The organism is Arthrobacter sp. P1_H7, from assembly GCF_056405215.1.
Genome location: NZ_JBFUCO010000010.1, coordinates 114,447 through 284,176, shown reverse-complemented (window position 1 = coordinate 284,176; position 169,730 = coordinate 114,447). Strand labels below are relative to the sequence as shown.

Genomic DNA, 169,730 nt, shown 5'->3' with positions numbered 1-169,730 from the left:
CCCCAACCACCAGGTTGGGGTCCTCCCGCATTTAAACGGCTCTTTCCGGGCTTGACCTGTGCCTTCCGGCGGCCCGGCCTCGAGGGATCGGCCGCCCGCCAGACCCGGTAATCCGTGCCCAGCCAGGTCCGGGTTTAGGCCGGCGAGAACTCCGGTCACAGGGCCCGCCACGAGCGCCTCTCGGGTCCCGCGCAGCAGGCAGGGCACCCATAGCGCGCGCCGGCGTCGTGTCTGCCAGGACCCACAGTCGCGGCCGACCAGGACCTTGGGGCCGGTCCCCAACTGGCAGCCCCCCGGCGGGCTGTTCGGTGGCGGAAAGTCCGCCGGCGGGGACCGCGGCGGATCCCGCGGAAACGGCGGCGACGAGGGGGCTTCCGCTCTCGGCGCAATTTGACCGCGATCGGCGCCGATTCCAGTGATTTTCCCCAAAAAAGGCCGAAAACACGCGGAATTTGCCACCTCTGAGGCGCCAAGCTGGTAAGTTTTCGAACAGTGGTTTGTACGCATGCCGTGTGCAGGCTCCAAAATCGTGACCGTCCAGGAGGACATAAATGGCTAAGAACCGTAGTGAACTTGTTGCAGAGGTAGCAGGCAAGGCCGGCACCAGCCAGGCAGCAGTCAACTCCGTGCTCGACGCACTGTTCGAGGTCTTCGAGACCTCCGTCGCCGCGGGCGAGAAGATCACCATCCCGGGCTGGCTCGCCGTAGAGCGCACCGACCGTGCAGCTCGCACCGGCCGCAACCCGCAGACCGGCGAGACCATCCAGATTGCCGCTGGCCACAGCGTCAAGCTGACCGCCGGCTCCAAGCTGAAGGCTGCAGTCGCCAAGAAGAAGTAGTCTTCTTCGCAGGCTTGAAAGGAGCGGCAACCCTCGGGTTGCCGCTCCTTTTGCGTCCCCGGCCGGTCCCCGGCCGTCCCGCTGCCCTTCCCGGCCAGTCCACGGCCCTGTGAAGGTCTGGCCGGCTGGGCGGATCCCCGGAGGCCCAACCGCCGGGGCCGATTCGCTGAGCAAGGCGGCGTAGCGGACAATGGAGGTGTGCCTTCCGCAGTAAATCCCACGCCCACAACCGCAGCGCCCGTTCCCCCCGGGGACGCACGCGGCCCTGGCTCCGGTCCTGCCGGGATTGCCCGGCCTTGGCTGATCGTTGGCCTTGGCGCGTTGTTTATTGGCCTGGTAGCGGCACTCATCTTCTCCGGCGCAGCAGCCGCCCGCGAGGTCTCAGATCCCGGCGCGCTGGTGCGCTGGGGGCTTCCGGTGAGCAAAGCGATCCACAACGTCGCCGTAGCCACCGTGATCGGCGGCCTCATCTTCGCCGTCGGCATCCTCCCGCGGAACAGGAGCGGCTCCCGGTCCAAGGAACAGGACGCCCCCGAACATCCGGCCTTCACCCGGGCGCTTGCCGTGGCAGCGGCCGCCGGCGCCGTCTGGACGCTCTCCGCGATCACCGTGCTGGTCCTGGGCTACGCCGACATTGCAGGGCAGGGCATCTCCGGGGACCCGGAATTCACCCGCTCCCTCGTGTACTTCATGACGGACATCGAAACCGGACGCGCATGGCTGGCTGTCGTGATCATCGCAGCCGTCGTTACCACCGCCCTCTTCGGCGTGCGCTCCCGCGGCGGCCTGGCACTGACGCTGGTCCTTTCGCTGATCGGACTGGTCCCCGCCGCCCTGATCGGACACTCCTCAAGCTCCAGCGACCACGAGGGCGCCATCAACTCGCTCGGCCTGCACCTGGTCGGCGTATCGGCCTGGGTGGGCGGTATCATCATGCTCGCAGTCCTCTCCGGCGTCCTGGAAGGCACGCGCGCCGGCGGCCGCACCTCAGGCGCGGCCCCGGGGACCGCAGACATCACCGAGCCAACGCTGCGCCGGTTCTCATCGCTGGCCGGCTTTGCCTTCGCCCTGGTTTTCGCCTCAGGCGTGATCAACGCCAGCATCCGCCTCACCAATTGGGCAGACCTCTTCGGCTCGGCCTACGGGCAACTGATCCTCGCCAAGACGGCAGCTGTCCTGGTGCTGGGCGGCATCGGGCTCATGCACCGCCGCTGGGTCATCCCGCAGCTGGGCAACCACGCCATGGGCAGGTCCGCGCGCCGGGTGCTGTGGCAGCTGGTGATCGTGGAGCTGATCATCATGGGAGCGACGTCCGGGATCGCCGTCGCGCTGGGGCGCTCCGCCCCGCCGCAGCCCACCACTTTCGCCCCCGACGCTTCGCCGGCCTTCATCCTCTCCGGCTATGAGCTGCCGCCGGAACTGACCCCGGACCGGTGGCTCACGGAGTGGCGGCTCGACTGGCTCTGGGTCGCCGTCGTCGTATTCGCCCTGGTGTCCTACCTCCTCGGCGTACGAAGGGTGCTGAAGCGGGGCGACTCGTGGCCCTGGTTCCGGACGGTCAACTGGGTGATCGGACTCGTGCTCCTCACCTACGTGACTTCGGGGCCGCCGTCGGTCTATGGCCGGGTGTTGTTCTCGGCGCACATGGTGGACCACATGGCCCTGACCATGGTGGCCCCCATCTTCCTGGTCCTCGGCGCCCCCGTGACGCTGGCACTGCGGGCGCTCACGCCGCGGCGCGACAGCTCCCGCGGCCCGCGCGAGTGGCTCATGATCTTCATCCACTCCAAGTTCTCGCAACTGGTCACCCACCCGCTGTTCGCGGCCGCCAACTTCGCCGGCTCCATTGTGCTCTTCTACTACTCGGACGCGTTCGGCTACGCGATGCGGGACCACGTGGGCCACGAACTCATGAACCTGCACTTCGCCCTCACCGGCTACATCTTTGTGCTCACCATGATCGGCACCGATCCATTGCCGCGCCGCGCACCGTACCCCATGCGGCTGCTGCTCCTGTTGGCCACCATGGGCTTCCACGCGTTCTTCGGCGTCGCCATCATGGGCGGCACGGGGCTGCTGGCCGCCGACTACTTCGGCAACCTCGGCCGGACCTGGGGCCCTTCGGCCCTGCTGGACCAGCAGATGGGCGGCGCGGTGGCCTGGGGCATCGGGGAAGTGCCCACGCTGCTGGTGGCGATCGGTGTCGCCGTTCAGTGGTCCCGCTCCGACGCGCGCGAGTCCAAGCGCACCGACCGGGCGGCGGACAGGAATAACGACGCCGATCTCACCGCTTACAACGATATGTTTGCCAAGCTGGCCGAGCGCGACGCCAGGCTTGCCGAACGCAATTCAAAGCTGGAAGGACGCTCATGACCGAAACCGTACGCACCCACCTCCGGGTCCGGGCCTCCGAACTGGTGGGCCGCAACTGGCTGAACACCGGTGGCAAGTCCCTGGACCTCGAATCCCTGCGCGGCAAGATCGTGCTGCTGGACTTCTGGACGTTCTGCTGCATCAACTGCCTGCACGTCCTGGACGAACTCCGCCCGCTCGAGCAGCAGTACTCGGATGTCCTCGTGACGGTCGGCGTGCATTCGCCCAAGTTCGAGCACGAGGCCGATCCCGTGGCGCTGGCGGCCGCCGTCGAACGCTACGAGATCCGCCACCCTGTCCTCGACGACCCCGAATTGGACACCTGGAAGGCCTATACGGCGAGGGCCTGGCCGACCCTGGTGGTTATCGATCCCGAGGGCTACATCGTGGCGCACCTCTCCGGTGAAGGCCACGCGGACGGGCTCGCCGTGCTGATCCCCGAGCTGATCGCCGAACACGAAGCCAGGGGCACCCTGCACCGGGGCGACGGACCGTATGTGGCGCCGGAACCGACGTCGGGTACGCTGCGCTTCCCGGGCAAGGCCCTCTTCCTGCCCGCCGGCCGCGGCGTCGGAGGTGCCGGCGACGGCTCGTGGCTGGTGACCGACACCGGCCACCACCGGCTCGTGGAACTCTCTACCGACTTTGAGACCGTGCTGGCCACGTACGGCTCCAGCCAAAAGGGCCACGCCGACGGCAACGCCGCCACCGCCCGGTTCAATGAACCGCAGGGCCTGGTACTGCTGCCCGAGGATGTCGCCGCGGACTCCGGCTACGACGTCGTCATTGCCGACTCCGTGAATCACCGGCTCCGCGGGCTGTCCCTCGCGGACGGAACCGTCCGGACGCTGGCCGGAAACGGCGTACAGCGGCTGCTGGAAACCGGCCCGGCCCGCGTGGACGAGGAAGGCGCCGCGTACGGTACCCGGCTCGAGGCAGACCCGCTCGCGGTGTCCCTGAGCTCGCCGTGGGACGTCGTCTGGTCCAGCAAGCTCAACGCCGTGGTGGTGGCGATGGCGGGAGTGCATCAGATCTTCAGCTTCGAGCCGACCTCCGGCGCCGTAAAGATCATCGCCGGCAACGGCCTCGAAGGACTCCTGGACGGCCCGGCCGCTGAAGCCTGGTTCGCCCAGTCCTCCGGCCTCGCCGAAGACGCCGACGGCAACATTTGGGTGGCTGACTCCGAGACCTCCGCCCTGCGCAAGCTCGTGGTTGATGACGCCGGCAGCATCACCGTTGAGTCGACGGTGGGCAAGGGCCTGTTCGACTTCGGCTTCCGCGACGGCCCCGCCGCGGAGGCGCGGCTGCAGCACCCGCTCGGCGTCACAGTGCTCCCTGACGGCTCGGTGGCCATCGCGGACACGTACAACGGCGCAGTCCGCCGCTACGACCCGGCAACGGGCACGGTCTCCACGCTGGCCCGCGGACTGTCCGAGCCCTCGGACGTGATTGTGGACCACACCCAGGTCGCCGGATCCGAGCCGTTGCTGGTGGTGGTCGAGGCCAACAAGCACCAGCTCGTGTACGTGCCCATCCCGAAGGAAGCCCAGCAGGTGGACGAGGGTGCGGCGCAGACCCACCGGCCCAAGAGCCCGGTGGCTCCCGGCCCGCTCGAACTGGCGGTCCGCTTCACGGCGCCCACCGGGCAGAAGCTGGACGACCGCTGGGGCGATCCCACCCAGTTGAAGATCTCTTCCACACCCCCGGAACTGCTGGTCTCCGGCGGCGGGACGTCCGTGGGGCTCCTGCGCACCCTGGAGCTTTCCTCCGACGTTCCCGAGGGCGTCCTGCACATCACCGCCCGCGCGGCGGCGTGCGACGGGCCCGAAGACGCCGACGGCGAGATCCCGGACCATGCGGCCTGCCACCTCTACCAGCAGGACTGGGGAATCCCCGTGCTCCTGCAGGCCGACGGCGACACCGAGCTGGTCCTGGACCTGCGCGGAATGGACTGAGCCGCTGCGCCAAGGCTGATCCAAAGGCTGCTGTCCGTGACCTGATGTCACGGCCAGCAGCCTTTGGCTTTCTTCGGACCCCCGAACCGCGGAATCCCGGCGCCGGCGGACACCCGGGGCCCGAAAAAGCTGCACGGCGTGACGCGGAATTATCCACATACGACTGCCGGCCGGTCGCGGCGCCTGTTGGGCAGGGCGAATCATGTGCTCATGGATGTCTTCACGGCGTTGACCATCTGCGGAGGAGCGGCCCGGCGGCCGTCCCTCGTCGGCTTGGGCATTGACGACGCCGCATTGCGGCGGGCGGTGCGAGCCGGCGTCGTGCAGCCGTGCCGCGGACTGTACGCACTTCCGACGGCGGAGCCTGACTATGTCGCGCTGCTGCAGCACAGGCAGCTGCTTACATGTGTGAGCGCCGCGCCTTTCTATGGGCTTTGGGCCCTGGAGCAGACCGGGGCCCGGCACGTCTACCACCGGCGTGGAAACGGCGCAGCCGGGGGATCGGGACACGGTGGACTGCTGCTTGCGCCGGATCCGCACCGGCCGGTTGCGGCCCTGGGCGACGTCCTCATACATGCGCTGCTGTGCCTGCCGTTCCGCGAGTCCCTGGTGATGGTTGAGTGTGCCGTCGGCAGGGGCGACATGACGCTGGATTTCTTACGACGGCGACTGCCGGGGGCGCGCAACGGCCGGGCCCGGGAGGTCCTCACCTGGGTGGAGCTTGGCGCAGAATCCCTGCTGGAGACCCTGGCGCGAACGTACTTCCGACAAGCCGGAATCACGGTGGAGACGCAGGTGCACGTCGAGGGCGTCGGTCACGTGGATCTGCTGCTGGAGGGCAGACTGATCGTGGAGCTCGACGGCCGTCATCACGGAGAATGGGCTCAGGTGAAGAAGGACCAGCGCCGCAACAACCGCTCCGTGGTCCGGGGCTACGCAGTGCTCCGCTACTACTATGCCGACGTCGTTCACTATCCGGCGGCGATGGTCGCCGAGGTTCTGGCCGTTCTTGCCCGGGTGAAGGCGCCATAGGTGTCACGGTCTGCAGCTTTTCGGGCACCGGGAGAGAAAGGATCCGCAGGTTTCTTGGGGAGCCGGGCTCACGCGGGGCTCAAAGTCTGCCCTGCGTGACGGGCAACGGTGCTGGCGCGGAATCCCTTGGGTGCTAGTAGTCCAGCTGTGGCGTGAGTTTGACGGTGTCGCCGTCGATGTCCAGCCGGGTCGTGAAGCTGAAATCGTGGACGGAGTCGATGTCGGACACGGCGCCCGAGAACAGGTCCTGTTGGCGGGCCTTGATCCGGGCCTTGCCGTCGAGGGGCGCCACCACCCAGCGGCCGCCGAACGGCTCGATGCTGACGCTCGGGTAGTCCGTGATACTCCAGTCGATGGTCCCGTCCATCACGCGGTTGTTGGTGGCATGGTAGAAGGGGCAGTTGGGCTGCAGCTTCTGCTGCTGGTCGGCCTCGTCGGCGCAGGAGTCCAGGAACTCCTTGACCTTGCTGCTCACAGCTTCCTTCAGGGCGCCTGTGGCCTCGGTCAGCAGGTTCAGCGAGGCCGGACGCGCGTCCCCGCCCGACACGGTGGCGCGGGTGGCCGGGGCGGAGAAGTACTGGCCGTTCAGGGTCGCCTCATACTCGCCGGGGTAGAAGACGGCGAAGGAGTTGCGGCCGTTGGGCATGTTCACCGGTACCCCGTTGAGCGTGGCCTCGCTGGAGTTGACCACGGTGACGTCCAGTACGGGCAGCTCAGAGGGGACGAAAGACCATTTGTGGAAAAACAGCCACTCGGTGCCGGAGCGTTCCAACAGGAACTCGGTCCGCAACGGGTTGCCGTCGATGGTGTAGTCCATGGGCACCATGACCTGCTTGGCGCCGCGCACTTCCGCGGCGCCAAGCTTGACGTCAGAGATGCGGGCCGCCGCGGTTTGCAGGGCCGTGCCGTCGAGCATCGCCGGGTTGCTTTGTGGCACGGAGGCACGTAACAGGCCCAGCGCCTTTTCGCCGTCGCCCTTTTGCAGGGCACTCAAATATTCGCGGACTGGCTGCTGGGGCCCGGCAAGGGAGTCGTTCACCAAGTTGATCGACACGATGGCCCCGGCGACGGCAAGCATCAGTCCGAGCAGCCACACTGCCGCGATTTTGACCAACGCCTGACTCATCTGCACCATTCTTACGTTACCTGTACCCCACAGGAATCCCGGTGTCACGGTCCGCATCTGTGACGCGGAGCATGGCTGAAGGCCGCCCGGGCCGGCTGGCCGGGAGCGTTCGGTTGGTTGCAGCCGCGGTGATCCCTAGCGGCGGCGGCGCTTGGAGGAAGTGCCGAAGACGCCGCGGAGCAGCTCCCTGCCAAGCTGGGTCCCCAGCGAGCGGGCCATGCTCTGGAGGCCACCACCGAGGGCCCCCGCGAGGTCGCCGCCGATGCCCCCGCCACCGCCGGCCTTCGGCTGCGCCGGCCGGGGGGCGCGCCGCTCGGGCACGTTGTCATTGTCGGGCATCCTGGGCGCCGGCGCGGGGCGGCTGCTAGGTCGGCCAAGGATTTCTTCCTCGATCCGTCGGGCTTCGGCGTCGATGGCGCGGGGGTCCAAACCGCCGCCCAAACCGCCGCCCTGGGCTCGGTCCGGGGCTGCGCCCTGGTGTGCGGTCCCGGTGGCCGGTCCGGTGGGGGCAGCACCTGTGTAGTCACCGCCTTCGGCGGCGATCTTCTCGTAGGCCGAGATGTTATCGACGGCGGTGCCGTACTTGGGCAGCAGGGCCGAGGCTGCGACGGTGCTGGAGATCAGCTCGTCGGTGCTGGGACCCATCACGGACTCCGGGGCACGGAGCCGGGTCAGCGCCACGGGGGTCGGCGCGCCGTTCTCATTCAGGACCGTGATGACGGCCTCGCCGATGCCGGCGGTGGTGAGGGTCTCCTCGAGGTCGTAGTCGCTGGTCGGGAAGGTGGAAACGGTGGCCCTGAGGGCCTTGGCGTCCTCCGGGGTGTAGGCGCGGAGGGCGTGCTGCACCCGGTTTGCCAGCTGGCCGAGGACGTCGGCAGGGACGTCCTTGGGGGTCTGCGTCACGAAGAAGATCCCGACTCCTTTGGACCGGATGAGCCGGACGGTGGTGGTGATCGCATCGAGGAAGGCTTTCGAGGCGCCGTTGAACAGCAGGTGCGCCTCATCGAGAAAGAAGACGAGTTTGGGCTTGTCAAGGTCCCCGGCCTCGGGCAGGTCCTCGAAGAGGTCGGCGAGCAGCCACATGAGGAACGTCGAGAAGAGCATGGGCTTGGTCTGCAGGGTCGGGAGCTCCAGGCAGCTCACCACGCCGCGGCCGTCCGGCGCGGTCCGCAGCAGTTCGGCGGTGTCGAACTCGGGTTCGCCGAAGAACTTCTCCATGCCCTGCGCCTCGAGCGTGATCAGTTCGCGCAGGATCACGCCGGCGGTGGCCTTGGAGAGGCCGCCGAGTTCCTCAAGCTCGTCCTTGCCCTCGGCCGAGGTCAGGAACTGGATCACGGCCCGCAGGTCCTTGAGGTCGATCAGCTCAAGGTTTTTCTTGTCCGCGAAATGGAAGACGAGCTGCAGGCTGGATTCCTGGGTCTCGTTCAGGTCCATGACGCGGGAGAGCAGGATGGGACCGAAGGAGGTGATGGTGGCGCGGACCGGTATGCCGTTGCCGTCGCCGCCGAGGGCAAGGAATTCCACCGGGAAAGTCTTGCCGGCCCACGCCTGGCCGAGGCTCTCCGTGCGGGCGAGGAGCTTTTCGCTGCCCGTGGCCGCAGTGGCCAGCCCGGAGAGGTCACCCTTGATGTCGGCCAGGAACACGGGCACACCCGCGGTGGAGAGCTGTTCGGCGATCATGTGCAGCGTGACGGTCTTGCCGGTGCCCGTCGCCCCGGCCACGAGGCCGTGCCGGTTCATCATCGCGAGCGGCAACCGGACCGGCGCCTCCTTGCGGAGCTCGCCGTCGACGATCGCCGCGCCGAGCTCGATGGTCGGGCCCTCCAGGGTGTAGCCCTGGACGATCGTGGCGACTTTGTCTGCAGTGGATTTGATGGCCATGCGGTTAGCTTAGCCGGGTCCGGGGTTCCCGGACCCGGCCAAGACGAGCCTATTCGGCGAGGGCCTTGAGGACCTCCTTGGCCACGTCCTCGCTGGACTGCGGGTTCTGCCCGGTGATGAGGTTTCCGTCCCGCACAACATGAGACGTCCAGGCCGCGCCGTTCTCCACTACCGCGCCCTTCTCCGTCAGGACGTCCTCCACGAACCACGGTGTATTGGGTCCCGTGCCGCCGCCCAGCTCCTCCTCATTGGTGAAGACGGTGAGGCGGCGTCCGGCGAAGGTGAACGCGCCGTCGTCGTCCGTGGCGCTCAGCAGCCCGGCCGGGCCGTGGCAGAACGGCGCGACGATCTTGGCCGCGGCGTTGGCGCCGGAGAGGATCCTGCCGAGGTCGGCATCCCGGTACAGATCGGCCATGGGCCCGTGGCCGCCCGGCATGACGACGGCGTCATAGTCGGCGACGTCGACGCCGCCCAGCACCAGCGGGGCGGACAGCTCGGCGTCGATCGACTCAAGGTATTTCCGGAAACCGTCGGCACGGTCCTGGCCGCCCGCGGACTCGGCCGCGAGGCTGACCTCGTCCACCGTGGGTTTCCGGCCTCCGGGGGTGGCGATGTGCACGGTGTGACCCGCGTCGAGGAGGGTCTGGTGGGAGACGACGAGTTCCTCGGCCCAGTAGCCGGTGGGGTGTTCGGTGCCGTCGCGCATGGTGAGGGAATTTGCGGCCGAGACGACCATCAGGATGTTAGCCATGGTGTTGTTCCTGTTCTGCCGGCAGGGCCGGCGGGTGGTGGAAGGGGTTAGCGGGCTGCCTGGAGTTCCGCGAAGGTGGCATCGTCGAGCACGACACCGGCCGCCGCGAGGTTTTCTTCCAGATGCTTGATGGAGCCGGTGCCGGGGATGGGCATTATGACGGGGGAGCGGCGCAGCAGCCAGGCCAGCGCGACCTGGGAGGTGGTGGCGCCGAGCCGCGTGGCGGCCGCGTCCAGCGGACCGCCCGGCCGGGCGAGTTCGCCGGCGGCGATGGGCGCCCACGGAATAAAGCCGATGCCGTTCTCCTCGGCATATTCGAGGACGTCCTCGGAGCTGCGGTCGGTGAGGTTGTAGCGGTTTTGCACCGTGGAGACCGTGAAGTACTTCCCGGCTTCCTCCAACTCCTCCACGCTGACCTGAGACAGGCCGAGGGCTTTGACCTTGCCTTCCTTTTGCAGATCGCGAAGCACGGTGAACTGCTCCTCGCGGTCCACTGTGGGATCGATCCGGTGCAGCTGCAGGAGGTCCAGGGCATCGACCTTGAGCTTGCGCAGGCTCAATTCCGTCTGCTGGCGCAGGTATTCGGGCCGGCCGACCGGAACCCATACGTTGGGTCCGGTGCGCGCGAACCCCACCTTGGTGGCGATCTTGAGGCCGTCCCGGTAGGGATGCAGCGCCTCGGCGAGGATTTCCTCGCTGATGTTGGGGCCGTATGAGTCGGCGGTGTCAATGAAGTCGATGCCGAGCTCCACGGCACGGCGTACGACGGCGACCGCGGCGGCGCGGTCCGCCGGCTCGCCCCAGACGCCGTCGCCGGTGATCCGCATGGCGCCAAAGCCCAGCCGGTGGACAGTTCCCAAGTCCTTCAAGTCGATCGTGGCAGATAGTTCCGGATGCTGTGGATTGTCATGGCTCATAGGTACGGGAACATCCTCAGCCTGCTGACTATTCCAAGGGTTCCCGCCCGGACGGCCCCCGGACGGCCCCCGGACGGTCCCCGCTCGGGCGACGCGGGGCCCTGCGCAGCGCCCGGCCGGTTCAAAGATATCTGCCCTGCAGGGTTACGCTACCGATTGGAATTTATGCTTTAGACTGTGGCATGCCCAACTCGCTCCCGCGCATCGTACTGGCCATTGTCGTGACCCTAGGCCTTGTCTTCATGGGTGGAAGCCCGGCCTCGGCCGCCACTTCACCGGGGCCGGGTATCGACGTGTCCTGGCCGCAGTGCGGTAAGGTCCTGCCCAAGCAGCCCATGTTCGCGATTGTCGGCGTCAACAACGGCCTTGCCAACACGACGAACCCCTGCCTAGCGAGCCAGCTGGCCTGGGCGAAGACGGCCAAGTCTCCCGCGGCAACGTCGCAGCCGAGGGTGGCACTGTACGTCAACACCGCCAACCCCGGCCGACAAGGGTCCTGGTGGCCCACGTCGAACACCTACAACGGTGTAAAGGTCACCAACCCCTACGGCAGCTGTGCCGCGGGGACGTTCAAAGCCTGCTCCTACATGTACGGGTGGGCCAAGGCATCCGACGACGCCAGGCGCCGCGGGGTCAGCAACCCGCAGTCCTACCTCTGGTGGCTGGATGTGGAAACGGAAAACACCTGGCAGACCGACAAGGCCGCCAACGTGGCTGTCCTGGAAGGCATGACCGCCTATTTCAAGCGGATCGGCGCCCGCGTGGGCCTCTACTCCACGGGTTACCAGTGGGGACAGATCGCCGGAACCGTGAAGTCGACCAGCCCGCTGGCAGGATTGCCCAGCTGGCTTGCTGGTGCGGGATCGGCGTCCGGCGCGAAGGCGAACTGCACCCTTCCCGGGTTGACCCCGCGCAGCCGCGTCTCCATGACGCAGTACATTTCCGGCGGCCTGGACTACAACTACTCCTGCGGCTGAGCCGCCTGCAGAAATATCCCGGGGGCCGCCGTCGTTGACCCCAGTGTGCCCGCGCCGGAAACCCGGTGCCGCCCAGGACCGCAGTCCACACTCCGGCCCGCACACTGCTCCGCTACGAAAGGCCGGCTTTTCCGTGACTGTTCCGCTTTCCATTCTTGATCTCGCTACCATCGGCCCGGGCCAGACGGCCGCGGAGAGCTTCGCCGGGAGCGTGGCCATGGCGCAGCTCGCCGAGGACCGGGGCTACCGGCGGATCTGGTACGCCGAGCACCACAACATGTCCGCGATCGCCTCGTCCGCCACGAGCGTGCTGATCGCCCACGTCGCGGCCCACACCTCCAGCATCCGGCTCGGCGCCGGCGGCGTGATGCTGCCCAACCACTCGCCGCTGACCATCGCGGAACAGTTCGGCACGCTCGAGACCCTGCACCCGGGCAGGATTGACCTCGGCCTGGGCCGGGCGCCGGGCAGCGACCAGAACACCATGCGCGCCCTGCGCCGCGATCCGATGTCGGCAGACAGCTTCCCGCAGGACGTCCTGGAGCTCCAGGGCTACCTGACCGGCCCCACCCGCATCCAGGGCGTGGAGGCCACCCCGGGCAAGGGCACCAACGTGCCGCTGTACATCCTGGGTTCCTCCCTGTTCGGCGCCAGGCTGGCCGCGCAGCTGGGCCTGCCCTACGCGTTCGCGTCGCACTTCGCGCCCAACGCGCTGCAGGATGCGGTGGCCGTCTACCGCCGCGAGTTCCGGCCCTCCGCGCAGCTCGACGCCCCGCACGTGATCGCCGGAGTCAACGTCATTGCCGCGGACTCGGCCGCCGAGGCGCAGGCGATGTTCCAGGCCACCAAGCGGGCCAGGGTCTCCCTGTTCTTCGGCAATGGACGCGTGTTCAGCGACGACGAGGCGGACATGATCCTGGACTCGCCCCAGGGCCAGCACATGGCGCAGATGATGAAGTACTCCGCTGTGGGCACCCCCGAGGCCGTCCTGGCGTACCTCGAGGAGTTCACGGAGCACGCCGACGCCGACGAACTGATCGTGGCGCACCAGAGCACCGGGACCGAAGCCCGGCTCCGTTCCGTGGAACTCCTGGCCGACGCGGCCCGGCTCGTGCGGGCATAAGGCCCCGGAGTCTTACCGGGCTACAGTTCCCGGCGGGCGCCCTCGGACGCGGTGACGGGGAAAATATGCGCGGCCGTGTACCCGGCCCGGGCGAAGTCGCGGGCGACGCCCGCGGCCACCGCCGCGGCGTCGTCGTTGCGGACCAAAGCGATGGCGGCGCCACCGAAACCGCCGCCGGTCATCCGCGCGCCGATGGCACCCGATTCCTGCGCGCTGGCCACGGCGAGGTCGAGCTCCGGGGTGGAAATCTCGAAGTCGTCGCGCATGGACAGATGCGATTCGTTGAGGAACCGCCCGATCGCGGCGGCGCCGGAGGTCCGCAGTGCCGTCACGGTGTCCAGCACCCGCTGGTTTTCCGTGATGATGTGGCGGACCCGGCGGTAGGTCTGTCCGTCGAGCTGTGCTGCGGCGCGGGGGAGATCGGCCGGGCCCAGCGCCCGCAGGCTGCCCACGCCCAGGCGGCGGGCGCCGTCCTCGCAGGAACGACGGCGGCTGGCATAGCCGCCGTCGGCATGGGAATGGCTGGTGCGGGTATCGATCACGAGCAGCCCCACCCCGGCGCCGGCGAAGCCGAGGGCAACCGCCTCGGTCGTCAGGTTCTGGCAGTCGAGCAGGATGCCATGATCGGGCTCGCCCAGGAGGGAGGCCGACTGGTCCATGATGCCGGTGGGCGCGCCGACCACCCTGTTCTCGGCCAGCTGGCCGATCCGGGCCAGTTCCGGCCTGCCCAGCCCCAAGTCCCAGAGATCGTTCAGGGCCAGGGCCACCGCGCATTCGACGGCGGCAGAGGAGGACAGCCCGGCACCGGCCGGGACATCCGAGGTCAGCGCCAGGTCCAGGCCGGACAGCCGGGACGGGACGCCGGAACCGGCTTCGGAGCCGGCTGCGGAACCGGCGCCGCCGGCCGCCCGGGACATCGCCCAGGCCACGCCGAGGGGGTACGCGGCCCAGCCGGTGAGGGCATCCGGGTCAAGGTGGTCGAGGCTTACCTCTATGACGCCGGGGAAGGAGCTGCTGGTGACCCGGAGCAGACGGTCTGCGCGGACGCGGGCCGCCACCGTGGTGCGCTTGTCGATAGCGATCGGAAACGCGAAGCCCTCGTTGTAGTCCGTGTGCTCGCCGATCAGGTTGACCCGCCCGGGCGCCGACCACAAGCCGTCCGGCGCTCCACCGAACTGACTGGAAAAGTACCCACTTTCCCGTCCAAGGACCTCGTTCATGGCTGGGCGGCTTCCTGTTCTGTTGCTGGGACTTCTGTGCGGAATGGCTCGAGCCCTGACGCGCGCGGTGGTGGCGATGCTTTTTCCATGGCATCGCGGAGCCGTGAGGCGGCCGTTTCCGGCGGGATGTCCGCGATGAACGCGCCCATCGCGGCCTCCGACCCTGCCAGGTACTTGAGCTTGTCCTCCTCCCGGCGGGGCGAGGTCAGTTGCAGCATGAGCCGGATGTCGTCCCGGTGGGCGTGGACGGGAGCCTGGTGCCAGGCCGAAATGTACGGAGTGGGGGTGTCGTAGAGGGCATCGACGCCACGCAGGAGCTGGCGGTACAGCAGGGAGAACTCATCGCGTTCCTCGTCCGTCGTGGCGGCGAGGTCCGGGACGTGCCGGTGCGGGAGGATGTGCACTTCCAGCGGCCAGCGCGCGGCAAACGGGACAAACGCCGTCCAGTGCTCGCCCTGGAGCAGCACCCGCTCGGATTTCTGCTCGAAGCTGAGGATGTCCTCGAACAGCGAGCCGCCGTAGTTCCCGATCGTGCGGACCAGCTGGGCCGTGCGGGGCGTGATGTACGGGTAGGCATAGATCTGTCCGTGCGGGTGGTGCAGGGTCACGCCGATCGCTTCGCCGCGGTTCTCGAACGGAAAAACCTGTTCGACGCCGGGCAGTGCGGACAGCGCGGCCGTCCGGTCCGCCCAGGCTTCCACCACCGTGCGCATCCGGGACAGGGGCAGCCCCGCCAGGGAGCCGGTGTGTTCCGGGGAGAAGCACACCACTTCGCACCGGCCCACGGACTGCCGGCTGCGCCCCAGCCCCACCAGGGCGAGGTCATCCAGGCCTTCCGGCGCCGCGGTCCCCGTCAGGTCCGGCCCGAAGGACGGGGACTTGTTTTCGAAGACCGCGACGTCGTAGAGGCTCGGAATTTCCGAGGGATTCTCCGGCGACGCCGGGGCCAGCGGGTCCAGGTGCGAGGGCGGCAGGACCACCCGGTTCTGCCGGGCGGCCGCGATCGAGATCCACTCCCCGGTCAGGACGTCCTGGCGCATGGTGGCGGTGGGCGGCCGGACCGCCGGCGCGCGGAGATCCTCCCCCCGGTGCGGGGGCAGGGCGGTATCGGCATCATCGAAGTAGATGATGTCCCGGCCATCGGAGAGCTTGTAGGAGCGTTTCGTAATCTGGCCCATGCTAGGGGTTCCTCACGGGGTGAGCGCTGTTTGCGGCTGGATCGGCGGCCGGAGCGGCCGCTGTGACACGGCGGACGGCCAGGAGCAGCCCGTGCTCCGGGTTCAGGACCGGCATGGGGAGCCCGGATTCGGCCAGGAAACGTCCCGAGGCCTCGATGCCGCCCGCAAGCCACGCCGGTGGCGCTGCCTGCCGGAATGCCCGCCGGTCGTCGGCCGCGGGGTAGACCGCTTCCACCCGGTACGCGCAGTCCGGGAGCAGTCCCGGCAGGCAGACCCGCCCCGGGACTTCGGCGAACGACGTCGCCACGGACACCAGGGCATAGAGGGCCTCGCCGCCGTCGTGGGACACGACGCCGTGCAGCCGGAGGGCGGGATCGGGCTCGTCGGCCCGTACGATGCGCCCGCTGTGCAGGAGCGGCCGGTACTGCTTGAACAACGCAATGGCACCGGCAAGCTCGGTCCGTTCGGCAGCAGCGAGGCGCCGGACATCCCATTCGAGGCCGAAGTGGCCGAACATCGCGGTGATCGCGCGGAACGAGAGGTCGTGCGTTCGCGCGGTGGTGTGGCTCGTGGTGGGGCCGATGTGCGATCCTACGAGCTCCGGCGGCACCACCACGCCGGTCCAGCGCTGGATGGTCTGCCGTTCCAGGGCATCGTTGCAGTCCGAGGCCCAGATCCGGTCGGTGCGTTCCAGGATGCCGAGATCCACGCGGCCGCCCCCGGAGGAGCAACTTTCAATCTCGACGCCGGGGTGGGCCTTGCGGAGCTCGTCGAGGAGCCGGTAGACGGCGTGTGTCTGGGCGTGCACGGACGGGCGTCCGCCGTGGCCCATCTCGGCCAGGTCCCGGTTCTGGTCCCATTTGAGGTAACTGATCCGGTATTCGCTCAACAGGGCATCGAGCCTGTCGAAGATGTACTGCCAGGCAGCCGGATTGACCAGGTCAAGGACCTGCTGGTGCCGCCACTGTTCCGGCAGCCGGCCGGCCGGGCCGCCCGCGGGACGCTGAGCCGGGCCGGCGATCCAGTCCGGGTGGGCGCGGGCCAGGTCGGAGTCTTCGTTGACCATTTCGGGTTCGACCCAGAGCCCGAATTCCATGCCGTGGCCGGTGACCGCGTCGATCAGCGGCGTGAGGCCCGCGGGCCACAGGTCCTCGTCGACGTACCAGTCGCCGAGGCCCGCATGGTCGTCGCGGCGGCCGCGGAACCAGCCGTCGTCGAGGACGAACCGTTCCACCCCGAGCCCGGCGGCCGCTTCGGCGAGTTCCAGCAGGGGTTCGAGTCGGTGGTCGAAGTAGACCGCTTCCCAGACGTTGAGCACCACGGGACGGGCCTTGCCGGACCGCACGCCGGGGTGGTGCGGCCGGGCGCGGAACCAGGTGTAGAAGGCGTCGCTGATGCCGTCCAGGCCTGCGGCGGAGTACGCCGCGAACAGCCACGGGGTCTCGTAGCTGGAGTTCGCGGCCACGCTGATCTCGCCGGCGCCGAGCAGTTCCGAGGCGCCCATGACGGTGCGGCCGTCCGCGGCGGCGTCAACGAAGCTCTCGTGGTTGCCGCTCCAGCCCAGATGCACGGCCCAGACCTGCCCGTGGCGGTTGCCGAATCCGGGGGTGCCGGCGGCCAGTAGGAGCGAGGCGTCATGGCCGGTCCGGCCGTGCCGGCCCGAGCGGACCCACGTGCCTTGGCGCAGCGGCAGGCGCTGGGTGTGGGACTCCCGGCACCAGCGGCCGGTCAGGTCCAGGATTTCTGTGGCGGCGCGGCCCACGGGCAACACGGCGGCGAGTTCGTCGAGGCTGTACGGGCCGGCGCCGTCGTTATCGAGCCGGTGCCGGAGCTGGAGCAGGCCGCCGTCGTTGATCCTGATCTCCGTGCGGACGCTGACACCGGCCTCGGGGTCGGCCTGGGTGATGACCGCTGAGCAGTCCTCCCCGCGGGAACGTTCAACACTGGGCCGCTCGACGCTGACCACGCGCAGACGGGCCGAGAACGCCTGGCCGTTCCGGTGGCCGCGGAGGCCGGGCCGCCCGCGCCAGCCGGAGGACGCCTGCGGGATCAGTCCCAGCGTGACCGGGACATCGAGGGCCGAGTGCGGCACGGCCTCGCCCAGCAGCGAAAGATCCGGCAGGACCGGGCCGAGATCGGCGCCGAAGTGCAGCATGGCGGCCTCGCCCGTGCTGAAGTCGATGAGCAGGGATGTTCCGGAGCGGCGCAGGTACAACGGCTCCACCGCCGGGACGCCCACGGGGGAGCGGGTCTCGGCGGCAAGGATGAGGTCCGGGTTGTTCACGGCAGCTCCAGGCGTAGTGGTTTGGGTGGGCGGGGGCCGTGCGGTCAGGCTGTGGCTGCTGCGGGGCTGGCTGCGCTGGTGCTCCGGGCGTCGCCGGTACTGGCCAGGCGGAGCCGGCCGACGCGCTCGCCAAGGATGCGCCGGGCCTCGCTGCCAAGGAGGTCGTCGCTGATGAGTTCGTCAGCGTCCTCCAGGCTGGCGATCGTGCTGATGCCGAGGGTGCCCCACTTGGTGTGGTCGGCCAGCACCACCACCCGCCGGGCAGCGGTGACGAAGGCCCGGTCGGTTTCGGCCTCGAGCACGTTGGGGGTGGTGAACCCGGCGTCGGCGTCGACACCGTGGACGCCGAGGAACAATACGTCCAAGTGCAGCTGTTTGAGCGAGGAAGTGGCCAGCGGCCCGACGAGGGCATCGGAGGGTGTGCGCTCGCCGCCGGTCAGGATCACGGTGGACGGGGACGCGCTCTGGTGGAAGACGTCCGCGATCCGCACCGAGTTGGTGACCACGGTGATCCGCGGGCCGGCGGACAGCAGCTGGGCCAGCGCCCACGTGGTGGTGCCGGCGCTGAGCCCCACCGCCATGCCCTCGCGCACCTGTGCGGCCGCCTCCTGCGCAATTGCCATCTTCTCGTCCTTGAGCTGGGTCACCTTCAGCTCGAAGCCTGGCTCGTGGGTGCCGGCCCCCCCGGGCAGCTTGGCCCCGCCGTGGATCTTCTCCACGGCGCCCGCCGCGTCGAGGGCCTCGATGTCCCGCCGCACGGTCATCAGCGAGACGCCGAGCATCTTGGCGAGGTCCGCGACACGGACGATCCGCTCACGCTGGACCTCCGCGAGGATGGCGGAATGGCGGGCTGCGGCTAGCATGTGGAGTCCTTACAGGTTTGAGCGGTTTGGCAGGCTTGACTGGGTTGAGTGGCCGGCGGAGGTGCCGACCAAGTGGGCGGCAGCCGAACGGACGACGGCGACACCGCCGGCCGCGAGACCGAGCCCGCCGTCGAGCTCGTTGCTGGTGAGCAGGTCCACGCCTTCCAGCGGCAGCCGGACGTCGTGCGCCCCGTGGTTAATGCAGAACGTCCAGTCCGTCCCGTCCTTGCTGCGCCGGACCACTTCCACATCGTCCGGCAGATGGGGAACGAGCGGCTGCACCCTGGCATCGGCGCAGACGACGGCAAGCAGTTCACCCAGCCCCTCCGGCCCGAGTGACGTGGCGACATAGTAGGAGCGCCCGTTTCCGGCGCGGTTACGGGTCACGGCGGGAGAACCGGCGGCCGCTCCCTCCTCCACGGCCGCGAGGACCTCGGCGGTGGTGGCATGCCCCAATTCGTTCCAGCAGGTACCCGCCCCGAAGCTGCTGAGCCGGATACTTTCGCCGCCGCGCAGCGGGAAAAACTCTTCCATCTTCACGCCCAGCAGTCCGCTGAACGCGCCGGGGTAGCTGCCAAGCCTGATGTGGTCATTTTCGTCCACGATACCGGAGAAATAGGTCACCACGAGGTGGCCGCCGGAACGCACATACGCGTCCAGATTCGCGGCCCCGGCATCGCTCACGAGGTACTGCATCGGCGCGACGACGAGCCGGTAGCCGGAAAGATCATCGGTGCCCTGGCGGAAGTCGGTGGGGATGCCGGCGCGGTAGAAGGCATCGTGCCAGCGCCGGGTTTCGGCGATGTTGGAGGCATCCACGCTCGGGTGCGAGTCCAGTTCCGAGGCCCAGCGGGCGTCAGTGTCGTGGAGGATCGCGACGTCCACCCGGCCGGACGCGCCGGTAACCACCGAGCCGCTGACCTCGGCCAGGCTGCGCAGCGCCTGGCCCAGCTGGACCACTTCGCGCCAAACCTTGGTGTCCGTGCCGGCATGCGGCAGCAGCCCGGAATGGAACTTCTCGGCGCCGGCCCGCGAGGCCCGCCACTGGAAGAAGAGCGCGCCGTCGGCGCCGCGGGCAACGTGCTGCAGGGAATTGCGCAGCATCTCACCAGGCGCCTTGGCGATGTTGCGGGGCTGCCAGTTCACGGCGGAGGTGGAATGCTCCATGAGCAGCCACGGCTTGCCCTTGGCCCAGCCGCGGGTGAGGTCCGCGGTTGCCGCCAGTTCCTGGAAGTTCCGCGGGTCCTCGGCGATCAGGTAGTGGTCGTTGGAGACCACGTCCATTTCCTCGGACCAGCGCCAGTAGTCCACGGGCTGGTGCAGGCCCATGTTGAAGCCCATGAAGTTGGTGGTCACGGGATGCCCCGAGTGCGAGCGGATGATCGCGGCCTCGGCCTTGTAGCATTCGAGCAGTTCATCGGAGGAGTAGCGGGCGAAATCCAGCTGCTGGGTCGGGTTGACCCAGGTCCCGGAGGTGCGCGGCGGCAGGATCTGCTCCCAGGCCGAGTAGCGCTGGGACCAGAAGGCGGTGCCCCACGCGGCGTTGAGGGCCTCAAGGCTGCCGTACCGGAGTTCGAGCCAGTGCCGGAAGCCGGCGGCGGCGCCGTCGGAGAAATCCGGCTGGTTGTGGCAGCCGTATTCGTTGTGGACGTGCCACATCACGACGGCTGGGTGGTCCTTGTACCGGACTGCGATCTGCTCGGTCAGTGCCGCGGCGGCCCGGCGGTATTCGGCGCTCGAGGCGGCGAAGGCCTGCCGGGAGCCGTAACTGTGCCGCACGCCGTCGGCCGTTACCGGCAGGGACTCGGGGTACTTGTGGCTGAACCAGGGCGGAGGCGACGCCGTGGCGTTCGCCAGGTCCACCCGGATGCCGTTGGCGTGCAGCAGGTCCAGGACCCGGTCCAGCCAGCCGAACTCGTAGACGCCCTCGGACGGCTCAAGCAGGGACCAGCTGAAGATGCCCACGCTGACCAGGTTGACGCCGGCCTCGCGCATCAGCCTGACGTCCTCGTCCCAAGTCTCCTCGGGCCACTGCTCCGGGTTGTAGTCCCCGCCGAATGCCAGCATCGGGGAGCCCTCGGAACCGAGGCGGGCGGTGATGTAGTCCATGCCGTTGTGGTGGGTGGTGTTGAAGTCCACGTTTATCCTTTGCTGGAGCCGAGGGTCAGGCCCGCCACGAAGTGGCGCTGCAGGAGCAGGTAGATGATCAGGGCCGGAATCGCCGTGATCATGGCGCCGGCGGCGATCAGATTGTAGTTGGAGAGGAACTGGCCCTGGAGGTTGTTGATCGCGGTGGTGACGGGAAGCCGGTCGCCGCTTTGGATGAAGAGCAGGGGCCAGAAGAAGTCGTTGTAAATGAAGATCACCTCGAGCGTGCCCATGGCGGCCAGGGCCGGGCGGCACAGCGGCAGGATGATGTCCCAGTACTGGCGCCAGACGCCGGCACCGTCAACCAGGGCTGCCTCCGTCAGCTCGGGGGACAGGGCCTTCATGTAGTTCGAGAGGACGAAGGTCACGAACCCGATCTGGAAGGCGGTGTCCACGGCGATCACGCTGATGTAGGTGTTGAGCAGGTTCCCGGAATCGCTCACGGCGTAGGGCAGCTCGAAGTGCTTGAACATTTCAAAGAGCGGCGCCGCGAGCACCTGCGGCGGCAGCAGGTTTCCGGCGGTGAACATGATCAGCAGGGTGATGTTGAACTTCCAGCTCACCCGGCTCACGGCGAACGCCATCATGGAGGCGAAGAAGAGGATCAGGAACACCGAGGGGACCGTGATGAGCACGGAGTTCCAGAACAGCTGGGAAAAGCCGCCCTGCGTCCAGGCCTGGGCGAAGTTGTCGAAATTGAAGGCGCCGCCCGTGCTGAAGTAGCCGTATTTGTCGGTGTCAGCTTTGGGCCGCAGGGCAGTGAAAATGGCCCAGGCCAGGGGGACGAGCCAGATCGCCGCCATGACGATGAGGAAGACGTGGGTGCCGTAGTGCCTCTTGCCCTGCTTGTTGTTGGCCGGGCGGTCCGGGCGGGGGCCGGGCCTGCCGGGGCCGGAGCTGCGCTGCCGGGCGTCGGCCGGGCTGCCGGCCGCGGCGGCATCGGTTGGATGGGCGATGCTCATGCCTCTTTGTCCTTTCCGAACGCGCGGGAGAGGTAGAACGTGATGGGGATCAGCGAGATGACCAGCAGGATGACGGCCAGCGCCGAGCCGATGCCGATCACCTGCCCCTCGCCCACCAGGTTCTGGATGACCAGGGCGCTGATCAGTTCCAGCCCGTTGGTGCCGCGGTTGATCACGTAGACGATGTCGAACGCCCGGAGGGATTCGATGACGGTGATGACGATGATGATGACGTTGACCGGGCGCATGGCCGGGAAGATCACCCGGAAGAAGGTCTGGACCGCGTTGGCGCCGTCGATCTGGGCCGCCTCGCGCAGTGTAGGATCCACGCCCTTGAGCCCGGCCAGGTACAGGATCATGACGTAGCCGGCGTGCCGCCAGGTGGCGGCGAAGAGGGCAGCCCAGATGTTGACGCTGGAATCCCCGAACCAGTCGACGGCCTGGGGCGTGCCGGCCGTGCCGAGCAGGAAGTTCAGGAGGCCGCTGTCCCGGTTGTAGAACAGCTGCCAGATGATCCCGATCAGGGCCAGGGACAGCATCACCGGGGCGAAGAAGATGCTCTGGTAGATCCGCGTGCCACGGATGTTCTGGTCCAGGAGCACGGCCAGCAGCAGCCCCAGCGGAGTGGCGACGAGTGCCAGGAAGGCCAGCCACAGCACGTTGTGTTGCATGGCCGGCCAGAACGGCGGGTAGTCCTGGGCGATGAACTGGTAGTTCTCGACGCCGGCGGGCTTGATGTCGGTCAGCTCCAGCCCGTTCCAGCGGGTGAAGGACAGCCCTACGGACATGAGGGTGGGGATCCAGACCAATACGAGCTGGATCAGCGTGGGGACGCCCACCATCAAGCCGAGCACCACCTTGTCGCGGCCGGACAGCCGCCGAACCCGCCGCGCGGGGGCGGCGGCTGCTTTGCGCCCCCGCGCCGACGGATTGGTAGAGACACTCATGGAGATTCCTTGCCTTGTGAAATTCAGAGTGAAATGCAGAGTGAAGTGCCGTGGAGAAGAGCAGTGCTGACCGCGCGGTCAACCGCGCGGTCAGGCGCGCCTCTACTGGGCGGCGTACAGCGACTTGGCCTGGGCTTCCAGGTTCTTCACATCGACGTTGCCGTCCTTGATGAAGGACTGCAGCGCCGGGATCATCACGTTGTTGGCCATGGCCGGCAGGGCATCGCGGTCGAAGAACTGGCTGATGTTCTTGGCACCGCTGATGGCCTCGGCCAGCTTCTTGTTCAGCGGCGTGAACTTGGACGTATCGGCCCCCTTGGCGGTGGCGATGTTCGACGAGTCGACCGAGGCGTACACATCCTGCCCTTCCGGGGTTCCGACGTAGGCAAGGAAGTCCCGCGCGGCCTGGTTCTGGCCGCCCTTCTTGGAGAGCAGCAGCCCGTCGATGGGTGCCTCGATGGCGTCCCGGCCTTCCACCGCGACCTCGGGGAACGGGAAGAAGTCGATGTCGTCGGCAATTGCCTTGTCCGTGTACTGCTGGGTGAGGAAGGAGCCGAGCAGGTACATGCCGGATTTCTTGTCCGCGAGGGACTTCGCCGAGTCCTGCCAGGTCATGCCCAGGGCGTTCGGGTTCTGGAACGGGAGCAGGGCCTTCCAGGTGTCGAAGACATCGCTGACCTTCTTCTGGTCCCAGCTTTCCCGGTGCGCGGTGAGGTCCATGTGGAACTGGTAGCCGTTCAGGCGCATGTTCAGGTAGTCGAAGGTGCCCATGGCGGGCCAGCCGTCCTTGTCCGCAAATTCAATCGGGATCAGGCCGTCGGCCTTCATCTTGGTGGCGAGGGCCTTCAACTCATCGAACGTCGTGGGGACGGTGTACCCCTTTTCCGTCCAGAGGCTCTTCCGGTAGAAGAAGCCCCAGGGGTAGTTGTAGTTCGGGATCAGGTACATCTTGCCGTCGGCTCCCGTCGAGGCCTTTTTCAGGGCGTCGGAGTAGTTTCCGCCGACCTTTTCCCAGACGTCGTCGATCGGGGCGAGCAGTCCCTTGCCGGCGTAGTACTGCATGCGGTAGCCGGCGAACCAGGTGAACGAATCGTCCGGGCTGCCCTGGAGGTAGGTGTTGATTTTGTTCTGGAAGTCGTTGTGCGCCACCACGTTGGTGGTGACCGCGATGCCGGACTTCTTCTGGAAAGCGTCGGTCACCGCCTTGTAAGCGGCCTTGGGGACCTCATCGGAGGACCCGGAACCGAACGTGGCCGTCTTGGCGCCGCCGCTGGCAGGAGCACTGCCGCCCGTGCAGGCTGAGAGCAGGGGAATGCCGGCCATCGCAACTGCCCCGGCGCCGAAGGTCTTCAGCAGCGTCCTCCGGTCCCACCCGCCTCGGCTGGAGGCCCGGAGCAGTGCGTCTTCATGCATGGTCATAATTTCTCCTTTGAAATAACGCGGGTGGAGTGAAGCAGCTCACATCATTAGCTATCATAATCGCACAATAAGGAACGTCAAGTAGCAAAAAAGAACATCTTGATGCGCGTGGCCGGACTCGTCCGTTGACTTAGGGCGGGGCCGCTCTTAGCGTTAAGGCCCTCAGGGTGCCGATGTGGTCCGCCGGTTGGCGGTGGCGCCCGGAACCGCGGATACATGGCGAAAACCCAGGTGCACCCATGAAGATTAAGTCCACAGCCGCCGCCACGCTGCTCGTCCTGCTGTTCCTGGGAGGACTGCTCGGCGGCCCGTCCGCGTCCGCGCCGGCGTCGTCCGAGGGCGCCACGTATTACGTGAGCGCCGACGGCAGCGACCTCAACGACGGGACGTCGCCTCAATCGGCTTGGGCGACGCTCGACATGGTCAACGCCACCGCGCTGCGGCCCGGGGACTCGGTAAGCTTTCGCCGCGGAGACACCTTCTCCGGCGGTCTTGTGGTTGGCCAGAGCGGCACCAGCCGGCTCAAGGTCACCCTGAATGCCTACGGAAACGGCGACCCGCCCGCCATTACGGGCGGGCTGACAGGTACGTGCGTCAGGCTCGACGGCGACTACGTCACCGTGGACGGCCTGCGGGCGGAGTCTTGCGGCTATGCAGGCTTCAGTGTCTATGGCGACCACGGCTCGGTGCGGAACTCCGCGGCCAGGAACAATGCCGCCGGCATCAAGGTGAGCGAGGGCTCCGACTTCGGCACCTATGCCAACAACACGCTGGCCGACAACAACATCATGAACGTCAATACGCCGGGGGAGCTGTGCGGCACCGCGACGGCCCTGAAGTGCGATGACGACTCGGGCGCGTTTGGCTTCCTGATCAACGGCAGTGACAACGAGTTCACCGGCAATACCGTCACCGGCTCCACCGCGGTGTCCTACGACTTTGGCCACGACGGCGGCGCGTTCGAAATTTTCAACGGCAACCGGAACAGGATCCACCACAACGTGGCCGTGGATAACAACGTCTTCTCCGAACTGGGGCGCGGGAAGGGCGGTACTGCCGACGGCAACACTTACAGCTACAACCTGGTCCGGTCCACCTGCGGCCCCAACTGCTCCCAGGCCATGGGGCTGATCGCGCGCGGCAGGACGTCATCCTTTGGCCCGACGAACGGCACCACGTTCGAATACAACACCGTGTGGCTGGACGGCGCGGAGTCCCAGGCTCTGGTCTGCCACGCGTCGTGCCCGGCCTCCACGGTCGTGAAGGGAAACATCCTGGTGGCCACCCGCAACGCGCTGTGGATGGACGGCACTGGCTGGACCGAACGGGAAAACGTCCTCAACGGCCCCACCAACATCGTTCCCAGCGCGACCTCCACCACCGAGCCGGCCGACTTTGTGAACGCGCCCGCCGATCTCCACCTCTCCGGCGCGAGCCCGGCCATTGACCGGGCCGGGATCAGCCCCTTCCCCATGGATCTGGACGGGCGGCCGGCCAACCAAAAGGGCGACTGCCAGGGCGGTGGCGCGGCCGATGCCGGGACCTATGAATACAGGCCGGCCAACTGCTGAAATGCCGCGGGATGGCAGCCGCCGGGCGGGAACTGCGCGGGAACCGTCCTTGACAAGCCGCAACTGAACCGGTTTAGTAGGACGCATCACTTAACCGGTTCAGTGCAGGAAGCTGCCCAGGACCCCATCCGAAGGGAACGGCTCCATGGCAGTCACCATCAGCGACGTCGCCCACGCGGCCGGCGTCAGCAAGGGTGCCGTGTCCTACGCCCTCAACGGCCAGCCCGGGGTCAGCCCGGACACCCGGGACCGCATCCTCAGGGTGGCCAAGGACCTCGGCTGGAAACCGAGTCTCCGGGCGAAAGGGCTCTCCTCCGCCAAGGCCTACGCGCTGGGCCTCGTGGTGGCCCGGGACCCGTCCCTGCTGGGAACGGACCCGTTCTTCCCGGCCTTCATCGCCGGGATCGAGACCGCGCTCGCCGAACACGACTACACCCTGGTCCTGAGCGTCGCCACGGCGCCGGGCGCCGAGGAACGCTGCTACCGCAAGCTGGTGGACAACGGCAGGGTCGACGGCGTGATCCTCACCGACGTCCGGCACAACGACTCCCGCATCCCGCTCCTGCTGGAGCTCAAGTTGCCGGCGGTCACCCTGAACCGGCCGGGCGCCGGCTCCCCGTTTCCCGCGGTCTCCGTTGACGAGTCGGCCGGCATCGTCGCGGCGGTGGAACATCTGGTGGCCCTGGGGCACCGCCGGATCGCCCATGTGGGCGGCGGGCAGGAATACATCCACGGACGGAGCCGCCGCCAGGCCTGGGAGGATGCGCTGGCCGCTGCCGGGCTCCCCGCGGACCACTTTGCCGCCGCCGACTTCACGGCCGCGGGCGGAGTGGCCGCCACCGCAGAACTGCTCCGCCGGACGGACCGGCCCACGGCCATCGTGTACGCCAACGACCTGATGGCCACCGCCGGGCAGTCCTACGCGCAGTCCCTCGGCCTCAGCGTCCCGGGAGACCTTTCCGTCACCGGCTATGACAATGCGGAGTTCACCCAGTACCTGAACCCGCCGCTCACCACCCTGGCCACCGACCCCATGCTGTGGGGGCGGGTCGCAGCCCAGCTCCTCCTGAACCAGCTCGCCGGGGCCCGCCCCGACGAGGACACCTTCCTCCCGGCACCCCGCCTGGTGGTCAGGGCCTCCACCGGACCGGCCCCTGACTGACCGGGGGTCCGCCGGACGCAAATCCACCCGCGACCCCTCGCCCTCTTCCTGCCTGAACACCAAACCCTGAACACGCAACCCTGGACACCAAACCCTGAACACCTAACCCTGGCACGCACCGTCAGAAAAACCCTCCCAAGGAGACGCAATGAAGCGCTTTTCAACTGCCACGCGAGTCTTGTCCGTGGCCGCACTGACCATCATGGGAGCGGGCCTGGCCGGCTGCGGCGGCGGCGCCAGCGGCGGCACCGCCGAGTCGGCAACGACGGCCAAGGGCCCCATCAAGATCTGGTACTCGAACAACGAGTTCGAGGTCAAGTGGGGCAAGGCCATGGTTGCGTCGTGGAACTCCGCACACCCGGACCAGAAGATCGATGCGCAGGAAATCCCGGCCGGCAAGAGCTCCGAGGAAGTCATCGGCGCGGCCATCACCGCCGGAAACGCCCCCTGCCTGGTCTTCAACACCGCACCTGTCGCCGTTCCGCAGTTCCAGAAGCAGGGCGGACTCGTCCCGCTGGATTCCTTCCCTGACGGCGCCCAGTACATCAAGGACCGCACCGGCGACCTCGCCGACCAGTACAAGTCCGGCGACGGCAAGATGTACCAGCTGCCCTGGAAGTCCAACCCGGTGGTCCTCTTCTACAACAAGGACCTGTTCAAGAAGGCCGGCCTGGACGCCGAGAACCCCAAGCTCGGCACGCAGGCCGAATTCCTGGACTCGGCCCGCACGCTGGTGAAGTCCGGAGCCGCGGCCAACGCCGTCTGGCCGTCCCCCGCCAGCGACTTCTTCCAGTCCTGGTTCGACTTCTACCCCTTCTACGCTGCCAACTCCGGGGGCGCGCCGCTGGTCAAGGATGGCAAGGCCACCTTCGACAGCGACCAGGGCAAGCAGGTCGCCACCATGTTCGAAACCCTGTACAAGGAAAACCTGGCCTCGAAGGAGGTCTACCAGGGCGACTCCTTCGCCGAGGGCAAGGCCGCCATGTCGCTGGCCGGGCCGTGGGCCATCGCCGCCTACAAGGACAAGGTCAACTGGGGTGCCGTGCCGGTCCCGGCCGCGCAGGCTCAGGCTGAAGGCTCCACCTTCTCGGACGCGAAGAACGTCGCCATGTACTCCGCCTGCGAAAACCAGGGCACGGCCTGGGAAGTCATGAAGTTCGCCACCAGCAAGGAACAGGACGGCCAGCTCCTCGCCGACACCGGCCAGATGCCGATGCGCAAGGACCTCCCGACCGCCTACGCGGACTACTTCGCCAAGAACCCGCTTTACAAGCAGTTCGCGGAGCAGGCCGGCCGCACCGTGGAGGTGCCCAACGTACCCAACTCGGTTGAGATCTGGCAGACCTTCCGCACCGCCTACGCCAAGGCCGTGATCTTCGGCAACGAAAGCGTCGACGCCGCGTTCAAGGGTTCCGCCGAGAAGATCAACCAACTGGCAGCGCAGAAGTAGCGGGTGAATCTCCATGTCACTTCGCTCAGCTGACGGCGGCGCGGCCCCCGGCCAAACTGCTGGGGAGAGCACCCCTCAGGCAGGGGGCCGGAGGCCAGGGGACCGGCGGACGGCGGCCAGGAAGCGCAAGAACTTCCTGGGCCGCCAGCCCTTGGGCCTGCTCTTCAGTGCCCCCTACGTCATCTACATCCTGGGCGTGCTGGCGTTCCCGCTTGGCTACGCCGTCTACATTTCCTTCCACGACTATTTCTTCACCGCGCCGAGGGTCAAAGTCGACCGGCCCTTCGTGGGGCTGGAGAACTACATCACCGTCCTGACCGACCCGGCCGTGCAGCGTTCCTTCGCCAACATCGGGATCTTCCTGGTCATCAACGTGCCGCTGACCGTGGGCCTGTCCCTGGTCCTGGCCAACGCCCTGAACCGCGTGACCAAGCTCAAGACGTTCTTCCGGGTCAGCTACTACGTCCCGTACGTCACGGCGAGCGTCGCCGTCGTCGGCGTCTGGCTGTTCCTGTTCCAGCAAAACGGCCTGGTCAACTCGGTCCTGGGGCCGCTGGCCCCGAACCCCTCGTGGCTCGTGAACTCCTGGCTCGCGATGCCCACCGTGGCCCTGTTCGTGACCTGGAAGCAGCTCGGGTTCTTCATCCTGCTGTACCTGGCCGCGCTGCAGAACATCCCGGAGGAGCTCTACGAATCCGCCGCGGTGGACGGCGGCAGCAAGTGGGTGCAGTTCTGGAACATCACTGTCCCCGGCGTCCGCTCGGCCAGCGTGCTGGTGACCCTGCTGGCCACCATCACCGGCGCCAACCTGTTCACAGAACCGTACCTGCTCACCGGCGGCGGCGGCCCGGACGGCGCCTCCACCTCCCCGGTGTTCCTGATGTACCAGATGGGCATCCTGCAGGGGAACCCCGATCTGGCCGCCGCACTCGGTGTGGTGCTGGTGATCGGCGTGCTGCTGATTGCCCTGATCCAGAAACGCCTCGTGGGCGGGAAGGAGGACTGACATGTCAATTCTCAACAAGGCAGCCGCGCCCAACGATGAGAACGACGGGACCAGCAGCAGCAGCGACAAGAACAACAGCGACGACGGCGCACGCCGCCCTGGCGGTCGGCCGGTCAACCCGTCGGGCAAGCAGAGTGCGGGCGCCTCCGGCGTGGAGAAGCGCAGGAGCCTCGGCCTCGGCAGTTTCGTGCTCCTGGCGCTGGGCGCGTTCGTCTTCCTCTTCCCGTTCTACTACATGTTCATCGGCTCGCTGCAGACCTCACCGGACACCTCGGTGGCGGGGGCGTTCCCCAACCCGGCGAACATCACCGGCGAGAACTACGCGAACATCAACAACTCCATCAACCTGCTCAAGGGCCTGGTCAATTCGGGCATCTTCACCGGCGGCGTCATCTTCTTCACCGTGGTCTTCGGCCTGCTGGTGGGGTACGCCCTGGCGCAGATGCACTTCCGCGGCAAAGGGCTGGTATTCGGGATGATGCTGCTGGTGCAGATGATCCCGTTCCAGCTGCTGCTCATCCCGCTCTACGTGATGATCGTGCGCGACTACGGCCTGGCGGACACGTACCTGGGCATGATCCTGCCCTTCGCGATCAACTCCACTGCCGTGTTCGTCTTCCGCCAGTACTTCATGCAACTGCCCTCCACCCTCTTCGAAGCGGCCAGGATCGACGGCGCCTCCGAACTGCGGATCCTGTGGCAGATCGCCATCCCGCTGGTGAAGCCCGCGATTGTCACGGCGGTCCTGCTGACCTTCATCGGGCCGTGGAACGAGTTCCTCTGGCCGTTCCTGGTGACCAAGGACCAGTCCATCCAGCCGCTCGCCGTCTCCCTGGCGAACTACATCTCCAACATCTCCGCCACGGCGTCCAACCCGTTCGGCGCCATCCTGGCAGGCGCCTGCGTCCTCGCGGCACCCGCCGTCGCACTCTTCATCTTCTTCCAGCGTCAGTTCATTTCCACCAATATCGGCTCCAGCGTAAAGGGTTAATCCATGACCTCCCCCCACACTTCCGCACTGCCCACCGTCCCCTTCACCCTCACCCGTGCCGGCGTCATCATGACTCCGGAACCGGGCAACGAATTCGAGGCCGAAGGTGTGCTCAACCCGGCCAGCGGCCGCGGCCCCGACGGCGAGCTGTACCTGCTGCCGCGCCTGGTCGCCAAGGGCAACGTCTCCCGGGTGGGACTGGCCAAGGTCGTCATCGAAGACGGCGTCCCCACCGGCGTCGAACGCCAGGGCATCGTCCTGGCGCCCGACGAGGGCTGGGAACGCGGGCTGAACAACGCCGGCACCGAGGACCCCCGCACCACCTGGGTCCCCGCCCTCGGCAAGCACCTGATGACCTACGTCGCCTACGGCCCGCTGGGTCCGCGCCTGGCCTTCGCCTACTCCGAGGACCTGCGCAACTGGGAACGCCTGGGCCCGTGCCTCTTCGGCTACCAGGCCGACCTGTCGATGGACCTGAACCTCTTCCCGAACAAGGACGCCGTGTTCTTCCCGGAGCCCGTCAACGACCCTGACGGCGTGCCCTCCTACGCTATGCTGCACCGCCCGATGTGGGACCTCGGCTGGATCCGCGAGGGCGAAGGCGAGCACCTGCCGGCCGGCGTCACCGACAACCGTCCCGGCATCTGGATCTCCTACGCACCGGTCGCGGACGTCGAGGCGGACATCCGCAACCTCGTCCACATGGCCAAGCACCGGCTCGTCGCCCTGAGCGAGTTCCCGTTCGAGGAACTGAAAATCGGCGGCGGCCCCGCCCCGATCCGCGTCGAGGAAGGCTGGCTGCTGATCCACCACGGCGTCTCCGGCGCGCTGGAGAAGTCCGCGTTCGACCACCAGCAGAACGTCAACTACACCGCCGCCGCGATGATCCTCGACGCCGATGACCCCGCCAAGGTGATCGCCCGCAGCGACAAGCCGCTCCTGGCCCCCGAAACCGAAGACGAGATGTCCGGAATCGTGCCCAACGTCGTCTTCCCGACCGCGATCGAGAAGATCGGCGAGCAGCTGTTCGTCTTCTACGGCATGGCTGATTCGAAGATCGGCGTCGCCAAGCTGGACCGGATTCCCGCCAACTAGCGCCTCCCCAGCCAGCTCCGCCGTCCCCGCAGTTCGACAGCCCAGCCAACCAGCCAGCCAGGAGCCACCGATGACGAACAACGATGTCCGCTCGAAACTAAGAAATCGATTCACGGCCGCCACCGTGTCCGCATCGATGCTCCTGGTCCTGCTCGGAGCGGGTGCCGCCAGCGCGGCACCCGCCCCGGGGACGGCGGCTGTCCCGCAGCGGGCTGCCGGGCAGGGGACCGCCGTTCCGGCGGACGCCGCGGCACCCCTGACCAACCTCAGCCACCTGAACTTCCTGCTGGACACTGTGCCGCTCAGCCCGGTGGAGGGGCACAGCACCTACCAGCTGGACCGGATGCCCTCGGCCCAGGCCCCGTGGACCTACGCGGACAAGAAGGCGGACGGCAGCTACAGCCGGATCGGCGGCGGAGACCTGGATCCCGCCACCGGCCACTGGAGCCAGGGCGCCTACAACGCCGACGACATCGCCCGGACCGCCGTCGTCTACCTGCGCCACTGGCAGCAGACCGGTGAGCCGGCCAGCAGGGACCGCGCCTTCCAGACCCTGCGCTCCCTGACCTACCTGCAGACCACGTCCGGTCCGGACGCCGGCAACGTGGTCCTCTGGCAGCAGGCCGACGGAACGCTCACGCCGAGCGCCAAGCCCGTGGAACTGCCGGACCCCTCCGATTCGGCCGAGTCCTACTGGCTGGCACGCACCGTCTGGGCCCTCGGCGAAGGCTACGCCGCCTTCGCCGGCGCCGACCCGGCCTTCGCATCGTTCCTGCAGGAGCGCCTGCAGCTGGCCCTTGGCACGCTGAACAAGCAGTCCCTCGCCAAGTACGGCACCTATGACACGGCCGACGGCGTCAAGGTCCCGGCCTGGCTGATCTCCGGCGGCGCCGACGCCTCTGCGGAGGCCGTGCTCGGGCTCGCCGCCTACGTCAAGGCCGCGCCCGGGGACGGCGTGGCCACCCAGGCGCTCACCCGGTTGAGCGAGGGCGTCGCCGCGATGTCCTCGGGATCCGGCACCGAATGGCCCTTCGGCGCGATCCTGCCGTGGAACAAGTCCCGCACGCTCTGGCATGCCTGGGGCGGCCTGGCTCCGGCGGCCGCCGCCACCGCCTCAACCGTGCTGAACAAGCCCCGGCTGCTCGACGCTGCCGTGAAGGATTCCGCCCAGTTCACGCCGCAGCTCCTCGCCGCGGGCGGCCCGGACAACGCCTGGAGCCCTACGCCCGGCGAGGCACAGATCGCCTACGGCGTGGACTCGCGCGTCCAGGGCCTCGTGGCGACCGCGAAGGCCGCCAACGCCCCCGGCCTGCTGGAGCTCGCCGCCATTGCGGCAGGCTGGTTCTTCGGCGCCAACCCCAGCGGAGCACCCGCCTACAGCCCCGCCGCCGGCACGGCGATCGACGGGATCGAGCCCGATGGCCGGGTGAATCCGAACTCCGGCGCGGAATCCACCATCCATGCCCTGCTGACCATGCTGGCGCTGGACGCCAACCCGGAGCTGAAGGGGAAGGCTCTCGGCATCACCCGCACCATCTCGACCCACGGGCTGAGCGTCGTCGAGGCGGAATCCGGGGCCATCGCCGGCAACGGCACCGTCGTGAAGCCTGCCTCAGCCTGGACCGGGGAGGCCAACATCTCCGGCGGCGCCTACGTTGCCCTGAAGCCGGGGGCCTCCCTGAGCCTGCCGCTGCCGGCCGCCGACGAACCCCGCAATATCTACCCGATCGTCAACCAGGGGATTGCCCCTTCCGGCAATACCAGCTGGAGTGCTGGCAAAGGTCCGCTCGGCAGCACCCGGAACGGCGGGGCCGGCGCCCAGGGCATCACCGATGCGCCAGGCATCCTCTTCCCGTTCACGCTGAAACGCGCGCTGCCGGCCGCGGCGGCCGCCGTCGTCGGCACCACTGACGGTGACGTCGCCCTCGATGCCTTGCTGGTCCAGCCGCAGCTCTCCACCGTCTCGGTCTCCGGACCCGGTGCCGAGTCCACGCTCTATGTCAGCGCGGCCCCGGAACGCATCGAACGGAGGCTGAACCTGCCCGCAGGATTCCAATGGAGCCAGCAGGCTTTTGATGCCTCCGGCCGGCCCGTCACCGCAGGTCCCCAGCAGAACGCGGCAGCTCAGTCCGGCCGCATCAGCGTGGCCCCGGGCGGCTTCACCTGGGTGAGCCTGGTCCGCATCCAGTAGCAAGTAACCAGTAACAAATAACCATCGCCGCCGCCGGGAGGCCTGGTCCCTGCGGCCCCGGCACCACAATCCAAGGACAGGAAGAGCCCACATGCAGAAAATCACCACCGAAGCGCTGCTCACAAGCTACGAGGGAGCGCTCAAGTTCAGCAACCCGCTGACGGACACCATCTCCACCGATCAGTTTTCCGCCGAGTACCCCGAGCACCCCGAATGGGCTGTGGGCCCGTTCCGCAAGGACGATTCGCTTTCCTTCCGGCAGGTCCAGGACTGGGACGACCCCACCGGCATCGGCTGGACCGCGGATTCGATCTACAACCCGTCCATCATGGAGCGCGACGGCAAGCTCTACCTCTTCTACCGCGCATCCCCGCGCAAGGAATCGGTCTCCAGCCGCATCGGTGTGGCGGTCTTCGATCCCGAAACCGGGTGGCAGGACAGCCCCTCCAACCCGGCAATCTACCCCACCATGGACAACGAGATCCTCGGCTGCGAAGACCCCAAGGTGTACCAGGCCAACGGCCGGTACTACATGTTCTACAACGGGATCTGGACGATCGAGCACGGCGCGGGGGAGGCCGGCCAGGATGCGGATGTCTACCCCCTGGGAGACGTTGGCTGCGACATCAACGTTGCGGTGTCCGACGACCTGATCCATTGGGAAAAGCTCGGCCTCGCTGTCCCGCACGAGATTTCACGGTATTGGGCCAAAGGGGCCGTCATCCCCCGAAACGCCCACGGCGAAGCCGTCAAGATTGGCGGGGACTACCTGATGTACCTGTCGGAGGGCTGCGGAGGCACCACCCACGTCGGACGGTCCTCGGACATGGTGAACTGGACGTTCGCGCCGCAGGACTACCTGGACCTTGAACCCCTGGGCGGGTCACTGCACGAAGTGGCCTGCGCAATCGTCGGCGACGGCGAGCGGCCCCAGCTGGTCCTGGACTTCTTCTATGCCGACCCCGACGGCCATTTCGCGGCCGCGCAGGCACTGTACGACATCGACCAGCCCTTCACCCAGAAGGCCGTCCACCGGGGCGGGGCGCTGGCGTGGGGAGGGCTGCTGAAATTCGGCGGCACCTGGATGTTTGCACAGGGCTGGGATGCGCCCTCGGGATCCAGGGACATGTACTTCTACCGCGCCGACCCCAGCTAGCCCGCAGCGGTCCCCAGTGCTGGTCGCGGCGCTGGTCCCGGTGTTGGCCGCGGTGCGTCATGGCGGCCCGGCGGATGTTACACAGATGCAACAGTAGGGACATCCGGGCGAAACTGGGTCAGGAGGATACTGGAACTACGCCCTTCCGGGGACGATGCTCATGCAGGCATTGGGGACTATTCGAAGGACTCCGCACATGCCCACTCCGCTCAACCAGTCCTTGGCTGACTCTGCCCTTCTGACCAAATCCCTCCCGCTGGGCCTGCTCCGCGCTTTCGTGCAGACCAACGCGGCTGACGACGGGCTCACGCCGCAACTGCTCGCTGAGCTCAAGATCCTGGCCCGCACCCCCGGGCTGCTCGTGGCCTGCAACTACGGCGGCACGCTGTGCGCGGCGGAAGGCATTTCCACCGAAACCCTGCCGCTGGGCAGCGCGGCGATCGCGCTGCGGGCGCTGGCAGCCCTCCCGAACACCCACGCCGCCGTCATCTCCGGGCGGTCGCTGCGGGATCTGGCCGCCGTCTCTCGGCTCCCCGCGGAGGTGCACCTGGTCGGCTCGCACGGCGCGGAGTTCGACATGGGCTACGCCCACGGGCTGTCCCTCGCCACCGAATCAGTGCTGCAGCAGGCCAGCCAGGCGCTCGCCGAAACCGTGGGCGCCTACCGGGGCATCAGCATTGAGCGCAAGCCGGTCGCCGTGTCGGTGCACACCCGCCCGGCCGCCCCCGACGTCGTCGCACTGGCCACCTCGAAGGCGGAGGAAATCGCCCGGGCGCACGGGCTGCACTTCGTCGTGGACGGCTCGGTGCTGGATCTCTCCGTGGTGGAGCCGTCCAAGGCCTCCGCGCTGGAGCACCTGCGCTCCATGCTCGGCGTGAGTGCCGCCCTCTACGCCGGCGACGCCTTCAGCGATGAGCTGGCCATGGCGACGCTGCGCGGGCCGGACATGGCGTTGCGCGTGGGGGAGGGGCCCAGCGTTGCAGCCCACACGCTCCGGGACCCGGAGTCGTTCGCCCGCGTCCTGGCGATCCTGTTCGAACTGCGGCGGGCGTGGCTTTTCGGCGAGGACGCCGTGGGGCTGGAGCGGCACTCCATGATCGGCAACGGCTCCTCCACCGCCCTGATCACGCCGGACGCGAAAATCTGCTGGATGAGCCACCCGCTGCCGGACAGCGGGTCGCTGTTTGCCCATCTGCTCGGCGGCGATGCGGCGGGGCACTTCTCCGTGGAACCGGCGAAGTCCTCGCAGGTCCTGGGCCAGCGCTACGTGGACAGCACCATGATCGTCGAAACCCGCTGGGCCGACGTCACCGTGACGGACTACCTGGAGCCGGCCCCGGACGGCATCACCAGCCTGGTCCGGGTGCTGTCCGGCACCGGCACGGCCCGGATTGTCTTCGCCCCGCGGCCGGACTACGCGAATGCCCCGTTCAGCATGGAGGCGCGCGGAACGGAACTACACGTCGTGGGAACCGCGGATCCGATCATTCTCCAGGCGCCCGGCGTTGCCTTTGCCATCACCTCCGACGGCCGGCACGCCACCGCCACGGGCGACGTCGACCTGCGGGACGGGCCGGTGGTCCTCAACCTGCGCTGCGGCGACACCGAACCCCAGCCCGCGGTGCCGGATGATGAGACCGGGCGCCGCGCCGCCGTCGCCCATCACTCCCGGCGCTGGGTCCACGAGCTGCAACTGCCCGGCGTGAAGCCGTCGCTGGTCCGCCGGTCCGCGCTGGTGCTCCGGGCCCTGGTCCACGAACCCACCGGCGCCGTTCTGGCCGCGCCCACCACCTCACTGCCGGAGGGAATCGGCGGCACCCGCAACTGGGACTACCGGTACTGCTGGCTGCGGGACGGGTCCATGACCGTCAACGCGCTCGTGGACCTGGGCTCCACCGCGGAGGCCGAGGGCTTCCTGGCCTGGCTGGGCCGGATCCTGGCCCACGCCCCCGGCCCGGAGTGGCTCCATCCGCTCTACTCTGTGACCGGGGCGCCGCTGTCCACCGAGGCCATCATCGAGAGCCTGCCCGGCTACGCGGGGTCGCGCCCGGTGCGGATCGGGAACGCCGCCGACCACCAGGTGCAGCTGGACGTGTTCGGCCCGATCGCCGAGCTGATCCATGCCCTCAGCGCCCGCCAGGGCGTGCTCTCCGACGACCACTGGGACCTGCTGGTCCAGATGGCCGCGGCCGTGCTGGTCCGGTGGCACGAGGCTGACCACGGCATCTGGGAGGCCCGGCGGGCGCCGCGGCACCATGTCTACACGAAGGTGATGTGCTGGGTGGCGCTCGACCGGGCGCTGCGCACGGCCGCCCGGCATGGCCGGGAACCGCTGCCGGCCTGGGAACCCACGGCGGCGAGGATCCGGGAGGAAGTCCTGCGCGAGGGCTGGGACGAGTCGGCGGCCTCCTACACCGTGGCGTACGACAGCCCGGACCTGGACGCAGCCGTGCTGCACATCGGTCTCTCCGGCCTGCTGGACGCCAACGACCCCCGTTTCCTGGCCACCGTCACGGCGGTGGAACGGGAACTGCGGGTGGGGCCTACCGTTTTCCGCTACAGGTACGACGACGGCCTGCCGGGCCTGGAGGGCGGCTTCCACATCTGCACCACGTGGCTGATCGAGGCCTACATCGCCGTCGGCCGGATCGAGGAGGCCTGGGACCTCTTTGACCAGCTGGTGAACCTGTTCGGACCCACCGGGCTGCTGCCCGAGGAATACGACCCCGACACGGAAACCCACCTGGGCAACCATCCGCAGGCGTATTCGCACCTGGGCTTCATCCGCTGCGCCCGGCTCCTGCACGAGCACCAGAAGAACTGACCACCCGACCCGCGGACGGGCCGGCCGCCGCTATTCGCAGCCGACGCCGTCCCCGTCCCGGTCCAGCCTGCCGCTGTACCCCGGCTGGCCGACGTGGATGGGCGCCGCGCCGGCCGCACGGACCGCGGCGCAGTTCGCGTAAGCCACCCCGGGCACCGGTGCGGGCGCGGGGGCGGGGGCAGGTGCCGGCGCCGGCGCGGGTGCGGAACGCGGGGCAGGCGCAGGTGCCGGCTGGTTGGCGGGGGCCAGGGCGGCCGGGCAGCTCGCCAGGACCCGGGCCATGGCGTCGTGCTCGGCCTGGGTCACCCAGAGCCCATAGCTGGATTTCACCGAAATCTGGCGGGCGACGTAGTCGCAGCGGTAGGACTTGTTCGGCGGCAGCCAAGTGGCGGCGTCGCCGTCGCTCTTGCTCTGGTTGGCCGGACCGTCCACCGCCAGCAGGTTCAGCGGATCGTTGGCGAAGGCCAGCCGCCGTGCCGGGCTGAGCTGCTGAGCGCCCTTCTGCCAGGCGTCGCTGAGGGCCACGACGTGGTCGATCTGGACCGCGGTGCTGGTGGCGTTGCCGCGCAGGAAGTGGATGGCGGCGGCCGTGTAGGGATCGGCCAGGACGCCGGAGAGCACCACACAGTTCCGTGTCCCGGGCCGGAACGCGACGGAAGTGAGGTCGCGGCGGAGCACGTCATTGCGGGTATCGCAGCCGTTGTGGTCGACGTCGGACCAGGCCGGGCCGAACTGGTCGCGGGAATAACCCGTCTTGGGGGCGCGGCCCTTGACGGGCAGCGTGGCCAGTACCGTGAGGGCTTTGCCCGCAAGGGCCGGCTGCTGGGGCGCGGCGGCCGCAACATCGGCGCCGGCAACTTCGACACCGGCAACTTCGACACCGGCCACATCGGCGCCGGGGGTTGCGTCCGGATCCAGCGGTGCGCCGTCCGTGCCGGCTGACGCTGTGGCGGGGGCAGCCGTGACGACGGGGCGGACGCCGGTACCGGCGGCCGGGGGGACTGCCCCGGGGCCGGCGCACGCCGACGTCGCCACCAGGAGCAGGCCCGCCACCCCGCGGACGATCCAGTCAACCGCGCCGATTCGCGGGCTGCGGGCACCTGTAGTTTGGGCGCCGCTGGACTGGATCTCGCTGGACCGGGTGCTGCCTGATCGCGTGCTGAACAATTCTTCCCCCACCTCATGCTGTTGCCCCGGATATCCGCGGGCGCTCAAGACCGGCCCCAGCCTACCGGCCCACACAGCAACGCGGGGTCAGCGGACCCCGGGGCGGAAGGCTGAGAAGATGGCCGGCGCTCCGCCGTCGCCGGTTGCGAGGTCGGCCAGGATCCTGCCCACGACCGGCGTGAACTTGAATCCGTGCCCGGAGAAGCCGGCGCCGATGACAACCGGGCCGATCCGGTCCAGGACAAAGTTCTCATCCACGGTGGTCGTGTAGGTGCAGCTGATGTCGGTGAGCGAGTCGGCGTCGACCCCGGGCAGCCAGTCCCGGGCGTAGCGCTGCAGGGCCGCCCGCTGGTCGGGCTCCGCCGCGAAGCTCCGCCGGTCCGGGTCCACCACGGGACCCACCCCGTGCCATCCGGCCTTGATCCCCTCGCCCGGCGTTTGCATGCCGTAGAGCGGGGAACGCCAGTACGCGTACGCGTCCCCGTGGCCGGGCATGTGGTTGAACCCCGGCCACTGGGCTCCGCCGTCCGTGATGGCGAAGTGTGCGGGTTGTTCCTGGGTGACCGTCAGCCGGGGCAGGGTAGCCACTCCGGCGAGCAGTTTCGTGGTCCAGCCGCCGGCGGTGACGACGGCCTGCCTTGCGGCGAGGATCTCAGTGCGGCCGCCGGACTCGAGCGTGAGCCGGACGCCGTCGTCGAGGACTTTCAGCTCGAGGACCTTTACATGATGGCGGATTTCGGCGCCGAGCCCGGCGGCGAGGCGCTGCAGCGCCGGCAGTGCGGCGTCGGGGTTCAACTGGCCGCCGTCGGCCATGTGCAGCACGCGCGTCTCGAACCGGATGCCCCGCCAGCGCTCGGCGGCCTCCTCGGCGGAGAGGAACTCCGCCCGGAGCCCGGCGGCGAGCAGCGCGTTCCGGACCTCGGGCAGCCGCGGGTCGGTGCCGTGGTTTACGACGCCGGTGCGCGCCAGCAGGCGCTCGCCGGCGTCCGTCTCAAGCTCGCCCCACAGCCGCGCCGCCTCTGCCAGCATGGCGACGTATTCCGGATCCGCGTAGCCGGGGTTGAAGTTCCGGGTTGTGCCGTGGGACGCGCCGTTGCGGTGGCCGGGCCCGAACTGCTCCAGCAGGGTCACGTCCCGGCCGCGCCGGGCCAGCGCCCACGCAGCGGCGGAGCCCATGGCGCCGCCGCCGATGACCACGGTGTCCAGGGTTGTTGTCAAGGGTCCTCCTCCGGGTTTGGTGCCGGTCCGCCCAGCCACGCTGCCCAGCGAGGTCAGGCCAGCAGCAGGGCCACGCCGATCATGGCGGGCACAGCTACCACAGTAGTGATCAGCACGGTGTCCCTGGCTAGCGTGACGCCGGTGCGGTAACGGCTGGCCGCGACAAACACGTTCTGGGCGGTGGGCAGGGCTGCGGTGACGACGGCGGCAAAGAGCGCCTGCCCCTGCATGCCTAGGACAAAATGGGCAAACAGGTACGCCACCAGCGGGTGGACAACGAGTTTGAAGAAGCTCGCCAGCAGGGCGTCCAGCCGGCGTCCGGCGGCCGCCTGCAGCGGCTTGGAACCGTTCAGGCTCATGCCGAAGGCGATCAGCATGGCCGGGATGGCGGCCCCGCCGATCAAGTGGATGGGCTCCAGGATCAGCGGCGGCACCGTCCAGCCGGTTGCGGCCACCAGAAGTCCTAGTCCGGTGCCCACGATCATCGGGTTGCGCAGGATCATGAGCACGAAACTCAGGGGCGTGGTGCGGTGCGAGCTGGTGGTGGCGTCCAACGCCATGAGGAACAAGGGGGTGAAGAAAGCCAGCTGGAAGATCAGCAGGGGTGCCACATAGCTGGCGTCACCGAGCACGAAGACGGCGATGGGAATGCCGAGGTTGGCCGAATTGGCCAGCGACGAGCTCATGGAGGAGATGAGGGCTTCCGGCAGGGACCGCTTGAGCGCGAAGCGCACTATGCCAAAGAACAGGACCGCCGTGGTCACGGCCCCGACGGCCGTCACGAGAAGCGGCGCGGCAAAGACGTCGTGCAGCTTCGCCTTGCTGAGGGTCTCGAACAGCAGGGCGGGGCTGGCCACAAAAAACGTCAGGGCGCTCAGGACCGGGCGGGCGTTCTCGCCCAGGATGTTGCGCCGGCCCACGAACGTGCCGACCAGGATGATGGCCCAGACGACAAAGAATCCCGCCAGTACCCCTAGCACGCGGTTCTCCCCGGGGCGGGTGGGCGGCGGGTTAGGGTCACCCGTCCAGAGTAATCAGCTTTATTCCGCGGGCCGTCCTATTACGCCCGACGGCGCGCTGCCGCTAGTTGAGCGTGGCGTTGTTTAGCGAGTGCGGCGGACGCATGAGGCCGGGTGTCATGCCCTCCGCGGGGTCGTTGCCGATCTGGACAATCTTGTTGTCCTGGTCAACGTGGACCACCTTGGGGTTGTACGCCCTGGCCTCTTCCGTGGTCATCTGGGCGTAGGTGATGAGGATGACAATGTCGTTCTCGTGCATCAGATGGGCGGCGGCGCCGTTGATGCCGATCACGCCGGAACCACGCTCGCCGGCAATCGTGTACGTCTCGAGCCGGGCGCCGTTCGTGACGTCGACAATCGCCACGAGCTCCCCGGGCAGGATGTCGGCCGCCTCCAGCAGATCCAGGTCCACGGTGACGGATCCGACATAGTGAAGGTCCGCGTGGGTGACCGTCGCGCGGTGGATCTTGGATTTGAATATTGTGCGATTCATAACGACATCAGTCTAACGCGGGGCCACCGTCGGCGCTGTGGCCCACTGCACACGGTGCAGGCCCGTCACGCGCGCCGTCCCAAGACCGGCAGTCACGCGGGCCGGTCCACGGGGGCCGGATCATCAAGAGCGCCGGCGGCCGCCGCGGGCACGATAGATGCCGCCGTCACCGCCAGGATTTCCCGGGCCGCCAGCAGCGCGGGCCGCCTGGCGCTCGAGCGCCGCACCGAGGTGAACACCGTCCGGTGCGGATCCCCGGGCAGGTCCAGGAGCTGCGCGCTGGTGCCGCGGCCGGTCCACACGAGGTCGGGCATCAGGGCCACCGCATTTCCGGACTCAATCAGCCGGATCTGGGCCTGCAGGTCGGCGGTTTCAAAGCGGACGTCGGGCTCGAACCCGGCGCTCCGGCAGGCCTGCTCGGCCCAGTGCCGGGAGGCCGCTCCGCGGGGTTCCATCACCCAGGGCAGCCCCGCGGTATCGGCCAGCGTCCTGATGGGCTCGCGCTCCGGCGAAGGCGGCGGAACGGCGAGCCGGATGGCGTCGCGGGTCAGGGCCACGCGGTCCAGTTCGGCGTAGTGCGGGGCGGCGTGGCCCGGGTACTGCTCGGCGATCACGAGGTCGAAGTCGCGGGCCCACGTCTCGTGAAGGGCCGTCTCCGGTTCCCGCTGGGTCATTTCCACCCGGACTTCCGGGTAGCTGGCGGTCATTCTGGTCAGGGTGTCCGGCATGAGCGCCAGCGCGGCAGACTGGAAGACCGCAATCCGCACGGTGCCGGTGACCGTGGTCAGCGACGCGGCCAAATCCGCCTCCGCCTGCTCGAGGGTCTCCAGGAGCTGGGAGGTGTGGGCCACCAGGACTTCGGCCTGCGGGGTCAGCTGCACCCGGCGCCCGGTCTTGCGCAGGAGCTCCACCCCGGCCTCCTTCTCAAGGAGCGCCAGCTGCTGCGAGACTGACGACGGGCTGTACTGGAGCGCTTCGGCCACCTCGGCCAAAGTGCCCCGGATCTTCAGTTCGCGCAACAGTCGCAAACGCCGGACGTCGAGCATCGCCATTCCTTTGTGAATTCTGACGGTTATTCATTAAGAGAATTCACTTTATCTAATGCAATCGGGCTTGCATACTGTTCTCACTCGATAACCCCCATCACAGGGTGGAGTGATGGGCACCGCACCTAAGCAGGAGGCCATCATGGCTACAAGGGATTTGTCACAGTCGATCATGCGGCGCAAGCCCATCGACGACATCGAGGAAGAAAACAAACACAGCGGACTGCACAAGAGCCTGGGGCTCTGGCAGCTGACGGCCATCGGCGTCGGCGGCATTATCGGCGTCGGCATCTTCTCGTTGGCGGGCCTTGTGGCCCACGGCAGCGAGACCGAGCCTGGTGTCGGCCCGGCCGTGCTCGTCTCGTTCCTGATTGCCGGCCTGGCATCCGCCGCAGCGGCGCTGTCCTACGCCGAGTTCGCCGGCATGATCCCGCGGGCAGGCTCGGCCTACACCTACGGCTACGTTGCCCTCGGCGAGATCATCGGCTGGTTTATCGGCTGGGACCTGCTGCTGGAGTACATCGCCATCGTGGCTGTGGTGGCCATCGGCATCTCGGGCTACTTCGATGCCTTCCTCTCCGGCATCGGCATCCACATGCCTGCCTGGATGACCTCGACGCCGGATGAGGGCACGGGCGGAATCATCAACCTTCCCGCGATCCTCGTCTGCCTGCTGGTGACCTGGATCCTCTCCCGCGGCACCAAGACCTTTGGACGCTTCGAGCTGATCGCCGTCGGCATCAAGGTGCTGCTGATCCTGTTCATCATCGGTCTGGGCATTTTCTACGTGAACACCAACAACTACAACCCGTTCTTCCCCAGCGGCTTCGGTCCGGTAGTGGCCGGCTCCGCCACGGTGTTCTTCGCGGTGTTCGGCTACGACGCCATGAGTACCGCGGCGGAGGAGGCCACCGACGGCAAGAAGCACATGCCGAAGGCGATCATCCTCTCGCTCGTCATCGCCATGCTGCTCTATGTCGCCGCCACCCTGGTGCTCACCGGCATGCAGAACTTCACGGAAATCGACCCCAAGGCCGGCTTCGCGTCCGCCTTCAACAGTGTCGGCCTGCCGGTGATCGCGACGATCATCTCCGTGTTCGCCGTGCTGTCCATCCTCACCGTGATGCTGACCTTCCTCCTCGGCGTCACCCGCGTCTGGTTCTCGATGAGCCGCGACGGCCTGCTGCCTGGCTGGTTCTCGAAGACGGACCGGCACGGTACGCCGCAGCGCGTGACCTGGATTGCCGGCCTCGGGGCCGCGATCCTGGCCGGCGTCCTCCCGATCAAGGCTGTGGCGGACCTGACCAACATCGGCATCCTGGCCGCGTTCGTCGTCGTCTGTGTGTCGGTGATCGTGTTCCGCTACAAGAAGCCCGACGCCCCGCGGACCTTCCGCCTGCCGCTGATGCCCCTGGTTCCGGCGTTCGGTGTGTTTGCCTCGCTCTTCCTGATGTTTCAGCTGCACTGGGAGACCTGGCTGCGGTTCGGCGTCTGGCTCGTGATCGGGCTGATCATCTACTTCACGTACGGCCGCAAGCACTCGCTGATGAACCCGGACAGCCCGCGGCACGAGGAGATCGTGGAGATGCACCGCCCCCTGACATAGCCGCCCACCCCCCGTTGCGCTATCACTTCTGGCTCCCATTCCCGGGGTTTCGCACCTCTTGAGGACCAGAAGTGATAGCGCAACGGGTTTTTAAGGTTCCCGGGGTGGTTTCCGAACGTTCGGGCGGGAAAACAAAACTTCGGTTTTTCTAACCGGTATTGCTCAGAAAACTTCGCTTTATCTTATGAAAATCCGGTCGCATACTGTTTCCTAAGAGGTCCACATTTTGAGAAAGAACGTGTTTCAGCCATGACCAACATCTCCACGGAGTCCGGCGCCACCACCGGAAACGCCGCAGGCAACGACGCCACGCACGCCGCCGTTTCGGAAGGCTCCACGGTCCTTGAGGCCGCAGCCCTCGCCGAGGACACCATCGCGCTGGTGCGCCACTGGCTCACCGAGGCCGCTAAGGTGCCCGTCGACGCCTCTGCCGAGCAGCTCGCCGGGGTCCTGAAGGACCCCAACGGCCTGGACTTCACGGTCGGGTTCGTCGACGGCGTCGTCCGTCCCGAAGACCTGCAGGTCGCCGCCCGCAACCTCGCCGCCCTGGCCCCCAAGGTCCCGGCCTTCCTGCCCTGGTACATGCGCAGCGCGGTCCGCCTCGGCGGCACCATGGCCCCTGTCCTGCCCCAGGTGGTCATCCCGGTGGCCCGCCGGGTGCTGCGTGAAATGGTCGGCCACCTCATTGTCGACGCCACCGACGCCAAGCTCGGCCCGGCCATCGCCAAGATCCGCAAAGACGGCATCAAGCTCAACGTCAACCTCCTCGGCGAAGCCGTTCTCGGCGAACACGAGGCCTCCCGCCGGCTCGAGGGCACGCACACCCTGCTGTCCCGGCCCGACGTCGACTACGTCTCGATTAAGGTCTCCTCCACGGTGGCCCCGCACTCGGCATGGGCCTTCGACGAGGCCGTGGAGCATGTCGTGGAGAAGCTCACCCCGCTCTTCACCCGCGCCGCCTCCTACGCGTCCACCGGGCAGAAAGCCAAGTTCATCAATCTGGACATGGAGGAATACAAGGACCTGGACATGACCATCGCGGTCTTCACCCGGATCCTGGACAAGCCCGAGTTCAAGAACCTCGAGGCCGGCATCGTGCTCCAGGCCTACCTGCCGGATGCCCTGTCCGCCATGATCCGCCTGCAGGACTGGGCCGCCGCCCGCCGCGCCGACGGCGGCGCCGCCATCAAGGTCCGCGTCGTCAAGGGCGCCAACCTGCCGATGGAGCAGGTCGAGGCCTCCCTGCATGACTGGCCGCTCGCCACCTGGGGCACCAAGCAGGACTCGGACACCAATTACAAGCGCGTCATCAACTACTCGCTGCACCCGGACCGGATCCGCAACATCCGGATCGGCGTCGCCGGCCACAACCTCTTCGACATCGCCTTCGCCTGGCTCCTGGCCAAGCAGCGCGGCATCGCGGATACCGCACAGCAGAGCATCGAATTCGAAATGCTGCTCGGCATGGCCCAGGGCCAGGCCGAAGCCGTCAAGAAGGACGTCGGCTCCCTCCTGCTCTACACCCCGGTAGTCCACCCCGCCGAGTTCGACGTCGCGATCGCCTACCTGATCCGCCGCCTCGAAGAGGGCGCCAGCCAGGACAACTTCATGTCCGCCGTTTTCGAGCTCAGCGAGAACGAGTCCCTCTTCGAGCGTGAGAAGCAGCGCTTCCTCGCCTCGCTCGCCAAGCTCGACGACGAGGTCCCGGGCCCAAACCGGCTGCAGAACCGCGCCCTTCCGGCCGCGCCGCTGCCGCGCGACTCGTTCGAGAACACCGCTGACACGGATCCGTCGCTGCCCGCGAACCGCGACTGGGGCCGCGCCATCCTGGGCCGCGTGACGACGTCGACACTGGGCAACGCCTCCGTCGAGGCTGCCACAATCAACGATGCCGCGACCCTGAACGCCGTGATCGACACCGCCGTCGAGAAGGGCAAGGCCTGGGGTGCACTCTCCGGCGCCGAGCGCGCCGAAATCCTGCACCGCGCCGGCGACGTCCTCGAAGCCCGCCGCGCGGACCTCCTGGAGGTCATGGCCTCCGAGACCGGCAAGACGATCGACCAGGGCGATCCCGAGATCAGCGAGGCGGTCGACTTCGCGCACTACTACGCCGAGTCCGCCCGCAAGCTCGACGACGTCGACGGCGCCACCTTCGTCCCGGCCAAGCTCACCGTCGTGACGCCGCCATGGAACTTCCCGGTCGCCATCCCGGCCGGCTCCACCCTCGCGGCCCTCGCCGCCGGCTCCGCCGTCGTGGTCAAGCCCGCCAAGCAGGCCCGCCGCAGTGGCGCCGTCATGATCGAGGCCCTCTGGGAGGCCGGCGTTCCGCGCGACGTGCTCACCATGGTCCAGCTGGGCGAGCGGGAACTGGGCCAGCAGCTCATTTCGCACCCGGCCGTGGACCGCGTCATCCTGACCGGCGGCTACGAGACCGCCGAGTTGTTCCGCTCGTTCCGCAAGGACCTGCCCCTGCTGGCCGAGACCAGCGGCAAGAACGCCATCATCGTCACCCCGAGCGCGGACCTGGACCTCGCGGCCAAGGACGTCGCGTACTCCGCGTTCGGCCACGCCGGCCAGAAGTGCTCCGCCGCCTCGCTGGTGATCCTCGTCGGCTCCGTGGCGATGTCAAAGCGCTTCCACAACCAGCTGATCGACGCCGTCACCTCGCTGAAGGTCGGTTACCCGCAGGACCCGGCGAGCCAGATGGGCCCCATCATCGAGCCCGCCACGGGCAAACTCCTGAACGCCCTCACCACCCTCGGCGAGGGCGAGACCTGGGCTGTCGAGCCGCGGAAGCTCGATGACACGGGCAAGCTCTGGAGCCCCGGCGTGCGCTCCGGTGTCCGCCGCGGATCCTACTTCCACCTCACTGAGTTCTTCGGCCCGGTCCTGGGCGTCATGACGGCGGAGACCCTTGAGGAGGCCATCGCGATCCAGAACCAGATCGAATACGGCCTCACCGCGGGCCTGCACTCGCTGAACACCGAGGAACTGGGGATCTGGCTGGACACCATCCAGGCCGGCAACCTCTACGTCAACCGCGGCATCACCGGCGCGATCGTCCAGCGCCAGCCCTTCGGCGGCTGGAAGAAATCCGCCGTCGGCGCCGGCACCAAGGCCGGCGGGCCGAACTACCTCTTCGGCCTCGGCGAATGGGTCAGCAAGCCCAGCACCGCCGCCGGCACCCCGGGCGCTGCTCCCGCCCACGCCGGCGTCCGCCGGATCGAGGACGCGGCCAAGGGCTTCCTGACCGCCGACGAACTCGCACCGCTGCAGCGCGCGCTCGCCTCCGACGCCCGCGCCTGGGCCGAAGAGTTCGGCACCGCGAAGGACGTCTCCGGCCTGAGCGCGGAGCGCAACGTCTTCCGGTACCGTGCGCTGCCCGTCACGGTCCGCCTCGCGGAAGGCGAGGCCCTTGCCGGCCTCGTCCGGACCGTCGCCGCCGGCGTCCTGGCCGGGTCCGCCCTGACGGTCTCCACCGCCGTCGAACTGCCCGCCCAGCTGCGTGCCGTCCTGTCCGGGCTTGGCGTCGCCGCGACTGTTGAGAACGACGCCGAATGGCTCGCTTCCGCCGGAACCCTCGCCGCGGCGGGCAAGCTCTCCGGCGCACGGATCCGGCTGATTGGCGGGGACGCCAAGGCTCTGTCCGAGGCCACGGGCGGACGCCCGGACCTGGCGGTGTATGTCCACCCCGTCACGGAAGCCGGACCCGTGGAACTGCTGCCGTTCCTGCACGAGCAGGCCATCAGCATCACGGCGCACCGCTTCGGTACGCCCAACCACATCTCGGACGCCCTGATCTAGCCCGGGGCTGCTAAAACCCCGGCTCGGGCGTGCTGGAACCTAAAACACTGTCGCCGCTGTGCAGGCACCATGAGGTGCGGCACGGCGGCGACGGCGTTTAACGGCGAAGGCGATAAGCGGAGTCCGGGTTAGCCGAAGTACCAGCCCGGCGGGACCCAGGAAGCCGGGACCGCGTGGGCGGAGAAATCGTCGCAGCCCGAGCAGAAGTAGGTGACCTCGCCGAGCTTGCTGACGGAGCCGTCCCTTCGGTGCGTGGCCGGGACGAAGGTCTCAAGGAAAATGAACTCGTCCGTGCCGCAGTGTTCGCAGTACGGGCTGGCCACATAATCGGACTCTGCGAGGGTAGCCGGGCGGATTCCCAGTTGGCCCGGGGTGGTCGCGTGCTGGGCGGCGGCTGAGTGCTGCATTCCGGCGGTCGCGTGGTGCATGGCCGCCGCGGGGTGGGACGGCGCGTTTACCGGACGGGCAGACTTTGGCGCGTGGGTGGCGGGGGCGGACAGTCGGGGATGATTAATGGCTGGCATCAATGGCGGCCTATCCCGAACGCCCCGACGCCAGCCATAGGGCGTCAGCGACGGACAGCGTTCGTATTTCGAATCGTTGTCGTGGGCCACTGCTTGACCTCGAACGGTTGATCTTAAGTATTGTCAGGATAGAGGAAGTACGTGCACCGTTCAATGGTCAAGTAAGTATGGTCAAGTAAGTATGGTCAAGTAAGTACTGCTCGCGTCCGGGTAGTCCGCCCCGTATGCGCCGAGGCCGGATCAGCGCTGGCTGCGGGACCGCCCGTGCGTCAGGCCGGTCGCTTCAGGGTTCGGCCCACGATCGCCTGCGTGAGGGCATCGATCACCTCGGTGTTGGCCAGCGGATTGCGGATGAGCGTGAAATCGACGTCGCCTACCGGCGGCAAATCGAAGCGGCGGGTGATGATTTTCAGGTCCTCCGGCACTAGGGAGGAAGGCATCACCGCCACCCCGATGCCGGCCCGGACGGCGGCCAGCACGCCGCTGATCTGACGCGTGGTGCAGGTGATCCGCCACGTGCGCCCAGTGGCCTCCAGGGCGTCGATCGCAAGCTTCCGGCTCAGGCTGGGGGAGGGGTAGGCGATCAGCGGGACAGGATCAGACGGTTCCAGCACGGTCTGCTCCAAGCCGACCCAGGCGAAGGCGTCCTGCTGGACCACGGTCCCGTCCTTGGCCCCGGCCACCCATTTCACAAAGACGAGGTCCAGCTGCCCTGCATTGAGGCGCTTGTAGAGCTGGTCGCTCTGCCCCACCGTCAGCTCGAGGTTGATCTGCGGATAGATCTGCCGGAACTCCCGGAGGATGCGCGGCAGCCCCGTGATGGCGAGGTCATCGGCCGTGCCGAAGCGCAGTCGGCCGCGCATGGCGGAGCCGGAGAAATAGCGGGCGGCGGAGTCGTGCGCGGCGAGGATGCTGCGGGCGAACCCGGCCATGGCATCGCCATTGTCGGTCAGGCGTACATCCCGGGTATCCCGGGCAATCAGCACCCGCTTGGCGGCGGTCTCCAGCTTGCGGACGTGCTGGCTGACGGTGGGTTGGGCCAGGCCGAGGCGCTCCGCGGCCTTGGTGAAACTCAAAGTTTCGGCCACGGCCAGGAACGAGCGGAGCTGGGCGGGTTCAAACATGGGGGGTCTCCGGATCGGGTGCCGCCAACCCTGCATTACGTTCTGTAATGCGAGTTATGCGTTGAATAGGCTTCCATAATCTCTTGGGGCCAGCCTAGCGTTAAGTCCATCCCACTCACCCGCATCTTTTGAGGACTTTTCCGTGGCACCCCCTCCGCCGCTAGAGGCGAACGCAGCTTCCCTGCCGGACACCATCACCCAACCACTCGCCGTCGTCAACGAGCGCCTGCCCTGGCGCCACACCTTTATTTCGCTGAAGGTCCGCAACTTCCGCATCTTCGCGATCGGGCACTTCGTCGCCGTCATTGCGCTCTGGATGCAGCGGATCGCGCAGGATTGGATGGTGCTCCAGCTCTCCGGTTCCGTCACCGCCGTCGGCATCACCGTGGCCCTGCAGTTCCTGCCGTCCCTGTTCCTGGGCCCGTGGGCCGGCATGATGGCGGACCGCTTCGCGAAGCGGAAGATCCTCATGCTGTGCCAGTCTGTGGCCGCCGCGTTGGCCGCGGTCCTTGCCGTCCTGGCGCTCAGCCAGCGGATCGAAGTGGGGCAGGTCTACGCGATCGCGCTGGTCCTGGGCCTCGTGACCGTGCTGGACCAGCCGGCCCGCCAGGTGTTCGTCAACGAGCTCGTGGGCCCCGGCTACCTGCGAAACGCGATCAGTGTGAACTCCACGATCTTCCAGCTGGGCGGCCTGATCGGTCCTGCGATCGCCGGGCTCCTGCTGACCGCCGTGGGCGCGGGCTGGGCCTTTGCCGCCAACGCGGTGGCCTGCTGCTTCACCGTGGCCATGCTCCTGAGCCTGCGCACGGACCAGCTGCATGTCAGCACTCCGGCCGCCAAGCGCCGGGGCATGCTGCGGGAAGGGTTGGACTACGCGCTCAGCAAGCCGACCATCTACTGGCCCTGGCTGATGGCCGGGTTCATCGCGGTGTTCGCGATGAGCCTGCCGGTGCTGCTGGCCGCGTTCGCGGACCACGTGTACGACGCCGGTGCCGGCGGCTACGGGCTGCTCAACACGCTCGTGGCCCTCGGGGCCCTGGCCGGCGCCATCACCTCGGCCCGGCGGCGTGCCTTGCGGCTGCGCACCGTGGTGCTGGGCGCCGGAATGTACGGGCTCATGCTGTGCCTGGCTTCCCTGGCGCCGTCGATGGCGTGGTTTGGCGTGGCCATGGTTCTGGCCGGCTTCTGGTGCCTGATGTTCCTGACCGCCGCGAACCAGCTGGTCCAGGTCAGCGCCAACCTGGCCATCCGCGGGCGGGTGATGAGCCTGTACATCATGGTGCTGATCGGCGGCCAGGCGATCGGCGGCCCGATGATGGGCTGGCTGGCCGAGCACGCGGACCCGCACACCGCCGTCCTCGTTGCCGGCGGCGTGCCGGTGCTGGCCGCCGCGACCGTCGCCGTCGTCCTCGCCCGGCGCGGACAGCTGCTGTTGCGTGGATTCACGCAACAGCCGCCCTCTTTTGTATGGGAACTCCCTAGACCGCCCGGGGGCGGTGCGGGAACTCTGCCTCCCGCTGCTGGAACTGCAGCACATCCGGGTTGAGGACCACGCCGTCGCGGATTTCGATCGCTCGGCGGATGGTCTCGTTCTCCGCCCAGGCCTCGGGGCCCGAGACCACAGTATTGAGGAACGGAAGCAGCGCCTCGCTGATTTCCCAGCTGGAGGAATTCCAGAGGTAGGACGGGCTGTGGTCCACGGCGTAGTAGTCGATGTGGTCCCCGACTTTGAACATCGGTTCGGCGAAAGTGGTGGTTTTCGCCCAGCTGAAGCCCATGCCCTCGTCGCAGGAGACGTCGACGATCAGGCTGCCGGGCCGGAAAGCGGACAGGTCCTCGGTGCGCAGATAGGTCAGCGGCGCGTTGGGGTCCTGCAGCGTGCAGTTGACCACGATGTCACGCTCGGCGAGGAACGGCGCCAGCGGCACCCGCCCGCGCTCGGTAATGACCTCGCTGAGGAACGGCGCTTCGTTATCGTGGTCGAACTGCGCGATCCGGACCGAGTGGATGGGCGAGCCCACCGCGGCAACCCCGCGGTTGGTCAGCACCTGCACATCGTGGACGCCGTGGGCGTTCAACGCGGTCACGGCCCCGCGGGCGGTGGCCCCGAAGCCGATCACGACGGCGCTTAGCCGGCGGCCGTAGTCACCGGTGGACCCCGTCAGTGCGAGGGAGTGCAGCACGGAGCAGTAGCCGGCGAGCTCGTTGTTCTTGTGGAAGACATGGAGTCCGAAGCCGCCGTCGCTGGCCCAGTGGTTCATCGCCTCAAAAGCGATCAGCGTCAGTTTCTTGTCGATTGCCAGCTGGGTGATGGCCCGGTCCTGCACACAGTGCGGCCAGCCCCAGAGGACCTGCCCGTCGCGGAGCTCGGCCAGGTCCTCGGGCTGCGGCTTGGGCAGGAGGACGACGTCGGCGTCGGCCAGCAGCTGCTGCCGCGGTGCGATGCGCCCCACGAGCGGCGTGAGCTCGGCGTCGGAAAGGCCGAAGCGCTTGCCGTAGCCTTCCTCGAGGATTATCCGGTCCCGAATTTCCGGCGCGATGCGGTCCAGGTGCAGGGGGTGGATCGGGAGGCGCCGCTCGTCCGGTTTGCGCGTGGAGGCGAGGATGCCGAGAGTGAGGTAATTCGGTGTACCGGTCACTTCTTTTTGGGGCTCGCCGTCTTTGCGGCGGTCACTTTATCGAGGGAGCTGGCCGGCGCTGAAGCGGCCCTCTTGTCAGCGCGCTTTTCCTTGATGGATTTGCCGGATTTTTTGGATGCTGCTTGACGGGGGGATTTGTCAGCCATGATTGCTCCTGTAGCGGAACCGAAGAGGTTCCTGACTTCCGACGATACAGGTAGCAACCTAATGGGAGCCTGGGGGACATCCGGGCGCACAGGGCTTTCCGCTACGGTTTCGGACGGTGGCACCGTGGATCCACGGCGCCGCCGTCCTGCTTCGTGGCGGAGAACCGTTAGCGCTGCGGAAACCAGTGAGCGCTGGATGCTGTGGAGGCAATTGGAGCGGCTGACGGGAATCGAACCCGCGTATCAAGCTTGGGAAGCTAGCGCTCTACCATTGAGCTACAGCCGCAGTGGGACCGGCCTGAATTCCAGCCGTGAGTCCCGATCAACGAGGTTTACATTACCTCAGCCGCGGGCATTCTCCGAACAGGTCACTCGGGTGAAATCTAGGGCAGCATACCCCTCCGGCTGCCAGAGATGGCCGTTAATCCGCCGCGGAAAGCGGCCATCTCCGTCAAACGGGCGACCCGGCAGGTCCACGGTGCCTGAGGGAGGCGAGCCCAACTTCGATGCGACCGAGACTGACTAATAAGTAGCCGCTGTGACGTAGCCGCGGAGCCGACTACGGTCCGGCAAGCCGTAACTGTTCGGTAAAGGACCTGGAGCCGCCGCGGTACTGGCGGCCCCGGCGAATATCCTGAAGTGGTTAGCTGCAGTTCGGGGGAAGCGGGCTACGCCCATTGCCGTCCGCCGAGCAAGGATTTTTGTGGCATTCGCAGAGTACGACGTCGTCATCCACCGTGACGCCATGAGCGTGTACAACTTCCTCCTGGACCCGGCCCACCTGCCGCTCTGGCGGGAAGGGGTCCGGAGCGTGGAACTCCTCTCCGGTGCCGCCGGTGCCAAAGGTGCCGTGTACCGGCAGACGGTCGCCGGACCCGGCGGACGACCCGTGGCCGCGGACTTCGAAATCGTCGAAGCCCGGACGGGGGCGGAGATCCAGTACCAGGTCATTGTCGGGCCGGCCCGGCCGCACGGCGGCTACTACCTGAGCACGGAGGGTCCCAGCACCCGCGTCCGGTTCGCCCTGAAGTACGAGCCCAGGGGGTTCGTGGTCCGGATGAGGAACCCCTTCCGCCGGCGAATGAAGGCCGAGGTCGGCCAACTCGAGCGGCTCAAGTCCCTCCTCGAAGATATGCCCGCCACGGAATAGACGGACCGGTGAAGTAACACTGGGTGGCTGCACCCGCCCGTGAAGCCGGGCAGGGCGCCGTGCGGTATTTTTGAACCTGTGCTGATCTCTGACCGCGACATTCGAACCGAAATTGACTCCCAGCGGATTGTCCTCGAGCCCTTCGACCCCGAGATGGTCCAGCCGTCCTCGGTGGACGTCAGGATCGATAAGTTCTTCCGGCTGTTCGACAACCACAAATACGCCCACATTGACCCGGCCGAGGAGCAGCCCGAGCTGACCCGTCTGGTGGAAGTGGAGTCCGGCGAGCCGTTTATCCTGCACCCGGGGGAGTTCGTCCTTGGCTCCACCTACGAGACCGTGACGCTGCCGGATGACATCGCGGCCCGCCTCGAGGGCAAGTCCTCGCTCGGCCGGCTCGGCCTGCTGACGCACTCGACGGCGGGTTTCATCGATCCCGGATTCTCGGGCCACGTCACGCTGGAACTGTCCAACATGGCCACGCTGCCCATCAAGCTCTGGCCCGGCATGAAGATCGGCCAGCTGTGCTTCTTCCGGCTGTCCTCGGCGGCGGAGCACCCCTACGGTTCGGGGGAATACGGCAACCGCTACCAGGGCCAGCGCGGCCCCACAGCCAGCCGCAGCCACCTGAATTTCCACCTCACGAACATCTAGCCCCGGGCATCTAGCCGGACGGCTACGCCAGGCAGCCACGCCAGGCATCCGGCCAGGCCGCCGGCGCGCTGACTCGCAGCGGGGGCAGCCTTACGCCGGGCCGGAGGTCCGGAACGCGGGCCGCCGCACGGGACGGCGCAGGAGCCGGACCAGCGGCTCCACGAAGCGGGCGGCCAGCGGCCCCGCGATCGCCATGATCAGAACGTAGGCGGTGGCGAGGGCTGCCAGATCCGGGGGTACCACGCCGGAGGCAACGGCCAGGCCGGCGATGACAATCGAGAACTCGCCGCGTGCGATCAGGGCGGCGCCCGCGCGGTAGCGGCCGGGAATGCCAATCCCGGCCCGTTTTGCCGCCCAGTACCCGGTGATCATCTTGGTGGCTGCCGTCACCAGGGCCAGCAGCAGGGCCCAGCCCAGGACCGGGGGGATGGACCGGGGGTCGGTGTTGAGGCCAAAAACCACAAAGAAGAGGGCCGCGAAGAGGTCACGGAGCGGTTCCAGGACGCGGGTGGCGCTGTGGGCCGTGGCGCCGGAAATCGCGATGCCGAGCATGAATGCGCCCACCGCCGCTGAAACCTGCATGGCTGCGGCGAGCCCCGCGACAAGAAGCGCCGCGCCCAGCAGGTTGAGCAGGAAAACCTCGGAGTTTTCGCTGTGCACGGCCTTGGACACGTGGTGTCCATGCCGTAGGGCCACCACCAGGACCAGGCTGACGACGGCCAGGGAGATCCCCACCGTCTGCAGCCCCAGCAGGAAGCTGACACCGGCCAGCGTGGCGGTCAGGACCGGCAGGTACACGGCCATGGCGAGGTCCTCAAAGACCAGGATGGACAGGACCACCGGGGTTTCCCGGTTGCCGATCCGGCCAAGATCCGTGATGACCTTGGCGGCGATCCCGGACGAAGATATGTAGGTGACGCCCCCCATCACCATGGCCCCCACGACGCCCCATCCCAGCATCAGGGCGAGCCCGGCACCGGGCAGGAAATTGAGCAGCAGGTCCAGGACGCCGGCCTGCCAGGACCGCCGCAGGCCAGTGACGAGCTCGGACGCCGTATATTCCAGCCCAAGCATAAGCAGCAGGAGAATTACGCCGATCTCGCCGGAAAGGTGCGCGAACTCGTGCATGCCTTCGAGCTTGACCAGGCCCCCGGCCCCGAAGAACAGCCCGCCCACCAGATAGAGCGGGATGGGGGACATGCCGATCCGCCCGGCCAGTCTGGCCAGCAGGCCGAGGCAGAAGACGACGGCCCCCAGCTCGATCAGGGTCAGCGCGAGCGGATCCATGCCGCTTATCCGTTGCGCAGGATGCCGGCCGCCGTGTCCAGGCCTTCTTGTGTGCCCACCGCAACGAGGAGGTCACCGGGATGAAGGACGACGTCGGGTCCCGGGGAGGGCAGGACCTCCCCTTCGCGCATGATGGCCACGATCGAGACCCCGCTGCGGGTCCGGATGCAGGCCTTCCCCATCGGCTGGTTCTGGAAGGGGGACTCAGCGCTGATCGAAAACTGGCGCGTGACAATGCCCGGGATTTCCCGATGGGCTTCCGAGAGCTGCATGGCGATGCGCTGGCCGCCCAGGAGGTTGCCCAGGGCTGCGGCCTCGTCCGCGGTCAGCGGGACGGAGGCCTGGCAAGTGTCAGGATCGTCCCAGGTCGAGACGATGAGTTCCGTCTGGCCCTCGCGATATTCGACCACGCCGATCCGGCGTCCGGAGGCAGTCATAAAGTCCTTGCGCCGGCCGAGGCCGGGGAGGTCCGTCTCATCCACGTTCATAACATCAGCCTAGTGCGCGAACCGGTGATTCGGCCGTCTCAGGACTCGGGGACGATCGCGATTTCGGTCTGGTCGGGGGCCTTGACCGGCAGGAGCACAAGCAGGCCCACGAGCAGCACCACCATGATGCCGAGGATGCCCCAGCGCTGGGCCTCACCGGTGGCCACAAAGGGGGTGGCGACGGCGATGCACAGCGTGAAGAGGGCAGGGGCGAGGAAGCTCACGGCCCGGCCGGTGGTGGCGTAGAGGCCGAACAGCTCGCCGGATTCGCCGTGCGGGGCGAGCCGGGCGAGGTAGGCGCGGGAGGACGACTGGGCCGGTCCCACGAAGAGGCACAGCAGCAGGCCAAAGACCCAGAACGTGGTGGTCCCGGCCCAGGCCATCCCAACGAACTCGTAACTCCCGTTGCCGAGGACCAGGATCGCGGTACCCGCGACCAGCAGGCCGGCGAGGGACCCGATAATCACGGTCTTCGGCCCGATCCGGTCATCCAGGAAGCCGCCGAGGATGGCGCCGACGGCCGCCACGACATTTCCGAAGATCGCGAAGAAGATGACGTCCTTGAGCTCGAAGCCAAAGGTGCCGGCCGCGATCACACCGCCAAAGGTGAAAACCGCTGCCAGCCCGTCCCGGAAGATGGCGCTCGCGAGGAGGAAGTAGATCGTGTGCGGGCTGGTCCGGTAGATCGCCTTGATGCGCCGGACGAGCAGGCCGTAGGAGGCGAGGAACCCCAGGCCCGCGCCCCGGTCCGAGCGTGGCAGCTCCGGGACCGCGAACAGCACGGGCAAGGCAAAGACGAGGAACCACAGCGCCGAGAACACCGCCACCAGCCGGATGTTCAGGCTGTCCGCGGTGGAGGCGCCAAACCAGTTCAGGCTGGGCTGGACAAAGAGCTGGAGCACAACCAGCAACGCCACAATGCCACCGAGATACCCCATTCCCCAGCCGAAGCCGCTCACTTTGCCGATGTTCCGCGGGGTGGAGATCTGGGTGAGCATGGCGTTGTAGTTGACCCCGGCAAACTCGAAGAAGACGTTGCCCAGCGCTATGAGCGTGACGCCCAGGATCAGGAAGTCCGGCCGTGGGAAAACAAAGAAGCACAGCCCGGTCAGGACGACGACGGCGGCCGTGTTGACCCCCAGCCACAGTTTCCGCCGGCCGCCCGTGTCCGAGCGCTGCCCGGTGACCGGGGCCAGGAGGGCAACGGCCAACCCGGCGACGGCCAGCGCGGCGCCCAGGACTGCCGAGGCCTGGTCCTCCCCGCCGAATGCCTTGGAGGTCAGGTAGACGGTGAAAACAAACGTTGTCATGACGGCGTTGAAGGCTGACGAACCCCAGTCCCACGAGGCCCACGCGAGGATCCAGCCCCGGTGCGGGACAGGACTTCCCGATTCCAGTTCCGAGGGGCGCATGTCCTCTGGGGCGGCGGCAGTGTTCATAGCCAGCATCGTAGCCGCCCTGCGGGTCCTCCGAGGGGCAGCCGGCAGCGGGTTTTGCCAGGCCGAGCTTGGCCCCGGCTTCACATTTGCGTCGAATTGTTCAGCGGCCGGTGTCCCAGCCAAAAGAATTTGTACACGCTTGGTAAACTGTCGGCACCGAACCTAACAAATGACCCGCCTGCTCCAACTTGCTGACAATCGACTTTCTGACGTTGCGGAGATACCAGTGATCACAGTCCTTGCCGTGCACTTTGCGGTGGCTGCTGTGGCCCCGCTGCTGTTCCGAAAGTTTGGCAGGAATTCGTTCTTCGCCCTGGCCGCGGTCCCCGCGGCCTCGTTTATCTGGCTGCTGCTGCAGCACGACGCAGTTTATTCAGGTTCTGACGGCGCGATTACCGAAGTGATCCCCTGGATTCCCGGGCTGCAGCTCGCACTCGCGTTCCGGATGGACGCCCTGGCGTGGGTCATGTCCCTGCTGGTGCTGGGCGTGGGTGCGCTGGTGCTGGTCTATTGCGCCCGCTACTTCAAGGACAAGGACGACTACCTCGGCGGTTTCGGCGCCCAGCTCCTGGCCTTCGCCGGGGCGATGTTCGGCCTCGTCACCGCTGATGACCTCCTGCTGCTGTTCATCTTCTGGGAACTGACCACGGTGCTGTCCTACCTGCTGATCGGCTACGCCCGCACCCGGCTGTCCGCGCGGCGCTCGGCGTTGCAGGCACTCGTGGTGACCACCGCCGGCGGCCTGGCCATGCTCGTGGGGCTCATCATGCTCGGTTCGACGGCCGGGACCTACCGGATCCAGGCCATCATGGACCTGGCTCCCACCCTGGTCGCCGGCCCCGCGGGCGGGGCAGTGAACGCCGCCGTCGTCCTCATCCTGATCGGTGCGATCACCAAATCCGCCCTGGTGCCCTTCCACTTCTGGCTCCCGGGCGCGATGGCTGCCCCCACCCCCGTGAGCGCCTACCTGCACGCCGCGGCCATGGTGAAGGCCGGGATCTACCTCGTGGCCCGGCTGGCCCCCGGATTCGCGGACACCGCGCCGTGGCTGCCGATCGTGCTCGGCCTGGGCCTGGCCACCATGCTGGTGGGCGGCTACCGGGCCCTCCGGCAGACCGACATCAAGCTCATCCTCGCCTATGGCACCGTGAGCCAGCTGGGCTTCATGACCATGGTGGTGGGCCTCGGCACCCCCGACGCGGCACTCGCCGGAATAGCCCTGCTCCTCGCGCACGGGCTGTTCAAGGCCACGCTCTTCCTGGTGGTGGGCATCATCGACCACCAGTCCGGAACCCGGGACATCCGCGAGCTCTCCGGCGTCTATGGCTCGGCCAGGGCACTGGCGGTCGTAGCGGCGATCGGCGCGGCCTCGATGGCGGGCGTGCCCCCGCTGGCCGGCTTCGTCGCCAAGGAATCGGTGTTCGAGGCCTTCCTTCAGTACAAGACGGAGACAGGGACAGGGCCCTGGCTGCTGGCGGGTGTGGTCCTGGGCTCCATCCTGACCTTCGCCTACAGCGCCCGGTTCATGTGGGGAGCCTTCGCAGTCAAGCCCGGCGTGGAGCCCACGGCTTTCAAGCCGGTCAAACCGGCGTTCCTCGCCGCACCGGCGATCCTGAGCCTCCTCACCGTCCTTTACGGACTGTGGCCGGCCCCCGTTGACGCTTGGATCCAGCCCTATGCGGAGCTTTTTGTGCACGGTTCCGAGGCCCCGCCCGGGCACCTGGCGCTGTGGCACGGCATCACCCCGGCCCTGGGCCTGACGGCAGTGACGTTCGTCCTGGGCCTGGCCATGTTCTACGGCCGCAATGCTGTGGCCCGGCTGCAGGCGCTGGTGCCGGGCTGGATCGACAGCGACCGTGCCTACCAGCAGACCATCGGCGCCCTGGACGACACCGCGGTCTGGGTCACCGGCCGGACCCAGCGAGGTTCGCTGTTCTTCTACCTGTCCGTCATCCTGACCGTGGCCTTCGTCCTGCCGCTGACGGCGCTGCTGCTGGCCAACAAACCCCTGCCGCCCGGCCTCTATGTCATCGATCCCGGCTCGCCGCTGCAGCTGGTGGCCGGCGCCGGGATCGTGATCGGGGCGCTGGCAGCGGTGCGCGCCAACAAACGGTTCCTGGCCGTCCTGATGGTGTCCGTCACCGGCTACGGGATTGCCATGATGTTCGCCCTGCAGGGGGCCCCGGACCTTGCCCTGACCCAGATGCTCGTCGAAACCATGATCCTGGTGGCGTTCGTGCTGGCCATGCGGAGCCTTCCGCCGGGGCTGCGGGACCGCACCGGCGGCAAATACCGGGTTATCCGCGTGGTGATCGGCCTGGCATTCGGCGTCACCATGATTTTCGTGGCCATCCACGCCCTCGGCGCCCGGGTGGCACCGCCGGTTTCCCTGCAGTTCCCGCAACTGGCCTATGAGGGCGGCGGCGGCCTCAACGTCGTCAACGTGACCCTGGTGGACATACGGGCCTGGGACACCTTCGGCGAGATTTCCGTCCTGGCCCTGGCCGCCACCGGCGTGGCCAGCCTCATATTCGTCCGCGGCCGCGGCGACCGCATCCGGACAGCCGCGACCGTCGAGGAAGGCACAGTGGGACGGCGGACCGGGGCCAGAGGCAGCAGGGAGGATGCCGCCCTGGCGATGAACCGGCGGTTCGCTGCCGCCACGCGTGACGCCTGGCTGGTGGCCGGCCGGACCCTGGCCCCCGAACGCCGCTCGATCATTTTCGAGGTGGTCACCCGGCTCATCTTCCACTCGATGATCGTGTTCTCCATCTATCTGCTGCTCGCCGGCCACAACCTGCCCGGTGGTGGCTTCGCCGGCGGCCTCACCGCCGGCCTCGCCCTGACCATCCGCTACCTGGCCGGCGGCCGCTTCGAACTCCGCGAAGCCACACCCGTCGGCGCCGGCACCTTGCTGGGGATCGGACTGGCCACGGCGGCGGCCGCCGGAATGACGCCGTTGCTGCTGGGCGGCCAGGTGTTCCAGAGCGCCATCGTGGAGCTGTGGCTGCCCGTCTTCGGCGACATCAAGTTCGTCACCTCGACCATCTTCGACATCGGTGTCTACGTCGTGGTCGTCGGGCTCGCTCTGGACGTGCTGCGCAGCCTCGGTGCGGAGATCGACGAGCACTTCGAAGAACAACCCGAGCCGTCCGAAGAGGTGCCCGCTGAAGAGGGGCGTTCCGAAGAGGACGACGACGGAGTCCCCGGCGGAGTCCCCGCCGAGGCGGATGACGCCGAAACCACCGCCAAGGGGAGAACATGAGCGTCAACCTGACCCTGCTGACGGTCATGGGCGCCCTCTACGCCTGTGGCATCTACCTGCTCCTGGAACGCAGCCTCACCCGGGTCCTGCTGGGCCTCATGCTGCTGGCCAACGCCACCAACCTGCTGATCCTCGCCACCGGCGGCTACTCCGGTCTGGCGCCGCTGTTCGCCAAGGACACCGCGGCGGGGGACTACAACGACCCCCTGCCGCAGGCCCTGATCCTGACCTCGATCGTGATCTCCTTCGCCGTCACGGCGTTCATGCTGGGCATCATCTACCGCACCTGGGTCCTGGCCCGCCAGGATGAAATCCAGGACGACGCCGAGGACCGCCGCGTCGCGCAGACGCCAAGCTTCGATGCCGAGGACGACTCCGTGATCCCGGTCGAGACTTCAGAGTTCCCACTGGCCACGGTCATGTCCGGTGACCGCGCCGTGCGGGCCGACAAGGCCGCCTCTGAAGAGCAGCCCGGCTCCCTCAACGTTGACCCCAGCCCGGAAGGAGGCGGAAAGTGACCATCACCAGCCTTGCCCCGCTCGCCGTCGTACTCCCCATCCTGGGCGCCGCCCTGACATTCCTGCTCATCCATCACCCCCGGGTCCAGCGCGCGGTCAGCATCGCCGTGCTGACCCTGACCCTGCTGCTGGAATGCTGGCTGCTGGCCTCCGTCTGGGATGGCGTGACGGCCGCGGTGAACATCGGCGGCTGGCTGCCGCCCTGGGGCGTCGTGCTGGTGGTGGACCAGTTCTCCTCCCTCATGCTCGTGGTGTCCTCGGCCGTGAGCCTCGCGGTGCTGATCTACGCAACCGGACAGGGCATGGCCGACGGCGACCGCGACGCGCCGGTCTCGATCTTCCACCCGACCTACCTGATCCTCGTAGCCGGGGTGTCCAACGCCTTCCTCACCGGGGACCTCTTCAACCTCTACGTCGGCTTCGAGATCCTGCTGACGGCCAGCTACGTGCTCATCACCCTCGGCGGGACAGGCCCGCGCATCCGGGCCGGCGTGACCTACGTGGTGGTGTCCGTCGTGTCGTCGGTGCTGTTCCTGATCGCGATCGCCATGATCTACGGTGCCACCGGAACCATCAACATGGCGGACCTCGCCATCAAGCTCGGGGAACTCGACCAGGGCACGCGGACGCTGCTGCACGTCATGCTGCTGGTGGCCTTCGGCATCAAGGCCGCAGTGTTCCCGCTGTCCTTCTGGCTCCCTGACTCGTACCCCACCGCACCGGCCCCGGTCACGGCGGTGTTTGCCGGGCTGCTGACCAAGGTGGGCGTCTATGCGATGGTCCGGACGGAAACGCTGCTCTTCCCGGGGGATGCGCTCAACGGCCCGCTCATGGTCGCCGCGCTGCTGACCATGGTGGTGGGCATCCTCGGCGCCCTGGCCCAAAGCGACATCAAGAGGCTCCTGTCCTTCACCCTGGTCAGCCATATTGGCTACATGGTGTTCGGCCTGGCCATGTCCACGGTGGCCGGCCTGGGCGCCGCGGTGTTCTACGTGGCCCACCACATCACCGTCCAGACCAGCCTGTTCCTGGTGACCGGCCTGATTGAACGCCGTGGCGGCAGCTCATCCATGGACCGCGTGGCGGGGCTGGCCAAGCTCTCCCCGGTCTTGGGGGTCCTGTTCTTCATTCCCGCCATGAACCTCGCCGGAATCCCGCCGTTCTCGGGTTTCCTGGGCAAGCTGGGGCTGCTTCAGGCAGGCGTGGAACTGGGAACGCCGCTGGCCTACGCCCTGGTGATCGGCGGCGTGCTGACGAGCCTGCTGACCCTGCTGGCGATCGCGAGGGTCTGGAACCGGGCGTTCTGGCGCAAGCCCGAGGACGCCGAACACCCCGATCCGGTGCTCCTGGCAGCGCCGGCCGACTCCGCCACGGGTGACCGGGCCGGCAAGACGAATGTGACCCTGCTGCCCCGCACCATGGTGGGCTCCACCTTGGGCCTGGTGGTTTTTGGCGTGGCCCTGACCGTCTTTGCCGGGCCGCTGTTCAGGGTGGCAGACCAGTCCGCCCAGGAGATGCTGGACCGGACCTCGTACATCCAGGCTGTGCTCGGCCAGGACGCGCCCGTGCCGCCGGTGCCCCCGTCAGTCCATCCGGTGCAGGGCCAGGAGGGCAGCGGGAAATGAACCGGAAAAGGATCTCACTGCGCCAGGAACTGCCCCTGCTGGTGTGGCTCGTCTTTGTCTGGGGCGCACTCTGGCAGAACTTCAGCCCGGGCAATCTCCTCTTCGGAGCCCTCATCGCGGTGCTCGTGGCGCGCATTTTCTATCTGCCCCCGGTGGAACTCGGCGGCCGCTTCAACGTGCTCCGCGCCGTGCCCTTCGCCCTCATCTTCCTTGGAAAAGTCGTCGCGGCAAGCTTCCAGGTCATGTACCTGGCCGTGGTCCGCGGCCCGGACGTGGTCAGCGCAATCGTCGCCGTGCCGCTCCGGAGCCATTCGGACCTTCTGGTCACGGCCACCGGGCATGTGATCTCGCTGATTCCCGGGTCCCTCGTGGTGGAGGTGGACAGGTCAACGTCCACGCTCTACATCCACGGCATCAACGTCCGCAATGCCGGGGACGCAGCCAAGCTGCGCAAAGAGGTCCGGGACACCGAGGCCGGGCTGATCCGGATCATGGGGACCAAAGACGAACTTTCCGCACTGACACAGGAGATCGCCGCATGATGCAGACCGTCCTGACGGTGACCGCCGTCGTACTGTCCCTGGCCGCCGCGGGGGCGATCGTCAGGATCGCGCGGGGGCCCTCGCTGCTGGACCGGGTTCTCGCCGCAGACGTGTTGCTGGCCATCTTCGGCGCAGCCTTGTGCATCGACATGGCCGCCAACCGGCACCTCAACAACCTGATGCTGCTCGTTGCGATTTCCCTGATCGGCTTCGTCGGCTCGGTCACCGTAGCCCGGTTCGTGGCCGACAGGCGGGAGGGCGTCCGTGAATCCTGACATAGTGATCGACGCCGTCTCCGGCGTGTTCATGGTGACCGGTGCCCTGATGTCCCTCGCCGCCGCCATCGGGCTGCTGCGGTTCCCGGACCTCATGAGCAGGATGCACGCGGCCACCAAACCGCAGGTCCTCGGCCTGTTCCTGCTGCTGGCGGCGCTCGGCCTGCAGATGCGCACCTGGTCGGTGTGGCCCGTCCTGCTGGTGGCCTGGCTCTTCCAGCTGCTCACCGTCCCCGTGTCCGCCCACATGGTGGGCCGGGCCGGCTACCGGACCAAGCACCTGCACCCGGAGCTGCTGAGCTCCGATGAGCTCGAGGCCGTAGTCCAGAAGGCCGCCCGGCAGGCGGCCACGCACGGAGCGGACGACGACGAAGCCGGCCGCTGAACCCGTTGGCCGGCGCCGTGGCCAGCGCTTCGACCGCAGCGGCCGGGACAGCGGCTAGTCGGGTCCGGTCAGACGATGTCCTGGGTCTTCGCGAAGCGGGTGATCGCGCGCTGGGTGCCGCGGTTGGCGAGCACCTGGATGATGGCGCTGACCGATGCGGAGATCAGCGCGAAGGTCAGGGCCGAGCGCAGGGTGGTGGGGACGTCGTCCTCCTGGCCCTTGGGCGGCTTGTTGCCCGTCGACTTCTCCCAGATGGTGTCCACGAGCTTGGTGCCGGCAAAGCCGGCGAGGAGGCTGACGCCGGTGCCGAGCAGCTTGATGAGGATGTTCATTCTTCGGTCTCCTTGGGACGGGAACGGTTTTTCCCCTAGCCTAGCGTTCCGGGGTGAGGACCATCCGCAGGGCCTCGACCACCAGTTCGTGATCCGTCTTCTGGGGCAGGCCGGAGACGGTGACAACGGCAACGGCACCCGTGCCGCGCACGTAGACGGGGAACGCCCCGCCGTGGGCGGCGAACTCCGACTGGTCCCACCAGGCGTTGTCCTCGATCCTTCCGCCTGCAGCGCGGGCCCGGAGGCCCACCAGCAGGGACGGGACCTCGTACCGCATGGCGGTGCGCTTCTTGGCGTTGATCCAGCGTTCGTTGTCCGGTGTGGCGCCGTCCAGCGCGGCGTGAAAGAGCACCTGCTCGCCTTTGGTGATGTCGACGGCGATGGGCAGCGAGCGTTGCCTGCCCAGCTCGACAAGGAGGAGCCCGAGGTCCAGGGCGTCATCCTTGCTGAACGACGCGAACTGGAGCGCCTCCATCTCGGCCAGCACGCGGCCGATGAGCGCCGCCAGGGAACCCTGCGGCTGCGGCTCCCTCGAATCGGGATCGTATTCCCCGGAGGGACCTTGTGTGGCCGGTGAGTGCGACAAAATATTCCAGCTTTCCGGTGGGTGATGAGGCCGCCCGCTGGCGGGTCCGGGTGTCCGACACGACGACTCTACCAAGATGGTTTTCCCGGCCGCCGGGACCGCCGCAGTCCGGTCCACGATTGTGACGGCACCCCACTGAAAACCCGGCCGTCCGGGTGTAAACTGAGCCAGCCCACAAGGGCGAAAACAATTACGACAGGGGAGCGCCGCCGTCGGGCATCGCCGGCAAAATCCGGGGAAACCTTTGGTGGGCGCTGAGAGTGCGGACAGCCGCAGACCCTCGAACCTGATCCGGTTAGTACCGGCGCAAGGGAGTCGAGTTCTCAGGGTGCGCGGAGGGCGGCGGAAGCCGAGTCCGGCCGGAGCACCCTCCCCTCCTGTTCCTCAGGAGGACGACATGACAGATATTTCAGCACAGCATGGTTCCGCCAGCCGTTCATCCGCCCGGCGCAACTTCAGCTGGCGCGTGGTGGACATTGTGGTGGCCGCGTTGATCGCCGTAGCCGGCGGCGTCATTTTCTGGGCCTGGTCCCAGGGCGCGAACCTGATCTCGACTCCGGTCAACGCGGTCTACCCGCCGCTGAGCGGACTCTACGCCGGCGGGTGGATGATCCCGGCGGTGCTGGGGATGCTCATCATCCGCAAGCCGGGCGCCGCGCTCTTCTGCGAGACCGTCGCGGCCACGGGCGAACTCATCATGGGCTCGCAGTACGGCACCACGGTGCTGATTTCCGGCATCCTGCAGGGCCTCGGCGCCGAACTGGTCTTCGCGGCCTTCCTCTACAAGAAGTTCAACCTGCCCGTCTCCGTGCTGGCCGGCGCCGGCGCGGGCCTCTTCTGCGGCCTGAACGATTCCTTCCTGCCGTGGGGCTGGAACATCGCCTACGAAGCCGGCGACAAGCTCGCCTACATCGTCTTCACCACGATCTCCGGCGCAGTGATTGCCGGCGGACTGGCCTGGCTCGCCACCCGCGGCCTGGCGAAGACCGGAGTGCTGGGCTCCTTTGCCTCCCGCAAGGCCGCCACGGAGCCCGTCTTCTCCTGAGCCCCGTCGCGGAATCCTGCAGAGAACCATGAGATCTTCACCGGGCGTCCGGCCGGCCGCTGTCACGGCCCGCGGCTGGGGCTGGCGGCACGCCGGACGGACCCGGCCCGCGGTCAGCGGCCTTGACCTGGGCATCCGGCCGGGGGAGCGCGTGCTCCTGCTGGGGCCCTCCGGCGCCGGCAAGTCGACGTTGCTCCACGCCCTGGCCGGCGTGCTGGGCGACGGCGCGGCCGGCGACTCCGGCGACTCCGGCGAAGCCGAGAACACAGACGAGACCGGCAGCCTGCTGATCGACGGCGCCGCGCCACGGGCGCAGCGCGGCCGCGCCGGGCTGGTGCAGCAGGACCCGGAAACACAGGTGGTGCTGTCCCGTCTCGGCGACGACGTCGCCTTCGGGGCGGAGAACCTGGCCGTCCCGGCAGCGGAGATCTGGCCGCGCGTGCGCGAGGCCCTCGACGACGTCGGGCTGGGCCGGCTGCCGCTGGACCATCCGACGTCGGCCCTCTCCGGTGGACAAAAGCAACGGCTGGCGCTGGCCGGGATCCTCGCGATGCGGCCAGGGCTGCTGCTGCTGGACGAGCCGACCGCCAACCTCGACCCCGCGGGCGTCCTGGAGGTCCGCGACGCCGTCGGCCGTTGTCTGGACAAGACGGGCGCCACGCTGGTGGTCGTGGAGCACCGGGTGGGGGTCTGGAAAGACCTTGTGGACAGGATCGTGGTGCTGCAGCCAGGGTCCGCCACGGACTCCGCGGTCTTAATCGACGGGCCCCCGGACCGGGTCCTGGCCGAGGCGCGGGACATGCTCATCGGTGCGGGCGTCTGGGTGCCGGGCCACGTCCCGGCGACGCGGATGCGGCTGCCGGCGCGGGGCGCGGGACACGTTCTGCTCGCGGCCGAAGGGCTCGCAGTGTCCCGCGAGCGGCCGCGGCGGGCCGGGCTGCGCGACGGGTTCCGCACCATCGCGCCGCGCCCGGTCCAGTCCGGGGTCTCGGTCCAGGTCCGCGCCGGCGAGGCCCTGACCATCACCGGAGCGAACGGCACGGGGAAGTCCACCCTGGCGCTGACGCTGGCCGGGCTCCTGCGGCCCGTTGCGGGAACGGTCGCGGCCGCGGCGGAGCTGAGCAGTCCCGCCACTGGTCACTCCAGTGGTCGCGCCACTGGTCGCTTACGCGACGACGCCGGACCCGATCCCTACCGGTGGAAGGCCCAGCAGCTGATCGCCAGGATAGGAACCGTCTTCCAGGAACCCGAGCACCAGTTCGTCACCGGCAAGGTCCTCGACGAGCTCATGTTCGGCCCGCGTCACCTCGGCTACGGCGAAGACCGCGTGGACGAACTGCTGGAGCGGCTGCGGCTGACGGAGCTTGTGGACGCCAACCCCTACACGCTCTCCGGCGGCGAGAAGCGGCGCCTTTCGGTAGCCACCGTGCTGGCGGCGCACCCCCAGGTGCTGGTCCTGGACGAGCCCACCTTCGGCCAGGATGCCAATACCTGGGCCGAACTCGCCTCGTTCCTGTCCGAGCTCCTCGACGCTGGCACCGCCGTCGTGTCCGTGACGCACGACGCCGAATTCAGCGCCGTCCTCGGTGGCACGGAACTCCGCCTCCGGCCACGGGAAACCGCCGCCGCGGATGCTCCCGGCCCGGATCTTCAGCTGCCGGAGGGGGCCTCGCCATGAGGGACGCACTGAGCCTGCGCGGCAACCATGCGCTGCTGACCCGCGCCAACCCGCTCGCCAAGTTCACGGCGGTCACCCTGATCACCCTGGTCCTGGCGCTGTCCATTGACTGGGTTTCGGCGTCGGTGGCGCTCGCCTTCGAACTGCTGCTCCTGCCGCTGGCGGGCCTGACCGTCGCCTTGCTGTGGCAGCGCGGCTGGCCGCTGATCCTCGCGGCGGCGCTGGGCGGCTGGAGCACGGCCATCCTGGCGCCCGATTCCGGATCCGTCCTGCTCGATGCCGGGATCTGGTCCATCAGTGCCGGTTCCCTGCAACTGGGGATCGGCTTCATGCTCCGCGGGCTCGCCATCGCATTGCCTGCGGTGCTGCTGATGAGCTGCACCGACCCCACGGACCTGGCCGACGCCCTGGCCCAGAACGCAAAACTGCCGCACCGGTTCGTCCTGGGAACCCTGGCCGCCATGCGGCTCGTCGGGATCATGGCCGAGCAATGGCAGACCATCGGCATGGCCCGGCGGGCCCGCGGCGTGGGCTCAAGCGGCAACCCCTATCAGCGGTTCCGCGCCATGCTGGGCCAGAGTTTCGGTCTGCTGGTGCAGGCGATCCGGAGCGCCTCGCGGCTCGCGGTGACCATGGAGGCCCGCGGGTTCGGCGGCGCCGAGCGGACCTGGGCCCGGCCGTCCACGTTCAGCGGACTCGACGCCTGGGTGCTGCTGGGCGGACTCGGCATCGCGGCTGCCGCCGTCGCCGCGGCCCTCGGCGCGGGCACCTGGAACCTCGTCTTCCTCACCCGCCAGTAACCGGCGCCGCCGCCGGGGGAGCGCCGGAGGTCCGGGGAGTTGCGGCGCCGCGCCCGGTTATCGCATGGTGCGGGTATTCGTGTGAGATTGGCGCCATTCCGGCCGGAATTGCTGCGATTGATAAATCATGCGTGATATTTTCGGGGCATGACTCAACCGACTGCTGAACACGTAGGCATCCTGCTCCGCGAGGCGCGCGGGGCCAAGGGCTGGACCCAGGGACAACTCGCTGCCGAGCTCGGCACCAGCCAGAGCGCCATCGCCCGGATGGAACAGGGCAAGCAGAACCTGAGCCTGAAGATGATCCAGCGCCTGGAGGCGATCGTCGGGCACAGCATCGTCAAGGTGGGCCGGCCCCAGATGACCCACCTGCGCGTCGAGGGCGGCCGCACGCTCGCCGGCGCGGTGGACGTCAACAGCAGCAAGAATGCCGGCGTCGCGCTGTTGTGCGCCAGCCTCATCAACCGCGGCACCACCACCCTGCGCCGGCTGGCCCGGATCGAGGAAGTGAACCGGATCGTGGAGGTGCTGACCAGCATCGGCGTCGAATGCACCTGGCTCAACGCGAACGACCTCCAGATCCGCCGCCCCGCGGTCCTGGACCTGGCATCCATGGATGTGGAGGCGGCCCGCCGGACCCGCAGCGTCATCATGCTCCTGGGCCCGCTGCTGGACGAGGCCGACACCTACCGGCTGCCCTACGCCGGCGGCTGCGACCTCGGCACCCGCACCGTGCAGCCGCACATGCAGGCGCTGCGCCAGTTCGGCCTCAGCGTGGAGGCGAAGTCCGGGTTCTATGCGGTGCAGGCGCCGCCGTCGGACGGTCACGACCGCTCCTTCGTGCTCAGCGAACGCGGCGACACCGTCACCGAGAACGCCATCATGGCCGCAGCCCACCGCCGTGGCACCACCATCATCCGCAATGCCAGCCCGAACTACATGGTGCAGGATCTGTGCTTCTACCTGCAGATGCTCGGCGTCGACATCGCGGGGGTTGGCACCACCACGCTGAAGATCACCGGACGCCCGTCGATTGACGCCGACGTCGAATACTTCCCGTCCGAGGACCCGATCGAGGCGATGAGCCTCATCACCGCCGGCATCGTGACGAACTCGGAAGTCACCATCCGCCGCGTCCCGATCGAGTTCATGGAAATCGAACTGGCCACGCTCGAACAGATGGGCCAGCGGCTCGAGGTTTCCGGGGAGTACTTTGCCCGCAACGGCCGCACCCGCCTGGTGGACGTCACCACCAAGCCTTCGGAGCTGCGGGCGCCGGAGGACAAGATCCACCCCATGCCCTTCCCCGGCCTGAACATCGACAACCTGCCCTTCTTCGCGGTGATCGCCGCCAACGCCCACGGCCAGACCATGATCCATGACTGGGTCTACGAGAACCGGGCCATTTACCTGACCGAACTCAACAAGCTCGGCGCCCAGGTCCAGCTGCTCGATCCGCACCGCATCTACGTCAACGGGCCCAGCAAATGGCGTGCGGCCGAGGTGGGCTGCCCGCCGGCGCTCCGCCCCGCCGCCTGCCTGCTGCTGGCCATGCTGGCCGCCCGTGGCGTCTCGGAGCTGCGGAACATCTACGTCATTGAGCGCGGCTATGAGGACCTGGCTGAGCGGCTGAACACCATCGGCGCGAAGATCGAGTACTTCCAGGACTGAGCCCGCATTGGTTTGGGGCGTTTCGGCGGATCCTGACGCACAATAGATTCATGCGCACCTTCGGCGTGGAGGAAGAACTGCTGATAGTGGACCCCGAATCGGGGATGCTGCTTGCCCTCGCTGACCTCATGCTGCCGAGTCTGGTGCCGCCGCAGCAGGAAGCCGCCAGGGTTCTCCCGGCCCAGAAGCCGGTCCACGAAGGCGCCGATTTCAGCTACGAACTCAAGCTCGAACAGATCGAGACCCAGACGCATCCGTGCCTGGAGTACACGGAACTGCTCCGGCAGCTCAGGCGTGGCCGGGCCCTCGCGGACCAGGCCGCCCGGGCGCACGGCGGCCGCGTCGCAGCCCTGGCCACGTCGCCCCAAGGCTCCGCCACGCACCTGACGCCGAATCCCCGCTATATGACCATGCAGCAGCGCTTTGGGCTCACCGTCCGGAACCAGCTGACCTGCGGCCTCCACGTCCACACCTTTGTGGAGTCCCCGGAGGAGGGCGTGGCCGTGATGGACCGGATCCGCGACAAACTGGCCGTGCTGATAGCACTCAGCGCGAATTCCCCCTACTGGAACGGGGCCGAGACCGGATTCGAAAGCTACCGCACGCAGGCCTGGAACCGCTGGCCGGGCTCGGGTCCCACGATGATCTTCGGCAGCCTCCCCGTCTACCGCCGCGTGGTCACCCGGCTGGTGGAAAGCGGCGTCCTGATGGATGAGGGAATGGTCTATTTCGACGCGCGGCTGTGCCGTCAGCATCCCACCGTGGAGATCCGGGTCGCGGATGTCTGCCTGCGGGCCGAGGACGCTGCCCTCATTGCCGTGCTGGTGCGCGCCCTCGTGGAGTCGGCGGCGCGGGAATGGAACGACGGCGTCGATCCCGCCCCCGTGCCCACACTGCTGCTGCGGATGGCCGCCTGGCAGGCCAGCAATTGCGGACTGCGCGGGGAGCTCCTGGACTTCGGAACCTTCACCCCTGCCCCGGCCGCGGACGTGGTCAGGGCGCTCGTGGACTTCGTGGCCCCGGTGCTTGAGGAGCAGGGCGAGCTGGAGCTGGCGCGCGAGGGCGTCGAGCGGATTCTGGCAGAGGGCACCGGTTCGCAGCTGCAGCGCGGCCCGTTCCGGGCCGGTGGCCTGCCCGCCGTCGTCGAGCGGGCCATCGAACTGACCACCGAGGGGCCCGTCACCGAAGGGCCGGCCGATAATCGTTCGCCCCTGGGCCGGTTGCGCCCGGCCTGACCGGGAGCCGGCACCCGGGGAAGTACACCTAGACCTGCTTGAGTGCCTGGCCGAGGTCGCGGATGAGGTCCTCGACGTCCTCCAGGCCCACCGAAAGCCGGACCACACCGTCGCTGAGCCCGATCGCCGCGCGGCCTTCCGGACCCATCGCGCGGTGCGTGGTGGTGGCCGGGTGCGTGATGAGCGTCTTGGCGTCGCCGAGGTTGTTGGAGATGTCGATGATCCGCAGCGCGTCCAGGAGTGCGAACGCGGCCTGCTTCGCCGTGCGGCCGGGGGAGGGCTGCAGTTCCAGGGTGAGTACCGTCCCGCCGGCCTTCATCTGCTGCACCGCCAGCCGGTACTGCGGGTGGGACGGCAGCAGCGGGTACTTTACCCAGCCGACCGCAGGCTGTCCCTCGAGCCATTCGGCCAGGCGCAGCGCCGAGGCCGAGGAATGGTTGACGCGCAAGGCCATGGTCTCCAGGCCCTTGGTGAGCACCCAGGCATTGAACGCCGAAAGCGCCGGACCGGTGTGCCGCATGAGCTGTTTGACGGGCCCGTCGATGAATTCCCTGGTGCCCAGGATGGCCCCGCCCAGGACCCGGCCCTGGCCGTCGATGTGCTTGGTGCCGGAGTAGACCACCACGTCCGCGCCGAGGTCGCCGCAGCGCTGCAGCAGCGGGGTGGCGAAGACGTTGTCTACCACCACCGTGGCGCCGGCCGCATGCGCCAGTTTGCTCACGGCGGCGATGTCCACGATTTCCTGCATGGGGTTCGACGGCGACTCGAAGAACACCGCGGTGGTCGGCTCGGACAGCGCGGCTTGCCACTGCCCCAGGTCCGGGCCGTCCACGAAGACCGTCTCGACACCCCAGCGCGGCAGGATCTCGTTGAGGATCACGAAGCACGAGCCGAACAGCGAGCGGGCCGCGACCACCCGGTCCCCGGCCGCCAACAGCGCGCCCAGGGCGGTGAAGACGGCGGACATGCCGGACGCCGTCGCAAAACACGCCTCCGTTCCCTCGAGCAGCCGGAGCCGCTCCTGGAAGGTGGCGACGGAGGGGTTGCCGTAGCGGGAGTAGACGAAGCGCTCGTCCTCCCCGGTGAAGGCGCGCTCGGCGGCGGCCGCGGACTCGTAGACGAATCCTGAGTTGAGGAAGATCGGCTCGGTGGTTTCCTGGAAGCCGGTGCGGTCAAGGCCGCCGCGGACAGCCTGGGTGTCGGCCGCCCAGCCGGCGGCGTCGGGATTGAAAGTCACTTAAATCTTTCCGAGGTTGGTGGGCAGGCCGCGGTTCTTCCAGCCGTTGACGGTGCGTTCGCCGAAGCGGTCGGTCTCGCCTTCGAAGCCCTCGAGGACGTTGTACGAGGTGTAGCCGGCGGCCGTCGCGGCCGTCGCGGCGGCGATCGACCGGGCACCGGAGCGGCAAAGGAACACCAGCTCGACGGCGATGTCCTCCGGCGCCTGCTGCCTTAGCTGTTCCACGAAGTGCGGGTTCGGCGTGCCGCCGGCGAGGTTCCACTGGATGAAGAGCGGATCGTTGCGGCTTTCGCCCGCGGCCGCGGTGTCCGGGATGCCGATGTTGGCCCATTCGCCCTCGGTTCGGACATCCACCAGGATGGCTCCGGCCTCCAGCTTGGCCCACGCCTGATCCGGGCTGAGGTCTCCGGCGTAGCTCATGCGTGGCCCGCGAAGGCCCCGTCGGCGCCAAACTCGTCGGCGTCGAGCTCATCAACCGCATTGGCCACGGCGGCGTCCGCACTTGCAATCGCGGCGGGCAGGACCAGCGCCTGCGCCACGATCACGGTGCTTCCGTTGAAGCTGGCGGCGGGGCTTCCGTGCAGCACATAGCCCTCGGCCAGGGCGGCTGACACCCGCTCGCAAAAGGCGCGGTCATCCGCGCCGGTGAACAGGCGGTAGGCCAGTCTTTCCTCGCCGGCAGGTGGTGCACTGGGTGCAGTGCTGGGGGCTGCGGCGGGGACTGTACTGGTGGCTGTTGTGGGTATTGACGTGTCGGTCACGACGGATCTCCTCTTTCACGCTTGCAGCTCGAATTCTCGATTGCCGAGTATTCACCTGAGGCACCCCGCCGCGAAAGGGAGGGTTGCCGACCGGCCAGTCAGGGCTTGGCACCGGTTCTCATTACTCCCCAAAAACGTAACACCTGCGACGCCGGCCCGCACCGCCGCCGTCGTCATGTTCCGTAACCGGGCCGTGGCCCGGGCGAGTAGTGGCGGGCTCCAGTTTCGGGTACTGCCCACTCGTGTCTGCCGGGACGTTTCGCCGTCTACTGGGGGGATTAGGTCCGACGCGTCGGCCGGCGCTGCAGGTGATTCTGGCAGTTTGTGAATCGAGCAGTCCGTGAAACGACTCGTCTGTCCATCAACAGGCTGTCTGAGAATCGGTGGCTGGAACGGTCGGAGCCGCAGCCGCGGTCCGGCCGGTGACGGCGGAATGGAGCAATAGTGGACCCGCGCATACTCGTTACCGGGATTACAAGCGCCGCCGGACGGGCCGTCGCGGCCCAGCTCGAAGCCCGGGGCCTCCCGTACCTCGGCTCCGATGCCCGCGCCGACACCCGTCAGGCCGGGGAGGCTCCCGCCGCCGCCGCGGTCAGGCTCCTGCCGGCGACGGACCCGGACATGATCCTGGACCTGCGCCGGCTGGTGGACCGCGAAGCCATCAACGTCATCATTCCGACCCTCACCGTGGAACTCCCGGTCCTGGCCGCGGCCCGCGCCGGATTCGCCCAGGACGTGCGGATCATCGTGGGTGATCCTGCCGCGGTGGCCCTCGCCAACGATCAGCTTTTCACCACCTGGGCGCTGCAGGCAGCCGGCATTCCGGTGCCCCGGTTCGCGGTTCCGGGCGACCTCGCCGCCGCGCCGGCATCCCTCGCCGGCCTCAGCGGCCCCGTGGTGGTCAAGCCGCGGGTCTTCAAAGGCTCCCATGGTGTCCACCTGCTGGCCGGAACCGCCTCTGTTAGCTGGAAGAACATGCCGGCGGGGCAACTGGTCCAGGAATTTATCCCGGGCGCCGACTACGTGTGCCTGGTGTTCGGCACCCCGGCACGCAACGCGATGGCCCCGGTGGCGGTGGTCCTCGAGAAGACCAGGACTCCGTATGGACGCGCCGGCAGCGACGAAGTCAGCCGGAGGGTGCCGGCGAATCAGGCCGGGGATGTGCGCAAGCTGGGTCTGGCCGCCGTCCGCACGCTCGGGCTGACCGGGCCGGTCCAGGTCCAGATCCGCCGCCGAACCGACGGAACGCCCGTGGTGCTGGGTGTCTGCGCGACCCTGGGCGAGAACAGCACGTGGGCCCCGGAAATGCTCGACGCCGTGCTGGCAACGTTCACCCTCCCGGCATTCAACCCGGCCTCCTTCCGCCGGTGCCCGGCAGTGCCCGCGGACGCCCTGGGGTGAGCGCAACACCAACGCGGGGTCACTTACGGCCCATCCGGGGACATGGGATGGGCCGTACCTGACCCCGCGTTGCTATTCGATGGTGGCGAAGAGGGCGTTGAGTTCGGCCGTGAGCTGGCGCCGCAGTTCCGGGGTGCCGATTTCCTGGCCGTCGATGTGGTTCACCGGGGCCAGGAGCCGGATGCTGGAGATCAGCCAGACCGCATCGGCGTCCAGCAGGTCCTTCGGCTCCAGCGGGCCGTAGCCCAGCTCCCAGCCGGCGGCCTTGGCGGCGGTGAACAGGGCGCCCTGTGACGTGCCGGGCAGGATGCCGCTGTCCAGCTGGGGAGTGATGAGCCGCCGGACGGTGCGGACGCCGCCGGCGCCGTCGTCCGAGGTTTCCAGGTGGGCCAGCAGAACGGTCGACGTCGGACCCTCCAGCACCCGGCCGTCCGCGGACGTGAAGATGACGTCGTCGGCGCCCTGCCGGTGGGCGTAGCGCAACGCCGCCATGTTCACGGCGTAGGAAAGGGTCTTGGCGCCGAGCAGGAGCCACGGGGCGCGCTCGCCGACTTCACTGTCGTAGCCGCGGTCCAGCAGGATGACGTCGATCCCGGTCTCGCGCTGCCGGCGGCCCGCGGCCGCTGGCGCGGAGGCCTGGACCCAGCACGTGGGGGCAGCCGCGCCCTCCGGCCCGCGGGTGACAATCAGCTTCACCACCACCTCATCCTGCCCCGTGCCGTGCGTTGCAGCCGCGGCAGGTTCCTGCCCCCGGAACTCGCGGATGGCGGTTTCCACCGCCCGCCGCCATGCGTCCTCGGCCGGGATGTCCAGCTCCAGCAGCCGGGCCGAGCCGGCCAGCCGGGTCAGGTGGGCCTGGATCTTGCGGGGCCGGCCGCCGACGGCCAGCAGGGATTCGAAGACGCCGTCGCCGCGGGTGGCGCCCAGGTCCGTGGCCATCAGTTGCGGCTGCGACGCGTCGGCAACGCGGCCGCCGTCGAACGCCGGGTCGAGGAAGACCAGCACGGTCGCGGGCGCAGGAACGGGGGCAGGAGTGGTCATGGCTACAGCTTAGTCTCGGCGGTCCCGGGATAGGATTTGCACGTTGCCCGTTCCGGAACTGTTCCGCGGGCCTGTAGCTTGAGGGGTTCGCCTGTGCTGTGGCCATTTCCGCTGGCGGAAACTTTACCGTCCTGGGCGATTCTGATTTTGACGGTGATCGACTTCGCCATCCGCGTGCTGGCCCTGGGCATCATCCCCGGAAACCGGCGGCCCACCACCGCGATGGCGTGGTTGCTGGGCATCTTCATTGTGCCCATCATCGGCCTGGCCTTGTTCCTGCTGTTCGGCAATTTCCGGCTCTCCCGCAAGCGCCGCGCGCAGCAGGACGCGGTCAATACCCGAGTGCGCGCCGGGACCTCGGAACTGGCGATGCTGGAAAGCCGCTACGCCGGACCCGAATGGGTGGCTTCCGCCGCTGAACTGAACAAGACGCTGGGCTCGCTGCCGATGGTGGACGGTAACCAAGTGGAGCTGCTGCCCGGCTACCCCGACTCCATCAAGGCGATGGCCAAGGCGGTCCGCGGCGCAAAGTCCTTCGTCAACGCCGAGTTCTACATCATGAGCTCGGACCACGTCACGGACGATCTGCTGACCGCGCTGGAAGAGGCCGCCGAGCGCGGCGTCGAGGTCCGTGTCCTGTTCGACCACCTTGGCACGCTTCGCATCAAGGGATATCGCAAGCTGATCGCCCGGCTCAAGGCCAGCAAGATCCGCTGGCGGCCCATGCTGCCGCTCAACCCGCTGCAGGGGCAGTGGCGCCGGCCGGACTTGCGCAACCACCGCAAGATCATGGTGATCGACGGCGAGATCGCCTTCACCGGATCGCAGAACCTGATCGAGCCCTCCTACAACAACCCCAAGCACCGCAAGATCGGCCGCGAATGGGTCGAGCTGATGGCCTGCCTGCGTGGACCGATCGTCACCACGCTCAACGTCGTCTTCGCCACCGACTGGCTCAGCGAGACCGACGAGTCCATTGAGGAACAACTCGCGCACCGGCCCGAACTGCACGCCGGCAACATCACCGCCCAGGTGGTGCCCAGCGGACCAGGCTTCATCACCGAAAACAATCTGCGGCTCTTCAACACGCTGATTTATTCGGCGCAGCGCAAGATCTCGATCTGCAGCCCGTACTTCGTCCCGGACGACTCGCTGCTGTATGCGGTGACGACGGCGGCGCAGCGCGGCGTCGATGTCGAACTCTTCGTCTCGGAAAAGGGCGACCAGTTCCTGGTCCACCACGCCCAGCAGTCCTACTATGAGGCTCTGCTTGAAGCCGGGGTGCGGATCTACCTCTACAAGGCCCCCTTCGTGCTGCACGCCAAGCACTTCACGATCGACGACGACGTTGCCGTGCTGGGTTCCAGCAACATGGACATGCGCTCCTTCTCGCTGAACCTGGAGGTCTCGGTGATGCTCCTGGGGGAGGACATCGTGCGGCGGATCAGCGCCGTGGAGGACACCTACCGGGGCATTTCGCGCGAACTTACGCTCGAGGACTGGATGAAACGTCCGATGGGCGTCAAATACGTGGACAACGTCGCACGGCTGACGGCCACCCTGCAGTAGCCGGGGGGAACCAGCGGGAGAGCCGACTCAGCCGTGGGGAAACTCGGCGCCGAGCGCCGAGAGGACGCCGAACGCCTTGGTCCGGATTTCCTCGTACTCCTCCTGCGGGGTCGAGTCGGCGGTGACGGCACCGCCGACGCCGAGGCTCAGTTCCGCGGTATCCTCGCCGAGGGCCCTGACCACGAGGGTCCGGATTGCCACGGCGAGGTCGGCGGCCCCGTTCAGGGAGAAGTAGCCGATCGCCCCGGAGTACACGCCGCGCGGCGCGGCCTCCAGCCGGTCCAGGATGGCCATGGTGCTGACCTTGGGGGCGCCGGTCATCGAACCGGCGGGGAAGCAGGCCGCGACGGCCTCGGCCCGCGGCATCCCGGGCCGAAGCCGGGCATCGATGGTGCTCACCATTTGGTGCACGGTGGCGTAGCTCTCGATCGCGCACAGCCGGCTGACGGCCACCGAACCCGGGACGGCGAAGTGGCTGAGGTCGTTGCGCAGCAAGTCCACGATCATGATGTTTTCCGCGCGGTCCTTGGCCGACGATTCCAGCTCCTCCCGCAGGGCGGCATCCGTCCCCGGTTCCGGATCGCGGCGGCGGGTGCCCTTGATCGGCTCTGCCCGCATCCTGCCGTCCGCGGCAATCTGCAGGAACCGCTCCGGCGACGTGCTTGCCACGGCGAGATCGCCGAACCGCAGAAAGCTGGCGAAGGGGGCCGGGTTGCGGCGCCGCAGGTCCAGGTAGGCCGGCCACGGATCCATGCCCTGGGGCCCCGCCGGCGGGGCAGCCGTGAGCACCGTGGTCAGGCAGACCTCGTAGGTGTTTCCTTCCGCGATCTCACGCTGGGCCTCGGTGACTTTGGCCTTGTAGCCGGCTTCCGTGTCCCGGGCGGCGAAGCGCGGGGCGGCGGGCTGCGGGGCACTGACACGCTGGGCCGGGGCAGCGGGCGCGGCCCCGGGCGCCGACGCGGCCGCGGTGACGGCCGTGCGGGCCGTTTCAAGCCAGTCCCCGGCGTCGGGTGCGTCCAGGGTCAGCAGCCAGGCTGTGCCCTCGGCGTGGTCAAGGACCACGGCGCGGCCGGCGAAGATCAGGCACGCGTCCGGGGTGGCGGCGGTGACGTCGTTGCCGCCGGTTTCGCGTTTGAGCTCATAGCCGAGGTACCCGAGCCAGCCCAGGGTGAACTCGCACGGGTAGGCCTCGGGTGCACGGAGCGCGCGGCGGCCCCATGCGCCGTCGAGCCAGCGGAAGAACGGCCCATCGGTGGTCACGGTGGCCTGGCCCGTACTGACGCGGGTCCGTCCGGAGCTGTGCTGGACGGCCTGGCCGAAGCGGCCGCCGTCGTCGGCCAGGATGCTGAAGCGGCTGCGCTCCGCAGCCTCCGGGGCCAGGCCTGCCGGGTCCAGGGAGGAGTCGAGCCACACGGCGTTGGTTGAACCGCCAAAGAGCGCCGCAAACAGTTGCGCGGGCTCGGGCTGGGCCTGGATCCGTTCTGCCAGCAATTGCAGCCCGCGCCGGGCGGCGAGTTCGGGCAGTAGGGCCGGGGCGACGGCGGGAAGGTACTGAAGGGCCTGCAGGACGTCGTCCGGGGCGGTGCCGTCCGCCAGGTTGAGCACGTGCACATCCGCGCGCGCCGGGACGTCATCGGCCGCCAGCCACTCCGCTTCCTGGGCAGCCCACTGGTCCCAAAACGGTTCGTAGGTATCGCCGTCCCGGGCCAATGCCCGGGCCCGGCGGTCCGCGTCGGAGGAGTCCGCCCAGATCACGGCGTCCAGCAGGGGCGCTGCGGCCGCCGCGGCGGCGCCGACGCCCTCCACCAGGACGATTTCGGCCGGGCGTGTGGTGCGGGCCTCGCCGTCGTAGTGCCGTTCCCAGTCCCAGCTGACCCATTCTGCATTCTCCCCGCGCCGCAAGGGTGAAAGCACGGTGGTGACGTAGCGTTCGATGCCCGCCGCCAGCCCGTTCCAGCCGGGATAGATGTCCTCAAGGTGGAAGAGCGAGACCTTGTGATGCTCCCTCAGCCGCGCCGCCAGTTCGATGGCCAGGGTGGTCTTGCCGGAGCCGGAGCGCCCGTCGATTGCGATGATGACGGGTGCGGGGCTCATGAAATAGAGCGTACCGGCTGCTGTGCATTGGGTCGGTCACTGCCGTGATGTTGCCCGCCCTGCCGCTCAAGTTCGGTGCGCACGTGCTGCACAATCCCCGGAAGGGAGGCCCGGATGAGGTTCCAGGTGGTGTCGAAGTCGGTGTGGCCGCCGTACCACGGGTCCTCGATGCCCTGCTCCAGCGGGTCCTTGTCCGCCACGGCGGGGTCGAAGCTGCGGAGCATGCGGATCTTGGCCAAGGATTCCCGGTCCGGTGCTGCCTGCCGGAGCCAGCCGTAGTGGTCGACGTCGAGGGCCAGGATCAGCTCCCGGCTGGCGAACCATTCGGGCCGCCATTCGCGCGCCACGTGGCGGTCCGAAGCGATGTTCTGAGCCGTGAGTTTGCGCGCGGCCCGGGGATCGACGGGCCGGCCGGCCTCATAGGCGGTGGTGCCGGCGGAATCGATCACGGCCCCGGTCAGGCGCTCGGCCCGGAATGCCTCCGCCAGCATGAGTTCGGCCATCGGCGACCGGCAGATGTTTCCGGTGCAGACCGCGATGATCCGGTACTGGCTCGACATTGAGGTCATAGCTAAGCATGAACGATCCGGGCCCTCTTGGCTAGCTGACCGCCGCGATGTATGACAAAAAGTGTCAACCGATTTTTAGTCATTGTCATGCCCCGGGCTCGGGTGCGGCCGGGTCCAGCCCAAGGTGCCGGACCAGCGCGTCGAGGACGGGCAGCTGGCCCTTGACCAGCCTGGACCGGGCTGCGGGCTCGGCGGTCCATTCGGCGCGGTCGATCTCGGGGAAGCTGCTGACCGCACCGGATCCCCTCGGCCACTCCAGCTCGAAGGTGTTGCTCACGATTCGTTCGGGCTGAAAGTCCGCTTCGGCCGTGAAGACCGTGATGATCTTGCCGGAGGGCTGGCGGAAGTCGCCGAGCCGGCGGTACTCGGCGGCGGGTGCCGGCGTACCGATTTCCTCCGCGAACTCGCGGTGCGCGGCCGCCAGCGGGTCCTCGTCGGTGACGTATTCACCTTTGGGGATGGACCAGCCGTGGGCGTCCTTGCGGGCCCAGAACGGTCCGCCCATGTGGGCTATCCAGACCTCAAGCTGCGGTGTGCTGCCCGACTGGGGCGCCCCGCCGGGCGGGAGTGCACTCCATAGCCGGTACAGGAGAATGCCGGCGCTCCGAACGGTCACGGTTCCTCCTTCTCCATTTCCCGCGGCTATTCCGCGGCCATGCCACGCTGGCCCGCATTCAGGCCGCCGGTTCCCCACAGCGCCTTGCGCAGCAGTCCTTTGAGGGCCGCGATTTCGGTGCCGTTAAGGCCGGCCAGCGCTGTGGATTCCGCTTCCCGCGCCGCAGCCTCGGCCTGCCGGAAGACGGCTGCCCCTTCGGCGGTCGCCGAGACGATCTTGGCGCGACGATCCTGCTTTCCGGGCGCGCGGATCACCAGCCCGCGCTTCTCGAGCTCGTCAATCAGAGCGACGATCTGGCTGGGGTCCAGGCTGAGGAATTCTGCCATCTCGCGCTGGGTGGGCTCCAGTTCGCTGTTGGCCAGGGCCAGCACCGAATAGGAGCGCTCCTTGAGGCCATAGTCGGCCAGCGCGCGGTTGTTCAGGACCGAGCCGGAGGCGTGGAGTTTGGCCAGCAGGAAGCCCGCGTCCTGGCTGATGGTCGCCGCCACAAGCTTCTCGGTCGGCGCGATGTCCAGCTGTTCGTCTGCTTCGGTCGGCATGCCCAACTCCAATAGTCCCAAAAATAAATCATTGACTTTTTCAACTATCCATATTTTCATGGATGCAGAACAGCATCCCATGCCGCAAGGACGGATGCACACGGCAGCTAGCAAAGGAGCGGCAATGAGCCTGTCAGGAAAAGTAGCAATCGTCACCGGAAGCGGCCGGGGCCTCGGCCTGGCCTACGCCCGGGAACTGGCCCGGCAGGGCGCCGCCGTCGTCGTCAACGATGTGGACGCCGAGGTCGCCGCAGACGCCGTCCGGACGATTCAGTCCGACGGCGGCCGCGCAGCCGCCGTCGTTGCCCCGGTGGGCAGCTCCGACGTCGCCAAGCAGCTCGTGCAGGCAGCCGTCACGGAGTTTGGTCGGCTGGACATTCTGGTCACCAACGCCGGCATCCTGCGGGACAAGAGCCTGCTGAAGATGACAGACGAGGACTTCGACGCCGTGATCAACGTCCACCTGCGCGGCACCTTCACCTGTGCACGGGAGGCCTTCGGCTACTTCAAGGAGCACGGCATTGCCGGCCGCATCATCACCATCGGCTCCCCGACCGGCCAGCGCGGCAACTTCGGCCAGACCAACTACGCCGCCGCGAAGGCCGGAATCGTGGGCATGGTCCGCACCTGGGCGCTGGAAATGAAGAAAGCCGGCGTCACCGCCAACGCCGTCATTCCCGTGGCCGCCACCGCCATGACCAAGACCGTCCCGTACTTCCAGAAGGCCGTCGAGGCCGTCGAGGCCGACGAGCGCGGCGAGGCCATGCCGGCCTTCTTCCGCCACGACCTCGGCTTTGGAAAGGCCGACGACGTCGCCGGACTGGTGGCCTTCCTCGCCTCCGACGCTGCCGCCGGCGTCACCGGCCAGGCCATCGGCGCGGGCGGTGACCGGCTGCAGCTCTGGACCCACCCCGAGGCCGCCGCCACCGAATACCGCGAGGGCGGCTGGGGCTACCAGGATCTCGTCGACGACTTCGGCGCGCTCTTCGGGGACAAGCTGCAAAGTGTAGGCGAGGACTTCCTGCCGCTGCCGGCGGAACTGCAGCCCGAACCGGCGGAGGTTCGCTGACATGTCCGCGCAGCGCTACGAACTCGGCATCGACGCCGCCTCACTCGATGCGATCGACATGCACGTCCACCTCGAAGTGGACGGCCACGGCCATGAGTCCCTTCCGGCGGCGCTGACCGAGGCCTCCGCCAAGTACTTCAAGGCCGAGGACCGCAGCCCGTCGCTGGACCGGATCGCCGAGATCTACCGCGAGCTGAACATGGCCGCCGTCGTCTTCACAGTCGACGCCCGGACCCAGCTCAAGCACGAGCCCAACAGCATCCCGGAACTCATTGCAGGGGCGGCGCGAAACAACGACGTCCTGATCCCCTTCGGGAGCGTGGACCCCCGCACCGGTGCCGACGCCATCCAGGGTGCCAAGCACCAGGCGATCGACCTCGGCGCGCGCGGGTTCAAGTTCCACCCGAGCCTGCAGGGCTTCGACCCCTCAAACGAGCAGTTCTACCCGCTCTGGGAAACACTGCAGGACTTGGGTCTGCCGGCCATCTTCCACACGGGACAGAACGGCATGGGGGCCGGGCTCCCCGGCGGGTACGGCATCAAGCTGGCCTACTCCAACCCGCTCCTGCTTGACGCCGTGGCCGCGGACTTCCCGGAGCTGCAGATCATCATGGCCCACCCCTCGGTGCCGTGGCAGGACGAGGCGAATTCGATCGCCACGCACAAGTCCAACGTGTTCATCGACCTCTCCGGCTGGTCCCCGAAGTACTTCCCGGAGTCCCTGGTCCGGATGGCCAACTCGGTGCTGCAGGACAAGGTGCTGTTCGGCACCGACTTCCCGCTCATCACCCCGCAGAAATGGCTGGGCGCCTTCGCGGACCTGCCGCTGAAGGACGAGGTCCGGCCCAAGATCCTCAAGGACAACGCCATCCGCTTGCTCGGGCTCGGTGGCTGAGGTGAGCGTTGAAACCGCGCCCCAGAAAACAGCGCAGACGCGCCTCTACAGCGTCTGCGACTACTACGACGCCGAGTCCCTCCTCACCGGCGGGGAGCGGAGGGTGCTGGGTCGGCTGCGGGAGTTCCTGGACACCCAGGCCCGCCCGCTCCTGGCCGACTACTGGGAGCGTGGCGAGTTCCCGGACCAGCTCGCCCGGCCGCTGATCGATCTGGACCTCATGGAACCGGCGGAACTGACCGGCTCCCCGGGTGCGGGTCAGACACCGGCCCGGGGCATCTACCAGGGGTTCCGGATCTTCGAACTCGCCCGCACGGACGCCTCGCTGGCCACCTGGTACACGGCCCAGGCCGGACTGTTCCGGACCGCCATCCGGGTCGGGGCCTCCGCGGAACAGCAGGCCGAGTGGATGCCCGGGGTCATCGACTTCTCACTCAAGGGCGTCTTTTCGCTGACCGAACCCGAGTCCGGCTCGGACATCGCCGGCGGCCTGTCCACCACTGCCCGCAGGGAAAAGGGCCGTGAGGGTGGCCCGGACGGCGGCACCTGGGTCCTGGACGGCGAAAAGCGCTGGATCGGCGGCGCGGCAACGGCCGACGTCCTGGCCGTGTTCGCCCGCGACACGGCCGACGGGCAGGTCAAGGCCTTCCTCGTGGACCGTGAGGCCGCGGGCGTGACCCTGGCGAAGATCCACGGCAAGACGGCCCTGCGGATGATGCAGAATGCCCACATCACGCTCGACGCCGTCCGGGTGCCGGAATCCCGGCGGCTCCACAACGTGAACTCGTTCCGGGACGTGGCCGCGATGCTGCGGGCCATGCGCTCGGACGTCGCGTGGATCGCCACGGGCATCGCGGCCGGGGCCTTTGAGGCGGCGCTGAAGTATGTCACCGGGCGGCAGCAGTTCGGCCGCCCGCTCGCGTCCTTCCAGCTTGTCCAGGAAAAGCTGGCCCGGATGCTCGGGAACGTCACCTCGGCGCTGTCCCTGGTGGTCCGGCTGACCGAGCAGCAGGAGAAGGGCATCTACCGGGACCAGGACTCGGCCCTGGCCAAGATGCAGACGTCCTTGCTGATGCGCGAGACCGTCGCACTGGCCCGCGAAGTGGTGGGCGGCAACGGGATCACGCTGGACACCGACGTCGCCCGGTTCCACGCCGATGCCGAGGCCGTCTACTCCTACGAGGGCACCCATGAGATCAATGCCCTGATCGTCGGCCGGGCCCTCACTGGCCACAGCGCCTTCACCCAATGACGCCTCTCACCCACTGACTACGGCGCGCCGCCGTCGTCGTACAACCCAACCCAACTACTCCAGGAGCCAAAGATGCCCAACCTCGTCGTCGACTTCGACAAACTGCTTACCCTCGCCGGCACCGATCTCGGTGTCACCGACTACCGCGAAATCACCCAGGAGCAGATCAACAAATTCGCCGATGCCACGGGCGATGACCAGTGGATCCACGTGGACCCGGAACGGGCCAAGGACGGCCCCTTCGGCGCCCCGATCGCCCACGGCTTCCTCACCCTCTCGCTCATCATCCCCTTCTGGGGCGAGCTGTTCGACGTCGACGGCGTCACCACCAAGGTCAACTACGGCCTCGACAAGGTCCGTTTCACCTCCCCGGTCAAGGTGGGTGCGCGCATCCGCATGCGGGCCACCATTGCAGAGGTCACCGAGGTCAAGGGCGGCGCCCAGATCAAGGTGGCCAACACGATCGAGATCGAAGGCCAGGAACGCCCCGCCGTCGTGGCCGAGTTCCTCGCCCGCTTCTACAAGTAAACCGCCACAGCCCCTTCACCATCCCTTCTGCCATAAGGAACAACGATGTCCCAAATTTCGCAGTTGCAGGCCATGGACGCGGGTACGCGTCGCCGTGAAGCACGGACCGTCATTGCCTCCAGCTATCTCGGCAGCACCATCGAGTATTACGACTTCCTGCTCTATGCAACGGCCGCCGCCGTGGTCTTTCCCAAGGTGTTCTTCTCCGGCGCGGACGAGTGGGTGGGGGTGGTGGCCGCGTACGGGACATTCGCCGCCGGCTATGTGGCGCGGCCCCTCGGCGGCATCATATTCGGCCACTTCGGCGACAGGCTTGGACGCAAGAACATGCTGATTGTCTCGATGCTGGTCATGGGCATCGCCTCCACCCTGATCGGGCTGGTGCCCGGCGCCGCGGTGGCCGGAGCCTGGGGCGCCGTGATGCTGGTGATCCTTCGCGTCTGCCAGGGCATTGCCGTGGGCGGGGAGTGGGGCGGCGCCGCCCTCATGGCGCTTGAACACTCCGAATCGGGCAAGCGCGGCTTCGCGGCCTCGTTCGTCAACGCCGGCGCCCCCACCGGAGCGGTGCTGGGCACCCTGGTCATGGGCGCGTTCGCGGCCCTGCCCAACGAGCAGTTCCTGGCCTGGGGCTGGCGCGTACCCTTCCTGCTGTCCTTCGTCCTCCTGGGCATCGGCATGTTCGTCCGGCTCAAGGTCTCCGAAAGCCCCATCTTCAAGGCGGCCCTGGAACAAGAGCAAGCCGAGCGGGAACAGGCCGAACGGGACAACACCGGGCGGACGGTGCCGGGCAGTGCGCCGGCGCGCCGCGAGATTCCCCTCCTGCAGGTCCTGCGCCGGCCCAAGACCCTGATCTTCACCATGCTGGCCGGCGCGGCCGGGTTTGCGCTCCAGGTGGTGCTGGCCACGTTCTCCGTGACCTACGCCGTGTCCAAGGGTGCGGACCGGCAGGGCGTGCTCTACGCCTTCGCGGCAGCCTCCTTCGTGTCCATCGCCTTCGTGATCATGGGCGGCCGGCTCTCCGACAAGCTGGGCCGGCGGCCCGTCATGATCGGCGGCCTGGTGCTCTTCATCCTTTACCTCACGCCGATGTTCCAGCTCCTGTCCTCCAACAACATCGGGCTGATCTTCGTGGCCTTCGCAATCGGCCTCATGATCCACTCCACCCTGTTCGGCCCGCTCGCAGCGTTCGTGTCCGAGCAGTTCGGCACCACCTCGCGCTACACCGGCGCCTCACTGGGCTACCAGCTCGCCACCCTTCTCGGCGCGGGGTTCACGCCGGGCATCGTGGCGCAGATCTTCAAGGACTCCGGACAGGACACCGCCGCCGTGGTCTGGTACCTGGCCATCATGTCGGTCGTGTCGATCGTCTTCATCCTGCTGACCCGAGAGCCCAAGAACAACGATCTGCAGACTGTCGGGTCCTAACCCGGCCCGCTGGCGCTACCGTCTAAGTAGAAAGGATTTTCCGTGGAGAATTTTGGCATCGGCTCGTGGCTGCAACGGCGCCGCCCGAAGTCGGGCACCAAGACCGCCGTGATCGCAGGGGACCGGGAGCTCAGCTACATTGAGCTCTCGGAACGTTCCACCAGGCTCGCCAACGCCCTCCGGGACCGCGGCGTAGTCAAAGGCGACAGGGTGGCCTACCTGGGCGAAAACGATCCCTCCTTCCTGGAGACCCTCTTCGCCGCCGGCCTGGCCGGGGCGGTCTTCGTCCCACTGAACACCCGGCTCGCGCCGCCCGAAATCCAGTTCCAGCTCCGGGACAGCGGCGCGGTCGTGCTGGTCCACTCGGCGGCGCTCGCGGTGCTCGCGGAACACGGCTCGGTGGAGACCTGTGTGGGGTCGCGGATCGTCGTCGACGATTCGACAGCACCAGCGCCAGCCAAAACAGTGCCCGACGGCGGCGGTGCTGGCCGGGGAAGCGCCGTGGAGGCGTTTGAGGCCGTGATCGCCTCCGGCGCGGCGCTGGCGCCGGACGAGCCCGTGGGCCTGGACGACGGCGCCATGATCCTCTACACCTCCGGAACCACCGGAAACCCCAAAGGCGCGCTCCTGACCCACGGCAACATCACGTGGAACTGCATCAACGTGCTCGTCGACTTCGACTTCGCCTCCACCGACGTGGCCCTCATGATCTCCCCGATGTTCCACGTCGCCTCCCTGGACATGGGTGTCCTGCCCACGCTCCTCAAAGGCGGCACCGTGGTCCTGGAGGCCAAGTTCGATCCCCGCCGGACGCTCGAGCTGATCCAGCAGCACCGCGCAACCACCATCAGCGGGGTGCCTACCACCTACCAGATGCTCTGCGAGCACCCGGACTGGGACGCCACGGACCTGAGTTCGTTGAACAAACTGACGTGCGGCGGGTCCGCGGTGCCGGTGCGGGTCCTGGAAGCCTACGAACGCCGCGGGCTGCGCTTCTCCAACGGCTACGGCATGACCGAGACGGCCCCGGGCGCCACGACGCTGCCGGCGGCCCGGTCCCGGGACAAGGCCGGGTCCTCCGGACTGCCGCATTTCTTCACCGATGTCCGTGTGGCCGATCCCCTCGACCCGGCGTCCGGGCCCGCTGCGCCCGGAACGGTGGGGGAGATCCAGATCAAGGGTCCCAACGTCATCCACCAGTACTGGAACCGGCCCGAGGCCTCCGCGGACTCCTACACAGGGGACGGCTGGTTCAAGTCCGGTGACATGGGCTACAAGGACCCGGACGGCTTCGTGTTCATCTCCGACCGGCTCAAGGACATGATCATCTCCGGCGGGGAGAATATCTACCCGGCCGAGGTGGAGCAGGCGATCGCCGAGCTCGACGCCGTCGGAAGCGTCGCTGTGATCGGCGTGCCGGACGAGAAGTGGGGCGAGGTGCCGCGCGCCGTGGTGCTGCTGCGGGACGGGGCCCGGCTCACGGAAGAGCAGCTGCGCTCCCACCTGGAGGGCCGGCTGGCGCGGTACAAGATCCCCAAATCCGTGGTCTTCGTGGAGGAGATGCCCCGGACCGCGAGCGGCAAGATCCGGAAGGCTGATCTGCGGAAGCTCACGTCCGGCCACGTCTGACGGGGGAGCGGGGAAGCCCCAGCCTGCTACATGGCCCAGCACGCAGCCCGGGACCCGGCTGCGGTCCGGGGGCACTTTGGCGCGGACACGCCGCCGCCCAAGGTGCCGGCGTCGAATATTGCCCGCAAAGTGCCCCCGGACGGACGCAGCCCGGCACGAAGGGGGCATTCGGGCATACGGCTTCTTTCGTTGCCGGATGCCCGCTAATCCACCGTGAAGATCCTGATGACCACCCGGCCGGGCTGCCGAACGCCCGTCCCGAGCATGAGGCGAGTGCTCAGCCAGGGCGGGGGATGCGGTGGTGAGCCGGGGCCAGCATCGGAAATAGATCCGTGAAGGGTCGACGGCGGCACCCGAGTTCAGCAGCTCGATGTCCCGGGCCGTGCCGGAGAGCGGTGTTGTGCACGAAGATCCGGTGGCCGTCGTCAGTTTCCAGAACGTACCGGGCGTCCAGTTCCGTCAGGTGGGGCCGCGGAGGAACTGGTAGTCCGCGCCGCCTGGGAGGACCCGCCCGTTCAGAACCGGCCCGCTGACCGTTCCGCCGGTGCCGGGACGCCGGCGGCCGCGGCGCTTAGTGAATTGCGGCCAGCAGGACGCCGACGCCGACGAAGAGCCCGCCAAACGTCCGGTTCAGGACCTTATGCCCACGGGCGTCGTGGGTGAAGCGCTGGAAGGACCTGGCCGCTGCCGCGAAGAAGAACCACATGACCAGGACGTCGATCACGATCACGGTGACAGCCAGGACCACGTACTGCGGCAGCAGCGGCTGCTCCGGGCGGATGAACTGCGGCATGAAGGCCAGGAAGAAGACCACGGCTTTGGGGTTGAGCAGATTGACCCAGAGGCCACGGCGGAACATGGACAGGCCCGGCTCGTTGCGCAGGGCGGCGGCCTTCTCCTGGTCCAGGTCGGGCTTGTGCAGGAACTGCCGGATGCCCAGGTAGACCAGGTAGGCGGCGCCGGCGTAGCGGATCACGTTGAAGGCAACCGGTGAGCTCGCCACGAGCACCCCGACGCCGAGGGCCACGATCAGGATGTGCACCACGAGGGCGGCCTGCTGGCCCAGGATGCCCCAGAGGGACCGGCGGAATCCCGAGTTCAGGGAGTTGCTCATGGTGTTGATGGCGCCCGCGCCGGGAGTGAAGCTGATCAGGACGCCGGCGCCGGCCAGGGCGAGCCAAAGGGAAGGTTGCACCAGGTAAGTTTACGGTCCCGGCCGTGGCCGGCCCGGTTTGATGACGGGAGTCAGTCGCCGCGGAGGCCGTAGCTGAGAATCATGTTGCCTTTGCTGGTCTGCTGGGACCGCTGCAGCTCCAGCCGGGTGAGGGGATCGCCGTCGTTGAACAGCCGCCGCCCGCTGCCCGCGATTACGGGATGAACGATCAGCATCAAGGTGTCGAGCAGCCCGGCGAACAGCAATTGGTGGACCAAGGAAATGCTGCTGAAGATCCCTATTTCACCGCCGTCGCTGTTCTTCAGGTCCGCGACGAAGTCCTCCAGCGGGCCCTCGATCAGGCGCGAATTTTGCCATTCCAGCTCCCCGGTCAGGGTCCGGGACGCGACAAATTTCGGCAGCGGATTGATGAATCCGGCGAAGTCGGCGTCGCTTTCGGCGTTGGGCCAGTATTCTGCCCATTGCTGGTAGCCCACGCGGCCGAGGATCGCGGTGTCGATCCGGCCCATCATCTCGCCCATCCCGGCACCCAGTTCTTCGTCGAAGCTGTCGAACTGCCACTTGAACGGGTCTTCAACCACGCCGTCTACAGAGCAGAAAAGGCCGGCCGTCAATTTGCGCATGGTCTTGGGCGTGCCCGGGGCGCGCCCAAGACCCGCTAAGGGTTAGCCGTTGGACGTGTAGCCATCCGTGGCGGTGTCGCCGGGGCCGCCATGGCCGCCGCCGGGTCCGCCCTGGCCCTCCTCGGTTGCGGTCACCGTGAAGTTCGCATCCAGCAGGACAGTGGCGCGCGTGCCGTCCGCCTTCGTGATGTGGGCTTCGTAGGTGGCGCCGTCGGCGTCGGTCTCCATCCGCTCGATCGTCGCATCCGGCTGGGCGGCCTTTACCGCCGCCTCGACCTTCGTGGCGGTGTCGCCGGTGAGGACCTCCTCCGTCTTTCCGTTGGCCTGGTGCGGGCCGCGCTGGCCCCCGGTGCCATAGCCGTCGGTGGTCTGGGTCGAGGACGAGCTGCCGGTGGAATCGGCAGCCATCGCGGGGATGGCCGACGCGCCAATGGCGCCGCCGCCGATCACCGCAGCGAGCATGATGCCCGCGGTGGTCTTGTTGATCTTTGCCATGGTGAAACTCCTTTGCTGGGGCCCGGGCTTCCGGGCCGGCCGAGGGTTCGGCCTGTACCCAGCCTCAGGCGCGGAGTTATGGCTGCACTTTCGGCAGGCTGTGCCGGTGCTGTGACCGATGGCCGCCGTTCACGCCCGGGCACACTTGCCCAGCTTCGAATGAGACCAGTGGAACATGGTTCTGGGAAGGTCATCGTGACTCGGATACTGGTCGAAGTAGGAGTGCGCGCGGGCAGACATATAGCCCGTTTCGTCGATGGCGAAGTGGCCGATCAGCTGCACGCCCCGTTCTGCTGCCTTCGATTCCAATTCGGCTGCCTCATCCATGATTGGCTCCGAGAAGTCGTATTCGCTGAATCTCCCAGGGTGGGCGATCGCAAAGTACTTGGTGAATTCCGGATGCAGCGCTGCCAGGACAGCATCGTGGAAAGGCGCCAGGGAACCAGCAAAATCTTCGGCCATGACCTCGACGGCGTCCAACCGCATTTCCTCGTCCACACACATCACCACCAGCTTTGGCATGAGCTTGCCGTCCTGGACGATAAACGGGCGGGCGAGAACCTGGAAGTCAAAACCTGCTTGGATGATCATGTTTTGACGCTATGACTCCCGAACTCGGAGCTCTAGGGCCACGAGCGCTTATGTGGACAAAAGGACCGGCCGTTCACGCCCGGGCGATGACCTCGCCGTTCGGAATCAGGAACCAGCCGTCGTCGGTGGAGCCCCACCGGTGCCAGCCCGCGGATATCCGGGCCAGGTCCGCCTCGCTGGCCAGGCCGTACTCGAGCGCCTGGTCGGCAAAGGATGAATGCAGCACCCGCTCACCCCACACCCGGGCCTGCCAGCGCCGCTCATGTCCGGTGGCGTAGAGCCAGTTGCTGCTGGACGGCGCCACGTCCGTGAACCCGGCGGCCTGCGCCCAGGACACGAGCCGGCGGCCGGCGTCGGGCTCGGCGCCGTTGCGGCGGGCGATCCGCTGGTAGAGCTCCATCCAGTCGTCGAGCTCGGGGATGGCCGGGTACCAGCTCATGCCGTGGAAGTCGGCGTCGCGCACCGCCACGATCCCGCCGGCCTTGGCCGCCCGGCGCATCTCCCGCAGGGCCGCGACCGGGTCCGTGAGGTGCTGGAGGACCTGATGGGCGTGGACGACGTCGAAGGATTCGTCCGGGAAGTCGAGGTCGTAGATGTTGCCGGCGGCAAAGCCGACATTGTCCACGCCGCGCTCGACGGCGAGGGCCGCGGCCTGGGCGATGATGTCGGGGGAGCGGTCCAGGCCCGTGACCCTGCCCGGTGCCACCAGCTCCGCGAAGTCGCATGTGATGCTGCCCGGCCCGCAGCCGACGTCGAGGACGGACGTCCCGGGCGTGAGATGCGGGATCACGAACGCTGCCGAGTTTTCCGCCGTGCGGGAGGCATGGGCACGGACCACCGACTCGTGGTGGCCGTGCGTGTACACATCGTCAGGCTGCTGCGCACTCATAATGGAACGCTACCCTCCCGCGCCCGGAAAAGGGCGGACCCACCTAGACCTCCCCGCAACCGTCCCCTTTCGAGGGGCCGGTAACGGGGGCGGTCCGCCGCCGGAGACCAGCTGCGGACACCAGCGGCGGACTGCCATTCCCGACAAGTGCTGGGGGTGGGGCAGCGATGAGGCGGGCCCCGCCCAGGCAGTGGGAGCGGATCTGGGAGGCCAGGCAGGGCATGCAAGCGGGGCTCGCCCAGGCGGCGCGAACGCTGCACCACACACTTCCATTCCTTGATGTAAGGCGTAGGAGCAGCAAATCGTGCTCGCTCCTACGCCTTAACCCTTCACGTGCGTGTCAGTGGGCGGAACTGACCGTGTAGTTCAGTAAAGCTGCCGGTCCCCGTCAAGCGACGGCGGTGGTTACGGCGGAGGTCTTCGCGGTGGTGGTGTAGCCGGTCTTGGTGCCGGTGACGGTGACGGTGAGGGTCTTGCCTTTATCGGCCGCGACGGGTTTGTAGGTCGCCGCGGTGCCGCCGGTGATGCTCACTCCGTTGGCCTTCCACTGATACGTCAGGGTCACCGGTGACGGTCCCCAGGTCCCCGGCGTCGCGGTCAGAGTCAAGCCGACCTTAGCCGTGCCCGTGATGGTCGGTACCGGCGCCGTCAGGGAGCCTTTCGCGACCACTGCCGTGGCGGCGGAGGTCTTCGCGGTGGTGGTGTAGCCGGTCTTGGTTCCGGTGACGGTGACGGTGAGGGTTTTGCCGGCGTCGGCTGCAACGGGCTTGTATGTTGTGGTGGTCGCGCCGACGATGGCGACGCCATTGGCTTTCCACTGATACGTCAGGGTCACCGGTGACGGTCCCCAGGTCCCCGGGGCCGCGGTCAGGGTCAATCCGACCTTAGCCGCGCCAGTGATGGTCGGCACCGGCGCCGTCAGGGAGCCTTTCGCGACCACTGCCGTGGCGGCGGAGGTCTTGGTGATGGTGGGGTACCCGGCCTTGCTCGCGGTTACTTTCAGATTGATGGTCTTGCCGTAGTCGGCGGCAAGCAACGTGTACGTTTTCCCAGTTGCCCCGGTGATGGCCGTTCCGGAGCGGAACCACTGGAAACCCAGTACATCCGGCGTGGGCGACCAGGTTCCAGTGACCGCAGTCAATGTCCGGCCCACCTGGGCTGTTCCGGAGATGCCTGGTACCGGAGTTGTGGACCAAATCCAGCCCAGGTTGAGGGTGTAGGTCTTGCCCCAGCTTGMGTTGCTGTCGTAGCCGTCGATYTTGATGTASGCGCGGCCYGCAGGGAGGTTGATTTGTTGGCTGGMGAGCCAGCTGCCGTYTGCGGCGGAGCCGTCGAGGTCGAAGCTGTAGAGGTTGGTGCCGTTGGCGTTGTAGATGCTGAGTGTGTAGGTGGTTCCGGTTCCGAGCCCGGCGGGGAACTTGAAGTTCAGGCCGGCCCTGCCTGCCTTGGGCAGGTCGATGGCGTAGTAATCGGTGTCGTAGTAGCTTGCGCTGAGTGTTGAACCGGAAAYGGTGGTTCCCAGAGGCACCACTGTTGCGGCCGCCATGGTGCCGTTGGGTTCAGCCTCGGACGCCGCAGCTAGGGAGGGCGCAGCCGTGAGAAGTGAAAGAAGCACCGCAAGGAGTGCTATGAGTGCTGTGCGTGCCGGACTGAAAATGCGGCGTATGGCGCCGATCCCATTTGATACCAATTTGTCCCCCTGAATTGTGCGCCTGTTGTGTTGCAATAGATAAAGTGTATGGAGAGTGTCCACGCAAGATAATGAAGTGCCGGAATTGTCATGCAGAATTTCGCTTAATGACGGGCTTCGTCACATCGAAAGGAAGCTGTCAAGTCCCTTGAGTCGCGTCTTGTTGGTTAGGCGCGTGCGGGGAACTCGCTTTGCTGGGGTCGCGCCTCGCTATTCTTGCGGAGAAATGAAGTTGTGGCGTGCCGATGGCTTCGTTGCTGTGCCACGTCGCAAGGGTAGGTATCCAACCTGTACATTTTCTTGGCTTTCTCGTCGGTACCCGAGTGCTTTCGCGCACGGTGAAGCGTCCACGCAGGGCGCGGCACAGTGGTAAATCCGCCTCCAACGAGAATTAAATGGCATCGACGTCATTCGTCGACACCACCAATTCAGCATCCTGCCAGGCTTCTCGCCCAGTGATCCTGCAGCTCAGGTGGATGCTGCCGAAGCCCACCTCACGAAGGCTCCCTTTCGTCGATCTCATATATCGACGAAAGGGAGCCTTCACCGGCGTTGCCGCCGTAGTCACCGACATGCAGTCCCAGATCTGGGCGGCGGTTCCCGGTGGCCGGCCGCAGGCTGCCGCCCACCCGTGACGCAACGCGCTGCGAATCAGCGGTGGCGCTGCCCCGGCTCCTGCCCGGGGCCGCGGGCCGCTTCCTCGCCGGCCCGGACGGTGGCATCGATCATGGAGTTCATGAACCGGGTGACGATCTCCAGTTCTTCCGGCGTGAAGTTCGCCATGGCTGCACCCATGTGGCGGGCCAGCGGGAGGAACATAGCGCCGCCGTCCCGGTAGGCCTTGGGGGTCATGCGCAGCTGTACCTGGCGGCGGTCCGCGCCCTCGCGCTCTCGGACCACGTGGCCGGAACTGTGGAGCCGGTCGATCAGGGCTGTAGTGGCCGGGGAGCTGAGGTTCAGCTCTTTCCTCAGCACCCCTGGGGTGACAATCTGGTCCCGCGCCGCGTGCCGCATGATGACGGCGAGGGCGTTGAGATCTGTGCGATGCATGTCGTTGCGGCCGCCGGCGGAGTCCACATAGCGGTTGGCTTCGAGGGTGAATTCCTGCAGGAGCCGGACCAGGGGCGGCGGGCCGGCGGCTTCGGGCGGGACTGTGTTCTTGGGCGAGACCGCGTCTTCGGATGGGCCTGCGTTATCGTATAGGCCCGGGGATTCGGCTGACACGGCAGACCTCCTTCGTCCCTTGATCCTGCCCCGGCGGTCTGACCGCGGCAGGTCGGCGCTGTAGACGGCGCCTTCGGGAGTCTACTGCAGGGTCTGCGGAGCGGCCTGACGCCGACTGTCTTTCCCATTCTCCTCCGGTAGTGCGCGCCGCCGTCTTATCTCTATGATGGAGATAGTCTACTATGGAGTTTATCTCAGGTCCTACTCCGAAGCGCACCCTGGAAGGAAACATGAAAACCACTTCGCCCGCTACGACGCGCGCCCCGCTCTGGCTGCGCTGGCTGGTTCCCGCAGTGCTCGTCCTGGCCTGGCTGGCGATCGCCGGCATCGGCGGCCCGACATTCGGCCGCCTGAGCGAGGTGTCATCCAACGACCAGGCATCATTCCTTCCCGCCAGTGCCGAGGCCACCGAAGCCGCGGACTGGCAGGCCAAGTTCAGGGACTCCAAGGAGATCCCCGCCGTGATCGTGGTGGAAAGCGACTCCTCCTTCACCCCGGCCCAGCTCCGCGAGGCCGCGGCCCTCAAGGGCACGCTGGAGGCACTGCAAGCCGGCAGTACGGTGATCGGACCCATCCCGTCCGAGGACGCCAAGGCGGTCCAGTTCGTCGTGCCCATCGATTCCTCGGCGGAAGTGAAGACGGTAGTCAAGGAACTGCGCAACGAGGTCCAGGCGTCCGCGCCGGCAGGAATGCGGACTTTCGTGACCGGACCGGCCGGGCTCACAGCGGACCTGGTGAGTGCCTTTGCCGGCATTGACGGCATCCTGCTGCTGGTGGCCCTCGGCGCCGTGTTCCTGATCCTTCTGATCGTCTACCGGTCGCTGCTGCTGCCCGTCATGGTGCTCTTCACCTCGGTCTTCGCGCTGTGCGCCGCGATCCTGCTGGTGTTCGGCATGGCCAAGGCCGGCTGGATCCAGCTGAACGGCCAAAGCCAGGGCATCCTGTCCATCCTGGTGATCGGCGCTGCCACCGACTACGCCCTGCTGTACGTGGCACGGTTCCGCGAGGCCCTGACCCACACCACCGACCGGACGGCCGCCGCCCTCACCGCGTGGAAGGCCGCCTGGGAACCGATCCTGGCCTCCGGAGCCACGGTGATCATCGCACTGCTCTGCCTGCTCTTCTCCGACCTCAACTCCAACAAGGCCCTCGGCCCGGTGGCGGCGGCGGGCATCCTCTGCGCGCTGTTCGCGGCATTGACCCTGCTGCCGGCCCTGATGGCGCTGCTGGGCCGGGCGGCGTTCTGGCCGTTCCGGCCCAAGCTGCTGCCGGAAACCCAGCGGGAACCGGAGCTGGTCACCGGGCTGGAGGGCCAGAAGGGGCTGTGGCGGGCCACAGGATCGCTCGTTGCCCGCCGGCCGCGCACGGTCTGGGTCGCCTCCGTCCTGCTGCTCCTTGTGGCCGGTGCCGGCCTCCTGCAGCTCAAGGCCAACGGCGTGGCCCAGACTGACGTCATCCTCACCGCCTCCAACGCCGTGGACGGCCAAGAAGCCCTGGGCCAGCACTTCGACGCCGGGTCCGGCAGCCCCGCGGTGATCGTGGTCGACGAGGCAAAGGCCCAGAACGTACTGGCGGAGGTCAAGGCCAGCGACGGCGTCGGGGACGCCTATCTGCTGGCCGACGGTGGTGCCCCGGTCATCACCGGCGCCCCGGGCGCGCCGGCTGCCCCGGCCGTCAGGGACGGGAAAGTCCTGATCAACGCGACACTGGACCACGCCGCCGACTCCACCGACGCCGAAAACGTCGTGGTATTGCTCCGCCAGGAACTGAAGAAGATTGACGGCGGGGTTTTGGTCGGCGGAGTGACAGCCACGGCCCTGGATACGAACACCACGGCCCAGCGTGACCTCGTCACCATCATCCCGGTGGTCCTGGGTGTCATCCTGGTCATCCTCATGCTGCTGCTGCGCTCGGTGCTCGCCCCGGTCCTGCTGGTCGCCTCCGTGGTCCTGTCCTACGCCGCGGCGATGGGCGTCTCCGCCTTCGTGTTCAACAACGTCTTCGGCTTCCCCGGGGCCGACGCAACAGTGCCCCTGTTCGGCTTCGTGTTCCTCGTGGCACTGGGCGTCGACTACAACATCTTCCTGATGAGCCGGGTCCGGGAGGAATCCCTCAAGCACGGCACCCGGGCCGGCATCCTGCGCGGCCTCGGCGTGACGGGCGGGGTCATTACCTCTGCCGGGGTGGTCCTGGCTGCCACCTTCGCGGCCCTCGGCGTCATCCCGATCATGTTCCTGGTCCAGCTCGCCTTTATCGTCGCGTTCGGCGTCTTGCTGGACACGGTGCTGGTCCGCTCCCTGCTGGTGCCCGCGCTGGCCTACGACATCGGCCCGCGGCTTTGGTGGCCCGGCAAGCTCGGCCGGCCCGGGAGCGGAGCCGCGGCCCGCGAGGGCGCCCGGTCCTCTCTTTCTGCCGAAGATCCGGCTGAAAATGAGGAGGCCGGGGTCCGCTAGGCGGAACCGAACACTGCAGCCGCCGTCACTGTCCCCCAGTCACCGTCCACCGTCCCCCCACCAGGCGACGGTGGCGGCGGCTGCCTCATGCAGCGGGGTTGGTGTCAGCCCCAGGGCGGCCTGGCTAGCCGTGGAATCCATGACGAAGGGGTGCTCGAACTGGTACATGGTCTCGGCCAGCTCCCGCATATCCGGGGAAAACACGCCCATTGCCTTCACTGCCCACCCGGGTACGCCGGTGACCCGCGGTGCCCGGGCGCCGGACGCCTTGGCGAATGCCCGCGCGATCTCGCGCTGGGTAAGCGCAGGTCCGGTGGGCGCGTGCCACACCCGGTTCCACACGTCAGGCCGGCCTGCCGCGGCAATCATGGCGGCCGCGAGGTCCGGGACGTACGTGAAGGAATGCGGCTGGTCCGTCCGCCCGATCACCTGCATTGGCTTGCCGGCCGCGACGGGCCGGACCATGCGCTCGCCGGCGTTCGAGTTGCGGACCCGCGGGCCGAAGAAGTCGCCGGCCACCATGCTCACGGTAGCGGTGGGGGACGCCACGCGGGCCGCGAGCAGCGCCGTCCGTACGCCGCGCTTGCCGCCCTGCGCCTGCCGGGGGGCTGTCCTCGGTCATGATGTTTTCCGGGGTGCTGTAGGAGTACAGGCTTTCCGGAAAGACCACGACGGCGCCCGCCGCGCCCGCCGCAGCGAGCACGTTCAGCTCGGCGGCCGGCAGTTCCCTGGCCCACACCTCGGCGTTGTACCGCGAGCCGTGGATGCAGTGAAAAACGGCCGCGGCGCCCCGGAAGGCCTCGCCGAGCCGGGCGAACTCGGAAACGTCGATCGACAGTCTTTCCACCAGTGGGTGGGCGGGTCCGCTGCCGGACCTCGTCAGGAGGCGCACGCGGTGGCCCGCCGCAGCCAACTGTTCCGCGACGGTCCAGCCCACCGGGCCGGCCCCTGTGACGACATAGAGCCTGGACGATTGGTGGCCGGAGGCTGCAGGGTGGGACATTCCGATCTCCTTTGAACTATCGAGAGCAGTGCTCTCCCATTCAGGATGCGACGCCGGGTCCAACAAGTCAAGAGCGGTGCTCACATTTGTTGACAGTGCTCTTGGATGTGGAATGCTGGACTCATGCCAGAGGACAGGACTGCGGCCGCGATAGACGCCGGCGTTGCAGCCAGCCAGGCCGGAGCGGCCGGAGCGGCCGGCGCGGCCGGCGCGGCCGGCGCGGCTGTGCGGCTGCGCACCCCACGCGAGCGTGCCCGGGCCCAGACTGTCGCCGATATTGTCCGGCTGGGCCGGGAGCATCTGGCGCTGCACGGGGCCGCAGCACTGTCCCTCCGCGCCGTGGCCCGTGATCTCGGCGTCGTCTCGTCGGCGGTGTACCGCTACGTGGAGAGCCGCGAGGAGCTGCTGACCCTTCTGCTGATTGATGCGTACAACGACCTCGGCGACGCGGTGGATGCCGCCGTCGGGGCCGTGCCGGAGGCTGACTTCGGTGGGCGCTTCGCGGCGCTGGGGGGCGCGGTGCGGGGCTGGGCGCTGCGCGAGCCGTCCCGCTATGCCCTGCTCTTTGGCAGTCCGGTGCCCGGTTATCAGGCCCCGGCGGAGCGGACCACCGGCCCGGGAACCAGGGTGATTATGGCCCTCATCGGCATCCTCGACGGCGCCTTCCGGGCCGGGCGGCTGGCCGCGGCCGGCCGGCAGGGCCCTGCCGTGGCCGCCGGACTGGCCGGGGACCTGGCGAAGATCCGCGCCGAGTTCGGCCTGGCGGTGCCGGATGACCTCCTGGCCCGCGGCGCGCTCGCCTGGACCGCACTCTTCGGCGCCGTCAGCTTCGAAGTTTTCGGCCAGTACGGCGCCGGCACATTCACTGCCCCGGAGGAGCTCTTCGGCCACCACCTCGCGGTGCTGGCCGACGTCGCGGGGCTGCCGGCGGCCGGCGCTGCCCCGTAAACGAGCTTCCCCTGTTGCCCCGCCGTGGCGCTCGATAGACTGCCCCTGCGCCCGCACGGGCGCGCCAGATGCGTCCAGGAAGGATCCATCCATGTCTGAAGAGAACAGGCCTGAAGAGAACAGGCCTGCTGAGAACACGCCTGAAGAGAACGTCCCCGGAAAGGCAGCGCCCCAGAACGTCGATGCCGGTCCCGCGGAACGTGAAGCAGAGGCCGCGGCGCCCGAGGGGCAGTATGTCGAGGGCGACTACGGCTCCGCCGGCACGGCAGGCCAAGTCCCGCCCACGGCCGTCGAGGGGGAGTACGCGGCGGGGGACTATGGCGAGGCCGGCGTGGCCGGAGCAGCCGTCGTCGGCGACGTGGAAGGCGACTATCCCGAGGGCGACTACGGCGAGGGCGGGGTCTCCGGTGAGCCCGCCGGCGTCGCCGGTGAGTCGGCCGGCGTCGCCGAGGAGGGTGAATACCCCGAAGGCGACTACGGGAGCGCCGGTACGTCCCGTCCCGAGCGATCCGCCCGGCCGGCAGCGGGAGAGCCTGCCGACGGCGACGCCGCCCGGGACGACAGCTAACGCCAAGGAAAACGGCGGGTCCAGCCGGCGCGGGCGCCGGCTGGTCCCCTGCCCGGGTCTGCGCGCCCGCGCCCACTGTGCAGGTTCGCGCAGGGCGAAACGCTGCCCGGGAGGCGCCCGAAGGGCTGGAATCCGGGGAATTTAGGCGGGGATGAGTTGCCGCGGCCGGGGCGGGCAAACAAAGTTGAGTCAACATCGCTCAACTTTGAATTGACTTATGTCCGCCTCTGGGTAAAGTTGAGTGTAGATCGCTCAATAACGGTCGGACCGGCTGCGGTTAGAGCCACTGCGGGTCCGCGGCCATCTCCGCAAGATTCCAAGGAAGTAAGGAAGCAATCCATGTCACGTGCAGTAGGTATCGACCTCGGAACCACTAACTCCGTCGTCTCCGTTCTCGAAGGTGGCGAGCCCACCGTCATTGCCAACGCCGAGGGTGGCCGCACCACGCCGTCGGTTGTTGCCTTCTCCAAGTCCGGCGAGGTCCTGGTCGGCGAGATCGCCAAGCGCCAGGCCGTCAACAACATTGACCGCACCATCGCGTCCGTCAAGCGCCACATGGGCACTGACTGGACGGTCGCCATTGACGACAAGAAGTACACGGCGCAGGAAATTTCCGCCCGTATCCTCATGAAGCTCAAGAACGACGCCGAGTCCTACCTCGGTGAGAAGGTCACCGACGCCGTCGTCACCGTGCCGGCCTACTTCAACGACGCCCAGCGCCAGGCCACCAAGGAAGCCGGCGAAATCGCCGGCCTGAACGTCCTGCGCATCGTCAACGAGCCCACCGCGGCCGCCCTGGCCTACGGCCTGGACAAGGGCAAGGAAGACGAACTCATCCTGGTCTTCGACCTTGGTGGCGGAACTTTCGACGTCTCCCTCCTCGAAGTCGGCAAGGATGAGGACAACTTCTCCACCATCCAGGTCCGCGCCACCGCCGGTGACAACCACCTCGGCGGCGACGACTGGGACCAGCGCGTCGTGGAATACCTGCTGAACCAGCTCAAGGTCAAGGGCATCGACCTCACGAAGGACAAGATTGCCCTGCAGCGTCTCCGCGAAGCCGCGGAGCAGGCCAAGAAGGAACTCTCCTCCTCCTCGAGCACCAACGTTTCCCTCCAGTACCTGTCCGTTACCCCCGACGGCCCGGTCCACCTGGACGAGCAGCTGACCCGCGCCAAGTTCCAGGACCTCACCAAGGACCTGCTGGACCGCACCAAGAAGCCGTTCCAGGACGTCATCAAGGAAGCCGGCATCAAGCTCTCCGAGATTGACCACATCGTGCTCGTCGGCGGCTCCACCCGCATGCCGGCCGTCTACGACCTCGTCAAGGAACTGGCCGGCGGCAAGGAGCCCAACAAGGGCGTCAACCCCGATGAGGTCGTCGCCGTCGGCGCAGCCCTGCAGGCCGGTGTCCTCAAGGGCGAGCGCAAGGACGTGCTGCTGATCGACGTCACCCCGTTGTCCCTTGGCATCGAAACCAAGGGCGGCATCATGACGCACCTGATCGAGCGCAACACCGCCATCCCCACCAAGCGGAGCGAAACCTTCACCACCGCGGATGACAACCAGCCGTCCGTGGCCATCCAGGTCTTCCAGGGCGAGCGTGAGTTCACCCGCGACAACAAGCCGCTGGGCACGTTCGAGCTGACCGGCATCGCGCCGGCCCCCCGCGGCGTTCCGCAGGTCGAGGTCACCTTCGACATCGACGCCAACGGCATCGTGCACGTTTCGGCGAAGGACAAGGGCACCGGCAAGGAACAGTCCATGACCATCACCGGCGGCACCGCGCTGTCCAAGGAAGACATCGACCGCATGGTCCGCGACGCCGAAGAGCACGCAGCCGAGGACAAGGCCCGCCGCGAGGCAACCGACACCCGCAACACGGCCGAGCAGCTCGCCTACTCCGTGGACAAGCTGATCGCTGACAACGCCGACAAGCTGCCCGAAGAGGTCAAGACCGAGGTCAAGGCCGACGTCGACGCCCTCAAGAAGGCCCTCGAAGGCACCGATGACGCCGCCGTGAAGACCGCGTTCGAGAAGCTGCAGGCTTCCCAGACCAAGCTCGGCGAAGCCATCTACGCCCAGGCCGGTTCCCCCGACGGCCACGCCGGTGCTCAGGGTGCCCCCGCAGGCGAGCCGGCAGCCGGCTCCGACGAGGACATCGTCGACGCCGAAATCGTTGACGAAGACGAGAAGAAGTAATCATGCCGCACCACGGTAACGAAGAAGAGCACGGTTCTTCCGGGAACCCGAGCCGCGGCAACGAGCAAGAGAACGACCCGCAGAAGCCGGTGATCCACGACAACCGGAAGGTTGATCCGAAGACCGGCCAGGCCCGCCACCCTGACCAGGAGCACGCTGCCGCCGCGGCGGACTCCGGCTCCGGGGATGCCCTGTCCCAGGCGGAGGACATCCTCAACAGTGTTGAGGTGCCCGCCGCGGAATCTGTATCCCAGGGCGCTCCCGCTGCCGAGGCGGAGGAGCTCAGGAATGACCTCCGCCGCCTGCAGGCCGAGTACGTCAACTACCGCAAGCGGGTCGAGCGCGACCGGGCCGTGGCGGGCGAGATGGCCGTCATCGGCGTCCTGAACGCACTGCTGCCGGTACTGGACGACGTCGACGCCGCCCGCCAGCACGGCGACCTCGCGGACGGCCCGTTCGCCGCGATCGCCGCCAAGCTGGAGGCTGCGCTGAAGACGTACGGACTGGTCCGCATCGATGAGACCGGCGTGGAGTTCGATCCGACCATCCACGAGGCCCTCATCCAGCAGCCCGGCACGGACATCGAAATCGACACCGTCAGCCAGGTGCTCCGCTCGGGCTACAAGTCCGGCGACCGCGTCCTCCGCGCGCCCCCCCCCCCCCCCCCCCCCCGCTCCGGCAGGCCCGATGCCACTCCCGGGCCCCCTCATCCGCTACGGCTCAGCGGTTGTCTCGCCTAAGGTGAGATGAACGCAGCGCAGCTGGATAGGGGGCCGCGGCGTGGCGGGCACCGCGAAGCGGGCACGGCCCCCTATCCAGCGGAGCTCGAACGCAATACAGACTTAGAGAGGAAACGCCATTGGCTAGCCAGGACTGGGTGGACAAGGACTTTTACAAGATCCTTGGTGTCGCCAAGGACGCTTCCGACGCCGACATCAAGAAGGCCTACCGCAAACTTGCCCGGCAGCACCACCCGGACACCAACGCGGGGAACGTCGCCTCGGAGAAGAAGTTCAAGGACATCTCCGAGGCCTATTCCGTGCTCTCGGATCCCGATGAGCGCCAGCAGTACGACGCCATCCGGGCCATGGGCGGCGGCGCACGCTTTGCCCCCGGCGGAAGCGGCGGAGCTGCCGGCGGAGCAGGCTTCGAGGACCTCTTCGGCGGACTCTTTACCGGCGGCGGGGGCCGCCATTCCGGCGGCTACAGCACGGCCGGCGGCATTCCGCCCGAGTTCGCGGATCTCTTCGGCGGCGGCGGATTCGGTGGCGGCCAGTCCTTCCAGCGGGCTCCGCAGAAGGGGGCCGACCGGACCGCGTCCACCTCGATCTCATTCGCCGGGTCAATCCGCGGCACCACGATCGGCCTGCGCGAACCGGACGGCGAGGTCATCGACGTCCGCATCCCGGCCGGCATCAAGGACGGACAGAAGGTCCGCGTCCGCGGCAAGGGCCAGCACGCTCCCGCCGGCAACGGCGACCTCATGGTCACTGTCTCGGTGAAGCCGCACGAGTTCTACATCCGCGACGGCGACAACCTCCGGATCCACGTTCCGGTCTCCTTCCCCGAGGCGGCACTGGGCGCGGACATCGAGGTTCCGACGATCGACGGTGACAAGGTCAAGGTCAGGGTCCCCGCGGGGACCCCCTCGGGCAGGACGCTGCGCGTCAAGGGCCGCGGCGTCAAACACGCCAAGGCCACCGGCGATCTGCTGGTGACAATCGACGTCGCTGTTCCGCGGAAGCTGAACAAGGACGCGGAGGAGGCCGTGAAGGCCTTCGCCGCGGCCACCGCCGGTGAGGACGTCCGCGCGGGCCTGGCAGCCAAGGCCCGGCTCTAGGAACGGGATCCAGCCATGGCCATCGACTTCGACCAGCCGATCTTCGTCATCTCCGTTGCCGCGGAACTGGCGGACATGCACCCGCAGACACTGCGCCAGTACGACCGGCTGGGCATCGTCTCGCCCAGCCGTGCCCCGGGCAAGTCGAGGCGTTACTCGCAACGGGATGTGAACATGCTCCGCGAGGTCCAGCGGCTCTCCCAGGAGGGGGTCTCGCTGGAGGGCATCAAGCGGATCCTGCAGCTGGAGAACCAGGTGGCCGCCCTGCAGCGCCGGGTCAGCGAACTGACTGAGGAACTGGGCCGGCGTCGCCAGGGGGCCGATTCGCGGATCTTCGCCGCCGGAACTGCCGGCGACGTCGTCAGCCTGGCCCGCGGCAAGCGTCCGCAGGCGCGGTCGCAGGCGCTGGTGGTGTGGCGGCCGCGGGGCATGGACTAAGACTCATCGGCTAGGACATACGGCTGTGCCCGGGACCAGTGGTCCCGGGCACTCTCTTGCGTTAGAAGCGTGACGCGGTGGGGCTGGTGAATGGGGTTAGGCCGAGGGAGTTGCCAGCGAGGTCCTTGATCCCGTCTGACGGCGTGTAGGACGGGGCCGCGGGCTGTTCCGTTCCGTTGGATGGATTACCCGTGATCACGTCTCCCAGTGTGACGGTGAGCTTATTGGTGGTGGAATCCCAACTGACTGCGGAGGCGTTCACACCCGTGCCTTTGTACGTGACCGTTCCCGTCGCAGGTCCGTAGTTGGTGCCGACGCCCAGCCCGACGGTGCCGATTCTCCACGTCGGGCAGGCCGCGCTCTCCACTGTGACCGTCAGGACGTTCCGGGAGCTGATGGTGACCGTGACCTGGTTGTTCCCGTTCACTGTGCCGCTTGCACCGGCAGCCCAGCTGCTGCAGATCGTTGAGGCGTCCAGGGCCTCGGAGTAGGTGAGGGTGACCTTGTCCTTGGGCTCGATCTTGCCGTTATCTTTTCCGTTGCCCCCGCCACCGGACAGCGCTACCGCTGTCACCGTGGGCGCGATGACGTCCTTGAAGGAGGCCGCCGTGCCGGGCGCCGCGGGATTGCCCTGGTTGCCCGCTGTGTCGGTGGCGACCGCACGGTAGGTGACGGTTCCGGCGTTGAGCCCCGTCAGGCTGAGGGTGGCGTTCCAGACCCCGGAGCTGTCCGCGGTCGCCGTGGCGGAGACGGCGTGCGCCGGGACTCCGTCGGTCACAGACAGGGCAATGGATGCGCCGGGTTCGGCGGTGCCGCTGACCGGCACCGCAGCGACGTTGCCGAAGTTGACGTAGGCCGGGGCCGTCACTGTGGGGGCGCCCGGCGGGGTGGTGTCAACGGCGGCACCGGCGCTCCGGACGCTCTCAACTCCCTGCCACTGCCCGAGCACCGGGGTGACCGTGTAGTACCAGGTGCCGGTCGGGACCCCTTGGTCAATGCAGCCCAGCCCGGCGATAGGTTGAGCAGCGCAGGTTCCCCCGGCGGAGCCCTTCTGGCCTCCCGAGGAATAACGAGCCACCGTGTAACCGGTGACGGGACGGCCGGCCAGGGTGGTGCTCGCATTCCACGCCAGCGTGACATTTCCCGCAGACACCGACGTCGACGGCGTTGCGCCGGCGGCCACGGCGTCTGCGGCGGCCGCCGCGGTGCCCCCATTGGAAGAAGCAGTCCAGAAGGCGTTGGCTCCCGGACCGGCCCATGAGAGGAGGGCGGCGCCGGCAACGACGACGGCCACGCGGCTCCGGATGCGGGCGCCAGCCTGGCGGTTGTTGCGGTGACTCATCGTCGTGCCTCCACAGTGACGGGAACCCTGAAGGTCGCGCCCTGGCAGGCGGACTGGGACTGGATCGACATGCTTGCCGCGCCGGGCAGGGTCACCAGAAGGGACGAGTTCGCCGGAATGGTGACGGCAGGTGCCAGCGGGGCAGCGGGGGCCGTGAAGGAAACCCCCGTGGTGGTGCAGCCGGCATGGGCGGCATCGGCCGTGACCGGCCCGGCGGAGACCACCGCGTGGATCCTGACCGTGAACGCGTTGGGGTTGCTGGTCCGGAGGATCACGTCCGCCGTGCCGCCCGGGACCAGACTGGTCCGGTTCGAGTCGCTTGCTACAAACGCATCGACAGTTACAGCATTCATCGTGGCGGCGGCTGCGGCGCCGGAACCTGCGCCGGTGGTGGCCCAATAGGCGTAGGCCGTGCCCCCGCCGGCCAGCAGGCAGAGCGCGGCGGCAGCGGCGGAGGCGGTTCCGGCGACTCTGGTGCCGCGCAGCATGGATCGTGTGGAGTGCATGTCAGTTTCCCTGCCCTGATCCCGAGTAGGCCAACTGGAGGACTGCGCCCTTGCAGCCGTCCTGCAGGCGAGGAGTGTCGAGCATGGCGATCCGGGGCCATTGGGCGGACGGGACACCAAGTTGTGAGAGCGAGCTGCTGCCGGACGGAACCGTCAACGGATAGCGCCCGCTGTACTGCACCACGGCATAGTCCTGCGCCGTGCAGGGCAGGTGGGCCGCGATCGCCTTCGCCGTGCGGACCACACCCGTGATCGAGACCGTCAGGTTGCCGACGTCGATGCCCTTGTCCGGGTTGGTGAATCCCAGGTCCATGGACCGGCTCGTACCCGGCGCCAGCAGGCCGGACACATCGCCCGAGAGTCCAAACACGCGCAGGGGTGCTTTGACTCGCAACTGGGTCTTTACGGCGGCCGACTGGACCGCCCCGCTCTGGCCCGTCAGGGTCAGCTCGTAGTCTCCGGCGGCAGTGCTGGATGCCGTGGATACGTTCATGCTCAGCTGGGCGGTGCTCCCGGCCGTCAGCTTCACGGACGACGGCGAGAAGTTTGACGTTGCCCCCGCCGGGAGGCCAGCCACAGCCAGCAATACCGTGCCGGAAAACCCGCCGGTGGAACTGACGGCGGCAGAGTAACTCGTGGCCAGCCCCTGGTCCACATTCCTGCTGGACGGTGTGATCTGCACCAGGATTCCCGGCTTTTGCGGGGCAGACTGCTGCCCCGCCGCGTAGAGCGTGCCCGCGGGCAGGAAGATGGCCAGCAGGCCAATGATGAGGACGCGGCCGGCGAGGCCCGCATGTTCCCTGGCGAGCCGGATGAACCGCAGTGGATGCTGCATTCCCTATCCTCCTTGGACCCGGCAGCCTTGCGCGGATCGTGGGTGTCGACGGTGGCTGATGCGTTGTTGCGCGGTGGCCCGAAGGCCGCCCCGGGGGCCGTGCGTCCGGCCCCCGGGAACACCCGCTACACGCTGCCGACGGTGACCGTGACGACGGCCGACTTGCAGGCATCCTGGTTGGCGGTGCTGTTGAGGAACTCCAATGTTCCCGACCCCACCTGGGTGCCGGTGCTGTTCGCTGCCACGGGCGTGTTCGTTGTTGCGGCGCTGACCGTGAACCATTCCGGCAGGCATGCGGGCGCGCTCGTGGTCACGCTCGCGGTGAGGGCGCCGACGACCGTGCCGGTGTTGGTGCTGTTGTCGGCCGTGTACGTCACGGGCACCGAGTTGCCCGGTGCCAGGCCGGCCGCGAAGCTTGCATGCAGGGTCACGGTTCCGCCGCCGGTGGAGTTGGCAGCGGTGCCGGTGCCGGCGCCGGTGGTGGTCCAGTAGGCGTAGGCAGTGCCTCCGCCTACGGCCACGAGGGCGACCGAGGCTGCAACGGCGATGACCTTGCTCTTCTTGGTGAGCTTGCGCATTTGTGAGACTCCTTGTGTGGGTGGCACCCGGACAGGAGTCATCAGGCCGGAGCCGCATTCCCCCAATCCTGCGGTTGCCGCGCTGAATCGATGGCCCAATCGTTGCGGCGAACTGCGGACAGGACAACGCGTAGTTGTACTCGTCTTTTGGCTCCCGAACTACGTGGCTCCGAGGAAAGTACTCGTGTTCCGGCGCGGAAAGCCTCTGGAATCAGACCGGAAAATACCCGCCCGGAAGCGCTGAGGAGTAATTATTGGTGCGAAACTACCTGCCTGCGGCTGGTGCCGGGCAGCTGGCCCGGCCAGGCGCGCCGGAGCAAGTAGTCTGCTTTTTGCGCGAGCAGCCGGCCGGCAGGCTGTGGGGCGGATCCACCCGGGCAAGTAGCCACAGGAGCGAACTGAGTACACCGGAACGCAAACAGGTAACCGGCCATCCGATAGTCGGGTACCTGATTTGCGTGACTTCCTGCCCGTGCCGCGCGTTGAATTGGAGTGTCAGAAAAAGCTGGCAGGACACGCTCACAGCTCCTACGGGAAGCGCGGGCGCGGAGCCAGCGCAGGAGCAGCGTAGACGCCGGGGGGCATCGCATGCATGATTCAGCCGAGCTTGATCCGTCCACTGCCGATTCTTCGCGGTCGGCTCCGTTGACGGGCGCGCCGTGAGCCCGGGGCTCCAGGCGGCCGTCCTGTTTGCCGGCTCCCTGCCGGGGCACATCCTGATGTCCCTGGGACAGGCCCTCGTGGTCGTCTGCCTGTGCTTCGACTTCGTCCGCGCGGTCTCCGTGCCGCGGTCCCGCAGCCGGTACGTCGCCAACACCTGGTTCCGGACACTTGCCCTGCCTTCGATCCTGGTCATGGCGTTCAGCGTGCTCCTCGATGCCGCCTCCGGCTCTTGGCCCGAGGTCGCCGCCGGGATGTTCATCTTGGTCGCTGTGATCTTCCGGTGGCACCATGGCAGCGACGAAGACAGCTGGTGGAAGGGCAAAGGCAAGGCCCTGGGCCGATGGCTCCGGAACCGGGCAGCCTCGGGGTCCCTGGTTGCTCCTGCCACGGCCTGAAAAAGCCCTTGCTGTCCGGGCGTCCCAGGGTGTCCAATCCTTAACACAAGGCCCTGCGGGGCACGAGTGGATGCGACGCCGGGAGGTTCTCATGCCGTCGAAAGGCGCCAAGACGCCGTCAAGGGGACCGGTCCGGGGTACATCTGACCTCCGGCGGGCGGACGCCAACGGCGTCGCGCCGCCGGAGCAGCCGGACAAGGTCCGCAATGTGGCCCTCGTGGGGCATTCCGGTTCCGGAAAAACGATGCTCACCGAGGCACTGCTTGCCGCCACCGGAGCCATCACCCGCAAGGGCTCGATCGCCGAAGGCACCACGGTAAGCGACTCGGATCCTTCCGCCATCGCGCAGCAGCGCTCCGTGGCGCTGGCGGTCGTGCCGGTGATGGTGGGGGACATCAAAGTGAACCTGCTGGACACTCCGGGCTATACGGATTTCATCGGCGAGCTGCGGGCAGGGCTCCGTGCGGCGGACGCGGTGCTGTTTGTCGTCTCGGCCACCGACGACGTCGATGCAGCGACCACTGCGCTCTGGAGCGAGTGCCAGCGGCTCGGGATGCCGCGGGCCGTGGTGATCAGCCGCCTGGACCATCCGCGCGCGGATTTCGACGCCGCCGTCGCCCGCTGCCGCCTGGCATTCGGCGACTCCATCGTTCCGCTGTACCTGCCGGTCCCCGCGGACGGTGCCGTCACCGGGCTGCTGGGACTGCTGACCGGCACGGTTTCCGACTACAGTTCGGCGGAACCGGCGCCGGCCACCCGGGCCGCGACCGGCGTCGAACTTGCCGCGGGGGAGTCCGCACGCGGCGCGCTGATCGAGGGGATCATTGCCGAGAGCGAAGACGAGTCACTCATGGACCGCTACCTCGGAGGCGAGGAAATCGCCCCCGATGTCCTGATCACCGATCTTGAGACGGCCGTGGCCCGCGGGTCCTTCCACCCGGTGCTGGCGGCGTCGGCGGAGTCCGGGCTCGGCCTGGCGGAGCTGCTCGAGGTCCTGGTGCGCGCGTTTCCGACGCCGGCGGAGCGCGGCGTCCCCGCAGCGACGGACCTCGACGGGGTGCCAGCCGGCGCGCTCGGCTGCGATCCCGACGGCACGCTGCTCGGTGAAGTGGTCCGGACAACGATCGACCCGTTCCTTGGCCGCGTCTGCCTGGTGCGCGTCTTCTCCGGCGTGGTGCGGGAGGACGCCGCGATCCATGTGGGCGGCCGCGGAATGGCGGACCGCGGCCACGAGGACCACGACAGCGACGAGCGGGTCACCCATCTGTACTCCCCGCTGGGATCAGGACTGCGGCCAGTGCCGTTCTGCGTTGCGGGGGATATCTGTGCGCTGACCAAGCTGGGCAACGCCGAGACCGGCGACACGATTTCGGCCAAGGAGCTGCCGCTGCTGGTGGCCGCCTGGGACATGCCGGACCCGCTCATGCCGGTTGCCATCGAGGCCGCCACGCACGGCGACGAGGATGCCCTGGCCAGGAACCTGGGGAAGGTCACGGCCGGGGACCCGACGCTGCGGGTGGAACGCAACTCCGAAACCCACCAGCTCATCCTGTGGTGCATGGGCGAGGCGCACGCCGACGTCGTCCTGGGCAGGCTGCGGGACCAGGGCGTGAACCTGCAGAGCGTCCCGGTGATCACGCCGCTGCGGGAGACGTTTGCCGCCCCGGCCGCCGGGCACGGGCGCTATGTCAAACAATCCGGCGGCCACGGCCAGTACGCGGTGTGCGACATCGAGGTGGAACCGCTCGACCGCGGCGCCGGGTTCGAGTTTGTCGACAAGACCGTGGGCGGGGTGATTCCCGGGCCGTTTATCACCTCGGTGGAAAAGGGCGTGCGGTCCCAGATGCAGAAAGGCGTCTCGGCCGGGTTCCCGGTGGTGGATATCAAGGTGACGCTGATCGGCGGCAAGACGCACAGCGTGGATTCCTCCGATGCGGCCTTCCAGGCTGCCGGCGCGCTGGCCCTCCGGGAGGCGGCGGGGGCAACCCGCATCCAGTTCCTGGAACCGGTCTCGTCCGTGACCATCTCCGTTTCGGAGGACCACGTGGGTGCGGTGATGAGCGACTTGTCCTCCCGGCGGGCACGCCTGACCGGGACCACCTCCGCCGGCGCCGACGGCACCGAGATCAGCGCCGAGGTTCCGGACCAGGAACTGTTGAGGTACGCGGTGGAGTTGCGGGCCCTGACCGCCGGCAGCGGCCGGTTCCGGCGCAGCTACCTGCGGCACGAACCCGTGCCGCAGGCGCTGCACTGATGGTCCCTGCTGGGAGCAGCGTCAGCCGTTGATGACCTGCGGGACGCCGAGGGCCTTGAGGCCTTCGACGCCGAATTCGAGTCCGTAGCCGGACTGCTTCGCGCCGCCGAACGGGATGCGGGGGTCCACGGCCCCGTGCTTGTTGATCCAGACGGTGCCGGCCTCGAGCCGGGCCGCCACCTTGCGGGCTTCGGCGGGGTCGGAGGACCAGACCGAGGCGCCGAGTCCGACGTCGAGGGCGTTGGCCATGGCGACTGCCTCGTCCACGCTGCCGTACCGGATGATCGGCAGGGCGGGGCCGAACTGCTCCTCGGCGACCAGCGGGTTGCTGTTGGCGATGTCCGCGACGAGGGTGGTGGGGTAGAAGTTCCCGGGCTGGTCGTTCTCCGGATTGCCGCCGAGGAGGATCCTGGCCCCCGATTCGCGGGCGGCGTCGACCAGTGCCGCGACAATGTCGTACTGCTGGCGGTTCTGCAGCGGGCCGAGCACGTTGGCCTCGTCCAGGCCGTTGCCCATGGGCATGGCGGCGGCGACGGTGGTGAGTTCCTCGCAGACGGCGTCGTAGATGGCGTCGTGGACGTAGAGGCGTTTGAGCGCCGCGCAGGTCTGGCCGGTGTTGATGAAGGCGCCCCAGAACAGGCCCTCGGCGATCGCCCTCGGGTCGGCGTCGGGCAGGACGATGCCGGCGTCGTTGCCGCCGAGTTCGAGGGTGAGGCGTTTGACGGTGTCGGCGGAGGATTTGATGATGGCCTTGCCGGTGGCGGTGGAGCCGGTAAACATGATCTTGCCGATCGCGGGGTGTCCGGCCAGGGCCTCGCCGACGTCGCGGCCGCCGGAGACCGCGGTGAGGAGGCCCTCGGGGAGTTCCTGGTTGAGGATTTCGACGAGGGCCAGGACGGACAGCGGGGTGTATTCGGAGGGCTTGATGACGACGGCGTTGCCCATGCGCAGGGCGGGGGCGAGCTGCCAGACGGTGATCATCATGGGCCAGTTCCAGGGGCCGATCGCGCCGACGACGCCGATGGGCCGGTAGTGCAGTTCGGCGCGGGTTTCGCCGTCGTCCACCACGGTTTCGGGGTCCAGCGGCGTGCCGGCGGCGACGCGGAGCCAGGCGGCGCAGGCGCCGACCTCAAAGCGGGCGTTCGGGCCGTTCAGCGGTTTGCCCTGCTCGCGGGAGAGCAGGCGGGCGAGTTCCTCGGCGGAGCGTTCGACGGCGTCGGCGGCCTTGAGCAGCGCGGCGGACCGGGCGTCGTGGCCCAGCGCTGCCCACGCCGGCTGCGCGGCGGCTGCGGCGGCGATGGCGGCTTCGAGGTCCTGGACCGTGTGGACTGGTGCTTCGCCCACCGGCTGGCCGGTGGCCGGGTCAAAGATCGTGCGGGTTTCACCGGACACCGGCGTGATCGCGGCGAGAAGGGCGTCGTAGGTTTCCATAGGGGTACTCCACATCGAGTAGGTCAGAGATCGCGGCCGGTGCGGCCTAAGAGTGCTGCTTCAAGCGTGCTCCGGCGAGGGTCCGAGGGGCTTGTCTATCCGCGAAGAGCTGTTGTGCGGGAGCGAACGGAACGCCGAAAGCATTTCCCAAGGCTGCGGACCGGGGGACGTCCTCCCCGCCATGCAGGCGGCGCACGGCCTGGTGCTGACTACGCTCAGGAACAACAACCGGTCGCTAATCGACAAAAGCGTGACGAGCGCCACCTGCCATGCTGGATTTCACGGTGCAACGCACCCCCATTTCCCAGACTCATGACCGTTAAGAAGGATCCGATGAGTATTTCAAATTCCGATTCCCGGACCGCAGAATCCAGCCCCCGCACGGAGCACTCCACCGCGCTGCGTGCCGGCAGCGTCGGCGTCATGGGCATTCTCTTCTTTGTTTTGTCAGCCCAAGCGCCGTTGACTGGAATCGTCGGGGCATCACCGCTGGCGGCGGCCCTCGGCAATGGTCCCGGGGCGCCCGGCGCGTATCTGGTGGTGGGCATCGTGATCGTGATCTTTGCCGTCGGGTTCGTCGCGATGAGCCGCAAGATCCAGGCCAACGGCGCCTTCTACGCCTATGTCACCGCCGCCTTCGGGCGGAAGGTCGGCGCGGGAGCGGCGTGGCTCGCGCTCCTCGCGTACAGCACGGTCCAGGCCGCGATGTACGGGCTGTACGGTGCGGCGTTCTCGGGCGTCCTCGGATCCGCCGGGATCGTGGTCCCCTGGTGGCTTCTGGCCGTCATCACCATGGCGGGCGTGCAGGTGCTGGGCTCCCTCAACATCGAACTCGGGGCCCGGGTCCTGGCGGTGCTCGTGGGCCTTGAGGTCGCCATCCTGCTCATGTTCGGGTTCGCCGTGCTGTTGCGGGGCGGCGGACCGGAGGGGATCAGCCTGGCGGCGTCCTTCTCTCCCGCGGCGATCGGCGCGGGCGCCCCGGGCGTTGCCATCATGTTCGCCGTCGCCTCCATGTTCGGCTTCGAATCAACGGCCATCTACTCGGCCGAGGCCAAGGACGCCCACCGCACGGTCGCCCGGGCCACGTACCTTTCGGTAGGCGTCATCGCGGTCTTCTTCTCCTTCATATCTTGGATGCTGGTCAGCTACTACGGACCCTCGCACGTCATCGACGCCGCGGGCGCGGCCCTCGAATCGGGCGATTCCACCTCCTTCGTGCTGACCCCGATGGTGGAACTGTTCGGGCCGTGGGCCGGAACAGTCACCGGCATGCTGCTCGTGACCTCCCTGCTGGCCGGCATCATCGCCTTCCACAACGGCATCAACCGCTACCTCCATTCGCTGGCCCTGCGCGGGTCGATGCCCCGCATAGTGGCCCGGACCAACCGGCACAAGGCGCCCGCCGTCGCTGCGCGGATCCAGACCGTGGTCGCCTTCCTGCTCGTGGCGCCGTTCGCGGTGCTGTCCCTGGATCCTGTCCTGACCCTCTTTTCCTGGTTCAGCGGGCTGGCCGTGGCGGCGCTCCTGGTGCTGTACATGCTCTGCTCGCTGGCCGTCGTCGCGTACTTCCGGCGGGAAAAGGTGCCCGGCCGGCTCTGGCAGACCGTGGTGGCACCGGTGCTCGCCACCCTGCTGCTCGGCTGGGTCCTGTCCCTCGTCATCAGCAACTTCACCGCACTGATCGGCGGCAGTGCCGAAACGGCCGTGGGCCTGCTGCTGACCGTACCCATTGTGTTTGCCGCCGGTGTGCTGGTGGAAATTGCCGTGGAGCGCAGGGCCACGCGCGCAGGGGTCACGGCCTGACGGTCGGCGATGGGCGCCTGCCTGAGGGCGCTGCCTTGCTCCGGATGTCTTATTTCGACACGTTTATCTTCATCGCGGCAGCTTCGTCCGTAACATTGGAGCCAATAGAGGCTTCGGCTTGCCAAATTCGCTGTAAAGGACTAGACGCATTGTCACTCGAATCATTGCCCGTCCTGGACTTCTCTCGATTGACTGCAGGGCCGGAGGAGGCCTCCCAGTTTCGGGACGAACTGCGTAACGCCATGCATGAAGTCGGGTTCCTTTATCTGGCGGGCCATGGCATCCCGCAGGAGCTCATAGACGCCATGCTCGACGTCTCACGCCGCTTCTTCGAATTGCCCGACGAGCAGAAACTCGCCGTCGAGAACGTTCACAGCCCGCAGTTCCGCGGCTACACCCGCGTCGGCGGCGAACTCACGGACGGCGCGGTCGACTGGCGCGAGCAGATCGACATTGGCGTCGAGCGTGACGCTGTGGAGCCGGGTGCCGGCGTGGCTGACTACTGGCGCCTGGAGGGGGCCAATCTGTGGCCGGATGCACTGCCCGAAATGCGGGCGATTGTCTCTGAGTGGACCGAGCGGCTGAGCGCCATTTCCCTCGCTCTCCTGCGGGCGCTTGCCGTGTCCCTCGGAGCGCCAGAGGACACCTTCGACGCTGCGTTTGCCGCACGGGCTTTCCCACTGCTCAAGATTGTGCGTTATCCAGGGGAGTCCAATCCGGAGCCGAAGCAGGGTGTCGGGTCCCACCGCGACGGCGGCGTCCTGACGCTCCTCCTGGTCGAACCCGGAAAGGGCGGACTCCAGGTCGAGTACCAGGGGAGGTGGGTCGACGCACCCCAGGTGCCCGGAACATTCGTGGTCAACATCGGCGAGATGCTCGAGCTGGCCACCAACGGCTACCTCAAGGCGACTCTGCACCGGGTGATCTCGCCCCTTCGCGGCACTGACAGGATCTCGCTTCCCTTCTTCTACAACCCGGCGCTGGACGCGACGATGCCCCAGCTCGCGGTGAGCCAGGAGTTTCAGTCCAAGGCCCGCGGTCTGTCGGTTGACCCGACCAACAGCCCGATCCTGGAGACCTACGGGGACAACGCCCTTCGCTACCGGCTCCGGGCCCACCCGAACGTCGCCGCAGCCCACCACGCGGATCTCATCACGAACTGACGTCCCCCGCGCGGCAGCCCGCCAACCGGGCGGGCTGCAGCGAGGAACCATCGAAGGTGCTGGCAACAGCAGGGCCTTTCAGCCGCGGATCAAAGTCATCTTCAGGCGCCGCGCCGCCAGTCGCTGGGGGATTCGCCGAAGGCATCACGGAAGGTACGGCTGAAATGGGCCGCATCCAGGAAGCCCCATCGCGCGGCAACGGTTCCTACCGGCATTCCGGCCAGGAGCGGATCCCGCAGTTCGCGGCGCGCCCCCTCCAGCCGCTGGGTCCGGATCCAGCTCGCCACGGTGGTTCCGGATTCATGGAAGACGTTGTGCAGGTGCCGTGTGGAAATGAAATGGGCCGCCGCGATGGACGCCGGCGAGAGCAGCGGATCGGCCAGATGGGCGTCGATATACTCGCGGACGGAGGCCGCCAGCAGGGCCTGCGGCCTCATACGGTCGGGGGACATGTCCAGTTCCGAATGCAGCATCGTGGAGACGAGATCGAGGGCATTTGTGGCGAGGCGGGACCCGCTGGGGCCGCTCAGCGCATCCAGGTTCTCCGCGAGGTGGGCGATGAACGGCCCGACAATCGCGGCGAGGCCGCCGTCGGAGGCCATCCGCACGGCCGAAAGCTGCGCGATGCAGTCCGGCGGCAGGGACAGCGCGTCCCATGGAAACATCATCACCATGAGCCGGGCGTCGCCCTCGAAGGCAAGCGTGTAGGGGCGGCTAGTGTCATAGATGGAGAGATCGCCCGGATGCAGGACTGCCTCGCGGTTGTCCTGGATGAGGAGCCCGGTGCCCTGAAGCTGGAGATTGAGCTTGAAATAACGCTGGTTGGACTGCGCAATCAGCGCCGGCGTGCGGTGGACCTCATGGCTCGTTGAGGAGACCTCGACGAGTGCCACGCGGTCCAGCCTCCGGGCCCGCATGCGGCCGCGGAAGTTGTCCGCATCGGCGCTCGAGGCGGCCAGGGGAACGAAGGACTCCGCGACGAGGTGCCGCCAGTGGTCGAAGGATTCTGCCGTGCTGGTGAGGACATCCTGTCCGGCGGGACTGGGTGATGGGCGGGCTGCAACTGCGGTCATAGAAGATCCTGACGCCGTCGTACTTCTGGGAATGTGTCATGGGACACAGTCCTCTCAGGGTAGCGCCGCAGCCCGCCGATGTCATCTTTTTTCGACACTCGGCGAATAAAGATCGCCTGAAGCCTGGCGGGCCTAGCAGGCCAGCAGGGTCAGGAACCCCTCCAGTTGCTCGTTCAGCCCGAGTTCCACCTGGCCTTCCGGGGCGAGTGCCGCCGCGATCTGCGCGCCGAGGAGGAGATTGAGCAGTTGCCCGGCCAGGGCGGCGTCGTCGACGGCGGTGGTGACGGCGCCGGCCCGCCGCGCCTCGGCAAGGTACTGCCGCATGGCCGCGAGCCACTGCTCCATCGAATCCCGGTGGATCCGGGCCTTGCCGGGGTCGTTGATGGCCTTCTGCCAGAACGGGATCACAATCCGGGCCTCGTTGATCCGCTCTTCATCAAGCGGCAGCACCTCGACGCAAAATGACCGCAGGGCCGCGAGGCCGGACTGCCCGGCGGTGACTTCCGCGATGCGCTCGTTGGTGCGGTTGAAGACGTGCCCGAACGCGAACGTCAGCAGGTCATCCTTGGTGGGGAAGTAGGGCTTGAGGGCGCCGTTCGCAAAGCCTGCCTCGAGGGCGATTTCCCGCATGGTGGCACTTTCAATCCCGAGCCGGGCGATGATCCGCCACGTGGCGTCGACGAGTTCAAGCCGCCGCTGGTCGTGGTCGACAATCTTTGGCACCGGGCAGCTCCCCAAATATTTTGCGTCGGACTCTTGTGGCACAGCTTACATTTCCGTATTCTCTACAACTATAGAAAATAAAGTTCTGACCCGCCAGGGTCCCCGAACGAAGGCCGTCATGATGACCGCACACACTGAGACCCGCACCTCGTTTAGTCCATACAGTCCGTACAGTCTGGCCGCGGACGCCGAGATCACCGCAGTCCAAGGCATCCTGCTCGCGGCCGGCCTGCTGGGCGAGACCAGGCGCATCGCGTACCTGGGCCTGGTGGACCCTGCCAGGAACGCGCCGGCGGGAATCGAGGACCGCCGGTTCCGGGTCTTCGTGCACGACGTCTCCGGGGGGAAACCGGCCGACGTGACCGTCTCCGTGTCCAGCGGCACGGTGATTTCCGTCGTCGAACTGGACACGGGGGTGACCGGCGAGCTTCCTGTCCTGGAAGAGGAGTTCGAGGTCGTCGAGGAGCTCCTGGCCACGGACGAGCGGTGGCTTAAGGCGCTGGCCAACCGTGACCTGGACGTGAGCAAGGTCCGCGTTGCCCCGCTGTCTGCCGGGGTGTTCGAGTATCCGGAGGAAAAGGGCCGCCGGATCCTCCGCGGCCTGGCCTTCGTGCAGAATTTCCCCGAGGACAGCGCCTGGGCGCACCCCGTGGACGGCCTCGTGGCGTACGTCGACGTCGTCAGCAAGGAAGTCACGCAGGTGCTGGACACCGGCGTCGTCCCGATTCCCGCGGAGCACGGCAATTACACCGACCCGGAGCTCACCGGCCCGCTGCGCACCACGCAGAAGCCCATCAACATCACCCAGCCCGAGGGACCCAGCTTCACGGTCACCGGCGGCAACCACGTCGAATGGGAAAAGTGGAGCGTCGACGTCGGCTTCGACGTCCGCGAGGGGGTGGTGCTGCACAACCTTGCCTTCCAGGACGGCGACCGCAAACGGCCCATCATCAACCGGGCATCCATCGCCGAAATGGTGGTCCCGTACGGGGACCCGTCGCCGATCCGGTCGTGGCAGAACTACTTCGACACCGGCGAATACCTCGTGGGCCAGTACGCCAACTCCCTGGAACTGGGCTGCGACTGCCTCGGCGAGATCACCTACCTCAGCCCCGTCATCAGCGATGCCTTCGGCAACCCCCGGGAGATCCGCAACGGCATCTGCATGCACGAGGAAGACTGGGGCATCCTGGCCAAGCACAGCGACCTCTGGACGGGCATCAACTACACCCGCCGCAACCGCCGCCTGGTGATTTCCTTCTTCACCACCATCGGCAACTACGACTACGGCTTCTACTGGTACCTCTACCTCGACGGCACCATCGAGTTCGAGGCCAAGGCCACCGGCGTCGTTTTCACCTCCGCCTACCCGGAGGGCGGCTCGGCCAACATCTCCCAGCTCGCCCCGGGCCTGGGCGCTCCGTTCCATCAGCACCTGTTCAGTGCCCGCCTCGACATGGCGATCGACGGCCTCACCAACCGGGTGGAGGAGGAGGACGTGGTCCGCCAGGGAATGGGCGAGGGCAACGAACGCGGCAACGCCTTCTCCCGGAAGCGGACTGTCCTGGCGCGCGAGTCGGAAGCCGTCCGGGAAGCCGACGCGCGCAGCGGCCGGACCTGGATCATTTCCAATCCGGAATCACGCAACCGCTTGGGCGAACCCGTGGGCTACAAGCTGCATGCCCAGGGCCAGCCCACTCTGTTGGCAGACCCGGAGTCCTCCATCGCCCGGCGTGCGGCCTTTGCCACGAAGGACCTGTGGGTCACCCGGTTCGCGGAGGAGGAGCGGTACCCCACAGGGGACTTCGTCAACCAGCACGCCGGGGGAGCAGGCCTGCCGGCCTACATTGCCCAGGACCGCGACATCGACGGCCAGGACATCGTGGTGTGGCACACCTTCGGGCTGACGCACTTCCCCCGGATCGAGGACTGGCCCATCATGCCGGTGGACACGGTCGGCTTCAAGCTCCGTCCGGAGGGCTTCTTCGACCGCAGCCCAGTCCTGGATGTGCCGGCCAACGCTCAACAGTCCTCTGGTTGCCATGGCGATGGCGACCCCGGCGCACACTGCCACAGCTAGGCCGACGCCGTGAGTGTCGCCGCCAGTTTGGGCCGCCGGGCCGGCATCACCGGCATCGTCTTCCATTCCCGGATCTGCGCCGCCGTGACGGCGGCGTCGTGTCTCGCGCATCTGTGGCTGGTCGCCGGGAACCAGCACGGGACGTGGCTGAACCTGCTCATGCTCGCCATGGTGGCGGTATGCCTGCCGTGCGCCGTGCACATCCTGCGCCACGGCCGCATCAGCGCCCTTCGCCAGGTGATGGCCGCGGCACTGGCGATGACCGGCGTGCACGCGGTCCTGCTTCTCGGCGCCGGGGCCGGCGGCGCGGGCCACAGCCACCATGGAACCGCCGCCGCCGCTTCGGCCGGCGCGGCGCCGTCGGGCTCCGGGGCGCTGCTGGCGGTCATGGCGCTGGAAATGACGACGGCGCTGCTCGCCGCGACGCTCCTGGCCCGGCTCCGGGCGCAGCCCCACGGCTGACGCATCAGTCCGGCCGGGACAGCGTCAGTCGTTGAACAGCCCCGCCAGGTCCTCCGCCGTCAGGGCGCCGCCGGTGAGCGCGTCGCCTTCCATGACGTCGGCGAAGAGCTGGGACTTCTTCGCCTTGAGCGCCATGACCTTTTCCTCGATCGTGTCCTTGGCGACGAGCCGGTAGACCATCACGTTCCGGGCCTGGCCGATCCGGTGGGTCCGGTCCACGGCCTGGGCCTCAGACGCCGGGTTCCACCACGGATCCAGCAGGAACACGTAGTCGGCCTCGGTCAGGTTCAGGCCGAAGCCGCCGGCCTTGAGGCTGATGAGGAACACCGGCGCGGCGCCGTTTTTGAACTCATTCACGACGTCGGTGCGGTTGCGTGTGCCGCCGTCGAGGTAGCAGAACTCGATGTTCTCCTCGACCAGCCGCTCCCGGACCTTGCCCAGGAAACCGGTGAACTGGCTGAAGATCAGGGCCCGGTGCCCTTCGGCCACCAGGTCCGCGAGCTGCTCGAACAGGACATCGAGCTTGCTGGAACGCACCCCGGACAGGGAGGGATCGATCAGCGAGGGATCCAGGCTCAGCTGCCGGAGCAGGGTCAGCGACTGGAAGATGGTGAACCGGTTCTTGTTGACGTCCTCGATCAGGCCCAGAATCTTCTGGCGCTCCCGCTGCAGGTGGGTCTGGTAGACCTTCTGGTGCCGCGGGTTCAGCACGACTTCCAGGATCTGCTCCTGCTTGGGCGGCAGGTCACTGATGACCTGTTCCTTGGTGCGCCGCATCATGAGCGGCCGGACGCGCCGCCGGAGCTTGTCCAGCTGCCCCTTGTCGCCGTTCTTCTCCACCGGTTTCTGGTAATACTCGGCAAACCGTTTAGGGCTGGAAAAGAGCCCGGGAGCCACGATCGAGGTCAGTGCCCAGAATTCCATCAGGTTATTCTCCAGCGGCGTGCCGGTGATGGCGAGCTTGAAGGCGGCGGGCAGTTTGCGGGCGCACTGGTAGGCCTTGGACTGGTGGTTCTTGACGAACTGCGCCTCGTCCAGGACCAGCCCGGCCCAGGTCTGGGAGGCGTAGGCCTCGTAGTCGATCCGGAACAGGGCGTAGGAGGTGATGATGATGTCCGCGCCGGCCATCGCCTCGGCCGGATGCGAGCCGCTCTTGGCGAAGGTCTCACCGATGGCACGCACGCTGAGCCCTGGCGCGAACCGTGCCGTCTCCGCCTCCCAGTTGCCCACCACTGAAGTGGGGGCGACGACGAGGAACGGGGCGGTCCCGGACACGGTCCCGGCTTCATCGCCTGCGGCGGCGTCCTTCGCGGCACAGATCAGCGCGAGGGCCTGCACGGTCTTGCCCAGGCCCATGTCGTCGGCCAGCACACCGCCGAGGCCGTGGCGGTACAGGAAGCTCAGCCAGTTGAAGCCCTCCAGCTGGTACGGGCGCAGCTCGGCGTTCAGCGACCCGGGCAGGGGCAGGCCCTTGATGCCGCCTTCGAGCAGGCCGCCAACGGACTCGCGCCACGCCGCGGCCTGTTCATCCACGATGCCCAGGTGCGCGAGCTCGTCCCACAGCCCGGCCTGGAAGCGGCTGATCTGCAGCGGGGCATCTTTGTCACCGGGGTTGTCCTGCAGGGAGCGGGCCTCGTCGATCAGCGCCCGCAGCTGGTGCAGCTCCGGCAGGTCCAGCGCGAAGTACGCCCCGCTGGGGAGCAGCATGCGGGTCTGGCCGGCGGCGAGGGCGGAAAACAGTGCCGCGAAGGAAACCGGCTGGCCCTCCAGGGTGATGACGATGCCCAGATCGAACCAGTCGCGGCTGTCCGTCGCCTTGGTGGAGATCGCCACCACCGGGGCTTCTTCGGCCTCGCGGTAGTCCGCAATTTCGCCGGAGGTATCCACGGAGACGTCGGGGAGATCGCGGAGCCGGGGGAGCACGTCCTCGGTGAAGGCGAGGGTGTCCAGCCCGGACAGTTCTGCCGTGGCTGCCAGGCGCGGCGTTCCCCAGCCGCCGGTCGCAGACTCGCCCAGGGCCGGCACGACGTCCCAGGGCTGCCCGACCGCCTCAAGGATGCGGGCCTCGGCCGGGTCGTCCCGATAGCCGTGATCGCCCGGGTGCCGCCACAGCGGCTGCGCCGTGACGAGGTTTCCGGAGGTGTAGTGCCATTCCCAATGCAGCCGGACCCGGTGGTCCGCCCCGTAGTTGGCCAGCAGGGACAGGGTGGGGACGGCCAGCGTGGGCAGTTCCACCGATTCGTCGGAGGCGGTAACCCGGGCGGTTTGCTTGAGCTTCGGGTAAAAGCCGGTCAGGAAGCGGCTTTCGTCCCGGGCGGGGATGTGCAGGGTGGTCCCGCCCGTGACGAAGGTCAGCAGTTCCTCGCTGAGACCGCTCTCCAGCGGGGCAAGGGTGATGACGGGGTCGGTGGGGGCGATACCGGGCAGGGCGTCGCCGTCGGAAGCCAGGAAGATTCCGTGCGCCGGGCGGCCGATGGTCCCGACCGACGCCGGATCCACCACCTCGCCTTCGACCGTGATGGTCGGCGCGAGCTCGAGGCCGCCGTCGTCCCCGCCGGTGCCGAACCGCGCCAGGTTCAGCCCGACGGCGGCAGGCTGCTCGACCAGCCGCACCGGCTCCGTGCCGCGGCTGTGCACCAGGGCGACACCGATTTTCTGGGCCTGGGACAGCAGGCTCCACAGGTTCTTTCCGGCGTAGGTGTTCAGTCCCAGCCACAGCCCGGTGCCGGAGTGCTGGCGGTTCGCCACGGCGGTGTGCGAGGCGAGGAATTCCTGCATCCACTCGACGTGCGCCTCGTTGCATTCGCGCCGGTAGTTCAGGTAGCTCAGCGTGCTCCAGGAGACGTCGCCGCGGATCCACTTGCCCTTGGCCCCCATGATGACGGGGCGTGCCTTGAGCTGGCGGACGCTGCGGAGCGGATCGCGGCGGCCCGTGTAGGAAAAGTGCGGGGCGGGTTCCTCGACGTCGAACTGGAGCGCCAGCGGGGTGCCGTTGGCGGACGGCGTGATTCCCGGATGGGCGATCAGGGGGCTGAGGGCCTGCTCCCAGTCGGCCATTTCCGGCGGCGCGCTCTGGCGGGAGAGCCGGGTGCCCTCGGCGGGGGCCAGCAGCTGCATCCGGGTGGCCGGGTTGTCCTCGGCCGCGAAGAGCAGGGCCGCCACGTGCTTGCAGTCCTTGCGGACCGGGCAGCTGCAGACGCCCACCGTGCAGCTCCAGCCGCCCGCCTTCCGGACCAGCTTCGCCGTCGTGGAATACGGCACGTCGGAACCGCCCCGCACCTTGCCCAGCAGCAGGCCTGTGGCCGCGTCGAAGGAGATCCCGGAAACGCGGCTCCCCATGGCGTAAGCGAGCCCGGCCGCGAGGGAGCGGTCGTTGATCGCGGGAGTCTGTATTGCCAGTGCCGCACTCTCGTCCGGATGGGATGGCATGTGCGCGCTACTTTCGGCAGGTGGTCATCTGATCCATCTTACCGAGCCTGCCGGGCCCCAGGAACTTCGCCGCCGCCCGCGCAACCGCCACTCAAACTTCGCCTGACGTTCAACTGGGGCTTGGCCGCCCGCCGTGAAGACGGACCTACCGTGGAGAGGTCCGGAGAACCAGCAGTGCCAGCAGTAAGGATCCCGCATGACCAACGGCGAGCCCACCATCCAGTCCGCCCACAGCTACCCCACCGTACTGACCACGGAAAGCCTCAAGGGCGGAAACGACGACGTCGTCGACGCGAACGTCAACGTGGTCAACGCCATGTTCGAGGAGTTGCTGGACACGGAAGAGATCTCCCCGGCCGCGCTGCGCAGTTACTACGTGGACTTCTACCTGACGCAGGCGCTGGCCGGCGGCTTCGCGCAGTACGTGTTCACCGCGCCCGAACGCGAGGAAGTCGACCCCTATGTCCGGGAAGGCCTGGCGGCCATGGGTGCCGGCGCGCACCTGGACCTCTTCAACCGCACGGTGGCCGCCTTCGGCGCCCTGACCGACAGCGACGTCGACAGCTACCTCGACGGCGGCAGCGGCTGGGCCGCCGGAGGCGGCACAGAGGAAGGCGAACCCGGGGACGGAGTCTCCGACGCCGTTCGGCGCATTGAAGAACTGGACGGGGAATTCGAGTCGATCCTCGCAACGGAGGACATCGCTGCACTGAATGCCACGTGGCTGCGCGGCCAGGAGGACTTGCTGGTCCTTTCCGACGACGACCTCGACGCCCACATTGCCGGGCGGGTGGCCCGGCTTTCCGACCTCGCCGAGCGCCAGGCGGCAGCCGCCGAGGAAGCGCTCCGTGACGCGCCGGAGTTCGAACAGATCATCCGGGAGCTTTGTGAGATTGCCGGCCACAGCCTGGAGCGGATCACCATGGGCGATCCCAATTACGAGCACAACGGGGAGACCACCCTGGCCTGGCACTTCACCACGGAACAGGGCGAATTCCTCATGCTGGAGGACGACGACGAGGCCTTCATGCTCAATCCGCGGACCCAGGAAATCCTCGCGGCTGTGGAGTTCGAGGAAGCCGAGGAATTCGAGACTCAGGAATTCGAAGGGTCAGCCGAGTTCGAAAAGGCCCGCGCGTAGGCGGCCTTACCCGACAGTTTCTCGGTACGGCCGGCGTCTGCCCCCCAAATGCAGGCGCCGGCCGTACCGTGCTTAGTGACGGTAGTGTCCATGGCCCGGCCATGCCGCGCTTAGTTGTCCTGCCCGGCGAACCGGATCGGGCGGATCCGCGGCCGGCGAGCCTACCCGGCCGGCGGTGCCGTGATCATTTCCCCGGAGGGTGCCACGAGGTACCAGACCCCGCCGACGCCCTGGCCGGTGATGTCGCCCGCGGTCTGGTCTTTGGAGTAGTAGTAGATCGGCATCCCGTTGATGGTCACCTGCATCTTTCCGTCAGCCGTTGGGATGGTTCCGACCTTGCCGGTGACGCCATTAACTGTGGGAGTGGCTGTCGTCGACGTGACAGGGGGCCACGACGTCAGGCACGCGCCGGTGCAGACGCTGTTTCCGGAATCCTTCGTGTTCTTGGTGAAGTAATAGACGCTCAGTCCCTGGGCGCCCACCACGATCTGGCCCGCCTTGGACTCGGCCACCGAGAGCTCCGCGGCAGATGTGGACGCCGGCGCGGAACTGGCCGGCGCGCTGGTGGCGGTCTCTGCGGGAGCGGACGTGGCCGGTGCCGCCGACGTCGGCGTCGTGGTCGTTCCGCCGCCGCAGCCGGACAGGAGGACGGCCAGAGCGAACGCGGACAAGCCAATGCTGAGGTGCTTCTTCATTTGCTGCTCCTAGACTCGAGCCAGCCCAACTCGGAGGCCGGCGCTACCGGATACGACGCCATGGAGCTCGGAATGGTTCATGGCGGAACCGACATGTTCGTGTCGGGCCGTCCTGGGGCACACTGAACTATTGGGCCTGCCCGTACGTCATACAGGGGCAGAACAAGGTTCCCGGGAGGTGGGCAATGCCGCTGGACGAAGACGTGGTGGCTGCGATCTACCGCGACCACGGAACGGCCCTGAAGCGCTTTGTCCTCAGCGTCTCCCGGGATCCTCAGCTCGCCGACGACGTCGTCCAGGAGACGGTGCTGCGGGTCTGGCAGCAGGCGCCGCAGATCACCGGCAGCCTGCGCAGTTACCTGTTCCGGACGGCCCGCAACATCATGATCGACAACTACCGCAAGGCCCAGCGGCGGCCGCAGGAAGCCGGCGACCGCGATGTCCAGGCCCTCCCGGAAGGCGGCGTCGGCGCCGGGCGCATCGATGAGCTGCTCAACAAGGTGCTGATGGAAGAGGCGTTGCTGCGGCTCAGCGCGGAACACCGCGAGGTCCTTGTTGCGCTCCACTATCGCCGCTACACAGTCCAGGAGGCATCGGCCCAATTGAAGATCCCCAACGGCACGGTGAAGTCTCGGGCGTTCTACGCCGTCCGGGCCCTGCGGACGATCCTCGACGAAATGGGGGTGCAGCAGTGAACGGGACCGAGCTGCATCACCTCCTCGGCGCGTACCTGCTCGGCGGGCTGGAACCGGCCGAAGCCGCGGCCTTCGAACAGCATCTTGCCGTGTGTGGGGACTGCCGCCAGGAGTTGGACGACCTTGCCAGCCTCCCCGCGCTGCTGGACGCGATCCCGGTGTCCGACGCCGTCGCGCTCACCGCCGCGGCGGCGGCCGCCCGGGAACGCGCGCTGGTCCCGCCGGAACCCGAACCTGTCCCGCGCCGGCTCCTGGACGAGCTCGCCGCCCGACGCCGGAAGGTGCGGCGCCGGTGGACGTCGGCGGTGGCCGCGGCGGCCGCCGCCTGCCTGGGGCTGGGGATCTTGGCCGGTCCGCTGCTGAACCAACCCGCCAAACCGGACGCGAGCTATTCCGTTGCGGCCAGCAGCGGGTTGGAGGTCACGGTGGGGCTCGTCAAGAAAACCTGGGGCACCGAACTGGCGGTGGACGGCCGCAGCCTGCCCGTCGCCGGGACACTCTCGCTCTGGGTGAAGGACCGTGACGGCGGCGTGGACCGTGCCTGCGCGTGGACGGCCACGCCCACCGGCAGGGTCCGGATCACCGGGGCGACGCCGGTGCAGCTGGCCAAAATCGCCAGTGTGGAGATGCGCGACGAGCAGCAGCAGACCGTGGCTGTCATCGCCGTGCCCCAGGGGTAGCCCTCCCCTGGCGGCCCGTCGGCCCGTCCGGTCCGGGATCCGGAATCCGGAAGATCGGCCCGGGATCCGGAAAATCGGCGCCAGCCTACATCTTCGCGAGCTTGGCCCGCACCGCCATGTAGATGCCGTAGCAGATCAGTCCCACACCCACTGCGGCCAGCAAGTACACGCCGAACGGCTGCTCCCGCAGGGCCTTCAGGCTGCCGTCGAGCCCGGTTGACTCTTCGGGGTGTGCCTTCACCGTGGCGATGATGATGAGCAGGCCCACCAGCAGCAGCGCAAAGCCCTTGGCAACGTAGCCCACCATGCCGATCACCGTCACCGCGGTGCGGGCCTGCGGCTGGGACGGCATGCGCAGGTACTTGACGAAGGACTTCTTGAAGCCGCGGATCGCGTAGACGATCCCGGTGACGGCTACCGCGGCGCCGATGACTACCAGGAGCGCAACGCCGCCCGGCGCCTTCATGAGGTTTACGGTCATATCGGAAGTCGACTCGCGGTTGTCGGAGCCGGCCCCGGTGGCGACCGACGCGAGCGTCAGGGCAAACGCGGCGTACACCACGGCCTGCAGGGCTGCTTTGAGTTTCTTGCCGACCTTCTTCTTCGTCGGCAGGTGCCCGAAATCGAAAATGGCGTCGGATGTCTGCCAGATGGCCAGCGCTACGCAGGCGGCAAAAGAAGTCCAGAGCAGCAACGGCCCCGCCGGCTGCCCGGCGAGCTCCTCCACCGCGCCGCTGACATCGGCCTGGCCCTGGCCGCCCATGGCGAGCCGGATCGCGACCAGCCCGATGAGGAAGTGCAGCAACCCCGACACGGCGAACCCGGCCCGCGCTGCGATTTCGAGGGGCTTCGAATTGGTGACGTCCTCGGCGACGTCAGCAGCGTCCTTCATTTCTCGTTTGATGATCGTTTCCTTAGTACTACCTAGCGTGATTCGTTCCGTAATCGTGCCACGCGAAGCCGCTCAGCGACAGATACCCGTGAACCGGGCGTGCCTAAATCCGGCGGTAGCTGAGGTCGAAGATCAGGCGGCCGGCTTCGTGCGCCTTGTTTTCGAAACTGGTCAGAATGCGGCCCTCAAACCGCGGCGCCCACCCGCCGGTCCCGTCGACGCCCTCGTTGGGTCCGGTGTGCTCGGTGCTGACGGGCGCCCGGCCTTCCTTGACGGGCGCTCCGCCCACGCGGGACTCGACGCCGGATTCCCACACCTGGGTCAGGGGGCTGTCCGCGCCGGCGCGCTCGCCCTCGTGCAGGTTCTCGAACTCTGCCGAGCCCGCCATGACCTCGCGGACGTGAACGGCGTAGTTGGACCAGTCGGTCGCGATCCGGAAGGTGCCGCCGGGTTTGATGGCCCGGGCGGCGAGATCAGCGAAGGCCGGTTGAATGAGGCGGCGCTTGTGGTGCCGGGATTTGTGCCACGGATCCGGGAAGAACACCCAGAGTTCCGTGACGGAGCCGGCCGGGAGCATGGTTGCCAGCACCTCGGGCGCGTTCGCCTCGACCACCCGCACGTTGCTCAGCCCGCGGCTGTTGATTTTGATCAAAGTGTTGGCCAGGCCGGGGGTGTACACCTCCACGGCCAGGAAGTCCGTGTCCGGGTTCTGCTCCGCGGCGTGGCAAACGGCATCGCCCAGTCCGGAGCCGATCTCGACCACCAGCGGAGCCGTGCGGCCGAATTCGGCCTCCGCGTCGAACACATAGTCCGGGTGGACGGAGGTGTTGGCGACGTGGCGGGGGACCTCAACCGCCCAACGGTCCGCGTGTTCCTCCCAGGCCGCCTGGCGGCGGCCCTGCAGGCGCGTGCCGCGGCGCACGAAGCTCACCGGACGGCCTCCGTACGTGCCGAACGAGGCTTGGCTGCCGGGGGTCACGGGGCGCGGCAACTGGGTCTCGTCCGGGGCGCCGGACTCCGGGTTTGCCGGCATGCCGGGGGATTCTGGGGATTCGCTCATTCCTTCCAGAATAGTTGAGTTCGCCGGGCAGGGCCGCCCGGGGGATCCCGTAGGCTCCCCGCGGGCCGGCCGCGAAGGAGGGGGTTGACGGGATAGGGGTAGAGAAGCGGGGCTGCAAGAATGGGGCGGGTGACCTCAGCTGGGAAAACTGACGAGTTGGACCATTCGGCCGGTGCCGTCCTCCGGGACGGCCCCGCCGGGTCGCCGCGTGCCGCCGGCCGCCGGCAGCTCGCGTATCTGGGGATCTGCCTGGTACTGATCGGGCTGAACCTGCGCACAGTCTTTTCGAGCTTCGCTGCGGTACTGCCGGAGGTGACGGCCGACGCCGGGCTGCCGGCCTGGGCGGTCATGGTGCTCACCACGGTCCCGGTGACCCTGCTCGGGGTGTTCGCCCCGCTAGCCCCTGGGCTGGCACGCCGGTTCGGGGCCGAACGGGTGCTGCTCGGTGCCATGGCGGTGCTCACTGCCGGGCTGCTGCTGCGGCCCGTGGAGCTGCCGGCGGCCGGCCACCTTCCGGCTCTGCTCGCCGGAACCGCCGCGTGCGGCGCCGCAATTTCACTTTGCAACGTGCTGCTGCCGGGCGTGGTCAAGCGTGACTTCCCACATCGCCTGGGCCTCATGGGCGGCCTCTACACCACGGCGATCTGTGCCTCGGCCGCGCTCGGTGCCGGCTTCACGTTCCCGGTCTTCCGCGCGAGCGGGGAGTGGACGGCGGCGCTCTGGTTCTGGGCGCTGCCGGCCGGCGTCGTCCTTCTGCTGTTCCTGCCGCCGGCGCTCCGGGCCCGTCCCGGCGGGGCGGCGCGGCCGGCCGGCGGCATCAACGTCTGGCGTTCCGCCGTGGCCTGGCAGGTGACCGGGTTCATGGTCCTGCAGGCCATGATGTCCTTCAGCGTCTTCGCCTGGCTCGCACCGATCCTGCGCGAACGCGGCGTGGACGGCGGCGCGGCCGGCCTGGTCGTCTCGGCCTCGATTGCGCTGCAGATGCTCGGCTCGCTGTTCGCGCCGGCGCTGGCCACCCGGTTCCGGGACCAGCGCGCCCTCAACACGGCGGTGGCGCTCATGACCGGCGGAGGCTTCGCGCTGAGCATCTTCGGGCCTGTGGAATTCCTTTGGCTGTGGACCGGGCTGCTCGGCCTGGGGCAGGGGAGCCTGACCGCCGCCGCGCTGACGCTGATCATGGTCCGCACCCGGGACGGGCACACCGCGGCCCACCTTTCCGGGATGATGCAGGGCGTGGGCTACGGGGTTGGCTCCAGCGGCACGCTCCTGGTCGGCCAGCTGCACCAGTCCACCGGGTCCTTTGCCGCGGCGGGTGTGCTGTTCGTCCTGAACCCTCCAGGACAGCCACAACTGATAGCTCAACCGGGCCGGACCGGATCAGAGGGTGAGGTCCTTGCCTTTCGTTTCCGGGATGGTGAAGACGAAGGCCGCGGAGATGGCGAGCAGAAGCACGGCGTACACATTGAACAGCTGCGGCATCTGCACGGTGGTGCCGAGCCACTGCTGCAGATAGGGCGCGGTTCCGCCGAACACGGCCACACAGATCGAGTAGGGCACTCCGACGCCCACGGTGCGGATGCTCGTGGGGAACAGCTCGGCGTAGACGGCCGGGACGATCGCAGCGCTGGCAGCGATGAAGATCAGCATGACGGACATGCTGACGGCCAGCTGCCAGGCGGAATCCTTGAGCAGGGCGGTCATCGGGAAGTGCATGATGCCTGCGCCGATCGCACCGGCCCACAGCACTTTCTTGCGTCCAATCCGGTCCGCCAGCTTGCCCCAGAAGGGCAGCGCCGCGATGAAGACGATGTTGCCGATCACGCCGGCCCACAGGGCCTCGCCCCGGTCGATCTTCAGGGCGGTGGTGGCGTAGCTGGGAGCGACGACACCCCAGATGTAGTAGATGACGGTCAGGCCGACCGTCAGGCCGATCACCTGGAGGGCCTGCTTGCGGTGGCGGACGATCTGCGGCCAGATCGGTGCGCGCTTCTCCGCTGAGGCTTCGCCCTCGAAGACGTCCGTTTCGTGCAGCCGGGACCGCATGATCAGCGCGTAGAGACCCATGGCCGCGCCGATCAGGAACGGGATGCGCCAGCCCCACGCGTTCATGACTTCGGTGCTCAGGCTCATGTTCAGCACGGCACCGAGCAGGGTTCCGAACAGGATGCCCACGGTGCCGGAGGTGTAGATCAGGGTGGCCCAGAAGCCGCGGTGTTCCTTCGGCGCCATTTCGGACAGGTACGTCTGCGACGACGGCAGCTCGCCGCCGTGGGCCAGGCCCTGGATCAGGCGCGCCACCAGGAGCGTGAGCGATGCCCAGACGCCGACGGCCGCGAACGTAGGTGCGATGCCGATCATCAGGCTGCCCACCGACGCCAGCCCCACGGCCAGGGTCATCGAAGCCTTCCGGCCGATCCGGTCACCGATCCAACCGAAGAGGAAGCCGCCGAAAGGCCGGGCGACGAAGCCGACGGCGAAAATCGCCAGCGTGGACAGCACCGCGGACGCAGGATCCGACTTGCTGAAGAGCTGGCTGGCGATGAACGGCGTGAACGTGGCGTAGATGGCCCAGTCGTACCATTCGACGGCATTGCCGATGCCGGTGCCGACGAGCGTCTTGCGGGTGGATGTTCGGGTTGCCGCCGGCGTGATCGTGGCTGCAGTCATGGTCTTCTCCCTCGGGGGTGCGGCTAGGAAAGGGCGGAGGCGGCGGCAACAGTGTTGGCCGCGGCGGGAGCGTCGGCGGCCGCGAGTGCGGCCAGCCTTGAGATGGCGAGCTCGGCGTAGAGTGCGGCGCCGTCAGCCAGCACGCCGTCGTCGAACGTGGCGTACGGGGAGTGGTTGAACGCCGAAGTGGCGTGGTCGGCGCCCCGGGGGACGGCGCTCAGCCCGATGAACGTGCCGGGGACCTCGGCCAGAACCCTCGAGAAGTCTTCGGAGCCGCTCAGCGGGGTGGCCCAGCGGGAGAGCCGGGAATCACCGAACAGGCCCGCAATGACATTCTCCGCGGTGTGCGTTTCGTCCTCGTCCGTGATGGTCAGCGGATACTCCTGCTGGTAGTCGACGTCGACGTCCAGGCCGTGCGCCGCCGCGATTCCCTTCAGCAGGCGCGGCACGGCGTCCATCATTTTCTGCCGGGCTTCCTCGGAGAAGGTCCTGATGGTGGCCTCGATGCGTGCGGTTTCCGGGATGATGTTGCGCTTGGTGCCGGCCTGGAGGACCCCCACGGAGAGGACTACGGGGTCGAACATGTTGAACTGGCGCGTGATCATGACCTGGAGGGCGGTGACCATCTCGGCGGCCGCCGTCACGGGGTCCTTGGCGGAATGCGGGGCCGACCCGTGGCCGCCGGCGCCGAGCACGGTGACCACCAGGCCGTCGGAGGAGCTGAGCATGACGCCGGGCTTGGTGCAGAACGTGCCGTGCGGTTCCAGGGCGGAAAACACGTGCATGCCATAGGCGGCGTCCACACGCCGGCCGGCGGCATCCAGCACGCCTTCGCGGATCATGTGGCTGGCGCCGTCGAAGCCTTCCTCGCCCGGCTGGAACATCAGGACGACGTCGCCGGCCAGCTGGTGCCGGCGTTCGGCCAGGAGCGTGGCGGCTCCGGCCAGCATGGCAGTGTGCAGGTCGTGACCGCAGGCGTGCATGGCGCCGTCGGTCCGGGACGTGTAGTCCACGCCCGTCTTCTCCTGCACCGGCAGGCCGTCCATGTCCGCGCGCAGCAGCACCGCCGGGCGGGAGCCCGCTTCGGTCCCGGACCCCTGGCCCCGCAGTACCGCGGTGACCGACGTCGTGTCCTGGCCCAGGGTGATCTCGTAGGGAAGCCCGTCCAGGGCCCTGAGCACCTTCTCCTGGGTGCGGGGCAGCGCAAGGCCGATCTCGGGTTCCCGGTGCAGTTCATGGCGGAGCCGGGCAAGGTCCGTCTGCATTTCCCGGGCGTCTGCGGTGATCGGCACGTGTTCTCCTTGTTTGTCGAAATCGCCTGGTTGGCGAGCGGCTTGGTTGGCCAATTGGCTTGCTTCGCGTCCGGCGAGGACGTCCTGCGTCTATTCTCAAGTGACATGGTTCACACCCATGCAAACGCCAGAAAAAATGCAGGAATAGACTGTTGACGCAGGTTTCGTGCATTAATGAAGGGAAAAATGGTGGAACTCAGCGAGGACGATCTTGCCCTGATCAACGTCCTGCAGATTGCCCCGCGCCTGAGCTGGGCGGATGCGGCCCAGGTGCTGGGCGTGCACGCCACCACTCTCGCCGCCCGGTGGCAGCGGCTGCTGGACTCTGGGGTGTCCTGGATCACCGCGCACCTGATCGGCGACCCCCAGCAGATGTGCCTGGCGTTCGTCGCCGTGGATTGTGAAATGCACCGGCGCGAGGAAGTCACCGCCAGGCTCGCCGAGATGCCGGAAATCGTCACGGTGGAGGAGGCGGCCAGCCACCGGGACCTCATGCTGACCGTCATTACGCCCTCCCTGGACGATTTCAGCCTGAAAGTCATCTCGCGGCTGAAGGAGATTGACGGCCTCCTCAAATATCAGACCGCCCTCTGCACCAGGCTGCACGCGAGCGGCGGCTCCTGGCGGCTGAACGTGTTGAGCCGCGCGCAGCAGGCCGCCGTGCGGGCGCTGGCCGGCCCCGAGGCCACCGGGGTTGCCCAGGCCGCCGCCCGTGAGGCGTTGCCGGAGAGTCATCTGGCGCTCCTGCCGTTCCTGGCCAGGGACGGGCGGGCCACGGCGGCGGACATTGCCCGCGGCCTGGGCAGGCACCCTGCCACCGTCCAGCGCCAACTCAACCGTGTGCTCGCCAGCGGCATCCTGTCATTCCGGTGCGAGGTGGCCCAGAAGCTCTCCGCTTTCCCCGTGACCTGCCAATGGTTCGTCAACGTCCCCGCCGGGCGGCACGAGGCGGCCGCCGCCGAGCTGAGGACCATGCGGAACGTCCGGCTCAGCGCCTCCACCACGGGGCCCACGAATTTCGTGATCATCATGTGGCTGCAGTCCCTGGCGGACGTCATGAACATCGAGGTGGCGCTGCAGCAAAAGGTGCCCGGGATCGAGCTCGTGGAAAGCGTCGTCATGCTGAGCACGGTCAAGCGTGTGGGCTGGCTGCTGAACCCGGACTCCAGGGCCAGTGGCGCCGTCGTGGTTCCTGCCCAGGGGTTCGACGAGGCGGACTGACTGCGGCCGACCGGCAGCTGACAAGCCAACCGGCAGGCGGGGCGCGGCGCGCCCGGTTGTAAGCTGTGGCACGTGCCACAGACCGACCCGCCTCCTCATCAGGAATCCCGTCCGAAGTCCGTCCCGGAATCGGCCGGCATCTTCCACCGCAGCTACCTGCTGGTGACACTCGGCGCCTGCGCGCTGGTGTTCCTGGCGGCCTTCGAGTCCCTCGCGGTGACCACCATCATGCCGCTCGTCAGCCGGGAACTGGACGGTGCGGGACTCTACGCCTTGGCCTTCGCCGGGCCGCTCGCCACCGGGGTGATCGGCATGGTGGCCGCGGGCAGCTGGTCGGACCGCAAGGGGCCGGTGGCGCCGCTCCTGGCCGCGGTGGGCATGTTCGTGCTCGGCCTGCTCATCGCCGGTACTGCCGGAACCATGCCGGTCCTCGTCTCCGGCCGGCTGGTGCAGGGACTCGGCGGGGGCGGGCTTACCGTGGCCCTGTATGTGGTCATTGCCCGGGTCTACCCGCCAGTCCTGCATCCGAAAATCTTCGCCGCCTTCTCCGCGGCCTGGGTCATCCCGTCCCTCGTGGGGCCGTTCGCGGCCGGCGCCGTGGCCCAACTGGCCGGCTGGCAGTGGGTCTTTCTCGGCGTGGTCGGACTCGTGGTCCCGGCCCTGCTCCTGACGGCCCCGGCCCTGCGCGGTCTGAACGGCAGCCCGGGCGTCGCCGGAGATTCCCCGGCCGCGGAGCCTGCGCCCGGCGGCCGTCCGCCGGGCGGCCTTGCCAAGTTGGCGCTGGCGGCGCTGGCGGCGCTCGCCGTGCTGGGCCTGAACCTGTCCGCCGCGGTACCGGTCGCCGGCGGGGTGCTGGCGGCGGCCGCCGTCGCCGTCGCACTCCTGGCCGTCCGTCCCCTCATGCCGCGCGGAACGCTGACCGCCCGGCGCGGCCTGCCGAGCGTGATCCTCACCCGCGGGCTCGCGTCCGCGGCATTCTTCGGCGCCGAGGTCTACCTGCCGTACCTGCTCGTGGAACGCTACGCCTTCGCCCCGACGTTTGCGGGCCTCACGCTCACCGGCGGCGCCATCGCCTGGGCGGCGGCGTCGGCCATCCAGGGCCGGCTGGGGACCCGGCTGGAGCACCGGAAAGCCGTGCGGATCGGCTCGGCCCTCGTCCTTGGCGCAGTCCTCCTGGCCCTCGTGACCACGGTGCTGGCCTGGCCGGCTGCCGTCGCGATCGCGGGATGGATCTTCGCCGGGGGCGGCATGGGCCTGATGTATCCGCGGCTGAGCGTCATGACCCTGGCCCTCTCCACCAAGGACACCGAGGGCTTCAACAGTTCGGCGATGTCCATTTCGGATTCCCTGGGCGGCGCCCTGGCTCTCGCCGGCACCGGAATCGTGTTCGCCGCATTCGCGACGGCGGCGCCGTCGGCGTCGTTTGCGGGAGTGTTCGCGCTGACGGCGGTGATCGGGATCGCCGCCGTGGCCCCCCCCCCCCCCCCACTCCTGTGCATCACAATTCACGGATCAGGCAGCCGCGCGGGCTTCCTCCTGTGAGCGGACGGCCTTCCATTCCACAATCCGGGCCTGCTGCAGCGGGGACTTGCGGTTGAAGTGCCAGGCCGCGCCGAGCAGCAGGAACCACACGGGCGCCACGAAGAGTGCCAGGCGCGTGTCGTCGGCCTGCCCCAGCGCCACCAGCATGAATACGAAGAACGCGAGCACCACGTACGGCATGAAGGCGGAGCCGGGCATCTTGAAGGACGAAGCCGCGTGCAGGGCCGGCCGGCGGCGGCGGAAGACGATGTAGCTGACCAGGATCATGGACCACACAAACATGGTCAGCACGGACGCCACGGACGTGACCACTGTGAACGCGCCGATCACGGAGTCGCCGGAATAGAGCAGGACCAGACCGGCCAGCAGGAAGATGCAGGAGAACAGCAGCGCGTTCTGCGGTACCTTGCGGATGCTGAGCTTTCCAAACGCCTTGGGGGCGTTCCCGTCCTGGGCGAGGCCGTAGACCATCCGGGAGGTTGAGTAGATTCCGGAGTTGGCGCTGGAGGCGGCGGAGGTCAGGACCACAAGGTTGATGACCACAGCGGCGATCCCCAGCCCGGCGAGGGTGAACATGCCGATGAACGGGCTGCTGGCGGGGTCGATGGTCCGCCAAGGATTGACGGCCATGATGACCACCAGGGCGCCCACATAGAAGAGGAGGACACGGACCGGGATGGAGTTGATGGCGCGCGGCAGGTTCTTCTCCGGGTCCTTGGTTTCGGCGGCGGCGGTGCCTACCAGTTCGATCCCGGCGAAGGCGAAGATGGCGATCTGGAAGCCGAGGACGAAGCCGAACATGCCGTGCGGGAACATGCCGCCGTCGTTCCACATGTTGGCGAGGTTGGCTTCAGCGCCGTTCGGGGACGTGAAGTGGGTGGCGATCATGACCGCGCCGGTGACGATCAGGGCCACGATGGCGACCACCTTGATGATGGCAAACCAGAACTCCGCTTCACCGAACGCCTTCACGGTGGGCAGGTTCAGGAGGATCAAGACCACCGGCGTGAGCAGCGCCGGGATCCACAGGGGCGTGCCGGGAGCGAGCTTGTCAACGTAACCGGAAATGGCGACGATGTCCGCCACCCCGGTGACCACCCAGAAGAACCAGTAGGACCAGCCGGTGAAGAAGCTGGCCCACGGGCCCAGGAGGTCTCCGGCGAAGTCGCTGAAGGATTTGTAGTTCAGGTTCGAGAGCAGGATCTCGCCCATGGCACGCATCACGAAGAACAGCATGAAGCCGATGATCATGTAGACGAAGATGACGGACGGGCCGGCGAGCGAGATGGTCTTTCCGGACCCCATGAACAGGCCGGTGCCAATGGCGCCGCCGATGGCGAGCAGCTGGATGTGGCGGTTTCCGAGGGCCCGGGCGAGGTGCGGCTCGCGGTTCCCGGCGCCGGATCCACCGTTGGCGGAGGCGGCGGTTCCAGATTGGGCAATGTCAGATTCTGCAGTGGCCGGAGCGGCCGTGATGGTGCGTTCAGACATGAGGCTTCTTCCTTGTCACGGGCGGCCGCAACGGGCGGGGGTTCCGCGATGCGGGCCGCACAGTTCCGTCAGGATGTGACGGAGGTAACAGTTTTGGCGGGTAGATCAAGATTAGGGCCGGTATTTCGCGGCCCCTGTTGTCACGTCGGTCCGCGTGTGTGGACCGTCTGGTCGGTCACGTGTCGTGTTCCCCGGCGGCACCGGCGCCCTCCGCGCGGTGCCGGAGCGGCCCCGGAACCCGCATTCTTCGCGGGCTCCGGGGGAGAACGCGACGCCGGCACGGCCGCCCGGTGCGGCCGCCGTGATGGCTTTTCCGCGGATCGCCCACCCGTGGGCAGGTTCGACAACTGTCGATCATCTTAGCCTCAGTTGTCGTCCGCTGTCTTTTGTCACATTTTTGCCCGGCGGGGGCGACGCACTCGCCCGAATCGTTCAGGTTGAGCCCAATCCGGGCCGCCTACTGGGCGGCCAGGCGCGTGGCCCGCAGCACGGCATCCCTGAGGGACACCGCAGCGCCGTCGGGTCCGACGGCGCTGCGACGCCGGCTGTCCAGGACCTCGGCGCGCCACAGCGGCTCCTCGATCCGGAGTTCCCGGGCAAGGTCCTCGGCCGTGAAGAACTTCTCCGGAGTGTGGTGCGCGCCCCACGGAGGCAGCCCGTCGGGGTGATGGCCGACGATCAGCAGTGTCCCGCCGGTCCGGACCGCGGCCGCGGCGAGCTGCAACGCCTGCTGCCACGGCATCTGGGTGGAATGCAGGAACTGGGCCGTGACGAGGTCGAACAGCCGGTCCGGGACCCAGGTGGCAAGATCCTGCTGCACCCACTCGATGGTGGCGTCGTGGCCTCGTTCCCGGGCGTGGGCGGCCGCGCGCTCCAGGGCGACGGCGGAAACGTCCAGGCCCGTCACGCTCCAACCGCGGGCAGCGAGCCAAATCGCGTCCGCGCCCTCGCCGCACCCCAGGTCCAGGGCCTCGCCGGCAGGAAGGTCCGCCACCTCGGCGACGAGTTGCGGATTCGGCTCCCCGCTCCACATCCTGGACCGGCTGCTGTACTTTTCATCCCACATCCGGGCGGCGGTACCGGGCGCTGCCTCCTCGGCGGCCGCCTCCTCGACGGCCGCATGTTCGGCGGCGTCATGCTCGTGGCTGTGGCTGCGTTGTGTCATGGTTTCCCCTCATCACGGCGGTTCGCCGGGTTTCGCTGTCCGTTTTCAGGCACGACGGCGGTGGCGAAACCGCCCGGCGCCGACCGCCGTCGGGTCTCCCTGCCGAAATTCCTGTGCTCCTCAAGGGCCAGTCCGAAGCATCCAACAAAGGCCGCGGCGCTCTTCCTGGCCGGGGGAGTGTTGTCGATGCCAAAGGTCAGGGGCTCGCCGACGAATCTCGCTGCAGCCCGGGCATATCGCATGTAGGGCGACCGCGAGGCGATAGTTTCCCTGGAGAAGTAGTCAAAGGCCACGATGCTGCCCGGGGCGGTGCCGGCGATCCTGCGCAGTGTCGCCTCGACCGCGGCGCGGTCCAGGTACATGGTCACCGCTTCCCAGAGGAACAGTGCGGGCCGGCTCGGTTCGAAACCGGCCGCCACCAGCTTCTCCATCCAGTCCTCGGTCTCGAAATCCGCGGGCACGTACGTGGCCAGGCGGGTGGAGAGGCCCGCCTTCTCGAGCATCGCGAGTTTGAAAGCCTGGGTCCGGGGCAGGTCGAGTTCAAAGCACCGCACGTGGTCCTCGGGCACAAGCCGGAACGCCCGGGTGTCGAATCCCGCCCCGAGGATCACGAGCTGGTCGATGCCCCCGTGATGCCGTTGAACGGCCGCGTCATAGAGGCTGGTCCGTGCTGTCGGCTGGTGGCGCATCGGGGCCCGCCCCGGGTATGGATAGCGGTAGACCCTGGGCACGTACCCCGTGAGCAGGTGGGCAGCGAGCGTGGGGGCGGTCTCCATCTGGATGCCAGTCGAGGACACGTTCGGCAGAACGGCCATGAGCCGGGCCGCGGGGACGTCCGGCCGTGTTCCCAGGCGGTGCTGCATCCAGCGCGTGTAGAGGGATGCGAGCAGCGTGGCCGACGTGCCGGTGCGCCGGCTGTAGGCGAGCATCCCGGGGACGGACGTGATGTAGCCGGCCGCGCTCAAGGGAAACAACGCCACTTGGATGACCCGAAACAAGCCAGCGGAGACTATTCCCGGCATTGCGTCCGACTCCCCTCATGGCCCCGCCGTCGTATGGCCCTTCCCGCCCACCATGGTCCTCCCGGACGCAACGAGGGTCAATACACCGCCTGGGCTTCCCTTCAAACGCCGCGCAGCCGGACGGACACGTGGAAATCACGCTCCGGAAACGAATCCGAAACGTGTGTCGTGAATGCTGGGCACAAGACATTGAACGCTGGGGAAGGGCAATGACCATGGACGTTGACGAAACACGGCAGATCCGCAGCTCGGCCGAGCTGAACGTGGGCGACGAGATCGAGGCGTGGTACAACGGGAAGCTCTTCCACCGGGGCCCGGTGACCCAGACCGTCACCGGCGTGGACCTGTTCTGGATCCTGGATGCCCGGACGGGAACCCGCCGCCTCATCGACGCCGAGGCGCTCGTGATCCTGCGGCCGGCCGGCCCGGGAACGGCCAAAACGCCGTCACTGGCGCCCGGCCATGCATCCACCCAGCCGTCCCACATGCCGCTGTTCCAAGCCCCCAGCCTGGTGGGCTAGGGGCCGGGCAGGCCGTCATGGATACGGGACCAGGGCCCGCTGGGTGGTAGAGTACTAGAACTTGATGTGCAGTGATGCCCACTTTTGATTCGGTTGACCGGCTTCGGTCCACCAGCCGGATCCCTGCCGGATTCCTTCGGAAATCCGCACGCAGGCAGTGGGATTTTTTCATGTGAGAGGCACATCCTGCGTCGATGAACGCGTTCCATTTGGTCCCGGCGGCCGCTTGCTGAAGTTTGGCAACAGCCCGGTTGATCACCTGACTTTTCTTCGGCGAACCCTTGAGCCAACCGGCATCGGGGGCCGATATCCGCACGGATACCGCCTGAAAGACTTTGAAACACATGACTACATTTGCTGCCCTCGGCACGCCCAAAGCACTTGCCGACACCCTGACCGCACAGGGGATCGTGGAGCCCTTCCCGATCCAGGTCAAGACCCTCCCCGACACGCTGTCCGGACGCGACGTCCTGGGTCGCGGCCGCACCGGCTCCGGCAAGACCATCGCATTCGCCATCCCGCTGGTGGCACGGCTCGCCGAGCGGGAAGCCAAGCACTTCCGTAAGCCCGGCCGCCCGATGGGCCTGGTCCTGGCTCCCACCCGCGAGCTGGCCACGCAGATCAACGCGACCATCGAGCCGATGGCCAAGGCCATGGGCCTGACCACCACCGTGATCTACGGCGGCATCTCCCAGGCCCGCCAGGAAAAGGCCCTGCGCGCCGGCGTCGACATCGTCATCGCCTGCCCGGGCCGCCTGGAGGACCTGATCCGCCAGCGCATCCTGACCCTCGAAGCAGTCGAGATCACCGTCTTGGACGAGGCCGACCACATGGCCGACCTTGGCTTCCTCCCGGTGGTCAAGAAGCTCATGGACATGACCCCCACCCAGGGCCAGCGCCTGCTGTTCTCCGCCACCCTGGACAACGGCGTGGACAAGATCGTCCAGCGCTACCTGTCCAACCCGCTGACCCACTCCGTGGACGACCCGCAGGCCGCGGTGACCACCATGGAACACCACGTGCTGGTGGTCAACGACCAGACGGTCAAGAAGCAGCTGATCGTCGAGCTCGCCTCCGGCGCCGGCCGCCGCGTGCTGTTCATGCGCACCAAGCACCACGCCCGCAAGCTGGCCAAGACCCTGACCGACGCCGGCATCCCCGCCGTCGATCTGCACGGCAACCTCTCGCAGAACGCCCGTGACCGCAACCTGGCCGAGTTCTCCTCCGGCGATGTCCGCGTCCTGGTGGCCACCGACGTCGCGGCCCGCGGCGTCCACGTCGACGACGTCGAACTGGTCATCCACGTGGATCCGCCCACGGAGCACAAGGCGTACCTGCACCGCTCAGGCCGTACGGCCCGCGCCGGTTCCGACGGCACCGTGGTCACGCTGACCCTGCCCGAGCAGCAGTCCGACGTCAAGAAGCTGATGAAGGCTGCCGGCGTCGAGGTCAACTTCGAGCGCGTCACCGCCAACTCCCCGCTGGTTGCTGAACTGGTCGGCGAAATGGCCGACAAGATCGATCCGCGTACCCGGGCCGCCCTGCTGGCAGCCAAGGCCGCGCAGCACGGTGGCGGCACCTCCACCGGCGCCAACGCCGAGCGCAAGCGCGCCCGCCGCACCACCCAGGCTGCACCCACCGCGGGTGGCCGTGGTGGCCGTGGCGGACGTGGACGGGTGTCTGCTGAGGCGCCGCGGACCGACCTGCCGCGCGCCGAGCGCCGCGCCGTCGCCTACGAAGGCAAGGCTGCGGCCCGCAACGCCGCCGACCGTGTCGCCGAGCAGAACCAGGACCGCGCCGATGCCGAGCGCGCCGAGCGCCGGAATGCGCGTGGCCGCGGCCGCACCACCGCCTATGCGCACCACAACGATGTTCCGGCCGCCGGCGGCCGTGCCGCGGCCGGCCGCGGTTCGGACGGACGCGCCGCAGACGGACGCAGCGACGCCCGGGGCGCTTCGGCTCCCCGCAGCGGAGCACCCCGCACGGGTGGCGCTCCCCGCACCGGCGCTTCGGCCGGTGGCCAGCGCAGCGGACGCCCGGCAACCGGCCAGCGTGCAGCTGCCGGCGCCAAGTCCGCTGGCAGCAAATCCGGAGGCAGCGCTGCTGTCTGGTCCTCCAACACCGGTGGCACTTCGGGTGGATCCTACGCCGGCGGCGGCAACGGCCGTTCCGGTGAAGGACGTCCGGCCCGCGGCGCCGGCCCGCGCCGCGCGTCGGCTCCGGCCTCGAACGAACGCCGCAGCCGCTAATCCCCAACCGCTCCCTAACCTCGCCAGCTCGGTCAGGGAACCCGGCGGTCGTGGCCCCAGCTAACCACCATCGAGTGCTCCCCACCGGCACCCTAGCCTCGCAAGCTCGGCCAGGGAACCCTGCCGGTGTGGGCCCACGTAACTGCCGTTTAGAAGGTTCATAACGGCGTTTATGGAGCACTCGATGAGGTCTTCAGGCCTACCAGCCGCGGGCGCGCCACTCTTCCAGGTGCGGGCGTTCCGCACCGAGGGTAGTGGGCTGGCCGTGGCCCGGGTGCACCACCGTGTCATCCGGATAGGCGTCGAACAGCCGCTCGCTGACATCGGTGATCAGCTGGGCAAACCGCGCCGGATCCTTCTGCGTGTTGCCTACCCCGCCGGGGAACAGCGAATCGCCGGAAAAGATGTGGGCCGGCCCCTCGGGGTCCTGGTACACAAGGGCGATCGAACCCGGTGTGTGGCCGCGCAGGTGTACAGCCGTCACGTCGAAGCCGTCGAAGTTGCCGACGTCCCCGTGATCCAGCAGTACATCCACCGGCACCGGCAGCTCCGGGGCATCCTCTGTCCCGGCCGCCGTCTTCACGCCGGTGGCTTCCACCAGGCCCGGCAGCGCCCGGACATGGTCCCAATGCTGGTGGGTGGTGGCAACCAGCGCCAGCTCCGGCGTCGCGGAAGTATCCGCGGCGGCGTCCGCAAGCAGCCCCTGGATGGCGGCCAGATCATCGGCCGCATCGATCAGGAGCTGCGCACCGGAGGCCTTGGCCGTGAGCAGGTAAACATTGTTGTCCATCTCGCCGACCGAAATCCGGCGGATGGTGATGTCACGTAAAGAGTGAATGAGCGAGTCCATGGGCTTCAGTCTACGGAGCCGCTATTCGCGGCCCTGGGAAACCCAGTTGGGGTCTGCGGAGCGGGAGCCGACGACGGCGTCCGCGGCGGCGTCGAGCTTCTTCAGTTGCGCGGCGGTGAAGTCGAGGGCCAGGGCGCCCAGGTTTTCGTCGATCCGGGCCGCCTTGCGCGTGCCGGGAATGGGGACCACAGGCAGTCCCAGCTTGCGGCCCTGCGCGAGCAGCCAGGCCAGCGCCACCTGGGCGGGAGTTGCAGCCTGCCCAGCAACGCACAGTTCCGCAGCGATCGCCTGCACGGCCGCCACCACACCCTGGTTGGCGCTGGCAGCGTCCGCGGCGAAACGCGGGATGTTGCGGCKGAAGTCGTTGCTGCCTAGCGCCGAGGCGTCCACGGTGCCGGTGAGGAATCCCCGGCCCAGCGGCGAATACGGCACAAAGCCCACCCCGAGTTCGGCGGCGGCGGGCACCACATTGCGTTCCACATCGCGGCTCCAGATGGACCATTCGCTCTGGACCGCGGCGATCGGATGGATGCGGCTGGCTTCGCGCAGCTCCTCGGCCGTCACCTCTGACAGGCCCAGATGCCGCACCTTGCCGGCCTGTACCAGCCCCGCCATGGCCTCCACGGTTTCCACTATCGGAACGCGGAGGTCACGGCGGTGCAGGTAGTACAGGTCAATGGTGTCGGTGCCCAGCCGTTGCAGGCTGCGGTCCACGGCCTGCCGCACGTAGGCTGCGTCGCCGCGGATGTCCGTGTAGCCGGCCGACGGTGTGCCCACGAGGCCGAACTTGGTGGCCAGCTGGACTTCGCCGCGGCGTTCCCTGAGCAGCCGCGCAATCAGCTCCTCGTTGCTGCCCCCGCCGTAGATGTCCGCCGTGTCGATGAAGCTGACGCCGGCGTCCACCGCGTGATGCAGGGTCCGCAGGGCTTCGGCCGGGTCTACCTCGCCGTAGACAGGGGTCAGGGCCATGCCGCCGAACCCCAGGGGGCTGACCGTGAGGCCGTCGCCGAGCTGGACTGTTGCTGCCGTCATCTGGGTCTCCATTCGCACACTGTGTGGTTCCGTAGGACTTCCGTCCCTGCCAAGAACCCCAGATTGCGCGCTGCTATTCCGGCCCCCTGTTATCGGCCGGGCCGACGATTCTCCCCACCTTTGACTGCTGCGCGGCCGGCGCGACGGCGCAGCAGTCAAAGGTAGGGAGACGCCGTCGTACCGCCCTAGCCGTCGTACCGCCCTAAACGTGGGGAGTTTCCGCGGGGGAGGCCGGCTGGACAGCGTGCGTTGCCGGTTGCTCTGAGTCCGCCGTTGGCGGGAGGAGCTTCAGGCCCGCCGCGCAGCCGACGATTCCGGCGATGAACAGCAGCTTGAGCGGACTGGCCGGTTCGACGCCGGTGGCCATCGCCCAGCCGACCGTCAGTGCGGCGCCGATCCCCACCCAGACGGCGTAGGCGGTGCCGAGCGGAATGCGTTTCACGGCCAGGCCGAGCCCCACCATGCTGAGGGTGGCCGTCACGGCGAACACGAGGGTCGGCAGAGGGCGGGAGAACCCGTCGGACAGGCCCAGTGCTGTGGCCCAAACCGCCTCCAGCACGGCGGACGCGAGCAGGATGAGCCATGACATTGCTGCTGTTTTCATCATGGTCACGCCACCAGCTTCAGGCCGACGACGCTCGCGGCGATCCCGCCAAGAAGCAGGATCCGTGCCGCGGTCGGGCGCTCAACTTTGGCGGCAATCGCATAGCCGGACGTCAGGACGACGCCGACCCCCACCCACACGGCGTAGGCCGTTCCGGTAGGGATGGACTGCATGGCGACGGCCAGCCCGCCGGTACTGGCGAGGACGGAAACGAGGAAGACGAGGGCCGGGACCAGCCGGCGGCGGCCCCTGGCCTGGGCGGTCCGGTGCAGGGCCGCGGCCCAGACGGCCTCCAGCGCCCCAGAAAGAATAAGTATTAGCCACGACATGACAGCTCCTGTGGCCAGTCTTGTCGCGTGCCGGGTACTGAACCGTCGTCCGGAGGCCCGGAAGAGGGGGCCTTGGCCTCCAATTCTAGCAAATCCGCGTCAGCGCCCGACGGCGTCGCTCCAGAGAATGAACGTGCGCCCCACCGGGTAATGCGCGCACGGCTCGTGCGGCGCCGTAAGGTCGCCGGCGTCGATATCGGACGCCGCCGACACCACGGCCCGGCCGTCGGCATTGGCCAGGGTGGCCCGGGCGCCGATCCGCCGCAGGGCCGCCATGGCTCCGCGTTCCAGGCGCTGAACTGTGACGTCAATGCCCACGATTCCCGCGACCGGGCCGTCCGGTCGGGTGAACACCGGGTGTGTGAAGGTCAGGACGTACTCGTCGGTGCAGAGGAAATCCACGTAGGGCCCGGTGACGTGGGCCCGGCCCGTTTCCACGGGGATCCGGAACCACTCGGCCTTGACGTAGCGGCTGATGGAGTTGGGACTGAAGTTGGCCAGCGCGTCGACGTGTTCCAGGTCCGGGCCCTGCCACCAGGCGATATAGCTGCGCTCGGGGCCGAGCAGCCCGGCGTTGGCGATGAACCCGGCGCCGGCCGCATAGCCGCCGGGCAGCTGCACCAGTTCCTCGACCACCGGACGGATGAGTTTGTCCACGGCCGTGCCCGTGACTTTGCCGGACAGGGCGGCCAGCGCGGCCCCGGCGTCAGCGGCCCACGCCGTCAGGCGGTGCTCGATGGCGGCGATGGTGGCGTCGAGTTCGGCGGCGGCCAGCTCGGCAGCCTTCTCAACTGGGCCGGGTTCGGCCGGCGCTGCCGCGGACATTGTGGCGGGGGCAGTGGGGGAGGCGGTATCGGACATCGTTGCTGCCTTAGCTCGAAGGTGCCGGACATTTGCGGTCAAAGGTGGGCGGTCAAGATCGTGGTTCTGTGATGCGGGGGCGGTCGCGGGTGCGGTCAATAGCTTTTGGCCTGCTCGGTCAGCAGCCAGTCGGTGGTTGCGGAGATGAGGGCCTTGACCCCCGTTTCGGCGGTCCCTGGATCGTGGGCCTCAATGGCGGCTGCCACGTCCCCGAGGATCAGGGTGGTGCGCCCGCGGTAACCGGGGTCGGCGCAGGGCAGCAGCGTGAGGGTGCCGAGATCTGCCTGCAGCCGGATGAGCTCCCGGGCGAGTCGGGCGGAGCGGGCAATGGCCGCGACTTCCAGCAGGAACTCTGAGAGTGCCAGGCGCCAGCTGAGGGAGTCGTCGTCCGCTGCGGGGATGAACGAGCGCAACGTGGCGACGTCTGCGGCGTCGGAACGGCGTGCCGCCACCCCCGCGCAGGCCGCGGCGATCGCCTGGTAATGCAGCGCGAGGTCCCTGATCTGCAGCCGGCTCAGCTCATGCAGTTGCGCCAGGGCCCGTTCCCGGGAGGGCAGCACGTCGTCGGCGATGAAGCTTCCGCCGCTGCGGCCGCGCGCGGTCCGGATAATTCCCGAGGCGCGCAGCTGGGAAAGGGCCTCCCGCGCCGTTACCGCGGACACTCCGAGGGCTGCGGCCAGCTCGGTTTCATTCGGCAGCCGCTGGCCGCTGGTCAGCAGTCCGGTTTCCACGGCCTGTTCGATCCGGGCGCACACTTCATCCACAAGCCCGCGTGATTTGATCGGCGTGAACACAGCCGCGAGGCTCCTGGAGGCGCCCTTGGGCGTCAACAGCATCAGGGCCTCCCTTCCCGCCGGCGGTACCCGCCCCTGCCGGGCATCCCTGCGGCTTCCGCGGGCGGCGCCGCCGCGCGTCGCCCGGGCTGATGACATCCTAATCCGGGCTTTGCCGGAGGGTCTATACACAAAACCTATGGAGTAATAGCATTTGGCCCAGCAGCTCAGTGTGGACTGGATCACATTCTGCTGCGTGGTTCCTGTGGACGATCCGGCAACGGAGTAAGGCGCACCCCATGACCGAAACACTTGCCGCCGGCACCTCGAGCGGAACCGAAGACGTTCCGGCGATCCGCTTGCGCAAGCTCACCAAGGAGTTCGGGGACACCGTCGCGGTCAATGGAGTGGATCTGGACATCCGCCACGGGGAATTCTTCTCCATGCTTGGCCCGTCCGGCTCCGGCAAGACCACGGTCCTGCGCCTGATCGCCGGCTTCGAGCTGCCTACGTCCGGAAGCATCGAACTCGAGGGCAAGGACGTCACGGCGATGGCGCCTTTCCAGCGGGACGTCAACACCGTATTTCAGGACTACGCGCTGTTCCCGCACATGTCCCTCGTGGACAACGTCGCCTACGGGCTGCGGGTGCGCGGCATGCCCGGGAACCAGCGGCGGGAGCGGGCCAGGGAGGCCTTGGAGCGGGTCCAGCTCGGCAAGTTCCTCGGCCGCAAACCCGCCCAGCTCTCCGGAGGCCAGCGGCAGCGGGTTGCCCTGGCCCGGGCGCTTGTGGTCGAGCCGAAGGTCCTCCTGCTGGACGAGCCGCTCGGTGCCCTGGACCTCAAGCTCCGCCAGCAAATGCAGGTCGAACTCAAGGAACTGCAGCGCTCGCTGGGTATCACCTTCATCTTCGTCACCCATGACCAGGAGGAGGCGCTGACCATGAGCGACAGGATCGGCGTCTTCAACAACGGCAGCATCGAACAGATCGGCACCGCGCACGAAATCTACGAGCGCCCCGGCGGCATCTTCGTGGCCAACTTCGTCGGCACGTCCAATATTTTCGACGCCGGCCAGGCCCAGGCGGTCTATGGCCGGGCGGAGCCCTTCTGCATCCGTCCCGAGCGGCTGCGCGTCGCCTGGACCGGCGAATCGGAACGCCGTTCCGGCGCGACCTCCAGGACCGGGACGGTGACGTCGTTCGTCTACGTCGGGCACGCCACCCAGGTGCGGGTGCAGCTCGACGGCGGACCCGCCGTCGTCGCGCTCGTGCCGGAAAAGCTTCCCGGCAGCGACGCGACGCTGGTGAACCGGACCGTCACGGTCAGCTGGGACGACGACGCCGTCGTCTGGCTTCCGGCCCGCGGCACCTGATCCCGGGCCCTGCCGGGCGGCCTCCGGGCCGCGGCGCGGCGTTCCCAGTCCAGAGATTTTCTCCACAGCGAAAGGCAAGGATCATGGCACCCAGAACAAAGGCCTCCCTCATGGTCGGCATGGTTGCGGCGGCAGCCCTCGCGCTGTCGGCCTGCGGAACCAGCGGCGGATCCACTTCCCCGTCGGCGCAAGCTACGAAGACCGAGATCGGCACCGGGGAAGGCAAGCTGTCCGTCCTCGGGTGGCCCGGGTATGCCGAGGACGGCAGCAACGACCCGGCGGTCGACTGGGTGCATCCATTCGAAGAAGAGACCGGGTGCAAGGTCAGCTTCAAGCCGTTCGGCACCTCGGACGAAGCCGTGACGCTCATGCGCACCGGACAGTACGACGTCGTCTCGGCCTCCGGGGATGCCTCACTGCGCTTGGTCGCCGGCCAGGACGTGCAGCCCGTCAACATGAGCCTGCTGAAGAACTACCCGGACATCTATCCGTTCCTGAAGGACAAAGCCTGGAACACCGTCAACGGTGTGAACTACGGAATGCCGCACGGCTGGGGCGCGAACGTGCTGATGTACACCACGGACAAGGTCACCCCGGCACCGACCTCCTGGAGCGCGGTGTTTGACGATGCTGCCAAGAACACCGGCAAGGTCACGGCCTATGATTCGCCCATCTACATCGCCGATGCCGCCATGTACCTCATGGCCCACAAGCCGGAACTTGGCATCAAGAACCCCTACGCGCTCGACAAGGACCAACTGGCCGCCGCCGTCGACCTGCTCAAGCAGCAGCGTGCGCACATCGGCGAGTACTGGAGCGACGTCCTCAAGGAGGTCCAGGCCTTCACATCCGGGAGCACCGTGGTCGGCACCACCTGGCAGGTGGGGGCCAACATCGCGACGGACGACGGCGCCAAGGTCTCAACCCTCGTCCCTGACGAGGGAGCCACCGGCTGGTCGGACACCTGGATGATCGGGTCCAAGACCAAGAACCCGAACTGCGCCTACAAGTGGCTCGACTACATCGCCAGCCCCAAGCCGAATGCCGAGGTGGCGGAGTACTTTGGCGAATCCCCGGCGAACGCCAAGTCCTGCGAACTGACCAAGGACCCCAAGCACTGCGAGACGTACCACTCCGGTGATACCGCCTACGCCGAAAAGATCTGGTACTGGACCACCCCGGTGGCCGAATGCCTCGATGGCCGCAAGGACGTCAAGTGCACCGACTATTCGGAATGGACGAAATCCTGGACGGAAATCAAGGGCTGATGCCGGACACCGGGCCGCATTGGATCCGGATAGAACAGCCGGCCTCGAGGGCTGGCAGAGATTAAGGCGAGATGGCACAACAGACGCAACAGCTTCCGCCCGGCCCACCCAAGAGTGCCGTGCCTGTACCCCGCGCGAAAGCCAATTCCTTCTCGGCGCTGCTGCACCGCTCGCCCCGGCTGCGGCTTGCCGGACTGCTCACGGCTCCGGCGCTCTGGCTCATCCTCGTCTATATCGCAGCCCTGGCGGCGTTGCTGGTCACGGCGTTCTGGACCGTGGACACCTTCACCGGAGAGGTGTCCACGGAGTGGACCACGGAGAACATCGTCACGGTCCTGACGGATCCGGTGTACCAGCGGATCACGCTGCGGACTTTGTGGATCGCGGTGGCGGTCACCGTGATCGACATGATCCTGGCCCTGCCCATCGCGTTCTTCATCGCCAAGGTGGCTCCGGCCCGCTGGGAGAAACTGCTGGTGGTGGCCGTGCTGATGCCGCTGTGGGCAAGCTACCTCGTGAAGGCCTACGCCTGGCGGAACGTCCTTGCCGAAGGCGGGCTGCTGGAGTGGCTGGGCGCGCCGATCGGCCTGTCGTCGCCGGGCTACGGCGAGACGGCCGTCATCCTGACCCTGTCCTACATCTGGCTGCCGTACATGATCCTGCCGATCTACGCGGGCTTTGACCGGGTACCCGACTCCCTGCTGGAGGCCTCCGGGGACCTGGGCGCGAAGCCGCTGACCACCATGCGCCTTGTCATGCTTCCGCTGCTGGTTCCCTCCATCATCGCGGGAACGATCTTCACGTTCTCCCTGTCGCTGGGCGACTACATCACCGCGCAGATCGTCGGCGGGACCACCCAGATGCTGGGCACCGTTGTTTACGCGAATGTCGGGGCGGCCAACAACCTGCCGTTCGCCGCCGCGGTCTCGCTGGTGCCGATCGCCATCATCATGTTCTACCTCTTCATCGTCCGCCGCACCGGCGCCCTGAACAACCTGTAGCGGAAGGCGCAGCATGAGACTTTCCCGTAGCGCCAAAGTGGTCCTGGGCGTCATCACCGTGCTGGTGCTGTTGTTCATCTACGTCCCGCTGATGCTGGTGGTGGTGAACTCGTTCAACGCAGACCGGACTTTCGGCTGGCCGCCCAAGGGCTTCACGCTGGAATGGTGGGGTAAGGCTTTTGACTCACCCGGCGTCCGGGACGCTGTCCTGTCCTCCGTGTGGGTGGCAGTGGCCGCGACCATCATCTCGCTGGTGCTGGGGACATTGCTGGCGCTGTCATTGCAGCGTTACAAGTTCTTCGGCCGCGACGTCATCAGCCTCCTGGTGATCCTGCCGATCGCACTGCCCGGCGTTGTCACCGGCATTGCCCTGAACAACATGTTCACCACCATCCTGGGCGTCCCGCTGAGCCTGTGGACAGTGGTGATCGCCCACGCAACGTTCTGCATGGTGACCGTGTTCAACAACGTCATCGCGCGCCTCCGGCGGACGAGCCCAGGCCTGGAGGAAGCTTCCGCCGACCTTGGCGCCGGTGTCTTCACCACCTTCAACCTGGTGACATTCCCCCAATTGCGTTCCGCCCTGCTGGCCGGCGGCCTGCTGGCTTTCGCGCTGAGCTTCGACGAAATCATCGTGACCACGTTCACGATCGGGGCCGGCGAGACGACGCTGCCGATCTGGATCCTGCAGAACCTGTTCCGGCCGAATCAGGCGCCCGTGGTCAACGTCGTGGCCGTCGTGCTGATCGTGGTCTCGATCGTGCCAATCTGGCTCGCCCAGCGCTTGTCGGGGGACTCCGTGCGTGTCAGCGGCGCCCGGGTGAAGGCGGACGGGCGCTAGTCCGTGCCGGGTTCCGCAGGGTCGATGGACACGACCGCCAGGAATCCGCGGCCCACGATTTCCGGCGTCTCGGTATCAGCGCCGACGACGGCGTCGTAACGGTTCAGCTCGACGCACTCCGGCTCCGGGGCGACGGCGGCCGCCGGCTCGGTGGGAGGGCCGCCGGCAGTCCCGGGGCTGACGGTCCCCTGCCCCTGCAGGAGGATGCCGAATTGGCCTGCGAACACCGGATGGGCGCGCTTCTTGGACAGCTCGATGATGGAGGTATAGCCCTTGAAGGCGCCGTTGCGGGTGATGACGTTCAGGTCCCGGATGTCGCCGGTGGGCAGTGCCCCCGCCGAGTCCGCGTCGCCGGAGAACCGGAATGGCCGGTACTTCTCCAGCGGGTGCTCGGCCCCGTCCACGCTCAGCAGCAGCAAGTCACCGTCAATCACGGTCAGTACGCGGTCCATCCCGGCGTAGGCGGAGAAGGGGCCGGCTTTGGAGACTTCGGCAATGCTGACGCGCCAGTCCCAGGCGTTGTCCTGCCCTGTACCTCGCGGGGCGGTCTGCAGGGCGGTTTCCACGGACCGGGTCCGTGGGTGGCGCGCCACTTCGCGGGTCACCCCGCCGCCGTTGCGCCAGGGGTGGGCTTTTATCTCGGCGTAGCGGATGATCTCCATGGCCTCAGCCTATCGGCCCGTCCCGGAACGCCGGGCTTCCCGGGCGCCGACGGGGCTGTGCACGCTCGTGCCGGCGCCGACGCAAAGTCGGCGGCGGAGGCCCGGCCTTGCTAACGTCGGAGGCAGGAAGCACGCAGAAGGAGCCAGAATGTTTGTCAAAGTGTGCGGCCTGCGCACCCCGGATGCGGTCCGCGTCGCGGCCGGCGCCGGCGCGGACGCCGTCGGCTTCGTCCTGACCCGCAGCCCCCGGGAGGTCACGCCGGAACAGGTCAGGAACCTCCTCGCCCACGTCCCGAGCGGGTTGCCCGCGGTGGGGGTGTTCCGGCACGAACCGGCCGCCGACGCCGTCGCCGTCGCCCGTGAGGCGGGCCTGGTCTGGGTCCAGCTGCACGGCGACCGCTCACCCGCCGACGTCCGGACAGTGCACGACGCCGGGATGAAACTGATCAGGGCCGTCACCATGGCCTCCGCCGCGGAAGCCTTCGACAACTGGGGCGAGGAGCTGCTCCTGATTGACGCCGCTGTGCCAGGCTCCGGCGAGGCCTGGGACTACGGTTCGGTCCGGGCCAAAGCTCTTGTCGGGCGCAAGTGGCTGCTCGCCGGCGGTCTGGATCCCGCCAACGTTGCCCGGGCAGCGGCGGAGGCCGGGGCGTGGGGTGTCGATGTGTCCTCCGGCGTCGAGTCGGCGCGCGGCATCAAGGACTTGGCCAAGATCGGGGATTTCGTGCGGGCGGCCAAGGCGCCTGAATGAGGCTGGGCCGCCCGCGGACCATCTGAGGGGGCTAGGAGCGTTTGATGACGACGTCATCGATGTATTCGTCGCCCTTTTGCCGGTTGTGCTCGGCACCGAGCTGAACTTTACTCAGGCTGGTCCCGAGCATTTTGACGCTCGTGCTGCTGTATCGCTGCACGCCGTCGAACCATACCTGGATTGTGGACGTGTTGCCGTTGGCGGTCACCCGCATGGACACATGATGCCAGGCGCTCAGGGAAATGCTGCTGGAGATCAGCTTCGTGTAGACAAAGGTGCCGCTCGGTGACGTGACCCGGAGCCACAACTGCCCGTTGCTGTTGTAGCGGTAGATGTCCGCGACGCGGGTGGAGCCGGAGAAGAAGCGGAAGTACGGGACGTCGTTGCCGGAAACGCCGGCAACGGTGATATTGAACCAGCCGTCTGCGTACGCGGTTTTGGTCCCCGAAGAGAACGCCGGGGTGGAGAAGTTGGCGAGCGAGCCGGAATCCGTGGTCACGTGCAGCTTGGTTGAATGCGTCCCGGTATGGGCCCGTGAGCTGGACATCGTTGCGGTGCCGGTACCGGACACTTTGGGGATGAGGCCGCAAAAGCCGCCCGCTTCAAAACTGGTGGCGAGCACAACGGTGCCGGGATAGGAGTTTGTCGGTGCGGGGCTGCAGGTTGCGGCCGTGGCGGCCTGGGCGGAACCGAAGACAAGGGAACCGGTTACGAGCATTCCGAGCGTGCCAACCATGCTGAGTGTTCTGATTTTTCTCATTGAAGATACTTTCCGTGATTGGTTCGACTTATTGATGCCCGCCCGGTGCTGCGGCACCGGGCGGGCGATTTCTGTCATGCCAGCTGCGCCAGATGCACCAATTGCATGACCACCGCCACGCCGACTATGGCCAGCAGGGCTGCGGTGGTGATCACCACGGCGCGAGGGAGTGCCTTGTCCGGCTGCAACACGCGGAGCACATCGCAGCTCACGAGGGCCGTCATGGTGGCCAGTCCTATCAGGAAGATCATCATTTCGCATGCACCAGGACCCGCTTTGGCCTCTTGAGCTCAAGGCCCAGGAAGACGAGGGTCAGAGCCGACAGCAGGCATACGGCCGCCGGCGGTGACCAGAGATGTGCATAGATCATCGCCGTCGCCACGAGCGTGGACATCGCGAGGCTGAAGGCGATTGCGATGGCGATGCTGAGGGGAAGCGCTCCAGTGGCCTGGGCTGAGCGCGGCGGGTCGAAGCGGAGGAGCAGCACCAGCGCTGTTCCAGGTCCGGCCAGCATCAGCAGCCCTATCACCGCCAGGCGCAGGCCCTCAGGGCCGACAAACGAGAGGGGTATGGCTGCTACGGCGACGGCTGCCGTCGCATAGCTCACGTAGCTGCGTTCAGTTGCCATTACTAACTCCTTCGATGTGAAAAATCACGCCGCCTGCGTTTTCAAAAACCTTCGTCCAGCCAGGACTCGTGGCGCATGTGGCGGTAAATCGTTGAAGGTCGCCGGTGGGAGTCGAACCGCGAAGTTCGGCTGCCTCCTGCTGGCTTTCAGTAACGATGAGGTACGCGCCCGCCTTGTGGGCGATCTGGTTGGCTGCGTCACAGCTGAGCGGCGCGGCGTTGGGAATGGGCTCGGCAGCAACGAGCGCCCGGTAGTCGTAGTCCGCGTAGTGCTGGTATCTCCACGGGGTGTTGCGAACTGCCTCAATGAGGACGGCACCGGTGGGCGCAGTCGCATAGAGGCGGTTCACTAAGGCGATTTCGTCGTCGTTGAAGCTTTCCATGCCGTCATTTCCGTAACGGGTGACGACAGTGGCTGTAGCCAGTACCGCGCCCATCAGCAGCAGGGCAAGGGCTCGGCGCAGGCTCAGTCCGGCGGCACTGTCTGACATCAGTGGCAGCACCGCCAGGCAGACTGCGAAAGGAAGGCTGAAGAGATACAGGCGCAGGAGCAGTTCACCGCCATAGGGCTGGAGGGGAACGAGGACCAGCGGCGCCAGCGCCGCAGCGGCGGCCGCGAGCCAGGGTGCCTTCCGCCGGTAGCCCACTATGGCGCCGGCAACGGCGAGCACCCAGACCAGTGCGACCTCGGCCATGCGGGTGTAGACCACGAACATGTGGGCGTCGCTGCCTGAGACCCTGGTGCTCAGCGCGCCGAGGCTGTTCGCGCCGATGTCACCGAGCGAGCCGAGCAGCTGGCCGAAATGCCCCTCCACGAACGTGGAAGCCGCAAAGAGCAGCCAGCCGACCGGCAGGACCACGGCCAGGACCGGCAGGAAGCGCAGCCGGAGGCGTCCGGTCAGCAGAAGCGCGGCCAGGATGGGGATCACGGCGAAAGGGCTGAGCTGATGTGAAGCCGTCATGGCAAGCAGGATAAGCGCGCAGACCACCACGAGAATCGCGGTGTCGGCCCGCTGCGGTTCCGCGGCGCCATACCGCGGGACCGAGCTGTCGAGTTTGCTGACGTTGCGGGCAAGCCACCGGGAGAACCTGGTGCGCTCCGTGGGCCAGGCCCAACCGCCGAAGACGCTGAGCAGGCAGGCAACCAGTGTGAGCAGGAGGAAGAACGAATAGGCCTGCGGTGACAGGTAGTCCTGTCCAATCCAGCTGGCCAGGTAGAAGATCCAGACAGCCGCCCACGCCTGGCGCGGATTTGCCGTCAACCGCCGGGCCAGGGCAAGCAGTGGTGCGAGCAGGAGGATGTTGATCCCCACCGGCGCCCAGGTTGCGATGCCGAAAAGGTCCTTGGCGCCCGTCGCCCCGGAGAGCGTTCCCAGCACGGTAAAGAATCCTGGCCAGTTGAAGTAGGCGTCCAGGGTCGGATCCAGCTGGCCCGATTGGCTGATGGTGTCGGCAATGCCCAGATGCCGGAAGCTGGCCTCGAGCCGGGGCAGGCCATGGATGATGGAGTCAGCGCCATGGAGGAGAACCACTGTGACCAGGAGCTGCCAGGTCAGAAGAGCCGGCACCAGGCGGCGGAGGCTGAGCGAGGCGACAAATCCGGCGAGGCTGAGCGCGAGGGCAACGAAATAGGCAGGCGGGAGGGCGTCAATCAGCCCGGTCCCGCCGATCTGAAAGGGGTTGACCTGGTTCATGCTCCACACGCCGAGGGCGAGCGCGGCCGCGGCGGCGGCTGCCAGGGCACCGATGTGCCACGACGGCGTGAGGCCGAGGTTGCGGTGGGTGGGCGGCTTGGCACCGCCTAGGTGCGCATGCGCCTCATGCCGGTGGGCGGTGCGCACCGGGAGGCTCGTTGTCGATTCGTGTGTCATCATTTCTCGATTCAGGTCGGCTGGTGGCGCGCCGCTGAAGGAATCTCGCCTGCGGTGGCGGCGGGCTTGATCCGGGTCAGGGTGATCAGACGCCAAGTGGCAATCAGCGAGGCAACCGCTTGGGCAACGGCCCAGAGGACTGAGACGCCGGTGAGGCCATATTGCTGGGCCACGGCCGCGGCGGGTGCCACGACCAGGATGGCGGCCAGGGTGGCGACAATCGTGGATTCGAAAAGCCGCCCTTGGGCCCGGCACAGCCCGTAGTAGACCTGGGTCACGCAACTTAGGAGGAGCGCCGGGACGAGTATAGGAATGAGGATCCACGCGGACGCGTACTGCGGCCCGAGGAAGCCCAGAAGCAGGGGGCCGGCCAGCATCAGTATCAGCCCGGCCACGAGAGTCAACATGAAGCTGGCCCGGAGCGCGGACGCGACCAGGCCCGGCCGGGACCGCGTTCCCGCGAGGGCCGTCTGCAGGGTAAACCCGGCCGACTGCGGCACGAAGAACACCGCCGAGGCCATCATCCACACCACGTACCACGCGGCAGTCGACGCCGGGCCCAGAGTAGCTGCAACGATGAGCGGGAGCAGGTAGCCAGGCGCGCGGTCGGCGAGCGTGAGGGCATGGTTGGGAAGCCCCGGCTTCAGGAGATTCAGGGCCGGACGAGGCCGGAAGCCATGCTTCCAGTCGGGGGACATATGAGCCCGGGCCAGCTGGCGAAGCCCTACGATGACGCTGGCCAGCGCGCCGGCCGCAACGGCGCCGACAATCACCGCCAGGTCACGGAGTCCGACGGCCAACGCGGCGGCCAGGAAGAGGAGCTGAACGATGGACTGCGCGAGGCTCCTGACCAGCGTACGGTCGGCCCGTTCCTGGGCTACGCCCACGTGGTCAAGCTGGTAGGCGCTGGCGGCGAGTAATGCCGTGGCCAGGAAAAGAACCGTGACCAGGGGTTCCACCCAGGCCTCGCCCACGCCTGTGCCGAGCCAGTACGTGACGGCAACCAACAGGACCGCACCCAGCAGGGAGAACGTTGCGACGGTAAGCAGACCGGTGGCGATGAGGCGCCGGCCGCCGTCAGTTTCCGCGGGCAGGAGCGTCAGCGTGGCGGGCCCGACGCCGAGCATCCCCAGCTGCACGGTCAGGAGCGCGGCGGCGACCACCGCGGACCCAAGACCTATTTGCTCCGGCGGAAGCACGAGGGCCGCGAGCGCCCAGAACAGGAAGCCCGTCACCATGGGGGCGATCCTCGCGGCGGCCAGCCAGGCCGCGTTCCCGCCGACCGAGATCGGTTTGTGGGCCGGCCGCAGGAGCTCGCCGGCCATGGCGCGGTAGTTGTAGAGCAGGAAGCCCATCCAGTAAGGCAGGAAGCGGGGTGCACGGACCAGGGACATGCCGACGCCGCGCACGGTGGCCAGCAGTGGCAGCATCACCAGCCAGCCTGCGCGGCCCGTGTGCTTGCGGACGGTCCGGGCCATCCCGGCCCCATCCTGGAGCCATTGGTCGCGGGCGTAGTCGAACGTGTCGTCGAACCGGTGCCTGACCACCACGGAGTCGGAAACACCGAGCCGGTACCCTGCCTGCTCCAGCCGGATCCTAAGCTCCACATCTTCCCCGGAGCGGAAGTCGTCGTCGAACCCGACGTCGAGCAGCACGCCGCGGCGCATCAGCGTGGCGCTGACGCCAAACCACTTGCGCACCCGGCTGTGGTTGTGGTGCCAGGCCAGCGCAGCCCCCCAGTAGCCGGGGCCGTCGGCTTCGCTGGCCAGCCCGAATTGCAGGCCGTCGTAACCGCCGGCCTCGAATTCGGCCAGCAGCCGGGGCAGACTCTTCGGCGGAAGGACGACGTCGGCGTCGATCAGGGCGACAACGTCACCGGTGGCGCTCCGCGCGCCGAGCATCCGTGCGGCAGGCAGGCCGCGTCCTTCATCGGAGATGACAGTCGCCCCGCAGTCGCGGGCGATTTCGGCAGTGTCATCCGTCGAGCAGCCATCGACCACGATCATTTCGTACGGGTGTTGGCTGCGGATCGACTCCAGGCACTCGCCCAGCCAGGCTGCGGCGTTGCGCGCAGGAACAACAACCGACACCTTCAGATCGCTCACGTGGCCTCGCCTCACTCATCCAGTTTTGAACGAACCAGATTCGCGATGAAGTCAGAGGCCTGGTCCGCTGACCAAGCGGCGGGCAGCCGGAGCAGCCAGCAGGGAACGTCCTCCAGGGCCCGGCGCACCACGGCCGCCTTCTGGCCAAAGTGGTCCTCCAGGGGGACGAGGCTGGTGGCGCCGAGGGCCTCGACTAGGCGCCGCGAGACCATGGGCAGTTCCGAATGGAAGTTGCCGACGACCCGGGACGTCATCCATTCGGCGCTGCGTGCTTCCAGCCGCGCGTCCGCACCGTCGAAGCGCTCGAGGAAGATGGCCAGCTGTGCCGGCGCCGCGGACGAGATCCGCTGCGCCCCGAAAACGTGCTCCGGCTGCACCATGCGGTGTTCGGGGGACCAGCGCCGGGTGAACGCGGCTGTTTTCGGATAGCGGACAATGACCGGATGGACCGCCGTGGCCAGATGGGCGACGGGCGTCGTCAGCCATCCGGGGGCCAGGGGCTTGCGCGTTCCCCGGAACATGTCCGGGTAGATGGCACGGTGGTGGGGCTTGATGAACATCGGTTTGGCGTAGCCCATGAGCATTCCGCCGGCGCCCATGAAGGCCCAGTCGTCGGCCATGAACCGCACGTCGGGCATGGCCACCAGCTTCGCCACCGTACTGGTCTTTCCAACCCCACCCCAGGCCGGCAGGAGAACCCCGGAGCCGCGGAAGTCCACCACGGCGGCATGGATCATGGCCGTCTCCTCCTGGACACACAATCGGTCCAGCAGCGGAATCACGGAGGTCAGGAGCTCGCCGGCGCCTTCGATCCGGTACCCGTCCTTCGTTTCGATGATCTGGACGCGGTCCGCCGGAATATAGAGGGACTCCCCGGTGAACCGGTAGGCATCCTCCGCGTGCGACTGGCTGGAAATCGGCGATATCTTGGCGCCGATGGTGATCCGCCGCGGCGCGGTGGAGGTCCCCAGGAACGGGGCAAGCATGTCCCTCAGCTGCGGTTCCCCGGGCGTTCCCGCCTCAACGTCGATGCCCACGATCCCGTGGACATCGAAGGAGGCTCCGGCAGAGGCGCCAATGGGCTGTTTCACGTCGCGCTCAGGTTGGCTCATGATCCAAGCTTTCTGGGGTCGGGTTTCTGCGGTCGGGTGGTTCCGGGTGCAGGGCCTGCACCGGGCGGTGTACGGGGAGGGGCATTGCGCGGTTCATTTGACTTCCCGCCACGGCTCTTCCGGCGATACCGCAGCCGCTTTGGCCGGCGACGACGCCGCAGGCAGGCGGCGGCCGCGCACGTAGCCGGTCGCGGTGGCCGCGAGCACGGCGATGATAGCCGCTGCCCGGCCGAGCCCGGCACGGTCACCGCCGCCGAGCCAACCGCGGATTCCGGCAAACACCGCACGTGGCAGGACCTGCCGGACATAGCGCCGTTCGGGGCCAAGCGCCCGTTTGTGGCCGACCACCCTGCTGACCTGCGCCTTGGAAATCCCTTCGCCCCAGGAACGGGCAAGCATGTAGCGCAGGGTGCCGCGCTCGGCCGGGACGTGGTGGTGTACCAAGGCCGCGGGCTCATAGACCACCCGGGATCCGGGAGCTCCGATCACCGCGCGGATGCACAGTTCGGTCTCTTCGCAGCCCAGCGGGACGGCGTCCTGGCGGCCCAAGGCTGTGTTGAAACCGCCGACCCGTTCCAGGACATTGGCGCGGAAGGACATGTTCGCGCCAATGACATTGCGGACCTCGGCAGCGACTTTGGGCATTCCCCGGTAGGTGCAGCCCACAATCCAGTCGAGCTCGTTGGCGAAGTGGCCCGGCCGTCCGGCTTCCCAGAGCGGTTCCACCCGGCCGCCGACCGCCAGAACGTCGGGGTCGTCGTACATCGCCGCAAGCCGTTCGAGCCAGTCCGGTTCGGCTTCGGCATCGTCATCGAGGAAGGCCACGATCTCTGCCTTGGCGATGCCCGCTCCGGTGTTGCGGGCGCCGGAGAGACCCTTGGGTCCGGTGTTCTCGACAATTACGGCATCCGGGACAGTAAAGATCAGACGCTTGTACAAGTCCACGTTGTAGTCGACGACGACGATCGTCTGCATGGGCGGGAAGGTCTGGGTGCGGACCGAGTCCAGGGCGCCGATCAGCCGGTCCCACCGGTCCTCCGAGTAGGAGCAAATGACCACGGATACTTCCGGAAGGCTGGAGTTCTCGGACATCCTATTCGCCCGCCCGTACGCCCAGGACGCTGCTGGGATCGGTGGGAACGTGTGGGAAGACCTCGTTGGGGTATTTGTACTTGACCCGACGCAGGGCTTCGGGGCGGGCACCGGCAGTCGGGGCCTCCCAGCTCACGCGCTCGCGGGCCAAGGTGCGGAGGACCCGCCAGCCGTCCCGGAAGGTGTGCAGGTTTGACTGCCCGGAGATGCGGGACAGTTCATGGCTGGGAACCTCGGCAATGCGCAGGCCGGCCCTTGAGGCCCGCACAATCAGTTCAGTTTCGATCTCGAACCCGTCCGACTCCAGCTCCAGAATGTCAACGCATTCACGGCGCAGGGCGATGTAGCCGTAGCAAAGGTCCGAGTAGTCGCTGTGGAGGACCGCGTTGGCGAGCCGGGTGAGCATCTTGTTTCCGCCGCTGCGCAGCCATGTGAGATCGTCTGAGCCGCCGCCCGTCACATAGCGGGAGCCTTTGACGAAGTCGTATTCGTGCTGGAGCGGAGTCACCAGCCAGCCGATCTCCTGGGGGTCCATACTGCCGTCGCCGTCGAGCATGACGATGATGTCGCCAGAGGCTGCGGCGAATCCGGCGCGCACGGCGTTTCCTTTGCCAGGGCGGGGCTCTGCCACCACCACGACGTCCAGGCGCAAGGCCCGGGCCACCTCTACTGTGCCGTCCAGGGAACGGCCGTCAACAATTACCACCTCATCCACATAAGAGGGCATCCGCCGCAGCACCCACGGCAGGTTCAATGCCTCGTTCAAAGTGGGGATCACCACGCTGACCGAGGGATTTGCCGGCGGCGGCGTCGTTTGGGGGCGCACGTTCGGTTTGAGATTCGGGATGGACACTGGCCTCACCACTCAATGACGTATTTCTGCTCGTCGCAACTGCAGCGCTTTCCGACTCCTCCGACCGGAAAATAGACCCAATGCTCACGCTGTTCGGTCGTCGACAACTTAGTGATATACCCCAGGCCTTAAGTTTGGTTTCATCACCTTGCATTAACCTTGGATTAACTTGAAAATTCAACTAAAAATGCTGCAAAACTGTTGATGGACCGTTGCCTCCATGCGACACTGGCCGAATGCGGACACCCGTTAAATGGGGGCGCGTGCCGGCAGGACGCCGGCGTCTCCCTACCTTCCGGTTCCTGGCGGTTCCCGCCATGGTCTTAGGCCCGGTCCTGGCCCTGGCCGCGTGCGGCTCGGATGCCGCTCCACGGGGCGAGCGGCCACTGTTCACGTCCGTTTCGGCATCGCCGGCGGCTCCGCCGGCCGACGCCGGAACAGGGGCCCAGCCCGGGTTCCAGTCGGTGGCGCCGACTGAGCCGGCGGCGGGTGGCGCCGCCCCTGCCGCCCCTGCGCCGGAGAGCGCGCCGGCATCCCGGCCCGCCCGGACCTCGGCACCGCCCCCGGACCGGACCACCGCCACTGCCATGTCGGGGGATCTGCCCGGATGGAGGAACGTCTTCGTGGAGGACTTCTCCGCCGGCGACGTCCCCTTGGGCTCCTTCCCCGGGCCGCTTTACCGGGACCGGTGGAGTGCCGGGTACAAGGACGGAACACCGGATACGGACGGACAGGTCAGCGGCGGAAAATCGGGCTACTACCCCTCGAAAGTCCTCAGCGTCAAAAACGGCGTTCTGGACTGGTTCATGCATTCGGAAAACGGTGTCTTCATGGGTGCCGCGCCCACCCCCAAATTCCCGAATGCCAGCAGGAACCCCCCGAGGGCCAACAGCATGCTGTACGGCCGCTACTCAGTCCGGTACAGGGGAGATGCCATGCCTGGCTTCAAGACGGCGTGGCTCCTGTGGCCGGATAGTGGCATCTGGCCGCGGGACGGGGAGATAGATTTCCCCGAAGGCGATCTCGGCGCAATCCTGACGGCAGCCGCCCATTTCATGTCCTTGAATCCAAAGAGCTTTGAACAGTTCTTTTCCAATAAACTTTCCACGGACTGGCATGTGGCCACGACGGAGTGGACCCCGGGACGCGTTGAGTTCTTCATTGATGGGCGATCCATCGGCGCGAGCACAACGGACGTGCCCTCGACGCCCATGCATTTCATCCTGCAGACCGAATCCTGCCTGCCGCTGTGTCCGGCTCCGGAAACCCAGGGCCACGTCTACCTGGACTGGGTCAGCATCTGGGTGCCGGCCTGAGCCCTCGTGGGCGCGTCCGGCGGCTTACCGGCGGAGGGTAAAGGAATCCGAGAAGCTGTAGCCGTCGGCGGGAATGAACCGGGCGGCCAGTTCATCCGCCGTCGCCGTGACATCCAGGGTCCCAAAAGCCGGGTCCTGGTTCTTTCCGGATGTACTGGCGAAGTAACGCATCTCCGGATCCTCGGATCTGACATTGTAGAGTCCGACGCCGCCAACGCCGACGGTGGCGAACACCGTCCCCGAGCCCTGGGCCATGGTCCCATCGGTATCGGCCAGGCACCCGGAGGTGAAGGTCGCGGGAACGAGTTCCGTGCAGCCTCCCCCCGTGGCCAGTTGATGCGTCCGCTGATAGACGTGGTCGTGGCCGGACAGGACCAGGTCCACCTGCTTTTCGATCAGCATGTTCGTGAAGTCCTGCCCCGCCTGGCAGTCGTAGTTGCCGACGCTCAGGCACGGGGTATGCATGCCCACCACCGTCCAGGGGATGTTCTGCGATTTGGCCTCGTCAATGGCGTCCGCGGTCCAGCGCCAGCGTTCGCTGCCCCTTGAGTAGTCCAGCGGTTCTCCGCCCCGGAAGTCGATGCCGGGGGAAACCATGATGAAGCGGACCACCGGATTCTGCTCGGGGACATCCAGGCGCCATTGGACGCCGTATTCGCCCTGGAGCCCGGGCATCTTATTGGGCAGGCACTGGACGTATTTCTCGATGTCGCCATCCCGGCCATCACTCTCGTGGTTCCCGGTCACCAACTGGTACGGGAAGTTCTCGCCGAGACGGGCGGTGACCATGTCGCAGAACTCCTGTTCGAGTCCGGCCTTGTACGCGAAGTCGCCCAGGGCGAGGTTCAGGTGGGGCTTGAGGCCGGCAACGGCGTCGAGCACTTTTTTGGCGCCCGAGCCGACGCCGATGTCACCTTGGGCGGTGAAATGTACGGGCTCGCCCGCCGAAGGCGCGGCAGACGACGACGGCGGCGCGGTGGACGGCGGTGGGGACGACGGTGCGGGGGACGACGGCGTGCCGGAGCTCGGGCGCGGTGAGGGTTCCGGCGGCCCGGGCTGGCAGGCGGAAAGCAGCAGACCCAGGCTCAGCAAGCAAGCGCCGATACCCGCCTTGCCACGTTTCCCCAGGGACCCGGCCACGATTCCTCACATCATTGGGTTGATCAGGACTGTGCGAATAGTTCTGCGAAATTCGGTGATTGCCCGGCATTTATAGGCCAGAGTAACCCGGCCGTGGAGCGAAGGCCAGAGAACGCGGCGGCCCCGGTTGGCTGAATCCGCCGTCGGAAATCCCGACGCCGCGCACCGGCGTGGCCGCTGGCGTGCCGCGTGTCCTGCGTCAGGGCCGGTGGGACCTAGCCCGGGACGTGCTTCCTCGTTAGCATGCAAAGTGGGGAATACCCCGACCGCCCCGGCGGGACAGGCCCGCCACTGCTCGAAGGAGACCGTTGTGACTCTGCCCGAAGGTTTGACCCCCGGAGTGTGGACACTGGACATGTCCCACAGCGAAATCGGCTTCAGCGTCCGGCACGCGGGCATCAGCAAGGTCCGCGGCCGGTTCAACGAGGCCTCCGCCGAGGCAAGGGTGCGCGAGTCACTGGCGGACGCAAGCCTGCACGCCACGGTCAAGACCGCCAGCTTCGATTCGGGCGACGCCAACCGCGATGGCCATGTCCGCGGCCCGGACTTCTTCGACGTTGAGCAGTTCCCCGACATGACTTTTCGGGCCACCGGGATCCGGGGCGACGGGGAAGACTATGTGCTCACCGGCGAGCTCACCATCCGTGGCGTCACCAAGCCCGTGGAGCTCGAAGTCGAATACACCGGCGTGGCGGTGGACCCCTTCGGCGCCACGCGGGCCGGATTCAGTGCCGAAGCGGACATCAGCCGGAAAGAGTTCGGCCTGACGTGGAACGCCGCCCTCGAAGCGGGCGGCCTGCTGGTCAGCGACAAGGTCAAGATCAACGTTGAGGCCGCCATGGTCAAGCAGGCCGATACCTAAGCGCCGAAGAGGGGTGCCCAATCCGGGACCGGGCGCCCCTCACCCCGTCTCGGGGGAACCTCTCCGGGGCCGGGCGCGAAAGTCAGGGATTTTTCCGGGTAAGCCACTGATCCGAATGTCACTCCTACGGGCGAGAATGAATCCATGAAGACACTCCTGAACATCATCTGGCTGCTCTTCGGCGGCCTGTGGCTGGCCCTTGGATATTTCCTGGCCGGCGTCGTCTGCTGCCTGCTGGTCGTCACCATCCCGTGGGGCCTGGCCTCGTTCCGCATCGCGTCCTATGCCTTGTGGCCCTTCGGCCGCATGGTGGTGGACAAGCCCGGCGGAAACGGCATATTTACCCTGGTGGGAAACGTCATCTGGCTGCTTGTGGCGGGCATCTGGATCGCGATCGCGCACGTCGTCACGGCCTTCGCCATGGCCATCACGATTATCGGCATCCCGCTGGCGATCGCCAACCTCAAGCTCATCCCCATCTCGCTGATGCCGCTCGGCAAACAGATCATCCCGAGCAACACCCCGTATGTGACCGCCTACAGCCCCGGCCGGCGCTAGGCGCCGGCAGCGCCAGCGCGGCCAGCGGGCAGGGGCATTTCGCCTGTCAGTTCAAGCAATCCGAGGGAGAGGACCATGAGCCAACCGGCATCCGGCGACACGGACCTCATGCTGGTCATTGTCCGCGAGTTCAGGGCACCCATCCAGGGCGTGTGGTCGGCGTTGACGGACCCGGACCAGGCTCCGCAGTGGTGGGGTCCGCGCGGCTTCCATGTCCCGCGTGAGAGCGTCGACACGGACCTCGAAGTCGGCGGCCTGTACCGCGCCTGCATGATCCAGGACAGTACCGGGCAGCAATTCTGGTGGAGCGGCGTGCATACCGATGTTGAACCGCCGCACCTGTTGATGTTCACCCATGCCTGGGACAGGCTGGACGGCACCCGCGGCTTCGAGACCGAGGTGACGATCCGCTTGGAGGAGATCGACGGCGGCACGCAGATGACCTTCACCCAGGGGCCGTTTGACTCCGCGGCCAGCCGCGACCGTCATGGCGAAGGGTGGCGCGAGTCGTTCGATCGGCTGGCGAATCACCTCAGCGTGGCCGCCTGAGCCGCCGGCTGCCGGTGGGCGGCCGGGACACCGCTCACGCGAGTTCGCCCTGCAGGTTCCGGCGGGCGGCGTCCAGCCACAGTGTCCGGCCACGGCCGGTGTGGAAGAGCGGATCAAGCTGCAGCAGCTGGCGGACGACGGCGGCGCGGCCGGCGGCGAAGTCGGCGTCGCCGATGTGGGCGAAATCTTCCCTGACGGCGGCGAGGTAGCGGGCGTAGGCATCGGGTTCCCCGCCGAGGACGGAGAGGTCGGCGTCGCTGAGCAGGGCGCCGTCGTCGTCTCCGGGCTCCGGACAGTGGTCCGCGGTCAGCAGCACCAGGCGCACCACTTCGTCCACCTCGGCGGCCGGGAGGCCGGCATTCCGGAGCCGGTCCTCGGCCAGCCGCGCCGACTCTTCCTCGTCCTGGCCTGCCACGCCGCGGTAGACGGCGTCGTGGAACCAGGCGGCCAGCAGCACGGTGCGGGGCGGATCGGCCGGATCGCACAGCAGGTCCAGGGCCTCCAGCACCGCCAGCAGATGGGTGCGGCCGTGGTATTTCCGGTGTTGCTCGCCCCAGCGGTCCAGCAGGTCCAGGAAGAGGGCGTCGTGGCCCGGCAACGCCTCGTTCCAGCGGTTCAGGAGCGGGACCCGGAGGGCCTTGCCGCGGCGGCGGGCCGGGATCCGCAACCCGCTGGCGATCAATTTTCGGACGAGGACCCGGCCCTCCACAGGGATGGCGCCGGCCGCCACCAAGGCCTCGTACCGGGCCTCGGCGACGTCGTAGTGGTCGCCGTCGAACGCTCGCTCGGGGATGCCGGCGGCCGCGGCGAAGGCGTGCAGTTCCGCGAGCGACGTGTCCGAGACGAGGTGGGAAAAGCGGGTTCCGTGGGCAGGCCAGAGCGGCGGATCGACGTAGACGGCCATGGTGGCAGTCTAGCCCCGACCGTGGGCGTGCGGCCCAGACTGCTGGCGCCGGCGCGGGCGCGGGCGCCCGGCGCGCGCCGCCGTCGGGAGTCCGCCGCCGGGGTCACACCGCGTCAGGAGTCCGCCGCCGTCGGGTCATACCGCGAAGGCGGGGCGGATGTTCTGGTTGCCGCGGAAAACGTTCCCGGGATCAAACTCGCGTTTCACCTGTGCCAGCCGGTTGTAGTTTTCGTCGCCGTAGGCCGCGCGGATCCGGGCTTGGCCTTCGTCGCCGATGAAGTTCAGCCAGACGCCTCCGGTCGCGTAGGGGGAGATGTCCTGGCGGAAGCGTTTGACCCACGCCTTTGCGTCCTGCCCGCCCTGCGGCGTGTCGCCCAGGCCGAACGGGTGGCTCACCCAGCTGGCGGTCCGGTTCAGCAGCGGGGTCGCCGCGGCGGCCGGCCCGCTCACCGCCCCGCCCCAATGGGCGATCAGTTGCTGGGAGCTTGGTCCCGGAAGATTCCGGGCCGAGTCGATGATGACGTCCAGGGCGTCGTCGGAGAGTTCGTCGTGATAGTCGGCGCTCCAGTAGTTGTACTTACCCGGCGGGTCGTCCAGGGAACACTGGAAGTCTGCGTAGCCGGTATCTTCCACCAGGTCCACAACAGGGCCCAGTTCCCGGTATGCCTTGGCATGTTCTTTGCCTTCCTCGGCATCCCCGGCGAAGACATACACGACGTACACCGCCATCTTGCCCACCATGTCCGCGGGCACGAAGGGTTCCGCCGGTGCAATCCCGTAGATGAGGGTGGCGGACTCTTCGTTGGGAGCCGCGACGGCCAGGTCCCGGTATCCGCGGCTGAGTTCCGGGGCTGCGTCCCCCGGCCACATCAGCACCCCGGCATGCACCTTTGGCCCCAGCTGGTGCAGGCCGAACGTAAACGAGGTGGTGACGCCGAAGTTCCCGCCGCCCCCATGCAGGGCCCAGAAGAGTTCGGGATTCTCCTGGGCGCTGGCCGTCACCTGCTCGCCGGTGGCCGTGACCAGATCCACGGAGACGAGGTCGTCGCAGGCGAAGCCGAAGGCGCGCTCAAGCCAGCCGGACCCGCCCCCGAGCGTGAAACCGGCGAGACCCGTCGTGGAGACCCGCCCGCCCGTGATGGCGAGGCCGTATTCCTGGGTGGCGCGGTCAAACTCGCCGCAGGTGAGGCCAGCGCCCACCGTGGCAGTGCGGGCCTCCGGGTCCACCCGGACGGACTTCATCGGACGAACATCGATCACAAGGCCGCCGTCGTTCATGGACATGCCGGCCACGGAATGGCCGCCGGCCCGGACGGCGACTTCGAGGCCATGTGTCCGCGCATACGCCAACGCCTCGGCGACCCCTTCCGGATCGGCGCACGGGGCAATGACGGCCGGATGGCGGTCGATCATCGCGTTGAAGAGTCGTCGTGTTTCGTCGTATTCCGGGTGACCCGGCCTGACCCACTTCATGGCAGTGCTCCCTCGGTGACCGCGGCTCCGCCCCACTTTTCGAGCTTACGACTGCGCGCCAGTTGTGGCTACGGTTCGTTGCTTGCCAGCCACACACTATTGATGCCCGTGGCGTCGCGGTCAGCCGTCCGCCGACCGGGGGATCCTGGTGCGGGCAGCTGTGCGGACCGGGCCCGGGTTAGCCGCGGGGCGCGTTTTCGGCTGGCTAGCCGCGGGCGGCGCGGACCGGGGCGGGTTAGCCGCGGGCGGCGCGGACCGGGTGCTGGCTGACGATGGAAACCCGGTTGAACGCGTTCATCGTGATCGCCAGCCAGCTGACGGCGGAAAATTCTTCGGCCGTCAGGTGTCGCCTGGCCTGTGCGCCTTCGCGGTCGCGGGTCTGGGCGTCAGAGATAGTGGTGATGGCCTCGGCCAGCATCAGGGCTGCGCGTTCCTTTTCGGAGAACAGCGTAGTGTCGCGCCACGCGGGGAGGACGGCAAGGCGCTGGGCCGACTCGCCGTTCTTGACGGCATCGCAGACGTGCATGTCCAGGCAATAGGCGCAGCCGTTGATCTGCGAAATGCGGACGTTGAGCAGCTCGATCAGCGTGTCGTCCAGCCCGGCCTCGGTGGCGGCTTCCTTTGCTTTCAGGCCCAGACCGTTGAGTGCGCGCCAGGCAGCGGGGTGCGCTTTGTCAAGGAAGATACTCCGGTGCTCGGGATTCTGCGGTGCCGTCGTCTCATTCATGGATTCCACAATACCGATGGGCTTCGGCACGGCCCGGAGCGGCGTGTGACAATCTTGTCAAACCTGTGACAAGCTTTGGGGGTGGGAGTGTTTGGTTCGGTGGCCGGCTCCTTGGGGGACCCGGCCGCCGGACCACTCCTTCCGAACCAAGCCTTTCGGGCCGCTCCTTACGGGCCGGGTGCATACGCGCCGGACCTTACGAGCCGGGCCCTGGTTCGCCCCGCCGAGCCCCGCCAAGCCGGGTTTCACGGAGGTGACCTGCACCAGTTCCCACCGGGGGACATGTCCAGTCCTGAGCCAACCGTGCGGGCCCGGGCATGTCCCATGGTCGCGTCCGGCAGCGAGGGACATGTCCGGTCTTCAGGTCTGTGGATGGGCACAAGGGGAGTATGTCCACTGGTGCGGTCCGGGGGAGGGCATGTCCGGTGGTCACACGTGGCAGCGGGGGACATGTCCAGTTCTTAGCCAACCGTGCGGGCCAAAGGAGGGCATGTCCCATGGTCAGGTCGTGGCAGCGAGGGACATGTCCCGCGGGAGCAGCAGGGCAAGTCGCCGAAGCCGCCCGGGCCAGTTCGGCCCCCGCCGCGTGCATGGCTGCCGGATCCCCGGCCACGATGATGCGGGCGAAGCTGTCTGCGTAGTCGCCGAGGTCCGGATCCACCGATCCCACCACCGCGTACACCGGTTTGGTGCCGGCGCGGGCCAGGATGGCACCGATGATCTTCCCCTGGCCGGTCTGGGAATCCAGCCGGCCCTCGCCGACCACCACCGCGCTGCTGGCGGCCAGTTGCGCGTCGAAGCCCAGCAAATCCAGGACGTAGTCCGCCCCTGACACCAGGCGGGCGCCGTAGCAGGCCCACATTCCGCCGGAGAAGCCGCCGGCCGCCCCGGTCCGGTCCACCAGGCGGGGATCCCGGCCGAAGTCCCGGACAAGCGATTCCGCGAGCAGCTCAAGTCTGCGCGTCAGCAGCTCGACGGCGGCCGGCCCGGCACCCTTCTGCGGCCCGAACACACGTGCGGCCTCGGAAAAACGCGTCGTGACATCGCTCAGGATCACCAGCTCGGCGCCGCGGAGCCCGCCGTGTTCCTCGATCGCGGCGATGGCGCCGGCCCCGCCGTCGGTAGTGGCCGAGCCCCCTGCCGCCACCACGATGCGGCGTGCGCCGTGCCGGGCGGCCTCCGCAATCAGGACGCCGGTGCCGTAGGTGCTGGCCGCGAAGGGGTCCCGTTCGCCGGCGGAGGGCAGGTTCAGGCCGCTCGCGGCGGCCAGTTCGACGACGGCGGTATCGTCGGCGGTCAGCCCGATCGCCGCGTCGACGGGTTCGCCCCACGGCCCGATCGTGGTGACCCGGACGGGCCGGGCGTCCAGCCCGCGGGCCAGGGCCTCGAAGGTGCCCTCGCCGCCGTCGGCCACGGGCAGCTCGTTGGCCGACCCGCCGGCGGACCGGATGCCGGCCGCGATGTGCCCGGCCACCTCGGCAGCCGTGAAGGTGCCCTTGAAACTGTCCGGGGCCACCAGGATGCTCATCGGCTCAGAACCCCACGTTTTCCCGGCCCTTGAGCTGCAGCATCTGCCGCGCCTCGTCGGGGGTGGCGACCTCAAAGTTGAGGGCTTCCAGGATGGTGCGGATCCGGGTGACCTGTTCGGCATTGGACGCGGCGAGCTGGCCGGGACCGATCCACAGGGAATCCTCCAGGCCCACCCGGACGTGGGAGCCCATGGCGGCGCCGATCGTGGCGAGCGGCATCTGGTTTTTGCCCGCGCCCAGGATGGACCACTCGTAGTGCTCGCCGAGCAGCCGATCCGCCGTGCGGCGCATGTGCATGAGGTCCTCGGGGTGCGCGCCGATGCCGCCGAGCAGGCCGAACACCGACTGCACGAACAGCGGACCCCGGGCCAGGCCCCGGCCATGGAAGTGCGCGAGGTTGTTCAGGTGCGAGATGTCGTAGCACTCGAACTCGAAGCGGGTGCCGTTCTGGTTGCCGAGCCCTAAGATGGTCTCGATGTCCTGGAAGGTGTTTTTGAAGACGAGGTCGCGGCTCTTTTCGAGCCCTTCGCGCTCCCACTCGTGGCCGAACTCGGTGAAGCGGTCCAGCATCGGGTACAGCCCGAAGTTCATCGAGCCCATGTTGAGTGAGGCAAGCTCCGGTTTGAACAGCGCCGCCGGCTGCATCCGCTCCTCGACGCTCATGTGCGGCGAGCCGCCCGTGGTGATGTTGATGACGGCGTCGGTGTTGCGCTTGAGTTTGTCCAGGATCGGGGCGAAGTGCTCCGGGTCCTGGGAGGGGCGGCCGTCCTTGGGGTCGCGGGCGTGCATGTGCACGATCGCGGCGCCTGCCTCGGCGGCGCCGATCGCGGCGTCGGCGATCTCGTCGGGAGAGACAGGCAGGTGCGGGGACA

At 67.8% G+C, this 169,730-nt stretch carries 148 protein-coding genes, 1 tRNA gene, 2 pseudogenes and 3 riboswitches (1 of these 154 only partly in view); of the genes and pseudogenes, 69 read left to right on the top strand and 82 right to left on the bottom strand.

Annotated features, from left to right (window positions below; translation table 11 throughout):
- Positions 1 to 551 precede the first annotated feature (551 nt).
- The 4 genes from AC1DXI_RS12185 (at position 552) to AC1DXI_RS12170 (ending at position 6,199) form a co-directional block, all read left to right on the top strand.
- The gene (locus AC1DXI_RS12185; RefSeq protein ID WP_011776355.1) at positions 552 to 839 is read left to right on the top strand and encodes an HU family DNA-binding protein; all 288 of its coding nucleotides are present in this window, start codon (positions 552 to 554) and stop codon (positions 837 to 839) included.
- A 198-nt stretch (positions 840 to 1,037) separates the two neighbouring features.
- On the top strand, positions 1,038 to 3,212 hold the full coding sequence (locus tag AC1DXI_RS12180) for a bifunctional copper resistance protein CopD/cytochrome c oxidase assembly protein (protein ID WP_476938834.1): 2,175 nt from the start codon (positions 1,038 to 1,040) through the stop codon (positions 3,210 to 3,212).
- Entirely contained in the window at positions 3,209 to 5,167 is a 1,959-nt protein-coding gene (locus tag AC1DXI_RS12175) for an NHL domain-containing thioredoxin family protein (protein ID WP_476938833.1), read from the top strand. The genes AC1DXI_RS12180 and AC1DXI_RS12175 overlap by 4 nt, the downstream gene beginning before the upstream one ends.
- Positions 5,168 to 5,377: 210 nt before the next feature.
- The gene (locus tag AC1DXI_RS12170) at positions 5,378 to 6,199 is read left to right on the top strand and encodes an endonuclease domain-containing protein (RefSeq protein WP_476938832.1); all 822 of its coding nucleotides are present in this window, start codon (positions 5,378 to 5,380) and stop codon (positions 6,197 to 6,199) included.
- A gap of 133 nt (positions 6,200 to 6,332) precedes the next feature.
- Here AC1DXI_RS12170 and AC1DXI_RS12165 read toward each other — a convergent pair whose 3' ends face one another.
- The 4 genes from AC1DXI_RS12165 to AC1DXI_RS12150 all read right to left on the bottom strand — a co-directional run bounded on the left by AC1DXI_RS12165 (position 6,333) and on the right by AC1DXI_RS12150 (position 10,874).
- Positions 6,333 to 7,325, bottom strand: coding sequence for a hypothetical protein (locus AC1DXI_RS12165; protein WP_476938831.1), 993 nt, complete (start codon positions 7,323 to 7,325; stop codon positions 6,333 to 6,335).
- Between the two features lie 135 nt (positions 7,326 to 7,460).
- Entirely contained in the window at positions 7,461 to 9,206 is a 1,746-nt protein-coding gene (locus tag AC1DXI_RS12160) for a helicase HerA-like domain-containing protein (protein WP_476938830.1), read from the bottom strand.
- Between the two features lie 49 nt (positions 9,207 to 9,255).
- Positions 9,256 to 9,957, bottom strand: a complete 702-nt coding sequence (locus AC1DXI_RS12155) for a type 1 glutamine amidotransferase domain-containing protein (RefSeq protein ID WP_476938829.1) — start codon at positions 9,955 to 9,957, stop codon at positions 9,256 to 9,258.
- A 47-nt stretch (positions 9,958 to 10,004) separates the two neighbouring features.
- Positions 10,005 to 10,874 (bottom strand): aldo/keto reductase, encoded by an 870-nt coding sequence (locus AC1DXI_RS12150; RefSeq protein WP_476938828.1) that lies wholly within the window; start codon positions 10,872 to 10,874, stop codon positions 10,005 to 10,007.
- Positions 10,875 to 11,056: 182 nt separating this feature from the next.
- Between AC1DXI_RS12150 and AC1DXI_RS12145 the strand changes: the two genes are divergently transcribed.
- The gene (locus AC1DXI_RS12145) at positions 11,057 to 11,851 is read left to right on the top strand and encodes a glycoside hydrolase family 25 domain-containing protein (protein WP_476938827.1); all 795 of its coding nucleotides are present in this window, start codon (positions 11,057 to 11,059) and stop codon (positions 11,849 to 11,851) included.
- Between the two features lie 133 nt (positions 11,852 to 11,984).
- A complete protein-coding gene (locus tag AC1DXI_RS12140; protein WP_476938826.1) occupies positions 11,985 to 12,974 on the top strand; it encodes an LLM class flavin-dependent oxidoreductase in 990 nt (329 codons plus the stop codon).
- 20 nt (positions 12,975 to 12,994) lie between these two features.
- Here the strand turns inward: AC1DXI_RS12140 and galK are convergent, their stop codons facing one another.
- The 8 genes from galK to AC1DXI_RS12100 form a co-directional block, all read right to left on the bottom strand.
- Complete coding sequence (gene galK, locus AC1DXI_RS12135; RefSeq protein ID WP_476938825.1) at positions 12,995 to 14,194, bottom strand: galactokinase; 1,200 nt, start codon at positions 14,192 to 14,194, stop codon at positions 12,995 to 12,997.
- Positions 14,191 to 15,372: a galactose-1-phosphate uridylyltransferase gene (galT, locus tag AC1DXI_RS12130; RefSeq protein WP_476938824.1), complete on the bottom strand. Its 1,182-nt coding sequence runs from the start codon at positions 15,370 to 15,372 to the stop codon at positions 14,191 to 14,193. The genes galK and galT overlap by 4 nt, the downstream gene beginning before the upstream one ends.
- Before the next feature lies 1 nt (position 15,373).
- Positions 15,374 to 17,596, bottom strand: coding sequence for an alpha-galactosidase (locus tag AC1DXI_RS12125; RefSeq protein WP_476938843.1), 2,223 nt, complete (start codon positions 17,594 to 17,596; stop codon positions 15,374 to 15,376).
- Between the two features lie 104 nt (positions 17,597 to 17,700).
- Positions 17,701 to 18,519, bottom strand: a complete 819-nt coding sequence (locus AC1DXI_RS12120; RefSeq protein ID WP_370124881.1) for a DeoR/GlpR family DNA-binding transcription regulator — start codon at positions 18,517 to 18,519, stop codon at positions 17,701 to 17,703.
- 9 nt (positions 18,520 to 18,528) lie between these two features.
- A complete protein-coding gene (locus tag AC1DXI_RS12115) occupies positions 18,529 to 20,628 on the bottom strand; it encodes a beta-galactosidase (RefSeq protein ID WP_476938842.1) in 2,100 nt (699 codons plus the stop codon).
- Positions 20,629 to 20,660: 32 nt separating this feature from the next.
- Complete coding sequence (locus AC1DXI_RS12110; RefSeq protein WP_018774002.1) at positions 20,661 to 21,629, bottom strand: carbohydrate ABC transporter permease; 969 nt, start codon at positions 21,627 to 21,629, stop codon at positions 20,661 to 20,663.
- The gene (locus tag AC1DXI_RS12105; RefSeq protein WP_018774003.1) at positions 21,626 to 22,576 is read right to left on the bottom strand and encodes a carbohydrate ABC transporter permease; all 951 of its coding nucleotides are present in this window, start codon (positions 22,574 to 22,576) and stop codon (positions 21,626 to 21,628) included. The genes AC1DXI_RS12110 and AC1DXI_RS12105 overlap by 4 nt, the downstream gene beginning before the upstream one ends.
- 102 nt (positions 22,577 to 22,678) lie before the next feature.
- Positions 22,679 to 23,995 (bottom strand): ABC transporter substrate-binding protein, encoded by a 1,317-nt coding sequence (locus tag AC1DXI_RS12100; protein WP_018774004.1) that lies wholly within the window; start codon positions 23,993 to 23,995, stop codon positions 22,679 to 22,681.
- 239 nt (positions 23,996 to 24,234) lie between these two features.
- On the opposite strand from AC1DXI_RS12100, the gene AC1DXI_RS12095 reads away from it, so the two are divergent.
- The 9 genes from AC1DXI_RS12095 to AC1DXI_RS12055 all read left to right on the top strand — a co-directional run bounded on the left by AC1DXI_RS12095 (position 24,235) and on the right by AC1DXI_RS12055 (position 37,441).
- Positions 24,235 to 25,566 carry a right-handed parallel beta-helix repeat-containing protein gene (locus AC1DXI_RS12095; protein WP_476938823.1) on the top strand — a complete coding sequence of 444 codons (1,332 nt, stop codon included), beginning with the start codon at positions 24,235 to 24,237 and terminating at the stop codon, positions 25,564 to 25,566.
- Positions 25,567 to 25,711: 145 nt separating this feature from the next.
- The gene (locus AC1DXI_RS12090; RefSeq protein WP_476938822.1) at positions 25,712 to 26,728 is read left to right on the top strand and encodes a LacI family DNA-binding transcriptional regulator; all 1,017 of its coding nucleotides are present in this window, start codon (positions 25,712 to 25,714) and stop codon (positions 26,726 to 26,728) included.
- Between the two features lie 148 nt (positions 26,729 to 26,876).
- Positions 26,877 to 28,178, top strand: coding sequence for an ABC transporter substrate-binding protein (locus AC1DXI_RS12085; RefSeq protein WP_476938821.1), 1,302 nt, complete (start codon positions 26,877 to 26,879; stop codon positions 28,176 to 28,178).
- Between the two features lie 13 nt (positions 28,179 to 28,191).
- On the top strand, positions 28,192 to 29,184 hold the full coding sequence (locus AC1DXI_RS12080; protein ID WP_476938820.1) for a carbohydrate ABC transporter permease: 993 nt from the start codon (positions 28,192 to 28,194) through the stop codon (positions 29,182 to 29,184).
- Position 29,185: 1 nt separating this feature from the next.
- Positions 29,186 to 30,175, top strand: a complete 990-nt coding sequence (locus tag AC1DXI_RS12075) for a carbohydrate ABC transporter permease (protein WP_476938819.1) — start codon at positions 29,186 to 29,188, stop codon at positions 30,173 to 30,175.
- 3 nt (positions 30,176 to 30,178) lie between these two features.
- Positions 30,179 to 31,270 (top strand): glycoside hydrolase family 130 protein, encoded by a 1,092-nt coding sequence (locus AC1DXI_RS12070; RefSeq protein WP_026538228.1) that lies wholly within the window; start codon positions 30,179 to 30,181, stop codon positions 31,268 to 31,270.
- A 70-nt stretch (positions 31,271 to 31,340) separates the two neighbouring features.
- Positions 31,341 to 33,461 (top strand): hypothetical protein, encoded by a 2,121-nt coding sequence (locus AC1DXI_RS12065; protein WP_476938818.1) that lies wholly within the window; start codon positions 31,341 to 31,343, stop codon positions 33,459 to 33,461.
- Positions 33,462 to 33,552: 91 nt separating this feature from the next.
- Complete coding sequence (locus tag AC1DXI_RS12060; protein WP_476938817.1) at positions 33,553 to 34,617, top strand: glycoside hydrolase family 130 protein; 1,065 nt, start codon at positions 33,553 to 33,555, stop codon at positions 34,615 to 34,617.
- A 196-nt stretch (positions 34,618 to 34,813) separates the two neighbouring features.
- Positions 34,814 to 37,441 (top strand): trehalase-like domain-containing protein, encoded by a 2,628-nt coding sequence (locus AC1DXI_RS12055; RefSeq protein WP_476938816.1) that lies wholly within the window; start codon positions 34,814 to 34,816, stop codon positions 37,439 to 37,441.
- 30 nt (positions 37,442 to 37,471) lie between these two features.
- Here AC1DXI_RS12055 and AC1DXI_RS12050 read toward each other — a convergent pair whose 3' ends face one another.
- The 5 genes from AC1DXI_RS12050 to AC1DXI_RS12030 form a co-directional block, all read right to left on the bottom strand.
- Positions 37,472 to 38,656 carry a GmrSD restriction endonuclease domain-containing protein gene (locus tag AC1DXI_RS12050; RefSeq protein WP_476938815.1) on the bottom strand — a complete coding sequence of 395 codons (1,185 nt, stop codon included), beginning with the start codon at positions 38,654 to 38,656 and terminating at the stop codon, positions 37,472 to 37,474.
- A gap of 39 nt (positions 38,657 to 38,695) precedes the next feature.
- A complete protein-coding gene (locus tag AC1DXI_RS12045) occupies positions 38,696 to 39,826 on the bottom strand; it encodes an FAD-dependent oxidoreductase (protein WP_476938814.1) in 1,131 nt (376 codons plus the stop codon).
- 53 nt (positions 39,827 to 39,879) lie between these two features.
- Positions 39,880 to 40,806, bottom strand: a complete 927-nt coding sequence (locus AC1DXI_RS12040) for an AEC family transporter (RefSeq protein WP_476938813.1) — start codon at positions 40,804 to 40,806, stop codon at positions 39,880 to 39,882.
- A 103-nt stretch (positions 40,807 to 40,909) separates the two neighbouring features.
- Positions 40,910 to 41,338: an aspartate 1-decarboxylase gene (gene panD / locus AC1DXI_RS12035; RefSeq protein ID WP_018774010.1), complete on the bottom strand. Its 429-nt coding sequence runs from the start codon at positions 41,336 to 41,338 to the stop codon at positions 40,910 to 40,912.
- Positions 41,339 to 41,430: 92 nt separating this feature from the next.
- Entirely contained in the window at positions 41,431 to 42,384 is a 954-nt protein-coding gene (locus AC1DXI_RS12030) for a LysR family transcriptional regulator (protein ID WP_476938812.1), read from the bottom strand.
- Between the two features lie 142 nt (positions 42,385 to 42,526).
- On the opposite strand from AC1DXI_RS12030, the gene AC1DXI_RS12025 reads away from it, so the two are divergent.
- Together AC1DXI_RS12025 and AC1DXI_RS12020 are read left to right on the top strand one after the other, a co-directional pair.
- A complete protein-coding gene (locus tag AC1DXI_RS12025) occupies positions 42,527 to 43,990 on the top strand; it encodes an amino acid permease (protein WP_476938811.1) in 1,464 nt (487 codons plus the stop codon).
- Positions 43,991 to 44,239: 249 nt separating this feature from the next.
- Positions 44,240 to 47,794: a proline dehydrogenase family protein gene (locus AC1DXI_RS12020; protein WP_476938810.1), complete on the top strand. Its 3,555-nt coding sequence runs from the start codon at positions 44,240 to 44,242 to the stop codon at positions 47,792 to 47,794.
- Positions 47,795 to 47,922: 128 nt separating this feature from the next.
- Here AC1DXI_RS12020 and AC1DXI_RS12015 read toward each other — a convergent pair whose 3' ends face one another.
- Both AC1DXI_RS12015 and AC1DXI_RS12010 read right to left on the bottom strand, forming a co-directional pair.
- Entirely contained in the window at positions 47,923 to 48,318 is a 396-nt protein-coding gene (locus AC1DXI_RS12015) for a hypothetical protein (RefSeq protein ID WP_476938809.1), read from the bottom strand.
- 269 nt (positions 48,319 to 48,587) lie between these two features.
- On the bottom strand, positions 48,588 to 49,442 hold the full coding sequence (locus AC1DXI_RS12010; protein ID WP_018774015.1) for a LysR substrate-binding domain-containing protein: 855 nt from the start codon (positions 49,440 to 49,442) through the stop codon (positions 48,588 to 48,590).
- Positions 49,443 to 49,584: 142 nt separating this feature from the next.
- Between AC1DXI_RS12010 and AC1DXI_RS12005 the strand changes: the two genes are divergently transcribed.
- Positions 49,585 to 50,988 (top strand): MFS transporter, encoded by a 1,404-nt coding sequence (locus AC1DXI_RS12005; RefSeq protein WP_476938808.1) that lies wholly within the window; start codon positions 49,585 to 49,587, stop codon positions 50,986 to 50,988.
- On the opposite strand, the gene AC1DXI_RS12000 is transcribed toward AC1DXI_RS12005, so the two are convergent.
- The 3 genes from AC1DXI_RS12000 to AC1DXI_RS11990 all read right to left on the bottom strand — a co-directional run bounded on the left by AC1DXI_RS12000 (position 50,921) and on the right by AC1DXI_RS11990 (position 52,513).
- Complete coding sequence (locus tag AC1DXI_RS12000) at positions 50,921 to 52,081, bottom strand: N(5)-(carboxyethyl)ornithine synthase (RefSeq protein WP_476938807.1); 1,161 nt, start codon at positions 52,079 to 52,081, stop codon at positions 50,921 to 50,923. The two genes, AC1DXI_RS12005 and AC1DXI_RS12000, sit on opposite strands and share 68 nt — an antisense overlap.
- Positions 52,078 to 52,227, bottom strand: coding sequence for a hypothetical protein (locus tag AC1DXI_RS11995; RefSeq protein ID WP_018774018.1), 150 nt, complete (start codon positions 52,225 to 52,227; stop codon positions 52,078 to 52,080). Before AC1DXI_RS11995 ends, AC1DXI_RS12000 begins: the two co-directional genes overlap by 4 nt.
- 212 nt (positions 52,228 to 52,439) lie before the next feature.
- Positions 52,440 to 52,513, bottom strand: a tRNA-Gly gene (locus tag AC1DXI_RS11990).
- A gap of 417 nt (positions 52,514 to 52,930) precedes the next feature.
- Between AC1DXI_RS11990 and AC1DXI_RS11985 the strand changes: the two genes are divergently transcribed.
- Both AC1DXI_RS11985 and dcd read left to right on the top strand, forming a co-directional pair.
- Entirely contained in the window at positions 52,931 to 53,377 is a 447-nt protein-coding gene (locus AC1DXI_RS11985; RefSeq protein ID WP_476938806.1) for an SRPBCC family protein, read from the top strand.
- A 78-nt stretch (positions 53,378 to 53,455) separates the two neighbouring features.
- Positions 53,456 to 54,031: a dCTP deaminase gene (dcd, locus tag AC1DXI_RS11980; RefSeq protein ID WP_018774035.1), complete on the top strand. Its 576-nt coding sequence runs from the start codon at positions 53,456 to 53,458 to the stop codon at positions 54,029 to 54,031.
- A gap of 90 nt (positions 54,032 to 54,121) precedes the next feature.
- Here dcd and AC1DXI_RS11975 read toward each other — a convergent pair whose 3' ends face one another.
- From AC1DXI_RS11975 to AC1DXI_RS11965, 3 genes are read right to left on the bottom strand one after another with little or no spacing between them, the layout of a single operon-like run.
- A complete protein-coding gene (locus AC1DXI_RS11975) occupies positions 54,122 to 55,318 on the bottom strand; it encodes a cation:proton antiporter (protein WP_476938805.1) in 1,197 nt (398 codons plus the stop codon).
- Positions 55,319 to 55,323: 5 nt separating this feature from the next.
- Positions 55,324 to 55,806 carry a cation:proton antiporter regulatory subunit gene (locus tag AC1DXI_RS11970; protein ID WP_018774037.1) on the bottom strand — a complete coding sequence of 161 codons (483 nt, stop codon included), beginning with the start codon at positions 55,804 to 55,806 and terminating at the stop codon, positions 55,324 to 55,326.
- Between the two features lie 38 nt (positions 55,807 to 55,844).
- Entirely contained in the window at positions 55,845 to 57,245 is a 1,401-nt protein-coding gene (locus AC1DXI_RS11965; RefSeq protein WP_476938804.1) for an MFS transporter, read from the bottom strand.
- A gap of 226 nt (positions 57,246 to 57,471) precedes the next feature.
- On the opposite strand from AC1DXI_RS11965, the gene AC1DXI_RS11960 reads away from it, so the two are divergent.
- From AC1DXI_RS11960 to mnhG, 6 genes are read left to right on the top strand one after another with little or no spacing between them, the layout of a single operon-like run.
- Positions 57,472 to 60,510, top strand: a complete 3,039-nt coding sequence (locus AC1DXI_RS11960; RefSeq protein ID WP_476938803.1) for a Na+/H+ antiporter subunit A — start codon at positions 57,472 to 57,474, stop codon at positions 60,508 to 60,510.
- Positions 60,507 to 61,028: a Na(+)/H(+) antiporter subunit C gene (locus tag AC1DXI_RS11955; RefSeq protein ID WP_476938802.1), complete on the top strand. Its 522-nt coding sequence runs from the start codon at positions 60,507 to 60,509 to the stop codon at positions 61,026 to 61,028. The genes AC1DXI_RS11960 and AC1DXI_RS11955 overlap by 4 nt, the downstream gene beginning before the upstream one ends.
- Entirely contained in the window at positions 61,025 to 62,653 is a 1,629-nt protein-coding gene (locus tag AC1DXI_RS11950; RefSeq protein WP_476938801.1) for a Na+/H+ antiporter subunit D, read from the top strand. Before AC1DXI_RS11955 ends, AC1DXI_RS11950 begins: the two co-directional genes overlap by 4 nt.
- Complete coding sequence (locus tag AC1DXI_RS11945; protein ID WP_476938800.1) at positions 62,650 to 63,195, top strand: Na+/H+ antiporter subunit E; 546 nt, start codon at positions 62,650 to 62,652, stop codon at positions 63,193 to 63,195. The genes AC1DXI_RS11950 and AC1DXI_RS11945 overlap by 4 nt, the downstream gene beginning before the upstream one ends.
- Positions 63,192 to 63,470 carry an MrpF/PhaF family protein gene (locus AC1DXI_RS11940; protein WP_018774043.1) on the top strand — a complete coding sequence of 93 codons (279 nt, stop codon included), beginning with the start codon at positions 63,192 to 63,194 and terminating at the stop codon, positions 63,468 to 63,470. Before AC1DXI_RS11945 ends, AC1DXI_RS11940 begins: the two co-directional genes overlap by 4 nt.
- Before the next feature lie 31 nt (positions 63,471 to 63,501).
- Complete coding sequence (gene mnhG / locus AC1DXI_RS11935; RefSeq protein WP_476938841.1) at positions 63,502 to 63,855, top strand: monovalent cation/H(+) antiporter subunit G; 354 nt, start codon at positions 63,502 to 63,504, stop codon at positions 63,853 to 63,855.
- A gap of 68 nt (positions 63,856 to 63,923) precedes the next feature.
- Here the strand turns inward: mnhG and AC1DXI_RS11930 are convergent, their stop codons facing one another.
- The gene (locus AC1DXI_RS11930; protein ID WP_476938799.1) at positions 63,924 to 64,187 is read right to left on the bottom strand and encodes a DUF4235 domain-containing protein; all 264 of its coding nucleotides are present in this window, start codon (positions 64,185 to 64,187) and stop codon (positions 63,924 to 63,926) included.
- 40 nt (positions 64,188 to 64,227) lie between these two features.
- On the bottom strand, positions 64,228 to 64,773 hold the full coding sequence (locus AC1DXI_RS11925; protein ID WP_476938798.1) for a heme-degrading domain-containing protein: 546 nt from the start codon (positions 64,771 to 64,773) through the stop codon (positions 64,228 to 64,230).
- Between the two features lie 187 nt (positions 64,774 to 64,960).
- A riboswitch (TPP riboswitch) is annotated at positions 64,961 to 65,104 on the top strand.
- A 66-nt stretch (positions 65,105 to 65,170) separates the two neighbouring features.
- Between AC1DXI_RS11925 and AC1DXI_RS11920 the strand changes: the two genes are divergently transcribed.
- The 5 genes from AC1DXI_RS11920 (at position 65,171) to AC1DXI_RS11900 (ending at position 71,202) form a co-directional block, all read left to right on the top strand.
- Positions 65,171 to 65,818: an ECF transporter S component gene (locus AC1DXI_RS11920; protein WP_018774047.1), complete on the top strand. Its 648-nt coding sequence runs from the start codon at positions 65,171 to 65,173 to the stop codon at positions 65,816 to 65,818.
- Positions 65,819 to 65,846: 28 nt separating this feature from the next.
- Positions 65,847 to 67,496 (top strand): ABC transporter ATP-binding protein, encoded by a 1,650-nt coding sequence (locus AC1DXI_RS11915; protein WP_476938797.1) that lies wholly within the window; start codon positions 65,847 to 65,849, stop codon positions 67,494 to 67,496.
- Positions 67,493 to 68,296, top strand: coding sequence for an energy-coupling factor transporter transmembrane component T family protein (locus tag AC1DXI_RS11910; RefSeq protein ID WP_476938796.1), 804 nt, complete (start codon positions 67,493 to 67,495; stop codon positions 68,294 to 68,296). The genes AC1DXI_RS11915 and AC1DXI_RS11910 overlap by 4 nt, the downstream gene beginning before the upstream one ends.
- 147 nt (positions 68,297 to 68,443) lie before the next feature.
- Positions 68,444 to 69,967, top strand: coding sequence for a UDP-N-acetylglucosamine 1-carboxyvinyltransferase (locus AC1DXI_RS11905; RefSeq protein ID WP_079551158.1), 1,524 nt, complete (start codon positions 68,444 to 68,446; stop codon positions 69,965 to 69,967).
- Positions 69,968 to 70,017: 50 nt separating this feature from the next.
- Positions 70,018 to 71,202: a glutamate--cysteine ligase 2 gene (locus tag AC1DXI_RS11900; RefSeq protein WP_018774051.1), complete on the top strand. Its 1,185-nt coding sequence runs from the start codon at positions 70,018 to 70,020 to the stop codon at positions 71,200 to 71,202.
- Positions 71,203 to 71,230: 28 nt separating this feature from the next.
- Here AC1DXI_RS11900 and AC1DXI_RS11895 read toward each other — a convergent pair whose 3' ends face one another.
- Genes AC1DXI_RS11895 through AC1DXI_RS11885 form a run of 3 tightly spaced genes read right to left on the bottom strand, consistent with a single transcriptional unit; the run spans position 71,231 to position 73,104 of the window.
- Positions 71,231 to 72,439 (bottom strand): O-succinylhomoserine sulfhydrylase, encoded by a 1,209-nt coding sequence (locus AC1DXI_RS11895; protein WP_476938795.1) that lies wholly within the window; start codon positions 72,437 to 72,439, stop codon positions 71,231 to 71,233.
- Positions 72,440 to 72,859 carry a rhodanese-like domain-containing protein gene (locus tag AC1DXI_RS11890; protein WP_476938794.1) on the bottom strand — a complete coding sequence of 140 codons (420 nt, stop codon included), beginning with the start codon at positions 72,857 to 72,859 and terminating at the stop codon, positions 72,440 to 72,442.
- Entirely contained in the window at positions 72,856 to 73,104 is a 249-nt protein-coding gene (locus AC1DXI_RS11885) for a DUF1737 domain-containing protein (protein ID WP_026266538.1), read from the bottom strand. Before AC1DXI_RS11885 ends, AC1DXI_RS11890 begins: the two co-directional genes overlap by 4 nt.
- A gap of 108 nt (positions 73,105 to 73,212) precedes the next feature.
- A riboswitch (SAM riboswitch) is annotated at positions 73,213 to 73,326 on the bottom strand.
- A 318-nt stretch (positions 73,327 to 73,644) separates the two neighbouring features.
- On the opposite strand from AC1DXI_RS11885, the gene AC1DXI_RS11880 reads away from it, so the two are divergent.
- Positions 73,645 to 74,601: an ATP-grasp domain-containing protein gene (locus AC1DXI_RS11880; RefSeq protein ID WP_476938793.1), complete on the top strand. Its 957-nt coding sequence runs from the start codon at positions 73,645 to 73,647 to the stop codon at positions 74,599 to 74,601.
- Positions 74,602 to 74,673: 72 nt separating this feature from the next.
- Here AC1DXI_RS11880 and AC1DXI_RS11875 read toward each other — a convergent pair whose 3' ends face one another.
- Positions 74,674 to 75,642, bottom strand: a complete 969-nt coding sequence (locus AC1DXI_RS11875) for an aminodeoxychorismate lyase (RefSeq protein WP_476938792.1) — start codon at positions 75,640 to 75,642, stop codon at positions 74,674 to 74,676.
- Between the two features lie 93 nt (positions 75,643 to 75,735).
- On the opposite strand from AC1DXI_RS11875, the gene cls reads away from it, so the two are divergent.
- Positions 75,736 to 77,211, top strand: a complete 1,476-nt coding sequence (gene cls / locus AC1DXI_RS11870; protein WP_476938791.1) for a cardiolipin synthase — start codon at positions 75,736 to 75,738, stop codon at positions 77,209 to 77,211.
- 27 nt (positions 77,212 to 77,238) lie between these two features.
- Here cls and pabB read toward each other — a convergent pair whose 3' ends face one another.
- From pabB to AC1DXI_RS11850, 4 genes are all read right to left on the bottom strand, one after another.
- Positions 77,239 to 79,305, bottom strand: coding sequence for an aminodeoxychorismate synthase component I (gene pabB, locus AC1DXI_RS11865; RefSeq protein WP_476938790.1), 2,067 nt, complete (start codon positions 79,303 to 79,305; stop codon positions 77,239 to 77,241).
- Positions 79,302 to 79,874, bottom strand: a complete 573-nt coding sequence (locus AC1DXI_RS11860; RefSeq protein WP_476938789.1) for a low molecular weight protein-tyrosine-phosphatase — start codon at positions 79,872 to 79,874, stop codon at positions 79,302 to 79,304. Before AC1DXI_RS11860 ends, pabB begins: the two co-directional genes overlap by 4 nt.
- Positions 79,875 to 79,959: 85 nt before the next feature.
- A complete protein-coding gene (locus tag AC1DXI_RS11855) occupies positions 79,960 to 80,490 on the bottom strand; it encodes an NUDIX hydrolase (protein WP_476938788.1) in 531 nt (176 codons plus the stop codon).
- Between the two features lie 26 nt (positions 80,491 to 80,516).
- Complete coding sequence (locus AC1DXI_RS11850; RefSeq protein WP_476938787.1) at positions 80,517 to 81,029, bottom strand: MarR family winged helix-turn-helix transcriptional regulator; 513 nt, start codon at positions 81,027 to 81,029, stop codon at positions 80,517 to 80,519.
- Between the two features lie 124 nt (positions 81,030 to 81,153).
- Here AC1DXI_RS11850 and AC1DXI_RS11845 point away from each other — a divergent pair, with 124 nt between their 5' ends.
- The 6 genes from AC1DXI_RS11845 to AC1DXI_RS11820 all read left to right on the top strand — a co-directional run bounded on the left by AC1DXI_RS11845 (position 81,154) and on the right by AC1DXI_RS11820 (position 87,827).
- Positions 81,154 to 82,098 carry an SDR family NAD(P)-dependent oxidoreductase gene (locus tag AC1DXI_RS11845; RefSeq protein WP_476938786.1) on the top strand — a complete coding sequence of 315 codons (945 nt, stop codon included), beginning with the start codon at positions 81,154 to 81,156 and terminating at the stop codon, positions 82,096 to 82,098.
- 1 nt (position 82,099) lies between these two features.
- Positions 82,100 to 82,993, top strand: coding sequence for an amidohydrolase family protein (locus tag AC1DXI_RS11840; protein WP_476938785.1), 894 nt, complete (start codon positions 82,100 to 82,102; stop codon positions 82,991 to 82,993).
- On the top strand, positions 82,986 to 84,245 hold the full coding sequence (locus AC1DXI_RS11835) for an acyl-CoA dehydrogenase family protein (RefSeq protein WP_476938784.1): 1,260 nt from the start codon (positions 82,986 to 82,988) through the stop codon (positions 84,243 to 84,245). Before AC1DXI_RS11840 ends, AC1DXI_RS11835 begins: the two co-directional genes overlap by 8 nt.
- Positions 84,246 to 84,317: 72 nt before the next feature.
- On the top strand, positions 84,318 to 84,773 hold the full coding sequence (locus AC1DXI_RS11830; RefSeq protein WP_476938783.1) for a MaoC family dehydratase: 456 nt from the start codon (positions 84,318 to 84,320) through the stop codon (positions 84,771 to 84,773).
- Positions 84,774 to 84,818: 45 nt separating this feature from the next.
- The gene (locus AC1DXI_RS11825; RefSeq protein WP_476938782.1) at positions 84,819 to 86,198 is read left to right on the top strand and encodes an MFS transporter; all 1,380 of its coding nucleotides are present in this window, start codon (positions 84,819 to 84,821) and stop codon (positions 86,196 to 86,198) included.
- 42 nt (positions 86,199 to 86,240) lie between these two features.
- Complete coding sequence (locus AC1DXI_RS11820; RefSeq protein WP_476938781.1) at positions 86,241 to 87,827, top strand: acyl-CoA synthetase; 1,587 nt, start codon at positions 86,241 to 86,243, stop codon at positions 87,825 to 87,827.
- Positions 87,828 to 88,104: 277 nt separating this feature from the next.
- On the opposite strand, the gene AC1DXI_RS11815 is transcribed toward AC1DXI_RS11820, so the two are convergent.
- The 9 genes from AC1DXI_RS11815 to AC1DXI_RS11775 all read right to left on the bottom strand — a co-directional run bounded on the left by AC1DXI_RS11815 (position 88,105) and on the right by AC1DXI_RS11775 (position 94,513).
- A complete protein-coding gene (locus AC1DXI_RS11815; protein WP_476938840.1) occupies positions 88,105 to 88,239 on the bottom strand; it encodes a hypothetical protein in 135 nt (44 codons plus the stop codon).
- Between the two features lie 47 nt (positions 88,240 to 88,286).
- The gene (locus AC1DXI_RS11810; RefSeq protein ID WP_476938780.1) at positions 88,287 to 88,448 is read right to left on the bottom strand and encodes a DUF3237 family protein; all 162 of its coding nucleotides are present in this window, start codon (positions 88,446 to 88,448) and stop codon (positions 88,287 to 88,289) included.
- Positions 88,399 to 89,022, bottom strand: coding sequence for a LysE family transporter (locus AC1DXI_RS11805; RefSeq protein WP_476938779.1), 624 nt, complete (start codon positions 89,020 to 89,022; stop codon positions 88,399 to 88,401). Before AC1DXI_RS11805 ends, AC1DXI_RS11810 begins: the two co-directional genes overlap by 50 nt.
- A 50-nt stretch (positions 89,023 to 89,072) precedes the next feature.
- Positions 89,073 to 89,624, bottom strand: a complete 552-nt coding sequence (locus AC1DXI_RS11800; protein ID WP_476938778.1) for a dihydrofolate reductase family protein — start codon at positions 89,622 to 89,624, stop codon at positions 89,073 to 89,075.
- A 42-nt stretch (positions 89,625 to 89,666) separates the two neighbouring features.
- A complete protein-coding gene (locus tag AC1DXI_RS11795) occupies positions 89,667 to 90,119 on the bottom strand; it encodes a hypothetical protein (protein ID WP_476938777.1) in 453 nt (150 codons plus the stop codon).
- A gap of 129 nt (positions 90,120 to 90,248) precedes the next feature.
- Positions 90,249 to 90,710: a hypothetical protein gene (locus AC1DXI_RS11790; protein ID WP_476938776.1), complete on the bottom strand. Its 462-nt coding sequence runs from the start codon at positions 90,708 to 90,710 to the stop codon at positions 90,249 to 90,251.
- Between the two features lie 73 nt (positions 90,711 to 90,783).
- On the bottom strand, positions 90,784 to 91,599 hold the full coding sequence (locus tag AC1DXI_RS11785) for a methyltransferase domain-containing protein (RefSeq protein WP_476938775.1): 816 nt from the start codon (positions 91,597 to 91,599) through the stop codon (positions 90,784 to 90,786).
- A 388-nt stretch (positions 91,600 to 91,987) separates the two neighbouring features.
- Entirely contained in the window at positions 91,988 to 93,214 is a 1,227-nt protein-coding gene (locus AC1DXI_RS11780; RefSeq protein ID WP_476938774.1) for a hypothetical protein, read from the bottom strand.
- Between the two features lie 726 nt (positions 93,215 to 93,940).
- The gene (locus AC1DXI_RS11775) at positions 93,941 to 94,513 is read right to left on the bottom strand and encodes a MarR family winged helix-turn-helix transcriptional regulator (protein ID WP_476938773.1); all 573 of its coding nucleotides are present in this window, start codon (positions 94,511 to 94,513) and stop codon (positions 93,941 to 93,943) included.
- Positions 94,514 to 94,743: 230 nt separating this feature from the next.
- Here AC1DXI_RS11775 and AC1DXI_RS11770 point away from each other — a divergent pair, with 230 nt between their 5' ends.
- Positions 94,744 to 96,966 (top strand): MMPL family transporter, encoded by a 2,223-nt coding sequence (locus AC1DXI_RS11770; protein WP_476938772.1) that lies wholly within the window; start codon positions 94,744 to 94,746, stop codon positions 96,964 to 96,966.
- Positions 96,967 to 97,005: 39 nt separating this feature from the next.
- On the opposite strand, the pseudogene AC1DXI_RS11765 reads toward AC1DXI_RS11770, so the two are convergent.
- Positions 97,006 to 97,969 (bottom strand): annotated as a pseudogene (locus AC1DXI_RS11765) (NAD-dependent epimerase/dehydratase family protein).
- A 123-nt stretch (positions 97,970 to 98,092) separates the two neighbouring features.
- On the opposite strand from AC1DXI_RS11765, the gene AC1DXI_RS11760 reads away from it, so the two are divergent.
- The 6 genes from AC1DXI_RS11760 to AC1DXI_RS11735 all read left to right on the top strand — a co-directional run bounded on the left by AC1DXI_RS11760 (position 98,093) and on the right by AC1DXI_RS11735 (position 103,965).
- The gene (locus AC1DXI_RS11760) at positions 98,093 to 98,917 is read left to right on the top strand and encodes a TetR/AcrR family transcriptional regulator (RefSeq protein WP_476938771.1); all 825 of its coding nucleotides are present in this window, start codon (positions 98,093 to 98,095) and stop codon (positions 98,915 to 98,917) included.
- 91 nt (positions 98,918 to 99,008) lie between these two features.
- Positions 99,009 to 99,485, top strand: coding sequence for a hypothetical protein (locus AC1DXI_RS11755; RefSeq protein WP_476938770.1), 477 nt, complete (start codon positions 99,009 to 99,011; stop codon positions 99,483 to 99,485).
- A gap of 339 nt (positions 99,486 to 99,824) precedes the next feature.
- Positions 99,825 to 101,687, top strand: a complete 1,863-nt coding sequence (dnaK, locus tag AC1DXI_RS11750) for a molecular chaperone DnaK (RefSeq protein ID WP_018774082.1) — start codon at positions 99,825 to 99,827, stop codon at positions 101,685 to 101,687.
- Between the two features lie 2 nt (positions 101,688 to 101,689).
- Positions 101,690 to 102,427, top strand: a complete 738-nt coding sequence (locus AC1DXI_RS11745) for a nucleotide exchange factor GrpE (protein WP_476938769.1) — start codon at positions 101,690 to 101,692, stop codon at positions 102,425 to 102,427.
- 119 nt (positions 102,428 to 102,546) lie between these two features.
- Positions 102,547 to 103,527, top strand: a complete 981-nt coding sequence (locus AC1DXI_RS11740; protein WP_476938768.1) for a DnaJ C-terminal domain-containing protein — start codon at positions 102,547 to 102,549, stop codon at positions 103,525 to 103,527.
- Positions 103,528 to 103,542: 15 nt separating this feature from the next.
- Positions 103,543 to 103,965, top strand: coding sequence for a heat shock protein transcriptional repressor HspR (locus AC1DXI_RS11735; protein WP_018774085.1), 423 nt, complete (start codon positions 103,543 to 103,545; stop codon positions 103,963 to 103,965).
- 61 nt (positions 103,966 to 104,026) lie between these two features.
- Here the strand turns inward: AC1DXI_RS11735 and AC1DXI_RS11730 are convergent, their stop codons facing one another.
- The 4 genes from AC1DXI_RS11730 to AC1DXI_RS11715 all read right to left on the bottom strand — a co-directional run bounded on the left by AC1DXI_RS11730 (position 104,027) and on the right by AC1DXI_RS11715 (position 107,226).
- Entirely contained in the window at positions 104,027 to 105,307 is a 1,281-nt protein-coding gene (locus AC1DXI_RS11730; RefSeq protein WP_476938767.1) for a hypothetical protein, read from the bottom strand.
- Entirely contained in the window at positions 105,304 to 105,813 is a 510-nt protein-coding gene (locus AC1DXI_RS11725) for a hypothetical protein (RefSeq protein ID WP_476938766.1), read from the bottom strand. The genes AC1DXI_RS11730 and AC1DXI_RS11725 overlap by 4 nt, the downstream gene beginning before the upstream one ends.
- 1 nt (position 105,814) lies before the next feature.
- The gene (locus AC1DXI_RS11720; protein WP_476938765.1) at positions 105,815 to 106,648 is read right to left on the bottom strand and encodes a COG1470 family protein; all 834 of its coding nucleotides are present in this window, start codon (positions 106,646 to 106,648) and stop codon (positions 105,815 to 105,817) included.
- A gap of 125 nt (positions 106,649 to 106,773) precedes the next feature.
- Entirely contained in the window at positions 106,774 to 107,226 is a 453-nt protein-coding gene (locus tag AC1DXI_RS11715) for a hypothetical protein (RefSeq protein WP_476938764.1), read from the bottom strand.
- Between the two features lie 659 nt (positions 107,227 to 107,885).
- Between AC1DXI_RS11715 and AC1DXI_RS11710 the strand changes: the two genes are divergently transcribed.
- Positions 107,886 to 108,284 carry a hypothetical protein gene (locus AC1DXI_RS11710; RefSeq protein WP_476938763.1) on the top strand — a complete coding sequence of 133 codons (399 nt, stop codon included), beginning with the start codon at positions 107,886 to 107,888 and terminating at the stop codon, positions 108,282 to 108,284.
- A 91-nt stretch (positions 108,285 to 108,375) separates the two neighbouring features.
- Positions 108,376 to 110,538: an elongation factor G-like protein EF-G2 gene (locus AC1DXI_RS11705; RefSeq protein WP_476938762.1), complete on the top strand. Its 2,163-nt coding sequence runs from the start codon at positions 108,376 to 108,378 to the stop codon at positions 110,536 to 110,538.
- A 21-nt stretch (positions 110,539 to 110,559) separates the two neighbouring features.
- Here AC1DXI_RS11705 and AC1DXI_RS11700 read toward each other — a convergent pair whose 3' ends face one another.
- Entirely contained in the window at positions 110,560 to 111,969 is a 1,410-nt protein-coding gene (locus tag AC1DXI_RS11700; RefSeq protein ID WP_476938761.1) for an aldehyde dehydrogenase family protein, read from the bottom strand.
- Positions 111,970 to 112,302: 333 nt separating this feature from the next.
- Between AC1DXI_RS11700 and AC1DXI_RS11695 the strand changes: the two genes are divergently transcribed.
- Positions 112,303 to 113,772 carry an APC family permease gene (locus AC1DXI_RS11695; protein ID WP_476938760.1) on the top strand — a complete coding sequence of 490 codons (1,470 nt, stop codon included), beginning with the start codon at positions 112,303 to 112,305 and terminating at the stop codon, positions 113,770 to 113,772.
- A 149-nt stretch (positions 113,773 to 113,921) separates the two neighbouring features.
- Complete coding sequence (locus AC1DXI_RS11690; protein WP_476938759.1) at positions 113,922 to 114,935, top strand: isopenicillin N synthase family dioxygenase; 1,014 nt, start codon at positions 113,922 to 113,924, stop codon at positions 114,933 to 114,935.
- 101 nt (positions 114,936 to 115,036) lie between these two features.
- On the opposite strand, the gene AC1DXI_RS11685 is transcribed toward AC1DXI_RS11690, so the two are convergent.
- Both AC1DXI_RS11685 and AC1DXI_RS11680 read right to left on the bottom strand, forming a co-directional pair.
- Positions 115,037 to 116,008, bottom strand: coding sequence for an AraC-like ligand-binding domain-containing protein (locus tag AC1DXI_RS11685; protein WP_018774095.1), 972 nt, complete (start codon positions 116,006 to 116,008; stop codon positions 115,037 to 115,039).
- A gap of 132 nt (positions 116,009 to 116,140) precedes the next feature.
- Complete coding sequence (locus AC1DXI_RS11680; RefSeq protein WP_370124764.1) at positions 116,141 to 116,731, bottom strand: TetR/AcrR family transcriptional regulator; 591 nt, start codon at positions 116,729 to 116,731, stop codon at positions 116,141 to 116,143.
- A gap of 118 nt (positions 116,732 to 116,849) precedes the next feature.
- On the opposite strand from AC1DXI_RS11680, the gene AC1DXI_RS11675 reads away from it, so the two are divergent.
- Positions 116,850 to 118,811 carry a primary-amine oxidase gene (locus tag AC1DXI_RS11675; protein WP_476938758.1) on the top strand — a complete coding sequence of 654 codons (1,962 nt, stop codon included), beginning with the start codon at positions 116,850 to 116,852 and terminating at the stop codon, positions 118,809 to 118,811.
- A 9-nt stretch (positions 118,812 to 118,820) separates the two neighbouring features.
- Positions 118,821 to 119,273, top strand: coding sequence for a hypothetical protein (locus AC1DXI_RS11670; protein ID WP_476938757.1), 453 nt, complete (start codon positions 118,821 to 118,823; stop codon positions 119,271 to 119,273).
- A gap of 24 nt (positions 119,274 to 119,297) precedes the next feature.
- Here the strand turns inward: AC1DXI_RS11670 and AC1DXI_RS11665 are convergent, their stop codons facing one another.
- Entirely contained in the window at positions 119,298 to 122,702 is a 3,405-nt protein-coding gene (locus AC1DXI_RS11665; RefSeq protein WP_476938756.1) for a DEAD/DEAH box helicase, read from the bottom strand.
- A gap of 196 nt (positions 122,703 to 122,898) precedes the next feature.
- Here AC1DXI_RS11665 and AC1DXI_RS11660 point away from each other — a divergent pair, with 196 nt between their 5' ends.
- The gene (locus tag AC1DXI_RS11660) at positions 122,899 to 123,843 is read left to right on the top strand and encodes a DMP19 family protein (protein ID WP_476938755.1); all 945 of its coding nucleotides are present in this window, start codon (positions 122,899 to 122,901) and stop codon (positions 123,841 to 123,843) included.
- A 161-nt stretch (positions 123,844 to 124,004) separates the two neighbouring features.
- On the opposite strand, the gene AC1DXI_RS11655 is transcribed toward AC1DXI_RS11660, so the two are convergent.
- Positions 124,005 to 124,538 (bottom strand): COG4315 family predicted lipoprotein, encoded by a 534-nt coding sequence (locus AC1DXI_RS11655; protein ID WP_476938754.1) that lies wholly within the window; start codon positions 124,536 to 124,538, stop codon positions 124,005 to 124,007.
- Between the two features lie 185 nt (positions 124,539 to 124,723).
- Here AC1DXI_RS11655 and AC1DXI_RS11650 point away from each other — a divergent pair, with 185 nt between their 5' ends.
- Complete coding sequence (locus AC1DXI_RS11650; protein WP_476938753.1) at positions 124,724 to 125,233, top strand: sigma-70 family RNA polymerase sigma factor; 510 nt, start codon at positions 124,724 to 124,726, stop codon at positions 125,231 to 125,233.
- On the top strand, positions 125,230 to 125,913 hold the full coding sequence (locus AC1DXI_RS11645) for an anti-sigma factor family protein (RefSeq protein ID WP_476938752.1): 684 nt from the start codon (positions 125,230 to 125,232) through the stop codon (positions 125,911 to 125,913). Before AC1DXI_RS11650 ends, AC1DXI_RS11645 begins: the two co-directional genes overlap by 4 nt.
- An 85-nt stretch (positions 125,914 to 125,998) precedes the next feature.
- On the opposite strand, the gene AC1DXI_RS11640 is transcribed toward AC1DXI_RS11645, so the two are convergent.
- Positions 125,999 to 126,805 (bottom strand): DUF1206 domain-containing protein, encoded by an 807-nt coding sequence (locus tag AC1DXI_RS11640; RefSeq protein ID WP_476938751.1) that lies wholly within the window; start codon positions 126,803 to 126,805, stop codon positions 125,999 to 126,001.
- A 103-nt stretch (positions 126,806 to 126,908) separates the two neighbouring features.
- The gene (gene trmB / locus AC1DXI_RS11635) at positions 126,909 to 127,865 is read right to left on the bottom strand and encodes a tRNA (guanosine(46)-N7)-methyltransferase TrmB (RefSeq protein WP_018774105.1); all 957 of its coding nucleotides are present in this window, start codon (positions 127,863 to 127,865) and stop codon (positions 126,909 to 126,911) included.
- Between the two features lie 156 nt (positions 127,866 to 128,021).
- Here trmB and AC1DXI_RS11630 point away from each other — a divergent pair.
- Positions 128,022 to 129,194, top strand: a pseudogene (locus tag AC1DXI_RS11630) (MFS transporter); the annotation flags it as partial.
- Positions 129,195 to 129,242: 48 nt separating this feature from the next.
- Here AC1DXI_RS11630 and AC1DXI_RS11625 read toward each other — a convergent pair.
- Complete coding sequence (locus AC1DXI_RS11625) at positions 129,243 to 130,532, bottom strand: MFS transporter (protein WP_476938750.1); 1,290 nt, start codon at positions 130,530 to 130,532, stop codon at positions 129,243 to 129,245.
- 23 nt (positions 130,533 to 130,555) lie between these two features.
- Positions 130,556 to 131,824: a M20 metallopeptidase family protein gene (locus AC1DXI_RS11620; protein WP_476938749.1), complete on the bottom strand. Its 1,269-nt coding sequence runs from the start codon at positions 131,822 to 131,824 to the stop codon at positions 130,556 to 130,558.
- 186 nt (positions 131,825 to 132,010) lie between these two features.
- Here AC1DXI_RS11620 and AC1DXI_RS11615 point away from each other — a divergent pair, with 186 nt between their 5' ends.
- Both AC1DXI_RS11615 and AC1DXI_RS11610 read left to right on the top strand, forming a co-directional pair.
- Positions 132,011 to 133,045, top strand: a complete 1,035-nt coding sequence (locus AC1DXI_RS11615) for an Lrp/AsnC family transcriptional regulator (protein WP_231386305.1) — start codon at positions 132,011 to 132,013, stop codon at positions 133,043 to 133,045.
- 72 nt (positions 133,046 to 133,117) lie between these two features.
- A complete protein-coding gene (locus AC1DXI_RS11610; protein WP_476938748.1) occupies positions 133,118 to 134,587 on the top strand; it encodes an MFS transporter in 1,470 nt (489 codons plus the stop codon).
- Here AC1DXI_RS11610 and AC1DXI_RS11605 read toward each other — a convergent pair.
- The 3 genes from AC1DXI_RS11605 to AC1DXI_RS11595 all read right to left on the bottom strand — a co-directional run bounded on the left by AC1DXI_RS11605 (position 134,558) and on the right by AC1DXI_RS11595 (position 138,223).
- The gene (locus tag AC1DXI_RS11605; RefSeq protein WP_476938747.1) at positions 134,558 to 136,078 is read right to left on the bottom strand and encodes an amino acid permease; all 1,521 of its coding nucleotides are present in this window, start codon (positions 136,076 to 136,078) and stop codon (positions 134,558 to 134,560) included. The genes AC1DXI_RS11610 and AC1DXI_RS11605 overlap by 30 nt on opposite strands.
- A gap of 457 nt (positions 136,079 to 136,535) precedes the next feature.
- Entirely contained in the window at positions 136,536 to 137,243 is a 708-nt protein-coding gene (locus AC1DXI_RS11600) for an SAM-dependent methyltransferase (RefSeq protein ID WP_476938746.1), read from the bottom strand.
- Positions 137,240 to 138,223, bottom strand: a complete 984-nt coding sequence (locus tag AC1DXI_RS11595) for a class I SAM-dependent methyltransferase (RefSeq protein ID WP_476938745.1) — start codon at positions 138,221 to 138,223, stop codon at positions 137,240 to 137,242. The genes AC1DXI_RS11600 and AC1DXI_RS11595 overlap by 4 nt, the downstream gene beginning before the upstream one ends.
- Before the next feature lie 257 nt (positions 138,224 to 138,480).
- Here AC1DXI_RS11595 and AC1DXI_RS11590 point away from each other — a divergent pair, with 257 nt between their 5' ends.
- Both AC1DXI_RS11590 and AC1DXI_RS11585 read left to right on the top strand, forming a co-directional pair.
- Positions 138,481 to 138,786: a hypothetical protein gene (locus AC1DXI_RS11590; protein ID WP_476938744.1), complete on the top strand. Its 306-nt coding sequence runs from the start codon at positions 138,481 to 138,483 to the stop codon at positions 138,784 to 138,786.
- A 344-nt stretch (positions 138,787 to 139,130) separates the two neighbouring features.
- Positions 139,131 to 141,035, top strand: coding sequence for a DEAD/DEAH box helicase (locus AC1DXI_RS11585; RefSeq protein ID WP_476938743.1), 1,905 nt, complete (start codon positions 139,131 to 139,133; stop codon positions 141,033 to 141,035).
- Positions 141,036 to 141,234: 199 nt separating this feature from the next.
- Here the strand turns inward: AC1DXI_RS11585 and AC1DXI_RS11580 are convergent, their stop codons facing one another.
- From AC1DXI_RS11580 to AC1DXI_RS11555, 6 genes are all read right to left on the bottom strand, one after another.
- A complete protein-coding gene (locus AC1DXI_RS11580; protein WP_476938742.1) occupies positions 141,235 to 141,885 on the bottom strand; it encodes an MBL fold metallo-hydrolase in 651 nt (216 codons plus the stop codon).
- A 21-nt stretch (positions 141,886 to 141,906) separates the two neighbouring features.
- Positions 141,907 to 142,917 (bottom strand): aldo/keto reductase, encoded by a 1,011-nt coding sequence (locus AC1DXI_RS11575; RefSeq protein ID WP_476938741.1) that lies wholly within the window; start codon positions 142,915 to 142,917, stop codon positions 141,907 to 141,909.
- A gap of 202 nt (positions 142,918 to 143,119) precedes the next feature.
- Positions 143,120 to 143,506, bottom strand: a complete 387-nt coding sequence (locus AC1DXI_RS11570; RefSeq protein WP_476938740.1) for a DMT family transporter — start codon at positions 143,504 to 143,506, stop codon at positions 143,120 to 143,122.
- 20 nt (positions 143,507 to 143,526) lie between these two features.
- Positions 143,527 to 143,850 (bottom strand): DMT family transporter, encoded by a 324-nt coding sequence (locus AC1DXI_RS11565; protein WP_476938739.1) that lies wholly within the window; start codon positions 143,848 to 143,850, stop codon positions 143,527 to 143,529.
- A gap of 9 nt (positions 143,851 to 143,859) precedes the next feature.
- Positions 143,860 to 143,927: riboswitch (guanidine-III (ykkC-III) riboswitch) on the bottom strand.
- Between the two features lie 22 nt (positions 143,928 to 143,949).
- A complete protein-coding gene (locus AC1DXI_RS11560; RefSeq protein ID WP_476938738.1) occupies positions 143,950 to 144,711 on the bottom strand; it encodes a cache domain-containing protein in 762 nt (253 codons plus the stop codon).
- A gap of 95 nt (positions 144,712 to 144,806) precedes the next feature.
- On the bottom strand, positions 144,807 to 145,547 hold the full coding sequence (locus AC1DXI_RS11555; RefSeq protein ID WP_476938737.1) for a FadR/GntR family transcriptional regulator: 741 nt from the start codon (positions 145,545 to 145,547) through the stop codon (positions 144,807 to 144,809).
- Positions 145,548 to 145,783: 236 nt separating this feature from the next.
- Between AC1DXI_RS11555 and AC1DXI_RS11550 the strand changes: the two genes are divergently transcribed.
- The 4 genes from AC1DXI_RS11550 (at position 145,784) to AC1DXI_RS11535 (ending at position 149,967) form a co-directional block, all read left to right on the top strand.
- Positions 145,784 to 146,857, top strand: coding sequence for an ABC transporter ATP-binding protein (locus AC1DXI_RS11550; RefSeq protein WP_476938736.1), 1,074 nt, complete (start codon positions 145,784 to 145,786; stop codon positions 146,855 to 146,857).
- 83 nt (positions 146,858 to 146,940) lie between these two features.
- A complete protein-coding gene (locus tag AC1DXI_RS11545) occupies positions 146,941 to 148,125 on the top strand; it encodes an ABC transporter substrate-binding protein (protein ID WP_476938735.1) in 1,185 nt (394 codons plus the stop codon).
- Positions 148,126 to 148,244: 119 nt separating this feature from the next.
- Positions 148,245 to 149,126 carry an ABC transporter permease gene (locus AC1DXI_RS11540; RefSeq protein WP_476938734.1) on the top strand — a complete coding sequence of 294 codons (882 nt, stop codon included), beginning with the start codon at positions 148,245 to 148,247 and terminating at the stop codon, positions 149,124 to 149,126.
- Between the two features lie 13 nt (positions 149,127 to 149,139).
- The gene (locus AC1DXI_RS11535) at positions 149,140 to 149,967 is read left to right on the top strand and encodes an ABC transporter permease (protein WP_476938733.1); all 828 of its coding nucleotides are present in this window, start codon (positions 149,140 to 149,142) and stop codon (positions 149,965 to 149,967) included.
- Here AC1DXI_RS11535 and AC1DXI_RS11530 read toward each other — a convergent pair.
- Entirely contained in the window at positions 149,964 to 150,629 is a 666-nt protein-coding gene (locus AC1DXI_RS11530; RefSeq protein ID WP_476938732.1) for a HutD/Ves family protein, read from the bottom strand. The two genes, AC1DXI_RS11535 and AC1DXI_RS11530, sit on opposite strands and share 4 nt — an antisense overlap.
- 148 nt (positions 150,630 to 150,777) lie before the next feature.
- Between AC1DXI_RS11530 and AC1DXI_RS11525 the strand changes: the two genes are divergently transcribed.
- A complete protein-coding gene (locus AC1DXI_RS11525) occupies positions 150,778 to 151,380 on the top strand; it encodes a phosphoribosylanthranilate isomerase (RefSeq protein ID WP_476938731.1) in 603 nt (200 codons plus the stop codon).
- Between the two features lie 31 nt (positions 151,381 to 151,411).
- Here AC1DXI_RS11525 and AC1DXI_RS11520 read toward each other — a convergent pair whose 3' ends face one another.
- The 8 genes from AC1DXI_RS11520 to AC1DXI_RS11485 form a co-directional block, all read right to left on the bottom strand.
- Positions 151,412 to 152,140 (bottom strand): hypothetical protein, encoded by a 729-nt coding sequence (locus tag AC1DXI_RS11520; protein ID WP_476938730.1) that lies wholly within the window; start codon positions 152,138 to 152,140, stop codon positions 151,412 to 151,414.
- 74 nt (positions 152,141 to 152,214) lie between these two features.
- Entirely contained in the window at positions 152,215 to 152,394 is a 180-nt protein-coding gene (locus tag AC1DXI_RS11515) for a hypothetical protein (RefSeq protein WP_476938729.1), read from the bottom strand.
- Positions 152,391 to 152,768 carry a hypothetical protein gene (locus tag AC1DXI_RS11510; protein ID WP_476938728.1) on the bottom strand — a complete coding sequence of 126 codons (378 nt, stop codon included), beginning with the start codon at positions 152,766 to 152,768 and terminating at the stop codon, positions 152,391 to 152,393. Before AC1DXI_RS11510 ends, AC1DXI_RS11515 begins: the two co-directional genes overlap by 4 nt.
- The gene (locus tag AC1DXI_RS11505; protein ID WP_476938727.1) at positions 152,758 to 154,641 is read right to left on the bottom strand and encodes a hypothetical protein; all 1,884 of its coding nucleotides are present in this window, start codon (positions 154,639 to 154,641) and stop codon (positions 152,758 to 152,760) included. The genes AC1DXI_RS11510 and AC1DXI_RS11505 overlap by 11 nt, the downstream gene beginning before the upstream one ends.
- A gap of 8 nt (positions 154,642 to 154,649) precedes the next feature.
- A complete protein-coding gene (locus AC1DXI_RS11500; RefSeq protein ID WP_476938726.1) occupies positions 154,650 to 156,743 on the bottom strand; it encodes a glycosyltransferase in 2,094 nt (697 codons plus the stop codon).
- An 11-nt stretch (positions 156,744 to 156,754) separates the two neighbouring features.
- Positions 156,755 to 157,855 carry a hypothetical protein gene (locus AC1DXI_RS11495; RefSeq protein WP_476938725.1) on the bottom strand — a complete coding sequence of 367 codons (1,101 nt, stop codon included), beginning with the start codon at positions 157,853 to 157,855 and terminating at the stop codon, positions 156,755 to 156,757.
- Between the two features lie 93 nt (positions 157,856 to 157,948).
- A complete protein-coding gene (locus AC1DXI_RS11490; RefSeq protein ID WP_476938724.1) occupies positions 157,949 to 158,947 on the bottom strand; it encodes a glycosyltransferase family 2 protein in 999 nt (332 codons plus the stop codon).
- 1 nt (position 158,948) lies between these two features.
- Positions 158,949 to 159,800 carry a glycosyltransferase family 2 protein gene (locus AC1DXI_RS11485; RefSeq protein ID WP_155846839.1) on the bottom strand — a complete coding sequence of 284 codons (852 nt, stop codon included), beginning with the start codon at positions 159,798 to 159,800 and terminating at the stop codon, positions 158,949 to 158,951.
- Positions 159,801 to 160,117: 317 nt separating this feature from the next.
- Between AC1DXI_RS11485 and AC1DXI_RS11480 the strand changes: the two genes are divergently transcribed.
- Positions 160,118 to 161,116, top strand: a complete 999-nt coding sequence (locus tag AC1DXI_RS11480) for a glycoside hydrolase family 16 protein (RefSeq protein WP_476938723.1) — start codon at positions 160,118 to 160,120, stop codon at positions 161,114 to 161,116.
- Positions 161,117 to 161,140: 24 nt separating this feature from the next.
- Here AC1DXI_RS11480 and AC1DXI_RS11475 read toward each other — a convergent pair whose 3' ends face one another.
- Positions 161,141 to 162,208 carry a metallophosphoesterase gene (locus AC1DXI_RS11475; RefSeq protein ID WP_476938722.1) on the bottom strand — a complete coding sequence of 356 codons (1,068 nt, stop codon included), beginning with the start codon at positions 162,206 to 162,208 and terminating at the stop codon, positions 161,141 to 161,143.
- Between the two features lie 358 nt (positions 162,209 to 162,566).
- On the opposite strand from AC1DXI_RS11475, the gene AC1DXI_RS11470 reads away from it, so the two are divergent.
- The 3 genes from AC1DXI_RS11470 to AC1DXI_RS11460 all read left to right on the top strand — a co-directional run bounded on the left by AC1DXI_RS11470 (position 162,567) and on the right by AC1DXI_RS11460 (position 164,225).
- On the top strand, positions 162,567 to 163,118 hold the full coding sequence (locus AC1DXI_RS11470; RefSeq protein WP_476938721.1) for a YceI family protein: 552 nt from the start codon (positions 162,567 to 162,569) through the stop codon (positions 163,116 to 163,118).
- A gap of 144 nt (positions 163,119 to 163,262) precedes the next feature.
- Positions 163,263 to 163,676, top strand: a complete 414-nt coding sequence (locus AC1DXI_RS11465; protein WP_028275466.1) for a YccF domain-containing protein — start codon at positions 163,263 to 163,265, stop codon at positions 163,674 to 163,676.
- Between the two features lie 75 nt (positions 163,677 to 163,751).
- On the top strand, positions 163,752 to 164,225 hold the full coding sequence (locus tag AC1DXI_RS11460; RefSeq protein WP_476938720.1) for an SRPBCC family protein: 474 nt from the start codon (positions 163,752 to 163,754) through the stop codon (positions 164,223 to 164,225).
- Between the two features lie 34 nt (positions 164,226 to 164,259).
- On the opposite strand, the gene AC1DXI_RS11455 is transcribed toward AC1DXI_RS11460, so the two are convergent.
- The 5 genes from AC1DXI_RS11455 to kce form a co-directional block, all read right to left on the bottom strand.
- Positions 164,260 to 165,129: a DUF4031 domain-containing protein gene (locus tag AC1DXI_RS11455; RefSeq protein WP_476938719.1), complete on the bottom strand. Its 870-nt coding sequence runs from the start codon at positions 165,127 to 165,129 to the stop codon at positions 164,260 to 164,262.
- A gap of 135 nt (positions 165,130 to 165,264) precedes the next feature.
- Entirely contained in the window at positions 165,265 to 166,602 is a 1,338-nt protein-coding gene (locus tag AC1DXI_RS11450; RefSeq protein ID WP_476938718.1) for an FAD-binding oxidoreductase, read from the bottom strand.
- Positions 166,603 to 166,837: 235 nt separating this feature from the next.
- Entirely contained in the window at positions 166,838 to 167,329 is a 492-nt protein-coding gene (locus AC1DXI_RS11445; RefSeq protein ID WP_476938717.1) for a carboxymuconolactone decarboxylase family protein, read from the bottom strand.
- Positions 167,330 to 167,525: 196 nt separating this feature from the next.
- Positions 167,526 to 168,857, bottom strand: coding sequence for a glycerate kinase (locus AC1DXI_RS11440; RefSeq protein ID WP_476938716.1), 1,332 nt, complete (start codon positions 168,855 to 168,857; stop codon positions 167,526 to 167,528).
- A gap of 4 nt (positions 168,858 to 168,861) precedes the next feature.
- Positions 168,862 to 169,730, bottom strand: the 3' portion of a protein-coding gene (kce, locus tag AC1DXI_RS11435; protein ID WP_476938715.1) for a 3,5-dioxohexanoate:acetyl-CoA acetone transferase. The gene runs 64 nt beyond the window's last position; only the last 869 of its 933 coding nucleotides appear in the window; the start codon falls outside the window, past its right edge; its stop codon occupies positions 168,862 to 168,864.

Coding starts and splice junctions, on each gene's coding strand:
- AC1DXI_RS12150 (WP_476938828.1), bottom strand. CDS start 10,874: ATGAGCCATGACAATCCACAGCATCCGGAACTATCTGCCACGATCGAC.
- AC1DXI_RS11850 (WP_476938787.1), bottom strand. CDS start 81,029: ATGCCGACCGAAGCAGACGAACAGCTGGACATCGCGCCGACCGAGAAG.
- AC1DXI_RS12115 (WP_476938842.1), bottom strand. CDS start 20,628: ATGGACTACATCACCGCCCGCCTCGGTTCCGAGGGCTCCCCGATGCTG.
- AC1DXI_RS11770 (WP_476938772.1), top strand. CDS start 94,744: ATGAAAACCACTTCGCCCGCTACGACGCGCGCCCCGCTCTGGCTGCGC.
- trmB (WP_018774105.1), bottom strand. CDS start 127,865: ATGAGCGAATCCCCAGAATCCCCCGGCATGCCGGCAAACCCGGAGTCC.
- AC1DXI_RS11830 (WP_476938783.1), top strand. CDS start 84,318: ATGCCCAACCTCGTCGTCGACTTCGACAAACTGCTTACCCTCGCCGGC.
- AC1DXI_RS11995 (WP_018774018.1), bottom strand. CDS start 52,227: ATGGCTGACAAATCCCCCCGTCAAGCAGCATCCAAAAAATCCGGCAAA.
- AC1DXI_RS11735 (WP_018774085.1), top strand. CDS start 103,543: ATGGCCATCGACTTCGACCAGCCGATCTTCGTCATCTCCGTTGCCGCG.
- AC1DXI_RS11785 (WP_476938775.1), bottom strand. CDS start 91,599: ATGAGTGCGCAGCAGCCTGACGATGTGTACACGCACGGCCACCACGAG.
- AC1DXI_RS11695 (WP_476938760.1), top strand. CDS start 112,303: ATGAGTATTTCAAATTCCGATTCCCGGACCGCAGAATCCAGCCCCCGC.
- AC1DXI_RS11465 (WP_028275466.1), top strand. CDS start 163,263: ATGAAGACACTCCTGAACATCATCTGGCTGCTCTTCGGCGGCCTGTGG.
- AC1DXI_RS11520 (WP_476938730.1), bottom strand. CDS start 152,140: ATGAGAAAAATCAGAACACTCAGCATGGTTGGCACGCTCGGAATGCTC.
- AC1DXI_RS12010 (WP_018774015.1), bottom strand. CDS start 49,442: ATGTTTGAACCCGCCCAGCTCCGCTCGTTCCTGGCCGTGGCCGAAACT.
- AC1DXI_RS11705 (WP_476938762.1), top strand. CDS start 108,376: ATGCCGTCGAAAGGCGCCAAGACGCCGTCAAGGGGACCGGTCCGGGGT.
- AC1DXI_RS11800 (WP_476938778.1), bottom strand. CDS start 89,624: ATGCGCAAATTGACGGCCGGCCTTTTCTGCTCTGTAGACGGCGTGGTT.
- AC1DXI_RS12030 (WP_476938812.1), bottom strand. CDS start 42,384: ATGCTCGACGTCCGGCGTTTGCGACTGTTGCGCGAACTGAAGATCCGG.
- AC1DXI_RS11930 (WP_476938799.1), bottom strand. CDS start 64,187: ATGAACATCCTCATCAAGCTGCTCGGCACCGGCGTCAGCCTCCTCGCC.
- AC1DXI_RS11890 (WP_476938794.1), bottom strand. CDS start 72,859: ATGAGCTACGCCGGAGACCTCAGCCCGGATCAGGCGTGGGCCAAGCTG.
- AC1DXI_RS11600 (WP_476938746.1), bottom strand. CDS start 137,243: ATGACACAACGCAGCCACAGCCACGAGCATGACGCCGCCGAACATGCG.
- AC1DXI_RS11720 (WP_476938765.1), bottom strand. CDS start 106,648: ATGCAGCATCCACTGCGGTTCATCCGGCTCGCCAGGGAACATGCGGGC.
- AC1DXI_RS11445 (WP_476938717.1), bottom strand. CDS start 167,329: ATGAATGAGACGACGGCACCGCAGAATCCCGAGCACCGGAGTATCTTC.
- AC1DXI_RS11745 (WP_476938769.1), top strand. CDS start 101,690: ATGCCGCACCACGGTAACGAAGAAGAGCACGGTTCTTCCGGGAACCCG.
- AC1DXI_RS11970 (WP_018774037.1), bottom strand. CDS start 55,806: ATGAACGTGGATGAGACGGACCTCCCCGGCCTCGGCCGGCGCAAGGAC.
- AC1DXI_RS11450 (WP_476938718.1), bottom strand. CDS start 166,602: ATGAAGTGGGTCAGGCCGGGTCACCCGGAATACGACGAAACACGACGA.
- AC1DXI_RS12065 (WP_476938818.1), top strand. CDS start 31,341: ATGACGAACAACGATGTCCGCTCGAAACTAAGAAATCGATTCACGGCC.
- AC1DXI_RS11685 (WP_018774095.1), bottom strand. CDS start 116,008: ATGACCGCAGTTGCAGCCCGCCCATCACCCAGTCCCGCCGGACAGGAT.
- galT (WP_476938824.1), bottom strand. CDS start 15,372: ATGGGCCAGATTACGAAACGCTCCTACAAGCTCTCCGATGGCCGGGAC.
- AC1DXI_RS11860 (WP_476938789.1), bottom strand. CDS start 79,874: ATGACCTCAATGTCGAGCCAGTACCGGATCATCGCGGTCTGCACCGGA.
- AC1DXI_RS12105 (WP_018774003.1), bottom strand. CDS start 22,576: ATGAGTGTCTCTACCAATCCGTCGGCGCGGGGGCGCAAAGCAGCCGCC.
- AC1DXI_RS11580 (WP_476938742.1), bottom strand. CDS start 141,885: ATGGACTCGCTCATTCACTCTTTACGTGACATCACCATCCGCCGGATT.
- AC1DXI_RS11975 (WP_476938805.1), bottom strand. CDS start 55,318: ATGGATCCGCTCGCGCTGACCCTGATCGAGCTGGGGGCCGTCGTCTTC.
- AC1DXI_RS11665 (WP_476938756.1), bottom strand. CDS start 122,702: ATGCCATCCCATCCGGACGAGAGTGCGGCACTGGCAATACAGACTCCC.
- AC1DXI_RS11560 (WP_476938738.1), bottom strand. CDS start 144,711: ATGTCCGATACCGCCTCCCCCACTGCCCCCGCCACAATGTCCGCGGCA.
- AC1DXI_RS11650 (WP_476938753.1), top strand. CDS start 124,724: ATGCCGCTGGACGAAGACGTGGTGGCTGCGATCTACCGCGACCACGGA.
- AC1DXI_RS11625 (WP_476938750.1), bottom strand. CDS start 130,532: ATGACTGCAGCCACGATCACGCCGGCGGCAACCCGAACATCCACCCGC.
- AC1DXI_RS11525 (WP_476938731.1), top strand. CDS start 150,778: ATGTTTGTCAAAGTGTGCGGCCTGCGCACCCCGGATGCGGTCCGCGTC.
- AC1DXI_RS11495 (WP_476938725.1), bottom strand. CDS start 157,855: ATGAGCCAACCTGAGCGCGACGTGAAACAGCCCATTGGCGCCTCTGCC.
- AC1DXI_RS11550 (WP_476938736.1), top strand. CDS start 145,784: ATGACCGAAACACTTGCCGCCGGCACCTCGAGCGGAACCGAAGACGTT.
- AC1DXI_RS11490 (WP_476938724.1), bottom strand. CDS start 158,947: ATGTCCGAGAACTCCAGCCTTCCGGAAGTATCCGTGGTCATTTGCTCC.
- mnhG (WP_476938841.1), top strand. CDS start 63,502: ATGGTGACCGGTGCCCTGATGTCCCTCGCCGCCGCCATCGGGCTGCTG.
- AC1DXI_RS11585 (WP_476938743.1), top strand. CDS start 139,131: ATGACTACATTTGCTGCCCTCGGCACGCCCAAAGCACTTGCCGACACC.
- AC1DXI_RS11570 (WP_476938740.1), bottom strand. CDS start 143,506: ATGTCATGGCTCATCCTGCTCGCGTCCGCCGTGCTGGAGGCGGTTTGG.
- AC1DXI_RS11545 (WP_476938735.1), top strand. CDS start 146,941: ATGGCACCCAGAACAAAGGCCTCCCTCATGGTCGGCATGGTTGCGGCG.
- AC1DXI_RS12060 (WP_476938817.1), top strand. CDS start 33,553: ATGCAGAAAATCACCACCGAAGCGCTGCTCACAAGCTACGAGGGAGCG.
- AC1DXI_RS11760 (WP_476938771.1), top strand. CDS start 98,093: ATGCCAGAGGACAGGACTGCGGCCGCGATAGACGCCGGCGTTGCAGCC.
- AC1DXI_RS11725 (WP_476938766.1), bottom strand. CDS start 105,813: ATGCACTCCACACGATCCATGCTGCGCGGCACCAGAGTCGCCGGAACC.
- pabB (WP_476938790.1), bottom strand. CDS start 79,305: ATGAGCCCCGCACCCGTCATCATCGCAATCGACGGGCGCTCCGGCTCC.
- AC1DXI_RS11660 (WP_476938755.1), top strand. CDS start 122,899: ATGACCAACGGCGAGCCCACCATCCAGTCCGCCCACAGCTACCCCACC.
- AC1DXI_RS12170 (WP_476938832.1), top strand. CDS start 5,378: ATGGATGTCTTCACGGCGTTGACCATCTGCGGAGGAGCGGCCCGGCGG.
- AC1DXI_RS11795 (WP_476938777.1), bottom strand. CDS start 90,119: ATGGCAAAGATCAACAAGACCACCGCGGGCATCATGCTCGCTGCGGTG.
- AC1DXI_RS12120 (WP_370124881.1), bottom strand. CDS start 18,519: ATGCTAGCCGCAGCCCGCCATTCCGCCATCCTCGCGGAGGTCCAGCGT.
- AC1DXI_RS12015 (WP_476938809.1), bottom strand. CDS start 48,318: ATGCCAGCCATTAATCATCCCCGACTGTCCGCCCCCGCCACCCACGCG.
- AC1DXI_RS11730 (WP_476938767.1), bottom strand. CDS start 105,307: ATGAGTCACCGCAACAACCGCCAGGCTGGCGCCCGCATCCGGAGCCGC.
- AC1DXI_RS11910 (WP_476938796.1), top strand. CDS start 67,493: ATGAGGGACGCACTGAGCCTGCGCGGCAACCATGCGCTGCTGACCCGC.
- AC1DXI_RS11965 (WP_476938804.1), bottom strand. CDS start 57,245: ATGAACACTGCCGCCGCCCCAGAGGACATGCGCCCCTCGGAACTGGAA.
- AC1DXI_RS11605 (WP_476938747.1), bottom strand. CDS start 136,078: ATGTCTGAACGCACCATCACGGCCGCTCCGGCCACTGCAGAATCTGAC.
- AC1DXI_RS11530 (WP_476938732.1), bottom strand. CDS start 150,629: ATGGAGATCATCCGCTACGCCGAGATAAAAGCCCACCCCTGGCGCAAC.
- AC1DXI_RS11590 (WP_476938744.1), top strand. CDS start 138,481: ATGGACGTTGACGAAACACGGCAGATCCGCAGCTCGGCCGAGCTGAAC.
- AC1DXI_RS12070 (WP_026538228.1), top strand. CDS start 30,179: ATGACCTCCCCCCACACTTCCGCACTGCCCACCGTCCCCTTCACCCTC.
- AC1DXI_RS12175 (WP_476938833.1), top strand. CDS start 3,209: ATGACCGAAACCGTACGCACCCACCTCCGGGTCCGGGCCTCCGAACTG.
- AC1DXI_RS11515 (WP_476938729.1), bottom strand. CDS start 152,394: ATGATGATCTTCCTGATAGGACTGGCCACCATGACGGCCCTCGTGAGC.
- AC1DXI_RS12055 (WP_476938816.1), top strand. CDS start 34,814: ATGCCCACTCCGCTCAACCAGTCCTTGGCTGACTCTGCCCTTCTGACC.
- AC1DXI_RS11845 (WP_476938786.1), top strand. CDS start 81,154: ATGAGCCTGTCAGGAAAAGTAGCAATCGTCACCGGAAGCGGCCGGGGC.
- panD (WP_018774010.1), bottom strand. CDS start 41,338: ATGAATCGCACAATATTCAAATCCAAGATCCACCGCGCGACGGTCACC.
- AC1DXI_RS11945 (WP_476938800.1), top strand. CDS start 62,650: ATGAACCGGAAAAGGATCTCACTGCGCCAGGAACTGCCCCTGCTGGTG.
- AC1DXI_RS11790 (WP_476938776.1), bottom strand. CDS start 90,710: ATGATCATCCAAGCAGGTTTTGACTTCCAGGTTCTCGCCCGCCCGTTT.
- AC1DXI_RS11875 (WP_476938792.1), bottom strand. CDS start 75,642: ATGACCACTCCTGCCCCCGTTCCTGCGCCCGCGACCGTGCTGGTCTTC.
- AC1DXI_RS12085 (WP_476938821.1), top strand. CDS start 26,877: ATGAAGCGCTTTTCAACTGCCACGCGAGTCTTGTCCGTGGCCGCACTG.
- AC1DXI_RS12100 (WP_018774004.1), bottom strand. CDS start 23,995: ATGACCATGCATGAAGACGCACTGCTCCGGGCCTCCAGCCGAGGCGGG.
- AC1DXI_RS11840 (WP_476938785.1), top strand. CDS start 82,100: ATGTCCGCGCAGCGCTACGAACTCGGCATCGACGCCGCCTCACTCGAT.
- AC1DXI_RS11460 (WP_476938720.1), top strand. CDS start 163,752: ATGAGCCAACCGGCATCCGGCGACACGGACCTCATGCTGGTCATTGTC.
- AC1DXI_RS12110 (WP_018774002.1), bottom strand. CDS start 21,629: ATGAGCATCGCCCATCCAACCGATGCCGCCGCGGCCGGCAGCCCGGCC.
- AC1DXI_RS11615 (WP_231386305.1), top strand. CDS start 132,011: ATGGTGGAACTCAGCGAGGACGATCTTGCCCTGATCAACGTCCTGCAG.
- AC1DXI_RS11905 (WP_079551158.1), top strand. CDS start 68,444: ATGACTCAACCGACTGCTGAACACGTAGGCATCCTGCTCCGCGAGGCG.
- AC1DXI_RS11455 (WP_476938719.1), bottom strand. CDS start 165,129: ATGGCCGTCTACGTCGATCCGCCGCTCTGGCCTGCCCACGGAACCCGC.
- AC1DXI_RS11555 (WP_476938737.1), bottom strand. CDS start 145,547: ATGCTGTTGACGCCCAAGGGCGCCTCCAGGAGCCTCGCGGCTGTGTTC.
- AC1DXI_RS12090 (WP_476938822.1), top strand. CDS start 25,712: ATGGCAGTCACCATCAGCGACGTCGCCCACGCGGCCGGCGTCAGCAAG.
- AC1DXI_RS12075 (WP_476938819.1), top strand. CDS start 29,186: ATGTCAATTCTCAACAAGGCAGCCGCGCCCAACGATGAGAACGACGGG.
- AC1DXI_RS11535 (WP_476938733.1), top strand. CDS start 149,140: ATGAGACTTTCCCGTAGCGCCAAAGTGGTCCTGGGCGTCATCACCGTG.
- AC1DXI_RS12095 (WP_476938823.1), top strand. CDS start 24,235: ATGAAGATTAAGTCCACAGCCGCCGCCACGCTGCTCGTCCTGCTGTTC.
- dnaK (WP_018774082.1), top strand. CDS start 99,825: ATGTCACGTGCAGTAGGTATCGACCTCGGAACCACTAACTCCGTCGTC.
- AC1DXI_RS12155 (WP_476938829.1), bottom strand. CDS start 9,957: ATGGCTAACATCCTGATGGTCGTCTCGGCCGCAAATTCCCTCACCATG.
- AC1DXI_RS12020 (WP_476938810.1), top strand. CDS start 44,240: ATGACCAACATCTCCACGGAGTCCGGCGCCACCACCGGAAACGCCGCA.
- AC1DXI_RS12025 (WP_476938811.1), top strand. CDS start 42,527: ATGGCTACAAGGGATTTGTCACAGTCGATCATGCGGCGCAAGCCCATC.
- AC1DXI_RS11565 (WP_476938739.1), bottom strand. CDS start 143,850: ATGTCGTGGCTAATACTTATTCTTTCTGGGGCGCTGGAGGCCGTCTGG.
- AC1DXI_RS11915 (WP_476938797.1), top strand. CDS start 65,847: ATGAGATCTTCACCGGGCGTCCGGCCGGCCGCTGTCACGGCCCGCGGC.
- AC1DXI_RS11955 (WP_476938802.1), top strand. CDS start 60,507: ATGAGCGTCAACCTGACCCTGCTGACGGTCATGGGCGCCCTCTACGCC.
- AC1DXI_RS11755 (WP_476938770.1), top strand. CDS start 99,009: ATGTCTGAAGAGAACAGGCCTGAAGAGAACAGGCCTGCTGAGAACACG.
- AC1DXI_RS11920 (WP_018774047.1), top strand. CDS start 65,171: ATGACAGATATTTCAGCACAGCATGGTTCCGCCAGCCGTTCATCCGCC.
- AC1DXI_RS11700 (WP_476938761.1), bottom strand. CDS start 111,969: ATGGAAACCTACGACGCCCTTCTCGCCGCGATCACGCCGGTGTCCGGT.
- AC1DXI_RS11440 (WP_476938716.1), bottom strand. CDS start 168,857: ATGAGCATCCTGGTGGCCCCGGACAGTTTCAAGGGCACCTTCACGGCT.
- AC1DXI_RS11480 (WP_476938723.1), top strand. CDS start 160,118: ATGGTCTTAGGCCCGGTCCTGGCCCTGGCCGCGTGCGGCTCGGATGCC.
- AC1DXI_RS11505 (WP_476938727.1), bottom strand. CDS start 154,641: ATGATGACACACGAATCGACAACGAGCCTCCCGGTGCGCACCGCCCAC.
- AC1DXI_RS11640 (WP_476938751.1), bottom strand. CDS start 126,805: ATGAAGGACGCTGCTGACGTCGCCGAGGACGTCACCAATTCGAAGCCC.
- AC1DXI_RS11940 (WP_018774043.1), top strand. CDS start 63,192: ATGATGCAGACCGTCCTGACGGTGACCGCCGTCGTACTGTCCCTGGCC.
- AC1DXI_RS11900 (WP_018774051.1), top strand. CDS start 70,018: ATGCGCACCTTCGGCGTGGAGGAAGAACTGCTGATAGTGGACCCCGAA.
- AC1DXI_RS12160 (WP_476938830.1), bottom strand. CDS start 9,206: ATGGCCATCAAATCCACTGCAGACAAAGTCGCCACGATCGTCCAGGGC.
- galK (WP_476938825.1), bottom strand. CDS start 14,194: ATGAACGAGGTCCTTGGACGGGAAAGTGGGTACTTTTCCAGTCAGTTC.
- AC1DXI_RS12185 (WP_011776355.1), top strand. CDS start 552: ATGGCTAAGAACCGTAGTGAACTTGTTGCAGAGGTAGCAGGCAAGGCC.
- AC1DXI_RS12165 (WP_476938831.1), bottom strand. CDS start 7,325: ATGAGTCAGGCGTTGGTCAAAATCGCGGCAGTGTGGCTGCTCGGACTG.
- AC1DXI_RS11825 (WP_476938782.1), top strand. CDS start 84,819: ATGTCCCAAATTTCGCAGTTGCAGGCCATGGACGCGGGTACGCGTCGC.
- AC1DXI_RS11675 (WP_476938758.1), top strand. CDS start 116,850: ATGATGACCGCACACACTGAGACCCGCACCTCGTTTAGTCCATACAGT.
- AC1DXI_RS11510 (WP_476938728.1), bottom strand. CDS start 152,768: ATGGCAACTGAACGCAGCTACGTGAGCTATGCGACGGCAGCCGTCGCC.
- AC1DXI_RS11655 (WP_476938754.1), bottom strand. CDS start 124,538: ATGAAGAAGCACCTCAGCATTGGCTTGTCCGCGTTCGCTCTGGCCGTC.
- AC1DXI_RS12080 (WP_476938820.1), top strand. CDS start 28,192: ATGTCACTTCGCTCAGCTGACGGCGGCGCGGCCCCCGGCCAAACTGCT.
- AC1DXI_RS12145 (WP_476938827.1), top strand. CDS start 11,057: ATGCCCAACTCGCTCCCGCGCATCGTACTGGCCATTGTCGTGACCCTA.
- AC1DXI_RS11715 (WP_476938764.1), bottom strand. CDS start 107,226: ATGCGCAAGCTCACCAAGAAGAGCAAGGTCATCGCCGTTGCAGCCTCG.